The sequence below is a fragment of the Marivirga atlantica genome (assembly GCF_016734805.1).
Lineage (GTDB): Bacteria > Bacteroidota > Bacteroidia > Cytophagales > Cyclobacteriaceae > Marivirga > Marivirga atlantica.
Genome location: NZ_JAERQG010000001.1, coordinates 922745 through 1153430, shown reverse-complemented (window position 1 = coordinate 1153430; position 230686 = coordinate 922745). Strand labels below are relative to the sequence as shown.

At 36.7% G+C, this 230686-nt stretch carries 212 protein-coding genes, 5 tRNA genes and 1 riboswitch (2 of these 218 cut by a window edge); of the genes, 81 read left to right on the top strand and 136 right to left on the bottom strand.

Annotated elements, in window-relative coordinates; translation table 11 throughout:
- Together JKP34_RS05210 and JKP34_RS05205 are read left to right on the top strand one after the other, a co-directional pair.
- Positions 1 to 510, top strand: partial view of a THUMP domain-containing class I SAM-dependent RNA methyltransferase gene (locus JKP34_RS05210; protein WP_201918399.1) — the 3' end only. Its footprint begins 642 nt before the window's first position; the window shows 510 of its 1152 coding nt (coding positions 643–1152); its start codon lies off the left edge, out of view; it ends in the stop codon at positions 508 to 510.
- A gap of 14 nt (positions 511 to 524) precedes the next feature.
- Positions 525 to 1547: a hypothetical protein gene (locus JKP34_RS05205; RefSeq protein WP_201918397.1), complete on the top strand. Its 1023-nt coding sequence runs from the start codon at positions 525 to 527 to the stop codon at positions 1545 to 1547.
- Here JKP34_RS05205 and JKP34_RS05200 read toward each other — a convergent pair.
- The 10 genes from JKP34_RS05200 to JKP34_RS05155 all read right to left on the bottom strand — a co-directional run bounded on the left by JKP34_RS05200 (position 1544) and on the right by JKP34_RS05155 (position 14494).
- Positions 1544 to 4981, bottom strand: a complete 3438-nt coding sequence (locus JKP34_RS05200) for a sensor histidine kinase (RefSeq protein WP_201918395.1) — start codon at positions 4979 to 4981, stop codon at positions 1544 to 1546. The two genes, JKP34_RS05205 and JKP34_RS05200, sit on opposite strands and share 4 nt — an antisense overlap.
- A gap of 100 nt (positions 4982 to 5081) precedes the next feature.
- The gene (locus JKP34_RS05195) at positions 5082 to 5954 is read right to left on the bottom strand and encodes a nucleoside phosphorylase (protein WP_201918393.1); all 873 of its coding nucleotides are present in this window, start codon (positions 5952 to 5954) and stop codon (positions 5082 to 5084) included.
- Between the two features lie 4 nt (positions 5955 to 5958).
- Positions 5959 to 6954 (bottom strand): oxygen-dependent tRNA uridine(34) hydroxylase TrhO, encoded by a 996-nt coding sequence (gene trhO / locus JKP34_RS05190; protein WP_201918391.1) that lies wholly within the window; start codon positions 6952 to 6954, stop codon positions 5959 to 5961.
- Between the two features lie 91 nt (positions 6955 to 7045).
- Entirely contained in the window at positions 7046 to 7687 is a 642-nt protein-coding gene (locus JKP34_RS05185; RefSeq protein ID WP_201918389.1) for an acetyltransferase, read from the bottom strand.
- Positions 7688 to 7747: 60 nt separating this feature from the next.
- A complete protein-coding gene (locus JKP34_RS05180; protein WP_201918387.1) occupies positions 7748 to 8980 on the bottom strand; it encodes a hypothetical protein in 1233 nt (410 codons plus the stop codon).
- A complete protein-coding gene (locus tag JKP34_RS05175; RefSeq protein WP_201918385.1) occupies positions 8977 to 10233 on the bottom strand; it encodes a DUF2851 family protein in 1257 nt (418 codons plus the stop codon). Before JKP34_RS05175 ends, JKP34_RS05180 begins: the two co-directional genes overlap by 4 nt.
- A gap of 43 nt (positions 10234 to 10276) precedes the next feature.
- Entirely contained in the window at positions 10277 to 11359 is a 1083-nt protein-coding gene (locus JKP34_RS05170) for an aminotransferase class V-fold PLP-dependent enzyme (RefSeq protein ID WP_201918383.1), read from the bottom strand.
- Entirely contained in the window at positions 11352 to 12536 is a 1185-nt protein-coding gene (locus JKP34_RS05165) for an MFS transporter (protein ID WP_201918381.1), read from the bottom strand. Before JKP34_RS05165 ends, JKP34_RS05170 begins: the two co-directional genes overlap by 8 nt.
- A 56-nt stretch (positions 12537 to 12592) precedes the next feature.
- Positions 12593 to 12844: a (2Fe-2S) ferredoxin domain-containing protein gene (locus tag JKP34_RS05160; protein ID WP_201918379.1), complete on the bottom strand. Its 252-nt coding sequence runs from the start codon at positions 12842 to 12844 to the stop codon at positions 12593 to 12595.
- Positions 12845 to 12904: 60 nt separating this feature from the next.
- The gene (locus tag JKP34_RS05155; RefSeq protein WP_201918377.1) at positions 12905 to 14494 is read right to left on the bottom strand and encodes an acyl-CoA carboxylase subunit beta; all 1590 of its coding nucleotides are present in this window, start codon (positions 14492 to 14494) and stop codon (positions 12905 to 12907) included.
- Positions 14495 to 14638: 144 nt separating this feature from the next.
- Between JKP34_RS05155 and JKP34_RS05150 the strand changes: the two genes are divergently transcribed.
- Together JKP34_RS05150 and JKP34_RS05145 are read left to right on the top strand one after the other, a co-directional pair.
- Positions 14639 to 15559, top strand: a complete 921-nt coding sequence (locus JKP34_RS05150; protein WP_201918375.1) for a Ppx/GppA phosphatase family protein — start codon at positions 14639 to 14641, stop codon at positions 15557 to 15559.
- A 9-nt stretch (positions 15560 to 15568) separates the two neighbouring features.
- On the top strand, positions 15569 to 16660 hold the full coding sequence (locus tag JKP34_RS05145) for an Ldh family oxidoreductase (protein WP_201918373.1): 1092 nt from the start codon (positions 15569 to 15571) through the stop codon (positions 16658 to 16660).
- Here JKP34_RS05145 and JKP34_RS05140 read toward each other — a convergent pair.
- From JKP34_RS05140 to JKP34_RS04895, 50 genes are all read right to left on the bottom strand, one after another.
- Complete coding sequence (locus JKP34_RS05140) at positions 16650 to 17207, bottom strand: hypothetical protein (RefSeq protein WP_201918371.1); 558 nt, start codon at positions 17205 to 17207, stop codon at positions 16650 to 16652. The genes JKP34_RS05145 and JKP34_RS05140 overlap by 11 nt on opposite strands.
- 2 nt (positions 17208 to 17209) lie before the next feature.
- Positions 17210 to 17503 (bottom strand): FtsB family cell division protein, encoded by a 294-nt coding sequence (locus JKP34_RS05135; RefSeq protein WP_201918369.1) that lies wholly within the window; start codon positions 17501 to 17503, stop codon positions 17210 to 17212.
- A gap of 108 nt (positions 17504 to 17611) precedes the next feature.
- Positions 17612 to 18886, bottom strand: coding sequence for a phosphopyruvate hydratase (eno, locus tag JKP34_RS05130; protein ID WP_201918367.1), 1275 nt, complete (start codon positions 18884 to 18886; stop codon positions 17612 to 17614).
- A 7-nt stretch (positions 18887 to 18893) separates the two neighbouring features.
- Positions 18894 to 19988: a glutamine-hydrolyzing carbamoyl-phosphate synthase small subunit gene (gene carA / locus JKP34_RS05125; RefSeq protein WP_201918365.1), complete on the bottom strand. Its 1095-nt coding sequence runs from the start codon at positions 19986 to 19988 to the stop codon at positions 18894 to 18896.
- Positions 19989 to 20124: 136 nt separating this feature from the next.
- Positions 20125 to 20748, bottom strand: coding sequence for a 50S ribosomal protein L17 (rplQ, locus tag JKP34_RS05120; RefSeq protein WP_201918362.1), 624 nt, complete (start codon positions 20746 to 20748; stop codon positions 20125 to 20127).
- Between the two features lie 5 nt (positions 20749 to 20753).
- Positions 20754 to 21743 carry a DNA-directed RNA polymerase subunit alpha gene (locus JKP34_RS05115; protein WP_201918360.1) on the bottom strand — a complete coding sequence of 330 codons (990 nt, stop codon included), beginning with the start codon at positions 21741 to 21743 and terminating at the stop codon, positions 20754 to 20756.
- A 28-nt stretch (positions 21744 to 21771) separates the two neighbouring features.
- Positions 21772 to 22377: a 30S ribosomal protein S4 gene (gene rpsD, locus JKP34_RS05110; protein ID WP_201918358.1), complete on the bottom strand. Its 606-nt coding sequence runs from the start codon at positions 22375 to 22377 to the stop codon at positions 21772 to 21774.
- Positions 22378 to 22403: 26 nt separating this feature from the next.
- Entirely contained in the window at positions 22404 to 22796 is a 393-nt protein-coding gene (gene rpsK / locus JKP34_RS05105; protein WP_201918355.1) for a 30S ribosomal protein S11, read from the bottom strand.
- Positions 22797 to 22806: 10 nt separating this feature from the next.
- Positions 22807 to 23184 carry a 30S ribosomal protein S13 gene (rpsM, locus tag JKP34_RS05100; protein ID WP_201918353.1) on the bottom strand — a complete coding sequence of 126 codons (378 nt, stop codon included), beginning with the start codon at positions 23182 to 23184 and terminating at the stop codon, positions 22807 to 22809.
- A 2-nt stretch (positions 23185 to 23186) separates the two neighbouring features.
- Positions 23187 to 23303 (bottom strand): type B 50S ribosomal protein L36, encoded by a 117-nt coding sequence (ykgO, locus tag JKP34_RS05095; protein WP_201918351.1) that lies wholly within the window; start codon positions 23301 to 23303, stop codon positions 23187 to 23189.
- Between the two features lie 8 nt (positions 23304 to 23311).
- Positions 23312 to 23530 (bottom strand): translation initiation factor IF-1, encoded by a 219-nt coding sequence (gene infA, locus JKP34_RS05090; RefSeq protein ID WP_201918349.1) that lies wholly within the window; start codon positions 23528 to 23530, stop codon positions 23312 to 23314.
- A gap of 9 nt (positions 23531 to 23539) precedes the next feature.
- The gene (secY, locus tag JKP34_RS05085) at positions 23540 to 24859 is read right to left on the bottom strand and encodes a preprotein translocase subunit SecY (protein WP_201918347.1); all 1320 of its coding nucleotides are present in this window, start codon (positions 24857 to 24859) and stop codon (positions 23540 to 23542) included.
- A 1-nt stretch (position 24860) separates the two neighbouring features.
- Positions 24861 to 25307 carry a 50S ribosomal protein L15 gene (rplO, locus tag JKP34_RS05080; RefSeq protein WP_201918345.1) on the bottom strand — a complete coding sequence of 149 codons (447 nt, stop codon included), beginning with the start codon at positions 25305 to 25307 and terminating at the stop codon, positions 24861 to 24863.
- Position 25308: 1 nt separating this feature from the next.
- Positions 25309 to 25491, bottom strand: coding sequence for a 50S ribosomal protein L30 (rpmD, locus tag JKP34_RS05075; RefSeq protein ID WP_201918343.1), 183 nt, complete (start codon positions 25489 to 25491; stop codon positions 25309 to 25311).
- A gap of 5 nt (positions 25492 to 25496) precedes the next feature.
- Positions 25497 to 26015 (bottom strand): 30S ribosomal protein S5, encoded by a 519-nt coding sequence (gene rpsE / locus JKP34_RS05070; RefSeq protein ID WP_201918341.1) that lies wholly within the window; start codon positions 26013 to 26015, stop codon positions 25497 to 25499.
- 4 nt (positions 26016 to 26019) lie between these two features.
- Positions 26020 to 26370, bottom strand: coding sequence for a 50S ribosomal protein L18 (gene rplR, locus JKP34_RS05065; protein WP_236664893.1), 351 nt, complete (start codon positions 26368 to 26370; stop codon positions 26020 to 26022).
- Between the two features lie 8 nt (positions 26371 to 26378).
- Positions 26379 to 26933 (bottom strand): 50S ribosomal protein L6, encoded by a 555-nt coding sequence (rplF, locus tag JKP34_RS05060; protein ID WP_201918340.1) that lies wholly within the window; start codon positions 26931 to 26933, stop codon positions 26379 to 26381.
- Between the two features lie 9 nt (positions 26934 to 26942).
- Positions 26943 to 27341, bottom strand: a complete 399-nt coding sequence (gene rpsH / locus JKP34_RS05055; protein ID WP_201918338.1) for a 30S ribosomal protein S8 — start codon at positions 27339 to 27341, stop codon at positions 26943 to 26945.
- A gap of 93 nt (positions 27342 to 27434) precedes the next feature.
- Positions 27435 to 27704: a 30S ribosomal protein S14 gene (gene rpsN / locus JKP34_RS05050; RefSeq protein ID WP_201918336.1), complete on the bottom strand. Its 270-nt coding sequence runs from the start codon at positions 27702 to 27704 to the stop codon at positions 27435 to 27437.
- Between the two features lies 1 nt (position 27705).
- A complete protein-coding gene (gene rplE / locus JKP34_RS05045; RefSeq protein WP_201918334.1) occupies positions 27706 to 28263 on the bottom strand; it encodes a 50S ribosomal protein L5 in 558 nt (185 codons plus the stop codon).
- Positions 28256 to 28603 carry a 50S ribosomal protein L24 gene (gene rplX, locus JKP34_RS05040; protein ID WP_201918332.1) on the bottom strand — a complete coding sequence of 116 codons (348 nt, stop codon included), beginning with the start codon at positions 28601 to 28603 and terminating at the stop codon, positions 28256 to 28258. The genes rplE and rplX overlap by 8 nt, the downstream gene beginning before the upstream one ends.
- Positions 28604 to 28605: 2 nt before the next feature.
- A complete protein-coding gene (rplN, locus tag JKP34_RS05035; protein WP_201918330.1) occupies positions 28606 to 28974 on the bottom strand; it encodes a 50S ribosomal protein L14 in 369 nt (122 codons plus the stop codon).
- 2 nt (positions 28975 to 28976) lie between these two features.
- Complete coding sequence (gene rpsQ / locus JKP34_RS05030; RefSeq protein ID WP_201918328.1) at positions 28977 to 29231, bottom strand: 30S ribosomal protein S17; 255 nt, start codon at positions 29229 to 29231, stop codon at positions 28977 to 28979.
- An 8-nt stretch (positions 29232 to 29239) separates the two neighbouring features.
- Positions 29240 to 29434, bottom strand: a complete 195-nt coding sequence (gene rpmC, locus JKP34_RS05025) for a 50S ribosomal protein L29 (RefSeq protein ID WP_201918326.1) — start codon at positions 29432 to 29434, stop codon at positions 29240 to 29242.
- 5 nt (positions 29435 to 29439) lie between these two features.
- Entirely contained in the window at positions 29440 to 29862 is a 423-nt protein-coding gene (rplP, locus tag JKP34_RS05020; protein WP_201918324.1) for a 50S ribosomal protein L16, read from the bottom strand.
- Positions 29863 to 29891: 29 nt separating this feature from the next.
- Entirely contained in the window at positions 29892 to 30626 is a 735-nt protein-coding gene (gene rpsC, locus JKP34_RS05015) for a 30S ribosomal protein S3 (RefSeq protein ID WP_201918322.1), read from the bottom strand.
- Positions 30627 to 30629: 3 nt separating this feature from the next.
- Positions 30630 to 31019, bottom strand: a complete 390-nt coding sequence (gene rplV / locus JKP34_RS05010; protein WP_201918319.1) for a 50S ribosomal protein L22 — start codon at positions 31017 to 31019, stop codon at positions 30630 to 30632.
- Positions 31019 to 31297 (bottom strand): 30S ribosomal protein S19, encoded by a 279-nt coding sequence (gene rpsS, locus JKP34_RS05005; RefSeq protein ID WP_201918317.1) that lies wholly within the window; start codon positions 31295 to 31297, stop codon positions 31019 to 31021. The genes rplV and rpsS overlap by 1 nt, the downstream gene beginning before the upstream one ends.
- Positions 31298 to 31300: 3 nt before the next feature.
- A complete protein-coding gene (rplB, locus tag JKP34_RS05000) occupies positions 31301 to 32122 on the bottom strand; it encodes a 50S ribosomal protein L2 (protein ID WP_201918315.1) in 822 nt (273 codons plus the stop codon).
- A gap of 11 nt (positions 32123 to 32133) precedes the next feature.
- On the bottom strand, positions 32134 to 32421 hold the full coding sequence (rplW, locus tag JKP34_RS04995; RefSeq protein WP_201918312.1) for a 50S ribosomal protein L23: 288 nt from the start codon (positions 32419 to 32421) through the stop codon (positions 32134 to 32136).
- Positions 32422 to 32426: 5 nt separating this feature from the next.
- Positions 32427 to 33053 (bottom strand): 50S ribosomal protein L4, encoded by a 627-nt coding sequence (gene rplD / locus JKP34_RS04990; protein WP_201918310.1) that lies wholly within the window; start codon positions 33051 to 33053, stop codon positions 32427 to 32429.
- Between the two features lie 2 nt (positions 33054 to 33055).
- Entirely contained in the window at positions 33056 to 33694 is a 639-nt protein-coding gene (gene rplC, locus JKP34_RS04985; RefSeq protein ID WP_201918308.1) for a 50S ribosomal protein L3, read from the bottom strand.
- 180 nt (positions 33695 to 33874) lie between these two features.
- Positions 33875 to 34180 carry a 30S ribosomal protein S10 gene (gene rpsJ, locus JKP34_RS04980; protein WP_201432901.1) on the bottom strand — a complete coding sequence of 102 codons (306 nt, stop codon included), beginning with the start codon at positions 34178 to 34180 and terminating at the stop codon, positions 33875 to 33877.
- Between the two features lie 8 nt (positions 34181 to 34188).
- On the bottom strand, positions 34189 to 36306 hold the full coding sequence (fusA, locus tag JKP34_RS04975; RefSeq protein WP_201918306.1) for an elongation factor G: 2118 nt from the start codon (positions 36304 to 36306) through the stop codon (positions 34189 to 34191).
- An 11-nt stretch (positions 36307 to 36317) separates the two neighbouring features.
- Positions 36318 to 36785, bottom strand: a complete 468-nt coding sequence (gene rpsG, locus JKP34_RS04970; protein ID WP_201918304.1) for a 30S ribosomal protein S7 — start codon at positions 36783 to 36785, stop codon at positions 36318 to 36320.
- Positions 36786 to 36791: 6 nt separating this feature from the next.
- On the bottom strand, positions 36792 to 37166 hold the full coding sequence (gene rpsL / locus JKP34_RS04965) for a 30S ribosomal protein S12 (RefSeq protein ID WP_188461081.1): 375 nt from the start codon (positions 37164 to 37166) through the stop codon (positions 36792 to 36794).
- Between the two features lie 139 nt (positions 37167 to 37305).
- On the bottom strand, positions 37306 to 37635 hold the full coding sequence (locus tag JKP34_RS04960; protein WP_201918302.1) for a DUF3467 domain-containing protein: 330 nt from the start codon (positions 37633 to 37635) through the stop codon (positions 37306 to 37308).
- A 27-nt stretch (positions 37636 to 37662) separates the two neighbouring features.
- Positions 37663 to 41964: a DNA-directed RNA polymerase subunit beta' gene (rpoC, locus tag JKP34_RS04955; RefSeq protein ID WP_201918300.1), complete on the bottom strand. Its 4302-nt coding sequence runs from the start codon at positions 41962 to 41964 to the stop codon at positions 37663 to 37665.
- A gap of 60 nt (positions 41965 to 42024) precedes the next feature.
- Positions 42025 to 45897, bottom strand: coding sequence for a DNA-directed RNA polymerase subunit beta (gene rpoB / locus JKP34_RS04950; RefSeq protein ID WP_201918299.1), 3873 nt, complete (start codon positions 45895 to 45897; stop codon positions 42025 to 42027).
- 168 nt (positions 45898 to 46065) lie between these two features.
- Positions 46066 to 46446, bottom strand: a complete 381-nt coding sequence (rplL, locus tag JKP34_RS04945; RefSeq protein WP_201918297.1) for a 50S ribosomal protein L7/L12 — start codon at positions 46444 to 46446, stop codon at positions 46066 to 46068.
- Between the two features lie 40 nt (positions 46447 to 46486).
- The gene (rplJ, locus tag JKP34_RS04940) at positions 46487 to 47017 is read right to left on the bottom strand and encodes a 50S ribosomal protein L10 (protein ID WP_201918295.1); all 531 of its coding nucleotides are present in this window, start codon (positions 47015 to 47017) and stop codon (positions 46487 to 46489) included.
- A gap of 1 nt (position 47018) precedes the next feature.
- Positions 47019 to 47717: a 50S ribosomal protein L1 gene (rplA, locus tag JKP34_RS04935; RefSeq protein ID WP_201918292.1), complete on the bottom strand. Its 699-nt coding sequence runs from the start codon at positions 47715 to 47717 to the stop codon at positions 47019 to 47021.
- A 10-nt stretch (positions 47718 to 47727) separates the two neighbouring features.
- Positions 47728 to 48171, bottom strand: coding sequence for a 50S ribosomal protein L11 (gene rplK, locus JKP34_RS04930; RefSeq protein ID WP_201918290.1), 444 nt, complete (start codon positions 48169 to 48171; stop codon positions 47728 to 47730).
- Positions 48172 to 48175: 4 nt separating this feature from the next.
- Entirely contained in the window at positions 48176 to 48733 is a 558-nt protein-coding gene (gene nusG, locus JKP34_RS04925; protein WP_201918288.1) for a transcription termination/antitermination protein NusG, read from the bottom strand.
- A 25-nt stretch (positions 48734 to 48758) separates the two neighbouring features.
- Positions 48759 to 48950, bottom strand: coding sequence for a preprotein translocase subunit SecE (gene secE / locus JKP34_RS04920; protein ID WP_201918286.1), 192 nt, complete (start codon positions 48948 to 48950; stop codon positions 48759 to 48761).
- A gap of 22 nt (positions 48951 to 48972) precedes the next feature.
- A tRNA-Trp gene (locus JKP34_RS04915) sits at positions 48973 to 49045 on the bottom strand.
- A gap of 115 nt (positions 49046 to 49160) precedes the next feature.
- Complete coding sequence (gene tuf / locus JKP34_RS04910) at positions 49161 to 50348, bottom strand: elongation factor Tu (protein WP_201918284.1); 1188 nt, start codon at positions 50346 to 50348, stop codon at positions 49161 to 49163.
- 61 nt (positions 50349 to 50409) lie between these two features.
- Positions 50410 to 50481, bottom strand: a tRNA-Thr gene (locus tag JKP34_RS04905).
- 119 nt (positions 50482 to 50600) lie between these two features.
- Positions 50601 to 50673: transfer RNA gene (locus JKP34_RS04900), tRNA-Gly, on the bottom strand.
- A 23-nt stretch (positions 50674 to 50696) separates the two neighbouring features.
- Positions 50697 to 50779, bottom strand: a tRNA-Tyr gene (locus JKP34_RS04895).
- 276 nt (positions 50780 to 51055) lie between these two features.
- Between JKP34_RS04895 and JKP34_RS04890 the strand changes: the two genes are divergently transcribed.
- The 4 genes from JKP34_RS04890 to JKP34_RS04875 all read left to right on the top strand — a co-directional run bounded on the left by JKP34_RS04890 (position 51056) and on the right by JKP34_RS04875 (position 55180).
- The gene (locus JKP34_RS04890; RefSeq protein WP_201918282.1) at positions 51056 to 51556 is read left to right on the top strand and encodes an acetyl-CoA carboxylase biotin carboxyl carrier protein subunit; all 501 of its coding nucleotides are present in this window, start codon (positions 51056 to 51058) and stop codon (positions 51554 to 51556) included.
- A gap of 10 nt (positions 51557 to 51566) precedes the next feature.
- A complete protein-coding gene (pyrH, locus tag JKP34_RS04885; RefSeq protein WP_201918280.1) occupies positions 51567 to 52274 on the top strand; it encodes a UMP kinase in 708 nt (235 codons plus the stop codon).
- A gap of 13 nt (positions 52275 to 52287) precedes the next feature.
- Positions 52288 to 52848 carry a ribosome recycling factor gene (gene frr / locus JKP34_RS04880; RefSeq protein WP_201918278.1) on the top strand — a complete coding sequence of 187 codons (561 nt, stop codon included), beginning with the start codon at positions 52288 to 52290 and terminating at the stop codon, positions 52846 to 52848.
- A gap of 202 nt (positions 52849 to 53050) precedes the next feature.
- Positions 53051 to 55180, top strand: coding sequence for an ATP-binding protein (locus JKP34_RS04875; RefSeq protein WP_201918276.1), 2130 nt, complete (start codon positions 53051 to 53053; stop codon positions 55178 to 55180).
- Here the strand turns inward: JKP34_RS04875 and JKP34_RS04870 are convergent.
- From JKP34_RS04870 to JKP34_RS04845, 6 genes are all read right to left on the bottom strand, one after another.
- Positions 55164 to 57818, bottom strand: coding sequence for a DUF5686 and carboxypeptidase regulatory-like domain-containing protein (locus JKP34_RS04870; protein WP_201918274.1), 2655 nt, complete (start codon positions 57816 to 57818; stop codon positions 55164 to 55166). The genes JKP34_RS04875 and JKP34_RS04870 overlap by 17 nt on opposite strands.
- A gap of 84 nt (positions 57819 to 57902) precedes the next feature.
- On the bottom strand, positions 57903 to 58481 hold the full coding sequence (nadD, locus tag JKP34_RS04865; RefSeq protein ID WP_201918272.1) for a nicotinate (nicotinamide) nucleotide adenylyltransferase: 579 nt from the start codon (positions 58479 to 58481) through the stop codon (positions 57903 to 57905).
- Positions 58482 to 58485: 4 nt separating this feature from the next.
- Complete coding sequence (gmk, locus tag JKP34_RS04860; protein ID WP_201918270.1) at positions 58486 to 59055, bottom strand: guanylate kinase; 570 nt, start codon at positions 59053 to 59055, stop codon at positions 58486 to 58488.
- Positions 59056 to 59065: 10 nt separating this feature from the next.
- Positions 59066 to 59305 carry a zf-HC2 domain-containing protein gene (locus JKP34_RS04855; RefSeq protein ID WP_201918268.1) on the bottom strand — a complete coding sequence of 80 codons (240 nt, stop codon included), beginning with the start codon at positions 59303 to 59305 and terminating at the stop codon, positions 59066 to 59068.
- A gap of 118 nt (positions 59306 to 59423) precedes the next feature.
- The gene (locus JKP34_RS04850; RefSeq protein ID WP_236664892.1) at positions 59424 to 60014 is read right to left on the bottom strand and encodes a sigma-70 family RNA polymerase sigma factor; all 591 of its coding nucleotides are present in this window, start codon (positions 60012 to 60014) and stop codon (positions 59424 to 59426) included.
- Between the two features lie 156 nt (positions 60015 to 60170).
- On the bottom strand, positions 60171 to 61142 hold the full coding sequence (locus JKP34_RS04845) for a glycosyl transferase family 90 (protein ID WP_201918265.1): 972 nt from the start codon (positions 61140 to 61142) through the stop codon (positions 60171 to 60173).
- A 136-nt stretch (positions 61143 to 61278) separates the two neighbouring features.
- Here JKP34_RS04845 and JKP34_RS04840 point away from each other — a divergent pair, with 136 nt between their 5' ends.
- The 5 genes from JKP34_RS04840 to JKP34_RS04820 are packed head-to-tail and all read left to right on the top strand — an operon-like array spanning position 61279 to position 65745.
- The gene (locus tag JKP34_RS04840; protein ID WP_201918263.1) at positions 61279 to 62091 is read left to right on the top strand and encodes a hypothetical protein; all 813 of its coding nucleotides are present in this window, start codon (positions 61279 to 61281) and stop codon (positions 62089 to 62091) included.
- Between the two features lies 1 nt (position 62092).
- Positions 62093 to 62860, top strand: coding sequence for a glycosyltransferase family 2 protein (locus JKP34_RS04835; protein ID WP_201918261.1), 768 nt, complete (start codon positions 62093 to 62095; stop codon positions 62858 to 62860).
- Positions 62857 to 63951: a glycosyltransferase family 4 protein gene (locus tag JKP34_RS04830; RefSeq protein WP_201918259.1), complete on the top strand. Its 1095-nt coding sequence runs from the start codon at positions 62857 to 62859 to the stop codon at positions 63949 to 63951. The genes JKP34_RS04835 and JKP34_RS04830 overlap by 4 nt, the downstream gene beginning before the upstream one ends.
- Positions 63944 to 64762, top strand: coding sequence for a glycosyltransferase (locus JKP34_RS04825; protein ID WP_201918257.1), 819 nt, complete (start codon positions 63944 to 63946; stop codon positions 64760 to 64762). The genes JKP34_RS04830 and JKP34_RS04825 overlap by 8 nt, the downstream gene beginning before the upstream one ends.
- Entirely contained in the window at positions 64759 to 65745 is a 987-nt protein-coding gene (locus tag JKP34_RS04820; protein ID WP_201918255.1) for a glycosyltransferase family protein, read from the top strand. Before JKP34_RS04825 ends, JKP34_RS04820 begins: the two co-directional genes overlap by 4 nt.
- Before the next feature lie 51 nt (positions 65746 to 65796).
- Here the strand turns inward: JKP34_RS04820 and ahcY are convergent, their stop codons facing one another.
- Positions 65797 to 67104 carry an adenosylhomocysteinase gene (gene ahcY / locus JKP34_RS04815; protein ID WP_201918253.1) on the bottom strand — a complete coding sequence of 436 codons (1308 nt, stop codon included), beginning with the start codon at positions 67102 to 67104 and terminating at the stop codon, positions 65797 to 65799.
- Positions 67105 to 67192: 88 nt separating this feature from the next.
- On the bottom strand, positions 67193 to 67957 hold the full coding sequence (locus tag JKP34_RS04810) for a biotin--[acetyl-CoA-carboxylase] ligase (RefSeq protein WP_201918250.1): 765 nt from the start codon (positions 67955 to 67957) through the stop codon (positions 67193 to 67195).
- 159 nt (positions 67958 to 68116) lie between these two features.
- On the opposite strand from JKP34_RS04810, the gene rsfS reads away from it, so the two are divergent.
- Positions 68117 to 68464, top strand: a complete 348-nt coding sequence (gene rsfS, locus JKP34_RS04805) for a ribosome silencing factor (protein WP_201918248.1) — start codon at positions 68117 to 68119, stop codon at positions 68462 to 68464.
- A gap of 71 nt (positions 68465 to 68535) precedes the next feature.
- Positions 68536 to 70614, top strand: coding sequence for an ATP-dependent zinc metalloprotease FtsH (gene ftsH, locus JKP34_RS04800; protein ID WP_201918246.1), 2079 nt, complete (start codon positions 68536 to 68538; stop codon positions 70612 to 70614).
- Between the two features lie 105 nt (positions 70615 to 70719).
- On the opposite strand, the gene JKP34_RS04795 is transcribed toward ftsH, so the two are convergent.
- The 7 genes from JKP34_RS04795 to JKP34_RS04765 form a co-directional block, all read right to left on the bottom strand.
- Positions 70720 to 72027, bottom strand: a complete 1308-nt coding sequence (locus JKP34_RS04795) for a hypothetical protein (RefSeq protein WP_201918244.1) — start codon at positions 72025 to 72027, stop codon at positions 70720 to 70722.
- A gap of 117 nt (positions 72028 to 72144) precedes the next feature.
- Complete coding sequence (locus JKP34_RS04790; RefSeq protein WP_201918242.1) at positions 72145 to 72426, bottom strand: UBP-type zinc finger domain-containing protein; 282 nt, start codon at positions 72424 to 72426, stop codon at positions 72145 to 72147.
- 4 nt (positions 72427 to 72430) lie between these two features.
- Positions 72431 to 74095, bottom strand: a complete 1665-nt coding sequence (locus JKP34_RS04785; RefSeq protein ID WP_201918240.1) for an FAD-dependent oxidoreductase — start codon at positions 74093 to 74095, stop codon at positions 72431 to 72433.
- Positions 74096 to 74112: 17 nt separating this feature from the next.
- Positions 74113 to 75501 carry an ATP-binding protein gene (locus tag JKP34_RS04780; protein WP_201918238.1) on the bottom strand — a complete coding sequence of 463 codons (1389 nt, stop codon included), beginning with the start codon at positions 75499 to 75501 and terminating at the stop codon, positions 74113 to 74115.
- A 210-nt stretch (positions 75502 to 75711) separates the two neighbouring features.
- Complete coding sequence (locus tag JKP34_RS04775; RefSeq protein ID WP_201918236.1) at positions 75712 to 76308, bottom strand: hypothetical protein; 597 nt, start codon at positions 76306 to 76308, stop codon at positions 75712 to 75714.
- Positions 76309 to 76423: 115 nt separating this feature from the next.
- Complete coding sequence (locus tag JKP34_RS04770; RefSeq protein WP_201918234.1) at positions 76424 to 76864, bottom strand: SRPBCC family protein; 441 nt, start codon at positions 76862 to 76864, stop codon at positions 76424 to 76426.
- A 10-nt stretch (positions 76865 to 76874) separates the two neighbouring features.
- Positions 76875 to 77435 carry a SixA phosphatase family protein gene (locus JKP34_RS04765; protein ID WP_201918232.1) on the bottom strand — a complete coding sequence of 187 codons (561 nt, stop codon included), beginning with the start codon at positions 77433 to 77435 and terminating at the stop codon, positions 76875 to 76877.
- A gap of 153 nt (positions 77436 to 77588) precedes the next feature.
- Here JKP34_RS04765 and JKP34_RS04760 point away from each other — a divergent pair, with 153 nt between their 5' ends.
- Genes JKP34_RS04760 through JKP34_RS04745 form a run of 4 tightly spaced genes read left to right on the top strand, consistent with a single transcriptional unit; the run spans position 77589 to position 83109 of the window.
- Positions 77589 to 79334, top strand: coding sequence for a DUF1800 domain-containing protein (locus tag JKP34_RS04760; RefSeq protein WP_201918230.1), 1746 nt, complete (start codon positions 77589 to 77591; stop codon positions 79332 to 79334).
- Between the two features lie 17 nt (positions 79335 to 79351).
- Complete coding sequence (locus JKP34_RS04755; RefSeq protein ID WP_201918228.1) at positions 79352 to 81052, top strand: DUF1501 domain-containing protein; 1701 nt, start codon at positions 79352 to 79354, stop codon at positions 81050 to 81052.
- A gap of 21 nt (positions 81053 to 81073) precedes the next feature.
- On the top strand, positions 81074 to 81925 hold the full coding sequence (locus JKP34_RS04750) for an outer membrane beta-barrel protein (RefSeq protein ID WP_201918226.1): 852 nt from the start codon (positions 81074 to 81076) through the stop codon (positions 81923 to 81925).
- A gap of 5 nt (positions 81926 to 81930) precedes the next feature.
- On the top strand, positions 81931 to 83109 hold the full coding sequence (locus JKP34_RS04745; protein ID WP_201918224.1) for a hypothetical protein: 1179 nt from the start codon (positions 81931 to 81933) through the stop codon (positions 83107 to 83109).
- Here JKP34_RS04745 and JKP34_RS04740 read toward each other — a convergent pair.
- Both JKP34_RS04740 and JKP34_RS04735 read right to left on the bottom strand, forming a co-directional pair.
- Positions 83102 to 84895 carry an ATP-binding protein gene (locus JKP34_RS04740; RefSeq protein WP_201918222.1) on the bottom strand — a complete coding sequence of 598 codons (1794 nt, stop codon included), beginning with the start codon at positions 84893 to 84895 and terminating at the stop codon, positions 83102 to 83104. The genes JKP34_RS04745 and JKP34_RS04740 overlap by 8 nt on opposite strands.
- Positions 84896 to 85082: 187 nt before the next feature.
- A complete protein-coding gene (locus JKP34_RS04735; protein WP_201918220.1) occupies positions 85083 to 85730 on the bottom strand; it encodes a carboxypeptidase-like regulatory domain-containing protein in 648 nt (215 codons plus the stop codon).
- Between the two features lie 146 nt (positions 85731 to 85876).
- Here JKP34_RS04735 and JKP34_RS04730 point away from each other — a divergent pair, with 146 nt between their 5' ends.
- From JKP34_RS04730 to JKP34_RS04720, 3 genes are all read left to right on the top strand, one after another.
- Positions 85877 to 86260, top strand: a complete 384-nt coding sequence (locus JKP34_RS04730; RefSeq protein WP_201918218.1) for an ArsR/SmtB family transcription factor — start codon at positions 85877 to 85879, stop codon at positions 86258 to 86260.
- A complete protein-coding gene (locus JKP34_RS04725) occupies positions 86248 to 86952 on the top strand; it encodes a YjjG family noncanonical pyrimidine nucleotidase (protein ID WP_201918216.1) in 705 nt (234 codons plus the stop codon). Before JKP34_RS04730 ends, JKP34_RS04725 begins: the two co-directional genes overlap by 13 nt.
- A gap of 79 nt (positions 86953 to 87031) precedes the next feature.
- Positions 87032 to 88963 (top strand): DUF3857 domain-containing protein, encoded by a 1932-nt coding sequence (locus tag JKP34_RS04720; RefSeq protein WP_201918214.1) that lies wholly within the window; start codon positions 87032 to 87034, stop codon positions 88961 to 88963.
- 8 nt (positions 88964 to 88971) lie between these two features.
- On the opposite strand, the gene JKP34_RS04715 is transcribed toward JKP34_RS04720, so the two are convergent.
- The 7 genes from JKP34_RS04715 to JKP34_RS04685 form a co-directional block, all read right to left on the bottom strand.
- On the bottom strand, positions 88972 to 89997 hold the full coding sequence (locus JKP34_RS04715; protein WP_201918212.1) for a hypothetical protein: 1026 nt from the start codon (positions 89995 to 89997) through the stop codon (positions 88972 to 88974).
- Positions 89998 to 90032: 35 nt separating this feature from the next.
- Positions 90033 to 90875, bottom strand: a complete 843-nt coding sequence (locus tag JKP34_RS04710) for a UDP-2,3-diacylglucosamine diphosphatase (protein ID WP_201918210.1) — start codon at positions 90873 to 90875, stop codon at positions 90033 to 90035.
- Positions 90876 to 91015: 140 nt separating this feature from the next.
- Positions 91016 to 91876, bottom strand: a complete 861-nt coding sequence (locus JKP34_RS04705) for a DUF4249 family protein (protein ID WP_201918208.1) — start codon at positions 91874 to 91876, stop codon at positions 91016 to 91018.
- Between the two features lies 1 nt (position 91877).
- Positions 91878 to 94271, bottom strand: a complete 2394-nt coding sequence (locus JKP34_RS04700; RefSeq protein WP_236664891.1) for a TonB-dependent receptor — start codon at positions 94269 to 94271, stop codon at positions 91878 to 91880.
- A gap of 145 nt (positions 94272 to 94416) precedes the next feature.
- A complete protein-coding gene (locus JKP34_RS04695) occupies positions 94417 to 94674 on the bottom strand; it encodes an acyl carrier protein (RefSeq protein WP_394368658.1) in 258 nt (85 codons plus the stop codon).
- 26 nt (positions 94675 to 94700) lie between these two features.
- On the bottom strand, positions 94701 to 96056 hold the full coding sequence (locus tag JKP34_RS04690; protein WP_201918206.1) for a sensor histidine kinase: 1356 nt from the start codon (positions 96054 to 96056) through the stop codon (positions 94701 to 94703).
- A complete protein-coding gene (locus tag JKP34_RS04685) occupies positions 96043 to 97428 on the bottom strand; it encodes a sigma-54-dependent transcriptional regulator (RefSeq protein ID WP_201918204.1) in 1386 nt (461 codons plus the stop codon). Before JKP34_RS04685 ends, JKP34_RS04690 begins: the two co-directional genes overlap by 14 nt.
- Positions 97429 to 97647: 219 nt before the next feature.
- On the opposite strand from JKP34_RS04685, the gene JKP34_RS04680 reads away from it, so the two are divergent.
- Complete coding sequence (locus JKP34_RS04680) at positions 97648 to 98076, top strand: FKBP-type peptidyl-prolyl cis-trans isomerase (protein WP_201918202.1); 429 nt, start codon at positions 97648 to 97650, stop codon at positions 98074 to 98076.
- Positions 98077 to 98170: 94 nt separating this feature from the next.
- On the opposite strand, the gene JKP34_RS04675 is transcribed toward JKP34_RS04680, so the two are convergent.
- Genes JKP34_RS04675 through JKP34_RS04660 form a run of 4 tightly spaced genes read right to left on the bottom strand, consistent with a single transcriptional unit; the run spans position 98171 to position 103140 of the window.
- On the bottom strand, positions 98171 to 98566 hold the full coding sequence (locus tag JKP34_RS04675; protein WP_201918200.1) for a T9SS type A sorting domain-containing protein: 396 nt from the start codon (positions 98564 to 98566) through the stop codon (positions 98171 to 98173).
- Between the two features lie 6 nt (positions 98567 to 98572).
- On the bottom strand, positions 98573 to 99361 hold the full coding sequence (locus JKP34_RS04670; protein WP_201918198.1) for a UDP-2,3-diacylglucosamine diphosphatase: 789 nt from the start codon (positions 99359 to 99361) through the stop codon (positions 98573 to 98575).
- Positions 99362 to 99421: 60 nt separating this feature from the next.
- Entirely contained in the window at positions 99422 to 99829 is a 408-nt protein-coding gene (locus JKP34_RS04665) for a response regulator (RefSeq protein WP_201918196.1), read from the bottom strand.
- Between the two features lie 20 nt (positions 99830 to 99849).
- Positions 99850 to 103140, bottom strand: coding sequence for a PAS domain-containing protein (locus tag JKP34_RS04660; protein WP_201918193.1), 3291 nt, complete (start codon positions 103138 to 103140; stop codon positions 99850 to 99852).
- A 386-nt stretch (positions 103141 to 103526) separates the two neighbouring features.
- Here JKP34_RS04660 and JKP34_RS04655 point away from each other — a divergent pair, with 386 nt between their 5' ends.
- Genes JKP34_RS04655 through JKP34_RS04635 form a run of 5 tightly spaced genes read left to right on the top strand, consistent with a single transcriptional unit; the run spans position 103527 to position 107310 of the window.
- Positions 103527 to 103982: an ATP-dependent zinc protease family protein gene (locus tag JKP34_RS04655; protein WP_201918191.1), complete on the top strand. Its 456-nt coding sequence runs from the start codon at positions 103527 to 103529 to the stop codon at positions 103980 to 103982.
- 20 nt (positions 103983 to 104002) lie between these two features.
- On the top strand, positions 104003 to 104923 hold the full coding sequence (gene hemC, locus JKP34_RS04650; RefSeq protein WP_201918189.1) for a hydroxymethylbilane synthase: 921 nt from the start codon (positions 104003 to 104005) through the stop codon (positions 104921 to 104923).
- A 22-nt stretch (positions 104924 to 104945) separates the two neighbouring features.
- A complete protein-coding gene (locus tag JKP34_RS04645; RefSeq protein ID WP_201918187.1) occupies positions 104946 to 105818 on the top strand; it encodes a peptidylprolyl isomerase in 873 nt (290 codons plus the stop codon).
- Positions 105819 to 105877: 59 nt separating this feature from the next.
- The gene (locus tag JKP34_RS04640) at positions 105878 to 106780 is read left to right on the top strand and encodes an SDR family oxidoreductase (RefSeq protein ID WP_201918185.1); all 903 of its coding nucleotides are present in this window, start codon (positions 105878 to 105880) and stop codon (positions 106778 to 106780) included.
- Positions 106777 to 107310: a DUF1543 domain-containing protein gene (locus JKP34_RS04635; RefSeq protein WP_201918183.1), complete on the top strand. Its 534-nt coding sequence runs from the start codon at positions 106777 to 106779 to the stop codon at positions 107308 to 107310. The genes JKP34_RS04640 and JKP34_RS04635 overlap by 4 nt, the downstream gene beginning before the upstream one ends.
- Here the strand turns inward: JKP34_RS04635 and JKP34_RS04630 are convergent, their stop codons facing one another.
- Complete coding sequence (locus JKP34_RS04630; protein ID WP_201918181.1) at positions 107311 to 107808, bottom strand: thioredoxin family protein; 498 nt, start codon at positions 107806 to 107808, stop codon at positions 107311 to 107313.
- A 9-nt stretch (positions 107809 to 107817) separates the two neighbouring features.
- Positions 107818 to 110130: a TonB-dependent receptor gene (locus tag JKP34_RS18280; protein ID WP_201918179.1), complete on the bottom strand. Its 2313-nt coding sequence runs from the start codon at positions 110128 to 110130 to the stop codon at positions 107818 to 107820.
- A 250-nt stretch (positions 110131 to 110380) separates the two neighbouring features.
- Between JKP34_RS18280 and JKP34_RS04620 the strand changes: the two genes are divergently transcribed.
- Together JKP34_RS04620 and JKP34_RS04615 are read left to right on the top strand one after the other, a co-directional pair.
- The gene (locus JKP34_RS04620) at positions 110381 to 110917 is read left to right on the top strand and encodes a hypothetical protein (protein ID WP_201918177.1); all 537 of its coding nucleotides are present in this window, start codon (positions 110381 to 110383) and stop codon (positions 110915 to 110917) included.
- A gap of 87 nt (positions 110918 to 111004) precedes the next feature.
- Positions 111005 to 113410 carry a TonB-dependent receptor gene (locus JKP34_RS04615; protein WP_201918175.1) on the top strand — a complete coding sequence of 802 codons (2406 nt, stop codon included), beginning with the start codon at positions 111005 to 111007 and terminating at the stop codon, positions 113408 to 113410.
- A gap of 75 nt (positions 113411 to 113485) precedes the next feature.
- On the opposite strand, the gene JKP34_RS04610 is transcribed toward JKP34_RS04615, so the two are convergent.
- The 8 genes from JKP34_RS04610 to fabG form a co-directional block, all read right to left on the bottom strand.
- Positions 113486 to 113605 (bottom strand): MetS family NSS transporter small subunit, encoded by a 120-nt coding sequence (locus tag JKP34_RS04610; protein ID WP_201918173.1) that lies wholly within the window; start codon positions 113603 to 113605, stop codon positions 113486 to 113488.
- The gene (locus tag JKP34_RS04605; RefSeq protein WP_201918171.1) at positions 113602 to 115110 is read right to left on the bottom strand and encodes a sodium-dependent transporter; all 1509 of its coding nucleotides are present in this window, start codon (positions 115108 to 115110) and stop codon (positions 113602 to 113604) included. Before JKP34_RS04605 ends, JKP34_RS04610 begins: the two co-directional genes overlap by 4 nt.
- 213 nt (positions 115111 to 115323) lie before the next feature.
- Complete coding sequence (locus JKP34_RS04600) at positions 115324 to 117339, bottom strand: OmpA family protein (protein ID WP_201918168.1); 2016 nt, start codon at positions 117337 to 117339, stop codon at positions 115324 to 115326.
- A gap of 10 nt (positions 117340 to 117349) precedes the next feature.
- Positions 117350 to 118033 (bottom strand): OmpA family protein, encoded by a 684-nt coding sequence (locus JKP34_RS04595; protein ID WP_201918166.1) that lies wholly within the window; start codon positions 118031 to 118033, stop codon positions 117350 to 117352.
- 106 nt (positions 118034 to 118139) lie between these two features.
- The gene (locus JKP34_RS04590; RefSeq protein ID WP_201918164.1) at positions 118140 to 120434 is read right to left on the bottom strand and encodes a patatin-like phospholipase family protein; all 2295 of its coding nucleotides are present in this window, start codon (positions 120432 to 120434) and stop codon (positions 118140 to 118142) included.
- A 55-nt stretch (positions 120435 to 120489) separates the two neighbouring features.
- Complete coding sequence (locus tag JKP34_RS04585) at positions 120490 to 121785, bottom strand: peptidoglycan DD-metalloendopeptidase family protein (protein ID WP_201918162.1); 1296 nt, start codon at positions 121783 to 121785, stop codon at positions 120490 to 120492.
- A 105-nt stretch (positions 121786 to 121890) separates the two neighbouring features.
- On the bottom strand, positions 121891 to 123963 hold the full coding sequence (locus tag JKP34_RS04580) for a hypothetical protein (RefSeq protein WP_201918160.1): 2073 nt from the start codon (positions 123961 to 123963) through the stop codon (positions 121891 to 121893).
- A gap of 57 nt (positions 123964 to 124020) precedes the next feature.
- Entirely contained in the window at positions 124021 to 124770 is a 750-nt protein-coding gene (gene fabG, locus JKP34_RS04575) for a 3-oxoacyl-[acyl-carrier-protein] reductase (RefSeq protein WP_201918158.1), read from the bottom strand.
- A 40-nt stretch (positions 124771 to 124810) separates the two neighbouring features.
- Here fabG and JKP34_RS04570 point away from each other — a divergent pair, with 40 nt between their 5' ends.
- From JKP34_RS04570 to JKP34_RS04550, 5 genes are all read left to right on the top strand, one after another.
- Positions 124811 to 125995, top strand: a complete 1185-nt coding sequence (locus JKP34_RS04570) for a glycosyltransferase family 39 protein (protein WP_201918156.1) — start codon at positions 124811 to 124813, stop codon at positions 125993 to 125995.
- A gap of 57 nt (positions 125996 to 126052) precedes the next feature.
- Positions 126053 to 127447: a dihydrolipoyl dehydrogenase gene (lpdA, locus tag JKP34_RS04565; RefSeq protein ID WP_201918154.1), complete on the top strand. Its 1395-nt coding sequence runs from the start codon at positions 126053 to 126055 to the stop codon at positions 127445 to 127447.
- Between the two features lie 177 nt (positions 127448 to 127624).
- Positions 127625 to 128101, top strand: coding sequence for an RNA polymerase sigma factor (locus JKP34_RS04560; protein ID WP_236664890.1), 477 nt, complete (start codon positions 127625 to 127627; stop codon positions 128099 to 128101).
- Positions 128098 to 128913, top strand: a complete 816-nt coding sequence (locus JKP34_RS04555) for an anti-sigma factor (RefSeq protein WP_201918152.1) — start codon at positions 128098 to 128100, stop codon at positions 128911 to 128913. The genes JKP34_RS04560 and JKP34_RS04555 overlap by 4 nt, the downstream gene beginning before the upstream one ends.
- Before the next feature lie 163 nt (positions 128914 to 129076).
- Positions 129077 to 130156 (top strand): T9SS type A sorting domain-containing protein, encoded by a 1080-nt coding sequence (locus JKP34_RS04550; protein ID WP_201918150.1) that lies wholly within the window; start codon positions 129077 to 129079, stop codon positions 130154 to 130156.
- Positions 130157 to 130207: 51 nt separating this feature from the next.
- Here the strand turns inward: JKP34_RS04550 and JKP34_RS04545 are convergent, their stop codons facing one another.
- From JKP34_RS04545 to JKP34_RS04530, 4 genes are read right to left on the bottom strand one after another with little or no spacing between them, the layout of a single operon-like run.
- On the bottom strand, positions 130208 to 131122 hold the full coding sequence (locus JKP34_RS04545; protein ID WP_201918148.1) for a rhomboid family protein: 915 nt from the start codon (positions 131120 to 131122) through the stop codon (positions 130208 to 130210).
- Between the two features lie 3 nt (positions 131123 to 131125).
- Positions 131126 to 131917, bottom strand: coding sequence for a rhomboid family intramembrane serine protease (locus JKP34_RS04540; protein ID WP_201918146.1), 792 nt, complete (start codon positions 131915 to 131917; stop codon positions 131126 to 131128).
- 3 nt (positions 131918 to 131920) lie between these two features.
- Positions 131921 to 133777: a DNA mismatch repair endonuclease MutL gene (gene mutL / locus JKP34_RS04535; protein WP_201918144.1), complete on the bottom strand. Its 1857-nt coding sequence runs from the start codon at positions 133775 to 133777 to the stop codon at positions 131921 to 131923.
- Between the two features lie 9 nt (positions 133778 to 133786).
- The gene (locus tag JKP34_RS04530; RefSeq protein ID WP_201918142.1) at positions 133787 to 134119 is read right to left on the bottom strand and encodes a hypothetical protein; all 333 of its coding nucleotides are present in this window, start codon (positions 134117 to 134119) and stop codon (positions 133787 to 133789) included.
- Positions 134120 to 134298: 179 nt separating this feature from the next.
- Between JKP34_RS04530 and JKP34_RS04525 the strand changes: the two genes are divergently transcribed.
- The 11 genes from JKP34_RS04525 (at position 134299) to JKP34_RS04475 (ending at position 147411) form a co-directional block, all read left to right on the top strand.
- The gene (locus JKP34_RS04525) at positions 134299 to 137262 is read left to right on the top strand and encodes a glycoside hydrolase family 3 N-terminal domain-containing protein (protein ID WP_201918140.1); all 2964 of its coding nucleotides are present in this window, start codon (positions 134299 to 134301) and stop codon (positions 137260 to 137262) included.
- Positions 137263 to 137375: 113 nt separating this feature from the next.
- A complete protein-coding gene (gene bshA / locus JKP34_RS04520) occupies positions 137376 to 138527 on the top strand; it encodes an N-acetyl-alpha-D-glucosaminyl L-malate synthase BshA (protein ID WP_201918138.1) in 1152 nt (383 codons plus the stop codon).
- Between the two features lie 93 nt (positions 138528 to 138620).
- On the top strand, positions 138621 to 139250 hold the full coding sequence (locus tag JKP34_RS04515) for a sterol desaturase family protein (RefSeq protein WP_201918137.1): 630 nt from the start codon (positions 138621 to 138623) through the stop codon (positions 139248 to 139250).
- 3 nt (positions 139251 to 139253) lie between these two features.
- Positions 139254 to 140060, top strand: a complete 807-nt coding sequence (locus JKP34_RS04510; RefSeq protein WP_201918134.1) for an NAD(P)-binding domain-containing protein — start codon at positions 139254 to 139256, stop codon at positions 140058 to 140060.
- 59 nt (positions 140061 to 140119) lie between these two features.
- Positions 140120 to 140869: an NRDE family protein gene (locus JKP34_RS04505; protein WP_201918132.1), complete on the top strand. Its 750-nt coding sequence runs from the start codon at positions 140120 to 140122 to the stop codon at positions 140867 to 140869.
- 85 nt (positions 140870 to 140954) lie between these two features.
- Positions 140955 to 142052, top strand: a complete 1098-nt coding sequence (locus tag JKP34_RS04500; RefSeq protein ID WP_201918130.1) for a vWA domain-containing protein — start codon at positions 140955 to 140957, stop codon at positions 142050 to 142052.
- A 5-nt stretch (positions 142053 to 142057) separates the two neighbouring features.
- Complete coding sequence (locus JKP34_RS04495; protein ID WP_201918128.1) at positions 142058 to 143581, top strand: magnesium chelatase; 1524 nt, start codon at positions 142058 to 142060, stop codon at positions 143579 to 143581.
- 37 nt (positions 143582 to 143618) lie between these two features.
- A complete protein-coding gene (locus JKP34_RS04490) occupies positions 143619 to 145370 on the top strand; it encodes a tetratricopeptide repeat-containing sensor histidine kinase (RefSeq protein ID WP_201918126.1) in 1752 nt (583 codons plus the stop codon).
- Between the two features lie 24 nt (positions 145371 to 145394).
- Positions 145395 to 146168, top strand: a complete 774-nt coding sequence (locus JKP34_RS04485; RefSeq protein ID WP_201918124.1) for a TerC family protein — start codon at positions 145395 to 145397, stop codon at positions 146166 to 146168.
- 141 nt (positions 146169 to 146309) lie between these two features.
- Positions 146310 to 146912 carry a nicotinamide riboside transporter PnuC gene (gene pnuC / locus JKP34_RS04480; RefSeq protein WP_201918122.1) on the top strand — a complete coding sequence of 201 codons (603 nt, stop codon included), beginning with the start codon at positions 146310 to 146312 and terminating at the stop codon, positions 146910 to 146912.
- Entirely contained in the window at positions 146905 to 147411 is a 507-nt protein-coding gene (locus tag JKP34_RS04475; RefSeq protein WP_201918120.1) for an AAA family ATPase, read from the top strand. The genes pnuC and JKP34_RS04475 overlap by 8 nt, the downstream gene beginning before the upstream one ends.
- A 40-nt stretch (positions 147412 to 147451) precedes the next feature.
- On the opposite strand, the gene JKP34_RS04470 is transcribed toward JKP34_RS04475, so the two are convergent.
- From JKP34_RS04470 to JKP34_RS04450, 5 genes are all read right to left on the bottom strand, one after another.
- Positions 147452 to 155293 (bottom strand): T9SS type A sorting domain-containing protein, encoded by a 7842-nt coding sequence (locus JKP34_RS04470; RefSeq protein WP_201918118.1) that lies wholly within the window; start codon positions 155291 to 155293, stop codon positions 147452 to 147454.
- 128 nt (positions 155294 to 155421) lie between these two features.
- The gene (locus JKP34_RS04465; RefSeq protein ID WP_201918116.1) at positions 155422 to 156564 is read right to left on the bottom strand and encodes a beta galactosidase jelly roll domain-containing protein; all 1143 of its coding nucleotides are present in this window, start codon (positions 156562 to 156564) and stop codon (positions 155422 to 155424) included.
- Positions 156564 to 157079, bottom strand: coding sequence for a pepsin/retropepsin-like aspartic protease family protein (locus tag JKP34_RS04460; protein ID WP_201918114.1), 516 nt, complete (start codon positions 157077 to 157079; stop codon positions 156564 to 156566). Before JKP34_RS04460 ends, JKP34_RS04465 begins: the two co-directional genes overlap by 1 nt.
- 95 nt (positions 157080 to 157174) lie before the next feature.
- Positions 157175 to 157858 carry a response regulator transcription factor gene (locus tag JKP34_RS04455; protein WP_201918112.1) on the bottom strand — a complete coding sequence of 228 codons (684 nt, stop codon included), beginning with the start codon at positions 157856 to 157858 and terminating at the stop codon, positions 157175 to 157177.
- Complete coding sequence (locus JKP34_RS04450; RefSeq protein ID WP_201918110.1) at positions 157836 to 159413, bottom strand: sensor histidine kinase; 1578 nt, start codon at positions 159411 to 159413, stop codon at positions 157836 to 157838. Before JKP34_RS04450 ends, JKP34_RS04455 begins: the two co-directional genes overlap by 23 nt.
- A 112-nt stretch (positions 159414 to 159525) precedes the next feature.
- Positions 159526 to 159622, top strand: a riboswitch (TPP riboswitch).
- Positions 159623 to 159672: 50 nt separating this feature from the next.
- On the opposite strand from JKP34_RS04450, the gene JKP34_RS04445 reads away from it, so the two are divergent.
- The 6 genes from JKP34_RS04445 to thrC all read left to right on the top strand — a co-directional run bounded on the left by JKP34_RS04445 (position 159673) and on the right by thrC (position 170253).
- Positions 159673 to 162141, top strand: coding sequence for a TonB-dependent receptor (locus tag JKP34_RS04445; RefSeq protein WP_201918108.1), 2469 nt, complete (start codon positions 159673 to 159675; stop codon positions 162139 to 162141).
- Between the two features lie 3 nt (positions 162142 to 162144).
- On the top strand, positions 162145 to 163200 hold the full coding sequence (locus tag JKP34_RS04440) for a DUF6687 family protein (RefSeq protein ID WP_201918106.1): 1056 nt from the start codon (positions 162145 to 162147) through the stop codon (positions 163198 to 163200).
- 81 nt (positions 163201 to 163281) lie between these two features.
- Positions 163282 to 165267 (top strand): type I pullulanase, encoded by a 1986-nt coding sequence (gene pulA / locus JKP34_RS04435; protein WP_201918104.1) that lies wholly within the window; start codon positions 163282 to 163284, stop codon positions 165265 to 165267.
- 266 nt (positions 165268 to 165533) lie between these two features.
- Positions 165534 to 167987, top strand: coding sequence for a bifunctional aspartate kinase/homoserine dehydrogenase I (gene thrA, locus JKP34_RS04430; RefSeq protein ID WP_201918102.1), 2454 nt, complete (start codon positions 165534 to 165536; stop codon positions 167985 to 167987).
- 43 nt (positions 167988 to 168030) lie between these two features.
- A complete protein-coding gene (locus JKP34_RS04425; protein WP_201918100.1) occupies positions 168031 to 168966 on the top strand; it encodes a homoserine kinase in 936 nt (311 codons plus the stop codon).
- 3 nt (positions 168967 to 168969) lie between these two features.
- Positions 168970 to 170253: a threonine synthase gene (thrC, locus tag JKP34_RS04420; RefSeq protein WP_201918097.1), complete on the top strand. Its 1284-nt coding sequence runs from the start codon at positions 168970 to 168972 to the stop codon at positions 170251 to 170253.
- Positions 170254 to 170364: 111 nt separating this feature from the next.
- Here thrC and JKP34_RS04415 read toward each other — a convergent pair whose 3' ends face one another.
- From JKP34_RS04415 to JKP34_RS04405, 3 genes are all read right to left on the bottom strand, one after another.
- Positions 170365 to 171522 (bottom strand): hypothetical protein, encoded by a 1158-nt coding sequence (locus tag JKP34_RS04415; protein WP_201918095.1) that lies wholly within the window; start codon positions 171520 to 171522, stop codon positions 170365 to 170367.
- A gap of 77 nt (positions 171523 to 171599) precedes the next feature.
- A complete protein-coding gene (locus JKP34_RS04410; protein WP_201918093.1) occupies positions 171600 to 172139 on the bottom strand; it encodes a transposase in 540 nt (179 codons plus the stop codon).
- Between the two features lie 84 nt (positions 172140 to 172223).
- Positions 172224 to 173774: a hypothetical protein gene (locus JKP34_RS04405; protein WP_201918091.1), complete on the bottom strand. Its 1551-nt coding sequence runs from the start codon at positions 173772 to 173774 to the stop codon at positions 172224 to 172226.
- Positions 173775 to 173947: 173 nt separating this feature from the next.
- Between JKP34_RS04405 and JKP34_RS04400 the strand changes: the two genes are divergently transcribed.
- The 10 genes from JKP34_RS04400 to ilvA all read left to right on the top strand — a co-directional run bounded on the left by JKP34_RS04400 (position 173948) and on the right by ilvA (position 185670).
- Positions 173948 to 175111, top strand: coding sequence for a 2-isopropylmalate synthase (locus tag JKP34_RS04400; RefSeq protein ID WP_201918089.1), 1164 nt, complete (start codon positions 173948 to 173950; stop codon positions 175109 to 175111).
- 12 nt (positions 175112 to 175123) lie between these two features.
- A complete protein-coding gene (leuC, locus tag JKP34_RS04395) occupies positions 175124 to 176515 on the top strand; it encodes a 3-isopropylmalate dehydratase large subunit (RefSeq protein WP_201918087.1) in 1392 nt (463 codons plus the stop codon).
- Between the two features lie 4 nt (positions 176516 to 176519).
- Positions 176520 to 177128 carry a 3-isopropylmalate dehydratase small subunit gene (leuD, locus tag JKP34_RS04390; RefSeq protein WP_201918085.1) on the top strand — a complete coding sequence of 203 codons (609 nt, stop codon included), beginning with the start codon at positions 176520 to 176522 and terminating at the stop codon, positions 177126 to 177128.
- A complete protein-coding gene (leuB, locus tag JKP34_RS04385; RefSeq protein WP_201918083.1) occupies positions 177129 to 178217 on the top strand; it encodes a 3-isopropylmalate dehydrogenase in 1089 nt (362 codons plus the stop codon).
- Between the two features lie 154 nt (positions 178218 to 178371).
- Positions 178372 to 179262, top strand: a complete 891-nt coding sequence (locus JKP34_RS04380) for a branched-chain amino acid transaminase (RefSeq protein ID WP_201918081.1) — start codon at positions 178372 to 178374, stop codon at positions 179260 to 179262.
- Between the two features lie 3 nt (positions 179263 to 179265).
- On the top strand, positions 179266 to 180945 hold the full coding sequence (gene ilvD / locus JKP34_RS04375) for a dihydroxy-acid dehydratase (protein ID WP_201918080.1): 1680 nt from the start codon (positions 179266 to 179268) through the stop codon (positions 180943 to 180945).
- Between the two features lie 2 nt (positions 180946 to 180947).
- Positions 180948 to 182678, top strand: coding sequence for a biosynthetic-type acetolactate synthase large subunit (gene ilvB / locus JKP34_RS04370; protein WP_236664889.1), 1731 nt, complete (start codon positions 180948 to 180950; stop codon positions 182676 to 182678).
- A gap of 18 nt (positions 182679 to 182696) precedes the next feature.
- Positions 182697 to 183230, top strand: coding sequence for an acetolactate synthase small subunit (gene ilvN, locus JKP34_RS04365; protein WP_201918078.1), 534 nt, complete (start codon positions 182697 to 182699; stop codon positions 183228 to 183230).
- Between the two features lie 120 nt (positions 183231 to 183350).
- The gene (ilvC, locus tag JKP34_RS04360; RefSeq protein ID WP_201918076.1) at positions 183351 to 184397 is read left to right on the top strand and encodes a ketol-acid reductoisomerase; all 1047 of its coding nucleotides are present in this window, start codon (positions 183351 to 183353) and stop codon (positions 184395 to 184397) included.
- Positions 184398 to 184401: 4 nt separating this feature from the next.
- The gene (ilvA, locus tag JKP34_RS04355) at positions 184402 to 185670 is read left to right on the top strand and encodes a threonine ammonia-lyase IlvA (RefSeq protein WP_201918074.1); all 1269 of its coding nucleotides are present in this window, start codon (positions 184402 to 184404) and stop codon (positions 185668 to 185670) included.
- Positions 185671 to 185720: 50 nt separating this feature from the next.
- Here the strand turns inward: ilvA and JKP34_RS04350 are convergent, their stop codons facing one another.
- From JKP34_RS04350 to era, 3 genes are all read right to left on the bottom strand, one after another.
- On the bottom strand, positions 185721 to 185996 hold the full coding sequence (locus tag JKP34_RS04350) for a hypothetical protein (protein WP_201918072.1): 276 nt from the start codon (positions 185994 to 185996) through the stop codon (positions 185721 to 185723).
- A 69-nt stretch (positions 185997 to 186065) separates the two neighbouring features.
- Complete coding sequence (gene der, locus JKP34_RS04345) at positions 186066 to 187370, bottom strand: ribosome biogenesis GTPase Der (RefSeq protein WP_201918070.1); 1305 nt, start codon at positions 187368 to 187370, stop codon at positions 186066 to 186068.
- Positions 187371 to 187417: 47 nt separating this feature from the next.
- Positions 187418 to 188302: a GTPase Era gene (era, locus tag JKP34_RS04340; RefSeq protein ID WP_201918067.1), complete on the bottom strand. Its 885-nt coding sequence runs from the start codon at positions 188300 to 188302 to the stop codon at positions 187418 to 187420.
- A 121-nt stretch (positions 188303 to 188423) separates the two neighbouring features.
- On the opposite strand from era, the gene JKP34_RS04335 reads away from it, so the two are divergent.
- Positions 188424 to 188496 (top strand) — tRNA-Met (locus JKP34_RS04335).
- 55 nt (positions 188497 to 188551) lie between these two features.
- Here JKP34_RS04335 and JKP34_RS04330 read toward each other — a convergent pair.
- Entirely contained in the window at positions 188552 to 190231 is a 1680-nt protein-coding gene (locus tag JKP34_RS04330; protein WP_236664888.1) for a SulP family inorganic anion transporter, read from the bottom strand.
- Between the two features lie 135 nt (positions 190232 to 190366).
- On the opposite strand from JKP34_RS04330, the gene JKP34_RS04325 reads away from it, so the two are divergent.
- Positions 190367 to 191389 (top strand): glycosyltransferase family protein, encoded by a 1023-nt coding sequence (locus tag JKP34_RS04325; RefSeq protein WP_201918065.1) that lies wholly within the window; start codon positions 190367 to 190369, stop codon positions 191387 to 191389.
- Here the strand turns inward: JKP34_RS04325 and JKP34_RS04320 are convergent.
- The gene (locus JKP34_RS04320) at positions 191356 to 192822 is read right to left on the bottom strand and encodes an SDR family oxidoreductase (RefSeq protein WP_201918063.1); all 1467 of its coding nucleotides are present in this window, start codon (positions 192820 to 192822) and stop codon (positions 191356 to 191358) included. The two genes, JKP34_RS04325 and JKP34_RS04320, sit on opposite strands and share 34 nt — an antisense overlap.
- A gap of 153 nt (positions 192823 to 192975) precedes the next feature.
- Here JKP34_RS04320 and JKP34_RS04315 point away from each other — a divergent pair, with 153 nt between their 5' ends.
- Positions 192976 to 193431, top strand: a complete 456-nt coding sequence (locus JKP34_RS04315) for a hypothetical protein (RefSeq protein ID WP_201918061.1) — start codon at positions 192976 to 192978, stop codon at positions 193429 to 193431.
- Here JKP34_RS04315 and JKP34_RS04310 read toward each other — a convergent pair.
- Positions 193424 to 194683, bottom strand: a complete 1260-nt coding sequence (locus JKP34_RS04310) for an aspartyl protease family protein (protein ID WP_201918058.1) — start codon at positions 194681 to 194683, stop codon at positions 193424 to 193426. The genes JKP34_RS04315 and JKP34_RS04310 overlap by 8 nt on opposite strands.
- A 16-nt stretch (positions 194684 to 194699) precedes the next feature.
- Here JKP34_RS04310 and deoC point away from each other — a divergent pair, with 16 nt between their 5' ends.
- Positions 194700 to 195347, top strand: a complete 648-nt coding sequence (gene deoC, locus JKP34_RS04305; protein WP_201918056.1) for a deoxyribose-phosphate aldolase — start codon at positions 194700 to 194702, stop codon at positions 195345 to 195347.
- On the opposite strand, the gene JKP34_RS04300 is transcribed toward deoC, so the two are convergent.
- Together JKP34_RS04300 and JKP34_RS04295 are read right to left on the bottom strand one after the other, a co-directional pair.
- Positions 195344 to 195847 carry a hypothetical protein gene (locus tag JKP34_RS04300; RefSeq protein WP_201918054.1) on the bottom strand — a complete coding sequence of 168 codons (504 nt, stop codon included), beginning with the start codon at positions 195845 to 195847 and terminating at the stop codon, positions 195344 to 195346. The two genes, deoC and JKP34_RS04300, sit on opposite strands and share 4 nt — an antisense overlap.
- A 45-nt stretch (positions 195848 to 195892) precedes the next feature.
- Complete coding sequence (locus tag JKP34_RS04295; RefSeq protein ID WP_236664887.1) at positions 195893 to 196210, bottom strand: hypothetical protein; 318 nt, start codon at positions 196208 to 196210, stop codon at positions 195893 to 195895.
- A 182-nt stretch (positions 196211 to 196392) separates the two neighbouring features.
- Here JKP34_RS04295 and cdd point away from each other — a divergent pair, with 182 nt between their 5' ends.
- Entirely contained in the window at positions 196393 to 196866 is a 474-nt protein-coding gene (gene cdd, locus JKP34_RS04290) for a cytidine deaminase (protein WP_201918050.1), read from the top strand.
- A 1-nt stretch (position 196867) separates the two neighbouring features.
- Here the strand turns inward: cdd and JKP34_RS04285 are convergent, their stop codons facing one another.
- The gene (locus JKP34_RS04285; RefSeq protein ID WP_201918048.1) at positions 196868 to 201994 is read right to left on the bottom strand and encodes a leucine-rich repeat domain-containing protein; all 5127 of its coding nucleotides are present in this window, start codon (positions 201992 to 201994) and stop codon (positions 196868 to 196870) included.
- 217 nt (positions 201995 to 202211) lie between these two features.
- On the opposite strand from JKP34_RS04285, the gene JKP34_RS04280 reads away from it, so the two are divergent.
- From JKP34_RS04280 to JKP34_RS04265, 4 genes are all read left to right on the top strand, one after another.
- Positions 202212 to 205250 carry a CHAT domain-containing protein gene (locus JKP34_RS04280; RefSeq protein ID WP_201918046.1) on the top strand — a complete coding sequence of 1013 codons (3039 nt, stop codon included), beginning with the start codon at positions 202212 to 202214 and terminating at the stop codon, positions 205248 to 205250.
- A gap of 65 nt (positions 205251 to 205315) precedes the next feature.
- Positions 205316 to 207025: a single-stranded-DNA-specific exonuclease RecJ gene (recJ, locus tag JKP34_RS04275; protein WP_201918044.1), complete on the top strand. Its 1710-nt coding sequence runs from the start codon at positions 205316 to 205318 to the stop codon at positions 207023 to 207025.
- A 68-nt stretch (positions 207026 to 207093) separates the two neighbouring features.
- On the top strand, positions 207094 to 207825 hold the full coding sequence (gene lptB / locus JKP34_RS04270) for an LPS export ABC transporter ATP-binding protein (RefSeq protein WP_201918042.1): 732 nt from the start codon (positions 207094 to 207096) through the stop codon (positions 207823 to 207825).
- 33 nt (positions 207826 to 207858) lie between these two features.
- Positions 207859 to 209343 (top strand): GH3 auxin-responsive promoter family protein, encoded by a 1485-nt coding sequence (locus JKP34_RS04265; RefSeq protein ID WP_236664886.1) that lies wholly within the window; start codon positions 207859 to 207861, stop codon positions 209341 to 209343.
- Here the strand turns inward: JKP34_RS04265 and JKP34_RS04260 are convergent.
- The 5 genes from JKP34_RS04260 to JKP34_RS04240 all read right to left on the bottom strand — a co-directional run bounded on the left by JKP34_RS04260 (position 209340) and on the right by JKP34_RS04240 (position 213000).
- Positions 209340 to 209768, bottom strand: coding sequence for a hypothetical protein (locus JKP34_RS04260; RefSeq protein ID WP_201918038.1), 429 nt, complete (start codon positions 209766 to 209768; stop codon positions 209340 to 209342). The genes JKP34_RS04265 and JKP34_RS04260 overlap by 4 nt on opposite strands.
- Positions 209769 to 209842: 74 nt before the next feature.
- A complete protein-coding gene (locus tag JKP34_RS04255) occupies positions 209843 to 210439 on the bottom strand; it encodes a thioredoxin family protein (RefSeq protein ID WP_201918036.1) in 597 nt (198 codons plus the stop codon).
- A 1-nt stretch (position 210440) separates the two neighbouring features.
- Positions 210441 to 210929 (bottom strand): TlpA family protein disulfide reductase, encoded by a 489-nt coding sequence (locus JKP34_RS04250; RefSeq protein WP_201918034.1) that lies wholly within the window; start codon positions 210927 to 210929, stop codon positions 210441 to 210443.
- Between the two features lie 35 nt (positions 210930 to 210964).
- Complete coding sequence (locus tag JKP34_RS04245; RefSeq protein ID WP_201918032.1) at positions 210965 to 212125, bottom strand: hypothetical protein; 1161 nt, start codon at positions 212123 to 212125, stop codon at positions 210965 to 210967.
- Positions 212122 to 213000 (bottom strand): hypothetical protein, encoded by an 879-nt coding sequence (locus tag JKP34_RS04240; RefSeq protein ID WP_201918030.1) that lies wholly within the window; start codon positions 212998 to 213000, stop codon positions 212122 to 212124. The genes JKP34_RS04245 and JKP34_RS04240 overlap by 4 nt, the downstream gene beginning before the upstream one ends.
- A gap of 106 nt (positions 213001 to 213106) precedes the next feature.
- Here JKP34_RS04240 and JKP34_RS04235 point away from each other — a divergent pair, with 106 nt between their 5' ends.
- A complete protein-coding gene (locus tag JKP34_RS04235) occupies positions 213107 to 214144 on the top strand; it encodes an RluA family pseudouridine synthase (protein ID WP_201918027.1) in 1038 nt (345 codons plus the stop codon).
- Positions 214145 to 214164: 20 nt separating this feature from the next.
- The gene (locus JKP34_RS04230) at positions 214165 to 214716 is read left to right on the top strand and encodes a hypothetical protein (protein WP_201918025.1); all 552 of its coding nucleotides are present in this window, start codon (positions 214165 to 214167) and stop codon (positions 214714 to 214716) included.
- An 8-nt stretch (positions 214717 to 214724) separates the two neighbouring features.
- Here JKP34_RS04230 and JKP34_RS04225 read toward each other — a convergent pair whose 3' ends face one another.
- Positions 214725 to 215873, bottom strand: a complete 1149-nt coding sequence (locus tag JKP34_RS04225) for a 1-acyl-sn-glycerol-3-phosphate acyltransferase (RefSeq protein ID WP_201918023.1) — start codon at positions 215871 to 215873, stop codon at positions 214725 to 214727.
- 171 nt (positions 215874 to 216044) lie between these two features.
- Here JKP34_RS04225 and JKP34_RS04220 point away from each other — a divergent pair, with 171 nt between their 5' ends.
- The 4 genes from JKP34_RS04220 to map are packed head-to-tail and all read left to right on the top strand — an operon-like array spanning position 216045 to position 217796.
- On the top strand, positions 216045 to 216272 hold the full coding sequence (locus JKP34_RS04220) for a hypothetical protein (RefSeq protein WP_201918021.1): 228 nt from the start codon (positions 216045 to 216047) through the stop codon (positions 216270 to 216272).
- A gap of 30 nt (positions 216273 to 216302) precedes the next feature.
- Positions 216303 to 216614: a hypothetical protein gene (locus tag JKP34_RS04215; RefSeq protein ID WP_201918018.1), complete on the top strand. Its 312-nt coding sequence runs from the start codon at positions 216303 to 216305 to the stop codon at positions 216612 to 216614.
- A complete protein-coding gene (locus tag JKP34_RS04210) occupies positions 216607 to 217008 on the top strand; it encodes a BT0820 family HAD-type phosphatase (protein WP_201918016.1) in 402 nt (133 codons plus the stop codon). The genes JKP34_RS04215 and JKP34_RS04210 overlap by 8 nt, the downstream gene beginning before the upstream one ends.
- The gene (gene map, locus JKP34_RS04205) at positions 217005 to 217796 is read left to right on the top strand and encodes a type I methionyl aminopeptidase (RefSeq protein WP_201918014.1); all 792 of its coding nucleotides are present in this window, start codon (positions 217005 to 217007) and stop codon (positions 217794 to 217796) included. The genes JKP34_RS04210 and map overlap by 4 nt, the downstream gene beginning before the upstream one ends.
- A 55-nt stretch (positions 217797 to 217851) precedes the next feature.
- Here the strand turns inward: map and JKP34_RS04200 are convergent, their stop codons facing one another.
- A complete protein-coding gene (locus JKP34_RS04200) occupies positions 217852 to 218730 on the bottom strand; it encodes a TraB/GumN family protein (RefSeq protein WP_201918012.1) in 879 nt (292 codons plus the stop codon).
- Between the two features lie 120 nt (positions 218731 to 218850).
- Between JKP34_RS04200 and JKP34_RS04195 the strand changes: the two genes are divergently transcribed.
- Together JKP34_RS04195 and JKP34_RS04190 are read left to right on the top strand one after the other, a co-directional pair.
- The gene (locus tag JKP34_RS04195; protein WP_201918010.1) at positions 218851 to 219333 is read left to right on the top strand and encodes an RNA polymerase sigma factor; all 483 of its coding nucleotides are present in this window, start codon (positions 218851 to 218853) and stop codon (positions 219331 to 219333) included.
- Positions 219323 to 219907, top strand: coding sequence for a hypothetical protein (locus tag JKP34_RS04190; protein WP_201918008.1), 585 nt, complete (start codon positions 219323 to 219325; stop codon positions 219905 to 219907). Before JKP34_RS04195 ends, JKP34_RS04190 begins: the two co-directional genes overlap by 11 nt.
- On the opposite strand, the gene JKP34_RS04185 is transcribed toward JKP34_RS04190, so the two are convergent.
- From JKP34_RS04185 to JKP34_RS04175, 3 genes are read right to left on the bottom strand one after another with little or no spacing between them, the layout of a single operon-like run.
- A complete protein-coding gene (locus JKP34_RS04185) occupies positions 219908 to 220303 on the bottom strand; it encodes a VOC family protein (RefSeq protein ID WP_201918006.1) in 396 nt (131 codons plus the stop codon).
- 32 nt (positions 220304 to 220335) lie between these two features.
- Positions 220336 to 221394 (bottom strand): lysylphosphatidylglycerol synthase transmembrane domain-containing protein, encoded by a 1059-nt coding sequence (locus JKP34_RS04180; protein WP_201918004.1) that lies wholly within the window; start codon positions 221392 to 221394, stop codon positions 220336 to 220338.
- A complete protein-coding gene (locus tag JKP34_RS04175) occupies positions 221391 to 222137 on the bottom strand; it encodes a segregation and condensation protein A (RefSeq protein ID WP_201918002.1) in 747 nt (248 codons plus the stop codon). Before JKP34_RS04175 ends, JKP34_RS04180 begins: the two co-directional genes overlap by 4 nt.
- A gap of 175 nt (positions 222138 to 222312) precedes the next feature.
- Between JKP34_RS04175 and dxs the strand changes: the two genes are divergently transcribed.
- Together dxs and JKP34_RS04165 are read left to right on the top strand one after the other, a co-directional pair.
- On the top strand, positions 222313 to 224238 hold the full coding sequence (gene dxs / locus JKP34_RS04170) for a 1-deoxy-D-xylulose-5-phosphate synthase (RefSeq protein WP_201918000.1): 1926 nt from the start codon (positions 222313 to 222315) through the stop codon (positions 224236 to 224238).
- Positions 224235 to 225008: an alpha/beta fold hydrolase gene (locus JKP34_RS04165; protein ID WP_201917998.1), complete on the top strand. Its 774-nt coding sequence runs from the start codon at positions 224235 to 224237 to the stop codon at positions 225006 to 225008. The genes dxs and JKP34_RS04165 overlap by 4 nt, the downstream gene beginning before the upstream one ends.
- On the opposite strand, the gene galE is transcribed toward JKP34_RS04165, so the two are convergent.
- The 7 genes from galE to JKP34_RS04130 form a co-directional block, all read right to left on the bottom strand.
- On the bottom strand, positions 225009 to 226040 hold the full coding sequence (galE, locus tag JKP34_RS04160) for a UDP-glucose 4-epimerase GalE (protein ID WP_201917996.1): 1032 nt from the start codon (positions 226038 to 226040) through the stop codon (positions 225009 to 225011).
- On the bottom strand, positions 226040 to 227032 hold the full coding sequence (locus JKP34_RS04155) for a UDP-glucuronic acid decarboxylase family protein (protein WP_201917993.1): 993 nt from the start codon (positions 227030 to 227032) through the stop codon (positions 226040 to 226042). Before JKP34_RS04155 ends, galE begins: the two co-directional genes overlap by 1 nt.
- Before the next feature lie 6 nt (positions 227033 to 227038).
- A complete protein-coding gene (locus JKP34_RS04150; RefSeq protein WP_201917991.1) occupies positions 227039 to 228337 on the bottom strand; it encodes a UDP-glucose dehydrogenase family protein in 1299 nt (432 codons plus the stop codon).
- A gap of 253 nt (positions 228338 to 228590) precedes the next feature.
- The gene (locus JKP34_RS04145; RefSeq protein WP_201917988.1) at positions 228591 to 229037 is read right to left on the bottom strand and encodes a hypothetical protein; all 447 of its coding nucleotides are present in this window, start codon (positions 229035 to 229037) and stop codon (positions 228591 to 228593) included.
- Between the two features lie 47 nt (positions 229038 to 229084).
- A complete protein-coding gene (locus JKP34_RS04140) occupies positions 229085 to 229570 on the bottom strand; it encodes a sterol desaturase family protein (RefSeq protein WP_201917985.1) in 486 nt (161 codons plus the stop codon).
- 10 nt (positions 229571 to 229580) lie between these two features.
- Entirely contained in the window at positions 229581 to 230423 is an 843-nt protein-coding gene (locus tag JKP34_RS04135; RefSeq protein ID WP_201917976.1) for a 4-hydroxy-3-methylbut-2-enyl diphosphate reductase, read from the bottom strand.
- A gap of 9 nt (positions 230424 to 230432) precedes the next feature.
- A protein-coding gene (locus JKP34_RS04130; RefSeq protein WP_201917974.1) for a phytoene/squalene synthase family protein crosses the window boundary here: on the bottom strand, positions 230433 to 230686 show its end. 589 nt of this gene lie beyond the right edge of the window; the window shows 254 of its 843 coding nt (coding positions 590–843); its start codon lies beyond the right edge, outside the window; the stop codon is at positions 230433 to 230435.

Below are 230686 nucleotides of genomic sequence, written 5' to 3'. Positions count from 1 at the left end.
AACATTGCTCCCGGGCAGTTTAGAGAAAAGTTTGGCTTTCACTATTTGAAAGGTTTTGATCTGGAGGCTTTTGATCAAATGAAGAAAGCAGCTAAAGAAAAAGAAACTAAACCTAAAAAGGAAATCATTGCCACCGATCATAGCCGTTTGGCGATACAAGCCGCTGAGAAAAATGCAGACTTTGCAGGAGTAAAGGATTTTATCACCTTTAAAAAGTGTGACTTTAGAGATACTGAAATTCCTGAAGGAGAAGGAATAGTCTTTCTTAACCCCGAATATGGCGAGCGTTTAGGGGAAGAAACTGAGCTGGCAAATTTATATGCTCAAATTGGCGACTTCTTTAAGCAAGAGTGTAAAGGTAAAACAGGCTATATTTTTACAGGAAATCTAAAGCTAGCGAAAAGAGTAGGGTTACGAACAAAAAGAAGAATCCCCTTCCTAAATGCAAAAATAGAGTGCAGACTCTTAGAATATGAGCTTTACGCAGGCACGAAAAAAGACAAGAATTAATAACTTAGCTTATTATGAAGGTTGGGAAAAAGGATAAAGAAACTATTGTTAAGGCTCTTTCGCATTGGAAGGAAAAAGGTTTAATTGACGAATCTCTTTCTAAAAAGCTGAACAATACTTTGCAGGAGAAGTCCTTCAATTGGAAAAGTCTTGCTTTCTATGCTTTCATCTTTGCATTGGTTAGTCTTGTAATTGCCGTACTAAGTATTTTTGCAGATAAAGAATTATTGCAATTGATTGATGCAATTATTGAGACTTCTTATACGGTAAAATCAATCGCTTTTGCACTTATAACGGCTGCATTCTATCTGCTTGATATTCGTTATACAAGAGGTAAAATTGCCACAAATAAGTATAGCAAAGAACTGTTTGCCTTATTAGCAGCTATTAGTTTTTCCATCACGATTGGCTTTTTGGCTTTCATGATAGGCGCAGAGAGCAATCCGGGATTTTTAATTTTAATAGCCTCAGCAATCTATTTAGGAATTGCCTTTTATAGAAAGAAGGAGATGTACTGGCTATTTGGCCTAATAGCATTGATTATAGCCTATGGCGCAATCACTGTTCAATATGCAAATGCATCAGATATGTTTCTAGGCATGAATATTATCATGCGCTTTACTTTATTTAGTGCAGTGTTACTAGGTATATGCAGACTACTCAAATCCAAACTCGATCCTTTCTACCATTACACCTACAGCTTTCTGCTGGTATTCAGCTTTGTATCTTTGTGGCTACTTTCAATTTCTGGAAACTATTCTGACTATAATGACTGGATGGAAATAAGACAATATCAATTATGGTTCTACAGCCTCATATTGTTGATAGCTAGTATTGCTGCAATAGTGGTTGGTATTAAACAAGAAGATAATTGGCTTAAAAATACTGGGATCGTATTTGTATTCCTTAACCTTTACACGCGCTACTTTGAGTACTTCTGGGATAGCATGCACAAAGCCCTATTTTTTGCTCTCATTGCCATTTCCTTCTGGGTAGTTGGTAAACAGGCCGAAAAAATCTGGAGTAAGGAAGATTAAACGGTTTCCTCAACTTCTTCTACTACTGCAGGAAAAGGAATTTGCACAAGAAATGCAGAGCTTGATTCAAATGAAGGATCCACAATTATGCTGCCTCCTAGCTTTTTAACAGCCATTTTAGTACTGTAAAGTCCTAAACCTGTACCGGGATTTCTATCATTGGCAATAAAGAACATATCGAAAACTTTATCGCGAAACTCCTCAGGAATTCCTACCCCAAAATCCTCAAAAACAATCCTATAGGTTTTGGATTGTTCGTTACTTCTAAACTGGATATTCACCTTAGTTTTCTCTCCTGGTTTGCTAAACTTCAAGGCATTGCTGAATAAGTTGGAGAAAATTATTTTAAGCAAGATGAAATCACACTTTATCAGTGTATCATCCTCAACCCCGTAGTAATCACAGTTTATGAATTGCTCAATTTGCTCATTATCAGGAATATTATCCTTTAATGCTTGATGAATTACATCCATTAGCCTAAACTCAGATATTTCAGCATTTGTATGCTTAATCTTATTAATTTTTTGCAGGTTAAAAAGAATTTCAGACATACGCTTAGCGGTATCATCCATCTTTCTTAAGTACTCATGCATTTGTTTATCCGGACCATCTTTTAAAGCTAAATATGTAAGTCCAAGAATGGTAGAAACCGGGCCTTTTAAATCATGTGCTGCTCTGTAGAAAAAAGTATCAAGCTCGTGATTAGAAGCGAATAGCTCACGGTTAGTTTCCCTTAACTCCTTAGTTCTTGACTTTACCGTTTGCTCAAGTTGGATGTTAGCAAGCTTTAATTCATCATTCTGCTTTTGAATGATTTTATTTTGCTTCATAATTTCCTCATGCTGTAAACTTATCTGGTCTTTTTGCTCATTTACAAGTGATTGGTTTTTAAGAAGCCTTTGATTAACCTGTTCAATTTCTTTAGTTCTTTCACCTACTAAGGTTTTGAGTTTCTGTTTTGACTTGCGCAGATTGTAAATTCTCCACCTTATGTAGCCGAATATAACAAGCCCACCAAGCAGCACCACAAAAACCTGGAACCAAAGGGTTTGCCAAAACGGAGGAATCACACTTAAGGAGACACTCATGGTGTTTGGTGACCAAACTCCATCACTATTAGTAGCCCTAACCTGTAATTTGTAGTCCCCTGCAGGTAAATTGGTATATGAAAAATGTCTTCTATTCTTATTATCCACCCATTCATTGTCAAAACCTACCAGCCTGTAGGCATAACGATTGTCGTTAACGGAAGTATAGTCAGTTGCTGCCACTTCAAAGGAAATTAGATAATCATTGTGCTTGAGTAGAATTGTATCCTCATGGAAATCTAGCCGTTTTTTGGTTTTCTTGTTATTGAAAATGTCTACCCCAACAAGACGTACATCTGGTTCATAAGTAGCATCTTGGATATTAGATGGATGAAAAACATTTAGCCCGTTATATCCTCCCATGAAGATTCTTCCGTCACTGCTTTTAAATGCAGATCTCCTTATAAATTCCTGACCTTGCAACCCATCATTTGTGGAATAGCTCCTGAATTCTTCTGTTATAGGGTTGAAGCTTGCCATACCTTGAAAAGTGGTGATCCATAATTTGTGATCATCATCCTCCACAATAGCAGCAATATTATTATTAGGCAATCCATCCGATGTTGTAAAATGCTGGAAACGAATATCCCCATCGTCAGTTTCTACCATTTTCGAAATACCTCCTCCTCCAGTTCCTATCCACATAGTTCCGTTAGAGTCCATATATAAAACCCTTACAATGTCATAATTCAGGCTTAGACTGTCATCAGCATTATATTGGAAGTGTTTAAAACCATCCGTTGATGGATCATAAAGATTCAATCCGAAATCAGTACCAACCCAGAGTCTTCCTTTGCTGTCATAGGTTATTGCATGCACTCTATTGTTTGAAAGGCTGGAGGGGTTATCCTTATCATTCACGTAATGTTTAAAAGTTCCCGATTGCTTATCATAGTAATCTAAACCTCCACCTATTAATCCAATCCAAAGATTGCCAATTTCATCTTCCTCAATTGATTCAATATAGTTTGAACCTATTGAGCTTTTATCATCAGGATCGTGCGTATAAGATGTCAGCTTCCCTGTTTTTCTATCATATTTTGACAATCCATAATTCCAGAGACCAACCCATAATGTATTTTCACTATCTTCATAAAGGAGCCATCCTCTGTCATCAAGTTTTTCAGAAGCACTTCCAATTATATTCTTAAACTTTAAATTCCCTGATTTGTCGCTGTCGTTAGTTATGATGTCTATACCAGCATCAGTCGCCACATATATCTGGCCACCCTTATCTTCATAAATATAGTTTACGGCTGAATGCGAAAGTGTATTAGGTTCATCTTTTCTAGCTGTGTAATGCTTGAATTTATTAGCTTCAAGATTAAAATAATTCAAGCCTCCTCCATGAGTACCAACCCAGTAATTTGAGGCTTCATCTTTATACATGGCAACAACTCTATCTTCTGAAAGCGTAGAAATTTTATTGCTTTGTTTAAAAGTAAATTCTACCTCTTTATCACTATTTACGTAGAAAAGACCTTCACCAAATGTGCCTATCCATACGGAGCTATTATCACCAGGATAAATTTTACGGGCATAAACAGGATCTTCATCATCAGTGCTAAGCTTAATATGATGAAAAGTATTGTCCATTCTTTCTTTGAAAAAAACACCATCACCCTTAGTAGCAATCCATAAAGTACCATTGTCGTCCAAGTAAAGATCGCGCACATCAATGGATGCACCATCTTGTTTAACCTTTGGAAAATGCGTGGTGGTTTTTGTTTTAATATCAAAAAGGTCAAGTCCGTTGCGAGTACCTACCCATAGTTTATTGGCTTCCTCAGCTTTAATCAAAGCATAAACTACATTATTCACTAAATCACCCTTGTCCTTTTCAGCTGTATAATGGCTGAATGATTCTTCTCTAATATTCATTTGATTGAGACCACTTTTGGTACCCATCCAAAGCGTATTTTCATCTGTTTGAACAATGTTGTATACAACATTATCATTGATTCCGTTAGCTTTCTGTGATTCCGCAGTATACCTAACAAAAGTCTCTTTTCTATCAAACTTATTCAGTCCGCCACCATATGTACCAACCCAAATATTACCTTTTGGATCCTCATACAATACCTTTACATAATTATTGCTTAAGCTTGTGGAATCGTCAATTTTAAAGTAGTATGTTCTGAAATTGCCTCCATCGAAGCGGTTGAGACCATCCTGGGTACCAAACCACATAAAACCCTCGCTATCTTGTAAAATAGCTTCGACTATATTTTGTGAAAGGCCGTCATCAACGGAATAGCTATTGAAGCGCATCTGCTCGTAAGGCTCTTGCGCAAACATTCTGAAGCTAATAGATAGGAAGCAAATTATGCGAAAAACGTTAGTCATATAATCCGTGTATCCCAATTAATTTAAAGTATAATTAATTCAGAAACAATGGATTTCGATAAACAGTTGTGCTATAATAACACCGCTTGATTATGTTAAACTAATCTAGTTCAACCGCCTTATCTAATACATATTTGATAAGATTATCGATGGTTTTATCTGCATGTTTAGAGAATTCCTTTGTAGCCCTATTTGCAATAATTGCATTACAACTTATGACCTCATGTCCGTATAAGCGCCCTAATGCATAATAACCAGCTGTTTCCATCTCAAAATTGGTGAGCCATAAATCACCGTAATGAAATTCAGCAAGTTTATCTACAATATTAGGATAGCGAATAGGTATCCTCATTTCACGGCCTTGAGGCGCATAAAACCCAGGACAAGTTACAGTATTTCCCACTCCTGTATCGGTTGAGAAATGCTTAAATAATTTAGACGAACCTTCAACGCAATAAGGTCTGAAGGGTAATTCAGCCTCTAATTGTAAAGCTGCCTCTACATTTTCTTCGGCTTCAGTTCGGTTCAGATTGTAGAAATACATTAAGGTATCAAGACCTATCGCATATTGCGAAACAAGCAAAGAATCTAAAGGAACATCTTCTTGTAGAGCTCCGGAAGTACCTATGCGAATTATCTTCAATGACTTTTTACGAGATTTGTTCTCTCGCTTTTTCAAGTTGATATTAGTAATGATATCAAGCTCAGTCATCATGATTTCGACATTATCGGTACCCATACCTGTAGACATTACAGTTATTTTCCGTCCTTTGTATAAGCCGGTATGCGTGATAAACTCACGCTTATTCATTTCAAAAGTAACCTCATCAAAATACTGACTTACCTTATGCACACGACTGGGATCACCCACGGTGAGGATAATATCAGAAATATCCTGAGGCCTTAAACTCAAGTGATAAACAGATCCATCTTTATTCAGGATTAATTCGGACTCAGGATATTTTGGTTGCATAGGATTAAGTTGTTGCCTGGTTTTTCTTTTCTTTTAAAAGATTTCTTCTTTGAAATCCTTTATACGGGTTATAGCCATTTGACTCTTTCTGATAGTAGCCTGTGCCGTCATAAGGTCTTTTTTCAGGATGCTCTTTACATTCAACAGAGCAAGCACCTTCCATTTCTTCCCCACAAGCCTCACATATTGGCACATGAATATTACAAGTAGGGTTAGCGCAATTTACCATTCTATCAGAAGGTTCATCACATACATAACATTTTGAAACTACCTTAGGATTCACTTTGTTCACGTCAACTGCTAGTCTACTGTCAAACACATAGCATTTACCCTCAAAATCTTCTCCTTCGGCTTCCAGTCCGTATTTTATTATACCACCATGTAGCTGATGAACATTATCAAAACCTTGCTCCAAAAGGTATGCACTAGCTTTCTCACATTTAATGCCTCCGGTGCAATAGGTCACTATTTTCTTTCCTTTATACTGCTCCAGCTCATTGATTTTATCAGGGAAATCCCTGAAATTATCGATATCCAAAGTTACAGCATTCTTAAACTTACCGAGCTTATGTTCGTAATTCGAACGTACATCCAGGATTACAAAATCATCCTGATTCTTAATCATTTCCCTGAGCTGATCAGGCTCTACGTAAGCCCCTGTTTTTTTGGTGGGATCAATTTCTTTCAAGCTTGAATGGACAATTTCATCCTTCACGCGAACATGTAGTTTCTTGAAGGTATGATCTGGAACCAATTCTTCCTTAAACTCAATATCAGCAAATCTCGGATCAGATTTTACCGTTTTCATGTACTCATCTACTTCCTTCGCTGAACCTGATACTGTACCGTTTAAACCTTCTGAAGCTATAATGATTCTGCCTCTTAAGTTAAGGTCTAAACATAGCAGATGATGCTGATCTCTGAACTCATCTGGTTTTTCAATTTCTGAATAGCAGTAATATAAAATTACCTTGTACTGATTGTTTGTTGTATTTTCCATAACTCCTGCCTTAGTGTAAATAAGGTGAAATATTTATTTTGTTTTATGATTTACTATCTTCTACCTCCCAACCTCACTCTCCTAACTCTAACTATAATTCTACTTTTTTTGCGGGATTTCCAAATACGGTTTCCCCATCTTTAACATCTTGAACTACTACAGAACCAGCACCAATATTAGCTTTCTTACCAATCTTCACGCCTGCCACTATTGTAACACCCGAACCAATAAAAGTTTCAGCACCCACAGTTACATTGCTATTTATTCTGGCTCCTGCACCCACCTGAACATAGTCACCTAATTCAGCATTATATTCAATGATTGCACCACTATGAATTAAGCAATGGTTAGGGATTTTAGCATTGGCACTAACTAAAGCATTTGCATTAATAAAATTACCATAGCCAATATGTGCTAAGTCCGAAATATGTGCTTTGTCATGAATGGCATTGGCCGGCATTACCTTTCTTCTATCGTTTAGGAGTTTTACCAGCTTCTTTCTTGCCGTAATATTCTCTTCTGAAATAAAAGCATCGCATTTTTTACCAATGTATTTGAGGTAACCATCATCAGTAGTTTCACCCAACACAGAAATTAAGTCAATTTCCTTTCCGTGCATTTCTTTATCATCATCTAAAAAGCAATACACTTCCATTCCGTTGCTTTTAAAAACTTCAGCAGCAGATGGCCCTATTCCTTTCGCCCCTAATATTATAACTGGTTTTTTATCCATAGTAATTTTTTGAAGGAACAAAGTTACAGCTTATACAAGATTCATCAAATAAAAAAGAGGCTACTTCCTAACGCTTAAGTATTTATTAATAAGGTAAAGATTTAGTAACCAAGCTATTGGCATATAAGCAACTCTATAGCGTACCAAAGAACCGAAATTTGGAGTTGATAAACTGATAATGGTAGCCATAGCAGCAATATAAATGAAGCCTGAAATGATCCAGAATCGTTCATTTTCAGGCAAATCAATTTTAAAAATGCTGAAAATTGCGAATGCAGTAGTCACTGTAAACATAAACTGTTCTGCACCTACTAGCCCAGAAATAACAGTGTTTACTTCCCATAAGAATGGCCTAAAGAGCCCGGTAAAAAATGCATAAGGCGCATTAAATATTACGAACTGCATATTGTCAGAGTAATCAATAAATGTGAAATTACTACCTGCCTTGCTGCTCAAAATTGACTCATAGCTTTTGCGGACCAAGTCAAAAAACAAACCACTATTAAAAACAGGATGTAGCAAGGAAACTGCAGCAATAGACACTAGCATAAGTCCTAAAAACAACATCACTTTCTTCTCAAAACTAAGCCGTTGTAATAGTTTATAATTAGCCGTAAATAACTCAGCAAGACCCAAAAGAGGTAACAATAGTATAGGAACATAATACTTTAGCTTCCAAAGCAGAATGGTTGATACCAATAAAATAATAATAGGGAGAATACCTTTGGAAGTTTTCCAATTAAGATAGGAGCAGCCTATAGATGCCATCAAACCTAACATTAATGTTTCTTTCAATATGCCCGATGTCCAAAACAGGATTGAAGGCACAAATAATATAGAAGCATAAATAAGCCACGATTTAATACCAGTTCGTTTAAGTTCTTTAACTAAAAGCCAGGTAGGAATTACCGAAATAGCAGTAATTATAAAACTCAATAACATAAAATCACCCTGCGCCAAGGGCATAAGTAAACTCAAAAAGATTGTGAAAAACCTGCTTCTTTCTTCGAGAGGAAGAATGTGAGCTGCTGCTTCACTAGCTTCAAAACCAATCCATTGTAAAAAACCTATGGAGCCATTTTGAAATTGTTTATACCAAGCGCTGGCATTATCAAAAAAGACAAACATATCACCAGTACCTTGATAGTAACTTTTATATAGCCAGCTTACAGCTAGAACTGCTATGATCTTTAAGCCTAAATAGCTGTAGAAAACCTTAAACTCGCGTTTGGCATTGTACTTTTGAAATAGCACAAGAAGTGCAACTAATATCAGATAAGCGAGGAATATCATTTGCCTCTATTCATTATAGAAACTCCTATTTTACAGTTAAGGCATTTCCTTTCTGTGCAGTAGGCATTATGAAGCTGAACATATCCCTGCGATTCAAATGCACTTCTTATTTGCTCACCTAATGCAACATACTTTCTGGTTATCGCATTATTTTCTCCTTTTAATTGCTCCAAAGTGTCAAGTGCCAAATCCATGTATTTAGTTTCATCTATACTTCTGGAATATAGCGCTAATAACGGAGGAGCTACATTTAGCATGATATTTTCGATTGATGTTGTTCCAAGCTTCATTTCTTCTCCCTCATTCCAATAATCTTTAGCAGTAATGCTCAGTGATTTCTTTAAGCTTTTAATCTCCAAATCTTTAATGAAACTTGTAAAAAGACTATCAACAGAACAAATTATTTGCACTAGTTGAGCCAACCTAACAGTTGGAAAATTAGCAGGCCGCAACCTTAAAAACTTCCATTCATGCTTACTTAATTTATCCTTAAGCTGGTGTTTATGCTGATAAAATAACCACTCCTTTTTTAATTGGACTCTAGCTTCATCTTCAAACTCGTCATCTAAAAATCCTGCCATGCCAAATAATAGGCACTGTACAATTGTGCTGTTATTTTTATATTTTCTGAGCAGCGCATAAGGAAGTAAAGTAGCCAATCGTTCGAAGGCATGGCTGTTAATTTTAAAACCTAAAGCAGAGAGCAGCATAAAATAAGTAGTCTCTTCCCAATCACCCTGGGTTCTCTTTTGAAACTTAGTAGCTTTGGTTGATTTCTCATAAAGCCTTTCTATTACTGCTGCCTCAAGCATTTGATATTTTGTGAGTGAATTAACTTCAGGCCAGAAATGAGCACAAGGGATTACAGACTGGGAACTGATAATTCCCTCATACTGACTGATCAAGCCCGGGTCAACTTTGTTCTTCATTGAAAGTGTAGGGATTGCATTTCCATCAACCATATACTCGATGGGCTCATCAGCTTCCCATACCACATGCAAAATTACATTCTCATAATTAGGATCATGCTGATGCTTGTGCTTTAACCAATCAGAGGCCTTCAGGTGTATTTCAACAGCTCCCACCCATTCTATATCCCCAATTTTTATTCGAGCTTCCTTAAAATCAGGGCCAGCATTAGTATTGTGTTGTCCATTACTAAATATGGTTATAGGATCTCCTCCTTCGGTTAATAGATTTTCCGAATTGAACTTTTGGTACTGCCAGATAAAATGTAAAAAGGCTTCTTGCATGAAGCCTTCAAAATACAAAATTATCAGAATTAGCTATATAAAATCAAGGCTTGAATTTAGCTATGGTATCAACTAACATTTCTACTTGTTCCTTTGAATGAGTAGGAAAGTTAGCCATACGAACCTGACTATCTTTATATTGACCATAGCCTGTACCTATATTCATTTTCTTTTCTGCCAGGTACTGGATTAGCTTTTTACTGCTAAAATCAGTCTCAGCTACCTTAACCGTTTTTGAGCGCCACTTATCTTCTTTCACAAAATGTCTAAGATTAGGATGCTCGTCAATTGCCATATTCATTATAGCAGACTTATAATCTATCTCTCTTCTGATAGCTGTAATGCCTTTGGTAAGCATATCTTCAGCAACCTTGCTCAGCAAATAGATGCCCAAAATGTTGGGAGTTTCTGTCGTTTGAAACTGAGCTGCCTTTTCAACCATTTCAGGTAATTTATGGTAAGAACCAATCACTTTTCCTTTGGCAGCCAGTTGTTCTGCTTTTTCAACACATCTGTTATTTACAATCCAGATTCCCAAACCTGCAGGTAAACCGAAAGCCTTTTGGACAGAAAAGTAGAGTGTATCAATTTTAGAAAAATCAATAGGGTACACAGGAACCGCTGACACACCATCTACAGCGATTAACTTATCAGGAAACTTTTCACGCAATTCATAAATGGTTTCTAAAGGTATATGAGCACCCGTTCCAGACTCATTGAGACAAATTGTAATCAATTCATCAGAGGTTGATGGCTTTATCTGACCTAACTCAGGAACTGTGCCATCCTCAACAATAAGGCTACTGGCATTTCGCTGCAAGTCATCAGCAATCTTGAAGAAACGAGAAGAAAAAGCCCCCATAGACAAGTGATAACTGTCATGTTCCACGCAGTTCAGAATAATACGCTCCCAAGCTTCATTAGCCGATGAAGTTATCAACACATGATAATCATCTGGTATTTCCATCAGCAACTTTAAATTGTTAGCGCACTCCTTGTAAATATCCTTAAATACTTGGCCTCTATGTGAGGTACTGGTAATGCCCTGCTTAAGGGCATTTTTTATGTGCTCTTCAACGGTAAAATATAAAGCTGTTGGTCCGGGGGTAAAATGTAAATCAGGCATTGGCTACTGCTGGGGTTACTTGTGTTTTAGTTTGATAATCTTTCAAAGTGATAGTAAAAAATAAAATTACAGGAATAATCATTCCTATTGCGCAGTATAAATACATTTCTGATAAAGAGAAAATTTCTGCCACATTACCTAACACAAATGAGCCAATTCCTATACCTAAATCTATAGCCGAGAAAAATGTACTGGTAGCCACACCACGTTTTGCAGGCTTCACCATATTGATCACCATAGTTTGTAGCGTTGGCATTACTATGCCATTACCTAAGCCTAATACAAATGCTGCCACTAAAAATGGTGTTAAGCTTTGACTTTGCGATAACAAAATAAGTCCTGCAATTGTACCCGCAAAACTCAGAACCATTACGAAACCAGGTCCTTTTGTATCAACCCATTTGCCAGTCATTGGTCGGATGATGCTAACGCCAATTGCGTAAATAAGGAAGAACAGACCAGTATTTTCTATGGAAATTTCTTTTGCAAACAAGGTTATAAATGACATAATACCGGCAAATGGAAAGGCTAGCAGTAGCATCACCATAGATACTTTCACCACTTTTGGTTCAAATACATTTGCCCACTCCAGCTTATTCTTCCTGTTGCTAATTTTGGGATGGTTCACAAAATATGACAAACCAACCGCTATTACACAAAGCACCCCTGATGAGAGAAAAAGAAAAGTATAACTGCCTGTAATATCTAATATTTGCAGACCAACTAATGGGCCAACTGCCATGCTCAATGTCATCGACAAACCAAATATACCAATACCTTCTCCCCTTCTGCTTTCAGGCACAATATCAGAGGTTATAGTTCCACCACCTGTAGTAACCATTCCCCAAAAGCCACCATTTACCAATCTTAAAAACAGCAAGAAGATAAATGAGGCAGCCAGACCATAAGCAGCCATTACAATGGCATAGGCACACATAGATACCAGAAATAGTTTTCTGCGTCCGTACTTATCAAATAAATAACCACTAAATGGCCTTATAATAAGTGCTGAAAGGGCATAAATCCCTATAATATAACCAACCTTACCTTTGTCTTCATTTAAAACATCTGTTACAAAGGTTGGTAAGGTTGGAAGCAAAAAATAGAATGACACCGCCATGATGAGGTAGCTAAAGCAGTGTAAAAGAAAGTCTTTGGTGTATAATTTTTCAGTCATTGAATTTTAGTTAAGAGTTTAAGTATTGGAAATGATATAGAAGTATTACCTCATACCTACTGACAAGCTCTAATAATGCTGTCAATATCTTTTCCGCCCACTTCCTGATAAAGCTTATTTCCGTAGACTAAATTGGGTCCACATTTACAAGCATCCATACATTTGGTGTTTACTACTCTTACTCTTTTATGCATTTTATTCTCCTTCAACTGCTGTTTTAACTCCTTGCGCACATGACTACTACCACGTTTTAAACAACTTTTTGATTGACAAATGAAAAGATATTTTTGTTCCTCAGTTTCCTGCATAATAAAAAAGGCTATGAAGTATACTCCATAGCCTTTATAATGTTTCTTTACTTCTGGTTTTTATAAAGGAATATTACCATGCTTCTTCTTAGGTAATGTATCTACTTTATTTTCAAGCATCTTAAAAGCTCTAATAAGTTTCAACCTCGTATTTTCAGGCATAATCACCTCATCAACATAACCTCTGTGTGCAGCTCTGTATGGGTTAGCAAACTTTTCGGTGTATTCTTCAACCTTCTCATCTAGTTTGGCTTGTTTATCATCAGCTGCCGCAATTTCCTTTCTAAAAATTATTTCAGCAGCTCCTTTTGCACCCATTACAGCAATCTCTGCAGTAGGCCACGCATAATTCATATCTGCACCAATATGCTTTGAGTTCATCACATCATAGGCACCACCATAAGCTTTTCTGGTAATAACGGTAACTCTTGGTACTGTAGCTTCGCTGAAGGCATAAAGTAACTTGGCTCCATTTGATATGATACCATTCCATTCCTGATCAGTCCCTGGTAAGAAACCAGGCACATCTTCAAATACCAATAAAGGAATATTAAAGCTATCGCAGAAGCGAACGAAACGAGCGCCTTTTTTACTAGCCTCATTATCTAATACTCCAGCAAGGGATGCTGGTTGGTTACCTACCACACCGATACTTCTGCCAGCCAAGTGCGCAAAACCTACTACGATGTTTTCAGCATAGTTCTTATGTACTTCAAAGAAGCTTCCCTCATCTACTGTACCTTCTATTACCTCACGCATATCATAAGGCTGGTTAGGATTATCAGGTACTAATTCATTAAGCGCTTTTCGTGACTCATCCTCCTTAAGTTCATAAGGCAATGAAGGTGGATTATCCTCACAGTTTTGAGGGATATATTTTAATAAAGTTTTAATATTATTAATGGCTTCCAACTCATTGGCACAAGAGAAATGTGTAACACCACTCTTGGTACTATGTGTACTAGCACCACCTAATTCTTCTGAAGTTACGTCCTCCTGAGTAACAGTTTTAACCACATTAGGACCTGTTACAAACATGTAACTGGTATTTTCAACCATCATGATAAAGTCTGTGATGGCAGGAGAATAAACTGCTCCACCAGCACATGGCCCCATAATCGCAGAAATCTGAGGTACAACTCCTGATGCCCTTACATTACGATAGAAGATATCTGCATAACCTCCTAGAGATACTACACCTTCCTGAATTCGTGCTCCTCCAGAATCGTTTAGGCCAATTACAGGTGCACCATTTTTCATGGCTAAATCCATAATCTTAACAATCTTCTCAGCATGCGTTTCTGAAAGAGAACCACCAAATACGGTGAAATCCTGAGAGAAAACATAAACCACTCTCCCATTAATAGTTCCGTAACCTGTTACAACTCCATCACCAGGGTAATGCTGCTTATCTAGCCCAAAATCCTTTGCTCTATGCATCACAAACTTACCAATCTCCTCAAAAGAGCCTTCATCCATCAACAAATCAATACGCTCACGAGCAGTAAGCTTGCCTTTGTCATGCTGCTGTTTAATACGTGCTTCACCACCACCTAAGAGGGCTTCCTCATTTTTTTGTTTGAGTAGTTCAAATTTCTCTTTAGTAGTTGGTTTTGTATATACAGGTTTACTTTTATCGCTTTTGGACATAGTGAATGATTTATTATTTTTTCAAATATAGTTGAGGCAATACGAAAAACGAACTTTTATAGGGTCAATAATTGTATTTTACTCAGCATTGCGCATAACCTTTTATATGGTATATTGCGCAAAATTTCTGTTAAGGTAGATTTTATGAGCAAGATAGCCATCATAGATATTGGCACTAACACATTCCATTTAATGATTGTGGATTTGGCAAACCATAATAAGGTAATGCATAAGGAAAAAGTGGCCGTGCGTCTGGGTAAGGATGGCATTAGCAATAATAAGATTACCGAAGATGCACAGAAAAGAGCCATCAATACGCTTAGCCTGTTTAAAACTACCGCAGAAGCACACCACGTGGAATCAATTCATGCTACTGCAACATCGGCAGTTAGAAATGCAGATAATGGACAAGAGCTTGTGGAGCTGGTGAAAGAGGCCACAGGTATTGAAATAGCCATTATTTCAGGTGCTCAGGAAGCCACTTATATTTATAATGGAGTAAAGCAAGCGCTAACAATAGGTAAAGAACCTGCACTGGTGATGGACATTGGAGGAGGCAGCGTAGAGTTTATCCTTTGTGATCAAGACAATATTTTTTGGTTAGAGAGTTTTGAAATAGGAGCTCAGAGGCTGCTCGACAAATTTCATGAGCATGACCCTATACAACCAAAAGATATTGTAAGACTTAAAGATTTTTTAGATACTTCATTAAAGAGCTTACAAGAGCAATTAGAGAAACATCAACCAAAACACCTGATTGGATCTTCAGGCACTTTCGATACGTTGGTGGATATCGCCTTTGCTGAACAAAATAAATTAAAGCCGGACGATCCTTCTTTCAGTCTTTCTATTGAAGAATTTAATGGTATCTATCATGAACTAATTGAAAAAAACCGAGCAGAACGTCTTGAAATTCCTGGCATGCTGGAAATGCGTGTTGACATGATTGTTGTAGCCAGCTGTCTGATAGATTATATCCTAAAAATTAATGATTTTGATACCATTCATGTTTCCACGTATTCTCTGAAGGAGGGCTTATTAAGCGAAATAATGGAGCAGGTTTAATCAGTTATTATGCATAATATTTCTTACTCAAACCTTCAATCTTTTACGAAACAAGTTTTTTTAAATATGGGCTGCTCTAATGAGCATGCTCAAACAGCCAGCGAAGTATTGCTCAGCGCGGATTTAAGGGGAGTGGACTCTCATGGTGTAGCCAGGCTTAAGGGCTATATCAGGTTATGGCAAAGTGAAAGGGTTAATCCAAAGCCAAATATTAAGATTGTACATGAAACTCCCAGTACAGCCGTAATTGACGGTGATGCCGGTCTGGGTTTAGTAGTAGCCCCTTTTGCTATGCAAGTAGCTATGGAAAAAGCTGAGAAAGTTGGTACAGGATGGGTTTCAGTAAAAAATTCAAATCATTATGGTATTGCCGGCTACCATAGCATGTTAGCCTTAGAAAAAGATATGATAGGCTGGTCCATGACCAATGCGAGTCCTTTGGTTTCTCCTACCTTCTCAAAGGATAGGTTATTAGGCACCAACCCTATCTCAATTGCTATTCCTACAAAAGAACAACCGCCCTTCGTAGCTGATTTCGCAACAACAACGGCTGCCAACGGGAAGCTTGAAGTATTAAAAAGAAAAGGGCAAAATGCTCCTTTCGGTTGGGTGCAAGATGCGGATGGCAAACCAACCCAAAATGTGGATGCCCTTAAAGAAGGTGGAAGTATGTTGCCTTTGGGTGGCGATAGAGAGCATGCAAGTCACAAAGGTTATATTTTAGGTTCTATTGTAGATATTTTCTCTGCAGTGCTTTCTGGAGCTAATTATGGTCCATGGGCGCCTCCTTTCGTTAGTTTCCTTCCTCTTAGGGAAGATCCTGTTGGAGAAGGTTTAGGCCATTTCCTTGGTGCTATGCGTGTTGATGCTTTCCGCCCTGCTGATGATTTCAAAAATCATATGGATAATTGGATTGAAACTTTCAGGAATTCAAAAACTACCCATGAAAGTGATAAAGTATTAATTCCTGGTGATCCTGAAAGGGAAATGACTTCAGAAAGGATGACTAATGGCATCCCGCTACTTGATGCAGTAATTGAAGACTTAACGGCAGTTGGTGAGGAACTAAATATAGCGTTCAAAGAGTACCTTAAAAAGTAAAACCTACCCTTAATACAAATGGACTGTTATATGGTGAGGTATAAGGATCATATAATATGTTGTATAATCCTATAGCTGTCATTCCGGCTCTATTCCCTAAAGGAATAAAATAACCGCCTCCAATAAAAAAAGATGGTACAACATCTCTTACTATTGATTCTGTAGAAACCTGAAAAACTTCCAGACTTAGCGCTTCAAATTCGGAATAGGCAAAAAGTTGTTGCGTGAAATTATACCTGCCAAATAGTTTGCCTCCATAAATGTTAGTCTCTAATGAATAAGGAGTTCCATTTGCCGCTCTACGATCAACTTTAAAATATTGGTAGATAACTCCAACACCTGCTGAAAGCTCATTGGTGATCATATAACCAACAATGGGCGATACTTCTATATTTGTGAAATTACTGCTGAATGCTGCTCCAAAATTGCCGCCAAAATAGAGCCTCTCAACAAAAGTACTATTTTCATCAACGTATCTTTGGGCATGGGAAGTAAAGCTTCCAAACATTAATGCTGTTAAACAAATGAGTAATATCCTTACTTTCATCCTTATTCCTCTTCCTCAACAATTATGAATAGGTCTTCCTCTTTTTTCTTCATCAGGTAGCGCTCTCTGGCAAACTTCTCTAGCAATTCCTCATCCGACAATAAACCTGCCCTGTCCACTTCAACCTCTTTTATTTTTTCCTGATAATATTCTTTTTGATCTTGAAGATCATTGTATTTAGAAGATAGCTTGAGCTGAGAAATGATATCGTTATTATCCAGGAATAGCATCCATATCAGAAATACCGATCCAGCTACGAAATAAAAATTCTTAAATATTTTCGGGATTTTGCTCATTGCTTACTTCAACTAAAATAACAATAAAATTTCACTAATAGTATTGTAGAAACTAAAAAGCTGCAAACCTACTAATAGGAATGCAGCTTCTTTAATATAAATTATCACTTAAAAATTGATGCCAGGGAAATAAGCCATTTCACCAAGTTCTTCTTCTATTCTTAATAGCTGATTGTATTTAGCCATTCTGTCTGAACGAGATGCCGAACCTGTTTTAATTTGACCAGTATTCAAAGCAACTGCTAAATCAGCTATTGTGGTATCTTCTGTTTCACCTGAACGGTGAGACATTACGCTCTTATATGAAGCTTTATCAGCCATCTTAATTGCATTGATCGTCTCAGTAAGCGTTCCTATTTGGTTTACTTTAATGAGAATTGAATTGGCGATCTTTTCATCAATTCCTTTTTGTAAACGCTTTGTGTTAGTAACGAATAAGTCATCACCTACTAGCTGAACATCTCTACCTAGTTCTCTTGTCAGTTTTTCCCAACCAGTCCAGTCGTCTTCGTGCATACCATCTTCAATAGAAAGTATTGGATATTTAGAACACCAGTCCTTCCAATAAGCTACCATTTCGTCAGATGACAATTCCTCACCAGTGCTACCGAAAACATACTTCTTTTTGTTTTCATCATAGAACTCAGATGCTGCTGCATCCATAGCAATGTAAATATCTTCTCCTGGTTTAAATCCAGCCTTCTCAATAGCAGTTAATACCACTTCTATAGCCTGATCATTTGATTCGATATTAGGCGCAAAACCACCTTCATCGCCAACATTCGTTGAAAGACCTTTTTTGCTTAACACTGCTTTCAAATGATGGAAAACGGAAGTACCCATTTGTAATGCTTCAGAGAATGAACCAGCATTAACAGGCATTACCATAAATTCCTGAAAGTCAATTTTATTATCAGCATGACTACCACCATTTAAGATGTTCATCATTGGAACAGGTAATGTATTAGCATTTACCCCGCCCACGTAACGATATAGTGGTTGATTACTCAATTGAGCAGCAGCCTTTGCCACAGCTAATGATACACCCAAAATAGCATTGGCTCCTAGCTTAGATTTGTTATCTGTACCATCAAGCTCAATCATGAGTTTATCAATCAAATTCTGCTCAAAAACAGAAAAACCAACTAACTCTTCTGCAATAGTGGTATTTACATTGTGTACAGCTTTAAGTACACCCTTTCCCATGTAAATCGATTTATCTTTATCACGCAATTCAACGGCTTCATGTACTCCTGTACTAGCACCTGAAGGGACTGCTGCCCTTCCGAATCCGCCATCTACTGTAAATACTTCTACCTCAACGGTAGGATTTCCTCTTGAATCTAAGATTTGTCTTGCGTGAATTCTTTCTATAACGCTCATAATTCTATTAGTTGATTAATGAAATAAATTGGTCAAATAAATAACGGGAATCATGCGGACCCGGTGAAGATTCTGGGTGATACTGTACGCAGAAGGCTTTTTTATTTTTGATTTTCAAACCTTCAATTGTATCATCATTCAGGTTGATATGCGTAACTTCTACTAAATCAGAGTTTCTTACTTCTTCGCTTATTACACTAAAACCATGATTTTGAGAGGTAATTTCACTCTTCCCTGATAAAATATTTTTAACGGGCTGGTTTAAACCTCTGTGCCCATTATACATTTTGAAAGTACCAATGCCACAAGCCTGAGCTATTAACTGATGTCCGAGGCAAATTCCAAAAAGTGGCTTGTCAGCATCAATAATATTTTTAGCATGGTCTATCGCATATTTCATAACAGCAGGATCACCAGGACCGTTTGATAAAAAATATGCTGTAGGTTTCCATTCTTCCGTAATATCGAAAGTAGTTTTGGCTGGAAACACCTTACAATAAAAGCCTCTTTGAACTAACTGCTGAAGTATGCTGGACTTTATACCGTAATCCATTACTGCCAACTTGATACCATCTGCTGGTCCAACTTCATACGCTTCCTTTACCGATACTTGCGAAGACAACTCCAGTCCTTCCATAGAAGGGACCTTGTCCAGCTCTTTCTTCAACTCATCAGCATCCAAAATCTCGGAAGAGATAATGGCATTCATAGCCCCCTTACTTCTTATATGCCTTACAATAGCTCTGGTATCAACATCGGTAATTCCAGGTACCTCATGTTTATTCAAATAATCATGGAGGCTTTCCTCTCCCGTATGTCTACTAAAGCTTTCACTAAAGTTATTGGTAACTAGTCCAAATATTTTAGGTGAGTCAGACTCGACTTCTGTAGAAACTGTACCATAATTACCAATATGTGCATTGGTGTTAACCATAATTTGCGCATAGTAAGAGGGATCAGTATAAATTTCCTGATAACCCGTCATACCCGTATTAAAACATATCTCGCCACCCTTTGTGCCTTTAAAGCCAATTGATTTGCCTTTAAAGAAAGTGCCATCTTCTAAAAGCAATACTGCGTCTGGTCTGTCGGTATACTTCATCTAATATTTATCTTAAGAACTGCATAACAGAAGTCTCTGCCATGCAAAAATCTAGTATTTATATTTTAAATAAAAATAAAAAAGGGATTGAATGTAAATTCAATCCCTTTTTAATAATTATGCGATAACAATACCTTTAAGCATCAGTATCTTTATCCTTAGCTGAATCATCCTTTTTAGGTTCAGCTTTCTTCTCTTCATTCTTAGGAGCCTCTTTAGCTTCTGCCTTAGCTTCGTCTTTCTTAGGTGCTGCCTTCTTCTTAGTTTCTTTCTTTTCTGTTGACTCTTCTTTAGCTTCCGCTTTAGTCTCAGTTGACTCAGCTTTAGCTTTAGAACCACCACCTCTTCTACTTCTTCTAGTAGTCTTTTTCTTAGACTCACCTGAATCACCAAGAAGTAACTCGTTGTAATCAACTAACTCGATTAATGCCATTTCTGCATCATCACCAAGTCTTGAACCTAATTTGATAATTCTTGTATATCCACCAGGTCTGTTAGCTACTTTTGCACCAACTTCATCAAACAACTCTTTAACAGCTTCCTTACTTTGTAAATAAGAAAAAACAGTTCTTCTATTATGAGTTGTATCTTCTTTTGACTTAGTAATCAAAGGCTCTATATAGCTTCTTAAAGCTTTCGCTTTTGCTACAGTAGTAGTAATTCTCTTAGAATCGATAAGAGAACTTGCCATGTTTGCAAGCATTGCTTTACGATGCGGAGCAGTTCTTCCTAAGTGGTTAAATTTCTTTCCGTGTCTCATTTTACTTATTCTTCATCAAGTTTGTACTTGGACAAGTCCATTCCAAAGGTCAAACCTTTATCAGCTACTAATTGCTCTAATTCAGCTAAAGACTTCTTACCGAAGTTTCTAAACTTCATCATATCCGAAATTTCTAAGCTCACTAAGTCTCCTAATGATTTAACATCAGCAGCTTTTAAGCAGTTGTAAGCTCTTACAGAAAGATCAAGATCATTCAATGAAGTTTTTAACATTTTACGCATATGAAGCATTTCTTCATCAACCGCTTCTGGCTCATCAGTACCACCGGCATCAAGTACCATGTTCTGATCAGAGAATAACATAAAATGTTTGATAAGAATATTGGCTGCTCCTTTAAGCGCTGCCTCAGGATGAATACTTCCATCAGTCTCAATATCAAGAACTAACTGCTCATAGTCAGTTTTTTGCTCAACACGTGTATTTTCAACACTGTACTTCACATTCTTGATAGGCGTAAAGATTGAATCAATAGCAATATAGCCAGCAGCTTGTTCGCCATTATTGTTCTCTTCAGATGAAACGTATCCTCTACCTTTTTCAATCGTTAATTCGATTTCGAAATTCACTGATTCATCCATATGACATATCAATAAATCAGGATTCAAAATCTCATAAGCAGTAGTGAATTTGTTAATATCACCTGCTTTGAATTCTTTTTGATTCTTTAAAGATATTGTCAATTTGTTGTCAGCACTATCAGAGATTTTTTTAAACCTTACCATTTTCAGGTTAAGAATAATCTCTGATACATCTTCCACCACACCTTCGATAGAAGAGAATTCATGCAAAACGCTAGGTATTTTAATACCTGTAATTGCATAGCCTTCTAGTGAAGAAAGCAAAATTCTCCTTAATGCGTTACCTACAGTAACTGCATAACCTTTTTCTAATGGTTTGAATGTGAAAAGACCATGAAAATCATCTGCCTTCTCCATTGCAACCTTTTCAGGCATTTGGAATGCTAAAATAGACATATTATAAAGTTTCTATAAAATTGACTAATTATTTTGAATACAACTCGACAATAAGCTGCTCATTAATGTTTTCAGGAATATCTTCTCTTTGAGGAACATTAATGTATTTACCTGTCATGTCGGATTTGTCAAATTCCAACCAACCATACTTACTAACTGTGTTGGATGATAAGCTATTAGAAACAGCTTCAAGTGATTTTGACTTCTCTCTAACACCAATCATATCACCTTCTTTTAATTGATAAGATGGTATATTTACGATCTCACCATTAACAAGAATATGCTTATGTGATACTAATTGACGAGCCGCTCTTCTTGTTGGAGCGATACCTAATCTGAATACTACGTTATCCAATCTAGACTCCAACAATTGAAGTAGTACCTCACCAGTAATACCTTTTTTACGTGAAGCTTTATCGAATAAATTAGCAAATTGCTTTTCTAAAACACCATAAGTGTATTTCGCCTTTTGCTTCTCCATCAACTGAATGGCATATTCAGATTGCTTTCTTCTTCTGCCTCTTCCGTGTTGACCAGGAGGATAAGCTTTTTTAGACAATGCTTTGCTAGCACCAAAAATAGGCTCATTAAACCTTCTGGCTATTTTAGACTTTGGACCTTTATATCTTGCCATTATTAAATATTCTTAGCTATATAAAATTATACTCTTCGTCTTTTTGGAGGACGACAACCATTGTGAGGTAATGGAGTAACATCCTTGATCATCGTTACTTCTATACCAGTATTTTGAATGCTTCTGATAGCAGAATCTCTTCCCGCTCCAGGACCTTTAACAAATACTTCAACTTTTCTAAGACCTAAGTCATAAGCAGCTTGAGCAGCGTTTTGAGCTGCCACCTGTCCAGCATATGGAGTGTTCTTTTTAGAACCCTTGAATCCCATTTTACCAGCAGATGCCCATGAAACTACCTGTCCGGTAGAATTAGTCATAGAGATGATAATGTTGTTGAAAGAAGCTTTGATATGCGCCTGACCAATAGCCTCTACATTAACTACTCTCTTTTTTGCTTTATCTTTTCTTTTCTGAGCCATGATCTATAAATTACTTAGTAGCTTTCTTCTTATTAGCCATAGTCTTTCTCTTACCCTTTCTGGTACGAGCGTTATTTTTGGTTTTCTGTCCACGTACAGGAAGACCCTTTCTGTGACGAAGGCCTCTATAACAACCAATGTCCAACAATCTTTTGATACTCATTTGTACCTCAGATTTAAGAACACCTTCAGTTTTATAATTTTCACTAATGACGTTACGTACGGCATTTGCCTCATCTTCAGACCACTCTGCTACTTTTTTGTCAGCATCAATACCTGCTTGCTCTAAAATCTTAAGAGCTGAACTTCTTCCAATACCAAAAATATATGTTAATGATATTGCTCCTCTTTTATTATCAGGAATATCTACACCAGAAACTCTTGCCATAATTACCCTTGTCTTTGTTTGAAACGTGGATTTTTCTTGTTGATCACGTAAAGCTTACCCTTTCTACGGATAATCTTGCAATCTTCACTTCTCTTTTTTATTGAAGCTTTAACTTTCATAATTCGATTTATTTATATCGATAAACAATTCTTCCTTTTGTTAAATCATAAGGAGACATTTCTAACTTAACCTTATCGCCTGGTAAAATTTTGATATAATTCATTCGCATTTTACCAGAGATATGTGCAATCACCTCATGACCATTACCTAACTCTACTCTAAACATTGCATTAGACAATGCTTCAGTAATTGTTCCGTCTTGCTCTATTGAACTTTGTTTTGCCATAATTTTAAATTAAGCAACCGCAGTTGTCTGTGATGAACTACCCTTCACTTTTCCAGACTTCATCATACCTTCATAATGTCTCATAAGAAGGTAACTTTCAATTTGCTGCAAGGTATCCAAGATAACACCAACCATAATGATTAGTGATGTTCCTCCAAAAAATTGAGAGAACTGAGTACCTACACCAGCTCTAGCTACAAAAGCAGGTAATATTGCTATAATAGCCAAGAAAATAGCGCCTGGTAAAGTTATTTTAGTTAACACATTATCAATAAACTCGGATGTTTGCTTCCCAGGTTTAACACCAGGTATGAAGCCACCGTTCCTTTTCATATCATCAGCTATTTGACTAGGATTAATAGTTATTGCTGTATATAAAAAGGTAAAGATTATTATTAAAATCGCAAATGTTAAACTGTATTGCCAGCTCTGAAAGTCAGAAAATACACTACCTATATAAGCTGCAGTATCACTATCATCTGCCCATAAATTAGCCAATAATGATGGTAAGAACATTAATGACTGAGCAAAGATTATTGGCATTACACCAGAAGCATTAACTTTCAATGGAATATACTGACGTTGTCCTCCGTATACTCTTCCTCCAACTACTTGCTTAGCATACTGAACTGGTATTCTTCGAGTTGCCTGTACCAACATAACAGTTACCATTACAACGAAGAAAAGAGCAACAATTTCAAGAATGAAAAATAACAATCCACTCATTCCTAGAGATAAAGCTTCTGCAACTATAGATCCTGGAAATCTTGAAATTATACCTATCATAATAAGTAACGAAATACCATTACCTATACCTTTATCAGTAATTTTCTCACCTAACCACATACAGAAAATAGTACCTGATGTTAAGATGATTACTGAAGTTATAGTGAAGAAGAAATTACCCATCATGATAGCCTCAGCAGGGATTGTACCCTTAACGTAAGCTGAACCTTGAACGATAGTAATTGCTATAGTTAAAACCCTTGTAATTTGGGTAATCTTTTTTCTACCAGACTCACCCTCCTTCTGCATTTTCTGAAAATAAGGCACCGCAACAGTTAATAACTGTATAACAATGCTCGCAGAAATATAAGGCATGATGCCTAATGCAAATATAGAAGCATTAGAAAAAGCACCACCTAAGATGGTATCTAATAAACCAAAAATACCCTGCGCATCTCCAGACAACTTACTTGGATCAACACCAGGTAATACTACAAAGGACCCTAGTCTAAAAATTATTAAAAACCCAATGGTATTAAAAATTCTATCTCTAAGTTCCTCTATAGAGAAAATATTCCTTATGGTAGAAAAAAAACGATTCATATTATAAAGTTGATGTAGAACCTCCAGCCTTCTCTATAGCTGCTGATGCCGACTTAGAGAATGCATTTGCAGTTACATTTAGCTTAGCTTTAAGCTCACCATTACCTAAAATTTTTACAAGGTCTTTCTTTCCTACAAGACCGTTAGTTTTCAATAGTTCAACGTCAATAGTATCAACATTCAACTTCTCGTGTAACATCTGCAAATCACTCAAATTGATTGCCTTATATGCTACGCGGTTGATGTTATTGAAACCAAACTTAGGCACTCTTCTTTGTAGTGGCATTTGACCACCCTCGAAACCTATTTTCTGAGAATAACCACTTCTCGATTTAGCACCTTTATGTCCACGAGTTGCAGTACCAGCAGCGCCAGAACCCTGACCTCTACCAATTCTCTTACGAGTTTTCGTTGATCCTTCAGCCGGTTTTAATGTATGTAATTTCATCTTATCCTTCAGTTACTGTAACTAAGTGATTCACTTTATTTATCATACCCTCAATTTGAGGAGTAAGTGTCTTCTCAACCGTTTTATTAATTTTACCCAAGCCTAATGCCTGAATAGTTCTTTTTTGAACTTCCGGTCTACCAATTACACTTCTTATTTGTGTTACTTTTATTGTCTTCGCCATGGTTATTATCCGTTAAAAACACTAGCTAATGAAACACCTCTATTCTTTGCTACTGTAAAAGGATCTCTCATTTTTGTTAAAGCATCGAAAGTTGCCTTAACCACGTTATGTGGATTTGATGATCCTTTAGATTTTGCCAGTACATTATGTACACCAGCACTTTCCAGTACAGCACGCATAGCACCACCAGCTATTACACCAGTACCTGGAGCAGCAGGTTTAACTAAAACAAAACCACCGCTATATTTACCTAATGACTCATGAGGTACAGTTCCTTTTAAAATAGGAACCTTAACCAAATTCTTCTTAGCATCGTCAATTCCCTTAGTTATTGCATCAGTTACCTCATTGGCTTTCCCTAAACCATAACCAACAACGCCATTTCCATCACCAACTACTACGATAGCAGAAAAACTAAATCTTCTACCACCTTTAACAACCTTGGCAACTCTTTTAATAGCAACAACCTTCTCTTTTAGATCGATTTCGCTTGCTCTTACAGATTTTATATTACTCTGAGTCATATAATTAGAATTTTAAGCCACCTTTTCTTGCACCATCAGCCAAAGCCTTTACTTTTCCGTGGTATCTGTATCCGCCTCTATCAAAAACGATTTGTTCAATACCTGCTTCTTTAGCTTTATTAGCCAATGTTTCACCCACTTTAGCAGCAGTCTCAAGATCAGCATTACTTTTCGCGCCTAACTCCATAGAGTTAGTTGCAGCCAAAGTATGTCCTTTTAAGTCATCTACTATTTGAGCATAGATAGCTCTATTACTTTTGAAAACACTCAATCTAGGTATAGAAGCCGTACCAGATACTTTTCTTCTAATTCCCTTTTTGATTCTTAATCTTCTAGCTGTTTTATTAATAGCCATTGTTAATATTATTTAGCTGCAGTTTTACCCGCTTTACGTCTAATTTGCTCTCCAACGAAACGTACACCTTTACCTTTGTAAGGTTCTACTTTTCTAAGTGATTTTATCTTAGCAGCAACCTGTCCAATAAGTTGCTTATCAATGCTTTCCAAAGTAATCACTGGGTTTTGACCCTTAACTGTCTCAGCCGATGCTTTAACCTCATCAGGTAACCCCATAAAAATACTATGTGAATAACCTATATTGAGTTCTAAAACATTTCCTTGTGCAACCGCTTTATAACCAACACCAACCAATTCTAATTTCTTAGTGAAACCTTGGTTTACACCTTCAACAGCATTAGCCAAAAGTGCACGATATAAACCATGCATTGACTTATGTCTTTTTGATTCAGTTGGTCTCTCTAATATAATTTGACCATCCTCTACCTTCACTTTTATTGATGGATCAACAGATTCAGTTAGTGTTCCTTTAGAACCTTTAACTGTAATCACATTATCCTTGGCGATGTCAATAGACACACCATCTGGTAGATTAATTGGACTTTTACCTATTCGTGACATTTCTATTTTTTAATAAACGTAGCACAATATTTCACCACCCACATTCAAATTTCTAGCTTCTTTATCAGTGATTACACCTTTAGAAGTAGAAAGTACAGCAATACCTAAACCGTTTAGTACTCTAGGTAATTCTTCTGCACCACAATATTTTCTTAAACCAGGCTTTGAAATCCTTTCTAATTTAGTGATAGCAGGTGTTTTGCTCACAGGATCATACTTCAAAGCTATTTTTATAGTACCCTGAGCAGTAGCATCTTCAAACTTATAATTAAGGATATAACCTTTTTCATGAAGCACCTTTGTTAAGTTCTTCTTTAAGTTAGATGCTGGCACCTCAACGATTCTATGATTCGCCTTAATAGCGTTACGAACCCTTGTCAAATAATCAGCTATTGGATCAGTTACCATTTCTTAATATTATTATAATCTTCAAACCTCTGCCGAAACAGGCCTGCAAAGATATGAAAATAAGTTATTAATTAAAATATTTATTAAATAAAATCACCAACTAGCTTTGGTTACTCCAGGTATCTTACCTGCTGACGCCATCTCTCTAAATGTTACCCTAGAGATACCGAACTTTCTCATGTAACCTTTAGGTCTTCCAGTTAATTTACATCTGTTGTGCAGACGAACTGGAGAAGCATTCTTTGGTAATTTGTCTAGTGCTTCGTAGTCACCATTAGCCTTTAATTCAGCTCTTTTGGCAGCGTACTTTGCTACTAACTTTTCTCTTTTTTTCTCTCTGGCAATTACTGCTTTTCTAGCCATATTAGTTATTGTTTTTACTTGCAAATGGCATTCCGAATGCTTTCATTAATTCGAAGCTTTCTTCATCCGAGTTTGCAGTAGTTACAAATGTTATGTCCATTCCTGTAATATTTGCCACCTTATCGATGCTTATTTCAGGAAAAATAATTTGCTCTTTTATACCTAAGGTATAGTTACCTCTTCCGTCAAAGCCTTTATCTTTAACACCTCTAAAATCTCTTACTCGAGGAAGTGATACAGATAATAACCTATCTAAAAATTCGTACATTTTATTACCTCTTAAAGTAACTTTAGCACCGATAGGCATTCCCTCACGTAACTTAAAGTTCGAGATAGAATTCTTAGCATAAGTTGCAACAGCTTTCTGACCTGAGATAGTAGTAAGTTCTTCAACTCCTACATCAACTAACTTTTTGTCAGCTGTAGCAGCTCCAATACCTTTGTTAATTACAATTTTCTGTAATTTAGGTACTTCCATGATAGACTTATACTGAAACTTCTCCTTCAAAGAAGGAACAATCTCTGCCAGATATAATTCCTTTATTCTTGGTTTAGCCATTTTTAATTACCTCCCCTGTTTTCTTAGAATATCTTTGTAACTTACCTTTATCGTCTGCTTTTCTTCCAGTTCTAGTAGTTTCACCAGTTGCAGGATCTACCAACATCAAATTACTGATGTGTACAGGAGCCTCAACTTTATCTACTCCACCTTCAGGGTTAGCAGCCGATGGTTTTCTGTGTTTTGTAATAACGTTAACACCTTCAACTACGGCTCTTTGCTTTTCAGCAATAACTTCCAAAACTTTACCACTCTTACCTTTAGAGTTACCTGCAATTACTTTTACAGTGTCACCTCTACGGATATGAAGCTTTTGTTGTTTGTTCTTTTTCCTTTCCATAATTATAATACTTCAGGTGCTAAGGAAACTATTTTCATGAACTGCTTCTCTCTTAACTCTCTAGCAACTGGTCCAAAAATACGAGTTCCTCTTGGCTCATCATTAGGGTTAAGCAATACCGCAGCATTATCTTCGAAACGAATGTAAGAACCATCTTTACGTCTTACTTCTTTCTTAGTTCTAACGATAACCGCTCTGGAAACAGTACCTTTTTTAAGGTTACTTGATGAAAGAGCCGACTTAACAGTTACAATGATTTTATCACCAATTGAGGCATACCTTTTCTTAGTACCTCCTAATACACGAATACAAAGCACCTCTTTGGCACCACTATTATCCGCTACACTTAATCTTGATTCTTGTTGTATCATGGTTATTTAGCTCTTTCAAGAATTTCTACTAATCTCCATCTCTTGTTCTTACTCAACGGACGAGTTTCTGCAATTTTTACAGTATCACCGATATTGCAATCATTGGCTTCATCGTGAGCAGTGAACTTAGTCGATTTCTTAACAAACTTTCCATAAATAGGGTGCTTCACTTTTCTTTCGATAGAAACAGTGATAGACTTTTCCATTTTGTTACTTACAACAAGCCCTATTCTTTCTTTTCTAAGGTTTCTTTCCATCTTAGCAATTATTTAGCTAGTTCCTTTTGCCTTAACTCTGTCTCCAAACGAGCAATATTCTTACGAGTATCCCTAATTTGCATTGGGTTTTCTATTGGAGAGATTGCGTGAGCAAACTGGAGCTTCTGAAGCTTCTGCGCTTCACCTTTTATATTTTCTTTGAGCTCGTCAATAGATAGTTTCTTTATATCTGTATTCTTCATGACGATTAATTTTCTGAGTAATCTCTTCTTACAGTAAACTTAGTTTTAACAGGTAATTTTTGCGCTGCTAATCTAAGTGCTTCTTGTGCCAATTCTAATGGAACGCCACCAGCTTCGAACATAATAGTACCAGGCTTAACAGTTGCTACCCAATATTCTGGAGCACCCTTACCTTTACCCATACGTACCTCTGCAGGCTTTTTAGTAACAGGCTTATCAGGAAAAATTCTGATCCATACCTGACCTTGACGCTTCATTGCACGAGTCATTGCAATCCTTGAAGCCTCAATTTGTCTACTTGTAATCCATCCTGGCTCGAGCGATTTTAAAGCGAAACTACCAAAGGCAATTCTATGACCTCTCTGTGCAAGGCCTTTGATTCTACCTTTCTGCTTTTTTCTGAATTTCGTTCTTTTTGGCTGTAACATCTTATTCTATCTTTTTGCCTTTTGAAAGATTATTTCCTCTTTCTTTTCGGACGATCACTTCTTCTGTTATTTCCTTGACCAGGACCACCTTTTCCTTGTGCACCTGCTCCTACATTAAGAGATAAGTCTCTTTTACCGAAAACCTCTCCTTTAAATACCCATACTTTGATACCAATGATACCATAGATAGTATTTGCCTCTGACACCTCATAATCAATATCAGCTCTTAATGTATGTAGAGGAATTCTACCTTCTTTATACATTTCAGTTCGAGCCATTTCAGCCCCACCTAATCTACCTGATACTTTTATTTTAATACCTTGAGCTCCTACTCTCATAGCTGAAGCGATTGCTTGCTTCATAGCTCTTCTGTAAGATATTCTAGCTTTAAGTTGTTGAGCGATTGACTCACCCACTAACTTAGCATCAAGCTCAGGTCTTTTTATTTCAAAAATGTTGATCTGAACGTCTTTTCCAGTAAGCTTTCTAAGCTCTTCTTTAAGCTTATCAACCTCACTACCACCTTTACCAATAACAACTCCAGGACGTGCAGTATGCACTGTTAAAGTGATTCTTTTAAGCGTTCTCTCGATAACTATTTTAGAGATACCACCTTTTGGAATACGTGCAAAAATGTATTCTCTTATTTTCTGATCTTCAATTAGCTTTTCTGAAAAAGAATTACCTTTTCCACCGTACCAGTTGGATTCCCAACCTCTAACGATACCTAAACGAAGACCGGTAGGATTAACTTTCTGTCCCATTTCTTACTTATTTTCGGTGTTATCAGATTCAACAACAGTTTCTAACTCGGCATTAGCGCTATCCACTACTAAAGTAACATGGTTAGAACGCTTTCTTATACGGTGTGCTCTACCCTGAGGAGCTGGTCTCAATCTCTTAAGAATTCTTCCACCATCAACCTTCACACTTTTCACGTAAAGATCTGCCTCTTCTAAATCAACTTCAGGATTTGCTTGTTGCCAGTTAGCGATAGCAGACAATAATAGCTTTTCAACTCTTGCTGCCCCATGCTTAGACTCAAATTTTAAGATACCTAAAGCACGGCTGACCTTTTCACCTCTGATTAAATCAACAACCATCCTCATTTTACGAGGAGAAGTTGGTACATTATTTAATTTAGCAACAGCTTCCATTATCTTTTACCTTTATCTTTCTTATTAATATGACCACGGAAGTTTCTGGTTGGAGAGAACTCACCTAGTTTGTGTCCTACCATATTCTCCGTTACATACACAGGAATAAATTTATTTCCATTGTGTACTGCAAAAGTATGGCCTACAAAGTCAGGAGAAATCATTGATCTTCTTGACCAGGTTTTGATCACAGACTTCTTTCCAGATTCATTCATATTGTCCACCTTTTTTTCAAGGCGGAAATCAATATATGGTCCTTTTTTTAATGATCTAGCCATCTATTATTTCTTTTTACCAATTATTAACCTGTTCGAATACTTCTTAGGAGCTCTGGTCTTTAAACCTTTAGCTAATAAGCCAGTTCTAGATCTAGGGTGTCCACCTGAAGATCTACCTTCACCACCACCCATTGGGTGATCTACCGGGTTCATAGCAACACCTCTTGTACGAGGTCTTCTACCCAACCATCTCTTTCTACCAGCTTTACCTAATCTCACGATCATGTGATCAGAGTTAGAAACAACTCCTACAGTCGCCAAACATGCACTCAATACCAATCTCATTTCACCAGAAGGCAATTTGATTGTAGAGTATTTACCATCTCTAGCTAAAAGTTGAGCATATGATCCTGCACTTCTTACCATTGCAGCACCTGCACCTGGTCTGATTTCAATGTTGTGAACTATAGTACCTAAAGGTATTTTAGAAAGTGGTAAAGCATTACCAACCTCTGGAGCAACATCATCACCTGACATTATTTTATCTCCAACTTTCAACCCATTAGGTGCTAAAATGTATCTTTTCTCACCATCAGCATAATGAAGCAAAGCTACGTGAGCTGTTCTAGATGGATCATACTCTAACGTTGCTACTGTAGCAGGAACATTAAACTTATCTCTTTTAAAATCGATAATTCTAACATTCTTTTTATGACCACCACCTATGTAGCGCATCGTCATCTTACCTGAGTTGTTTCTACCACCCTTCTTACGAAGTGGCATTAGTAAAGACTTCTCAGGCTCTACTTTACTTAGCTCAGTATATACTGGTGCTAATCTATATCTTTGTCCAGCTGAAACCGGTCTTAATTTTTTAACTGCCATTGTTCAGATGATTAAATTTCGCTGTAGAAATCGATGATCTCGCCCTCGGCTACCGTTACAATAGCTTTCTTAAAACTAGGCTTACGACCTGTTAAAATTCTCGATTTAGTATAGCGTGATTTTTGCTTACCTAAATATTTCATTGTGTTAACATCTTCTACATTAACACCATATCTTTTCTCTACCTCGGCTTTGATTGCTACCTTATTGGCATTTACATCAACAACAAATCCGTATTTGCCTTTTTCGTTAAGGTCAGAGATTTTTTCAGTCACTAGTGGTTTTACTAATACGCTCATATCTCTTATTTCAATAGGTTATCTAACTTTTCAACCGAGCCTTCTACGAATAATATTCTGTCAGCATGCAAAACATCATATGTATTTAGGTTATCTACCGTTAACACTTGAGTGTTTTGAATATTTCTACTAGCTAAAAAGATATTCTTATCATTCTCAGGTAAGACCAATAATGTCTTTATTGAATCAAAAGAAAGCTTTGATAGCATCTCTTTATATGACTTGGTTTTAGGTGCATCAAAACTGAAGCCTTCTAAAACACTAATCATTTGGTCTTTAGCTTTGTAAGTTAAAGCTGACATTCTAGCCAATCTTTTAACTTTCTTATTAAGCTTGAAACTATAATCTCTAGGTGTAGGACCGAATACACGACCACCACCTTTAAATATAGGTGACTTAATACTACCAGCTCTAGCTGTACCAGTACCCTTTTGTTTCTTGATCTTTCTTGTTGAACCAGAAATTTCTGCTCTCTCTTTTGACTTATGTGTCCCTTGACGTGCATTAGCTAAACGCTGCTTTACATCAAGATAGATCGCATGATCATTCGGCTCAATATCAAAGATGGCATCAGAAAGAGTTACCTTCTTTCCAGTGTCTTCGCCTGTATGTTTAAGTATTGAAAGCTCCATCTTTATTTCTCTATTATTACGATTGAATTCTTAGCTCCAGGAATAGAACCACTTACTAATAGTAAATTCTTCTCCGGGATTAATTTTAAAACACGTAGGTTGGTGTTTTTTACTCTCTCGCCACCTGTTCTTCCTGCCATTCTCATACCAGGGAAAACTCTAGCTGGGTAAGACGCACCACCAATAGATCCTGGGGCTCTCTGTCTGTTATGCTGACCGTGTGTAGCTTGACCAACACCTCCAAAACCATGACGCTTTACAACACCCTGAAAACCTTTACCTTTTGAAGTACCAGCAACATCAACGAAGTCACCTTCTACAAAGATATCAGCTATCTTAACTTCCTGACCCAAGGACATATCATCAACAAACAAAGCCTCTCCAGGATACTCTCTGAATTCAGCAACATGCTGCTTAGGAGTTGTTTGTGCTTTTTTGAAGTGCCCTTGTAATGCCTTCGGTGTATTCTTCTCCTTGCGCTCGCCATAGCCCAACTGAACAGCAGAATAACCATCGGTATCCTCTTTTTTTACTTGTGTAACCACACAAGGACCAGCTTCTATCACCGTGCATGCGACATTTCGTCCATCGGCACCGTAGACACTAGTCATTCCGATTTTTTTTCCTATTATTCCAGACATTATTCTTTATTTTTCCACCCAATCGAAAGCCACATCTGATCTGCTTTTCTCGAAAGGACTGCAAAGTTAGTAAATTAATGTTAGATACAAAACTAACACCTTAAAAATTACCGCTTTATAGTGAAAAAAAAGAACCAATGAAACAATCCATTGGTTCTTCTGTATTCCTTACAGATTTACTTAAACCTTAATCTCAACATCAACTCCACTAGGAAGCTCAAGTTTCATTAAAGCATCAACTGTTTTTGCGCTATTCGAATAGATATCAACCAATCTCTTGAAAGTACATAGTTGAAACTGCTCTCTAGATTTTTTATTCACGTGAGGTGAACGTAAAACAGTAAATATTTCTTTCTCAGTCGGTAAAGGAATTGGGCCACTTACCACAGCTCCTGTTGTTTTTACCGCTCTAACGATCTTCTCAGAAGATTTATCAACTAAATTGTGATCGTAAGATTTTAATTTTATTCTAATTTTCTGATTCATAATTCTACTTATTTAACAGCTTCACCTTTCACTTTTTCTATCACCTCATCAGCTATGTTTTTTGGAACTGGATCATAGTGAGAGAATGTTAATGACGCTGTTGCTCTACCAGAAGTAATAGTTCTTAAATCTGTAACGTATCCGAAAAGCTCTGACAATGGTACGTCAGCCTTTATTAACTGAGCAGCACCTTTTGTATCCATACCTTTCATTAGGCCACGTCTTTTATTCAAGTCACCTGTTACTGGCCCAGTGTACTCATCAGGAGTAGTAACTTCAACTTTCATTACTGGCTCAAGTAATTGAGGACCTGCTTGCTTAGCTGCAGCTTTAAATCCTAATCTTGCTGCCAATTCGAAAGAAAGCGCATCTGAATCCACATCGTGGAAACTACCATGATAAAGCTGAACTTTCATAGCCTCAATTGGATAACCTGCAAGAGGACCATTGCTCATAGCTTCTGTAAATCCTTTTTGAATTGCAGGGATAAATTCCTTAGGAATTACACCACCTGTAATTTGGTTATCAAACTGTAAACCTGGCTTGATTTCACCCTTTTCATCAGGATCAGCTGGAGAAAGTTTAAATACTATATCAGCAAATTTACCTTTACCACCTGACTGCTTTTTATAAACCTCTTTGTGGTCAACAAGAGTAGTAATAGCTTCTTTATAAGCAACCTGAGGAGCACCTTGACTTACCTCAACTTTAAACTCTCTTTTTAATCTATCCATGATGATATCAAGGTGAAGCTCACCCATACCTCTTAGAATAGTTTGACCTGTTTCTTCGTCAGTATTAACTTGAAGAGTAGGATCCTCTTCAACTAACTTAGCAATAGCCATACCCATTTTATCAACATCAGCCTGTGTTTTTGGCTCAATTGCATAACCAATTACCGGCTCTGGGAATACCATAGATTCTAAAACAATCTTATGGTTTTCGTTACAAAGGGTATCACCTGTTTTAATATCTTTAAAACCTACCACGGCAGCAATATCACCAGCATGAAGTGTATCAATTTGGTTCTGCTTATTTGCATGCATTTGGAAGATTCTTGAAATTCTTTCTTTCTTATTAGTTCTTGTGTTAAACACATAGGAACCAGAATCTAATGTACCTGAGTAAGATCTTACAAAGCATAAACGACCTACAAATGGATCCGTAGCAATTTTAAATGCTAACGCAGCAAACGGATCTTCTGAAGTTGGCTTTCTACTTGTTTTCTCTTCAGTTGTTGGATCAGTTCCTACAATGCTATCTCTATCAAGCGGAGAAGGAAGCAACTCCATTACGTAATTCAATAATGTTTGAACTCCTTTATTTTTAAAGGCAGAACCACACATCATTGGAACGAAGGCTAAATCAATTGTCGCAGCTCTTAAAGCAGCAATCACCTCGTCAATAGAGATTGATTCAGGATCTTCGAAATATTTTTCCATTAGAGTTTCGTCATACTCAGCAACTGACTCTAATAATTTTTCTCTGTATTCATTTACTTCGTCAACCATATCAGCAGGAATGTCAATCTCTTCGAAAGTCATACCATGATCTTCCTCATTCCACTGAATAGCTTTCATTTCAACAAGGTCAACTACACCTTTGAAATTACCTTCGGCACCGATAGGTAATTGTAATGGAACTGCTTTAGTACCTAACATTTCCTTCACCTGCTTACACACGTTTAAGAAGTCAGCACCATCACGGTCCATTTTATTTACGAAACCAATTCTAGCAACTTTATAGTTATCAGCTAATCTCCAGTTAGTTTCAGATTGAGGTTCAACACCATCTACTGCACTAAAAAGGAAAACTAAACCATCTAATACTCTTAACGATCTGTTTACCTCAACTGTAAAATCTACGTGACCTGGGGTGTCAATTATGTTGATGTGGTATTTTTCATCTTTGTACGGCCAGAAAACAGTAGTAGCAGCAGAAGTAATTGTTATACCTCTTTCCTGCTCTTGCTCCATCCAGTCCATTGTTGCAGCACCATCGTGAACTTCACCAATCTTATGGCTTACACCTGTATAATACAGAATACGCTCAGTAGTGGTGGTTTTTCCAGCATCGATGTGTGCAGCGATACCAATATTTCTCGTTAGTCTAAGATCTCTTGCCATTATGCTAGATTTTAAAATCTAAAGTGTGAAAATGCTTTATTTGCTTCAGCCATTCTGTGCGTATCATCCTTTTTCTTGATAGCAGCACCCTCGCCTTTTGAAGCGGCTATTATCTCTCCCGCAAGTCTCTCCATCATTGTCTTCTCACCTCTTTTTCTTGCAAAAGTGATCATCCATTTGATACCTAAAGAAACTTTTCTTTCAGGACGTACTTCTAATGGTACCTGAAAAGTTGCTCCACCTACTCTTCTACTTTTTACCTCAACAGATGGAGATATGTTAGCTAATGCTTTCTTCCAAGTCTCAAGACCATTTTCCTTTGTCTTTTCCTCTACTAAAGCAACAGCATCATAAAAGATTGCGTAGGCAGTACTTTTTTTACCGTCCTGCATCAAATAGTTTACAAATTTTGTAACCATTGTATCACCAAACTTAGGGTCTGGCAGAACGTATCTCTTTTTAGGTTTCGCTTTCCTCATCTTATTTTATTTCTTAGGTCTTTTAGCTCCGTATTTCGATCTTCTTTGGGTACGACCATTAACACCAGCAGTATCTAGCGCACCTCTGATGATGTGATATCTTACACCCGGTAAATCTTTCACTCTTCCACCTCTAATCAAAACTATAGAGTGTTCTTGCAAGTTGTGACCTTCACCTGGAATGTAGGCATTCACTTCTTTTTGATTTGTCAATCTTACCCTTGCTACTTTTCTCATCGCTGAGTTAGGTTTTTTAGGCGTTGTAGTATACACACGCGTACAAACCCCTCTTCTTTGCGGGCAAGAATCTAAAGCAGGAGATTTTGACTTTGAAGTCAACTTCTTTCTACCTTTTCTAACTAATTGCTGTATAGTAGGCATTTATATTTACTTTATCTTCTATTACTAGTTCTCTATCTACTGGAGATTTTTAGGACTGCAAAGGTAAAAAATCAGATGCATTATCCAAACACATCTGATTAATTTATTTTCACAAACTCCTAATTTATAAGGAATAAGCTTACGCCTCTCCCATCGTTGATCCGAAATTCATCGGAAATTTTGGCATTTCTTCTGACTGTTTTATCGGACCAAAATTCTTCTCATACTTCTCAATATTATCTTTTAATGCCCCCAGTAACCTTTTTGCATGTTGAGGAGTCACAACAATACGTGACTTAACCTTTGCTTTGGGTACTCCTGGCATCAAACGGATAAAATCGATAACAAATTCACCGTTGGAGTGAGCTATCATTGCCAGATTAGCGTAAACACCTTCTGACACTTCCTCTGATAACTCGATATTTATTTGGTTCGGATTTTTTCCCTTTCCTTGGTTATTATCTTCCATTATTGATGAATTTGATATCTCTTTATCTTATTTATCTGCTTCTTCAGTTTGAGCTACTTTGTTTTCTTTAATCGCTTCAAGTTCCTCTTTAGAACCTACGATTAAATCGTTGTACTCTCTAAGCCCTGTACCAGCTGGTATCAAGTGACCAACAATAACATTCTCTTTCAAGCCTATTAGTTTATCCTCTTTACCTCTGATAGATGCCTCACTTAATACCTTAGTGGTTTCCTGGAAAGAAGCCGCAGATATAAAGCTTTCAGTACCTAATGAAGCTTGTGTGATACCTTGAAGTGTAGGCTTAGAAACAGCCGCTTCAGCATCTCTCACCTTCACAGTTTTCATATCCTTTCTCTTAAGTGTAGAATTTTCATCTCTTAACTTACGAGCTGATATGATTTGTCCTGGTTTAAGATTAGTAGAATCACCAGCATCGGTAACAACTTTCATATCCAGAATTCTATCATTTTCTTCTCTGAATACAAATCTATCAACCACCTGATTAGGCAAGAATACAGTATCACCAGATTCAAGAACCTGAACCTTCTGCATCATTTGTCTTACAATTACTTCAATGTGCTTATCATTGATCTTCACACCTTGTAATCGGTAAACTTCCTGAATTTCGTTTACAATGTATTCCTGAACTGCAGTAGGTCCTTTAATTGAAAGAATGTCATTAGGAGTTGTTGCACCATCAGAAAGAGAATAACCTGCTTTCACAAAGTCATTATCCTGAACTAGAATGTGCTTAGATAATGATACTAAGTATCTCTTCTTAACACCATCCTTAGATTCAATAAAGATTTCTCTATTACCTCTTTTAATACCACCATAAGTTACCACACCATCAATTTCTGACACAACAGCCGGATTCGATGGGTTTCTTGCCTCAAATAACTCAGTTACTCTTGGAAGACCACCAGTAATATCTTTTGACTTAGAAGTCGATCTAGGAATTTTAGCAAGAATTTGACCTGGTTTAATTTTCTGGTTGTCATCAACTGCTAAGTGAGCATCAACCGGAATGTTATAAACCTTATCATCTTTACCTTCAGTTTTAACTATAACCGCTGGGTTCTTAGTTTTATCCTTAGTGTCGATAATTACTTTCTCTCTGTGACCAGTTTGCTCATCAGACTCTTCTTTATAAGTAACACCTTCTTCGATTGATTCGAATTCAGCAACACCCTCAAATTCAGATAAGATCACCGCATTATAAGGATCCCAGAAACAAAGTTCTTCATCCTTCTCTACTTTCTGACCTTCTTTTACTTTAAGTACAGCACTGTAAGGCACGTTGTTGCTCATTAAGACTTTCTTAGTCTTAGGATCAACAATCTTTATCTCTCCAGATCTACCCATTACAACAGTGATCTTTTCACCATCAGAATTGGTTGATTGGATAGCTCTCAAATCTTCAAACTCCACAACACCAGCAAATTTGGCCTTTACAGTTGCTTCAACTGCAATGTTAGAAGCTGTACCACCTACGTGGAATGTTCTTAGTGTAAGCTGAGTACCTGGTTCACCAATTGACTGTGCAGCAATTACACCTACAGAGTCACCTTTATGTGCCATCTTAGAAGTAGCAAGGTTTCTACCATAACACTTACCACAAACTCCCTGACGAGTTTCGCAAGTTAGTACCGATCTGATTTCTACCTCTTCAATTGCGGAATTCTCAATAATTTCAGCAATTTCTTCACTTATTTGCTCTCCACTTTCTACAATTAACTCTTCAGAAACAGGATCATAAACATCATGAACAGAAACTCTACCTAATACCCTCTCATATAATGATTCAACAACTTCTTCATTATCCTTCAGAGCTGATACTGTAAGACCTCTTAATGTACCACAGTCAGTCTCGTTCACTACAACATCTTGTGCAACGTCAACTAAACGTCTGGTTAAGTAACCAGCATCGGCCGTTTTCAAGGCTGTATCTGCAAGACCCTTTCTAGCACCGTGAGTTGAAATAAAGTACTCGATTACATCAAGTCCTTCACGGAAGTTAGATAGAATTGGGTTTTCAATAATACCACCAACTGATCCTGCAAGGTTTTTCTGAGGCTTGGCCATTAGACCCCTCATACCACCTAGCTGACGAATCTGCTCTCTTGAACCTCTGGCTCCAGAGTGCATCATCATATAGATTGAGTTGAATCCCTGATCGTCTTCCTCAAGCTGCTGCATTAATGAGTTAGTCAACTGAGAGTTAATTCTAGTCCAGATATCAATTACCTGGTTGTAACGCTCGTTGTCTGTAATAAGACCCATTAAGTAGTTGTTCCAAACTGCATCTACCTCATCCTTAGCTTGCTCAACAAGTGTTTCCTTAATTTCAGGAACCATGATATCTCCAAGTCCCATTGATAAACCGCCCTTATAGGCCATTTGGAAACCTAGTTCTTTAATATCATCTAAGAATTGTGCAGTTCTGGCTGAACCACTTATCTTATATACATTAGAAATAATTACCTGTAATTTCTTTTTGGTAAGTAGCTCATTTACAAAGCCTACCTCTTTAGGTACACTTTGATTAAAGATTACCCTACCAGCTACAGTTTCAATTATTTTTGTCTCAAGCTCTCCACTAGGCGTTCTCACCTCAGTTCTCACCTTGATGTAAGCATGCTTAGAAAGCTGTCCTTCGTTAGTAGCAATAATTACTTCCTGAGGACTGTAGAAGGTTTTACCTTCACCTAAAACTTTTTCGTTTTCAGTACTTCTTCTACCCTTGGTTACATAATAAAGACCAAGTACCATGTCCTGAGAAGGTACTGTTATAGGAGCACCGTTAGCAGGATTCAGTATATTATGAGAAGAAAGCATTAATGTTGAAGCTTCCAAAATAGCCTCATGTCCTAATGGAACGTGAACAGCCATTTGGTCACCGTCAAAATCGGCATTAAATGCAGTACACGCTAATGGGTGCAACTGAATAGCCTTACCTTCTATTAGTTTAGGCTGGAATGCCTGAATACCCAATCTGTGAAGTGTTGGAGCACGGTTAAGAAGAACCGGATGTCCTTTCATTACATTCTCCAGAATATCCCAAACAACTGGATCTTTTCTGTCAACAATTTTCTTCGCAGACTTAACTGTCTTCACGATTCCTCTTTCGATTAGCTTTCTAATTACAAAAGGCTTAAAGAGCTCAGCTGCCATATTCTTAGGAATACCGCATTCGTGCATTTTCAACTCTGGTCCAACAACAATTACTGAACGACCTGAATAATCCACACGCTTACCTAATAAGTTCTGACGGAAACGACCTTGTTTACCTTTCAGCATATCTGAAAGTGATTTAAGGGCTCTGTTACCATCTGATCTTACCGCATTTACTTTTCTTGAGTTATCGAAAAGTGAATCTACAGCTTCCTGAAGCATACGTTTCTCATTTCTAAGAATAACTTCCGGAGCCTTAATATCAATCAATCTTTTCAGACGGTTATTTCTAATAATAACTCTTCTGTAAAGATCATTTAAATCTGATGTTGCAAATCGACCACCATCTAATGGCACTAATGGACGTAATTCAGGTGGAATTACAGGAACCATTTTAATGACCATCCACTCAGGTCTATTTTCTATTCTTGTTCTAGCATCACGGAAAGCCTCAACAACTCTTAATCGCTTAAGTGCTTCAGCTTTTCTTTGCTGAGAAGTATCAGTAGCTGCCTGATGACGCAATTCATAAGATAATTCATCTAACTTCAATCTGCCTAAAAGCATATCTAATGCTTCAGCACCCATTTTAGCGATGAATTTATTTGGATCATCATCATCTAGCTGTTGGTTTTCTCTTGGAAGCTTATCAAGAATATCAAGGTATTCATCTTCCGTTAAGAAATCCATATAGGCAGTTCCATCCTCTTCTTTAATACCAGGCTGGATTACTACATATCTTTCATAATAGATAATCTGATCTAATTTCTTAGTTGGTAAACCAAGAAGGTAACCTATTTTATTTGGCAATGATTTGAAGTACCATATATGAGCAACAGGAACCACAAGTTCAATGTGTCCCATTCTTTCTCTACGTACTTTCTTTTCAGTAACCTCAACACCGCAACGGTCACAGATAATACCTTTATAACGTATTCTCTTATATTTTCCGCAATGACACTCCCAATCCTTTACAGGGCCAAAAATTCTCTCACAGAATAAACCACCCATTTCAGGCTTATATGTTCTGTAATTAATTGTTTCTGGCTGGGTTACTTCACCATGAGAACTTTCAAGAATAGATTCTGGAGAAGCCAAACTGATAGTAATCTTGGAGAAATCAGTGTTGATCTTTTTATTTTTTTTGAATGCCATAATTGTTGGTATCTAAATATCTAAACAAGGGGGACTCGCGTCCCCTTATTAACAAATGAATTAATCTAGAGTGATTTCTAATGCTAAACCTCTCAACTCATGAACCAATACATTGAATGATTCAGGAATATTTGGTTTACCCATATTTTCACCCTTAACGATGGCTTCATAGGCTTTTGCTCTACCTATAACGTCATCTGATTTAATGGTTAGTATCTCTTGTAACACGTGAGATGCTCCGAAAGCCTCAAGTGCCCAAACCTCCATTTCTCCGAAACGCTGACCACCAAACTGTGCTTTACCACCCAGCGGCTGCTGCGTAATAAGTGAGTATGGTCCGATAGAACGTGCGTGCATCTTATCATCAACTAAGTGACCTAGTTTCAGCATATAGATGACACCTACTGTTACTTTCTGGTCAAACCTTTCACCAGTTAAACCATCAAACAAATGTGTTCTACCAAATTCTGGTAAGCCAGCATCTGACAATTCTTTAGAAACCTCATCAGCAGTTGCACCATCAAAAATTGGAGTAGCATATTTTCTACCTAATTTAAGACCTGCCCAACCAAGTACGGTTTCATAAATCTGACCGATGTTCATCCTTGAAGGTACACCTAATGGATTTAATACAATATCCACCGTAGAACCATCTTCAAGGAATGGCATATCCTCATCACGTACAATTTTGGCAACTACACCCTTGTTACCGTGACGACCTGCCATTTTATCACCAACTTTTAGTTTTCTCTTTTTAGCAACATAAACTTTAGCTAACTGAACAATACCAGCTGGTAATTCATCCCCTACCTCAAGTGTAAATCTCTCTCTTTTAAATTTACCCGCAATCTCGTTTCTCTTCTTATTATAATTTCTAACAAGATCAACGATTAACGCATTGGTATTTTCATCGTCTGTCCAATTATCAAGAATTAAATCAGATATCAAGTTTACCTCTTCAGGTACATTATAATTACTTTCATCTCTGTAGATATTCTTCTCAGGGAAAAGGTTCTTTTCAATATTATTTCTATTGAACTTAACACCTTTGCTCATGATCTCATCACCAAACTTGTGCTTGATGCCTTGAGAAGTTTTACCTTCAAGCAATTGAGTAAGTTTCTCAATTTTCTGCTCTCTGATAGTCAACAATTGACGACTGTATTCTTTAGAAAGTACTTCTACTTCTTTTTTAGCAGCAGCTCTTCCATCTTTATCTTTCTTATGGCGAGCAAATAATTTAGTATCAATTACAACACCTTTTAATGAAGGAGAGGCTTTCATTGAAGCATCTTTTACATCACCTGCTTTATCTCCGAAGATAGCTCTTAAAAGTTTTTCTTCCGGAGTAGGATCAGTTTCACCTTTAGGCGTGATTTTACCAATTAATATGTCACCTTCTGAAATTTCAGCACCAACTCGGATGATACCATTTTCATCTAAGTTTTTAACAGCTTCCTCACTTACGTTTGGAATTTCAGAAGTTAATTCTTCTTCACCACGCTTAGTATCTCTAACTTCAAGTTCAAATTCTTCAACGTGAATTGATGTAAAGATATCCTCTCTAACAACTCTCTCAGATATTACAATCGCATCCTCAAAGTTATAACCTTGCCAAGGCATGAAGGCAACCTTCATATTTCTACCTATAGCTAGTTCACCTTTTTCAGTAGCATAACCTTCACAAAGAATTTGACCTTTTTCAACTCTATCACCTTTGTATACTAATGACCTAAGGTTAATAGTAGTGTTTTGGTTAGTTCTTCTGAATTTGATTAAATCGTAAGTGATTTCATCATCATCAAACGACACCAACTCCTCTTCTTCGGTCATATCATACTTGATAACTATTTTTGTAGCATCAACATATGTTACTTCACCATCTTTCTCAGCTATAATTAAAGAGCGAGAATCTCTGGCAATTCTTCCTTCTAAACCTGTACCTACAATTGGCGCTTCAGGTCTTAACAAAGGAACAGCTTGACGCTGCATGTTTGATCCCATCAAAGCACGGTTCGCATCATCATGCTCCAAGAAAGGAATCATAGAAGCCGCAACCGATACAATCTGGTTAGGTGCAATATCCATGTAAGAAAGCTCTTTTGGCTCTAATACTGGGAAGTCACCTTCAAATCTTGCCTTTACTCTGTCATTTTCAAATTGGCCTTTATCACTGATAGGCGCATTAGCCTGCGCAATGTTGTGTTCATCTTCTTCTTCAGCAGTAAGGTATAATACATTACCACTCATATCCACTTTACCGTTTTCAACTTTACGATAAGGTGTTTCGATGAAGCCCATGCTGTTCACTTTAGCATGCACACATAGTGAAGAAATTAGTCCAATATTTGGACCCTCTGGCGTCTCAATAGTACAAAGACGACCATAGTGAGTATAGTGAACGTCACGAACCTCGAAACCAGCTCTTTCTCTTGAAAGACCACCAGGACCTAAGGCTGACATTCTTCTTTTATGTGTAATCTCAGATAATGGATTCGTTTGATCCATGAACTGAGATAATTGGTTAGTTCCAAAGAATGAGTTGATAACAGAAGAAAGTGTTCTGGCATTAATAAGATCAACAGGTTTAAAATCCTCATTATCTCTCACATTCATTCTTTCACGAATGGTACGAGCCATACGAGAAAGACCAACACCAAACTGAGCATATAATTGCTCACCTACTGTTCTAACTCTTCTATTACTTAAGTGGTCAATATCATCAACAATAGCTTTAGAGTTGATTAACCCAATTAAGTATTTTACAATGTGGATGATATCAACTTTTGTTAAAACCTTAGTTTCAGCATCGATATCTAATCCTAATTTTTTATTAATTCTGTAACGACCAACTTCACCTAAATCATAACGCTTTTCAGAGAAGAATAGGTTGTTTATGATCTCACGGGCAGTAGCTTCATCTGGAGCTTCAGTATTTCTCAACTGACGATAGATCTGTTCTACAGCTTCTTTTTCAGAGTTAGAGTTATCCTTTTGAAGGGTGTTATATACAATACTATAATCAGTAATGTTAACATCTTTTCTGTGAAGGATAATTGACTTAACACCAGCATCGATGATCAAATCGATATCTTCTTCCTCAATTACAGAATCTCTTTCTAATAAAACCTCGTTTCTATCAATAGATACCACTTCACCAGTATCCTCATCCACGAAATCTTCCGTCCAGGTTCTTAAAACCCTTGCCGCTAATTTTCTACCTACAGCTTTCTTTAAAGCCGCTTTAGTTCCATTAACTTCTTCAGATAAATTAAAAAGATCTAAAATGTCTTTATCAGAGCCATAACCTATAGCTCTTAATAATGTAGTAACAGGAAATTTCTTCTTCCTGTCAATGTAAGCGTACATAACGTTATTAACGTCAGTCGCAAATTCTATCCAAGAACCTTTGAAAGGAATAATCCTAGCTGAATATAATTTTGTACCATTGGTGTGCTTGCTCTGAGCAAAGAATACACCTGGGGATCTATGTAGCTGAGATACAATAACTCTTTCTGCTCCATTGATAATGAAAGATCCCTTCTCGGTCATATAAGGAATATTACCTAAGAAAACTTCTTGCTCAATAGTTTCGAAATCCTCATTATCTTCATCGTTACACAATAAGCGTAACTTAGCCTTTAATGGCACTGAATAAGTTAAACCTCTATCTATGCAACCATCAATGTCATACTTTGGAGGATCTACCAGATAGTCAACAAATTCAAGAACAAAATTCTCACGTGAATCAGAGATTGGGAAATTCTCTTGAAACACTTTAAAAATACCTTCTTCAGCTCTCTTTTCTGCTGGAGTTTCTAATTGAAAAAAGTCCTTGAATGATTGTAACTGTACATCTAGGAAATCAGGGTAATCAATTACCCTCTTAATAGAGGAGAAATTGATTCTTTCAGATTGATTTATATTAGCCAAGGCTCTGAATATTTAAAGTTGTGTATTAAAAGGTAAGTGTCATAAGACACAAATTGTTTGCACTAAAATATGTACAAACAGGAAAAGACCTGAGCCTGACATAAACGTCAGGCACCAGGCCTAATTTCTTGGGCAGAAATCAGCTAATCCATTCAGGATTAAATCTGATTACTTTAATTCTACTTCTGCACCAGCTTCTTCAAGCTGCTTTTTAAGTGCTTCTGCTTCGTCTTTAGCTACTCCTTCTTTAACAGCTTTAGGAGCGCCATCAACTAATTCTTTAGCTTCTTTCAAGCCCAAACCAGTTAATTCTTTAACTGCTTTAACAACTTGTAGCTTAGCAGAGCCTGCTGAAGTTAATACTACGTCAAAAGAAGATTTCTCTTCTGCAGCACCTTCTCCACCACCAGCGCCACCTGCCATCATAACAGGAGCAGCTGCTGCTGCAGGTTCGATACCGTGTGTTTCTTTAAGGTAATCAGCAAGTTCATTAACTTCCTTTACTGTTAATTCTACTAATTGATCTCCAATTGCTTTGATATCAGCCATGATTGTGTTATTTAAATTTAATGTTTTTGTTCTTTTTTTCTTATTGTGCTCTTTCTTCAAGCGCTTTTACTAATCCAGAAATCTTGTTCCCACCACTTTGAAGTGCTGAAACAACATTCTTCGCTGGAGACTGTAGTAATGCAATAACATCACCGATAAGCTCATTTTTAGATTTAAGCTCACTTAAATAAGTTAAGTGCTCTTCACCAACGAAAACATCTGTATCTATAGCAGCCGCTTTAAGCAAGGGCTTATTTAAATCATGTTTCTTACGAAACTCTTTTAAAACTTTTGCAGGAGCGTTTCCTACTTCTGGAGAAAACAGTATTCCTGAAAACCCTTTAAGGCTATCAAACATACCAGAAAAATCTGCTTCCTGTTTCTCTAGCGCTTTTTGGATAAAAGAGTTTTTTACAACTTTGTATTCAACTCCTTTTTCGTAACAAAACGCTCTAAAAGCATTAGTTTCTGCCACAGATAATCCAGAAGCATCCGCTACATAGAAATATCCAGTGTTAGAAAGTTTTTCAGTAAGCTCCTCTATAAGTTGTCCTTTTTCTTGCCTAGTCATATTAAATTCCAGCTATAGAGTTTTTGTCAATTGAGATACCAGTACTCATAGTAGAGGACATGGTCATGCTCATAAAATAAGTACCTTTAGCAGAAGCTGGTTTTAGCTTAGCTAAAGTTTGGATCAATTCACTTGCATTGTCAGCAATTTTCTCTGGTGAGAAGGAAGCTTTACCAACACTTGCATGTATAATACCGAATTTATCCACCTTAAAGTCAATTTTACCTGACTTCACCTCTTGAACCGCCTTTCCAACATCAAGCGTAACAGTTCCTGATTTTGGATTTGGCATTAGACCTCTTGGTCCAAGAACCTTACCTAGTCTACCAACTTTAGCCATAACAGTTGGCATGGTAACTATAATATCTATATCAGTCCAACCGCCTTCGATTTTCGTGATATATTCGTCTAATCCTACATAATCAGCACCAGCATCTTTAGCTTCCTGTTCTTTGTCAGGAGTAACCAATGCCAATACTTTTACATCTTTACCAGTACCGTGCGGAAGTGCTACCACTCCTCTTACCATCTGGTCAGCTTTTCTAGGATCTACTCCTAATCTGATATCTAAATCAATAGAAGCATCAAATTTGGTAGTAGTAATTTCTTTAACAAGAGAAGATGCCTCTGCCAAAGAATACTTTTTATCAGCGTCAATTTTTTCCGCTGCTAATTTTTGGTTTTTTGTTAGCTTAGCCATTTTCTTGTTTTTATGATTCCCAAGGAGCAGTTCCTGTAACTCTTAACCCCATACTTCTTGCAGTACCAGCCACCTGACGCATAGCTGACTCTACTTTGAAAGCATTTAAATCAGGCATTTTAGTTTCTGCAATTTCTTTTATCTGATCCCAAGTAACCGATCCAACTTTGTTACGGTTAGGTTCCGCAGAACCTTTCTTTTTCTTGGCAGCGTCTAAAAGCAATACCGGAGCAGGAGGAGTTTTAACTACAAAGTCAAAAGACTTATCTGAATAAATTGTAATTAAAACCGGAAGTACTTGACCAGCTTTCTCTTGAGTTCTCGCATTAAACTGCTTACAAAACTCCATTATATTAAGTCCTTTACTACCTAAAGCAGGACCCACTGGAGGTGAAGGGTTAGCAGCGCCTCCTTTAATCTGTAATTTCAGATATCCACTTATTTCCTTAGCCATCTTGCTATTCTGTTTTTTCTACTTGCATGTAATTCAATTCCACAGGGGTATTTCTACCAAAGATTTTTACCATCACGTTGAGTTTCTTTCTTTCTTCAAAAACTTCCTCAACAGATCCTGTAAAACCACTAAAAGGTCCATCCATCACTTTAACTGATTCACCCACTATATATGGAGTGCTCAGCTTTTCATCCATCTCTTCAGTCTCGTCAACCTTACCTAGTATTCTATTAACCTCTGATTGCCTCAAAGGCACCGGTGTTTTAGCATCACCCGAACCGTTTCCTCCTAAGAAACCGATTACTCCAGGTATACTCGTAATGGCATGATTTGCTTCTCCATTAGAAATATCAGCCGAAACGAATACGTAACCAGGAAAAAAGTTTCTTTCCCTTACTCGTTTCTTCCCATTTCTCATCTCATACACCTTTTCTGTAGGTATAAGTATTTGAGGAATGAACTCTTCTAACTTCTGACGAGCAATTTCAGTCTCAAGATAAGTTTTCACTTTCTTCTCCTGACCACTAACTACTCTTAATACATACCATTTAAACTCTGACATTATCTAATTCTTAAATTCTCAAATGCTAAAAAGCATTATAAAACCATTCCATAGCATTATCAAACGCCAAATCAATAACACCGATTAAGAGCGCAAAAATTAAGGAAGCAACCAATACTAATATGGAGCTATTCTGCAATTTGCTATAACTCGGCCATGTAACCTTATAACGCATTTCAGACCAAGACTCCTTTAGAAATAATGTTAATTTTTGCATCTTCTATAATGTTTCAATATTGCACGGGAGGTAGGACTCGAACCCACAACCAACGGTTTTGGAGACCGCTACTCTACCAATTGAGCTACACCCGTAAATACCTATGCTACCCAAAATGGTGTGCAAAGGTAGATAAAACTTTTATATGAAACAAATGCGCTCCCAAAAAATTGAGAACGCATCTGATTTCTATCTAATCTATTTTAAAAGTTAGTCTAAAATCTCAGTTACCTGTCCGGCACCTACTGTTCTACCACCCTCACGGATAGCGAATCTTAGACCTTTTTCACAAGCTACTTTGTTGATCAACTTAACTTCGATAGTTACGTTATCACCAGGCATTACCATTTCAACATCTTTTGGTAAGAAAATCTCACCAGTAACGTCAGTTGTTCTTAAGTAGAACTGTGGACGATATTTGTTGAAGAATGGAGTGTGACGACCACCTTCTTCTTTTGAAAGAACGTAAACCTCAGCTTTGAAGTGAGCATGTGGATTAACAGATCCAGGCTTACAAATAATCATACCTCTTTTGATCTGAGCTTTTTCAATACCTCTTAACAAAAGACCTACGTTATCACCAGCTTCACCTCTGTCTAATATCTTTCTAAACATCTCAACACCAGTTACTGTAGACTTAAGTCCTTCAGCACCCATACCGATTAAATCAACTGGATCACCAGAGTTGATTACACCTCTTTCGATTCTACCAGTTGCAACAGTACCTCTACCAGTAATAGAGAATACATCCTCTACAGGCATTAAGAAATCTTTATCAGTTAATCTTTCTGGTAATGGAATATACTCATCAACAGCTGCCATTAATTCGTCTACTTTAGCAACCCACTCAGCTTCACCGTTAAGTGCACCTAGAGCAGACCCTTGGATAACTGGAAGGTCATCACCTGGGAAATCGTAGAAAGAAAGTAATTCTCTAACTTCCATTTCAACTAACTCTAAAAGCTCAGCATCATCTACTAAATCAACTTTGTTTAAGAAAGCAACAACAGCTGGTACACCTACCTGGCGAGCAAGAAGGATGTGCTCACGAGTTTGTGGCATTGGACCATCAGTAGCAGCAACTACTAAGATAGCACCATCCATTTGAGCAGCACCAGTTACCATGTTCTTAACGTAATCCGCGTGACCTGGACAGTCAACGTGAGCATAGTGTCTGTTTTCTGTAGCGTACTCTACATGAGAAGAGTTAATTGTAATACCTCTTTCTTTCTCTTCAGGAGCGTTATCAATAGAAGAGAAATCTCTTGCATCAGCAAATCCTTTATCAGATAATACTTTACAGATTGCTGCAGTTAATGTAGTTTTACCATGATCCACGTGACCGATAGTTCCGATATTCACGTGTGGTTTCGAACGGTCAAAGGTTTCTTTAGCCATATTTGAAAAATCCTCAGTTTAGTTAAAATTTATTATTTAAGTATTCAATAAACACTGATTGAGCCAACGAGGGGATTTGAACCCCCGACCTCTTCCTTACCAAGGAAGCACTCTACCCCTGAGCTACATCGGCTTATCAATTATTTAAATTGATTGCTCTTTTTTATTGCCAAAATAGGCATATCCTATTAAAGGCAGTCACGTAACCGTTCTGCCTCAAAACCGAATGCTCAGTAAAACTTTTATCATTAGAGCGGGAGACGAGGCTCGAACCCGCGACCTGCAGCTTGGAAGGCTGCCGCTCTACCAACTGAGCTACTCCCGCATTTCCACCTTTAAAGGTAGTTGTGGGGGAAACAGGATTCGAACCTGTGAAGTCGAAAGACAACGGATTTACAGTCCGTCCCAGTTGGCCGCTTTGGTATTCCCCCAATAGTTTCAATAAGCATTCTCTAAAACCCTTTCGTTTTAGGAAGTGCAAAATTATATGCTTTATTTATTTTATCAAACTTTAGATCAAAAAAAGCTGTCTTTTTTTTATTAATTAAACATCAATCATTAAAAATGCTTGAATCTCAATCAGTTGCAAGTTTTTAAAAATTATACTTCAACTTAAAATAAATATGGGTTCAGATTTTTTTGTACTTTGAATAACGAATAGGTGTGATTTATAAAGCTAATTTTTAACTTCGTGCTAAATTTTAATTATGTATAAGATCAAACTTGACAAGCAGGAGACTGAGTTTGAAACTTCTTACCAGAAAGATCAGCTTGTTGTTAATGATAAAATACTCGATTGGGACATCTCGCCAATTGATGAAAATTCCTTTCATATTATAAATAATGCCAAGACCTATACTGCTCATGTTGTATCGGTAGATTATGAAAGTAAAACCTTCACTCTCAAAATAAACGGCAAAACTACCACACTCTCTTTGAAAGATAAGATGGACTTATTGCTTGAAAAACTAGGCATGAGTGATCTAGCAAATAGCCAGCTTAACGACTTAAAGGCTCCAATGCCGGGTCTTATTGCTGATATTTTGGTGAAAGAAGGAGATGAAGTTCAGAAAGGTGATTCTCTTTTAATTCTTGAGGCAATGAAAATGGAAAATGTTATTAAAGCCGCAGGTGAGGGAACTATTAAACAAATCAAAATCAAAAAAGGCGAAAGCGTAGAAAAGAATCAATTGCTTATAGAATTTTAAATCCTGCTCAATGAAATACAAACGCATATTATTAAAACTTAGTGGTGAAGCCCTTATGGGTGATGAAGGTTATGGCATAGACCCAAAAAGACTTGAGCAGTATGCTCAGGAAATAAAAAAGGTGAAGGACTTGGGACTGGAGATAGCCATTGTAATTGGGGGAGGCAATATTTTTAGAGGTATTCAAGCTGAGGGTGCGGGTATTGATCGTGTTCAAGGAGATTATATGGGCATGTTGGCCACCGTAATAAATGGGATGGCAGTTCAAGGTGTATTGGAAAATCATGGCATGTACACCCGTTTGATGTCAGGATTTAAGATAGAGCAGGTTTGCGAACCTTTTATAAGAAGAAGGGCCATCAGGCATTTGGAAAAAGGAAGAGTGGTCATATTTGGTGCTGGCATCGGGAATCCATATTTCACTACTGACTCTACTGCTAGTTTAAGAGCCATCGAAATTGAGGCTGATGTAGTATTGAAAGGTACTCGAGTAGATGGAGTTTATACGGCAGACCCTGAAAAAGATGCTGATGCAAAGCGTTACTCAAAAATTTCTTTCCAAGAGGTGTATGAGAAAGGATTGAATGTGATGGACATGACAGCCTTTACCTTGTGCCAGGAAAATGATTTACCAATTATTGTATTTGATATGAACAAACCAGGTAACCTACTTGATTTAGTTAATGGTGAAAAAGTAGGAACCCTGATCCAATCTTAATTTATACTTAAACATGGAAGAAATAGATCTGATTTTAGAAGAAGCCAAAGAGCAAATGGAACGTGCTATTAAGCACACCAAAAGTGAATTACAGAAAATTAGAGCAGGAAAGGCATCTCCAAATATGCTTGACGGATTGATGGTGATGTACTATGGTAACCCTACTCCTATAAATCAAGTGGCTTCTGTTTCCACTCCAGATGCCAGATCAATTATTATAAAACCTTTCGAAAAAGGCTCAATCCCGGAAATTGAAAAGGCTATAATTAATTCAGATTTGGGCTTTAATCCTCAAAATGACGGAGATATTGTAAGAATTAGCATACCACCACTTACTGAAGAGAGAAGGATTGCCTTGAGTAAACAAGCAAAAAACGAGGCTGAAGACGGTAAAATTTCAATAAGAAATAGTAGAAAGGAAGCTAATGATGAGCTTAAAAAATTACTTAAAGAAAGCGTTTCTGAAGATGACGTTAAAGATGGAGAAGACTCTGTTCAAAAACTTACTGATACTTATGTGAAAAGGATAGATGAAATACTTGAGCACAAAGAAAAGGAAATTATGACGGTTTAATCTTAGTAATTTACTATTTAAACGAAGAAAGGAAAGCCTATAATAGAGGTTTTCCTTTTTTTGTATATTATTGTATATCAGCCATTAAACTTTGCTCAAAAAAAATCTCCCCTTTGCAAAGAGCTTATTATGATTTATTAGTTATAAAATCAACATAAATGAAACCTTGAAGGTAAACCCGTTTCACATAGCGCTCCTTTTCATGGTTATTAGTTTTGCTAAAGCACAAAATAAAACTGATAGCCTTAGACGAGAACTGCGCAAAAAATCAGGTTCTGAAAGAGTTGATATACTAAATAAATTAACAATTGATAGCTGGCTCAACTACCCGGATATAGCTGAACAATACGCTAAAGAGGCGCTTTTTCTTGCAAGGGCTAGTGGTGATTCAACTAAAATATCAAAATCATTAAGGCTACTGGGCGGAGTTTTTCTTTATCAGGGTTTCGCTCTTGAAGCACTTGACTATAACAAACAATCACTAGCTATTGCACTGAGTATAAAAGATTCAGCTTTAATTAACTCTTCTTTAAATAATATTGGTTTTACTTACTTTAACCTCAATAATTATCAAAGTGCACTTGAATATTTACTAAGATCTTTAAAAGTAAAAGAGCTTACAGGTGATGAATATGGAATGGAGCATACCCTAAATAACATAGGTTTGATCTATCAGCGTGCTAAAAACCACCAAAAAGCTCTTAGTTACTTTGAAAGGGGCTATCAACAAGCTATTAAAAATGATAATAATGACTTACAGATTTATTCTTTAAATAATTCAGCTCGTTCATATATCGCCCAGAAAAGGATCAATAAAGCAAAAGAAACACTCAAAAAATCGTTGAAAATTGGTAAAACAACAGACAACAACATCTGGAAAGCTGTCACACTTATGGAGATAGGTGAAATCCAATTTATTGAGAATAACTACGATTCGGCTCTTGACTTACTTAATAAGGCTATTACTAAACAAACGGCTATTAATGACAGAAAAGGACTAGCCAAGTCTCATACGCTTGAAGCCAAAATATATCTGGCTCAAAAAAATTATGACCCAGTCGTGAAACATCTTAATAAAAGTGATTCTTTGGCAAAAATTAGTAATGCATCAGAAATTACCTTATCAAATTATATTGTTTACAAAGAGCTTTTTTTAGCACTAAATAATTTCAGTCGAGCTAATGAGTACGTGGAGATGTACTTGAATAAAAGAGACTCTCTTTATACACAAGTATTAGATAGAAATTTATCTTTAATACCAGGTAAACTGCAAGAAGAAGAAAACAGAATAAAATTTCAGGATGCTGAGATGCAGCTCAAAAGTGAGCGCTTTCAAAACCTTATTTACATTTCATTCATCATCTTGATTTTACCCTTTTCAATTCTTCTTTTTATGCTTTACAGAAGAAATAAAAAGATAAATCATTCTTTAGAAAAGCAAAATGACACCATTGAAGCCCAAAAGGAAGAAATTGAAACCCAAAAAGAATACATGGAAGAAAATTTCCGAGAATTGGAAATTGCGAAAAACCTCATTAGTAACCAGAGGGATGAGTTAGAGGTGCTGAATAAGCAGCTTGAGGGTAAGGTAGATGCCAGCACCACAGAATTAAAAAAGGTAAATGAATCGTTAAAAGCCACCAGTCTTGAGCTGGACAATTTTATTTACAAATCATCCCATGATATTAAAGGACCACTCGTTAGGCTAATGGGCATTTGCTCACTGGCATTAAAAGATATTACTGATGAAAAGTCATTAGATTATTTTATCATGTTAGATAAAGCTACTAAGCGATTAAACTTTATCATTGATGAACTTAAATTGATTAGTGAGCTCAATGCTAAAGTTATAGAAGTAAGTAGAATCCCATTTGACGAAATAATTGAAGAATGTAAAAGTGAAATTGCTTACATAGAAAATATTTCTTCGATTAACATAAAAGTTGATAAACAGGAATCAATTCAACTTCTCTCTGATATAGAGTTAGTAAGACTTATCATTTTTAACCTATTACAGAACTCCTTTCAAATTCTTAAAAGTGAACAGATAGCAGATAAAGAAGTGATGCTGTCGTTATTTGAAGAAGAGGATCGCGTCATCATTAAACTTGACCTTTTACACCTAAAGCTGAGGGTTGAAGAAATATCTCAGTTGATCGATAGCCTGTCAAAAGCGAATAAAGAATTTAATAACCTGAGCATTGGATTGTACACCATTATTCTTTGCCTAAATAAATTAAATGGCGCATTCGAATTAAAATCCGGAGAATCTGGCAATACGATATTTGAAGTTCATATCCCTAAAACGGAAGCCATCAATCTTCAACGTTAACTTGCACGCTGCTACCCAATGTAGTAGAAATTCCTACTCTTATTCCCCACCCTTGATATTTGAGGTCTTCAAAACTTGTCGCAAACTCTACCCTAAAGAAGTTGAGAATTCCTTCAAGGGAATAGCCAAATTCCATATAATTCTTGCTATCTGGCGTATATAGGTAGTTAGCAAAAGCACCTTCTCTTAATCCAAAAAGGCGAGTAGCAGGAATCTGTGTTATAAAAAATTTTCTGAACCTATGAAAAAGAAACCCCTGAGCATATTGCGCATCAGTGCTGTATAAATAATAATCTAAGAGTCGAAAACTTTTTACAGGATCAGCCTGGGTAACAAATGATCTATTTCCAGGAAAATGAGCAAAATCCATAAAACCAAGAGCGCTATTATTAAGAAATCCGCCCACTTTTAAATCATAAAAAAGCGTACCCTTCAGGCCAAAGTCAATATCATTTCTATACTCAAGCTCCACTCTGTCGAAATTTACATCGCTACCAAAAAGTTCACTAATACCTTTATAGTATCCGAAACTAATCTGTTGAGCATCCTTAAAAATTGGTCGTCTTACTCCATTTCGAATTACGTATTTCACATTCGGTCGATAGGTTAACTTTACCTCTGCGGTTAAGGCACGCTGATTTTGAAACTCCTCAATAAGCCTTACATGATTCGGAATATTTGGTGTAAACTCTCGTTTCCAGTTAATAAAAGAGTAATCTGTGTTATTTAATAGCTTATATCTCTGTTCGAAGTTTAGGTTTCCTGAAATATTCCATTTTGACGAAAAACGTTTATCAAATGCCAATTGAAGAAAATCCTTCTCATAAAGCTTCATGAAATTCTGTTCCCAAACCAGTGTAAAACTTGTATTAATTAATGGTGATAAGGCCGGTAAATCATTGAACTGACTAACATATCTACCTCCTGTTAGGGCTAAATTGCCTGTAGAGAATCGATATTTTGCCATAAGCTTCCCTGTAAATGTATTTCTGGCAGCTGCATATCTTAAGGTTGGCTTTAACAATAAGTAAGGTGAGTTATAATATGTATAGTCTTTTGCAGACAAATCTACATTTTGAATTGTAGAAGGTAGTTTCCTTTTAAAGCCTAGACTATAATCTACATTTAAACCTTCAACCGTATTAAACTGAGTGCTTAACAAAGCATTGTAAATAATAAATTGATTCTTGCCTGCACTATCCAGATTATACCTGCCTCCGAAAAGTATATCAGTAATTTGAAATGTTCCCCTTTTAGCATTCTTAGCAGAATCTGCCTGATCACGCTCCGCTCTTAATATACTTAGACTATCTATTTTGGCATAGCCTCGTTTTTCATTTATTGATAATGGTATAGGCCTTACTTTGCTCCAAAAGAGTGAATCCTGATTGAAAGCCATCGAGTCAATTTTAAAATCATAAATACCTACAACATCAATCTTCTCAAGTGAATCAGTTTCATTCTTCTCAAACTGCTCAACAATCTCAGAAAGATCTTCGACCACTACTTCCTTTTTACTTCCCGATTGCTTTTTAAGTGTTTGTATTGATAGATTTTCTTCTTTAGCTGAATTACTTTTTTTATCAGCATCAACAATTACAATTTGTTTAGGAAAGGCAGGATTAAGTTGTACGCTGTAGTTAGATACGCTTGCCAAATAATCAAATTCAAAATCTACTCCCATTACCTCACCATCGGCCATTAAATGATGCGTAATAGGCATCCATGAAGCTTGATCGATAAATTCATACACTTGCTTGATTCTAAACTTAATACCAAAATCAATTTGTGTAGTTAAATCCACACTGTATAGGGCCCAATCCTCCTCAACTAATTGAATTTCGCCCTCAAATACATTAGGAGCATCTACCTTTGGAGTGACTCTAATTCTGTTAATCAAATGATTACCATCCATAAAAGCACCGAGATGCTTGAACTTATAGTACTTAAAAGCCTTGGTTGATAAAGGTGAGATAGCCTCTCCTATTTCTTCCTGATAGAAACTCCCCGCGATGTAAGGCATTGGATTTGCGTTAAAGTCGGTTTCCTTCGAGGCATAAATTGAGATAACCTTTTCTTTGAATTGATTGGGTCGTTTATAGCTAATCTCGCTCACGGATTCTGTAATAATCAGGGTAGATGTATCAATCCCCTCTTTTTTTAACACACCTCTCAAGTAAAAAGGAATATCTGTAATGCGTCCCTTTCCTTTTACATAAACTCTGGCCTTATATCCATCAATAAACTGGCGGTGATAGCTACTTTTGGCAATAGCTCTTCTCATCATCCAGTTGGCTGGATCCGTAGCGGTAGCAGAGGTGACAACTTCATTTAGAAGTAAGGTTTGAGGCGCCAGATAAACATCCTGACGCGTAAAGCCTTCTGTTATCTCAATTTCCTTAATTTGGGTATCATAGCCAATAAATTTGTACTCTATCTGGTATTTACCTTGTGGCAAATTAAGTTCATAATAGGCATCAGCATTTGTTGAAGTTCCACTACCTGAACCAGGCACATAGATTGTAGCAAAGGGCAGTAGTGAACCATTTTCATCATATATCGTACCCCTAACTCCCTGAGCAAAAGCATTATAAATGGTGATAGTTGTAAGCAGTAAGAAAACTAAATACTTAGCCATTATTGATATTAAAGGGTTTGATCACGAAGTAGACGCACCAGGCAGAATTAAATTACAAAATAATCCCTAAAACTATTAGAAAAACTATCGATAGAGGTTTTTGGCATTAACTATTTCTATAACACCATCGGTCAATAAATACTTAACAGATCTTTCGTTTTTGATATTATCTCTGATAAATGTTGCCGAAATATCCATCATAGGAGCCTTAACAAACTTCACATTCTCGTGCTTTGTTAACTCAGATGGTTTTGCATTAGGTCTGGGATAAACAATTAATCCGAACTGATTTAAAATAAATTCATGATTCTTCCATTTAGGAAAATGGGAAAGGTTATCCTCTCCAATAATCAGTTTAAAATCAATTTCAGGGTGTTTATCAATTAGGTAAGCAAGTGTATCGGCCGTATAACTTGGTTTAGGCATTTGAAATTCCACATCACTAGCCTTCATTTTAAAATGATCAGCAATAGCAGCCTCCACCATGTCTATCCGGTCAAATTCGTGTGCTAGAGCACTTTGCTTTTTAAAAGGGTTTTGTGGTGAAACTACGAACCATACTTCATCAATAGCCTCAAATTCTATGATGGTATTAGCCACAATCAAATGGCCCACATGGATAGGATTAAATGAACCAAAAAAAAGCCCAACCCTTCTTGACATAATCTTAATTTAGAAAATTGCTAACAAGCTCTTCTGCCTTAACTAATGATTTTTGAAGATCTTCATTTACCAAAGTTTCATCAAACCTATCTTCGAAAGTCATTTCAAATTTAGCCTTATAAAGCCTTTGAGAAAGGCTGGATGAAGATTCCGAATTTCTTTTTGTAAGTCTTTGTTCGAGAATTTCAATGGAGGGTACTTTAACAAAAATTGCCAGTGCCTTATCCCCAAAGTATTCCTTCAGTTTAATACCACCTTTAACATCAACGTCAAAAATAACATGCTTACCCTGTGACCAGATACGCTCAATCTCTTCTTTTAAGGTCCCATAGAAGTTTCCTTCATAAACCTCTTCCCACTCTACAAATTCATTGTTATCAATCTTATTCTTAAAATCCTCTACTGTTAAGAAATAGTAATCGACACCATCTACTTCTGTTCTACCACGTTTATCTCTTGTGCAAGCGGAAATGGAGAAACCTAACTGGGGAAATTTTTCAATTAAGTGCTGAACTATAGTAGTTTTACCTGCTCCGGATGGGGCAGAGAAAATAATTGCTTTTCCTTGATGCATTAAAAAAATATTAAGAAGCCAGCTCTATTATTTTGGATTGGATGTTTGAGGAAAGTTCTTTTGGTGTATTAATCCTCTTAAGTCTTTCTTTCAGGCTTTCCTTTATTGAAGTATTAAGTTCAAATTCATTCTTACATTTCGGGCAATTATGAACATGTTGCATAAGTTCTAATTCCTGTTCTTTTGAAGCTTGCCCATCTATTACCAAATTTAGTAATTCGGTGCATTTAAGGTTTTCTTCTGCTATCATGATTGTTGGTTATAGGAAAAAATGAATTTGTAATTGTAATAAAGTTTAATCCTTTCGTTTGATGGTTGATTATACAAATATGACCAATGTTTTTGGCACTTTAAAATATCCAATTCTTTTATTTGCGCTTATCCTTGTAACCCATGCTATTAGCATAGGAAGCAAGCTTTTCCTTTAACAAGTTTCTTGCGCGGTGTAACCTACTCCTTACAGTACCTATCGGGATGTCTAGAATCTTTGCCATCTCTTCATAAGTAAAACCTTCCAAGTCACACAAAATGATCACAGTTCTGAAATCAACGGCTAATGAATTTAACGCATTGGTAATTTCATCACCAATCATATGCTGAACAGTTTCAACACGTAAATCGGTAGTATAATTAGCATCAACCTTTTCTGAATTGTAGTAAGTTTCAACCTCTTGATAATCAACTTTATTAGGTTGCTTACTTACCTTTCTATAATTGTTGATAAAACTGTTCTTGAGAATTCTGAACAGCCAGGCCTTTGCATTGGTTCCTTCTTCAAAGGATTTAATAAACCTAAAAGCCTTCATATAGGTCTCCTGTACCAAATCTTTGGCGTCATCTTCGTCCAGTGTGAGTCTAAACGCAAAATTATACATAGCATCAATATGGGGCATAAACTCCTTATCGAATATCCTTTGCTTATCTCGCTGATCGTACGCCATAGTTTCACCTGAATTCATAAATAATACTCAGTTTGGATATTATTAACCCAAAAAACCTAATAAAGTTATAGGTATAATTTTCCTATATCATCATGATATACGCTATTGACGACTTGTTAGATTAAATTGTTTAATAGAAAGACAAAAAGAAGATTGTATACTTTGACTTGAATGCTATTGCTTCTGCATTGTTTTTGTGAAATATTTGTTAAGAACTAGTAATGACACCAGATTCTCCTTCCTTTTATCCATAAACTGATCTATAAAAGCATGTGCATTCTCAATAATTCCAAGTGCTTTTTCTGGGTGATTTAGATAGTAATTAAGCTTTGTTTCCAAGTTTGAATAATCATCTTCTATATGTATGTAATGATAATCTGGAATCAGCCTGCCCTCCATAAACCAAGTCTCATATTTGGGAGTGGGCATTACAGCAATTGAATTAGAACTCATTACCCATTTAAGGTTGCTCGCTACGTCATTGCCTTCTAAACAAAGTATGAATTTAAACCTTAATTGCTCAGAAATAGTCATCCTACTAACCTTCCATTCCTTTTTGAGATTATTTCTATTAACCATTCCTATGTTACACATTGGGTGGTCAAAATACTTTTCTAAGAATTTAATTCTATGTGGTTGTGAAGGATGTACCTTACCCCTGCTCACAAGCATATTCTGCTTATCTTGAAATTGAAGTTTGTCATTCTTTATAAAAATGAAATGGCGTACTTTATTCAGATTTAATAAAACTGAGTTTTGATTATCCTCTGAAATCGGGCGACTTTTAACAATACATGGCTCATCCGGAATACTAGTTACATCCCCGAAAAGATAGGTGACTTTATAATGGGAGGGGAAGTATTTTAAATATTTAATCAGGTCAAAAAAATATGTTTTGATGTTGTTCTTCAATTTCAAATCAGACAACAAAATCGCTTCTTTTGATAACTCAAATGGCTCTTTAAGCTTATTATAATAATCAACACGTTTTTTAATGGATTCTAATGTAGAGCTGTCAAGTTTACTGCAAGCTATTTCCAAATTTGTGTTATAAAAATAGGCAGGTATAATCAACCTAAAATAATTCTTTGTATAGTATAATAGCTTACTAGGTTTGTGAGAAAATGATAATCTCTTTAATTCCATCTTACCTGTTTTTTACTCTTACCAACGTAATACATCTGTGTTTTAAGGTATTATTGTTAACTTCTGACTAAAAGGATTAGCGCTATAAAAAGCTAACATTATAACTATATTTGCCATTTGAACGATGTTCTAAAATATGTCAGAAACACAATTATTTTTTCATGTGGGTTTAGGTAAAAATGCCTCTACCTTTCTCCAACAACGATTCTTCCCAAAACTAAAGGAAATTCACTATACACAGTCCAACATTTATCGCTTTTTTCCAAAGATTGTAGCTCAAGCAAAACATAGTAAATATTTATTCTCACGAGAGTTTGATCGACAATTCTACATTGAGACCAATAAAATTGCTGACTTATCTAAGGATGCAAATATAATTATCATTTTAAGGAGAAATGATAGCTGGATTGCCTCTCAATACAGAAGATACGTGAAGAATGGAGGTAAACAGACATTCTCAGAGTTTATTGATTTGGAAAATGACAATGGAGAGTGGAAACAAAAGGACTTGTACTTCTACCCTATGCTTGAGCATTTACAAAAGAATTTTAACACCAAGCCTTTAATTCTCTTCTATGATGACTTGAAGAAGGATGCGGAAGCATTTCTTGACAGGATCGCGGGCTATTTAAATGCTAGCTATAACATTGCTGATATAGACCTTAGCGTAAAGCATAGCTCTTATTCTGAAAAGCAATTGAAGTTTATTTTTAAGCATGGTCCTTTTGACAAATCAAAATCATATAAAACCAATAACCGGATCGCGGGCTATTTAAATTACCGATCGAAATGGTTGGTAAACCACATCTATCTTGCTCTTGCTAAACGACTACCTGAAATTGATAAAAACAAAAAGCTGATAACACAGAATGAGCTAGAAAAGGTAGAGGAATTTTACAGAGAAGACTGGCAGAAGTGTATTGAATTTGCCCAAAAACACTCAGCATAGAATGAAGATAAGTGCTACCATAATAACATTTAACGAAGAAAAACATATAAAAGAATGTATTTCATCTTTACTTCCAGTTGCTGATGAGGTAATAGTGGTTGACAGTTTTTCTAATGATAAGACAGCCGAAATCTGTAAATCTTTTAAAGAAGTATCATTTTTCCAACAGCCATTTAAAGGTTATGGACAGCAAAAGAATGATGCCCTAGAAAAATGTAAAGGAGACTATATTCTGTCTTTGGATGCAGATGAGAGACTAAGCGAGAAATTGTCAAATGAAATATCAAAATTAAAAGAAACTGGCCCTTTGTATGAGGTTTATAAGGTATCGAGAATAAACAATTATTATGGACACTGGATGAAACATAGTGGTGAATATCCAGACTATAAAATAAGATTTTGGAAGAAAGGAAGTGTTTTATGGTCAACATCTAGTGTTCATGAAAAGGCTGTAGTTGAGTCTTCAAGCATAATTGGTAAACTTGATGGAGATATTCTGCACTATACAACATCATCATTATATACTCATGTAGCTCAGGTAAACAAATTCTCAGATTTAGCGGCAGATGGACTAATTCAATCAGGTAGCATCAATAATGCAATCCTTAAAATGCTTTTAGATCCTCCCTTTATATTTGTAAAGAAATATATAGTGAAACTGGGTTTTTTAGATGGTTTTGCTGGCTTTACTAACGCAATTATTTCAGCCCACTCTAAGTTTTTGAAGTATGCTAAATACATACAGAAAAAGAGATCAAACAATCAATGAAACTGCTTCATTTTAGCACTGAAAAACATTGGCGAGGTGGTGAGCAACAAATAGCTTACCTCGTTGAGGAGCTGAATCATACCGGTATTGAGAATTTTCTCATCTGTAGAAAAGACTCTGAGATGCAGAAGTATGCCAAGCAAAAAAACATACCTCACAGCGCTATTGCTATCAGAAATTCGATAGACATCTCTGCTATAGCAAAAGTTGCTAAATTATTTAATGAGCAAAAAGCTGACTTCGTTCATCTACATACCTCAAAGGCTCATTCCATTGGTCTTTTTGCGAATCTCATAAGTAATAAGCAAAAGTTTATTCTCCACCGAAGAGTCTCATACACCATCAAACAAAGCTCTATTAATAAGTGGAAATACAACCACAGTAGTATTAAGAAAATTGTTTGTATTTCGCAGGATGTTAAGAAGCAGATAAAGCTGATAGTAAAAGATGAGAGCAAACTTTCAGTGATATACAGTGGTATAGATCTAAGCAAATTCAAGAAGTTCGACAAAACTCAATCTTTAAAGAAAGAATTAAACATACCAGAAAAGCACTTTTTAATAACTGGAGTTGGTGCGTTATCTCCAGAAAAGGATTTTGAAACTTTTATTAGGACTGCCGCTGAAACCATACAAAAAAATGAGCAGGCTCATTTCCTAATTGTAGGAAAAGGAGCGGAAGAACAAAAACTTAAACTGTTAGTAAAAGATTTGAAGATTGAAGATAAGCTTACCTTTGCCGGTTTTAGAACAGATGTTCCTCAAATCTTACAAGCTTCTCATGTATTTATGCTCTGCTCAAGCTCGGAAGGACTAGGAACAAGCTTTATTGATGCTGCGGCAGCTGGCTGTGCTTTAATAGGAACTGATGCTGGTGGTATTCCAGAAATTATTGAGCAAGGAGTAAATGGTTACTTTGAACATATAGGGGACTATAAGGCGATGTCAAAAAGACTTATTGAGTTATTAGAGAATGAGTATTTGCTACAACAAATGAGTTTGAAAGCTAAAGAGAAAGCACAGAAATTTAGCATTAAGCAAATGACTTATCAATATTTATCGCTTTATAAACAATTGAATAAAGATGACTAAAGCTTCTATTATTATCGGTTTTTATAAAAGATTTGATCAACTCGAATTAATCTTTGAGGCACTAAAAAAGCAAGCAGAAACGGCTTTTGAAGTAATTATTGCCGATGATGGTTCTCCTCAAGAAGTAGTGGATAAAATTCAATTATACTCGAAAAAGAGCGATTTAATTATAAAGCACATTTGGCATGAAGACAAGGGTTTTAGAAAAACTACAGTTCTTAATAAAGCCGTATTAGCAGCAGAAAGCCCCTATTTAATTTTCATTGATGGGGATTGCATCCCTGATAAATATTTCATCGCTGATCACCTGAAATATAAAAAGACTCACAGGATGGTAAACGGAAGAAGAGTTGAATTATCAGAATTCTTATCTCAAAAAGTTAATGTTGAATTCATCAAAAAAGGGAATCTTCAACCACTGAAATATGTAGCGCTATGGGATAGTTTTTTTGGTAAAACCAGAAAGGCAGAAGTGGGCTTCCGGGTAAATAGTAAGAGTTTAAACGAAAAATACGGTTCTTTTAAGAAGGGCATTCTTGGTTGTAATTTTTCGATTCATAAAGCTGATGTGATTGAGCTAAATGGTTTTGATGAGAGGTATGAACATCCTGGAGTTGGTGAAGACACTGAACTTGAGAAGCGTGCACGACATGCAGGTTTTGAAATTTTCAAACCAAAATTAGCTTTAGTTCAATATCATTTATGGCATAAGAAGCAAAGCAGGGCTTTTGAAAAAGAAAATTTGGTGCTTCTGAAAGAAACTATTGATAACAAATACATCAAAACACCATACGGGATTAATAGCTTATGAATATACTTTTTATCGGTAGTGCCAAATTTGATTATTTACAAGACATCCTTTTTTCAGGGCTATTCAAAAAGCTAGGGAGCAAGAATTTAACAACCATTAATTTTCACAAGAATTATTTTCTTCCTCTCAAGAGTTACCCAAAAAACATGGGGTATGAAGGAAGGTCCTTATTAACATTCTCGCCTTTCTTATCTAACTTCAAGAAATTTGATGCCGTGATAGTAGGCTCTGCAAAGCCTGATGCATTTGAATCATATCATCAAATAAAGCATAAAATTCCTGAGCATTGTATAACTGTTTTTGTAGATGGAGGTGATAGGTCTGGTATTGGGGAAGATTTAAAAAGACTAGGTAGAGAGGAGCTTTATCCTAAAGCAACTGACAGACCCTTTGATTTGATATTCAAAAGAGAATATTTGAAGGAAACAACCTATCCTGATAATGTATTTCCTTTACCTTTTGGAGTAAATTTCAATACTACAAATCATATTAAAAGATTACCTCCTAAATATGATGTTACCTTCTGGGCCGTTGAATCACACCCTATTCGTACCAAGGCTTTACAGATAATACAAAATCAATATGATTGCCAATCTAATGGAACAAAGCTTAATCAAAATTTTAAGGACTATAATAGAAAAGGAGATTTCTACTTAGAAGAGTTATATAGAAGTAGAGTTGTACTTAACTTCAGAGGTGGTGGTTGGGACACTATGCGCTATTGGGAAGCCCCTGCTCTAGGTTGCTTTATGATAAGCCAAAAACCAGGAATTGTTATCCCTGATGAGTTTAAAGATGGTGAGCATTTGGTTTACGTAAAAGAAGACTTATCGAACCTTGAAGAATTATGCGATTATTATCTAAACCATGATCAAGCACGCTTAGAGATTGCGGATCGCGCCAAAGAGCATACTGCTAAATATCATTCAGACATTGCCAGAGCTCACAAAGTATTAAGTGAAATTGAAAGATTGAAGCAATAAAAAAGCCATCCGTATTTAAACGAATGGCCTTCACTTAATAAAACAATATAATTAATATCTGTAATATTCAGGTTTGAATGGACCTTCAGGCGTAACACCAATATAGTCTGCCTGATCTTTAGACAATGTATCAAGCTCAACACCAATTTTAGCTAGGTGTAAAGCAGCTACTTTCTCATCTAAGTGTTTAGGAAGCGTATAAACTGCATTCTCATATTTATCAGTATTATTCCACAACTCCATTTGCGCCAATGTCTGGTTAGTAAATGAGTTTGACATCACAAATGACGGGTGACCTGTAGCACAACCTAGGTTCACTAATCTACCTTCGGCTAAAAGAATGATTTGCTTTCCATTTTTTAGTGTAACCAAATCAACCTGTGGCTTAATATTGTCCCACTCTGCATTTTTATGCAACCATGCTACATCAATTTCATTATCGAAATGCCCAATGTTACAAAGAATAGCTTTGTCATTCATCAACTCAAACATTTCACTAGTAATGATATCCTTATTACCAGTCGCTGTTACTACAATGTCAGCTTCCGGAATAGCATTTTTCATTTTCTTAACTTCGAAACCATCCATAGCTGCCTGTAATGCACAAATAGGATCAATCTCTGTAACTATTACTCTTACTCCAGCACCTCTTAATGAAGCAGCAGAACCTTTACCTACATCACCGTAACCACCAACAACAGCTACTTTTCCAGCCATCATAACATCAGTAGCTCTTCTAATTGCATCAACCAATGATTCTTTACAGCCATATTTGTTATCAAATTTTGACTTAGTAACAGAATCATTCACGTTGATAGCTGGCATAGGAAGTGTTCCTTTCTTCATTCTTTCATAAAGTCTGTGAACACCAGTAGTAGTTTCTTCTGATAAGCCTTTAATACCTTCAGCTAATTCAGGATATTGATCTAATACCATATTGGTTAAATCACCACCATCATCAAGAATCATATTAAGAGGTTTCTTATCATCTCCTTCTCCAAAAAACAAGGTTTGCTCGATACACCAGTTAAATTCTTCCTCATTCATTCCCTTCCAGGCATAAACGGGAATGCCAGCAGCAGCGATAGCGGCAGCAGCCTGATCTTGTGTAGAGAAAATATTACATGAACTCCATGTTACTTCTGCACCTAAAGCTACAAGTGTTTCAATAAGCACAGCCGTTTGGATAGTCATGTGAAGACATCCAGCAATGCGAGCACCTTTTAAAGGTTGTTCCTTGCCATACTCTTCTCTTAAAGCCATTAAGCCTGGCATTTCTGCTTCCGCAAGCGTAATCTCTTTTCTTCCCCAGTCAGCAAGGGATATGTCTTTTACTTTATAATTCTGTGTTTCAGTCATCTGATTTTTATTACATTTTCGAATTAGAACCCAAAATTACCACATAAGTTTAATAATAGAAAGGCAAATGAAAGGAATAGCGCATTGATTACCTTTTGAAAGTCACCTCTTTAAATTGATAGCTACACTCTTTCCCTGTGGACTTAGCTATTAGTAACAATCCATCTTTTGACACTCCCTTTATGGTTCCTCTGAATGCTCCATCAGCATCCTCATAGTTTGCCATTTGTTGAAATTGGAACAAATGATTTATATAAGATTGATCTACTATTGATCTTTCACCCGATTTCAACATGAGATAATACTTTTCAATTTGATGAATTATCTCTTCAAGTATTTCTTCTATTTCAAAAACTAATCCTGAAGCCTTTAATACTGAGGTTGCTCCATCAGGAAGCTGATCAAACTGATTTACGTTTAATCCGATACCAACAATACTCTGCGTAATTGCCTGACTGCTTAAGGTGTTTTCAATGAGTATCCCAGCAATTTTCTGCTTATTTACATAAATATCATTAGGCCATTTTACCTCAATAGTTTCATGCGGTAGATATTTTTGTAGCGCTTCTAAAATTCCCAATGAAATGATTCTGTTCAAATCAAACTGTTGATGCGGTTTCAAGAATTTTGGTTTTAATAGAATGGAGAAAGTCAGGTTTTTGGATGGCTCGCTTAACCATGTATTTCCACGCTGTCCTTTACCCCTTGTTTGAGCATCTGCCTTAAGTACTGTGCCTTCGAACACCAGCTTTTCGTCTGCCATTTGCATCAGCATGTCATTAGTTGAATGACAGCTTGGCAGAGAAACATACTGTTTCCCTATAAATAAAGTATTGGCAAAGATTTTATGCACTATTATTTTGTAGCTTTAAGTTTGCAATCATCGCAAAGCTTGAAATAAATAATTTAATTTGTAAGCAAAGCTGATGTGTTTTTATTACCAGTAAACTGGTGTAACAAATTTCACGCAAACTATTTATTACAGCAAAAAATTAAATACTAAATACAATACATGGATTCAGAAGCTTTAAGTAAGCTAGTTGTGCAGGGAATGCAGGAGAAGAAAGCAAATGATATCGTTATTTTAGACCTTTCCGATGTGAAGAATGCAGTAGCCGATTTTTTTATTTTATGTTCAGCTAATTCAGACACACAGGTTGATGCGATAGCTGATTCTGTTGAGGAATTTGCTTTTAAGCAGGGAAAAGAAAAACCTTGGCAAAAAGAGGGTAAAAATAATAGAGAATGGATATTGATTGATTTTGTTACCGTGGTAGCTCACATCTTCAAAACTGATAAGCGAAATCATTACAATTTAGAAGACCTTTGGGGAGACGCTAAGGTTATTGAAGTAGCTTAAAATCAGTATCAAAACATAAATTGCTTGGCTACCGTTAAGCAGTTGACATTAAGGATAATTAACAAAGTATAATGGCAGAAAAACCAAAAAGTAATAAAAAGAAAATCATACCTAAGCCGCCACAAAAGCCTAATTATCAGGTTTGGGTTATCATCATATTAGTTTCAGTCGTTTTTGGAATCTCATTACTAAGTGGAAGCAATAACACTATTCAAATTTCTGAAAAGAGATTTGAGAGAATGTACATGAGCAATGATGTGAAGAAGGTGGTTCTATTAAAGAATCAGAGCTTAGTTGAAGTTTATCTCAAAGATGAAGCGCTAAACAACTCTAAATACATCAACGAGCTTGAAAGTCAAGGTAATCCCTGGAATTACAAATCAGGACCTCATTACAGTTTCAAAGTTCCAAACCTTGAAATTTTTAACAAAAATTTTCAAGAACTAGAAGCTCAGGTTTCAGACGATAAGCGAATTGGTTATGAGGTTGAAGAAAGAACCCAATGGTCAGACATGTTGCTGAACTATGGTTTCTTAATATTCCTCTTATTTGGTGTTTGGTTCTTGATGCGAAGAATGACTGGACAGGGTGGTCCTGGAGGTCAAATCTTTAATATTGGTAAATCAAAGGCTGCGCTATTTGATGCTGAAAACAAGGTTAAAATCACTTTTAAGGATGTTGCCGGACTTGATGAAGCAAAAGAAGAAGTAGCAGAAATTGTTGAATTCTTAAAGAATCCTTCAAAGTTCACTACCCTTGGGGGTAAAATTCCTAAAGGTGCGTTATTAGTAGGCCCTCCGGGTACTGGTAAAACTTTATTAGCCAAAGCCGTTGCTGGTGAAGCAGGTGTTCCATTTTTCTCACTTTCAGGTTCTGATTTCGTGGAAATGTTTGTGGGTGTTGGTGCTGCCAGAGTAAGAGATTTGTTTAAGCAAGCAAAAGAGAAAGCTCCTTGTATCGTATTTATTGATGAAATTGATGCAATTGGTAGATCACGAGGTGGGGGTAAAATGCCAGGCTCAAATGATGAAAGAGAGAATACCTTAAACTCTCTTTTAGTGGAAATGGATGGCTTCTCAACTGATTCAGGAGTAATCATTTTAGCGGCAACCAACAGACCTGACGTACTAGACTCAGCCTTAATGAGACCAGGTCGTTTTGATAGACAAATCAGCATTGATAAACCCGACATTATCGGTAGAGAGGCTATTTTTAAAGTGCACTTGAAACCATTAAAGGTTGATACACAAAGTGTAGATTCTAAAAAGCTTGCCGCACAAACACCAGGTTTTGCTGGTGCAGAGATTGCTAATGTTTGTAATGAAGCAGCACTTATAGCTGCCAGAAGAAATAAAAAGGCAATTGAAATGCAGGATTTCCATGATGCCATTGATAGGGTAATTGGTGGACTTGAGAAGAAAAATAAGATTATCTCTCCTGATGAGAAAAAAATTGTTGCTTACCATGAGGCTGGTCACGCAGTAGCAGGCTGGTTCTTGGAGCATGCTGATCCTTTGGTGAAAGTAAGTATTGTACCAAGAGGAGTAGCTGCATTAGGGTATGCACAGTATTTACCAAAAGAGCAGTTTCTTTATCAGACAGAGCAGCTGATGGATGAAATGTGCATGGCATTAGGTGGTAGAGCTGCAGAGGAATTAACTTTTGGCAAAATTTCAACAGGTGCCTTGAGTGATTTAGAACGAATTACCAAAATGGCTTACAGTATTGTAAGTGTTTACGGTATGAATGATAAAATTGGTAATGTTTCATTCTACGATTCTAAAGACGGTGGTGATTATAAATTCACTAAACCATATTCTGAGGCGACAGCTAACACCATTGATCAGGAAGTAAGAAAGCTGATTGATGCAGCTTATGAAAGAACCAAGCAGTTACTTAGCGATAAGCAGAATGAGCTTGAGACTCTTGCGCAAGAGCTTCTTGAGAAAGAAATACTCTTCCAGTCTGATCTTGAGCGATTAATTGGTAAAAGACCTTTTGATACGCAGACTACTTATGAAGCTTTCACCAATGCCAAAAGCCATGCTGATGCTTCCAAGAAAAAAGAAGAGGAGAAAAAAGAAAGTGAAAACAAAGACTTAGAAGGTGAAGCAGTTTCAGAATCAAAAGATGATTCGGAAAAGGCTTGATCGTCTAAATAATTATAAAAGGAAAAGGGACCAGATGGTCCCTTTTTTTATGGAATGCAATAAAAGTTTATTAAGTAACGGCTTAGAGATATGAAGTAGATTCGATCAATTAGTCAGTCCAGTCTTTTTATTCTTTTTAATAAGTTTCATTTGAGCCTGAATACGTTCATTAAAATCTAAAGGGGTTTCAACAGCTAGAACAACTTCTTCATTGGCATCTGTTATGACATAGAAAGGCAGTGTAGAAATCCTTTTGTCCTTCCACTCACTCTTCCAAAAAGCATCCGCACTTTTAGGAAAAAGATGATTACCACTCAAACCCTCCCTTCTTATAATTGCCTTTGCCTTTTGCTCTTGTTCAAAAGCATTCACACATACGTATATGAAATCGAAATAATCACCAAATGTGGATTGCAATTGTTTTAAGTGATGATATTCATAATCCATGGCACCCCCAAAAGTGGTCCAGAAAACGATGATTGCAGGTTTCTTATAGTCACGTTTTGAAAAGAAAGCATTTAAAGATTCATCTACATCGAAACCAACTACCCAATTAATTTCAGTTGATTCAGAAGGTAACATATTGGCCTTTTTAAGTTCTATGGATTTCTGAGCAGCAAACTTCACACGATTATCTAAAACTTTAAAATCATCAACAGTATTTGCAGACTCCATAACCACTAAGGGTGCGGATGGTCTAAAAAAATGATATAATTGAACAGCCTGAACCATACCTTCAGGCATTGTATTTTTGATAAGTTCATATTGCTCTTCAATGCTGAGGGTTCTACTTATATCTTTCTCAGAATATTGAAAGGCCAATGAATAAAGCAGTTCTGAAAATTTTATGAATGAAGGACTATTATATTTCAGTTTGAAGTCCTGCCCGTTACTGTAATGCTTGTCAATATAGTTGAGTAGCTTTTTTGCTGAACGTTTATCCCAGTATTTAACACCATTTTCCTGATAGCCATAAGCATTATCAACTTGAATTAGACTATCAATAGTAGTTAATTGATTTTTATAATACTTTTCTATTTCAAACAGATGAAGTAGCCACTTCCCATTTACATTGGTTTCAAAAAAGTCCTTCTTACGATTAAAAAGAAAAAAGGCATCACTCTTTATTTTAGAATTTTTAAGATCAATGGTGATATAACTACCCTTAACATAAAGCAAATATGGTTCACCATCCACCACAACCTCTAGGAGAGTAAAACTGCCATCATCCAGTCCGAAAGTGGTTTTTTCAGGAAAGTCGAAAATTGGTTGATAGGTTAAGTAATCACCCAAGGCGGCATCCTTTAGGGAAATCTTAACATTTTCTTGGTGTTCAACTTCAACAAGTACTGTAGCTGCAGAAAAAAGTTCATTACTAACTGCCAGGCAAAGCAGTAAAAATAAATGGCGCATAAAAGGTTGATTTTAAGGGGGCAAAATTAACCAATATAATTTTTATCAACCTCCATTCATTCAAAAAATAGTCCTGTATTTTATTTGATTACTCGAAAACATCAAACTTCTACTATACTAAAACTTTAAGAAGTTAAGATGTTCATAGCACCATGCCCAGTTTTCTCCAGGTTCAGCAGAAGTGATTACAGGGTGCTGATGTGCCTTAGCATGCTTACTGGCATGTTGATTTGGTGATGAATCACAACAAAGTGTAATGCCACATTGCTGACAAGTACGTAGATGCACCCACATGTCTCCTGATTTCACACATTCTGCACATTCATAACTTTCAGCGTTTTTCTTATTGCCTGGGTCAAACTCCTTCAGATGATCACAAACTTTTTCTTTTAAAGCCATACTACTACACTTCGTTTAAATATTGATGCACAAATTTAATAGCCATTGATCCTTCCCCCACTGCAGAAGCTACTCTATTCATAGCGCCCGAGCGCACATCACCAGATGCAAAAATACCAGGGCTTGAGGTTTCCAAAAGATAAGGATCTCTTTTTATTTTCCATTTAGCTTTAAAGTGCTCATCGTTTTGTAAATCTTTTCCAGTCTTCAAAAAGCCTTTTTCATCTTGTAGCACCTCATCCATTATCCATTCAGTATAAGGTTTTGAGCCAATGAAAATGAACAAGGCATTAGCAGGTGATTTCCGTTTATCATCTGACACAACATCCGTTAATTCAACACAGCTTAGACGCTCATTTTCTCCTTCAACCTTAGTGATTTCTGTATTAGCCACCACTTGAATATTGCTTACTGTATTAATCTGATCAATAAGATAAGAAGACATACTGCTTGTGAGGTCAGGCTTTCTGATGACGATGTAAACATTTTTGGCAAATTTGGAAAGATAAATAGCCGACTGACCTGCCGAGTTGCCTCCACCCACAATATAGACTTCTTTATTCCTGCAAGCCTGTGCTTCGGTCATGGATGAACCGTAATAAACTCCTGCTCCGGTGAAATCTTCTACGCCAGGGGCAGGAAGTTTTTTATAATTCACACCTGTTGAGATGATGATACTTTTGGACTTAATTTCAGCCCCATCATTCATTTTAAGGATTTTATAATTGTCTTTAGTATGTAATGAAACTACCTCTCTCGGTGAAAGAAACTCTATACCAAATCTTTTAGCCTGAGTGATAGCTCTGTGTGTTAAATCCTGACCGCTTAATCCATTGGGAAAGCCCAAATAATTTTCGATTCTTGAGCTTTTTCCTGCCTGGCCTCCGGGAGAATGTTTCTCGATCAATAAAGTTTTCAGGCCTTCTGAACCTCCGTAAACTGCAGCTGCCAATCCTGAAGGACCTGCTCCAATGATAGTGACATCATATAAGTCATCCTTGGTTTCGGCATTAAGTCCTAATCTTTTAGCCAATTCTATAGTGGTTGGCCGACTCATGCATTCCCCATCTCCAAAAGACACCACAGGCAGATCTTTAGCCTCTAATTTGTGTAGTTCCACCAATTGCTGTGCCTTTTCACTAGTCTCCACATCGAGCCATTGAAAGGGAAATAAGTTACTGGCCAGGAAATCTTTAATTTCGTGCGAATAAGGAGCATATTGATAACCGATCACACTAAGTCCTTCAAATTCTGGAATATATTGCGCTTGCCACGCACCCAGTAAATCTTCCAGTACAGGGAAAAGTCTCTCTTCAGGGGGGCTCCAGGGTTTATTTAAATAATAATCGAGCTGCACTTCATTAATGGCTTTTATAGCGGCCTCGGTATCAGAATAAGCCGTTAGCAAAACCTTCTTGGCTTCAGGGAAGAAAGTATTTACCTTTTTAAGGAAATCAACTCCTAACATTTCGGGCATGCGCTGATCAACCAAATAAAGTGCTATTACTTCGTTCTTCTTGAGCAATCCCTCCACAGCCTCAATAGCATCATGGGGACTTGTTGTGCTGAGTATCCGATAGGATTCCTGAAATTTAGATTTTAAATCGCGCGTGACAGCTTTTAGGACTTGCGCATCGTCATCTAAAACAAATATGATTGGTTTTTTCATGTTTTTTCGTTGCAGTTTTAGGCCAGTGGCAAGCCTATCGTAAATGTGGTTTCTCCTTTCTTAGATTCAACCGATATTTTACCATTATGTTGATTAACGATTCTTTGTACCAACTCCAGCCCCATACCTACACCTTTGCCAATTGCTTTTGTGGTAAAAAAAGGATCAAAAATCTTATTCAGATTTTCTTCTGAAATACCTTCGCCATCATCAGTTATTTTAACATAGATACAACCTGACTCTTCGAAAATTCTAATTTTAAGCTGTCCATTTTGCTCCATCGCATCAATGGCATTATCAATGATATTTGTCCAAACCTGATTGATTTCTCCAATCACCACTTTGGCTTTCGGTAAATCTGTTTCGAAATCTCTATCAACACTGATCGATTTAGTTTTCAGCTTATGGTTAAGAATGGTGAGCGTATCATTAATACCTTTGATCAAATCGGTTGGCTGAGCTTCCGGACTTTGATCCATATGAGTAAAGCTTTTGATTGATTTCACCAGATTATCAACTCTTTCAGAAGCTTCCTGAATTTCAACGACTATTTTTTCTGTGCTTAAGCTATTCTCTATCCATGTAAGTACTGTTTGGAAATTGTCCTTGCCGGCAATGTTGCAAACCTCTTCCAGGTTGCTAAGGTCGAAACCATATTCAAGCAGTGTTTCTGTTAGCTCATAAGCTCTGTCAATGTTTTTTTTGCTAAGCCAATCCTCCAGTTCCTCTTCAGCCTCACTCCTTTCCAGAAGGCTCATCTGGTCAGTAGGTTTATGATTGATTTTTTCTGAAAGAATGCTGTTGATTTTATCCGTTTGATCTGAGTTAAGCTTAAGCTCCATGATGCGTTTAAACTTTTCTGGTGTGTGATGCATTTGCTTTTGCAACTCTAACGCACTGCGTGAAATCGCTGAGACCGGATTATTCAACTCATGAGCCAAGCCCGCTGAAAGTTTACCAAGCGCCATCATTTTCTCTGATTGTACATTCTGTTTGGCAAACTCTCGTGTTCGGTTGGTCATCACGTGCACCAATGCCTCAGTTAATTCATAGTGTTTGGTGGCCAATTCAAGGATCTGCTCTTTTGGTGTAATTAACACTTTGCTTCGTTCTACCACCTCGGCAATTCCAATAGCTGAACTTGCTCTGGAGTAAGGCAACAAACCTGTAATATTTTTGGCTTCAATAGTAGCTAGGTGTTTGTAATTGCCATTCTGATTGATTTTGATATAAGCTTTACCTTCTAACACAATGAACATTTTATCAATAGGATCACCTCTTGAGAAAATAGTATCTCCTACTTCTAAAAACTTTAGTTCAGAATGATCGATAAGCCATTGGAGTTGGTCATCGGGTACTTCTGAGAATTCACCTATACATTTGAGTTGAGCAGTTGATAGTTCCATGGAATGAATTTAGTTGCAAATCGAGCTATTCGCAAACTAATGAACGGAATGTGGCGGGAAAGGATTAGTGATTTGATTGGGTAAAAAAACAAACCTCAATGTAAGAACATTGAGGTTTGTTGTAGCACGAGTTTTAAACTCGCGTTAGTAGTAAAATAAAAAAGCACGTGAATTGTACACGTGCTTTAATAATCAGAATTTGCTTTTATTCTACTTCTGTTCTATAAGTTCAAACGTTGCGTCCGGGTCTAAACCTAAATTGAATATTTTAACTCCAGATTTATCGAAACCATATCGGAAGACTGTAAACTCTGGTCGTGGTATATTAAGTAATGTTGAATCGGAAATAACGATTAATGATTTTGTTGAGCCATTATTAAAATTATAATTCAAATTGATAGCATTATCAAAATAATATTCTTCCCCTTTAGGCGTAAAAATAACTTCACTAAATGTTACAGCAAATTGATCACCTACATTTTGAATATAATAGTGCAACTCGAATGGAAACTTTTCAGTTCTTCCTTTACCTAGAATATTATGGAATGTCATTACTTTTGTGTTTACGCAAAGTTCATCGAATGATTCCACACTTGGCCTAAAATCGCGTGAAATAAAAGACACCTCATCCGCCACAAGAGTCAGCGTATCTCCTTCACTATTTCCAAAAATTAATGTATCCCCCTCTGAATATGGGAACCATTCATTATCCTCAGAGGTGAATTCATAGCATTCGGGATCAGAACAGCTAAACAGTATTATCGAGAATAAGATTGCAAATATTCCTAAGTTGAATCGCTTTGTCATTCTTTAATGGAATTTTTAATCCACAAGGTACAAAACAAGCAAGAAATGGGCGCTAATAAAAGCTAGGTGTATATTATTTTTATATTAACTGATATCTTTTTGTGAAAGGCTCTATTTATCGGTTGAACAACCTCCTATAAATAGGTTTCCTGTAAGCAAACTGTAGCCAAAGTACAGGATATAAAAGATAATCCATCAGCTTGAAAGGAGATTTAAAGGTGATGTCATCAACAATTTCTGACGTATTATTATCAAGCTTCAGTACTTTATGGTGATGTTTCCAGTACTTTAAAAAGAAGGGAAGCTTTTTACCTTCATCAATAAATTCAAAGATTTCTATATTGGTTCTATCGTAGGTAATTTCACTTATCCAGTCCTGCTTGAAAAAGATAAAGTTCAACCTTAAGTGAACAATGTCACCCTCCTCACTGCCACCAAACTCTTTAAGTTCAACTGGTGGGAATGGTGGGTTAAGACTGGTAAATAAATCCTCGTTAAAGCCTTCCTTAACTTTGAGGTAGTTTTGATCAACCTTGGTTTTGAGTAGTAAATGCACCTATCAATAATTAATTGACAGGAGAAATGTTCGATTTATCTGATTTAGTATTAATCAGCTTATTGCTTTTTTTAACTTTTCCATTAGAACCATAAGTATGGGTTATTACTGATTTGTCTACCAAATGAAATTCAAACAACTTATTATATTCAAACTCAGTAATTTCAGCTTGTGGCTTTTCAGCTCCTAAAGCTTCCATTTGTGGCAAAAGCGTATTGCTATGCCCTACTACTACTATGGTATCGGCTTTTAGACTTTTTAAGTTCTCAGCAAAGCTTTCAAAATCCATAGGATCATAAATACCGATGCCTACTCCTTGCTTTTCTGATAAGGGCTGAGCCGTTTCTTTGGTGCGTTTGTAGTCTGAACTAAAAATGGTATCAACTTTTATATGCTTAAAGTAAGCGGCTAAATCAACAGAACGCATAACTCCCTCAATAGTAAGTGCAGGGTCCTTAGGGTATAAAGTATCTTTTTCAGCATGCCTTACAAAGTAGATGGTCTTAGGATCTTCCTTTTGGCATGATGATAAAATTAAAATAAAGGCGAGTAGTGCTATAAATTGTCTCATATCTTCAAAATTAGAAGAAAGAAAGCACAAATCAAGAAGAACTAAACACTTCTATAAACAATTGCAATCTTTCGATAAACATTACATAATCATAGATAAGTATTTACTTCTGTATAAAAACTTGCTACTTTTAACAATGCTAATCAGTAAATTATGGCTTTAACTCCACTTACAGAACCTCTAGGATTTAACAGAGCTTCACACCTTTTGAGACGTACTGTTTTTGGTGCTACAGTTGCACTCGTTAATGAGTTTGCCGCATTAACACCTCAGCAAGCCATCCAGAGATTATTTATGGATGAATTGCCAGATCCTGAATTACCGATTGATCCTGCTACAGCAACTGAATGGATTGAAAGTGGAACCACAGATGCTAACTCAGAAGGTTTTGAATTAGAAAGTTATTTTTTGAGGTGGCAGTTAGGTTTATACCTTGCTCCTAAGGTACCAGAAGAACAAAAGTTAGCGTTCATTTTTAGAGAAAGATTAGTTTTCTTTCTTCATACGCATTTCACGACAAAGAAATCAGTAGTAGGTAATAGCAGAGCGTTATACTTTCAGAATGCCCTATTCAGAAAATTTGCTTTTGACAGCTACCTGGAAGAGGAATTAAATTTTAAATCACTCTGTAAGAAAATTACGGTAGATAACGCCATGCTGCGTTTTCTGGATGGTAGACTCAATGTAAAGGGCAATCCCAATGAAAACTATGCGCGCGAGTTCCTGGAATTATATACAATTGGGCGAGGGCTGGAAGGAGCTGATAAGGACAGTCAGGGCGAAGGAGATTACGGAACCTTTACAGAGCAAGATGTTCAAGAAGGTGCACGCGTAATGTCTGGTTTTGATATTGATAACACTTTCAGCAATATTGATCCGGATACTGAATTACCAACAGGAAGCGTAAAGGGTAATGGGCAAACGGCTAATCAGCACGACAATGATCCTAAAACTTTAAGCTATAGATTTGGAGATGCTACCATTACTCCTGATCCTGACTTACTATTAAATGGTAATGCCACCCCTGAAAGTGCCTTAGATGAAATTCAGCAATTGGTAGATATTATATTCGACCAAACTGAAACGGGCTTACATATTGCAAGAAAATTATATCGCTTTTTCGGCTATCATGAAATAAATGAGAGCGTTCAGGCTGGCATTATAACTGATTTGGCAACAGTTTTTAGAGATAATGATTTCAGAATTCAACCAGTGCTTGAAGCTTTCTTTACAAGTAGAGAGTTTTATGAAGGTGCAGCGGGCGTTACCGATGACAGCTATGGAAGTATTATCAAGTCACCCATTGATTTGGTAATAGGTCAAGCCAGAAGTTTTGAGTTAGAATTACCTGATTATATAGATGAGTATGAGGCTTTTTATGAAGCTTCAGGAACATTATTGAGCAGAATTGATGATATGGGACTAGCCTTTTACGAACCTTATGAGGTTGCTGGCTATTCGGCTTACCATCAATTCCCTATATACCATAGAAGCTGGATTACCACTACTTATTTAACGCAGCGCTATGCTTTCGTTCAGTATTTAAATTTTAATATGATGAACGATCTACAGCTCAACATGCTTTCGCCCATTGAATATGTAGAAAAGTTTATAGATGACTCAATTGCTTCAAATGCCAGGTTATTAGTTGAAGAAGTTTGCAGACATTTCTTACCCCTATCAAATAGCATTGCCTTTGAAGATAATTCCAGCGAACTCACGAACGAAAGATTGCTATATTTCCTGGATGCCTTCCTAAACACTTTCGCTATAGACGAGAACCCTGAAGAAGCCTGGAATTTTAGATGGACCAATAATGTGGATAGGGAAACAGTAAGTAGACAATTGCTTGATTTATTCAACGGAGTACTTCAATCACCGGAATATCAATTGATGTAAGCAAAAACTCAGTGAAGATGAAAAGAAGAAATTTTCTAAAAAATTTAGGGCTAGCGGCAGGAGTACCCATTGCATTTCAGGGCATCCCGCTGCAATTGCTTTCGTCACATAAGCCATTGAAAAACCTGGTACACAATAGCACCAATGATAATGTGTTGGTTATTCTTCAAATGCATGGCGGTAATGACAGCATCAACAGCTTCATCCCTATTGAGGCTTACGACCATTATTATAGCAGACGTGCCAATATTGCCATCCCTTACAAAAGCGGTAACAGAACGTTAATTCCGCTTGATAGCACTTTGGCTTCTGCCGATCAGGTGGGTTTACACCCTGATATGTTCGATTTTAAAGAAATGTATGACAATGGTCAGGCAGCTGTTTATCAAGGTGTATCTTATCCAAAGAATAACGGCTCTCACTTTAGGGGTAGAGACATTTGGTTTATGGGTGGTGATTTCGAGGATTATTACTCCTCTGGCTGGATAGGTAGATATCTGGCACAAACTTATGCGCCTCAAAGCTATCCTGATGATTTCCCTAATAACGATATGCCCGATCCGCTAGCGCTTGAAATGGGTAATGATTCATCCTTACTTTTTCACCAGGAAGGAAACATCCCTACATCCATTTCACTTGGTAATAGCCCGGCAGGATTACTTAACCAAATTGAAAACCTTGAAGGCTTCGGGGATGAGGGCATAGACCCCAGAGGTTTGCCGCCTGAATTTTTAAATGGTTCCGCTTACAAAAAAGAAATGGATTGGATTTTAGGTTTGGAGGATAAGTCAGAAACCTATGTTCGAAGACTTCAGCAAATATATGAGGCTTCATCAGATAGCTCAGTAGAGTATCCTGAAGTTTATCCCTTCAATGCACCAAGCGGCAATTTAAGGAACCCTTTGAGTGGGCAACTTAAACTTGTAAGCAGGCTTTTAGGTGGTGGGATCAAGACTAAAGTTTTCTTAGTGAAAATTGGTGGTTTTGATACGCATGCTCAACAGGTAGAGTCGTATGATTCAACTATGGGTACACATTCTACAAAAATGTATCATATCTCTGCAGCTTTAAAAGCTTTCCAAAAAGATTTGAAGGCCAGAGGAATTTCAGACAAAGTATTGACAATCACCATGTCTGAATTTGGAAGAAGAATTCCTTCAAACGGCAGCTATGGCACTGACCACGGAAAGGGTGGAGCCGTAATGGCTTTTGGTGACAAAGTAAATGCCGGAGTCTTCGGTACAAATCCTGATATGAGCAAAAGTAACATTGATTTACAGTTTGATTACCGTCAGCTTTATGCAAGTATTCTTCATGATTGGTTTGCTGTTGAGAAATCAGTAATCAATCAAGATATTTTCTTCAAGGATTTCTTCAATGCTACTGATGACAATGGTAATACACTACCAGAAGTCAATATGGTATCTGATAAAGTAACTGGAAACACTGCCTTTATTGACTCCAGGTATACTGTTGGTCAGCCTTATCCTAACCCAGCTTCCGACAAAGCGAGCATTACCATTACAACAATTAGTAGCGGTAAGCTTCAGTACGAGCTAATAGATTTAACAGGGAAAGTAATGCATAGAGGCACTCAAAATATCACTCAGGGAGAAAACGAATTAATAGTTGATACTACCGATCTTAAAACTGGAATGTATCACATCTCAATAAAGGCTAACCACATCAATGTCAGTAGAAAAATCATAGTGAAATAACTATGAAATAAGCTTATACACATGAAACGAACCTTATTATTATTCATCGGCTGTTTGTTGCTAAGCCAGTTGAGCTTTGCACAAAAAAGAAAACAGCCAAAAAAACCCGGCTCATCAGATTTCCTGAAAACACAGTGGTGGTTGGGCATTAGAAGTGGTTTAAATTTTACAAATGCTACGCCTATTGAGCGTTTCCCAGGATTTTATCCCATCAATTATGATGAAGAATCGCTCGAGAAGGAATATATGGATTTCGAAAGACCAGCCTTTCATGTAGGTTTAGATATTACCTTTTACCATGCCGGTTTCTCATTGAGCACTTTCCCTACTTTCTTCAAACACAATATTACTTATGAAAGTGGAACCTCATGGATAGGTGATGCAGAAAACGAGCGGTTCGAAACTGAATACACAACTAATCAATCCGTAACATTTATTGATGTACCCGTAGCCTTAAAGTATGATATACTGGACGGTAAAGTAAGACCTTTTGCCATGGCCGGTGCCTTCTACAGTTTTGTTTTTGATGCGAACAAAGAAGTAGCCATACGAGAGACCGATTATGCATCAGGTACGGCTATTACCTACAACAGAACGAGTATTAATTCCAACAACAAAGATGAATTCCTCAATAATTGGGGAGTTCTTGGTGGAATAGGAGCCAGCTTCGACTTTTGGAATATTAGAACAGTAGTGGATCTTCAATATCGTCACAGCTTTAATAATGTGGTTGATCCATCAGCACGAAATAAAGAAAGTTTATTTCTGGCAATAGGTGAAAAGCAAGATGATTACCGCCTGAGTAATTACAGCGCCTCCATCAGTTTCGTATTCCCTTTACGCTATATCGATAGCCAATTCAAAGCCTTATAATAGCCATGAAAAGATTTACTTATTTAATCATTGGTTTGTTAATTCTTGCTGCCTGCAAAGAAGAAGAGTTTACACCTGAAGATGCATTTCTTCAAATTTATGATGATCAAAATTATAATGTGAGCTATCAGCCAACAGCTCTTGGTGCATCCGATAGTAATATTTTTATACTTTCAGAAAGAAGGCTGGACGTTAGCAATTTTTATGGTATTAACCTCATCACTACCGAATTGAGTGGAGAGTTTAAGAATGAACAACAACTGGAAGATCAATTTGTAGCCCCTACTAAAGATCTTATCAAGCTGGGTTCTACACACTACTTTTTCTGCATGGATAGAAATACGTTAAGGCCTCATCTGGCTTCAATAAGTGCATCTGGTGATTTAAATTTCACCGCTTTAAATATGAGTACTTCATATCCACTTGCTGCCGGCCTTAATAGAAATAATGAACTCATACTATTAAGCTACAATCAGGATAGTAGAGAATCTGTTATGAGCCTGGTAAGTATTGATGGCCAAATACAAAATCAGGCCAGCTACTCTATTGGAGCCGGAAATAATGTGCTTGAAGCCATAACAGATCACTTTACCAGAAGAAAAGATAGATTACCATTTTTCTGTGGACAAGCGCCTAATAGTAGTTACTACTTCAACGGTTTTTACAATTTTACCATGTCATTGGTTTTTACAGACCTAGGTGATGACCCTACTGGTGTAATTCAAGGTCAGAATACTGATGCCGCAATGAAATACCTGCTGCCAATCGGTGGAAATAACTATGCCTTTATTGCCTATCAATTTTCAGATCACTTTCTCTCAGGAAGCACTGAATTATCAGCTAATAGTGTGACCTCAAGCGTTAATTATTTCAACAGAAAAGTTCCTGAAATTGCGCCTAACGCTATCAGTAAAATTGTTGATTATAGTTTCGGGACAGATGAATACGCTATCATAGCCTCTGAAACAGAAGGTAGGCAAGTAATATTATATTTCTTTGATAAGAATACAGGAGACCTCATCAACACATTATTTCTCGGCACACTTAACCCTTTTACATTTGCTGATTTGGAAGTTTTTGAAGATGGTGGAATAGCTGTTTTGGGTACAACATTCCTTGCTGATAGATTTGAAAGAGTGTACCTACAAAAGATAAGTAGAACCCAGCTAACTGAAATTATTTAGCTTGCTTAAAAGAAACATAGAATTCAGCGCCCTTGCCTTCATCGCTTTCAACCCAAACGCTGCCTTCCATTTCCTCAACGTATTTTTTTACGATTGAAAGACCTAAACCAGTTGAAGATTCATCTCCCGTTGGCTTTGCTGAGAGTGTTTGGTATTTGGTAAAAAGTTTTGACTTGTCTTTTTTAGAAATCCCAGGGCCTTGATCTTTTACTATGATATGATAAAACTCATCAACTTCCTCAGCTATCAATTCTACAAGCTTACCATGAGGTGAAAACTTGATAGCATTACTCAAAAGGTTTTCAAATACTTGCTTTAAGAAAAAGGCATCCGCCATTACGTAGTAAGCCTCATCTAATTTTACACCCTTTATTTTAATATCCTTACGCTTGGCTATTCCTTCAAAATCATCCATCACTTCCTTTACCAAAGTGATCATATCTACTTTAGTAATGTGGTAGTTTAAAGAATCTTCTCTGATAGCCTCTAAGTCAAGTATTCGTTCAACAAGCTCCTTCAAATGCCCGTTTGATTGCTCTAGCTTTTCATAAAGTTGTTTCTCTTCATCATCCCAACTATCACTTTTAAAACCTAATAAGTTAATCAAACCAGTCATCTGGTTAATTGGGCTTTTTAAATCATGGGCTACCAAACCAATTAAATCATCCTTTTGCTTATTAATATTGACCAATTGCTTGTTCTTCTGCTGAAGCAGTTTCCTTTGATAACCTATTTCATCCTTTTGCTGATTAAGCTGTTTTAATAGGAGCTCTAGTTCATCCTGCTTTTCCATTAGCATCTGGTTGATTTTACCCTTTCTCCTATTGTTGTTAACTAGCAAAAAAGCAATTATTACAACAAACAGCAGTCCTATACTTGTAGCTATGATAACAAGCCGCTGCATTTCTTTTTCCTGCTGAGATTGAAATAGACTTTTACTTTGTAATTCTTTTTCTCTGTTAAGAAACTCTATTTCAGTATCGTTATTCTGCGCTTGCTTACTACCTGCTATGCCCCAAATAAGCTCTGAATAGTCATTACCCAAATATCGTCTGATGATGTGATCCGCTTCTGCCTTATATAGGTAGCTTTCAAAATATTTCTGTACAGCCTCTTTCCAGCCAGAGTTTTTATTGTAAATGAATCTGTAGCCATCACGTTTAACCTGAAACGTTCCTTGCCTCTTAACAGGATTACCTCTTCCAATTTCAATTACATAAAAAGGCAGACCTACATAGCCAACCATACTGCTGTTAATGCTTACTAATTCAATGATGTTTTCTTCACTAGCTACATTTATGAGTTTTAACCCTAGATCAAATTTTTCTGATAAATCCAGTAAATCATCCTGATAGGTGGTATTGCTTATAGTTGCTGCCTCAAATCCGTCAAGTATGCTAATTTCTGAAGTATCGTTTATGAAGGGAACGGAAATATTACTAATTAGCACACTAACATCGGGCATGTAGGCACTAGAGAAAGCCACAACTTCTTCTCTTCTTCTGGTTTTTGATATCAAGGATATACCGAAAGCATTTTCGTGTGTTGCCACATCCTGAAAGAGAGAATCAAACTCTGGTACTTCAACCCAGTTTCTAAAGATTTTTACTTCATATTTTTTCTCTACAAAACGGAAAAAAGATTCCAGAATCTCTTTTTCTATACCTTCCAGTTCACCTATCTCATTTTTGTAAATAAAAGGTTCAGTCGGGTAATAAAAAATATCTACTCTGCCTGAGCCTTTTTCAAGTAGGGTTTCCCAGTCTGTGGCATGAGTGTAATCCACAGTGGTAATTAGAACCAGACATATTACAAAAAGGCGTTTCACACCAATGATTCGGTAGATTAACAGTAGTTTATTTCAATTAGCAAAAAGGTGAAATTAAACGAATTTCACTTAACTAAAAAATTCTTGTTAGAAGATAACAAAAAAGGAAGGATTAATCAGGCTATTAGATAATTATTAAATTGTTCTAATCATCATTATTCTCAAAGTCGCCTCTCTTTATTGACCTGAATAATTCCACCCAAGCCATAGGATTCAATAGCGGGTTAACTGGGGCTGAATATCTTCTTTGTTGGTAAGCGGCTTGCTGTTGAGTAAACCACCTATGGTTAGAGGAGCCATCAGGAGGAAGCCTTTTCATCAATTCCTGCATAGTAGCAGGTGATAAATTATTAGTTATATTTCCGTACTCTGATGGTAATTGCATGGCTAACACAGCCTGTTTAAATGCTTCCGCAGTCGGAGGCATATTATATACTCGTACTTCGTCTAATTCTGTTGTGTCAGCTTCCAGTGTAATGATCACTTTTAAAGTTTGTCCATTAATTTCAGGAACTATGTACCTGCTCTTCTTAAAACCGACAGCACTAATTATGAGACTATCACCTTCAAGTGCCGGCATTGAGAAAAACCCATATACATTAGTAGAAGTACCTCTGCCATAAACTGGTGTATAAATATGCACACCAGGAATAGATGAGCTATCGGCATCTAACACTACACCTGTAAATTGAATTACTTTAGAGTCCTGATCGGCATTTGAAGCTGCATCTTGTGCAAAAGCAGTGCTGCCTATCAATAAAAAAACTACTATGGTGTAAAAAATGCATTTCATATAAGCGCAAATATAATATTAAAATATAAGTATCTAAACGATTAGAAAGTTCAGTACTTGTACGTTCTAAGTAAAAATCCGTTTTTTAAATTTGTATCTTTCAGTTCTTTAATAACAATTCTATCAAATAAGAGTCATTATTTCACATGCGTTTAAAAAATTTTACGCTCAATTTTATCACTCAGGTTTTTAAGTGTTTATCGGACGATTCCAGATTACGCATATTATTCTTGATACACGAAAATAAAGAAATGTGTATTTCTGACTTAGAGCTCATTCTGGATTTTACACAGGCAAAAACCTCCAGACATTTACTTTACTTAAAAAATAATGGCGTGCTCAACTCAAGAAAGGTAGATCAATGGGTGTTTTATTATATCAAAGAAGAGGTAAAGGACTTGCTCTCACAAGGTTTTAGATTTGTAGAGAAAGATCAATTATTACAAAATGATCAGGAAACATTTAGGGTAATGTACTCTAATAGAGAGTTAGCACTCAATAAATTACACAATAAGAAATGGAGCAATTAAAAAAATACAAACATATATTTTTCGATTTAGATCATACCCTTTGGGATTATGAAAAGAATTCAGCTGAAGCCTTAAATGAACTTATCCTGAAATACAAATTACTTGAATTAGGCGTGCCTGATAACAATCATTTTCTAGAAACTTTTGATTGGGTTAATAGAGGTTTGTGGGATGATTTTAACAAAAATAGAATTAGCAGAGATGCTATCAGATCGCAGCGTTTTCTAAAAATTCTTGATCACTATGCTATCAAAGACAGCATACTTAGTGAAAACTTATCGGATGAGTACCTGATGTTATGCCCCACAAAACCGTATGTTTTGCCCTATACTTTTGAGGTATTAGAGTATCTAAAACCGAAATACCAACTCCATATTTTAACTAACGGGTTTAACGATGTGCAATACATCAAACTAGAAAATGCCAAGCTAAACACCTTTTTTGATACAGTAGTTACTTCAGATAGCGCAGGGTATAAAAAGCCTATGGCATCTATTTTTAAGTATGCTATTGACAAAGCTGATGCCCGCATGAACGAAAGTGTTATGATTGGTGATAACTTACAAACAGACATTTTAGGCGCCCGTAATTTCGGAATGGATCAGATTTATTTTAATCCTGATAAGAAAGTACATGAGGCTTCTGTTACGCATGAAATAGGTTGCCTGAGTGATCTGAAGCTGATTTTATAAACTTTATTGATAACTGGAACAATAATTGCTGAACAATTTCTTAAATCAATCGTCAATAAGATTTCAACTGTTACACTCTATGAACCGAGCTAAAGCCTACTTATCTACACTTTTTGTTTTACTTGCTTTCATTAATTCATACAATCTTTCCGCACAAGAGGTTGATGCCCCCCTTAACTTCAGCGTAAAAGGCGACTTTATTGGTGATGACGAAGCGGTTATTCAGCTTGACAGCGGATATATTTATTACAGTAATGAGCTTGAACTATATTTTAATCACACCATCCGCATTCAAATACTTAAAGAGAGTGGTAAAAAATGGGGGAACTTCAGTTTGCCTTACGCCAAGGAGGATTCTCTCATAAAAATTGAAGGCAAAGTATACCGTTTAGCGGGCGATAAGGTTCAGGAAGCAACTGTCAAGCAATCCGCTTTTAAAGTAAAAGAAATTGAAGACAATCAGCTGGAAGCCTCATACAACACCAATGAGGTTAAAGTAGGCGATATTGTAGAGTTTACCTACCAACTCAAGTTTGGTGATTGGAAAAACATTCATAACTGGTATTTCCAAAATGACATCCCTGTTTTAAGGTCAACTTTTACCACTAAAATACCATCATTCATATTCTTCTATAAATTTTTAGAAGGTGTAAGAAATCTAACTGATATAGAGCGTTCTATTACGACAGATAGTATTAAAGGCGAACCTTATAATATGCAGCTAGAAACATTTGAAATGGATTCAATTGCAGCATATAAGTATGAGCAAGACATCCCCGGTGACGAATTCTTTATATCAAAGTTAAGTTATCATTTAGCAGAATATACCCTCCCAGATTTTACTACTGTTTATTTACTGCCACAAGCTTATGAAGAACTAGCTTTTAACTGGGCAAGCGACCCTTATTTCAATCAAATTCAACTCAAGGCCGAATATTTGAATGAAAAAGTAGACCAGATTTATCACAGAAGTTTCACTGATGAAAAGAACATACAATCGTTCTATTTCTTTGTGCGTAACAATTTTGAAGTTGATAACAATCTATACGATAAAAATCTTCAACAAACTTATAACAGAAGAAGAGGAAATGAGCAACAAATAAATATGATACTAGCTAAAATGCTCAATCAGGCCGGTTATGACGCTTATCTGGTAGCTTTAAGTACAATTGACAACCGACCTGTCTATCCTGACTTTCCTTATTTTGAGCTATTCAATAAGTATGTGGTGTTTGTGAGAACAATGGATCAGAATTACTTTTTAGATGCTTCAGACAAGAATTTATTGTTCAATATGCTAGCTCCCAATTGTATTAATAATGGTGGGCTAATAATTTCTAAAAGTAGCAATGGCCTATATCCTTTAAATTTCCTTTTTGATGACAGAGAAGAAATAGAAGGTAATTTCAGTATAACTGATAGTGCCACCGTTGCCGGAAAGTACAGAGTTAAAAGAGATGGTTATAGTGTGTATACTTTTGACACCCAATACCTAACAGACTTCCGCTCTTATAATGATTATTTGATAGAAACTATATTCGAAAATCCAAAATGGAATATTATAAGTCATGATGTGAAAGATGAATTTAATGACAATAAAGTGATTCAAGAAGAGCTTGTATTTGCCAGGCCTTTTGATAAAACAGATGGAACAACCATTCGGATCAATCCTCTTATTAAAAATGAATTTACAAGTAATCCTTTTCCGGATGTAGACAGGCAAAACCCTATTACACTTTATGCGCCATTATATAGAAAGGGATCATTCACCTATAAAATTCCTGAAGGATACTCCATTCAATCATTGCCACAATCCAATGCTGTATCGATGGAGAGCTTTAATTGCGATTTTAGATATCAAGTTTCAAGAAGCGGTAATACCATCACTCTATCTTATGTAATAGACGTAAACAAAGTGATTTTCATGGCGAATGAATACAAAGCACTGAGTAGTTTCTTTGACCAGGTAACTAAATCATTAAACCAAATGATTGTACTTACTAAAAATTAGCTAAAGCCCTAATGATGGTCTACCAGGTATTGCAGACTGGTAGCTACGATGTCACCCATACTTTTACAATTCTTGAAATCATCATGCTTGTAATGTTCAGCAAGTTCCTGTTTTAGGTTAGCAACATTTTCAGGTAAAGAAATTGTATCCTTACGCATGCTTTTCATAAGCTCTTTTAAACTATGAGAGGAAGCTTTTATTCGGTTTACAATTAATGAGCGCTCCTCTTTTTGATACTGCTTTACTGTTGCAGGAGTCATCATTTGAACGCCTATATCGATAATAGGATTATTCTGTTTAAAGTATTGAGGCATATATACTGCCTTACGGCCTTCGTATGACTGTTGATCAAAATCTATTGATTTAATCCGATAATGGATTTCTTCAAAATCAGGAGTGATATCAATTACAAAGTTGCTGGAGTGCATATCTCCTAACAACCTCACAAAGCAGCGCTCAGTAAACTTAACAAATTCTTTAGCTAGCCTGGTTTTATTAAGCTTAGCATCATTCATATAGTTTTTGATGAATTGATCTCCTGGTATACCTGGTATATGTTCTTCAATTAAAGTGTTTCCATCAACCAGATAGCTCATCCTATTAGGTGAAAGTAAGTGTTCGAGCTCTAATCCATAAATTCTTGAAGCATCAGCCTTCTTAATGTAGAAATAATCGAAGTTATCGTTTATTCTATTCACTATGCGTACCCGAAAAGGATAGGTGTTTCCGTAGGTGCAGGCATCCACCCTATCAACATATAAATGCTCCATCACTGAAAGGTCACCATCCGCTTTTAAAATAGCGTAGATGGTTTTCAAGCCATGATAGATGTGCTTCATATCATCTTGAGGAAAAAAGATAGTTTCCCAGAGGGTATCTTTATTATCTGAATCGTAAAGAGGTATTGCGTTGTCGAAACGGGTAAGATCAGAATATGCGATAGGAATAGACATCGAGCGACCGTTGTGCGCTAAGTATTTTAGAAGTCTATCACTAACAGAGAATATTTTCTTTTTCTTGCTGATTAGGGCCATGGCCTAATATAAAGCCTTTCAGCTAATATTAGGAATTAGGCCGTCTTTTTTCTTAAAGCCTCAATATCTTCATCTGACTCTTCAGTGTCATTGTAAGCAGAAAAAGTTCTGTTAGCTACTGGCACATCAAAAGACTTATCCTTAGTTTCAGCAAAATAGACTAAACTCCATTCGCCATTCTTATCCTCTGCCAAAGCACTCATTGATTCTACCCAATCACCAGAGTTCATATAATGAATACCATTGATCTCCTTAATAGCTGGTTGGTGAATATGTCCACAGATAATACCATCACAATTCTTAAGTTTGGCTATTTCAGCAAGTTGGGTTTCAAAATCATCGATATAAGAAACTGCAGATTTAACTTTAGACTTAACTACCTGGCTTAACGAGTAATAGGGAAGCCCTTTTCTTCTTCTGTAATTATTATATTGACCGTTTACCCACAAAAGAAATGTATAGCCAACATCTCCTAATTTCGCCACCCACTTAAGGTTAGTTGTGATTGAATCAAATATATCACCATGAACAATATAATACTTCTTGGCTCCGCTTTCCAGCACATAATCTCGTTGGATAGAAAGATTACCTACTTTAAAGGGAAGTATCTGATCAAGAAAATCATCATGGTTGCCACGCAGGTAAATTACCTCAGTCTGGAACTCTTCTATCATTTTTAAAATACGATTAAAAAAGCGGGTGTGTTTCCTTTTCCATTTACCGTATTTCTTTAATTGCCAGCCATCGATAATGTCTCCATTTAGGATCAGCTTATCACAGCTTACCTGCTTCATAAACTTAACAAGCTCCTTCGCTTTAGAGCCTTTAGTGCCTAAGTGAACATCAGAAATAACAAGCGTTTTGTAGTGAGTTTTCATACATCTTCGTGTTTATCAAAGATGTATAAAGCCTATGATTCAGTCTTTACGACAGAGTTAATTTTTTAATATGATTATGCGGACTTTTAATTGCACTAATAACAATTCATTAACTTCATTGAACAAACATTGAAAAAGATTTATTCCTCCTCATCAATATATAAATCGTTCTCTATTACAGAACTGAATTGTATAAAGCCAAGTGCATAATTATCAGCATTTGTAGTATTACTGATGTTGCTTTTAGGATTTACTGGAGGTGGGCTAAACACGCCACCATCATTAAAGAGCAAGTTGACAAACTCTATGTAATATTGATAGACATCTTCTGTTAGTGTAAATAATTCAAGGCGCACGCTATCCTGGGCTTTCACCAAACCCGGAACAGGTAGAAATTGAAATTCACTACCAAAAAATTCAGAGGACAAAATCGAGTTTGATAAATCACCCCTATCATTTCTTAAGGTATCATTAACAGTTGTTTCCAATAAGAAGTATTGTATTTCCGTTGAGGGTAAAGAACCGTCTACGAATATAAAAAAACCATCTCCAAAAGAGTTTTGCCCAAGTGCTTCAAGCTGCTCATCGCTTAAATAGTAAACACTGTCAAGTCGGGCATTTGCAATTATTTTACCCGAAGCCTCATAAAATTGATCATCAACCTCTACTTGTACTTTGTAGCTTTTACCAACCTCAGCAGTCCAATCAGATAAACTCTTATATGTACTATCTTCAGCATTGTAGACAAACTGCTCTATTAGGTTATCTGCTGAATCAAGAATATTCACACTTGCATCTGTAATTGGAGGCAGCTGACCTGTTTCATAATAATTTAGGGTTCTGGCCACGCTCACAGACTGTCTGCCTTCCTTGTTGGAAATAAGTCCTTCAATTACCACTCTGGTTTGTTCTTCTTCTAATGGCAGCTCAACTAATTCCTGGCATGCAAAACCGCTCAGTATAAAGGATGTAACGAGTATGTATTTAAATAAAGTTCTCACTTTAATTTATTTTAAAGTTATACGTGATTGATGGAATAATACCGAAAAGGGCAGTTTTTACTGACTCTGGTCTGGTACTGGTGATAGGCCCATCTATATCTTCATTAAAATTGGGATCACCATTATTCACCTCTCTAAATTCAATAGAAAAGGCATTCTTTCTATTGTAAACATTATATAATGAGAAATTCAGCTCTTGGTCAAACCAATCTCTCTTACTTTTAAGCTTCCAATTAAGCGATAAATCCATTCTATGATAATCGGGCATACGACTAGTATTACGCACATTATCATTATAGTAGGGAACTGATTTACCATCGATTACATAACGCCCTTCAGGGAATGATACAGCAGCACCCGTATTGTACACCCAGTTACCTGAAAGCTGTAAACGATCAGTGAGTGCATGAGACACTACTAATGAAATATCATGTGTTTTATCATATCTGGCTAAGTACGGATTACCATTTGCTACACCATCAATTTGACGTTGAGTTCTAGATAGGGTATAACCAAGCCAGCCGGTTGTTTTACCTACATTTTTTCTGATGAGAAATTCGGCTCCATAAGCCCATGCTTTGCCTGAGGCTACTGCATTCTCTATTTTATCATTCAATAAAATATCTTCACCGGGTAAAAAGTCTACTACATTTTGTAGCCATTTGTAATAGGTCTCAACTGATAGTTCCCAGGCATTTTCATTCAAATTTTTGAAATATCCTGCTGCTACCTGATCTCCAATAATTGGTTTAATATAACTGTCCGCAGGGATCCACCTATCAGTAGGAAAACCAGCTGTAGCATTTGTAGCAACTTGTAAATACTGCCTCATTCGATTGTATGAAACCTTAATAGAGTTTCTTGAATTGATTAAATACCTGATGCCAATTCTAGGCTCCAATCCATGATAATGTTTAATCAACTCTCCTGACCCATATGCCTCTGTCCCAATCTCATTTTCTGGCCTGTAGGGCTGCCCCTCCTCGTAAAGCGTAATTGTATCTCTGCCTATGCGAGCAAATGAAGAATACCTTAATCCATATTCAATGCTCAACTTCTCACCAAAATCCTGCTGATTACTGAAGTAAATTGCATTCTCAAAAGCATAGTCTTTGGCAACATCTAAAGAATCTAATGCTGTGTTATCCGATACAATGTCAACAGGTGAAAAAATATGGTAGATAGAGTTTACTCCAAACTTGATTGTGTTCTGATTATTTAGAAAATAATCGAAATCGAGTTTAAGGTTGTACTCCTTTAAACCTGAAGTCCAGGTGTACTCAAAGCCGGGAACGGCTACATCAAAACCATAGTTGAAGTCACTAAATAAAGCAGTAGTATTTAAAAATAGCTTTTCGTTAAAAAGGTGATTCCATCGGGCGGAGAACGTAGCATTTCCCCAATCGAACCCAAATAAATCCTGAAAGCCAAGTTTATCTCTCCCAAAATAGCCGGAAGCATAAATCTTATCCTTCTCGCTAAGTTTGTAATTCATTTTGGCATTTAGATCATAAAAATAAAGCGTGTTATCTCTAATATCTTCATTATTAGACAGGCCAAGAAAAACATCTGCATAGGTTCTTCTACCTGATACTAGAAATGATGATTCATCTTTAACTATTGGCCCTTCTACAGTGAATCTACTTGAGATAGAGCCTATTCCACCCGAAGCCTGATATTGTTTATTATTCCCTTCGCGCATTTGGATATCTAATATGGAAGATATTCTTCCTCCATAACGTGCTGGAATCCCTCCTTTATAAATTTCAACATTTTTGATGGCATCAGGATTGAAAACAGAAAAGAAGCCTAATAAGTGACTAGCATTATAAACTGTAGCTTCATCAAGCAAGATTAAATTCTGATCCGAAGAACCTCCTCTTACGAACATACCTGTTGTGCCTTCCCCGGCTGAACTAACACCTGGAAGCAACTGAATACTTTTGATGACATCTACCTCACCAAATAAGGCAGGAATTGATTTTATCTTCTCAATTTTCAAATTCTCAGTGCTCATTTTTACGGAAGAAACATTTTCATCTTTCCTGCGAGCGCTAACAACTACCTCTTCCAGATTGGTAGACTCTTCTTTTAAATCAAAGTTGATGCTTTGATTACTGTTTAGATTTATCTCTACTGTTTTTGTTTGATAGCCAACATAACTGGCTCTAAGGGTATAAACACCCTTTGGTAATTCAAATGAATAATACCCATAAACATTGGCTGCCTGTCCGATAGAAGGATTTTCTGTATTAACTACAGTTGCTCCGATAAGTGCCTCTCCTGATGAGGCTTCTCTCACATATCCGCTAATCACATAGTTTTGGGCATGTAGCTCACTCACACAAAATAAAAGGAAGATGAGTGATAGGTTCTTAATCGCTAAACGAATCATTTTTATGCTTTACTTCAGCTTGAAACAAACGGTTTTGAAATACTTAGGTTGTTAGGGAAAGGTTATTAAAAAGAAAAGTCACCTTAACATGATAAGATGACTTCTATTCTTCAATAAAGTTACAGTTGATGTAGAAAAATGTTCATTACATTTTCTCTCCAATATATTTCACAGCTGAATTAACCGTTGAAAGTTTTTCAGCGTCAGTATCAGGTATGCGTATGTTGAAATTCTGTTCAAATTCCATCACCAATTCGGCATAATCTAACGAATCAATTCCTAAGTCTTTTATAAAACTCGCATCAGCGGTAACCTCAGAACGTGTAATGCCTAATTTATCAACTAATATGTTTGTTATCGTTTTTTGAATCTCTTCCTGGGACATTTTGATTACATTTTCCACAAATATAAATTTTTAAAGTGTAACTGCTAAAATTTTAAGCTGAACTCTGTTCCTACTCCTAAATCGGATTGAACGGATATAGTACCCTGATGTTTACGAATTATCTCTTTCGACAAGCTTAAACCAATGCCTGAGCCAGTTTTTTTGGTTGTAAAGAAAGGAATAAAAATTTTAGTCAATGCTTCAGGTTCTATACCACTTCCGTCATCTTTTACGGTAATAGTGACTCGCTTTTTTGCATCAACGTTGGAATGCAGCCATATATTTTTTTCAAGAGCTTCTTCATCGAAAGATTCAGCAGCATTTTTTATGAGGTTAATAATTACCTGCTCAATTAATTCTCTGTCAATATTGGCAGTTGGTATCTGTTCATTAAGCTGTAAATGAAGTTTTACCTTCTTCTGGCTCAACTCTTCCTGCATCAATTGAGCTATGCCTCTTAGCACCAAATTAAAATCTTCCGGCTTCATCTTCGGAGTTGGCGTATGCGTTAAACTTCTAAACTCATTTAGAAACCTAATTAATCCTTCACTTCTGCTTTCGATAGTTTTTATGGAGTGTTTTAAATCATCTATATCTTCAGCATCTACCAGTATTTGCTCATCTCCATTACGTTTAATGTCATCGAGCAAACCATAAGTAGTGTTTGACAAAGAAGAAATTGGCGTTACTGAATTCATAATTTCATGGGTAAGCACCCTAATGAGGTTTCTCCAGGCCTCCATTTCTTTCTCATCAAGCTCCGATTGGATGTTCTGAAGTGAAATTAATTTGAATTGCTTGTTATGTAATTGAAGTTCAATGGCATAAACTGATAGCTGACGAACTTCTTCTCCAACTTTTACTTCAACGAGTTTTCGTCCGCCTGTTTTCAGTGTCTTAAAAGTATCTAATAATTCAAGACTTATCTTCGAGAAGGCCTCTATATTTTTAACCGTATAACTTGTGTTTAACAGCTTTTTTGCAGCAAAATTATACAGTTGAATATCACCCGCTTTATCAAAAGTGAGTATACCAATACCTACGTGCTGTACTATATTTCGGAAATATTGATATTCGGCTTCCTGGGCAACTTGTCTATTCTTTATAGCATCTTCTATTTCATAAAAAGTTTTCTTCAGAGATGAGTTTTCTAAAGTTTCAATCCACTCGTCCTGATCTTTCTGGCTTTTCACCCCTGCCAAGAATTGCCTGATAGCACTTTCATTACTCACATTAGATTTAATAAAGGCATGAAATTGAAACCCAATTAATACAAGAAATATAAGTGTTACTATAAACCAACTATCTGAAGAAACCGCTGCTCCCCAGCAAAAGGTTGTAATCAGTAGTAAAGCTAGCTTTAATGCATTCTTTTTTACTTCTGGTTTACGATATATCATACTTACTTAGTCTTCTATAGAGTGAAGCTCTTGTGAGCCCAAGTTCATCAGCAGCTTTCGAAATATTCCCTCCATGAATTTTTATTGCTTTTTGAATGGTTTGTCTTTCTACATCTTCAAGATTGAAACTATCCTCCATTTCATGTTTCTCCATTACATTTCCTTTGCTGGTCAGGAAAAAGAAGTCATCCGGCTGAAGTGCTTCATTGTCTGTCATGATAATAGCCCTTTCTATAGCATGTTGCAACTCACGGATATTACCCGGCCAATCATATTTTTGCAGTAATCTGATGGTGCTTTGATCTAGAGATTTTACCGACTTTTTATATTTACTGCCATAAATACTAATAAAATGCTCTGCCAGAAGGGGAATATCTTCAACCCTATCTCTTAGTGCAGGCAAATGAATTTCTACAGTATTAATTCTATACAACAAATCCTGCCTGAAATCACCTTTACCCACCAGGTTGTGAATATCTTCATTTGTAGCGCAGATTAAGCGAGCGTCAAAAGGTTTAGCTTCATTACTTCCTAAACGAGTAACCGTTCTGCTTTGCAAAACATTAAGAAGTTTGGCTTGTAAAGAAGGGCCCAGGTTACCAATTTCATCCAAAAATATTGTTCCTTTGTCCGCTATTTCAAATCGACCCGCTCTATCTGTTTTTGCATCAGTAAAAGCTCCTTTTTTATGTCCAAATAACTCACTTTCGAAGAGTGTATCAGTCAGCGCTCCCATATCAACACTTACAAAAGAATTATCCTTTCGAGAGGATTTCTTATGCAATGCCCTGGCTATTAGCTCTTTTCCTGTTCCATTCTCGCCAAGAATTAATACGTTGGCATCAGTATGTGCTACTTTATCAATAATAGTAAAAACATTCTTCAGCGCTTTACTTTCGCCTATAATGGATTTAAAGGGTGCATCTATCGACTCTTCAAGTTGCTGCTTCTCTTGCTGCAATTTGCTTACCTGATTATATGAGCTTTTTAGCTTGGCAGCCGAATGGATGGTGGCTAATAGCTTTTCATTTTGCCAAGGCTTTAATACAAAATCAGTGGCACCATTTTTTAACGCTTCAACCGCTGTTTCAACATCACCAAAGGCTGTAATCAAAATTACTACTGCCTGAGGATCTCGTTCCTTAATTTGCTCAAGCCAGTGCATACCTTCTTTACCACTTGTAGTATCCTGGCTGAAGTTCATGTCAAGCAGAATTACATCATATGTACCCTGGTTTAACAAAAAGGGAATTTTGCGCGGATCCTTCTCTATTAAAACTTCTTTTACATGTTTTTTTAGCAACATCTTAGCTGCAAACAAAACATCCTCATCGTCATCAATTATAAGTACTTTGTTAATTTCTTTTTCCATAGTTATTGGTATTAATGCGTGTAGAGAAAAAATGATGCCAAGGGGCAAAAAGCTAATTCAGCTATGAATTTAAGCCATTTTATGTTCAATAATGAACGATTGAAGAATTAAATGTTGCAATAGCGAACACTAATCTGATAAAGAGGGAATTAGTTTCATTTTGGTGAATCTTAATGATACCTTTGTGGTTTACAAATGACAATAACAAAAACAAGATTTATGTCAACAGCAAAAAAAGGCGACAAAGTAAAAGTTCATTACACAGGCAAATTGACTGATGGAACTGTATTTGATAGCTCATTAGAAAGAGAGCCAATTGAATTCGAATTAGGTTCTGGACAGATGATTGCAGGTTTTGACAAGGCAGTAGACGGAATGGCTATTGGTGACAAGAAAACTGCTGAAATACCAAGTGCGGAAGCTTATGGTGACAAAAGAGATGACATGATGGTACCTGTACCTAATGATAAAGTACCTGAAGACATCAAACCTGAAGTTGGTATGCAATTATCAATGCAACAACCTGATGGGCAAGCAGTGCCAGTTGTTATTGCAGAAGTAAATGACGACAACATTGTATTGGATGCTAATCATCCTTTAGCAGGAAAAGATTTAAGTTTCGAGATTGAATTAGTTGAAATCAGCTAATCAATACGTAAAATTTTAAGTAGAGGCCTCAGCAGAAATGTTGAGGCTTTTTTATTGACCAATATTCGTAGATTATAATACTAAAAAGTTACCACTATTCAGCCATAATGGATTTAGTACGATTGTACTTAGAATTACCTACTTCCACTACAAAGAAGCTGGGTTTATAATATGCAAGATTGTATTCTTTGCTAAAACTACCCTTTTGAACAACAGTTTCCTGCTTTACTAAATTACCTGTAATATCATAAATTTTTACAACTACCGGCTTACTCTCATTATTATAAAAACTTACTATAAAAGATCCAGATTGAGTTTTACTCAATTTAAAATCAAGCTTTTCATTTACCAACAGTTTTTTAGGATAAGCTACTTCACCATCGCCTTTTACCTTTTCCACAGCAACTGAATCGTTAGCGGCTTTTTGTGCAAAACCGACAGACAACATGAAAAGTAACATGAAAGGAATTAGAAGTAGCTTTTTGGTCATTTTATATTAATTATTCTCTTCAAACTTTTCCAGTACAAATTCTTTGCCATCAAAAGTAGCGTAAGTGAAGTAATTAATCCACTCGCCAAGGTTTATGTATCTAGAGTTTTCGCCCACTGCTACATCAATAGGTAGATGTCTATGTCCGAAAATATAGCAATCATAATGCTCTTTTTGCTCAACCTCATTTGCATAAGACCAAAGCCATTCGCCCTCACCCAAAAACTTCGATGTTTCATCATTTGAGCTATTTAGCCGACTTTTTGATGACCACATATTAGCTATCCTAATACCAACATCCGGATGTATCTGTCTGAACGCCCATTGACAAAGTTTATTCTCAAAAACCTTTTTCAAGAATTTATACATACGATCACCAGGGCCCAGACCATCACCGTGCCCTACCAAAATCTTTTTGTTTCCCACTAATACCTTTTGCGGAGTTCTAAACAAAGGGATACCCAACTCATCAGTGTAATAGCCAAACATCCACATATCATGGTTGCCGGTAAAAATATACAAGGGAATTCCTGCATCAGCTAGTTCAGCCAACTTGCCTTGAAATCTTATAAAGCCTTTAGGGATAACAGTTTTATACTCATGCCAGAAATCGAAAAGATCACCTACCAGGAAAATGGCTGCTGCATCTTTTTTTACAACATCAAGCCAGCGAATGATCTTAAGTTCTCTTTCTCTACTAGCCTCTTTTGTGGGTGTGCCTAAATGAAAGTCAGAAGCGAAATATAATTTCTGGTTTGCTTCTAATTGAATTGATATTTCGCCTTTCTTTTGCATGCAACTGCAAAAGTAAAAAATCCTTTTAAAAAGAGTGTTAAATCATATTATTATTAGCCATTAGGATGCTAGTCGGCTCACAATTTGTGTTACGAGACTGGAATCTAACGGTTTTGAAACGTAATCCTCAATACCGTCCATTTCTTTTGAACGTTGAATGTCCGCAGGATCTATAGAAGAAGAAACCATGAACACTTTACTCTTTTTACTAAGACGGTGCTTAATCTTGTTGTAGCCTTCCATAAACTCAAAGCCATTGAGGCGGGGCATATTTATATCGAGAAAGATAATATCTGGAATTGGATCATCATTTCCATTTAAGGATTCAAAATATTCCAGAGCTTCCTCACCATCATAAAAGGACATAACCGAAGATGTCTCAACTGCCGACTCAATTATTCTTGAAACAGCAAACTGATAAATATCATCATCATCAATAACACAAATATTTAATTTCTCACTGCTCATAACTCAATCACTTTATTAATTCACAATCGGATTATAAACTTCGTTCCCTTATCTACTTCACTTTCTACGGAAATAATCCCTCCCATACTTTCAACTTGTTGCTTGGTCATATACAAGCCTATACCTTTTGAACCTTCTTTTCTATGAAAAGTTCTATTCAATCCAAATATTTTATCACCGTATTTATTCAAATCTATTCCTAAACCGTTATCTGAAATTTCTAAATAGGTGTGGCTCTTTATTTTATAGCTTTTTATATCTATTTCTAGTTTTCGCTTTTGTGATCTATACTTAATAGCATTGGATATTAAATTCTGAAAAATACTTTCAAGATATACGGCATTGTAATTTACAAAAGGAGCTTTCTCAAAATCTGTAATTAAAGTTATTTCAAAATCATCAATCATATTTTGAAAAGCTGGTAAAGCTTTATCCAATACCTCTTGAAAGAAAAGTTTTTTACGCTGAATAACACTAGTCTCTTGAATAGCTAAGCTCTCCACTAAGGTATTGAGTGTTTCATTTAAATAATCTGTTACAGTGTTCACTTTATCAACTATCACATCCTTTTCATCTTTAGTAGCTGAATTATCATAAAGATTAAGTAAACTGTTCAGGTTACTAACTGGTCCCCTCAAATTATGTGATGTTATTTGGGCAAAATCAGCCAATCTTTTGTTTTTCTTGATTAAACTATCATTTACATCTTGCAGTCGGTTCTTTTTAATTACTATTTCTTCATTATTGTAACGATAGGCGTCATCAACATCCATGAAAATACCAAGCAATTTAACACACTTATTATTTTCAAAAATTGGCTTACCTACGGCTCTTACCCACAATTCCTTCTTTTTTGCGGTGATAATTTTAAGTTCAACATCATAAGATTCGCCTTTTTTGATAGCATCATCTAAAGCTTTTAACATGGTGGCCCTATGCTTACCTTCCTCGTAAAATTCTACCGCCTCTTTTAGCGATGGCTTGTAGTCATACTCAACTTCATGTATTTCTTTGGTTACATCGCTCCAGTATAACTCATCACTATCAATTTCATATTCCCATGCTCCAACTCTTACCACATTGTTGGTAAGTTCAAGTACGTTTTGAATTCTATCTTTTTGTGCCTCTAGTTCTCTTGCTTTGGTTACATCTTCTGAATGGATCATAATACCAGCTATTTGCCCCATGCTTTTCCATGGCTTCATTTCCCAGTTCAGCCAAACCAATTCTCCTTGCGAATTAATAAATGGAGTTTCAGTACCTTTTTTTATCTCACCATTAAGACAAGCCTGGTGCAATTCTTTCCAATTATCAGATGTATTGGGAAACAAATCATAGATCGATTGGCCATAAACATCTTCTCCAGTAAAACCATACTCATCAAGCCATTTATCTGAGGCTGCCAGGCAGCACAAGTTTTTATCGAACATGGCTACTGCCGATGGTGCTTGCTTTACAAAATTCTCGAATTGTACATGCCTTTTCTTTTGCCTGGTTATGTCTATATAGGTTCCGAACATTATTAATGGTTTACCATCTTCTGTCCAGCTAAAAACCTTGCCTCGATCAACCACCCAAATCCATGAACCGTCTTTATGCTTCATTCGGCATTCAACTTCATAATAGGGTGTTTGTCCTGTAAAATGTTCTTGAAGTGCCTCATCAGACTTTTTCAAATCTTCCGGATGACAGTACTTGGTCCATGTATCTATACTAACCGGTGCCAATTCTTCCAAAGTATAACCTATAATTTCAGCCCAGCGCTCATTAAATCTAGTTTCACCTGTTTGTACATTCCATTCCCAGGCACCCGCATTTGTCCCTATCAACAGGTTTTCCATTTTTAAGGATTCTTCCTTAATTTTAATCTCCTGCAGTTTACGTTCGTTAATATCCTGAAAAGTACCATAAACCCTTACACATTTTCCATCTTTCATTTCAGTAAGTCCTATAGTTCTTACCCATTTGGTTACATTATTGGCTGTTACTATTTGTAACTCCAAATCAAATCCTTCACCAGTTTCAAGAGTTTTTTGAAAAGTCTTAGTTACGGTTTCTCTGCTTTTACCTTCTTTGTAGAATAGCAAACCAATTGAAACGTTGGGCTCAAAATCCGCTGGCACTCCATGAATTTGTTTGGTAACTTTACTCCATGTCACTTTATTATTAACAATGTCTGTCTCCCATGTACCTATTACGGCTGCTTCATTACTTAGCTCCATATCCATTTTATAGCGCTCATTTTGGGTTTGAAGTGCTCGTTTTTCGGTAACATCATTAAAGCTGAATAAGATACCACCAATTTCATCTTCATTTATATACCATGGCCTAACTTCCCAATCAAGCCAAAAATCCTTTCCCGTCTCAGTCGTAAATTGCTCGGAAGCACCGCTTACAACTTCACCTTTAAGGGCTTTATCAAAGCTTTCTCTCCAATAGTACTCAGCTCTGTTATAAAACAAATAGAAATTTTTCCCTATTATTTCATCTCGCTTGAAACCATAATCTTTAACCCATGCTGCTGAAGCGGCTAAAAGTTTAATTTCTCTACTAAACATAGCAATAGGAACTGGTGACTGCTTTACGAATATTTTATTGAGTCTTTCCTTTTGCTCTAATTTGGTTTGTAATTCTGTAAGAGCCTCCAAACTTGATCGCAGCTCTTCCTCAGCAGCCTGCAGTTTACTGTTTGAATCAGAAAAATTGTCATTTGATTTTTTTAGTTTTTGGATAATTGGATTAACCAATAATGCAAAGAGCACAAAAAACACAATTAAAAAGAGGATGGATAGAAATAAATTGATGTTTCTAAGTCTGGAAATATCATTTTCTGCTTTCTGTTGTAATATCGCTACTGATTTTTCCATACGTTCCAAAAATGTAGCTTCTGCCAATTGTATCTTACTGAAGTCCTTATATGTTAAATCAAGACTTCCAGTTTCAACTTTCTCATCATAGAAGGCTATAATTCCATTAATCAGCTTAAGGTTATCACTAAGCAAACTATCTAAGGTAGCGCTCTCTATTTGAGCTGAGATTAGTTCTTCTTGTGCAGCTTTCCAGTCGAGTAAGGTCGATGATAATTCGCCATAGTAAGGCTGCTTAATTACGTTAGAATCCTGAATATTATAATAATAACTAAATAGCTTAGCCACTTTCTGACTGTACATTCTTTGACGGCCTGCAATATTAATTAACCTGGCGTAATCTGCACTATCATTAAACCCATTTTGTACTACAGATTGCTTAATCGTAAATAGAGAGGCTGTTACTAAAAAAAATACAATATATTTTCTACTCTCTTTTACCATAAATTATTAAGTACAACATGAATAACAACCAACCAGCGTGTCAATAATTCCAGTATCTAAACACTTAAAGTTAGTAGTAATACTCTCACCGTTACTCATATAAATTTATAATGGAAATTAAAAAAAACACACTTTTGTTAAGCTTATTTTATTATTTCTTTAAACAATGCAATAACTATTAGAATTATAACACTTTTAGCAAAAGAGTAACTTAATTTAATACAACCATAAACTGGCAGAATAAGTGATTTCAATTTCACTAAACGTTTATATAATTACAGGGTATATGTTTATACATTAATTGAATTCCAACAAAATCATAGCCATTCCAAATCAGAAAAAATTATTACATTTAGTATTTAGTTTTTTGTCAGAATTAAATTTTAATGAAGCAAAAGTTAATAATTGGCAGGACGGACAAAGTTGATCTTCCAGAGCTTAATCTTGAAAATGTACAAGCCAAAATTGATACAGGTGCCTACACTTCAGCTATACATTGCTCGGGCATACATATAGAAAAAGATGATGACGGAAGAGATATACTCTGCTATAAAATAAGCGGAAGTAGGTTGGGAAAGGGAAAGAAGGCAAGAAGCTTTAAGACCACTGAATTTCACCTCAAAAAAATTAGAAGCTCAAACGGCCAAATGCAGGAACGTTACATCATTAAATCAAAGATCATCTTATTTGGCAAAGCATACAAAGCTGAATTTTCATTATCAGACAGAAGCCATATGAAAAATCCAATTCTGTTGGGTAGAAAACTATTGAATGGTAAATTTGTAGTTGATGTTTCAGAAGAAGATTTATCTTATCAACTGAAACTTAATAAAACAGCATAATTCAGTCAGAAAAAACATCCATGCATATTAGAATTGGCACCAGAGGTAGCAAGTTAGCATTATGGCAGGCATACTATGTTCAGGAAAAACTAGAAAAAGCCGGACATACCTCAGAGATTGTAATTATAGAAACTAAAGGTGATAAAATACTTGATGTAGCTATTTCTAAAATTGGTAGTAAGGGCGTTTTCACAGAAGAGATAGAAGCACAGCTAGCCGATGGCAGTATTGATATTGCCGTACATAGTGCCAAAGATATGCAGTCACATCTGCCTGAAGGCTTTGAACTGATTGCCTTCTCAGAAAGAGAGCAGGTGAATGATGTAGTGGTGAGCCACAAAAAAGATTTCCAATTTGCTAACCAGCCTATGGTTATTGGCACTTCATCAACCCGAAGAATTGCCACCTTAAAACACTTTTATCCGGAAATTGAAACGGTTGACATCAGAGGTAATCTACAAACCAGAATTAAAAAAATGGAAGAGGGCCTCTGTGATGCTATTCTGCTGGCCTATGCAGGCGTACACAGAATGGGTTACCACGATAAAATTGCTCATACCCTATCTACAGAAGAATTTATTCCTGCAGTTGGTCAGGGCTCAGTAGCTATTGAAGTGCATGAATCTCTAAATCAAGAAAAGAAAGATGTTATCAGATTTGCCATCAATCATAAAGCCACAGAAAACTGTTTAAAGGCTGAAAGGGCTTATCTCCGCTATCTTGAAGGGGGTTGCAGTATTCCAGTTTATGGATTAGCCCGTATAAGTGGTACAAATATAGAGATGGAGGCCGGCATCATCAGTTTAGATGGTTTGGAACGCATTGCCTTAAAACTAACCGATTCCATCGCCAATGCAGAACAACTGGGAACACTCATGGCCAAGCAAGTTTTAGCATCTGGTGGAGACAAAATTTTAAAAGAAATAAAAGAACAACTTTAATTAACACATATTAAGTAACAACATGAAAAAGAGCATCATATACATTTTTGTTATAACACTTATTCTTTCAAGCTGTGCCGGCTCAAAAGACAATTTAGTGGTTTTCCATACACCCTATGGTGATATGAAAGCTATTCTGTATGAAGAAACTCCTATCCACAAAAAGAATTTCATTAAACTGGTTGAATCGGGCCAATATGATAGTACCACATTTCACAGGGTAATTAAGGATTTCATGGTACAAGGAGGGGATGTTAATGCCAAAAAGAATATTGAGGAAGAAGACAAAATTAATTATCAGCTTCAGGCAGAAATAATCGATGATAAATTCTGGCACATAAAGGGTGCGTTAGCAGCTGCGCGAATGGGAGACAATGTTAACCCTAATAGAAAGTCAAGCGGTTCACAATTCTACATTGTTGATGGCCAAACTTATACTGAAAACGAGCTAACGCAAATGGCTGAAGGACGAAAGGCACAGCAGAAGCAGATGAAGGTTAAGCAGGTTCTGGGTATGAAAAAGTATGCTTCTCTGAGAAATAAAGTAGTGGAAATGCAGAAAAATGAGGACCTGGAAGGTCTAATGAATTTCATGGAGCATACTGCTGATTCTTTGGTTGCTTTGGAATATGGTGAGATCGAATTATACCAGTTTAAACCTGAGCAGGTCGCTGACTATGCTGAAAAAGGAGGAGCCCCTCATTTAGATGGAGAATATACTGTATTTGGTCAAGTAGTTGAAGGACTTGCCGTAATTGATTCTATTGCTTCTGTAAGAACAGCTATGGCAGATAAACCCGTTGAGGACATTTTTATGACGGTAGAATTAGAAAAGATGTCTAAAAAGAAAATCACTGAAAACTACGGCTACAATTATCCAAAAGAAGAGAAATAACCCTATAACTGCTTATTGTTACAAGGCATCTACATTTGAACCCCATTAAAGAGAAACAAATGAAAATACTATTGACCGGATCTAACGGATTGTTAGGTCAAAAACTAGTAAAGCTTATTACAGAGGAAACCAATCATGATCTGGTAGCTACATCCAGGGGTGATAACCGTTTACAAGGTAGCAGTTTTAAATACATGAGCCTGGATATTACCAACAAACAGGAAGTGGATGCCATAATTGATCAAGTAAAACCTGATGTTATTATCAATACAGCCGCCATGACTAATGTTGATCAGTGTGAAGCAGATAAGGAAAATTGCGATTTGTTAAATGTTGAATCTGTCAGGTATCTTGTTGAAGCATCAGAGCGCAACAATTGCTTTCTGGTTCATCTTTCAACTGATTTTATTTTTGATGGTGAAGATGGCCCTTACAATGAAGACGCAGAGGCCAATCCTGTAAGCTATTATGGGGAAAGCAAGTTAAAGGCTGAAGAAATAATTAAAGATTCCAATATAGATTGGGCTATTGTGAGAACTGTTTTGGTGTACGGAATAGCCGAAGACATGAGTCGCTCTAACATTATTCTTTGGGTGAAAAAGTCATTGGAGAAAAATGTGCAAATCAATGTAGTTGATGACCAATGGAGAACACCAACCTTAGCGGAGGACCTTGCAAAAGGTTGCTTGCTGATAGCTGAAAAAAATGCCAAAGGCGTGTTCAATATTTCCGGAAAGGATATGCTAACCCCTTATGATATGGCTATCAAAACTGCTGATTTTTTCAAACTAGATAAAAGCTATATCCAACAAACGGATGGCTCTAAATTCACACAAGTGGCCAAAAGACCTCCCAAAACAGGATTTGTTTTAGATAAAGCGATAAATGAACTGGGCTATAATCCAGTTTCTTTTGAAGAAGGAATTGCTATTTTAGCCGATCAAATCAAAGAAAAAGAATGAAGCTATTTGCCGTAGTACTAGGAGGAAGAGCCCCGAAATGCAATATTGAGTTACATGATGTAGTTTTTGCAGTTGGTTATACCATTGAAGATACTTACCAACAGTTGCTAAGCCAGTGGTTTGGGAATCCTAAAAAGATGCATATCGATTCTTATATGGAGCTTAATGTGGTTGATGGTTATGAGGTAAAACTTAATAAAGATGTGAGCTATCAAGAAGAGAAGCTTTACTTCATTAACATGGGTGCCTACAAAAAAGGAGATTTTATGGAGCACCATGCGAACACATTTTTGGTGGATACTTCTGATGCGCAAGTAAAAACACGTGCCAAACAAAGCCTTTTAAAGGGATACGATGAAGTGCACAAGGATGACCTTTATGATATTGATGACCTACTTAACATTACTAAAGTGAATGGCTATCATGTGATTTTAACACCCACTGAAAAGAAGGAAAACTTAATACCACAAAATGGCTATCATGTATTACCAAAAAAGGTAGTTGAAGATTATGTAGCTACAATTAAATAATTATTCTTTAAGTATTTCGATGAGTTGTTCTGCGCTCAGAAACTGAAAATATCTTGCGGTAGCTTCAAAAGATTCATTAAAAATAATCATGGCAGGAAGTGAAAAAGGCTTGTTTTCTCTACTTGCCATAAGTAAAGGTATTTGGTGAACAGGATTTCTTTTATTGATCCGTTTATTAACAAATTGCTGGCCTCCAAAGCGGATGGTATCTTTTGATTCCACATTCATTTTCACAGGATAGAAATCCTCGCTGAGTATTTTAATGAGGAGTGAATCTGTGAATGTCACTTTATCCATTTCATGGCAATAGGTACACCAATCGGCAACAAAGTTTACGAATACCTTTTTAGGCTTATTTTTTAAGGAGTCATCGAGCTGTTCAAATGTTAACCAATTTGGAGTACTTCTTTGTTGAGCATATGCATCTCTAAAGTGAGCTGCAAGCAATAATAGCAAGCCGATATAAAGAATATTTTTTTTAAGCAATTGTAAGCTCATAACATTCGCCTATAAAGATTTTAATTCAAGACCAATAAAAAATGTTCTTGGTAAAGCCGGGCCGTAAATGAAGTTACTGTCTCTATTCTTACTAACATCAAAATCATTTTGATAGGCATCAAATAGATTCTTAACCCCACCAAATAATTCTAATCCTAAATTAGATTGTGGTACTTTAAAGGTATGCCCCACTCTTAGTCCAACTTCTGTAAAAGTTGGTGAAGTGAAATAAGTATCTTCAGCTTGCCCGGTACCTTCCCCACCAAAATGCGCTATTTCCATTGAACCTGTATAAACCAGATTTGTACTGGCACTCCAATACTTTGTAGGTGTGTAAATGAATGTTGCATAGCCGTAGTTACCAGGCGTTCGCATAAACGTTCTTCGGGCAGGTAAGCCTTCAATATTTTCAACCGGCTTTTCATATAAGCTGGATTGCACTGTAAAACCTGCATCTACTTCAAAAACATAATCAAAATTAGCTCTTGCCTCAATGGTAATACCCTGAACAGTTGCTCCAGGTCCATTTCTTTTTTCAAATCTTTCTCCAAATTCATCTTCTCCCAACGGAAATAAATAAAAAGCACTATCCAGTTTGGTGTAAAAACCTTCCAGTGTAAATCCCATAATTGAATTGGCCGTGGCCCGATCATAATTGACGGATGCCGTAAAACTGTTTGATCGCTCTTCTACTAATTCATCGGCAAGAGAAACCCTTGAAATACCACCTCCGGCAAAGGCGATGTGCAAATCTGTATCAAATGCCTGAGGAGCTCTAAAACCTGTGCCCCAACCTAATCTGAATTGTGTATTCTCTTTCAATTTGTACAAAGCGGACAATCGCGGACTGATGATTACATCATCAACTAAATTATGCTTATCCAGTCTGGCGCCTGATAAAAGGTTTAGATCATTTGTTATATTCCAATCATGCTGAAGCAGCAAACCAAGATCGGTAGTGGTTTGATCAATTAGATAATTATAGGAGTCAATCTTGTCCAAAACATCATCATACACATATTCTACACCCAATGTGGTGATGGCATCCCCTGAGAAAAACTCTTCAGATTTATGATTAAACTGTATACCTCCCTGATGTGTGACCACATCTGAAATGCCATAAGGAGGATCAGCTAAATAATCCGCTATTGCAGTAGAATCATCCGGGAATACACCTGTAAAGTGAGACCTATCGGTTTGTTGACCGCCATAATAAAAAACAAAGGAATTCTTATTCTCATTGAAGTTGATCTGGTAGTCTAAACTACCCATTAAAACATCATGCGTTCTTTCTTCAGATTGCTGGGCTAAATGGGCTGATTCTTCCACCATTTCACCACCATACCTATATTCATGAATACTGCTTAAACTCAATGAAAGCTTCTGGTTGTTCGTAGGTTGATAGAATAAATTAGTACCGAATGAATTATCCTTTAACTCAGGTAACTCCGAAAAATTATCACCATTGGCATCATACATACCCCGGTTTCTGTTATTTACGAAGAAGCTAGCACCAACCTTACCCTCTTTATCCACAACTGTGGCATTAGCCGTAATGATATTGTCAGCAGTTTCTGATTTAATAAGTTGAAATGTATTTGAAACACTGAATGCATTCTCTTTTGGAGTTCTGGTGATCACATTAACTGTTCCTCCGATTGCCCCGGATCCATATAAGGCAGAAACACCTCCTCTCACAACTTCAATGCGTTCTATCATATTTACAGGAATTTGTTCAAGTCCGTAAAGCCCTGTAAGCGGGCTAAAGATGGGACGACTATTGATCAAAATCTGCGAGTAACCTCCCTGAAGTCCATTAATTCTCAGCTGGGTATAATTACAAGTTTGGCAATCAGTTTCCACTCTTAAACCACTCTGGTATTTTAGACCTTCAGATAAATTTACAGCGACCACCTGATCGAGTCCCTTCTTGTTAATCAGATTGACGATGACAGGAGAATCTGTCATTCTTTTTGCTGTTCGCGTTCCAGTAACAACCACCTCATTCAGGTTCATTTGTTCGGCTTCAATAACAAACAAGATATCATTGTTCTGAACGCTATCATCCAAATTGATCTCTTTGGTTTTATAGCCAACAGAGCTAACAATGAAAGTTTGTTTGTCAGCAGGAATGTTTTTTATAATAAATTTGCCTTGTTCATCAGTAGCTGTTCCTAAGGCGGTGCCTTTAACCTGAATAGTAGCGAAGGGTACTGCCTCACCTCCTTTATTTGACTTAACAATTCCATCAATCGTATAAGTCTGTGCCTTCGCAAAAGAAATAAATGATACACTTAAAATAATTAGTAATAGATTCTTCATTATAGCACTCCCTATTTATTAGTAATGTAAAATTAAATATTTAGATGAGACTAAAAAAATAATAATATAATGCTTTTATAATTATTCCACTCATTTACCTCAATATTCAGGCGAGATTAAATAATGTAACATCATGATTCAAAAGCTTTAGAGGAACAAATGATTAAATGAGCTACTGCAAATGAATGTGCATTTATTAAAAGTGTTTCTTAGGCTGTATATTTTTAGTTAATTGCATCTTCTAAAGATCATGCGTAATCAATTTTTTTCCATATCGCTCATTTTTTGTCTATTTGGCCCTTTGCTGATAGGCAACCTTATGGTTCATATAGAGAAGAAACAGCTCAAACGCAGTATTAAAAGAAATATCATCAGTGGCATTGATCAATCCGAGTTGAGCCAGTTGACCATAGCAAAAAAGGACCTAAACACGCTTTTGGATTGGGAACATGACCATGAGTTTGAGTATATGGGTGAAATGTACGATGTTGTGAAACGACAGAACATTGGCGATTCAGTTGTATTTTATTGTTGGTGGGATTCAGAAGAAACAGCACTAAATAAACAATTGGCTTTAACACTGTTAATGGAATTTGATAGTAACCCTATCAAGCAAAAACAGAAACAAAACATTTATAAGATTTTAAAAGCAGATTACCTTCCACATTATAATGATATCCTGTTTACCTCTATTCATAAGAGGTATGAACATCAGCATTTTTATAAAAAGAATTTCACTTCTTATAACTCCTCACCAGATTCTCCTCCTCCACAGTATCTGAGCTAAATATTGCAGTCGTTTACCGACAAATTTAATCATGCCCTTTCTTCTCTTATAAGTAGAACAGGGTCTATTATCATTAATAAATATAAAATGAAATATATATTAACCACATTTTTGATGTTGGCATCATTGTGTACTGCCCACTCTCAAACTGTGACCATAGTAGATGAGGATACTGGCAACCCAATCGAACTAGCCACTTTAATAAGTCAAAAACCTAATGCTATAGCCACAACAAATTCAGAAGGGAAAGCTGATATTACTAACTTAAAAGGAGCTGATATTATCCAGATTCATATGTATGGCTACAAAACCAGAACTATGAGCTATGCCGATATTGAAGCATTCAATTTTAAGATAATCCTCACGAAGGATAATTTTAATCTTGATGAAGTAGTTGTCTCTGCTACCCGATGGAGACAATACGCTAAGGATATACCATCAAAGATTGCTTCTATTAGTCCGCAACAAGTTACTTTCCAGAACCCTCAAACAGCTGCTGACATGCTGGGTATTTCAGGAAAAGTTTATGTACAAAAAAGTCAGCAAGGTGGCGGAAGTCCTATGATTAGAGGTTTTGCCACCAACAGACTCCTTTATACAGTTGATGGCATCAGAATGAATACCGCCATTTTTAGAGGTGGTAATATCCAGAATATAATCAACCTTGACCCATTTGCAGTTGAAGATACTGAAGTATTATTTGGCCCTGGATCAGTTATTTATGGAAGTGATGCCATAGGAGGTGTAATGAGTTTTCAGACTCTAAGACCTCAGTTAAGTTTGGCAGATTCAGTTTTCATCACGGGTAATGCTACTACACGTTATGCTTCTGCTAACAATGAGAAAACTGCACATTTTGATGTGAATGTAGGTTGGAAAAAATGGGCTTTGGTAACAAGCATCAGCTCTTGGGATTATGACCATTTAAGGCAGGGCAGCAATGGCCCTGACGACTATCTTAAACCCTACTATGTACAAACAATTGATAGTGTTGACCGAGTGATTAGACAAGAGGATCCTTTGCTACAAATTCCGTCAGGCTACTCACAGATTAACATGATGCAAAAAATCAGGTTTAAGCCATCTGATAACTTAGACATCAATTATGGTTTTCATTATTCTGAAACCACTTCTTACGGAAGATATGACAGACATAACCGAAGAAGAAACGATGCACCACGTTACGCCCTTTGGAACTACGGCCCTCAAAAATGGATGATGAACAATCTCAATATCAATCACCATAAGGAAGGTATTTTATATGATGACTTATCGTTAAGACTTGCACAACAAGGGTTCGAAGAAAGTAGAATTGATCGTTCGTTTAACAGCACAACCAAAAGTGAGCAGGTTGAAATGGTAGATGCCTACTCTCTAAACCTTGATTTAAGCAAAAAAACAAGTGATAGAAATTCAGTCTTCTATGGGGTAGAGTATGTTCTAAATAATGTTACTTCAACAGGAGAAGCCACTAATATTGATACAGGTGTTAGTTCAGAAATAGCCTCAAGGTATCCTCAAGCTAACTGGCAATCTTTAGGGGTTTACATAAATAATGAGTTTAAGCCAGGGGAGAAATTGACTTTACAAACAGGCATCAGATACAATCAGTTTATCCTGGACGCTGAGTTTGACACCACTTTTTATCCATTCCCTTTTACAGAGGCCAACTTAAATAATGGTGCTTTAACAGGTAGCATAGGAGCTGTTTTTAAACCAACAGAAAGCTGGATCATTAGAGCTAATCTGGGAACAGCCTTCAGATCACCTAATGTGGATGATATTGGAAAAGTATTCGATTCCGAACCTGGTGCAGTCACCATTCCTAACCCTGCATTGAAAGCCGAATACGCCTACAATGCAGACCTGGGCTTTACCAAAATATTTGATAATGTCCTAAAAGTAGATTTCACTGCTTACTATACCATACTAGATAATGCTTTGGTTCGCAGAGATTTTCAGCTCAATGGTGATGACAGCATTTTTTATGACGGGCAACTGAGCCAAGTGCAAGCCTTGCAAAATGCCGCTGTAGCCAACGTTTGGGGCATACAAGCAGGAGCCGAATTGAAAATTGCAGGTGGTTTTTCTTTATCTACTGATTTAAACTATCAACAGGGTGAAGAAGAGCTTGATGAAGGCACTACTAGTGCTTCCAGACATGCCGCTCCTTTCTTTGGTATTAATAGACTGAACTACAAGAAGAAAGCATTGCAATTACAGTTCTATCATAGCTTTCAAGGTGAAAGAAGTGCTGCTGACATGCCTATTGGCGAAAGTGGTAAAGATGAGATTTATGCCAAAGATGCTAATGGCAATAACTATGCTCCAGCATGGTACACCTTAAATTTCAAGGCGCTATATCAATTCACTGACATATTCAGTCTAACTGCTGGAGTAGAAAATATCACTGACCAAAGGTACAGACCTTACAGCTCTGGACTTTCAGGTGCAGGTAGAAACTATATTATTTCGTTGAAGGCTAGTTTTTAATTAAGTTCAAAACCTAAAACAAAAAGCCCTTGCTGATTATCAGCAAGGGCTTTTTACTATTTTTAGAATTATCTATTAATCTTCTGATTTATCCTCTTTCTTATCCATTGATAAGGCCTTCAAAACAAAGCCTATAAAACCGCCTACAGTAATTGTAAGACATATCACCATTCCTATTATTGCTTCTGTACTCATTTCTTAACAAATTTTCTGTAAAACCATCCATTAAATACTACTGCAATTAATAAGGCAATACCCCATTGGGTAACAATGGTTGCATTACTAAACTTATCAATCACATTCCAATTACCATCAGCATCAAACCAAGGATAGTCACTATAGCCTTGACTCATCCACCAGTATACTAAGAATAGACCTGCGAAGAAATTGAAATAAATCATGCCTTTAAAATACCAGGCAGACACTTTAAAGTCTGAGTTTTGATCAATGAAGTCCTTCTTGAACTTACCAGGACCATACTTCATAATCAGGAATGAAATAAAGATACCACTCACGAGTAGGCCTACCCCCCAAACCCAGTCCTGATTCTCAAATATCGCCAAACTCCATGCAGACGGAAAGCCTACAATGAAACAAGCTGCACCTGCGATTATGGCTGCCTTTTTCTTTGATAAATCATAGTCTGTTAAGTTCTTAATAATGAGCTGCATCATTGGTAAGATAGAACTAAAGGCTGCCATTGCAAATGCCCCAAAGAAAATCCATGAAAGGAAAGGACCACCGGGCATTTGAGCAAATAGCTGTGGTAAAATAGTAAAGACCAATGCTGTATTACCGCCATGAAGAAAATCAACTGCCTCATTAGGTGTGGCTGCCATTGCAAACACAGCTGGTAAAATAGCCATTGCAGCTAATAGAGCAGCTGTATTGTTACCAAAAGCACCCAGGAAGGTATTTAAGGTAACATCTTCTTTAGACCTGGAGAATGAACCAATTGTAATCATTAAACCCCAGCCGGCACCCGTACTCCAGGCGGAATCTGTAATTGCCTCAATCCAAATAATTGGGTCTTTGAACTTCTCGAAGTCTATGGTGAACAGGTATTCCAACCCTTGTGTACCACCAGGCATCTGTATAGCAAAAGCTGATACCACCATCAATAAAATGAACAATGTTGGTATTAGTATTTTGTTAGTTTTTTCAAGTCCTTGCTTTATACCTTTACTCAATACCCAGATGGCAATGCTAATTGTAAACATATAGCATAAAACAGCTTCCCAGCTGGAGTTTGAAAGACTGGCCCAGAAAGTATCCATGAAGTTTACATTAGGGTCTGCAAACTTTGCGTTCATGGCTCCTGAGCCAAACAAATAATTAACCAAGTTTTGCGTATTCAGAATAAAATACCTGAGTGACCAACCTGTTACAACTGAATAATAAAAGGCTATACCTACAGTTACGATGGTAACGAAAGTACCCATCCAATTAAATTTCTTACCGGCCAGGCTTCCTAATGAACCTAGCGTACCTTTTTTATAATACTTACCAATGGCAAGTTCTGCCATTAGTAGTGGAATTGACCAGATCACAAGAAATAGCATCCACAGTATAATAAAAGCACCACCATGCTCACCAGCTATTCTTGGAAATCGCCATAAGTTTCCAGCACCAATTGCCATACCAAGGGCTGCTAAAATGATCCCCCACCTATTACTAAACTCTTCTTGTTTTTGCGCCATATAAGTTTATTAAATTGCTCTAAACTGATAAGTTACCAAAACTGCAATAGACTGCCAATTTTGTCCTATTATGAATTGAAAAAACCTTATTCGTTAAAACAGCATATTGATATAATACAATACATCATGCAAAACTTCTATTTCAGTTATTGGGGAACAAAAAAGGCAACTGCCATGCAGTTGCCTCTATTTATCATTTGCTTTTAAGATGAATTAATCCACCTTAAAGTTAACTCTTCTGTTCTGCGCTCTGTTTTCCTTTGAAGTATTAGGAACCTCCGGATATAGTTCTCCTTTACCTTCAAAACTCAATCTTTCAACATTTATCCCATTTGCTACTAAATAATCTACTACCGATTTAGCACGCTTCTTAGATAGGCCCAGATTATATTCTTCTGTACCGATGTTATCTGTATGACCTATAATTGATACATCAATTGATGGGTTATCTTTCATAACATCAACCATTCTATCAAGTTCTGATTTACTTTTTGGTAGTAAAGCATAGCTATCAAAGTTAAAGAACACATTATTCAATACAATCTCAGCCTTTTCTTGAACTGGCATTAAGATCATGTCATTATTAAAGCTCTTAGATTCACGCTGATTAGTTAAATCAATATTTTCACTAATAGGCAGGTAGCCATCTATCTTCACGATGTACTGGTATTCTTTACCTGCCGGTAAAGCTATTTTGTATTCTCCAGTTACCGGATCAGTTTCAACTCTACCTACTTCTTTACCATCCTCTAAGGTTTCATATGATACCACAGCTGCGAGAGGTTGCTGTGTTTCAGCATCAAGCACTCTACCTGTAATGGTTATAATTGGATCGATTTCATAGAACAATGGCATCTCAAGTCTGAAAATGTTCATATCTCCCACTGAATCCTCCTTCGTATAGTAGGCAAAATTACCTTCAGCCGGCATCGTAAAGAATAAATCTTCACCTTCCGAGTTTACCTGAGGCCCCATATTAAGCGGCTCACTCCAATTTTGCCAGGTATCATCAAGACGCTGCGTCATATAAATATCGGACTTACCAAAACCAACATATCCTGCTGAAGAGAAGAATAATGTCTTGTCATCTGGTGCCAGAAATGGAGATGTTTCTTCTGATGCGGAGTTTACAGTAGCACCTAAGTTCATTGGAGCCGTCCATGTACCATCTCTTTTAAGGAAACTTACATATAAATCTCTTGCCCCATATGTATCATCTCTTTCAATAGACATAAGTAGGGTTTTTCTATTATTGGCCAGGTAAAAGTTCGCTTTTTCGGAAACGTTGTAGTAATCATCTATCTCCTGTGCTTTTGGTTCGGACCAACCATCGCCTTCTCTGGAACTCATTGAAACACCTGAGATCAATCTTTTTTTCTTCTCGTCATATTTATTACCTAAAAGCATTACCAGAGTGTTACCATCCGGTGTAATAGAGCTTACCCAGTTTGGCCCTTCTGTATTTAAAGGTTCCCCCATATTTCTCGCCTGTTTCCATTCATTGGTAACAGTGTCCAAATCGCTCACCCAGATATCTTCATAATCTTCAACTCCACCTATATTCTCCGGATGAAACTTTCTACCAAAGAACAATTGCTTTCCCGTAGGGCTAAGAACTGGTTTAAGTTCTTCATAAGGACTGTTTACTCTGTCATCTAATTTCTCAGCTGTTAAGTCTTCCTTTACATTAGGCACGGTTTCAAGTTGTAAATCGATAGGTTCATCGGAATCTGTAATACCAATGGCATCGATACTGTAATAACCCGGTACAGCATCACCGTCAAATTCTAATTTAACGGCCGCTACATTATAAGGCGTTAACTCAGTAAATAATCTTAAAAAACGACCAGGCTGGTTAATGATAACCGGTTCACGCGTAATCATTAAATATTCGTTCCCAGCCTCATCATAAAAGTAAATCTTCGATAAAGTACTAGGATTGTATGATTCCGCTATAGCTATTTGACGGATGGGTTTAGGATTATCAAAGCCTACTTTTATAAATTCCTTCTTGTTCGGGCGGCTAGGTGTCCAAGCGTTCGGACTTCCCTCTCCCCAAGGATAAACATTTGGCTTACCCAATAATTGTTTTGTTGAGAATTGAGTCTCGTCAAGCTCCGAGGAGAACTCAATCACTTTGCTCGCCCACTGAACATCCTGTGCCTTTAGCTGAATATTTGAATTGATAAAAAGAAATAGTACTAAGGCAGATAGTAATAGTTTTTTCATTTCTTGTTAATTACTCGGTTTTTAGAATTCGGGCTTCTACCCTTCTGTTTAATAATTTGGCTTCTTCTGTATTTTCTCTTGTAATAGGTACAGTACCTCCAAAAGCTCTTGTTTTAATTCTGTTAGAGGCTATTCCTTGATTAGTCAGATAGTTTTTAACTTCCACTACTCGCTCCTCACTTAATCGCATATTAGCAGATGCACTTCCCCTGAAATCAGTATGACCTTCCAGTTGAATCTCCATACCCGGATAAGCGGTCATCAGGTCAATTAGTTTGTCAAGCTCTGCATATGAATCTTCAATGATTTCTGACTTACTCTGAACAAAGTTGATGTTTAAGCGAAGTAAAGTGTTTTCACCAGAAGGCACCATCTCATAATTTAATGATTCCATCTTTGGTACAATCTCAATAGTATCTTGAACGGGCAAATAACCTTCAGCCTGTAAATGTACGCTATAACTATTCCCTTCTTTTACTTTAAAAGAGAACTTACCATTTTCAGGATTAGAATGAAAAACTCGGTTATCACCTCCATAAGGTAGGCTTTCTAAGGTTATAGATGCATCGATAGGTGTGGCCACACTAACACTTAAAACCTTACCTTTAAGGGTAACCCATTTAGACCCTGGTTGTGCTTTTAGGGTAAATATTAAGGCGAATGAGACAATAAAAACTAAAAATAGCTTCTTCATGGGTTCCATTTTAATCGGTAAATTTAATTTTTTCCTATTAAAATTTGTGCAATACTAGTATTAAATTCGTGAGTATCAGCAAATAATCGAGGAAAAGCCTTCCTTTTTAGTTTAACGGGCGCTCCTTAAACATAAGGTAACCAATATTTAACATTATATAAAAAGGATTGCGATCATCATAATAATGAGCAGAAACACTAATTGGCCCTAAAGGTGTTTTATAAATTAAAGCGCCCAATGCCGACATATAATAATCAGGCTGCACATCGCTCCACTTAATTGCATCATTTGTTTCCTGCCAATTAAAAATAGGTTTAAAAATATGAGTTTCCGCTCGAAAGGAAGTATTCTTAAATAATGGAAAATGATACTTTAAACCGGCTGCGACATAAACTGGAGCTCTAAAATTACTCAAATATCTCGTAGGTGATTCAAAGGTTGGGTTATAAACAGGTGAGTTGATCTGCGTAGCAGTTAAATTACGAAATGGACCAATAGCCATAATGGCACCACTTAAATTAAAACCCAAACTTCCAGAAGACAACGGTATGTAATTCTCATAATCAGCGTTAAAAATGATACCATGCTGCCTTTGCTCGCTGTCTTCACTATTCCCTACAGTGCCAGCAGTAAATTCTTCGGTAGCATAAATATATTTTAGTTTGATACTTAATCGTTTTCCATCGGTAGGAAAAACTCTATTATTGAAGCTGTTATAACCTATCTCCAATTGCGTCTTGAGACCATACAACCTGTCAGAATCTAGCGTGTCATTCGATTGAAATATTTCACGGCTACTAAAACTGTTTAGCACATTCATGCCCGATGCAGCTAGTGTAAGTTTGTACTTGTTATAAATCGGTAACCCGAGTTCAACTCCATAATCTAAATCTTCCTGCTTCAATATCTGTGAAGTACGTTTTGTAAGGAAACTATTGGTTGCCAGATAGTCCCAACTATTATAAACGAAATAAGGCGCTACATAAAAGGGGAGTTTAAGAGGGAGGTTAATTCTAAGTTTATATTCAAAAGCTTTATAAAAACTACCCAGCTGGCCCCCTAAATAATGGTTATTCAGAAAATTATTCAGATTATCATAACGAAGGCCTAAATATATTCCACTTAGGTTGTTTGTTGCAATATTCCCTCCTATCTGCACTTTCAGTTTGCTTTCATCCGATGTTGTCAGCCTCAGTTTGTACTTACCGCTTTTGCTATTAAATATCATTTGAGGAAAAATACCTGAAAAATAAGGTTCCTCTATCAGCTTATAATAGTTACTCTTGATCTCCTCTATTGAAACATCTCCACTTTCGGAATTGAACATTACTTTTCTGATGTAATTTTCCTGATTCTTAGTAAAGCCCGATAGTTCAACTTCCGAAAAAATCAACTTATTCTTCTTTGCATTAAATTGATTGCGTGCAGAGTCAAGTACATCCTGATTAACTCTTGTTTTAATTTTTTGCTGAATCTCAGGCATGGAGCGTACAGTAGCTGCATAACCACTATCAATTATTGATCTGGCCTCTTCAAATGCGAAGCCAGAAAATTTACTCATATCAGGCTCAATATAAACACCATCCTCTTCTAGCTTAGTAGGGTCTGCCTTGTCCATCATCATAAAAAGTAGTGATGAAGAAAGTATTCTTTCTGCTTCCTTCTCAGGGTATTCTTTATACACTTTTGAAGCTACATTAACTCCAATCATGTATTCAGGATTAAAATACGCTTTCATGGGTTCAACAGGAAAATTATTGTAAACCCCTCCATCAAATATATATTCCCCGTCTATCTTAATTGGGCGATACACAAATGGTACCGACATAGTTGCTCGCAAAGAAGTCGCTAAATTACCTTTATCTAACAAAACAGCTTTTTGGGTAAGCACTTCTGCCCCCATCGCTTTAAATGGAACGAATAGGTCATCAAAATCATCACTTTCTGATTGATAAACAGGCGCCATCTGCTCAGCCAGTTCAAAGTTGAGGGATAAATCGTTTGCTAACTTTGGATTAAAGCTAGCATCAAAGGTTGAGTCAATACCTAAATTAAATTCAAGCCATTGGGGAGTTGGCTCTGGCTCTATATAGTAAGATTTATATTTCGCTGGAACTTCCCCGTTTATCCATTGTAAAAAGGCTTTGGAGGTGGCAATTGAATCTATTTGTTCAGGACTAAAGCCCGCTGCATAGAAGCCGCCTACCACTCCACCCATTGAAGTGCCGGTAATATAATCAATTGGGATATTGAACTCTTCAAGAGCCTTCAGCGCCCCGATATGTGCCAGACCTTTTGCCCCTCCTCCACTAAATACTAGTCCTACCTTCCCATTTTGGGCAATAGAGAATTGAACAAGGAAAATACAAATACATGTAAGTCCCAGATTTTTGATATGCATACAGCATCAATTTAAATGGTTGACACTATAAACTTAAGAAGAAGCTATTAAAATGTTAATGTGCAGAGGCTAATAAAACTTCCTTGTCATCAGTTTTATAAGGTATCTGATCAAGTTGAAATTTCACATAATCCTTGTAGCGCATAAAAGCGGCTAACTTATCCTCATGAATTGGCTCTGATGGAGGAAGATCAACTTTTAAGGCATCTACCTGACGACCATTTTTCCAAAAGCGATAACAAAGGTGTGGACCTGAAGCTAATCCTGTACTACCTACATAACCAATTAACTGACCTTGTTTCACTTTTTGCCCAGGTTTAATACCACTTGCAATACGAGACATATGAAGGTACTGCGTGCTAAAAGTTGCGTTATGTCTAATTTTAACATTTCTACCATTGAACTTCTCATAAAGGGCTTTTGTAATTACACCATCGCCAGCGGCATATATTGGCGTACCAGTTGGGGCTGCATAATCCGTTCCCAAATGAGCTTTGTATCTCTTTTGTACGGGGTGGTATCTCTTAGGCGAATACCTGGAGCTAATTCTTGTAAACTTAACAGGATACCTCAAAAAAGCCTTTCTCAAACTTTTCCCTTCTTCATCAAAATAATCGATTCCTTGTCCCTGATCAAAAGCCACTGATAGAAATGAGTTTTTGTAATGAACCAATTCAGCACCAATAATTTCTTCTATACCAACAGATTTACCATCAATGGTTCTTTCAGTATAAATTACCTTGAATTGATCCCCTGGATAAATTTTGGTGAAGTCAATTTGCCAACCGTACATATCAGCCACTAAATCCACTAACTCCGGAGTACCACCTTCATCCAACATATCTTCATAAAGACTGGTATTAATGGTACCACTAATGGTTCTTTTTTCCACATTAACAGGACGCTTTTCAATATATACATTAATTGAATCAAGTAAATTAAAAACTACATACTCTTCAGGATTTGGCTCGTATACTAGCGCTTTAGCAGATTGAAGCGAATCATCCTGATAAATAACTGTATACTTCTTATTGGCCGCTATTTTTCGTACATCAAAAACAGACTTAGACTTGTTGGCAAGTTGAAAAATTTGCTGATGGCTTACATTGTAGGCTAATAAAATATCAGAAATGCTTTGATTCCTTTTTACAGAGTTCTCTGCCACCTGAAAAGAATCTACCACCATACCATATAAAATCTTTGGCTCCTTAATTACTTCAGGAACAGAATCTGCAAGCACAACCTCCTTGCTAACTTCTGATAATGAATCACTTGCGTCTTGAGAAATGAAATAAACCAAGCCGATTGAAACGGCCAAAGTGATCGTAAGAGAAACTATTTTTTTATTCATATAAGCTGTTCGACTAAATCTTCTTGTGCTAATATGCACATATTTTTCTAAATACCAATAAGTTACACTTATTTAGCACAAGTAATTGTTTAATTATTAAATGAATTAGTAGGATCCAAAATATCTACGCAGAAACCACTCCATAAAAATCAGGATCAAAATTATAACATATAGCCAATAATTATTAGTAAGAGGAACAGTTTTATTCTTACTTTTTAAAATCTGTGGGTAATCATTTTGAACTAAATAATCGAGTAATTCAGAAGTGTTTTGATAATGGAAAAACCTTCCTTCATTTTTATCAGCCAGTCTTTCAAGCATACCGAAGTTTGCCAACAGGTTGAGCTCCTCGAAATTATTTCCTGATACCACAAATTGACCTTTGTCAACAAAAGATTTCCCATTGATAGTTGCGGAAGCCTCAAATACATATTTACCCTCTGGTAAAGTGCCTATTTCAAAATTTGGTGTTAATCTATCTGTCGTAAAGCTGAATTGATAGGTACTATCCGAACCAGAAATATTAAGATTGATTTTTTTTCCAAAAATCTCTTGATAAACTTCATTATACGTTTCTACAGCAAGTGAAACCTGCTCGAATGAGGCATAACTTTCTTTAATAGAGTATACCTCTAACTGACTCTTATTATTTTTAGTGGTTAGCCATCGAACAGTTTTACCTACCCAGTCATCAAAAAGCTTGTACTCTTCAGTCTGTAAATACTCAACCAAACGCCAATTCCAGAACCCTTCTAAAAGCAAAGTTGATTCTTTGTAATCACCATCTTCATAAAAGACACTTATTGGCTGTTGGGTTTTCACTCTTCCTACTCTTTTATAAAAGAGTGTTTCGGCTTTAGGATTAATCCTGTGCTCTATAAAAGGCATACTGGCAGGTGGGAGCTCATCTAGATTAGGTATAGATTCTCTATCAAGATCGAAGGCATTAAAATCATTATTATAATAAATATTTGCTTCATCTACCTCTTGCCAAGGGTTTAATTGAACTCCTTCATTAAGCATGTTGAATTCGGCAATATCAATTCCCCCATTACCCACAACAAACCAAATAGAGGTATTTGCATTATATAATTGTTTTATTTCATTTTGAAATACATTTTTTCTGTTGGGCAGATGAAAAAGAATTGCCAAATCATAATCATCAGCTTTGTAAGCTGATACCTGATCAATTGCTAATATCAACTCATAATTCTCATTTCTTTCAATTGACTTTTTAATAGCTTTTATATCAGGGTGAGGAGCTGCGGCCAAAAGCACAATCTTTTTTTTCCCTTCTACTATATTTACAAAAGCAGTTCGGCTATTATTTGCTTTATTAAATTCTTCTGAGGTACTATTTAACTGTATTTCATATTGTTGATAACCCTCTGAATTAGCTTCAACAAGAAAACTAACCTGATTGGTTATATCTTGACTGTTTATTTTAATTGTTTTCTGATTCAGTATTTCTCCATTGTTTTTGAGAACTACCTGAATACTTTCATTCTCGAATCCTTGATGAGCGATTTCTACAAGCATGGGAAATTTATTCCCCTGATAAACCACTTTGTTATATTTTAAGGAAGCTATGCTGACATCCTTTTTTTCAGTAGAATCGCCTAATCCAATTGTGCTTACTTTAAAAGGATAGGCATAATAATCAGGAGAAGCACCTCTATTATAAATGCCATCTGAAATCAATACTACCTCTGCTATACTATTAGATTGATCACCGGAAGCGATAGCATCTAATGATTGCCTCAATGGAGTCAAGGCAGCTTCTGTGGGTACAGAATCTGGATTTTCAATTGGCTTATTCGCAAGGTTTTTCCATTGAAGCTCAACCTTTTTCTGCTCGGCCACTTCATCTGCCAGTTCATGAAGTTCCTTCCATTCCTTCTCTACAACTTCATTACCTAAAGCTAGCTTTGCTGATTCAGAATCATCCCATAGAAACACTAGTTTTCGTGATTCTACTTCTGTAGATGTTTGATTAACAAAAGGTTCAAGGAAAAGAAAGGTAATAGCTGCTACAGCAATGCCCCGGATAGAAAAAAGCAACCATTTCCATTTTGAAGACCATGGTTGCTTTTGTGCCGTATATAATAAATAAGCATATCCTAAACCCAATATTATGCATAGCAAAAGCCAATAAGAGGACAAGGAAGTGTTTAGCATATTTGCTGAACTGATTTTGCTTTAAATTATTATTGAAATTTTATTTTTTTTAATTGATCAGGTTAGCATTCCACCATCTACCTGAATTACCTGCCCTGTTATATAAGCCGACATATCGGAACCTAAGAACACGCAAGCCTCAGCTACATCTTCAGGAGAGCCTCCTCTTTTTAAAGGAATGGCATCTCTCCAACCCTGAACAGTTTTTTCATCTAATGCATCAGTCATTTCTGTTTCAATAAAGCCCGGAGCAATGGCATTACATCTGATATTTCTTGAGCCTAGTTCTAAAGCAACAGATTTAGTAAAACCAATAATACCTGCTTTTGATGCTGCATAGTTTGCTTGACCGGCATTACCTTTTACGCCAACAACTGATGTCATATTGATGATTGAACCGCTTTTCTGTTTCATAAAGGTTCTGGTTGCAGCCTTTACAGTATTGAAACAAGATTTTAGGTTCACATTAATAACTGAATCCCACATTTCTTCATTCATTCTCATAAGCAGGTTATCTTTAGTGATACCCGCATTGTTGATAAGAATGTCAAGGCTACCAAAATCAGCTACTACATTATTGATTAACTCTTCAGCCGCTGCGAAGTCTGAAGCATCTGATCTATATCCTTTTACTTTTACTCCGGAAGCAGAAAGCTCCTTTTCCAAGGCTTCTCCTTTTTCAACACTTGAAAGATAAGTGAAAGCAATATTGGCGCCTTGTTTAGCATAAGTTTCAGCAATTGCTTTTCCAATTCCTTTTGAAGCCCCTGTGATCAGAGCAGTTTTACCTTCTAATAGTTTACTCATTTTGGTTTATGTGTATTTATGGCTTAAAATTACATTTGAGATGCAAATTAAGAAACTTCTATCCAAAAACGAATTAAAGCAACAAGGCCAAAGGGTAGAATTTGTTCTTTTATCGGCTTTTATAATTACCTCCACTCTACTAATCATATTCTCTACTAGTGGTGGTCTTATATGGACTTCCGATTCTTTTCAATATTGGGCAGCTTCAAGAAGTTTTTCAAATGATGGCACTTTCATAGCTTACGATGGAGGCACTTATATTTTCTGGCCACCTTTATTTCCTATTATTTTAAGTCTGTTTAATAATTATGAAACTTACTATTTACTACAGTTATTTGCATTTGCCGGGTCTGCAGTTTTAATATATTATTTTTTCAGGGAGCTTAGTCAGCAAAAAGTTGTTAGTCTGACAGCACTGGCCATTTATCTGGCGAGTGTGTTTCCTTATTTAATGTCAACTTTCTTGTGGACAGAAAATATTTTCACGCTATTATGTTACGCCAGCCTCTTATGTTATTTATTAAGTAAGAGGATGAAAAGAAAATGGCTTTTCTTTATTGCTTCCTTGTTTTTAGCCTCTTTAATGTGTTTGCAGCGGAATGCCGGCATATTCATGTTAATGGGTATTTCCATTCATGAGTTTTTATTGTTTTTTAAAGAAAGGTCTTACTTTAAAGAGCTAGTACATAAAGGGCTGCTGATTATTGTTGCCGTTTTACCCAACATATTCTGGAACTATCAAAGTATTCAATTACAAAGCGCAGAACAAGAAATGGTCTCAAGAAGCTACGCAGTCGATTTTTTTACAAATTTCGTAGAATTATCCGAAAGATTATGGGGCGTTTTTCTACCAACACATCCAATTGTAAGTCCTTATTTATATGCCGCTGTTTTTGCATTCTTGATAGTAATACTCTGCTTCAATAAAAGAATTCGTTTGGCGCATACATTAGTGCTTACTTACATATTATTGCTCTGCCTTATGCCTTTGGTAAACCCGGAAAGTATGGACAGATTGATTGCTCCTGTAACCCCAATTATTTTTTTTATTTGCTGCAGTATAATTTTCAATAACATTGATAGAAAAAAAGCTGTTATCAGGTACGTGATTACTGGTGCAGTGCTTTTATCATTCGGCTATAATATAATCCGAACCAGTCAAAACATTATGCGTTGGCATGAACGTAGCGAACATCATGCAACAGACACTAAAATTTTTTTCTAGTAGCAAAAACTCTAAATTTGCTGCTGCTTATCAAAACGAAAAATTAAACATATAAATATGGCTTCAAAATACGATATTATTGTTGTTGGTTCTGGTCCTGGCGGTTATGTAGCTGCTATCAGAGCGTCACAATTAGGAAAAAAAGTTGCAATAGTTGAGAAAGAAAGCTTAGGAGGCATTTGCTTAAACTGGGGATGTATCCCAACAAAAGCTTTATTGAAAAGTGCTAATGTGTTTGAATATATCAATCACGCTAAAGATTATGGCATTGATGTAAAAGATGCTTCAGTTGATTTCCCTGCCATGATAAAAAGAAGCCGCGGTGTTGCTGAAGGCATGAGCAAAGGTGTTCAGTTCTTAATGAAGAAAAATAAGATTGACGTAATAATGGGTTACGGCAAACTTAAGAAAGGTAAAAAAGTAGAAGTAGAAGATAAAGACGGCAAAAAAACTGAATACAGTGCAGAAAGCATCATTCTTGCAACTGGAGGAAGAGCCAGGGAGCTTCCTAACCTTCCTATCGATGGTAAAAAAATCATTGAGTACAGAAAAGGGATGTCTTTAGAAAAACAACCTAAATCTATGGTAGTGGTAGGTTCTGGTGCCATCGGAGTTGAATTTGCTTATCTGTATAACTCAATAGGAACGGAAGTTACTATCGTTGAATACATGGATAGAATTGTGCCTGTAGAAGATGAAGAAGTATCTAAAGCCTTAGAGAAAACTTACAAAAAAGCCGGTATTAATATAATGACCAGCGCTGAGGTAACTCAGGTAGATACTAAAGGTAAAAACTGTAAAGTAACTGTTAAGACTAAAAAAGGCGAAGAAAAACTAGAAGCTGAAATAGTATTATCAGCAGTTGGTGTTGCCACAAATTTAGAAGGCATTGGCCTTGAAGATGCAGGAGTAGCTACTGAAAAAGGTAAAGTACTTGTTGATGATTATTACAAAACTAATGTGGATGGGGTTTATGCCATAGGAGATATTGTTCATGGCCCAGCCTTAGCTCACGTTGCTTCTGCAGAAGGTATCATCTGTGTGGAGAAAATAGCTGGTGAGAAGCCTGAACCGCTTGATTACAAAAACATTCCAGGCTGTACATATTGCAGTCCTGAAATTGCTTCTGTAGGCTTTACCGAAAAGCAAGCGAAAGAAGCTGGATATGATTTAAAAGTGGGTAAATTCCCTTTCTCTGCATCAGGTAAAGCTAGTGCTGCTGGTGCTAAAGATGGTTTTGTAAAACTTATTTTTGATGCTAAATATGGTGAACTTTTGGGAGCTCACATGATTGGCGCTAACGTAACCGAGATGATCGCAGAGATAGTTGCTATCAGAAAACTGGAAACTACAGGCCATGAGCTAATCAAAACTGTTCACCCGCACCCAACCATGAGTGAGGCGGTTATGGAAGCTGCCGCTGCGGCATACGATGAAGTAATTCATCTATAATTTTTTAGAACAATCAATTAATATAGCTGTTGTAAGCGATAGTGCTTGCAGCAGCTTTTTTATTTAGCTGCTATTTGCTTTATTTACATCAACTAAATAACCAAAAACATCGGTACCAGTATTAAAATATCTGAAGACGTACTAATTACAGAACTAAAGGCTCAAAAGTCTTCGGCTTTGGAATATTTATATGACAACTATAGTGGTGCATTATATGGTGTTATACTCCGCATTGTAAAAACTGAAGAAGTTGCGCAAGAAGTCCTTCACGATGTTTTTATAAAAGCGTGGAATCAAATAAGTTCATATAACTCAGAAAAAGGCAGGTTATACACCTGGCTGGTTAATATCAGTAGAAATGCATCTATTGATAAAATCCGATCTAAGGAAATAAAGAAAACCTATAAAACCGACTCAGTTGCTGACAACGTATATGTGATTGATCATGCAAATTTTGACACGCAGAGTATTGACGGTATAGGATTAGAAAAAGTACTAGCTCAACTACCTGAAGATTTAAGGTTTGTAATTGAACAAATGTATTTCAAAGGTTATACGCAGTCCGAAATAGCAGACGAGTTTAATATTCCTTTAGGAACTGTAAAAACACGAGCTCGCTCTGCCATGAAGACGCTAAGAGGATTATTATTGTGAATATTGAAGAGTACATATCATCAGGCATTTTAGAAGCCTACATCTTTGATGAGCTTTCCGAAACGGATAGAGCTGAAGTGAGAAGTATGGCTGAAAAATACCCTGAAGTGAAGTTGGCATTAGAGGAAACAGAAGAAACATTCTTAGCTTTTACTGCAAAAGGTGCCATTGAGGCTCCATCCGATGTAAAGAGTAAATTATTTACTGATTTAGGTCTGGAAGATAGTTCAAACCCAAAACAAGATGCTAATGTAAAAGCGCTACCTGTAGAAAAGAAGGCTAATGGTTTTTATCCTTATATATCTGCAGCGGCTAGTTTAGTAGCTATCATTGGAATTGTTTTGGCACTTTATTACAGAAGTCAATGGCTTGACTCAGAATCAAGAATAAGTGAACTCATCACGCAAAACCAAACCATAGCTCAACAATATAATGTAGTTAAAAATCAGGCCGATCAATATGCCAGTAACCTGGAAGTTTTAAGAAAACCCGGCCTAGAAACGGTAGAACTTAAAGGTCTTGATATTGCACCTGATGCCAATGCCATAGTGCATTGGAACAAAAAAAGTAGTGAGGTATTCTTAAATGCTAAAAAGATGCCATCAAACCCCGATGATCTTCAATACCAACTCTGGGCTATTGTAGAGGGTAAGCCTGTTGACATGGGTGTTTTTGATGTTGCAGGTGATATGACTTCACTTATTAAGATGAAGAGCATCAAAAACGCATCAGCATTTGCCGTTACACTAGAACCTCGGGGTGGAAGCATTAACCCAACAATGGAGCAGATGTACGTTATTGGGCAGATTTAGTGAGCATTCTTACTATTCATCCTATTTTTTGACACATTCGTTATAAGTGTAGTTACATCCATCAAATTTACTTTGAGCATCACCTCCGTAAGGTTATGAAGTACTGTAAGTAGAGTTTCCCTTCTATAGCGCTTAACTTTGTTTATCAATCAAAGTCAGAGTTATGGTGAAGAAAATTACAGTGCTTGTTCTATATATGGTGTTTGCCAATTTTAATGCGTACAGCCAAAATACGTCTGTTGCAGAACAGTTTACGAATTGGTTAGATAATACCGGATGGTCTACTGGCACTAACCCGAGTGCTAACCCTGTAAATGATGAATTAATAATCAACGGTAGTGTAACACGATGGGGAAATTTATCTATTAGTAGAACACTTTTTGGTAGCATGAGCTTAACTGTTAATACCGGAGATTCACTTGTTATTGATGGAGATTTTACGATTGGTACTGAATCAGAATTAATTGTTCAAGAAGGTGGTTATCTTTATGTAAACGGTAATTTAAATAATAATGGCTTTTTCTTTTTCGGAGGAGATGTATCAAACGATGGTATAATAGGTGTTACGGGAGATTACAACGAAACAGGTAGTGCCACTTTTGATAGAGGACCAAATAGTAATTTTTATGTTAATGGAAATAGCGATGAGCCAACCGATGGAAGCGTTCCTCCTGAAATAGAAATGGTTTACACTACCTTGCCCATTGAATTAAAATCTTTTTCTGTTTCTAAAAGAGGACAAACTATTGAGCTTGGTTGGATAACGGCTAAGGAAGAAAACTTTTCTCATTTTGAAATTCAGCGAGCCAGCTCAGATATGGAGTTTGAGCTAATCGGAATAATGGAAGGTAACGGTAATAGTCTTTCTGATATATTATATAACTATCGTGACTTCGATGCTCCTTTCGGGGACCTTCATTACAGATTAAATGCCGTTGATATTGATGGCTCTAGTGAATATTCAGAAATAGTTTCTATTAAAAAAGCATTTGATGGGGCTGCGAAAATATATCCCAACCCTGCAAATCATCAGGAATCTGTTAAGTTACAACTACCAGCTAATTTCAATCAGCAAATTGAATCGTTAAGTATATATGACCCTACTGGCCAATTGTTAAAAACCTACAAGGATTTTGATCCTGTTTCTGACGAATTAAATTTCCAATCCCTACAGGATGGTATATTTGTTATAAAATTGAACTATAACGGATTAGTAGAAAATATTAGAATAGTGGTCAGGTAATATTAAACTGATCTTGAATAAAGAGCATTTCATATGATTATGAAATGCTCTTTATTTTTTACTAGCATTAAAAAGCTTTTGCTTCTCATCTTTACTTAAGCTCTCATACCCCTTTTCTGAAATTTTATCAAGTATTCTATCAATCTCATCTTGCTCAACAGAAGTTGATGAGCTTGAATTAGATGAGTATGAAGATGAAGACCTTGTACCAGTGGTTTCGGCCTTCTTTTTATAGGTAACTTTTATTTTTGGCTTGCTGCTAAAGAGGTTCTTGATGCCTTCTAAGAATTTTTGAATCCACAGGCCAAAATCAGTTCCTGCTTGCAGACCTCTTACATATAAGAACCCGATTCCCGCTCCGCCAAGGTGCGCAAGATTACCTCCGGCATTAGCACCGGCTGATCCTAAAATCGAAAGTAATATGTAAACAGCCACTAAGTATTTAATCTTTACCGGGCCAATAAAAAGCATATGAAACCTATAGTCAGGTAATAATGTAGCAGCGGCCGTTGCTACTGAGAAAACTGCTGCAGATGCTCCAACCATTCCTCCTGTGCTTCTTTCAGCCAGAAAAGGAATAAGATTATATGCCAGCAAGAATACTGTTCCACCAGCCAACGCTCCTAAAACATATAAGTTAACCAGCTTAGCACTACCCAAATACTCCGAAATGAGCATTCCGAACCAATAGAGCACCAGCATATTCATTAAAATATGAAAGAAACCAGCATGCGAAAAAGCATAGGTAATTAAAGTCCAAGGACGGTAGATAAAGCTTTCTATATCCGCAGGTATGGTAAACTGCTTATCTACAAGCATAAAAAGATTACCTGACCCTGAAAACGATGATATAACACCTAATAAACCTAAACCAACAAACACAATTGCGTTGATTATGATCAATTGATTTAAGGCGTTATTCGGCCTTTTAAAATTCTGCTTTAGCTCATCAAAAATACTCGCCATATTTTAATAAAAATTATTTCGCTTATCCTGCCATATCTTTAACAGAATAAAGGCAATTAACATTCCTCCAAGGTGAGCCCAATGCGCTACATTGTCGCCAGGAGCCCGTTGGATGCCAGCATATAACTCATATAAACCATAGAAGGTTACAAGGTACTTAGCCTTTATAGGAATTGGAGGTATAAGTAGCATGAGCTGAGTATTAGGAAATAAAAAACCAAAAGCAAATAAAATTCCAAAAACAGCACCTGAAGCACCTACTAAAGGCATATTTCCTTGAAACCTCACTACCTCTTGAACACGCTGAATACTGCTACTAATGTACTGCTGGCTGTCAGGGTTTTCACCGAAAGCATCTATGAAATCGTACCATTGTTCAAAGGCGTAACTCGCATGATTATTTATAAATGAATTGAAAGCTTCATAATTAGGATTAGCTATGTAGGCCTGTGCTGCACTTTCGAGTTGCTGCATTTCAACAAAGTCAACGATCCCGTAAAGCAGGCCTGCGCCAACGCCTGTAACCATATAAAAGAGGAAAAACCTTTGTGCCCCCCAGAAACGCTCCAGCATAGGCCCAAAAATGAAGAGCGCAAACATATTACCTAATAGATGCCCAAAATTAGCATGCAAAAACATATAGGTAATAAATTGATAAGGTGCGAAGCTCTCAGCAAATACATACCTTAACCCAAAAAGCTCTCCTAAATCAATATTTAGAATGGATGGAATAAGAAGCAACGCAATATTGACTAGTAATAAGTTTTTAACAACAGGTGTTAATCTTGCAAACATAAATTAATGATTAAAAAAACCAGCGATTTTATCGAGGTCAAATATAACAAAAGTGGCACTTCCTGAAGGTGTATAGTTCGGTTGCTTGCAAGCAAACAACTTATCAATAATTGAATTCATTTCCTCCTCACTTAATACAGCTCCGGTTTTTATAGCCGATCTCCTTGCCAACGAGCGAGCGATGTTTTCGGTTTTAGATATGCTTAAATTATTCTTGTTTTGCTTAAATTGTTCGATGAGTCCCTCGAAAACCGGTTTAACTGTAGCATCTGTAAGTTCCATAGGCGCTCCATTAATCACAATTGTGTCTTTACCAAATGAAGCTATTGAAAAGCCCAAGGCATTAAGCTCCTCCTCCATTTCAAATACTAAAGCAAAATCCTGAGGGCTCAGCTGTATTTGCTCAGGAAATAGAAACTGCTGACTACTCCCGCTATGGTTCGTCAGATTGCTCATGAATTTCTCAAATAATATTCTTTCATGGGCGGCTTGCTGATCAATCAATATCAAGCCTGACTTTACCTGAGAAGCAATATATTTTTTATGAATCTGGAATAAACTACGATCTGAATCTGCTTCCTGATCTAACGCCTCCTTTTTAAGCTTAGGTTCTTCGTTAATAGCGCTCCCGAATGTTAAAGACTGTTGATTTTGAGAACGATCCGCAACAGACTCCTCTTCTGAAATCTTCTTGCTCAAGCTCTGAAAATCATCCAATATTTTATTCCATTCAGAATTTTCATTCTGGTGACTGCTCCCCTTAAACTTCTGGTAGTTCTGTTGTTTTACAGAAAAGTCATCTCGCACAGGTCTTCTTGATCTATCGAAGCTGAAGTTTACATCACTTTCGAAATCCAAAGAGGGCGACACATTGTGCGCACCAATTGCCTGCCTGATAGCTGCATTCATAATACCATAAATGGTACGCTCATCATCAAATTTGATTTCCGTCTTGGTAGGATGCACGTTTACATCTATCCTTGCAGGATCAATGGAAATGAAGAGTACATAAAAAGGATAGGTATCTGTAGGTAGTAAACCTTCAAAGGCATTCACCACTGCATGATGCAAATAACCACTTTTTATAAAACGATCATTCACAAAGAAAAACTGTTCCCCTCTGGTTTTTTTTGCATACTCAGGCTTCCCTATATAACCTTTAATACCTAACTGGTCTGTTTTCTCTTCAACCGGCACCAACTGTTCCTTGTAGCTATTACCAAATAAGCCTACAATGCGCTGGCTCAATTTACCTGCAATTAACTGGTAAACATCTATATCATTTTGATGAAAATTAAAAGCAACTTCCGGATGCGCCAGAGCCACACGCTGAAATTCATCAATAATATGCCTAAGCTCTACAGGATTTGATTTCAGGAAATTTCTGCGAGCCGGAACATTATAAAATAGATTTTTAACATTAATGGTGGTACCCTTGGTTTGAGCCACATGCGTTTGCTTTTTAACTTCCGAAGCCTCAATCTGTAAACAAGTACCCAGTTCAGCCTCTTCTGTCTTTGTTTTAAGCTCTACCTGAGCTACGGCAGCAATTGAAGCCATTGCTTCCCCACGAAACCCCATCGTTTTTAAAGCAAAAAGATCTTCCGACTTTCTTATTTTAGAAGTAGCATGGCGTTCGAAACACATGCGTGCATCAGTTTCAGACATTCCAACACCATCATCGATAACGGTGATCTGCTGCTTACCCGCCTCTTTTACAATCAGACTTATTTTTGAAGCACCAGCGTCTATAGCATTTTCTAAAAGTTCTTTAACAACTGAAGCAGGCCTTTGTACAACTTCTCCTGCTGCAATCTGATTGGCTATTGCATCAGGCAATAATTGGATAATATCCGACATTAAAATTAATTAGCTTCTTTTCCTTCGTAATATAATGTAAAGAGGTATCAATAATAAAAGGGCAAAATACACATTGGCTCCATAGAAAATATATCCACCCAGCGCTACTGAAATAATGATTATCATGAGCACTTGGAATAGGTTAGCCGATTTATCAGAAGACTTACGTGCACTAAACGCGTCCCTTATACTTTCTACCTTTTTACCCTCTCGCTCCAATTTCATTTCCTGTCTGATTTTACTCGTACGCTTTTCTAAATCTTCCTTTACAGGATCGTAATAGCGCGGTTGAATTTCAAATCTTTGATACTTGGGTAACCTGAATATTGATGGAACCTTCATATTGAATTATTTTCGTTAGAAGAAATAAAGCTTTAGATCAAATATTATTTCAATTTAAGCTTTATAAACACAGATAAAAGTCTAAGCAAATTAGCTTTCTGTTGAACTTTATTTTTTTGATTTCTGTAAGAACAAACTTAATGCTAATTTCGCTTTTATCATAAACGTAAAACCCCGACATGTTCAAAAAAGTTTGGCTCATACTCCTATTCTGCATTGTAACCTTTAACGAAAGCTTATCTCAAAAAATTGGGACAATAAGCTCAGAGAAATCTGCATGGGTAGATAGTGTTTACAGCCAAATGAGTTTAGAAGAACGAATTGGCCAGCTTTTTATGGTTGCTGCCTATTCAAATAAAGATCAACAGCATGTCAATAACCTCAGCTTGCTCATAGAAGATTATCATATTGGCGGGCTAATTTTCTTTCAGGGAGGGCCAGGAAGACAAATCGACATCTTAAATAAGTTACAAGAAAAAGCTAAAATACCCTTATGGATTGGCATGGATGCTGAATGGGGTCTTGCAATGCGACTCGATAGCACCATGAAATTCCCAAAACAGATGACATTAGGCGCTATCCAGAATGACGGCCTTATTTATGCTATGGGCGCTGAAATTGCCAGACACGCTAAAGCTGTAGGTGTTGATGTTAATTTTGCTCCCGTTGTAGATGTAAATAACAATAGCAAAAATCCTGTAATAGGCTATCGTTCTTTTGGAGAAAATAAAGAAAATGTAGCTAGAAAAGGGGTTGCTTATATGAGGGGCATGCAAGACAATGGCGTATTGGCGAATGCCAAACATTTCCCAGGCCATGGTGATACGGAATCTGATTCACACCACACTCTTCCTCAAATAAACCATTCAAAGGAACGCCTGGAAAATATCGAGCTATATCCTTTCAAAAAATTGATTGAAAATGAGGTAAGTTCTATGATGGTAGCTCATTTGAACATTCCGGCTTATGATTCCACCAAGAACCTGGCATCAACCTTATCAAAACCAATAGTTACAGATTTATTGAAAAAGCAACTCGGATTTAATGGGCTCATTTTCACAGATGCCTTGAACATGCAAGGCGTAGCAAGCTACTATGAGCCTGGAGAAACCGATTTATTAGCACTCCAGGCAGGTAATGATGTTTTATTGTTTCCTATGAATGTTCCCAAAGCCCTTGGTAAAATTAAGAAGGCCATCCAGAAGAAAGAATTGAGTGAGGAACGCTTGGCCGAAAGTGTGAAAAAGATTTTAGCAGCGAAATATGATGTGGGTTATTCTAATGGTTTTGAAGCCTTGTCAAAATCGAAAGCTAAGAAAGTACTCTATAATGAAGAAGCCGATATTTTACTAAATAAGCTTTATGAGCATGCAGCCACACTGGTTAAGACCAAAAATAATTTCGTCCCAATTCGCATATTGGATACCACAAATTTTGCTTCATTAAGCCTGAGAGGTAAAAAGAATAGTGATTTTCAAAAATACCTGAGCAAATACGCCAGATTTCAACACTATCAATTGGCTGAAGATGAGGACAATCCTGCTATCTATACCCAATTAATGAACCAACTAAGAAGTTATGAAACAGTAGTGGTTGGCCTGCATGATCTTAATAATTCACCAGGTTCCAAATTCGGAATCAATCAGGAAGACATACTTTTTCTTCAAAATCTGGCAGAACAAACTAATGTGGTGCTAACTGTTTTTGGCAATGCCTACAGTCTAAAGTATCTCACCAATTTCGATCATATTTTATTGATGTATGAGGACAATGAATACACGCATAAAATTGCTCCTCAAATCATATTTGGTGCAAAAGCCGCAAAAGGTAAACTTCCGGTAAGTGTTTCTAAAAGTTTTAAAGAAGGAACAGGTATCCAGAGCAAGCTGCTTAATAGATTGGGTTATGCCCAACCACTTGAGGTAGGCATGGATAAATATGTATTGGCACAAATTAATGAGATTGCTAATGAAGCGATCAACACTGAAGCCACCCCAGGCTGCCAAATAATAGTTGCTAAAGATGGCCAAATTGTACTCGAAGAGAGCTATGGCTTTTATTCTTATCAAAAAAAAAGCCCGGTAACAGATGAAACCATTTATGACCTAGCCTCCATTACAAAGGTAGCGGCCACCCTACAGGGCATCATGTTTTTGTATGATCGTGGTATAGTTGATCTGGACAAAAAGATTGTCCATTACTTACCAGAGCTTAAACGCACCAATAAAAAAAATATGACCTTAAGGAATATACTGACTCATCAAGCTGGTCTTTTACCTTATATCCCTTTTTGGAAGCAAACAAACGACTTCTTTGGCAACTACTCGGATTTCTATTCAAGTCAGGAAAGTAAAAAATATCCTAATCAGCTCTCTAGTGCCCTTTATGGCCATGAAGTTTTGGATGATTCAGTTTACCAATGGGTAATTGAATCAGATTTACTTGATAAACCTCGCTGGCAAAAAAATTACGATTACCGATACTCAGATATGGGCTACTATCTGATGCAAAAAATTTGTGAGCGTATGTTAAATCTATCATATCAGGAGTTTTTATCTGAAAATATTTATCATCCATTAGGCATGAATACTATGTGCTATTTGCCATTATGTAATTTTCCTCAGAATAGAATAGCTCCTACTGAAGATGATCCATATTTCCGCTCTGACCTCATACACGGATGGGTGCACGATCAAGGTGCTGCCATGATTGGTGGTGTAGCTGGTCATGCAGGCCTCTTTAGCAATGCAATGGACTTGGCAATTCTTATGCAAATGAACTTATGGGATGGCGCTTATGGAGGTACTCGCTATTTCTCGAAAGGAACAGTGCCCTATTTTACAAAAAAACAATATGACGATAACCGAAGAGGTTTAGGATGGGACAAACCTGTTGAGGAAGAAGGCCCTTCTCCTACTTCTCATTATTCTTCACCGCTAACTTTTGGGCATACTGGCTTTACAGGAACAGCCGCCTGGGCAGACCCTGAGTTCGGATTAGTTTTCATTTTTCTTTCCAACAGAATTCATCCTGATGCATCCAACAGAAAACTAATTAGCAGTAATATTAGAACGCGTATTATGGATGTGATCTACCAATCTATTTTTGAGTTTGAAGAAGAGTCAGAGAAATATGTGAACTAATGCACCAGAAAAATAAATCAAACTTCATGCATATGATCTGCGTTCATAGGGCAGATTGTTAAAAGGTTCAAGAAAACCCTTCTAATGAGCTTCAAAAAAGTAATTATATAAAGATGAATATAGGAATTGTATGCTACCCAACTTTTGGAGGTAGTGGTGTTGTAGCTACAGAATTAGGAAAAGCCCTTTCTCAAAACGGTCATAAAGTGCATTTTATCACCTATTCTCAGCCAACTAGGTTAGACTTCTTCAATGAAAATTTATTTTATCATGAAGTTGATCTAAGAACCTATCCGCTATTTCAGTATCCTCCTTATGAACTGGCATTAGCTAGTAAAATGGTAGATGTAGTCAAGCACGAAAACCTTGACTTGTTACATGTTCATTATGCAATTCCTCATGCCTCAGCTGCCTTTATGGCCAAGCAGATATTAAAAGAAAGAAATATCAGCATACCTGTAATCACTACACTTCACGGTACAGATATCACTCTGGTAGGAAAAGATCCATCTTATGAACCGGTGGTTACTTTTAGCATTAATAAATCAGATGGTGTTACAGCCGTATCTGAGGATTTAAAGAAGGATACACTAGAACACTTTGACATCTATCAACATATTGAGGTTATTCCTAACTTCATTGATTTAGATAGGTTTAAAAAGCAAAAGAAGGATCATTTCAAAAAAGCTATTTGTCCTAATGATGAATATTTGATTACACATACTTCTAACTTCCGAAAGGTAAAAAGAGTGGAAGACGTTATTAAGGTGTTTTTCAACATCAGAAAAGCTATTCCGGCTAAACTTTTATTAGTAGGAGATGGTCCGGAAAGAAACAAAATGGAAAAACTTTGTCGTGAACTAGGCACTTGTGAAGATATTCGGTTTTTAGGCAAACTAGATGCCGTAGAAGAAGTATTGTCAGTATCCGATTTATTTTTAATGCCATCTGAAAAAGAGAGTTTCGGTTTAGCAGCTTTAGAGGCTATGGCTTGTGAAGTACCCGTAATCAGCTCAAATGCTGGCGGTATACCTGAGTTGAATATAGATGGCGTTACCGGCTATACCTGCAATGTAGGAGATGTTGATGACATGACTACCAAATCCCTACATATTCTCAAACCTGAAAACTTATCTACCTTCAAAAAGGCGGCACTAGCCAGAGCTAAAGAATTCGATGTCACCAATATTCTTCCGTTATATGAGAAATTTTATGAAAAAGTAAGATCCTCGGCAATAAAATATAACAAAAGCGAAACTTACTAATTAAGTAATTAATTATAATTTTGCATTGATATAAACTAAAGTATCTGTGAGACGTTAGTCTTTTAGAAACCAGAACACACATTTTTTAGAGTCATGGAGTTAACACAACAAAAGGAAGTTAAAACAAGCGGTACGAAACAACTTTTTGATAATCCAATTCTTGAAAAATTGACTCGTAGTCATTTTTCAGTACCCTTAACTATTTTAATTGGTATTTCCACTTTCCTATCATATTGGGGATTGGCAAAAATAAACCTGGAAGTAAGCACCTTTGCAGTCTTATTTACTGTAGGCTTTTTCAGCTGGACTTTGGGCGAATACTTTATTCACAGATATGTCTTCCATATGTCTGAAGATAAAAAATGGAAAAAATTTATTGCCTACACCTTTCACGGTATCCATCATGAATATCCAAAGGATAAAGATAGAATTGTAATGCCACCGGCTGGTGCCATTTTGATAGGTTCAATCATTTTCGGCTTGGTATGGCTTATTATGCAGGATTTTGCATTTGCATTTGCTCCAGGCTTTTTATTAGGTTATGTAACTTATGCATTTGTGCATTATGCAATACATGCCTATCAACCACCTAAAAACTTCTTGAAATGGTTATGGATTTATCACAGCATTCACCATTACAAACATCCTGATAAATATTTTGGTGTTTCATCACCGTTTTGGGACTTAGTTTTCGGGAGTATGCGAGGTAAGAGTAAAAAATAAATTTTGAAAAACATCAGTATATTAGGATGTGGCTGGCTGGGTTTACCCTTGGCCAGCCATTTTTGTAATAAGGGCTTTGAAGTTAAAGGAAGCACAACTTCCGCTGATAAGTTTTCTCAGATACAAGAAGTAGGTGCCCAAGCCTATTTAGTTGATTTACCTCATTCTTTTGAAGTTGGCTTCTTAAAAGATGCTGATATAATTATTATCAACATCCCTCCACAAACAAGAAAGAAAGGAAAAGACTTTCATAAAGCATGTATTGAACAGATAATTCCGCACATTGCTTCAAATACAAAAATTATATACGTTAGCGCCACTTCTGTATACCCTGACCTTAATCAACCAATTGACGAAAGCATACCAGTTGACAAAGATTCTGAACGAGCACAGGCATTATGGCAAGCCGAAAACTTACTCAAAGAGAATTGCCCTGATCAAACTTGTATACTAAGATTTGGTGGGCTTTTGGGATACGACAGAATACCAGGGAAATATTTTGCCGGCAAAGAAGTAGACACACCAGATGAAAGAGTTAATTATATTCATCGTGATGACGCTATTGGTATAATAAGCAGATTGGTAGAAGACAAATTCGATGTTGATATTTATAATGGAGTAGCACCTCTACACCCTACTAAAAAAGAGGTCTATTTGAACAATGCCGAGCAATTTAAATTCGATGACCCGATCTTCGAACCAAAAGCTAATCAACTGAAAAACAGATACATTGATAGCCAAAAAGTTGTATCTAAACTAGGTTATTCATTCATATATCCTGATCCACTCAGGTTTCATTATACTAAATAAAGAATTCCATTTTTTTTAATATTCCTTTTTTGTAATATTCAAGATTGAAACATTAGGCTATGTGCACTTTAACATATCTTCCTTTAGGTAATCAAGAATTTCTGCTAACTACTAACAGAGATGAAAGCCCTACTCGTGCGCATGCTTCTTTTCCGGAATATCTTTATTTTGAGAATAAAAACATCATTTTCCCCAAAGACCCTAAAGCTGGCGGTACGTGGGTAGCAACATCTGACAATGGCATTACTGTATGTTTATTGAATGGTGCCGACAAACCTCATGAGCACAAGCCGCCTTACAGAATTAGCCGGGGAATAGTTTTATTGGAGGCCATTGAATGTATAAAACCTGATGAGTTTTTTAGAAATTACGATTTCAAAGGAATTGAGCCCTTTACAATGGTGGTGCTTTTTCATGATCCTGAACTTAAAGTAGTTCAATTTCGATGGAACGGTCAAGAAACATCTATTGAAAATCTGCCACACGATAAACCTCATATTTGGGCATCGCATCAACTTTATACCCCTGATGCGATAGAAAATCGTAAAAAGTGGTTCTCAAACTGGCTCAATGATAATAAGCAATTCACCACTCAGAACATTATAGATTTCCACAAAAATGCCGGATCAGGCGATTTAAGTAATGATATGGTGATGGACAGAGGTGAGGTGAAAACCGTAAGTATTACTTCTATTGCATCACAAATAGGTAGTTTAAGCATCTCTTATGAAAACTTGATTGATAATACACATCAGGAAGTTTGCTTAAGCCAACACGTGAACCAAGAGTTCTCGAATAACGTTTTGTAAGCTGCACTTATCGAATAATTTCTTTATTCGAAATATAAATCTTCTAACGAAGTAACATATACCTAAGAAAACAGTTTCACTACACATGATTGGCTATAGGTTCACCAAATATCTTGCGCATAAAGATTTATCAGATACCACTTTTGATCAACTCTTTAACGTTTTCAACGAACTCCTGATTATTACCGGGGGTGATGTATCGGAAGCACTTAATTGGCTTACCAATATCGATAAGCAATACAACATCACTACAAGTGATTATGGTATAGGCGATTTTATTGACGATCTTAAAAATAAGGGTTTCATAACTGATAAAACGCCAGATGGCTCCTTTGAGATTACAGCCAAAACGGAGCAATCGATTAGAAAAAGTGCATTAGAAGAAATTTTCGGTAAACTTAAGAAATCATCAAAAGGCGATCATAAAACACACTTCAGCGGTCTAAGTGATGAACCTGGTACTGAGCGAAGAAACTATGAATTTGGAGACTTATTACATCAGATATCTGTAACTGACTCTCTAAGAAATGCTCAAATCAATCATGGTTTGGGCGATTTTATGCTCACTCAGGATGATCTTGAGGTTGTGGAAAGTGAATATAAAACACAAACTTCAACCGTATTAATGATTGATATCTCTCACTCAATGATTCTTTACGGTGAAGATAGAATTACGCCAGCCAAAAAAGTAGCTATGGCTTTAGCGGAGCTTATCACTAAAAAGTATAAAAAAGACACGCTGGACATCATCGTTTTTGGTAATGATGCTTGGCAGATTCAGATCAAGGATTTACCCTATTTACAAGTTGGTCCTTATCATACCAATACAATCGCAGGTCTTGAATTGGCTATGGATTTACTCCGCAGGAGAAAAAACAAGAACAAACAGATATTCATGATTACAGATGGCAAGCCCACCTGTATGAAACAAGGCATTAAGTACTATAAAAACAGCTTTGGTCTTGATCCAAAAATTTTAAATAAAACGCTTAACCTGGGAGCTCAATGTAGAAGATTAGGTATTCCAATTACTACTTTCATGATAGCATCAGACCCTTATTTACAAGAATTCGTGAAAGAGTTTACTACTGTAAACAATGGCAAAGCTTATTACAGTAGCTTAAAAGGTTTAGGCGATTTAGTTTTTGAAGATTTCAAAAGAAACAGAAAGAAAAGATTTTAACATCTATGAGTTATCATAACATCAGCAGCAAAGACAGATTAAAGATAGATACCCTCAAAAAACTTAAAGATTCCGGTTACACATCGGAACCTGTAAAAGAAGAACTGAGAAGAAATCTTATTCAGAAATTACAAAAGAAGGAAAACGTATTTGAAGGTATATGGGGCTATGAAGATACTGTAATTCCAGACATTCAAAGAGCTATTCTTTCTCGCCACAACATTAACTTGTTGGGCTTAAGAGGGCAAGCAAAAACCAGAATTGCCAGAATGATGACTTTGCTTTTGGATGAATACATTCCAGTGCTTAAAGGAACTGATTTAAATGATGATCCATTAAGACCCATCTCAAGACAAGGTAAAGACCTGATAGATGAAAAAGGTGATGATGCACCCATTGGCTGGATGCACCGAGATGAACGTTACACTGAGAAGTTGGCAACTCCAGATGTTTCAGTAGCCGACCTAATTGGTGATGTTGATCCTATAAAAGCGGCTACATTAAAATTGCCATATTCTGATGAACGCGTTATTCACTATGGGCTTATTCCAAGATCACACAGAGGTATATTTGTAATCAACGAGCTACCGGATTTGCAAGCACGTATACAGGTGGCTCTATTTAATATCTTACAGGAAGGTGATACTCAAATTAGAGGTTTCAAATTAAGACTTCCGCTAGATATCCAATTTGTTTTTACTGCCAACCCCGAAGATTATACCAACAGAGGAAGCATCATAACTCCTCTAAAAGATAGGATTGATGCACAAATAATTACGCATTATCCGCACAGTTTAGAAATTGGTAAGAAGATTACTGAACAAGAGGCAGCTATAACAAACGATCAAAAAAGCAAAGTTGAGTTAAACGAGCTGGCTAAAGATTTAATTGAGCAAATAGCTATTGAAGCCAGAAGTAGTGAATACATTGATGAAAAAAGTGGTGTTTCAGCCAGACTTACCATTTCCGCTTTTGAAAGCTTAATAAGTGCTGCTGAACGAAGAGCACTGATCAATAACGATAAAAGCACTATTCTTAGAATGAGCGATTTTGTTGGGGTAGTACCAGCGATTACGGGTAAAGTAGAATTAGTATACGAGGGAGAGCAAGAAGGCCCAGGAATAGTAGCTCAATCCTTAATTGGTAAGGCAGTACGTCAGCAATTTGTTAAGTACTTTCAAAATCCTGACGAACTTAGAAAAAATAGAGAACAGAAAAACCCATACAAACCTATAAGCAAATGGTTTAATGATGGTAACCATATTGATTTACTTAATGACGATACGGAAAAAGTATACCAACAAAAATTAAAAAGTGTTCCAGGTTTAGAAGATCTTGTCAAGTCTCAGATTAAGAAGCCTGACAACAAAGAACTTTATTTCATGATGGAGTTTGCGTTGCACGGCATGGCCGAATATAGCTTACTGAGTAAGCATAAATTAGTAACAGGTACAAGCTTTAAGGATTTACTGAGCAGCATGCTTAATTTGCAGGATTCCGAGGATAATGATGAAGATTTTAATATTTGATGTTATATTTACGCCTTAACTATTAGGCTTAATTAGATTGCAGAAAAGTGCGGACCAAATAAAGGATGAGATAGAAATGCTATTGGCTGATGCCAAAATAGCTGCTGATGATAATTTGAGTCAAGCAATTGACTTAACAGAAAAAGCACTTTTTAAGAGTCAGAAAATCAAGGATAAAGATAGCATTCACGCCAGGGCACTAAATCAGCTTGCTTCTATACAAAGAAGAAATCAAGAATTTAGTACCGCTAAAGGATTGGCAAATAGAGCTATTGAACTTTCAGGTAAAATTAAGTTTAAAGAAGGAGTTGCGCACGGCAAGTATAACCTGGCAAAAATTCTTCTCAATGAAAATAAGCCAAGTGAAGCTTTACCCTATCTTTTAAATGCTACTGACACATTTAAGGCTTTGGCGCTTCATCATCTTCATGCCAAATGCCTTTGTTTATTGGGTAGAATCTATGAACAATTCACTGACTTTAAAGGAGCGGTAGAAAGTTATCAGAAGGCTCTGGATGTAATTAAGCAGGTAGACAATAGAAGAGTTAAATCAAATGTTTATCTCTATTTAGCGAACGTACATCTCTCCATTAACAAACTTACAAAGGCCAATCATTATATTGATAAGGCTTTAAGTATCAAAAAAGATAATGACCTTAAAGACGGTCTGGCACATGCGTATTATTTAAAAGGCAAAATACACCTGAAACTAAAAGAAGCAGAGAATGCACTTTCTAGTTTAGACATGGCCAGAGAGTTATTTCATTTTAACAATGATAAGGAAGGTGTTGCTGAAACTAAGCTAGAAATTGCTGAGGTATATATGGCCATTCATGAGTTTGAAGAAGCAGAAAGATACCTTCATATTGCATTAAAGATTTGTGAACAACATAAATTCTCGAAGCCTTTATATAAATGTCATCATCTACTCTCGAAAGTTTATAAAATTTCTGACCAGGCAAAGGCACTTGAGCATCTTGAAAAGTACGTAGCAGAGAAAGAAAAATACGATGACCTCTACATAAAAAACATGGTGGATAGTTTTGAGATGATTTCTCAAATTGAAGACCATGAAAAAGATGTGGAAATAGAGCAGGCCAAAGCTTCTATCATTGAAAGAAAGAATAGCGAAATGGACTCTTTCTTTTACAGGGTATCGCACGACTTGAAAGGTCCTATTGCTTCTCTATTAGGTTTGAGTGAACTAGCCAAAAAAGACATTAAAGATGCTGATGCCTTACATTACTTAGGCATGTATGAGAACCAAATTAAGCGGCTCAACATGATTGTAATGGAGCTTATTAACATTACGGAATTAAACTACAGAGATGTTCAGCTTTCAAAGATTAACTTCTACGAAATAATTGATAACTGTATTACCGCCTATACCTACCTGCCACATTTTGATAAGATAAAATTTAGAATTGATGTAGGCAGCGATCTGAAATTTAATTCTGAATGGTACATAGTTAATACCATTCTACAGAACTTGATTGAAAACAGTATCAAATACATTGACATTGAAAAAAACCAACAAATTGTTGATATAAGTGTAAAACGAGACAGAAACAATATCATCATAAAACTTGCTGACAACGGCCTGGGAATTCCTGCAGAGCATCAGGAACGCATATTTGAAATGTTCTTCAGAGCGAGTAATAATGCAGAAGGCACTGGTCTAGGACTATTTATACTCAAACGTGCAGTAGAAAGACTAAAAGGAGATGTGAGTCTTACCAGTGAACTTGGTAAAGGTACTACCTTTATAATCTCTTTGCCCCTTCAATAAATCTTAAAACTCTAATTTTCATTAATGGAATCACTTTTTACTATTGATGGTTTAATCAGTTTGCTCTCATTAACCTTAATGGAGATTGTTTTAGGCATTGACAACATTATATTCATTTCAATTTTATGTAATCGCCTTCCTATAGTCCAGCAAGATAAAGCCAGAAACTTAGGCTTAGTTTTAGCTCTGTTTATGCGCATTGGTTTATTATTCGCTATTTCATGGTTGGTGGGACTTAAAACTCCATTATTCGAATTATTCAATTACGAATTTACTGGTAGAGCTTTAATACTGATTTCTGGAGGTATTTTCCTTATTTATAAGAGTACTACTGAAATACATCAGAAATTAGAGGGGCCGGAGGCTGATGAGGTTGACAAAAAGAAAAGAACAATCACCTTTCAATCTGTTATTTTACAGATTGTACTGCTGGACATAGTATTTAGCTTTGACTCAATTTTAACAGCTGTTGGCTTGGTTCAAAATATTTGGATTATGGTAACGGCAGTTGTTATATCCTTAGGTATTATGCTATTGGCTGCAAAAACCATTAGCAACTTTATTAATGAGCATCCTACTGTAAAAATGCTTGCTTTATCATTTTTACTCATGATAGGCATGTTGTTATTTGTTGAAGGTTTTGGCGTACACGTACCTAAAGGTTATGTTTATTTTGCCATCTTCTTTTCGTTATTGGTAGAAGTTCTTAACCTTAGAATGAAGAAAGCAAGCAAAGAGCAGTCGTCAGTACAGCTTAAAAGCAAGTACAAAGAAGGTGAAACCGAATCAGAAGACTAGCTGCCAAATTTTTTAAATCGGAAGAACTCTTTTACTTTCGTGTCAATATTAGGGGTGTCCAATTACATTATTGGTCTGAGAGCATACCCTGTTGTAAAACGTACCTGATGCCGATAATGCGGCCGTAGGAAAATATAATTTATGGACTATTCTAATCAAATTACTGAAGCTTTAGAAGCACTTAGCTGGCTGGAAGCTTCTGGTGTATTCTTCGGATTACTTTATATCTATTTAGCTGCTAAGGAAAATATTTGGTGTTGGCCAGCAGGTCTAGTAAGTGTAATCATTTACATATTCATTTGTATTGATGCAAAGCTTTATGCTGAAACTGCATTACAGTTTTACTATTTAGGAACCAGTCTGTATGGATGGTATCATTGGCAAAATCAAAAAACCAAAGAAGAGCTTCCTATCAGCATCATGTCAACACAAGAACATATACTTTTTATTGGTTTAGGTGCACTTATAACGCTAGGCGTAGGTTACGGATTAACTACCTACACCGATGCTTCAATCCCTTATATTGATTCTTTCACAACAGTTTTCAGTCTTTTTACCACTTGGCTGGTAACCAGAAAAGTACTTGAAAACTGGCTTTACTGGATAATAGTAGATAGCGTGGGTGCCTATCAATATTTCTATAAAGAGCTTTATTTAACAAGTTTACTCTTTGCTTTATATGTTGTAATTGTTGTATTTGGATATATTAAATGGCGAAAAATTTACCTTCAGAAATATGCCTAAAAAGATCGCCATAATAGGCCCCGAAAGTACCGGTAAAAGCACCCTCACGCAAGAGCTAGCTCAGTATTTTGATGAGCCTTTCTTACCGGAATATGGTAGGATTTACCTGCAAATACATGGCCCCGAATATGAATATGATGACCTGAGACAAATAGCTGACGAGATGATCCAGTTGGAATCGCAACAAATTAAAAATGCCAACAAATTCCTCTTCTGTGATACTGATCTAATTATGATGAAGGTTTGGTATCTGATACGCTACAAGGAAGTAAACGAAAAGTTAATCAAACAGCTCGAAGAGAATAATTATGACTATTACTTCATTTGCTATCCTGATTTACCTTGGGAACCTGATCCACTCAGAGAGAACCCTGAAATAAGGTTAGAATTGCTAGAAATGTATATCTCTGAGGTGGAAAGTCGAAATATACCCTATACCATCATTAAAGGTGATAAGCGTTTACAGCAGGCAGTTGAGGCAATAAAAAAAGCTAGATGATTAACCTCATCTAGCTTTTCATAAGAATTAAGTTAGATTATTATTTCTTAATGAATCTATCAACTGCTTTGATATTTTCGGATTCAATAATTATAAAATACATACCATTCGCATATTCGTGAACATCTAAGTGCACTCCACTCTCAATGTTGAAATTGATATTGAACTCTTGAATCTCAACTCCTTTTGCATCAAGTATACGAACATGAGAATGCCCTAATTCATCTCCATCATTTACCAAGCTCAATTGCTGTTGCACTGGATTGGGATAAAGTTTTAATCCAACCGAAGCAAAAGGAGATTCATTTGATAATACATTACCAACTTCTGCTGTTAGTAGGCAACTGCCCGCAGTAACCTCAAGGCTATAGCTTCCAGTTCTATCAGTAGTAACTGTTTGCTCGGTAGCTCCAGGAATTGGTTCGCCATTAAAGAACCACTGATTTCCTTCTTCATAGTTTGAGCTTAACTGGTTTTCTGAAACTGTGATGACAGCAGGTTCAGGATTTTCTATGTATAGAATAGCAGTATCTGATTCTATGCTATCGCCTTCTACCTTGAGTATGATTGAATAGTATTCAGTTGGTAAATTCTCTGGTAATGAGAAACTGAAGAAATTATCATTCAAATCTATGGATTCCACTTCTAAGCTTTGCTCATTTCCTGAATTATCTATGAGCAGAGTATAATAGTTAAATGAATCACTTAAGTTACCTAAAGCATTATCGAATTCAATTTCAACTAGTTCATCAATACATTTTCGAACAGAATCCTCTACTAAGGCTACTTTAGCCCTAATATAGATTTCATTTGAGAAATATTCGCAATTAGCTGCAGTTTTTGAAGCATAATATACTCCTTCCTTGCTGAGTTCTAAAATGGAATCATTCTCTTGTGAAATCAACTCATTATTTCTAAACCAGTTTAGATTTCCTGAGTTATTAATTACTAATTCATCATTATTTCTAACTATTTCAATTTCTTGAGTTGGTTGAATATTTAATGAGTCTTTATAGATTTTATAATCAGATCCAAGTTCAGGAATCATGGAGAAATAGTGCATGCCAGAATCTAATTCTTCAGGTAGACTCACTAACATAATTCCCTCCTCTTCACTTATTACATCCAAAAGGGTACTATCACTCATGTCTAAAGAATTTGAAATAAATGGAAGCGCTGAATTATCCCCTTCATTGATTCCAGTGTAGTTGTAATAAATTCTTATATCAGCCCCCATGCAAATCTCATCGCCTTGCAAGGTTCTAGTTGGTAAACTGATACCATCTATTTTATAGCTTCCGTCTTGTGTTTTGAAGCTACCTGTTAGGGCATTTTCATTTACAGCTCTACCTTCGGAATTCTCCCGATAGTTATAAATAGCATAGTGATAATCAGTTGATTCTGTTAACCCTTTCAAATAATAATTCATATCAGAATAATTATTAATCAAGTATATTCTGCTTCCATCGTTAAGACTATCTAATTGAGCAAAGTCTACATTATAGCTCGAAGTAGTAGAAAATTTAATACTATCCGGCACCAAGTTTAAATCAACTGCTTCATCTTCTTTGATCAAAATCAAGGCACCACTACCCTCAGAATCTTCAAATGTAAAATTTGTGGAAATGGGTTCTCGTTCAAAAGTTGAGAAACTATGTGGTACTTGTGTAGGAGGATTTGGTAGTGTATAAAAATGGGGAGAGACCACGTCAGAACTCATATAATTTGGATCTTCATCCTCATATACATTATAGGTTAGAGCCATAACGCCATACCTAGTATCTGCTTTTAAAGAATCAATGGTTATGGAATTACCCTCACCTGTATATACTATATATTGTTCAAATTGATCTACAACCTTATCACCTAGACCAAAAGTATTATTAGCATTCCACTCTATCCCATCTTTAAAGAACGAACTTCCGTACCATGTTGATCCTTCAAAAATAGAAACTAAAGTTCTATTTCCATCACCCTTAGTCCATGTAATAGTAGCGGTGTTTTGATTCTTATCAGAAATTTCAACATTACTAGCCTGAACTGTTGGTTCATTAGCCACAACTCCATTAGACTCATAAACCAGAAACTTAGGACCTTTACTATACCCACTCGCACTATTAAAGCCTTCTAATACCACAGTTAAAGCTCCTTCTGCATTAGAGGCTTGTGGGTAATTATCTTGAAAGATACTTTCTAAATCCTCGCCACGAGCACTTAATCTTGATTCCAAAATCTTATTTGCTGAAGTATCAATACCATCAAAAATGGAAACATCCATGTCAGTTTCAATATCGCGAATTCGTAAAGCTGTCAATGCAATCTTTTTAGAATTGCTATTGGGGTACAATGTGATCTCACTTCTTTCAAACGGGAATTCACCTGTTTCAAATCCGTTTACACCATAAAGATTATTTCGTCCATCAACAGTAACATCTCCGCCTTCTCTAAACATTAAAATATCGTCTTTCTTGAGTGTTTTAAACTTCTTCTCTCTGCGATCTTCAGAAAAAATAACTTGATCTCCTGATTTGTAACATGAGTAGAATGACAGAATATATTCAGTATTAGGACTTAAGTTTGATATATTCAAAATAGGTTTATTAAAATCAAAACCGATACTAGTATTTAGATACAATAATTGTTCTTCACCTGAAGCTTCTGAATAGACTGAATTAGCATTGAGGTTTTCTAATTCCTTTGGTCCTTTATGAGGTTTATTTGCCTCACGTAAACTTATATATACACCTCCAAAGGATAAATAATTATAAAGTTTTAAACTTATATTAGTTTTGAGTCCACTAATAAATGCTGCATCTGATTTAGCTTCTATATCTGGAAACGAATCATTATCATTTATCCAACCCTTGGTGTTTTCTAATAAAGCTGAATTTTTAGCATAAAAAACGGCATTACCTAAAGCAAAATTATTTTTGATATAAAAATTATCTACAATAAGCGAATCTGAGTTAGTTTTTATATTACCAATGCCATCTTGTGAAGAAAGTAAAACAGTTTTTTGAGTTTTATTAGTTATCGCTTCTACCTGCATAGTAGATTGATTCCTTAAAAACACCTTATCTATATTTAAGAAGAGAGAATCGATTTCCAAATCTGAATAACTAAAAAAAGCATCTCTATTTGCAGTTTCAATATAAGGTAATTTGATATCACTGCTAATCGAATTAACTCCTTCCCACCTTGGCATATTATGTATGATTGAATTATTAAATCTAATATCTTTTACATTAATAGAACTTTGAGGCTCAAATGAAACATTAGCATTGGTAATGTTTAATTCCCTCAAACTAAAAACATCCTTAATATCTAAGTGATTCTTACTTGGCTCGATTTGAATAGAAACAACATTAGAAGCAATATTAGACCTAATCACATTTTCTTCAAGCGCCTGTCCTAATGTTAAAGTGCCAGCAAAGAAATTGAGACTATCATTTAATTCAAAAGATGAAGCAATATTAACCTGGTCTACGCTACCTGAAACATCCGTATAATCAAAACTCAATTTATTTGGCAAATTATTAGCATCAAAACTGAATAAAGCCATTTCTTCAGTAGTAATAACAACAGAGTCCTTTGTCGCTAAAGAAACCGAATTTTCATCAAAAATGACTTGGCTATTCTTATTTGGCAATTCTGAATACTTATTGGTTCCACCTGAACTAGTAGCCCAATGAGATAAATCATCCCAATTCCCTGAACCTTCAACCCAATAATATTTATCAGTGTGGACGGTTTTTACCGTTTGGTTAAATATAATCTCATCTGTAAAATTAGAGGCTACTTGATGAAAAATACTTTTATAAATTGTGACTTCATACTCTGTATTAGGTTTTAGATTTCTTATCAAAAAGGGACGACTCCCCATTAAATAAACCCTCTTATTTTCATAAAATCCTACATATGAGAAAGAATTAATATCCTTTGTAAAGATCGAATCAGGTAAAATTCCAGTAGCAAATGGTATAGAATCATTCGCTACTCCCTTCTCAGCAACTACCAATATTCTATCAATCCCTCTATTGTATGTGGAAGAAATATTGAATGATTCTGCTTCAATCTCAGAAATTGAATATGTACCTGCATCATCTTTCCATTCTATAATTTTTGGAACAAAACCAAATACCTTTGGGACTGATTGCTTATAGTTCTTTGCATTTCCTAAACCATTGTATTCTAACACATAAAATTTGAGGGCATCTGAATTCAATAATTGACCTTCAACATAGCGGCTTAAGGCAACTTCAACAGAATTTCCATCACCAACATAAGCTACATAATAACTGTTTGTACCGTAGAATCTATCAATCTCTACCCGATCAAAATCATCTAAATAACCTCCACTAGCATTTTGCGGATCAATTCCATCAAATTTTTCATCAAGTAGTGATGAAATTCCTACACTGGAAATCAAAACAATCCGACCTTCACCATTGCCACTTTCCCAACTCAAATTTGCAGTAGAATCATTTATCAATTGGAAGTCTAAATTTTTAGCAGCAATTGTAGGTCGATTTTCAGGAAGAGAGAAAGTGTACTTCTGAGCTTTTCTATAAGTTATATTCTTTCCCTCACCGTTTGCCTCCGCAAAGTAAATATCATAAGATTTTCCAGGCACTAAATTGTTTATTGAAAAACTATTAGCCGTACCACTGTACACCACTTGACTTCCAGTAGTAAAAAACTTTTTAAGAGTTTGGTTGAATTGATAATCCAACCCATTTGTAAAGCTTGGGGGGTCGACATCCTTGCTTACTATGCTGACAACAACCTTTTCTCCATTTCCTCGAACAAAATCAATATCGGCTGTCCCTTCTTTCGTGGTATTGGCACTAAAGTTTGAAGTGCCCTGCGAAGGTTCTTGTTTACCAGTCTCAACTGGAAACAATCTGCCATAAAACCCCTTATGCCTATATCCATACCCTAGTTTTTTATAAACAAAAGTCAAAGCTCCTTGACTATTTGTAGCTTGAATAACTGAATCAGAATTATTTCCATCCTGTGTTATTTCTTCATAGTCAATCAATAATGGCGCAAGTGAATCAGTGCCATCAAAAACTCTTAAATCAAAAATTTGACGATTGAGCTCCTTATCAAAGGCTAGATTTTGATAACTAAGTTTATCAGCTCCATCTTTTGGATAAAAAGTTTGTATTAAGTCTTCATAGTTGAATATATCTACTGCAAAGCCTGTAGGATCAAACAGGTATTTTACAGAGTCAATTTGATCTACAGCATCTCCTAAAAAGATAGAGTTTTCTGGATTTGTTTTAAACTCATTAGTTTGTAGGGTATTCCAACCATAAGTTAAACCAACTCTATTTTCTCTGAAGAGCATGGTACTCACATAATAGTTTGTAGAAGGTTCAAGGCCAGATACATGCATTTCATAGGCTGAGTTATATTTATTTTTTGCTAAGACATAAACACCTTCCGCAATTTCAGTGCCTTCTCCATACTTTAAATTAGCTTCAAACCTGGTTGTATCAGATAAATTTGCTCTTAACAGAGTCTCATTAATAGGGGTCTTACTAATAATATAGCAATAGAAGATTTCCCTTTCATTCTGAAAATCTGAAGAAGGACTTATGTTGGGTCTTTCAAGTCCTATAGTTTCAATCTTTACATAGGGCTGATAGTATTCAGTAAAATCTAAATCATACTTTGAAAAATCATGTGAAGGTGCTGTAATTATATTGTCAATGATTGTTTCATAGCTATCTTTTGCGTAAGTAATTTCCCCATTACTCTCGTTATATTCAATAATCTTTACGCTATATTGAGTACCTGAATCGAGTTGATCGATCGTCATACCCCATCCAACACCAAAGGAGGTGTTCACTGTATTTCTAACATTGCGCACATTTCCAATTTGAAAGTCATCTGCATAAGATTGATTATCCATAGGTGTAAAAGTTATAGGATCCGTTCCTTTTTGAATCAAGATTAACCTATCATTTCCATCACCAAAATAAAATCTTGCTCTAATTGTTGAATCAGATTCGTTTTCAATTGTTAACCTAGAGGCTATTTTAGAGGGGGCAGGTAAAACAAGACTAACATCAGCCACCCATCCATCTAAATCAAAAGCGTAGGGCTCGAAATCGGAACTTGTAAACTTAAGTGTCATGTTTTCCCCAGTAGAAGTTACTGTTCTTGGTAAGCTCAAGCTAGTGCCTGATAATGAGGTGATCAAATTGGCCGTGGTGTCTGTTCCATCAAAAATCCTTAATTCTTCGTAAGATCTGGTTTCAAACTCATTGAATGTTAACTTAATAGCTTTGCCTGCTTCAGCAGAATTCAGCGTTAAAACATTTTCTCTATTAGGGAAGTAAAATCCTTTACCTCCATCATCAAAAAACTGTTCTCCACCATTTACGGTAGCAGTGCCATTGTATGATAAGTAGATATTTCCTGAATCAGCTGTTGTAGCACTTTTCGAAAATCCAGTAGAGGGAACATAGTATTTGATACTGGAATTATCAGGTGTTCTATTAACTTCTCTCACCGCAATTGAGTATTCTGTACCAGGTAAAAGCCCTTCTATTTTAACCAAATCATCACTCCCTTGATATACTACATAAGTATCTGTACCGACTAGTTCACCATTTCCAAAAGTTTGATCAGCCGTGTAAGCCACATCATCAACTGTGGTAATATCCGGAAAACCACCTTGTCTCATAAATACTATACGCTCAGCACCATCACCCGGATCTAAATCAATGTATAAGCTATCAGCAAAAATCTTTGAGTAGAAAAATGACCCGTTTTCAGTTGGTGTAGGCACACTATTAATTTCCCAACCATTGACATCTCCAATTAGCAGACTATTCTCTAGAGCGAATGTAGCAGTACCTAAAAAATCTGATTCACTAATGTTTACATACTCACCAGATATATTGATCCCGGTTCCATCAAAATTAAATTTTTCACCCTTTGTTGAAGATTCAAAAGTGATCACTTCTGACGATGTTCCATTGAAGGTTAGGTTTCCTAAAATAGTTTGTGTGGTATTTGCATCAACTAATAAATTAACCCCCTGAACTACAGTGAAATTTTGAAAGGTATTGTTTCCACTTATCTCAATATCGTTAGCAAAGCCCGTGGGTGTCGTAACATTTACAGTTCCATAGGTTTTGCCAAAGCCTTGAAATTCATCACTGAAGTTGATTGTTGAGTTGTTTGGAATAATAGATACAAAGTCTTGATTATTCATCGTCCACTTCTCAATATTTAAAGTGGCATCAGTAAGATTTAAAAGCTTATCAAAAGAGTACCATAAGTAGACATTCTTAAAATTGAAGGTATTCGCTCCAAATACTATTTCTCCTTGTGTAACATTTAAAGAGTGAGCACTAAAACCATTATCTATGGTCCATGAGCCTTCTCCAGAAAACCTTACAGAAGCATCTTCTGAAGAATTCAAGAAACCTGATGCAATATTTACAGATTGACCGGAAACATCAGCGTTAAAATCTAGCAAGACACCCGGTAATTCAAAACTTATATTAGATGGAGCATCAAAACTTCCATAAATCTCAATATTAGGAACAGGAGCAACACCTGTAAAGCTGACATTGTAAGCTACATTAGCAGCAATAAAATCTTTAACCCTAATGATAGTACCGTCTATATTTACTTCCTGACCATCAGCGGAAAAAGAATTAACATCAAAATAAACATCATCCGTTTCACCTGGTAGGCTTGTGTGAAGCGTGCTGCCGCCTGAAGTTGTAGCCCAATGAGTTAAATCGGACCAATTACCTGTACCTCCTACCCAAAAATAATCGGTAGCTAAAAGCTGACTACTATTTAAAAACAGTAAAGTGAACAAGAAAAACAATGAGCGAAAAACTAAATTCTTCATATACATAATTAGTTACATACAATTTTACAGGCTGCAAAAGTATCAACTTATAATGTAAATAAAAACTTGAGAAATAATTTTCGATGAGAAGAATCTAAACTTCGTTCAGTATATAAGTGGTCTGAATTTTAGCGGTTAACAGCCTTCACAACTGCAGTTAATCCTGAAGCTTCCACTATGCCGATTAGGCCTTCGTAAATACCCCCTTCACGGCCAATATCAATTACTTTAATAGCTAGACTATTCATCCCTCCTTCTTTCAACAAACCTTTGGGGATTTTATACAGACGTATTCTCTTATATGATTCACTGGCTCCGAAAGGTCTCTGATCATTAGTCTCTCCTATCTTTTCTCCATTCAACCAGGTTTCATCAAAATCATCAATTTTACCCAGCACCATATAATAAGTCTCATTTGGATTAATCTGAAAATCAAGCTCAAAACTTTTGCGGTACCAGCCAACGCCATCTAATGCTCTATAACCATGGTTGTCCCAATAATCAGGAACTAAAATTTTATCCCATCCACTTTCATCAACTGTTTCTTTAGAAAAGCTTCGGCTGTTATAATCATTAAAATACCACAGGCCGGCAAGGTTTTGTAATAAATTAACATTATCGAAATCTACCGCTGCATAGAAGCCCATATCACCACCACAGATACCACCGTTTTTATAATCATCATATACTCTAACTGCAATTACATTGTCTCCGTTGAAATTAATCAGTTCATTAGGAATCATGTATTTTCTGGTTGCATTATAAGCTGTTCTGAAACGAGGGGGGAAAGCTCCACTCTTCCCGACTAATTGACCATTGACATAGGTTTCATCCACATCATCAATAAAACCAAGAATTAAATAGTTAACATCGCGCTTTCTTAATTTGCTGCCATCAAAATGTAGTCTATACCAAGCGAAGCCATCATAACCATTAAAGCCTTGATTCTCCCAGTCTTCCGGCACTTTTATGGTTTGCCAATTTTTGTCTGGGTAATCAGGATTTTTCCAGTTTAGATTATCTCCAATATTAAATTTCCATAGGCCTGCTATCGGCATTTGCAACCTAAGATTATCATAGGCTGTAGAATGGTTTGACTGGTAAAAGGGCTCTTCTTCAATCACATCATCGCCATACCACCAGTTCCAAACCCAATCAATAAAGGTCTCATTATCCTTCTCCTTCTCTTGAGCAAGTGATTGATGCGGCAGAAGAATCACCGAAGTGATTATTAACATGCCGTAAAAGTATTTTCTTGAAATGAGGCTCATTAATTAATGCTTAATCTACCTTCTGTATCGGTATTAACATGCAACTGCTGTGGTACACTTACAGTGCCCTCGCCTAAATCTATTACAAAATTATGATGTTTCATCATATTAAGTCCTATGATCATTGATATATGCTTACCCGTTTTATCTTTTATTGAATTAACCACATTATTCATATTGCAACTTAAAATAGCTCCATACAATCTGCTATTGCCTAACATCAAATCTAGTTTGCCTGCAACCTCGAACTGTAATGACTGATCTCCTATTACAGCTACTTTATACTTGTCATTTTTATATGGATAAGTTTCAAAGCTTAGTCTCTTTTTACTACCCGAGTTGATAATAGTAAAATCCGTTCCGGTATCTAGTAAGGCCCAGGCTTTTTTACCATTTATGCTAACTTCTACTATTGGTTTGTTATTAAATTCTGCGATTTGCTTGGTTGACTGTCCGTATACTGCTGTAGCCAATACCATTAAAATAATTGCGAGAGTTGTTTTTAGCGTTTTCATAATTTTGTGCTTTAGTTTTATGATTCAAACTAAGGCAAACTGCTGTCAGCAGGTGTCACGCCCAGGTAAACAAATGTCACAAATTGTCACAGCCACTAAATTAATTTATAGCCCATGCCGTGAACTGTAAGAATGATATGTGGATCATTCGGGTTTTTCTCCACTTTTTGTCTCAAACGCAATATAAAGTTGTCAATGGTTCTGGTAGTAGGGAATTCATCATACTTCCAAATATTCTTTAGCAGATCATCTCTACTTACAATTTTCTGTTTCTTTTGGTAGAGGTAGTGCAATACTTCAAATTCACGATGCGAAAGTTTTTCCTCATTATTATTTCTTTTGGCAACATAGTTATCGAAATCAACTTCTAAATCACCGATAGCAATAAACTTCTGGCTATTCGAATGAGAAGAATCACTTGTTCTGCGTAAAATAGCTTTAATCCTTGCCGCTAACTCACGAACACTGAAAGGCTTTGTCATGTAATCATCCGCGCCTAATTCCAGCCCTAGCACTCTGTCAATTTCTTCACCTTTAGCAGTTAGAAAAATTACAGGTGTGTTGATGTTTTCCTGCCTCATTCTTTTGCAGACATCAAAACCTGATAGTTTAGGCATCATTACATCGAGTACAACGAGATCAAATTTTTGCTGGTGTAAAGCTTCTAGGGCTTTTTCTCCATTTTCTGCTTCCATGATATCGAAACCTTCGAAGGTCAAGTTATCAGCTATTCCCATCCTCATTGATGGTTCGTCATCAACTATTAGTATCCTGCTCATTATTCTCTACTATTGGAAAAGAGAGTATAAAGGTACTCCCTACATTAATTTTAGAATGCACTTCAACCTTGCCATCATGGGCGTCCATAATATGTTTAACCAAACTTAAACCCATTCCTGTACCTTTGGTACTTTGTGTTAAAGCATTTTCAACTCTGTAAAATTTATCAAATACTTTGTCTATTTCCGATTTAGGAATTCCCATTCCACTATCTTTTACCAAACATGATATCAGACCATTTTCAATTTTTGTGCTTATGGTAATTTCAATTATTTCTGTGCTATACTTAATAGCATTTTCAATGAGGTTCGATATAGCCTCTTCAATTGCATGGGGATCGGCATTAATTTTTGCTGAATCTGGAGAGAGGTTTAAGATACAGTTAACCTGCTTTTCATTGAAAGTATGCTCGTAACCCTGATGTATTTTCTCAACGAGCTTGTTGAAATCAATTAGCTCGAAATTATATACTTTTCTATTGGCCTCGATTCTGCTAAAATCAAGAATGTTATTTACCAGATGAGTCAGTCTGCCTGATTCCTGATAAATCACTTTGTAATACTGCGCCTTGCGTTCTTCATTTGAAAGGCGATTGAGCATTAATGTTTCTGCATACATCTTAATGAGTGAGAGCGGTGTTCTTATCTCGTGGGAAACATTGGAAACAAAATCGGACTTGAGTTGAGCTACTCTTAAGGCATTCTGAATACTTCTGATAATAATGATAATACCTACTACTAAGACAATTAGTGTAAAAATCAGGAATAATAGGTTGTTTCTACTTCGCTGTTTAACCAACTCCTGGTAGCTTTCTCCAGTGGACTGAATAGCCAATTGCAGGTCAGGCAGAATCCAAAGCTTAGCTGAAGTGTAGTGTCTTAACTGATCAAAATTATTAACTGAATGAATTATTTCTTTAGAATTCTTATTAAAAACTGCTGCATTAAGTTCATCAGAAGCAAGCACCTGCATTTGTATACCTAAAATTTGTTCTATCCACAAACGGCTTTCTAGCACAATAAAAACATAATACTGTGCACTATCTAGATCGGAAATTACAAAGGTAATAGCAGCTTCTGGAGAGCCCTCTTTACTATACTGATGCCAGCTTTGAACACCTTGTACTTTTTGAAAACCCGCCTTAAAGTACTCGCTGAGTTTATTTAGTGTAGAATCATTTTGATAAAACCATTCTTCTATTTGTTGTTCTACATCTTTATTCGGTTCAATATATTCACCGTAAAAAACTGTGTCTGATTTATTTGTAGCACGCTGTACATATAGCATTTTAATTGATTCATTTCTCAGTATTAGATCATTGGCACTTTCTTTAAAGGACCTATCAGAATTATTCATCTTTCTTGCCCACTGAGAAATCATATCATCGGCCAACTGATTTAAAGAAAAGAGGACAGTCTCCATCTGCTTCTCATAAATTTCGCCTGCTATCTGCTCATCTTCACTTAATGATTTCAATTGTAGGAAACCATAGATGAGTAAAGGCACGATGGTGAGTACCAGAATTACAGCTATTATTTTTATTTGTTTGTTCATAGCCTCTTAAAGCATGTAAAGTAATCAATTATTAAGGACTTTTATTGAGTAATAGCTTCTGAAAATTAAATCAATCAATATTTGATGGAACGAAATATGCCTCTACCTTTGTAGTATAATAAAGGGGTGCCTTACAATTACGGGCTGAGATTATACCCAACGAACCTGATACCGGTAATGCGGGCGCAGGGAGAGTTAAGGAAAATTAAGAGAAGTACGATACCCCACTTCTCAGATTTTTAATTACAAAATTTTCAACATGTTTAACGCTAGTTTACGCTACATTTTAGTAGCTGCGCTGTTTGCATTAACCCAGTTTAATGCTAACGCACAATCATTTAAGCTTTCAGGAAAAGTCAGAAATGATCAAAATGAGGCACTGGTTGGTGCCAATGTTCTTCTATTACCTACAAAAAAAGGTACTGTGACTGATACAGAAGGAGATTTCAAAATCAATAATATTAGCTCTGGAGACTACACTCTTAAGGTGAGTTATGTGGGGTACGTTTCTGAAGAAAGATCAATAACACTTGAAGCAGACCAGGAAATTAACTTTTCTTTAACAAAAGATGATTTACTGCCCGAGGAGGTAATAGTGAGTGCTACAAGGGCATCAAGAAAAACTCCCACCACATTCACAAATGTTAAAAAGAAAGAAATTGAAAAGCAGAATTTAGGACAAGATTTACCTATTTTATTAAACTATACACCTTCTGTAGTTACCACATCAGATGCCGGTGCAGGCGTAGGTTATACTGGTATTAGAATAAGAGGTAGTGATGCAACTAGAATAAATGTAACCATCAATGGAGTCCCTATTAACGATGCGGAATCACATGGCACTTTTTGGGTGAATATGCCAGACTTAGCCTCTTCAACTAATAATATCCAAATTCAAAGAGGTGTAGGCACTTCCACTAATGGAGCCGCTGCCTTTGGTGCCTCAATCAATATGCTTACAGGTGCCCCTTCTCAGGAAGCCTTCGGTGAGGTAAATAATTCTTTTGGCTCATTCAATACCAGAAGGCATAATGTGATATTCAACACAGGTAAACTGGGCACAAATTGGAACTTTGAAGGAAGATTATCCTCTATTCATTCTGATGGCTACATTGATAGAGCCAGCTCTGATCTTCAATCTTACTTTTTATCAGGTGGTTATTATGGTGAAAAAACTATTATAAAAGCCATTGTATTTGGTGGCAAAGAGAAAACTTATCAGTCTTGGTGGGGCACACCTCAAGCAAGGCTAGAAAATGATATTGAAGGCATGCAAGAAGTTATCTCTTTTAATGGATATACTGATGAACAAGCCGAAAACCTGTTGAATTCAGGACGAACATTTAATTATTACTTATATGAAAATGAAACAGACAACTATCAACAAGATCATTATCAACTCCATTTTTCACATGAATTTGATAGTAAATGGTTAGCCAATGCAGCCTTACATTACACTAACGGCCGAGGTTATTATGAACAATACCGTGAAAATGATGACTTTGCTGATTATAGTTTACCAAATCTAACTATAGGTGATAGCACGATCACCTCTACCGATTTGGTAAGAAGAAGATGGCTTGATAATGATTTCTATGGTTTCACATACAGCTTAAGTTATGCCGGCAACAAGATTGACGCGACTTTTGGAGGCGCATATAATGAGTATTATGGAGGTCATTTTGGCGAAATAATATGGGCCAGATTTGCAGGAAATACCGAAATAAGAGACAGATATTATGACAACTTTGGAAACAAGTTTGACTTTAACACCTATCTAAAGGTGAATGCTCAACTAACAAATAACCTTTCCTTATATGGAGACTTGCAGCTCAGAAATATCAACTATAAAACCAAAGGTATAGATGCTGATCAGCAGTTCATTAACACAGGGGGAAAGTTTTCATTCTTTAACCCTAAATTTGGAGCCACCTATCAGTTAGAAGACAATAGCCTAGTATACTTATCAGTAGCTCGATCTAATAGAGAGCCAGTAAGAAACGACTTTGTAGACGCCCCAAATGGACAAACTCCCAAACATGAACAGTTAACTGATTATGAGCTGGGATATAGAGCCGATGGCAGGAATTATAACTTAGACTTTGTAGCATACTACATGGATTATACTGATCAGTTGGTGCTAACAGGGGCTGTAAATGATGTTGGATCTAACATACGAACCAATGTTGAAAACAGCTACAGAACAGGTATTGAGCTTATTGGTAATTACCGGCCATTTTCATTCTTACAATTAGGAGCTAACCTGACGCTTAGCCAAAACAAGATTGAGAACTTTACTGAGGTTATTTATGACTATGGTACCAATTTTGACGAGTACAATGAGATCAGAAAGGATTTTGCCAATACTGATATTTCCTTTTCACCTAATGTGATAGGTGGCGGTCAATTGATCTTAACACCAATCAAACCTTTACAACTAACAATTCTGGGGAAATATGTAGGTAAGCAGTATCTGGACAATACTTCTAATGATGAACGAGCAATTTCACCATATTTCGTTTCTGATTTTGTGGCCAGCTATTCTTTTGGATTCTCTTTTATTAAAAGAGCTGAAGTTAAGTTAATGGTAAACAATATATTTAATAAAATGTATACTTCTAATGGTTATACTTTTGGGTATAACGCAGGAGCAACCAAAATAAGAGAGAATTATTATTACCCACAGGCAGGAACCAATTTCCTTTTGGGTTTAAATCTTAGGTTTTAAATAATGACTCAAAAAACCTTCATTCCGTTCTATGAAGTTAAAAATCATGTTGGTGATGTGCTCGTTGTTGATGCGCATCACCCGCAGGGTTTTGATTTATCCCATTGGCGAGGTGCACCCATACCGGAAGGCTGTGAGGCTGACACCAGCACGGAGATTGTACTTAATGCCATTGATCATAAACTACCTGAATTAGAAAAAACCTTCGTCACCAATAATCACTATGATATCGATGGTTTTTTAGGCGTATGGTCTGTTTTTAACCAACACTTAGCACAGGAATATAGAAGCTTACTTGTGGAGATAGCTCAAATAGCTGATTTCAGAGAAATTAACTTTGAGTACCGTGAATGGGAAAAAGCCCTGAAATTGGTTTGCTGGCTCAATGAAGTGGAAGCAGAAAAATTTTATCCTCCTTTTGGTGCTCCTGAAATAGCTGAAAAAGAAATGGAAGCATGTGTTCCTAAATATCATTATTTTCTTGATGTTTTTGAAAGCTATTTAACCGGAAAGAAGGAAATTCCTACAACCAAAGAATATGAACTGGTTATCAATCAGCTTAATTCGACACCTTTCCGAACAGAATATAATGACATCAGGCTGCAGGTAGTGGAAGCAGAGAATCCATTGCATTATTATTGTTTGTATGCTGAAAGCCAGAATAGCGATGTAGTAATTAGCATCTATAACAATAATAGATATGAGCTCGAATACAAATACACCACCTGGGTACAAACTACCAGAGAGCATTTCCCACGAGTTGATCTTAAGCCACTGGTTGAGCAACTCAATAGTGAAGAAGCATCTGATTACAAATGGGATGCAGAGCACTTTACCGATACGGCCCCTATTTTGCGATTGAAAGGAAAAAAACTCTCCAAAAAAGAGCGTTATTCCAGCCCTGTTGACAGGCCTATTTATGCGTCAAGTATTCCTCCTTTAAGATTTCAGGAAATTTGCATCAGCTTTTTTAGAAGTTGCTATGAACAAATCAGCTCAACCAAAGAAACTAAAAGCTGGCAGGAGTTGAGAGAGATGAATAAAGAATTATTTAGCTAAAATAAATAAATGGCATAGATAGCTTTGCTTATTACTTTCAAAGCAGGATATTCAATCTAGAAATTTCTTAATTCTGCCGCTATGAAAGCTATTACATTCATTTTACTGTTGTCGGTTGTTTTTGCCTGCACCAAACAAAGAGAAGTGCCTAATTATTCAGCTTACGATGATTATCCTACTTCTGATGAAGACTTATGGCTAGATTATAGCCCGAAGTCTACAACTTTTAAGCTTTGGTCTCCAATAGCAGAAGAGGTAAAGGTAAAATTCTATAAAAATGGTGAAGGAGGAAAATCATTCGAAGAGCATCAGCTTGAGGTAAATGATAACGGGCTTTGGGAGAAGACTATTTCAGGTGACCTCAAAGGCACCTACTATACCTTTCAGGTAAAAACAGAGGGCAAATGGCTTGATGAAACACCAGGCATTTATGCAAACGCAGTTGGTGTTAACGGACAAAGAGCCATGGTACTTGATATGGAAACAACTAATCCTGAAGGATGGAAAAAAGATCAAGGACCCAAAATTAACAAACCAAATGAAGCCATCATTTACGAATTGCACATTCGTGACATGACGATCCATCCTGCGTCCGGCTCAAATCATCCAGGTAAGTATCTCGGTTTGGTAGAAGAGGGAACAAAAGGGCCAGAGGATATTTCTACTGGTTTCGATCACATGAAAGAAATGGGCATCACGCATGTGCATTTGTTACCAACCTTTGATCATTACTCGATTAATGAAGCCAAACTGGATAGTCCTCAATTCAACTGGGGATACGATCCGCGAAATTACAATGTACCTGAGGGTTCATTCTCTACAGATCCTTACAAAGCTGAGGTACGCATTAAAGAATTTAAGCAAATGGTACAGTCATTTCATGATGCTGGCATAGGTGTCATTTTAGACGTTGTTTATAACCATACAGGAAGAACAGAAAATTCCAATTTTAACCTGGAAGTGCCGGGTTACTATTACAGACATTGGGAAGATGGTAAGCTCTCAAATGCCTCGGCCTGTGGCAATGAAACCGCTTCTGAAAGAGCCATGATGCGCAAATTTATAGTTGAGTCAGTAGCTTATTGGGCGAAAGAATATCATTTGGATGGCTTTAGGTTTGACCTGATGGGCATCCATGACATCACCACCATGAATGAAGTAGCCAGTTCTTTAAAAGCAATCAACCCTAACATTTTTGTTTATGGAGAAGGCTGGACAGCAGGAGATTCACCTCTTCCGGTTGAGAAAAGAGCTTTGAAGGCACATACAGCACAGATGCCTTTGGTAAGTGCCTTTAGTGATGATATTCGCGATGCTTTAAAAGGATCTGTTTTTGATGAGCATGACAGAGGATTTGTAAGCGGCCAAGAAGGAACTGAAGAAAGCATAAAATTCGGAGTAGTTGGTGCCACTACTCATCCTCAGATTGACTATAAATCTGTTAATTATTCAGATACTGCCTGGGCTTCAGAGCCATGGGAAGCTATTTCCTATGTTTCCTGTCATGATAATCACACCATTTTCGATAAGTTAAAAATCTCAATGCCTGATGCTTCCAAAGAGGAAATTATTGCAATGGATAAACTGGCAAATGGCATTGTGCTAACAAGCCAGGGAGTACCATTTCTACATGCCGGAGCTGAAATGTTGCGCACCAAATTTGGTGAACATAATTCTTACAACAAGCCAGATTCTATTAACCAAATAGACTGGAACCGAAAAGCAAAATATGCTGATGTGGTAGATTATTACAAAAATCTAATCAAGTTAAGGAAGGCTCACCCAGCTTTTTGGATGCCAACTTCAGAAAGCTTAAGAAATCATTTGACGTTTAAAACAGTAAAGGATGGTTTGGTTAGCTACCAAATTAGCGAGAACGCAAATGGTGACACCTGGAAAAATATTTATGTGATTTATAATGCCCAAAATGAGGCTGTTAATTATCAACTGAAGGGTGAGTGGAAAGTGGCTTTACTAGGTGATCAGTTTAATTTTTCGAGTACTAAGCATATCAATGGAAAGGTAAAAATACCTGCAATTTCAATGGCTATTTTCTATCAGGAATAAAGTTTTGGATTGTAAAAAATCAACATAATTTTTGCATTCTTCTCAAATTATGTCTTGCTTTCAGTCATTAAACAGATGATAGCCAATAATTTTTCATATCGTTTTACGCAAATTCAAGGCACAGGCCTTAATAGGATTGCTGCGTTTACGGCTATTATTACCACAACCATTACAACCCCTTAACGGGGTTCATTTCATCATATCGCCACAAGAAGCGAGGAAGCTTCAACTCATTAAAATTATTCTCACTTTTAATTTAAAGCGCTATGCAGGTTTTAAAATTTGGAGGTACATCCGTAGGTACCCCAGAAAATATTCAAATTGTTAAAGAAATAGTATTTGAGAAAGCTCAAAAAGATCAGGTAATTGTTGTGGTCTCAGCTTTTAGAGGTATCACCTCCAAGTTGATTGATTGTGGTAAACTTGCTGCCAGCGGCAATTCGGACTACGAGCAGCTATTAACTGAAATTAAAAACCAACACTTACAAACTGCCAAAAAATTATTATCAGGTGATGCGCAACCGGCTCTAAATACCAGTCTAAAATCATTACTGAATGAGTTGGAAGACATTTTAAGAGGCGTATTCCTCATTAAAGAAGTTTCTGTTCAAACAATGGATAGAATAAGCTGCTTTGGCGAAGTGCTTTCCGCAGAAATAATAAGTACCTATTTCAGGCAATCTGAAAAATCTACTTTTTTGTTGAACCCCAAAGATTTTATTAAAACTGACAGCTTGTTCGGGCGCGCCAATGTTAATTTCAATCTGACCAACCAGCTGATTGCAGAAAACATTAGCAATTCATTCAAAATCAGTGTTTGTCCGGGCTTTCTGGCAGCCAATGCATCAGGAAGGACAACCACACTTGGTCGGGGTGGATCAGATTATACCGCAGCCATATTAGCAGCTGCTCTTGATGCACCCGAATTAGAAATATGGACTGATGTTAGTGGTATGATGACTGCCAATCCTTCCTATGTGAAAAATGCTTATACCATTGAAGAAATAGGTTATGACGAAGCTATGGAGCTAACGCACTTTGGCGCAAAGGTGCTATACCCGCCATCAATTCAACCTGTGCTTAAAAAAGGAATTCCCATCTTAATCAAAAACACGCTGAAAAAAGAGGACAAGGGAACGCGAATTGCCGAAAAATCAGTTTCAAATGAGCAGATGATCAGCGGATTATCATGTATTGAAGATATTGCGCTACTCAACCTTAACGGAAGCGGAATGGTAGGTATTCCATATTTTTCGCATCGTCTTTTCGAAACACTCTCTGATGCCAAAGTGAGTGTTATATTAATCACGCAAGCCTCATCTGAGCATTCTATTTGCGTGGCTATCAGTCAGGAGGATGTAGAAGTAGCCAAAGCAGCTGTAGAAGAACATTTTCAACACGAATTAAGTCAACAGCTCATCAATCCGCTGGAGGTGGAAAAAGATTTATCCATAGTAGCACTTGTGGGTGCTAATATGAAAAATCAGATTGGTACCAGTGGAAAAATGTTGAGTATTTTAGGCAGCAATGGCGTAAATATTAAAGCTATTGCTCAGGGCTCTTCGGAAAAGAACATTTCTGTAGTTATTGAGAAAAAGCAAATTAAGAAATCGTTGAATGCCCTTCACGAAAGTTTCTTCCTGTCAGATAATAAGCGGGTAAACCTCTTTATTGCGGGTACCGGGAATGTTGGAAAAGCTTTGTTACAACAGCTTAAAAAACAGCAAACTTTTCTTAATGAAAAACATCATATCGATTTAAGAATTACTGGGATTGCCAACTCTAAAAGGATGTACTTTGATGAAGAAGGCCTTGACATCAATAAGCCGATGGACAAGTTGCTATCATCAGAAAAAACCATGCATATAGATAGTTTCATTGATGAAATGGTTTCCATGAACCTCCGTAACAGCATTTTTATTGATAACACTGCGCATAAGGTGATTGCCAACACTTATCAAAAAATTCTGGCTAATACCATATCAGTCGTTACACCTAATAAAATCGCGTGCACAGGCCCATTTACTCAATACAAAAAGCTTAAAAACACTGCCTTGCGCTTCAAAAGTAATTTCCTTTTTGAAACCAATGTAGGCGCTGGCTTGCCCATCATTAATACACTGAACGATTTAATAAAAAGTGGTGATGAGATATTGGAAATTGAAGCTGTACTCTCCGGTAGCCTCAATTTTATTTTTAATAATTATGATGGACAATCGAAGTCATTCGCAGAAATTATTGCTCAGGCAAAAGAAGAAGGCTACACAGAACCAGATCCTCGCTTAGACTTGAGTGGCAGCGATGTAATGAGAAAAATTTTGATTTTATTGCGTGAAAGTGGTTTAGAAACTGAAATGGATGATATTGAATCTGTGCCTTTTATACCAAAAGAATGCATGGATGCTCCTTCTGTTGATGACTTTTTTAAATTGGTAAGTAAGCATGAGGCTCATTTTAAACAAATGATTAATGAGGCCAAAGCAGCTGGAAAGAAACTTAAATATGTTGCCAGATTTAAGGACGGAAAAGCACAAACCGGTCTTCAACAAATTGCACCCGGTACTCCACTTTATAACCTGGAAGGGAAAGACAATATAGTGCTTTTTACGACCAAAAGATATCCTGATCAGCCATTAGTGGTAAAGGGAGCCGGAGCTGGTGCAGAAGTTACAGCTTCAGGAATATTCGGAGATATCATGCGAATTGCTAATACTTTTTAAATCAGGTCAGCACACTGAAAGGGTGAGACCACACTATTGAGTCATGAATAAAAACAGTATAAAAATTTTTGCTCCTGCGACAATCTCAAACATTGGTCCGGGCTACGATATTTTTGGATTAGCCTTACATGGAATAGGTGATACTATTGAATTGAATTGGGTAGAAAATAACCGCATTGAGATTGCTCCAATAGCTGGTTTTCCAGATATTCCACTTGACCCTGAAAAAAATATTGCGAGCATTGTAGCACAAAAAATGCTCAATCAGGTAAATGAAAGTCGTGGCCTACGCATTACTATAAGTAAGAATGTGATGCCAGGCAGCGGACTGGGTTCTAGCGGATCTAGTGCGGCTGGAGTTGCATTTGGTCTTAATCAATTGCTTAATAATAAATTCAGTCAACTAGAATTAATCGATTTTGCCATGCAAGGAGAAGCCGCTCTAGCTGGTAAAGCCCATGCCGACAATGTAGCTCCTGCCCTTATGGGTGGATTTACCATCGTAAAAGGCTATCAGCCATTGGAAGTTTTTAAGATTCCTTTTCCGGAAGAAATGCATATTGCCGTGGTACACCCACAGGTGGAAGTCAAAACCTCAGAAGCGCGAAAGCTTTTACCTGATCGGGTTACGTTGGAAGATCATACCAAACAAGGCGGAAATATTGCAGGCATGATTGCCGGCATGACTACCAAAAACTATGAATTGATTAAAGCCAGTATGCAAGATTTGATAGCAGAACCAAAACGCGCGCAGCTGATCCCTGCTTATGAGGAAGCGAAAGCAACAGCTTTGAAAAATAATGCCATTGCTTGCAGTATTTCAGGTTCAGGGCCATCAATTTTTGCTTTTACCAAAACCGAAAGCGAGGCTAATTTGATCTGTGAAGTATGGGAAGCTCTTTATGATAAGCATCAGATCCCGACAAAAACATACACTTCCCTAATCAATGGTGAAGGTTGTAAAGTATTGAAAGATTAAGACATGAACTACTATAGCACCAACAATAAAAACACCTCCGTTTCCTTCAAAGAAGCAGTAATTCAAGGATTACCAGCCGACAATGGCTTGTTTATGCCTCAGCAAATCCCTCAATTGATTGATGAATTTTTTAAGGAATTACCCAATCTCAATATTTCAGAAATAGCTCATTTGGTCTTAGCCAATTTTGTGGGCGACAGTATTCCTGAAGAAGAATTATGGAAGATTATTAACAAAACATTCATTTTTGAATTTCCGCTGGTTCAGATAGATGATAAGAAGTTTGCACTTGAATTGTATCATGGCCCAAGTTATGCCTTTAAAGATGTAGGGGCTCGTTTTCTGGCATTTTGCCTCGACTACTTTTACAAAGATCAGGATGAAAAGTGTACCATTTTGGTTGCTACTTCAGGAGATACAGGCGGAGCGGTAGCTTCTGCTTTCGCTGAAACAGATAATATTGAAGTAGTTATTCTGTACCCGTCAGGAAAAGTGAGCGAACTGCAGGAAAAGCAGCTCACAACCTTTGAAAAGAATGTAACAGCACTTGAAATTGATGGTGATTTTGATGACTGCCAGCGATTAGTAAAATCAGCCTTTCTGGATGAAGAGCTCCGTAAACAGAAAATGATAAGCTCTGCTAATTCTATCAATGTAGCACGATTTTTACCACAATCTATTTATTACTTTCTGCCCTATCAGTACTTCAGCCATAAAGATAAAATTGCTTTCTCCGTGCCTAGCGGTAATTATGGAAACCTTACAGCAGGGCTTTTTGCCAAGCAAATGGGTTTGCCCATTCATCAGTTTGTTGCAGCAGCGAATAAAAATGATACCGTGCCACGTTATTTGCTTAATGGTATTTTTGAGCCTCACCCCACAGTTGCGACCTATTCTAATGCCATGGATGTAAGCATCCCAAGCAATTTCTTGCGCATGAAAGACATGTTTAGTCTGGAAGAAATGCAACAGCTTATTAAAGGTTATTCATTCTCTGATGAAGAAACTTTGGATACTATGCAATCAGTTTTCAAGAATGAAGAATACCTGCTCGATCCGCATGGAGCAGTGGGCTATGCAGCTCTAAAAGCTCATGAACAAAAAAATGAATATGATTTCGGGCTCCTTTTGGAAACCGCACATCCTTGCAAATTTATAGATGTGGTTAATAAGGTAACCAAAGAAGACATATACCCTGAAGAAGCGAAAGCACTTATGCAAAAGCAGAAAAGCAGTATCAAAATGAAAGCTGACTATGAGCAGTTTAAGCAGTTTTTGTTGAGATGAGTGTTGTTTTGGAATGTTTGAGAGTAAAATGTTGGTGATAACACCAACATTGGGAAGCATTTTACAACCAGTTATACCATAAATCCACTTGTTGTTATCACCAACAAGCTTTTAACTATTTAAGTAGAGCAAGAGCTTTTTAGAGAAATTTTCCTTATTCAAATTCACCTTTTCAAGTGCTATCCATAAATCCTGATTACCTGAAGTATCGAGCAAACTTATTAGTTGTTCCTTCCCGTATTCATTCACTACATATTCACAAACAAGTGCACCAACGACATAGACTGCATCTAATTGATCTTCTAAAAGATGCTTTCTGTCGTAAGGTTTGATCATAGTTGCCAATTCCATATTTGGATGATTTTTTAAGTACTGCCTAAGCTTCACTTTCAGCTTGGTAAAGGAATAATCTCCACTACCTCCTAAATAAGTGGCTATCCCTTCATGAAATAGGGGAATCATATCATGCTGAAATAATGCTCTGGTAAAGAAATGGACCAATTCATGGTCATATCGTTCAGAATCATTTCCTGAAAAAATAATTCCTGAGAATACCTCAGCAAGTCCACCACTTTTGCTCATGTACATATTTGCTACATAATCATATCCTTTAATTTCAAATAGTTCTACTGGCGAAATGCAGGAATAGTAAGTAATAGGTGGGATGTCAAGCCCGAAAAACTGCATCAGTGAATCCTTGAAAACTTGTTGCTTCTTTGCTTCCTCAATATTAAAATTCCTCTCGGGAGAAACTACATAAGTAAAATCTTCATGCTGGTATGTTGTCCAATTCCTCGTGTTATATTGAAGTGATCGACTGAAAAAATATTGACCCTCTGATTTAACCGCTAATACATTATAAATATTCATTAAAGAGGTTACATCGTTCATTTCTTTAAAGCAAGCAAACTTGACCAGCTTTACCGAATCAAGTTCGATATCTATGATTTCTAATAATTCAACTTTGTAATTAGCTGAGCTATCTTTTTCAATTTTATATAAATCGACATATGGAAAAAGGTATTCGTCAAAATCTGAAGGTAACCAATATTGGTTATCAGTAGGGCTTTGATTTTTTGTAATTAGGAAATTTTCCAGACGCCCAGCTATGTTTTGGTTGACGGAATCTTTCATAATATGATGAGCTACTGAAAAATCCAATTTTTCTTTTCCTACTTCATTTTTTTGCTGGCAATTAACTAGAAGTACCAGAAAAGAAATTATAGTGGTTATTTTAATACTAATTCTCAAAACTATTTTTAGTCTCATTAGTGCATTTTTCCTTTTCACCTCCACTACTTGTTTATTCTCCCTCCTCTTGTTGGTGTTATCACCAACAAGCCATATTATTCAAAATACTCCATATAATGGGTCAAAAATTGAAAATCAGATTCACCTTCTTCATAAAATCTGTATGAAGAAAAATGGTATTCAACCGGACTATCTGCCAATAGCCATTTCTTTTGAACAGGGTTATTATGAATGTAGTCTAACTTTTCTTCAATAATTTTTCTATCATCCAATAATTTAGCAAGTGAGCTTCTTTGCCAAAACTGATACTGCCTATCTCTTAAGTCAACTCTAAAATACTCCAATACCTTCGGATGATGTTTTATTAAATCAAACTTGATCTGCTGCCCTGTAAACTTCATGAAATCCCTTTGTACATCAGCTAACTTCCAAGGTGGAATTACTTTTAGAAGTAGATGAATGTGATTAGGCATTATGACAAAAGCATAAATTTTAACTCGATTATTACTAACTAAAAAATCAAAGCTTTCAACAATAAGCTTTTTATATTTATCTGGTTTTAATAAAGGCTTCCACTCAAATATGGTCGCTGTCAGAAAGCATATCTTTATATGTTCATCTAATCTATTTTCCACTTAATAATCTAATATTTTTTGTGTAAATGTTGGTGATAACACCAACATTCGGGAGCAGAACTATATTTAAAATTTTTCTCACAACTATTTATTTATCTTTCTTAAAGCCTTTTCCCTGATCACCTCGCCTACTTGCTTATTCTCAAGCTTGCTTTCCAGCCATGAAATAATATCGAAGTAGATAAAAGCCCTTTGCTCATATCTTATCTCTTGAAGTGGCTTAAGCTTTTCTAACAACAACTTAAATTCCGGAAGTAAATCCTCTTGTTTGAAACCTGAAGCTAGCTTTCTCAAAAAGGCTAAAATATACTTCTGGTATTGATTAAGGTCACCCTTCTTCAATAAGAAGCGATAAGTGGAACGTATGTAATACTCCATCACCTCAGTGTTGCCTAATTCGTAATGGGCTATCAAGCTCAATATTCTGGCAAATGATAACACATCTTCTCGTAAATCTTCCTGCGTTTCATCCTGCACTCTATTCAACCATTCCAATGCCTCACTATATTGACTATTACCAACATACAAACAAGCTATTTTGTAATAGAGAATCACACGTGAGTGCTCATCAGAGCGTTCTATGAAAGCTTCCAGGTCATCGCCTATTTTGCTCAGAAGTCGTACCCCAATGTCAAAATCACCCAACATGAAAATCCTGTTAAATTCATGCACATAAATGTATTTCTCTATCCTGTTCCTAATGTTTAAGTTTTTATGTTTTCTGTGCTGTCTGCCAATGTCTCGCAGTCGTCTGCTATTTTGCATAAACGCATCATAAGCATACATTTTATATTGTACAATCATTAATTGGTTGATGGCTTGCAAGTAATCATCCATCTGACTCAATACCAGATCAGGATTTTTATCATAGAGCTTAAGCCACTTACCGGCATATAAATTAGCATCCCTTTTTTCTTCCAGAAAGCTATAATAGTTGGCTAGTGTGCGGTAAAGATTCAGTTTTTCATAAAGTGAAAGTTCCGCTTCATTATATTTTGGAAGTTGCCTATTAAACAGTTTTACAACGCTTTTGAGCTGCTTGTCATTTCTGATATAACCCCACTTTAGATAAATGGCGTTAAGTTCTACAGCCAAATTTGTTACACTATTAATGAGGTTAATTTTTTCATTGGTATCAGCAACTTCCTTAAGTATGCGCTGCACCTTCTGCTGATAAGATTGTCCTAGCGTTCTTCGCAGTACCAATTTTTCCCATTTGAGTAATTCTAGCTTCAGCTCCAGATGACCACTTTTTTCAATCTTTTTATGAGCTTTCGTAATCATGTTTTCACATTGCCTATACAAACCCCTGTTGTATAAAACCTGCACATAATCTATTTGCTCACGCAATTGAATCTCCTCAGTTTTTTCCTGCTCAAACTGCCTCAAAGCCTGAAGTAGGCGCTTATAAAGATGTGCTTTTAAGTTTGATAGCTGGCTGGCCTTTATACTTTCTGACTTTCTCAAAATAGCTTCATCATCAAAGCTATCTTGTTTTGCTATCCGTTCAAAAAGCTCAAAATACTTAGTATTCGATTCCCCGTTTTTCTGTACCCACAAATTAAAGTAGCGCTTCTCAGTTTGCTTAAGCGATTTTATCAGCACAAATAATTGGTCAGAGTGACGGTTAGACATCGTAATGAAAAATAATTAAAACAACCTATTTCATGGTAAATCTAATGATTTTATCCAATTAGAAATCGTAACAACTTAAATATCTGGTATTCAACAGCCTGTGCATTCCCTCTAATTTAGAGTTATCAGATGCTTAAGCATCAATCATCAAACAAACCATTAAAGCAATTGACATGCAGCAACGCATTCAAATTTTTGATACTACTTTAAGAGATGGAGAGCAAGTCCCGGGCTGTGGACTCACCAAATCAAAGAAGCTTGAATTAGCCAAACACCTGGAAGCCCTTGGTGTAGATGTTATCGAAGCCGGCTTTCCCATTTCAAGTCCTGGTGATTTCCAGTCAGTGAGGTTACTCGCTAAAGAAATTAAAGATGCTTCCATCTGTGGCTTGTCAAGAGCGGTTAAAAAAGATATCGAATGTGCAGCTGAAGCACTCAAAGGAGCAGCAAGACCAAGAATTCATACAGGCTTAGGAACATCTGACCAACACGTGTTCACAAAGCTTAAAATGACGCATGAGGAAGTAATTGCCAAAGCAAAAGAGTGCGTAACATATGCCAAAAACTTTGTGGATGATGTAGAATTCTATGCAGAAGATGCAGGCAGAACTGATAATGAATTCTTAGCGCAAGTGGTAGAAGCAGCCATTGCTGCCGGTGCCACAGTGGTAAACATTCCTGATACTACTGGTTTTTGCATGCCTGAAGTTTACGGTGCAAAAATCAAGTATTTAAAAGATAATGTAAAAGACATCGATAAGGCCATCATTTCGGCACATTGTCATAACGATTTAGGTTTGGCTACAGCTAACAGTATCGCTGCTATAAAAAATGGAGCAGGCCAGATTGAATGTACCATTAACGGTATAGGTGAGCGCGCAGGAAACACTTCTCTTGAAGAAGTAGTAATGATCATGAAAAAACACGAATGGATGGGTTTTGAAACAGGAATCGATTCAAAACTTTTATATCCTATAAGCCGCATGGTTTCAGAAACTATGCACATGCCTGTTCAGCCTAATAAAGCTATAGTTGGTGCCAATGCTTTTTCACATTCATCAGGCATCCATCAGGATGGAGTAATCAAGAATAAAGACAACTACGAAATCATTGATCCTTACGAAGTGGGTGTAAACAAATCAAGCATTATCCTTACTGCACGAAGTGGTAGAGCTGCTCTGAATTTCCGCCTTGCTGAAATAGGTGTAAATCTTTCCAAAGATGAATTGGAAGAAACTTACCAGCAATTTTTAACAATGGCCGATGAAATCAATGTGGTGGAAGATGACGACCTCAAGCACCTTGTAAAAAATTATAATCACGTATTCTCAAAATAGTTGAAGTAGCAGATGGGAAAGACTTTATTCGATAAAATTTGGGATAGTCATGTGGTGCATGCCGTTAAGGATGGTCCACAGGTGGTGTATATTGACAGGCATTTCATTCATGAGGTGACCAGTCCACAAGCATTCGCAGGCTTAAAAAATAGAGGCATAGGTTTGTTCAGACCAGAGCAAACTATTGCCACTGCTGATCATAATGTACCTACTGAAAATCAGCATCTCCCTATAAAAGATGCACTTTCAAAGCATCAGGTGGATACGCTGATCAAAAATTGTAAAGAATTTGGAGTTGAATTATATGGTTTGGGACATCCCTATCAGGGCATAGTGCACGTCATTGGCCCTGAACTAGGGATTACACAGCCAGGAATGACCATTGTTTGTGGTGATAGTCATACCTCCACTCATGGTGCTTTCGGCAACATTGCTTTCGGAATTGGCACCAGTGAAGTAGAGCAGGTAATGGCCACCCAATGTGTATTGCAGCGCAAGCCTAAAACCATGAAAATTCAGGTTGATGGTAAACTCAATAAAGGAGTTGTTTCTAAAGATATTGTACTATACATCATCTCCAAGCTTTCTGCCAGCGGTGGCACAGGTCATTTCATTGAATTCTGCGGATCTGCCATAGAAGAATTAAGCATGGAAGCACGCATGACCATATGCAATATGAGTATTGAAATGGGTGCTCGCGGTGGTTTGATAGCGCCAGATCAGACTACTTTTGACTATATCAAAGGACGCACATTTGCTCCTATAGGAGATGATTGGGCGGCTAAATTAAAGGAATGGCAGGAATTGAAAACTGATGAAGATGCTGTTTTTGATACTGAATATTACTTCAAAGCCGAAGAAATTAGCCCAATGATTACCTATGGCACCAATCCTGGTATGGGCATTGGCATTGCAGAGCTTATCCCTGAAACCAATGATGCAAGTAGCGGATTGGCAAAATCTTTACAATACATGGATTTACAAGGTGGTAGCCAGCTTATCGGGCATCAGGTGGATTACGTATTCATTGGCAGCTGCACCAACTCACGCATTGAAGATTTGCGCATGGTAGCTGAAATGGTAAAAGGTAAGAAAAAAGCTGATCACGTTCAGGCCATGATAGTTCCAGGCTCAAAGCAGGTAGAAGAACAAGCTAAAGCCGAAGGATTGGACGTCATCTTAAAAGAAGCCGGTTTCGAATTACGCCAGCCGGGTTGTTCCGCTTGCTTAGGCATGAATGAAGATAAAGTACCTAAAGGAAAATATTGTGTTTCTACTTCTAACAGAAATTTCGAAGGTCGTCAAGGTCCTGGTGCAAGAACAATGCTCGCCAGTCCATTGACTGCAGCTGCAGCCGCACTAACAGGGAAAATTACTGATGTACGTGAATTTTTAAAGAACTAAGCAGATGGAGAAATTCAATACACTTTATAGCAAAGGCATTCCACTTCCCGTAGAAGATATCGATACAGACCAAATTATTCCTGCACGCTTCCTCAAAGCGGTTAGCAGAGAAGGCTTTGGTGATAACCTATTCAGGGATTGGAGATATGTAGAAGGCGACCAGCCTAATCCAGATTTTGTACTCAATCAGCCAGATATTGAAGACCAAATATTGGTAGCCGGTAGAAATTTTGGTTGTGGTTCTAGCAGAGAGCATGCTGCATGGGCACTATATGACTATGGCATCAAGGTAGTGGTTTCAAGTTTCTTTGCTGACATCTTTAAGAATAACGCCTTGAATAATGGCTTGCTTCCTGTACAAGTATCTGAAGAAAATCTGAAGAAAATATTTGCTGCTATTAAGGAAGATAGCAATGTTGAAATAGAGGTAAACCTTCAGGAACAATACATTAAAATAGAAAGCATTGGTTTAAAAGAAACCTTTGAGATCAATAGCTATAAAAAATATTGCCTTCTTAACGGATTTGACGACATCGATTTCTTGCTGAACAAAAAGGAGGAAATAGAACAATTCGAGAAAAGAAAAAATAATACAAAAACAGTAAGCGCATAAATGAGCAAAAAGAAAATAGCCATATTAGCAGGTGACGGCATAGGCCCAGAAGTAACCAAAGAAGCAGTAAAATGCTTAAATGCGGTTGCTGATAGTTTCGGACATCAGTTCAATTATCAGGAAGCATTAATTGGTGCTGCGGCCATTGATGAAACGGGTGATCCTTTTCCGGCAGCAACTGAAAAAATTTGTAAAGAAGCCGATGCAATACTTTTTGGTGCTATCGGTGATCCTAAATACGATAATGATCCTTCAGCCAAAGTAAGACCTGAGCAAGGCTTACTGCGTATGCGTAAAAATTTAGGACTTTTCGCTAATGTGCGTCCTGTTAAAAGTTATGATAAGCTTTTACACATCTCACCTCTGAAAGAAGCTAACATCAAAGGAACTGACTTTGTAGTATTCAGAGAACTTACAGGAGGTATTTACTTTGGTGAACCTAGGGGAAGAAGCGAAAATGGAGAAACTGCTTTTGACAGCTGTGTTTATTCCAAGAAAGAAATTAATCAAATATCACGAAAAGCATTTGAGGCAGCTCAGCTTAGAAATAAAAAACTCACTTTGGTTGACAAGGCCAATGTACTGGCTACTTCCAGGTTGTGGAGAGAAACAGTAAAAGACATAGCACAGGATTATCCTGATGTGGCACTTGATTTCATGTTTGTGGATAATGCAGCCATGAAAATCATACAAAATCCAAAGCATTTTGATGTGGTGCTTACCGAGAATATGTTTGGTGATATCATTACTGATGAAGCTTCTGTTATTGCAGGCTCATTGGGTATGTTGCCATCTGCCTCTTTGGGTACAAGCAGTAGCTTATTTGAGCCTATTCATGGTTCTTATCCTGAAGCGGCAGGTCAAAATATAGCGAATCCAATCGGGGCAATTTTATCAGCCGCCATGCTACTCAATTATGCTTTTGACATGAATGAGGAGGCTGAGGCAATCGAAAATGCAGTTTTTAATGCACTAGAAGAAGAATTAGGAACTCCGGACATAGTAGCTGAAAGCAAAGCTAAAACCACAACAGAAGTTGGAGACAGAATAGCAGAATTGATTAAAGAAAAAGCAAGCGTAGGTGCTTAAGCAAAATGAATCTATCGGTCTTAAATATTGAAATTATTAAAGTCATTATCCTTTTACACAAAGGATGACGGATTATCATATTCATAAATTGATAAAACGCCATCCCTAAAAAAGATGGCGTTTTTTATTGAGGGATCATCAAAACCTGAACAATATGTACTACAAAGACAACACACTCGTATTCCTTAACGGAGAGTGGCTTCCGGCATCAGAAGCCAACGCAAGTTTATACAGCCAAACCATGCATTATGGAAATGGAGTTTTTGAAGGCATTAGAGCCTACAAAAATGAATTAGGCTTCAATGTATTTAAAGCGCATGAGCATTATCAGCGTCTATTGTATTCTGCCCAACTCATGCACATCGACCTACCTTATTCGGTAGAAGAACTCGTAAGCATCACCTATGAATTATTGGACAGAAACAACCTGACTGATGCCTATATCAGGCCATTAGTTTATTTAGGTGCAAATATGTCACTCGAGCCTGTAGATGAAGTAAACGTGTTCATCTGCGCATGGAAATGGGAGAAATATCTGGGTACGCAACCTGTAAAAGCAAAGATATCTTCCTATCAAAGGATTCATCCTGCTGCTCAACATGTGGAAGCCAAGGTAGTAGGTCATTATACGAATTCCATCCTTGCCACCACAGAAGCAAAGAAAACAGGTTATGATGAAGCCATTCTTCTAGATCATGATGGCTATGTGTCCGAAGGCTCAGGAGCGAATATATTTATTGAAAAGAATGGTGAGCTTTTTACGCCATCAAGAGGAAATATTTTGCCAGGCATTACCCGATCAACAGTGATAGAGTTATCCAGAGATTTGGGCATCAGAGTTACAGAAAAGCCTATTTCGAAATCACAATTGCTTGATGCAGACACTGCTTTTTTCACGGGTACCGCAGCTGAAATTGCTCCAATTGGCAGCGTTGACAAAACTATTTACCCCTTGCAATGGGAAGATTCATTAGGCTACAATCTTTATCAGATGTATCGCCAGAAGGTATTATTTAACGATTTACAAAACCAAACCATCATATAAAAGATGTCCGAGCTACTCAATAAATATAGTCAGGTTGTAACACAGGATCCTACGCAGCCGGCAGCTCAGGCCATGCTTCATGCCATCGGTTTATCTGATGATGATCTAAAAAAGCCGCTTGTAGGAATTGCCAGTACAGGTTTTGAAGGCAACCCATGCAATATGCACTTAAACGATTTGGCTCAGCAAGTCAAAAAAGGTGTAGGGCAGCATCATTGGAATGGATTGGTATTTAACACCATTGGTGTGAGTGATGGTATTTCAATGGGAACACCCGGTATGCGATACAGCCTACCTTCTCGTGACATCATTGCTGATTCAATGGAGACAGTTGTAAACGCACAGGCTTATGATGGCTTAATTGCGGTTACAGGTTGTGACAAAAATATGCCTGGAGCACTAATTGCATTGGGCAGACTCGACCGACCCGGTATTATTGTTTACGGTGGAACAATAGCTCCCGGCTGTTACAAAGGTGAAAAACTAGATGTAGTTTCTGCTTTTGAAGCCCTCGGTAAAAAGCACGCTAATGATATTTCTGAGGAAGATTTTAAAGGAGTAGTAGCAAATGCTTGTCCCGGTCCTGGCGCATGTGGTGGCATGTATACAGCCAATACGATGGCGTCAGCAATTGAAGCTTTAGGGTTGTGTTTACCATTTGGTGCATCAAACCCTGCAAATAGCAAGGAAAAAATCAATGAATGTGTGGAAGCAGGCAAAGCTATAAAACAACTAATTGAGAATGACCTGACTCCTAAGAAAATTGTTACGAAAGCTTCTTTTGAAAATGCCATTGCACTTATCACCGTGCTAGGTGGATCAACCAATGCTGTACTACACTTATTAGCAGTGGCTCATGCTTTCGATATTGATTTGTCTCTGGAGGATTTCGCCAGAATCAGTGCAAAAACACCTTACCTGGCAGATTTAAAACCAAGTGGAAAATTCCTGATGGAAGATTTACACCTACAAGGCGGCATACCGGGAGTAATGAAGCTCATGTTGGAGCATGACTTATTAGACGGCAGTTGTATGACTGTTACAGGAAAAACACTAGCCGAAAACCTGGATAATATTTCTCCACTAGATGACAATCAGGAAATTATTCATCCGGTAGATAAGCCACTGAAAAACTCAGGCCATTTGCGAATCCTTAAAGGAAATCTGGCTCCGGAAGGTGCTGTAGCAAAAATTACGGGGAAAGAAGGTGAATTCTTTGAAGGTACTGCACGCGTGTATGATGGTGAGTTTATTGCCAATGACGCTATTGCTAAAAATGAAATCCAGGAAGGTGATGTGGTGGTCATTCGCTATGAGGGCCCAAAAGGTGGACCAGGCATGCCTGAGATGTTAAAACCTACTTCAGCCATAATGGGTGCAGGTTTAGGTAAAAAAGTAGCGCTCATTACGGACGGCCGATTCTCCGGAGGCACACATGGTTTCGTTGTAGGCCACATTTCACCCGAGGCACAAGATGGTGGACCATTAGCGCTGGTTCAGGATGGTGACACTATTACTATCGATGCCATCAACAACAGCATCACGCTAAAAATCAGTGAAGAAGAGTTTGAAAAGCGAAAAGCCAATTTTCAACCAAAGACAGGCAAAATACTAAAAGGCACACTTAAAAAGTATGCAAAACTTGTTTCATCAGCTTCATTAGGCTGCATAACCGACCAATAATTATGGAATCAACTAAGGCACAACAAAAGAAGATGACTAAAAAGCTAACACTAACAGGAGCCCAGGCCGTGGTCCAATGTTTATTAGCAGAAGGTGTGGATACCATTTTTGGCTATCCCGGAGGTGCCATCATGCCGGTTTATGATGCCTTATATGATTTTCAAAAAGAAATAAAACATATCATGACCAGGCATGAGCAAGGTGCAACACATGCCGCACAGGGTTATGCCCGTATCTCCGGTAAGGTGGGAGTTTGCCTGGCAACTTCAGGCCCTGGGGCAACCAACCTCATAACCGGCATGGCCGATGCGCAATTAGATTCAACCCCAATGGTTTGCATCACAGGTCAGGTGGCCAGCCAGATGATCGGCACTGATGCTTTTCAAGAAACCGATGTAGTAGGTATTTCCATGCCTGTCACCAAATGGAATATTCAAATTACCAAAGCTGAAGAAATACCGGCAGCGCTGGCTAAGGCCTTTTTTGTAGCTAAAAGTGGAAAGCCCGGCCCGGTACTAATCGATATCACAAAAGATGCACAATTCCAGACTTTTGAGTACAATTATGAGCCATGTGTAAATGTGAGAAGTTATGTACCTCATCCTAAAGTGAATTTAGAAGCGGTAAAAGAGGCTGCAGCATTAATCAACCAGGCTAAAAAACCACTAATACTATTTGGTCATGGTATTTTGCTGGCAGAAGCCAAAGAAGAATTTAAAGCATTTGTGGAAAAAACAGGCATTCCAGCAGCATGGACAATCATGGGACTTTCAGCTTTAGCCACAGATCATCCTTTAAATGTGGGCATGTTGGGAATGCATGGCAACTACGCTCCAAACCTATTAACTAACGAGTGTGACGTTTTGATAGCCATTGGTATGCGCTTCGATGATAGAGTAACAGGCGATACCCGCCGTTATGCCAGGCAGGCTAAGGTTATCCATCTGGAAATTGATCCTGCAGAGGTAAATAAAAATATTCCTGCTGATGTAGCGCTCATTGGTAATTGCAAGCATTCACTGAAGCTGTTACTTGATGAGGTAAAAAGAAATGCGCACACTTCCTGGTTGGAGGAATTTCAAAAACTCACCAAGCAAGAAGTTGATAAGGTGATTAAAGATGAACTTTCCCCTGCCCCAGATAAGCAAATCAGCATGGGTGAAGTGATCAAACATATTTCAGAAGTCACCAAAGGAAATGCCATTATTGTAACCGATGTTGGGCAGCATCAGATGGTAGCACAGCGCTACTTCAACTATCAATTATGGAGAAGTAATGTAACCTCCGGTGGATTAGGAACTATGGGTTTTGCCCTTCCTGCTGCAATAGGAGCTAAGTTCGCAGCCCCTGATAAAACGGTAATTGCTGTAATTGGTGATGGCGGTTTTCAGATGACCATTCAGGAACTGGGCACCATCTTCCAAACAAAAATTGATGTGAAAATCCTGATCCTAAATAATGAGTACTTAGGCATGGTGAGGCAATGGCAGGATATGTTTTTCGAGAAACGATATTCATCGGTGGACATGATCAACCCTGATTTCCAGACTATCGCCAAGGGTTATGGCATTTCTTCCATGAAAGTTCAGAAAAGAGATGAACTAAAAAACGGAATTGAAGAATTCCTAGCACATAAAGGCAGCTTCCTATTAGAAGTGATGGTAGGGAAGGAAAACAATATTTTCCCGATGATTCCTACAGGTGCATCAGTATCTGAAATCAGATTAGCATAATCTTAATGATTTAAGGCAATGAAGAAACAATTCACCATATCGATTTATACAGAAAACCTGATCGGTTTGCTCCATCGGGTAACCATCATTTTCACACGTAGGCATATCAATATTGAAAGCATAACAGCTTCTGAAAGTGAGGTTCATGGCATTCACCGATATACAATTGTGGTAACGGAAGAGGAATGGCAGGTGAAGAATGTTATTAAGCAAATTGAAAAGCAAATAGACGTTTTCAAAGCCTTTTATCACCCAAACGAGAACATTGTTTTTCAAGAAATGGCACTTTACAAAATGCCCACTACTGTTCTTTCAGAAAGTAAAGAAGTAGAAAAAATTGTTAGGCAACATCACGCAAGGCTTTTAGCTGTCGAGCCAGAGTTCACCATTATTGAGAAAACTGGCTTCAAAGAAGAAACACAGGCACTTTTTGAAGAACTCAAACCGCATGGTATTTTGGAATTTGTCCGCTCAGGAAGGATTTCCATTTCGAAACCAATGAAGGAGTTTCAGGAATATTTTCATGAAGTGGAGAAAGCTTCGAAGCATTAAAATAAGATGAAAGAGTCTAGAACATAGAAACTAGACTATCCCATAAATAAAATTACAGAAAATAAATAATTAATCATCAAATCTAGAACCTAGATTCTAGGCTCTAAAAATCTAAACAACATGGCAAAACTAAAATTTGGATCAGTAGAAGAAAATGTAGTCACGCGAGAGGAATTTCCTCTTAAAAAGGCTCAGGAGGTTTTAAAAGATGAAGTTGTAGCCGTTTTAGGCTATGGAGTACAAGGCCCAGGCCAGGCACTCAACCTAAAAGATAATGGCATACCTGTAATTGTAGGTCAGCGTAAAGGCTCAAGCAGCTGGGATAAAGCGGTTGCGGATGGCTGGGTTCCTGGCGAAACACTTTTTGAGTTGGAAGAAGCCGCAGAAAAGGGAACCATCTTACAATATTTATTATCAGATGCTGGTCAAATCGCCCAATGGGAAATGGTTAAAAAGCACCTTACACCAGGCAAAGCACTTTACTTTTCTCACGGTTTCGGCATCACCTATTCCGACCAAACTGGCATTAAACCACCTAAAGATGTTGATGTAATTTTAGTAGCTCCTAAAGGATCAGGCACTAGTTTAAGAAGGCTTTTTGTAGCTGGCAGGGGACTTAACTCCAGTTATGCCATCCATCAGGATGCCACTGGTAAAGCCTACGACAGATGTGTAGCGCTTGGCATTGGTGTTGGCTCCGGCTATTTGTTTGAAACCAATTTCAAGAAAGAGGTTTACAGTGATTTAACAGGTGAAAGAGGAAGCCTAATGGGTGCCATTCAAGGATTATTTGCCGCACAGTACGATTTACTAAGATCAAAAGGACATTCTCCTTCTGAAGCTTTTAACGAAACGGTAGAGGAAGCTACTCAATCGCTATATCCATTAGTGGCTGAAAATGGTATGGACTGGATGTATGCCAACTGCTCAACTACTGCCCAACGTGGAGCATTAGATTGGTGGAAAAAATTCAGAGATGCTGTAAAACCCGTATTCGAAGAGCTTTACGAAAGTGTTGAAACCGGCAATGAAGCCAGACTCACCATTACAGCTAACGAAAAAGCTGATTATAGAAAAGAGTTGGAAAAGGAACTTGATGAGCTAAGAAATTCAGAATTATGGCAGGCTGGTGCTGCAGTTCGTAAGTTGAGACCGGAAAACGCATAGCAAAATGCCAACTGATTCAGCAACCTATTTTAAACCTACGCTGGATAATGTAAAAGCCGCAGCAAAGAAACTAGAGGGAGTGAGTACGCTCACCCCACTTACTAAAAACTTGCGCTTAAGTAAACATTATCAGGCAAACATTTCCTTCAAAAGAGAAGATCTACAGTTGGTGAGATCTTACAAAATCCGTGGTGCTTATAATAAAATAAGCAGCTTAACTGAAGATGATTTTACAAAGGGAATTGTTTGTGCAAGTGCAGGAAATCATGCCCAAGGTGTGGCCTATTCTTGTCAATTGTTAAAGGTTAAAGGAACTATTTTTATGCCTGCGCCAACCCCAAAGCAGAAGGTGGAGCAGGTAGCCATGTTTGGCGATGAGTTTGTAGATATTATTTTAGTAGGTGACACCTTCGATGACTCTTATAATGAAGCCCTTCATTTCTGTGAAGAAAAGGGAGGTATATTCATTCACCCTTTTGATGATGAAAAAGTTATTGAAGGGCAGGCTACAGTAGGGTTGGAAATCCTGAATCAAACTATTAAGCCTATTGATTATTTATTTTTACCAGTGGGAGGCGGTGGACTTTCAGCTGGAGTTAGTTCTGTTTTTAAACTGCTCTCTCCGCAAACTAAAATTATTGGAGTGGAGCCGGAAGGCGCTCCTGCTATGAAAAACTCTATCGAAAAAGGTAAGAATACGCAGCTTTCCCATATTGAGAAGTTTGTAGATGGAGCGGCTGTAAAAAAAGTAGGTGATCTCAACTTTGAAATTTGTCGTAACAATTTAGAAGAAGTAGTTACAGTGGCTGAAGGTAAAGTCTGTGAGATCATCCTTGAGATGTACAACAAAGATGCTATCGTGGTGGAACCTGCCGGGGCTTTATCAATTGCCGTATTAGAACAATATACTGAAGCTATATCTGGTAAAAATATAGTATGTATTATTAGCGGCAGTAATAATGACATTACCAGAACTGAGGAAATAAAAGAGCGGGCTTTACTTCATAAAGGCTTAAAGCATTACTTCATAGTGAATTTCCCTCAACGTGCAGGGGCGCTAAAGCAATTTGTTGTAGAGGTACTTGGTGCAACGGATGATATCACCCATTTTGAGTATACCAAGAAGAATTCTCGAGAGAAAGGCTCCGCTGTGGTAGGTATCGAGTTAAAGCATAAAGATGATTATAAGCCCTTATTGCAAAGGATGAAATTTCTGGGCTTTTATGGTGACTATATCAATAATAATCATGAACTGCTCGATATTTTGACATAAAAAAAGCTGAACCGTCTGGTCCAGCTTTTTTATTTTCTAGAAAGTAAAGATTACATATCTTCTTTAACTTCTTCAGCACCTTCTTCTACTTCCTCAGCACCTTCTTCGATTTCTTCGCCCATTTCTTCAGCGCCTTCTTCGATTTCTTCACCAGTTTCTTCAACTGCATCTTCTACGTCTTCAGCTGCATCTTCCATGCCGTCTTGAACGTCATCAGCAGCTTCTTCCATTTTGTCTTCAGCTTTTTCTTTGTTGCTCTTGTTGTCACATGCTACGAAGGTTGTAAAGAAACCCGCTAGCAATAATAGTGTGAATAATTTTTTCATAGTTTAATAGATTTTGGTTTTACAAGCATTAAATGTATTTAAAAAAATACGCATAGTAAAGCGCATGTACTATTTTTTTCTAAAAACCAGTTTAATAGGAACCCCTGAAAAGTCAAAATGTTCCCTTAATTTATTTTCGAGGTATCTCTCGTAAGGAGGCTTGATGTATTGAGGCAAATTGCAAAAGAATGCAAAACATGGCGTATAGGTTGGTAACTGCGTTACATACTTTATCTTAATATACTTACCCTTCAATGCAGGCGGTGGATAGCGCTCTATCTCTTTTAACATCACATCATTCAATTCTGAAGTACTTAACTTCTCAGAACGCTGCTCATAAATTTTCATAGCAGTTTCAATGGCCTGAAAAATTCTTTGTTTCTGCAGCACAGAAGTGAAAATTATAGGTACATAACTAAGTGGGCCAAGTTTTTCTACTATTTCCTTTTTGAATTTATCATGAGTTTTACCATCCTTCTCAATCAAATCCCACTTGTTCACCATAATCATGATGCCCTTTTTGTATTTATGAGCCAGTGATATAATCTGCATATCTTGTGACTCAAAACCTCTAGTGGCATCAATCATTATTATACAAACATCCGAATCTTGTAAAGCCTGAATGGCCCTAATGGTAGAGTAAAACTCAATATCGTCCTTTTGCTTGGTTTTCTTTCTTAAACCTGCTGTATCTGTAAGAATAAAGTCCTTACCGTATAGTTTATAACGAGTATGAATTGAATCTCTGGTTGTACCTGCTAAGTCAGTTACTATTGTTCTTTCCTTTCCAAGCAAAGCGTTCAAAAAGGAAGATTTACCAGCATTTGGCCTTCCTAGAATTGATATCTTCGGAATACCAGTAAACTGATCTTCGTGATCATCTTCTAAATGATTAACTATTTCATCAAGTATCTCCCCTGTACCTGAGCCGCTTGCTGATGAAATGGTAAAAACCTCATCAAAACCTAAAGCATAGAATTCACCAGCCATAAAGCTCTTCTCAGGATTATCAGCTTTGTTGGCTACCACATAAACCGGCTTCTTTACCTCGCGTACAATATTGGCAAAATCTTTATCAAGATCAGTTAAACCTGTATGGCAGTCTACCATAAATAGGATTACAGAAGCCTCACCGAGGGCTTCCTTAACTTGTTTACGTATTTCTGATTCAAAAATATCTTCTGAACCAGTCACGTAACCTCCTGTATCAATTACAGTAAATTTCTTTCCATTCCATTGCGCCTCTCCGTACTGCCTATCCCTTGTTACTCCGGATTCATTATCCATAATCGCTTGCTTTTTCTCTACAAGTCGATTAAAGAAAGTAGATTTCCCAACATTAGGACGACCAACTATTGCTACTATATTTGACATATCTCTTAATTATTAATTAACAATCACTAATTAGTAATTGTCTGGAATTAGTATCCGAAGCGTTTAAGTTTGAGCTCTTTTTTACGCCAGTCAGGTTCAACCTTTACAAAGGTCTCCAAGTGAATTTGTTTTACAAAAAATGCTTCCAAATCCTTACGTGATTCAATACCAATTTTTTTTATGGCTTCTCCTTTTTGACCAATAATAATGCCTTTCTGCGATTTACGCTCAACATAAATTTCAGCTCTTATTCTAATGATCGTTTCATCCTCTTTAAACTCCGTAACCACCACCTGGCAACTGTAAGGAACTTCCTTTTTATAATTTTGGAAGATTTTTTCCCTAACAACTTCTTCTACAAAAAACTTCTCCGGCTTATCAGTTAACTGATCTTTAGGAAAATACGCAGGATGCTCCGGTGTTAAATCAAGCATAAGCTTAAACAGCTTTTCAATATTTAACTCCTCTAAAGCAGAAATCATTATTTGATGATCGGGCTCAATAATATCAGCCCAATACTTCAATTTATCTTCTGCCTGTGTTCCTTTGGCCTGATCAATTTTATTCAAAACCAGTATAGTGGGAACATCATACTTTTTGATCTGATCAATTAACCGATCTTCCTCCTCGTACTTCTCATATAAATCAGTAACGAACAATAAAACATCAGCATCTTCTAAAGAACTTTTCACAAAGCCCATCATAGACTCATGGAGCTCATATTGCGGTTTAAGAATTCCTGGAGTATCAGAATAAATTAATTGAAAATCTTCACCACTCAGCACTCCCATAATACGATGGCGAGTGGTTTGTGCTTTTGAAGTAATGATAGACAGTCGTTCACCAACAAGCGCATTCATCAAGGTAGATTTACCCACATTAGGTTTACCTACTATGCTTACAAAACCTGCTTTATGTTGTTTCCCTGCCATTAATACTGATTCTTAAAAAATTTCTTTGCAAAGGTACTTGATTTTTATGAATGTTTAGTTACCTTTGTAATCCTTTTGAGGGAAACATCAGCAAAAGATGTTTAAATCAAGAGTTTATGATCGCGGGATGGAGCAGTTGGTAGCTCGTTGGGCTCATAACCCAAAGGTCGCAAGTTCGAGTCTTGCTCCCGCTACTAAGTAAAAAGCCAGTCAATTGACTGGCTTTTTTTATATCTCTGCTGCAACTTTTCAAGAATTAAAAACCGTTTTAAAATAGGAGTCTTCTTTGAAGTCTGAACTTCTAACTTTTTTCTTAAAGAGTTTGATTTTATCCTTACCTGATTTATCAATTAAATCAGGCATTCTAACTTCCAGCTCTATATTTCTGGTTTTAGCGTTTATGCTATAATCTTCTATTATTTCAATTACATCAGGATGGATATATTCAGAAGCTGTACCATCTATTAGTACTTTACTATTGGCAGGAACAGCATTTAATGCCTGTAAAATTCCTGCTTTATTTAGGAAGGTTACATTTTCAGAGAGCTTAATCTCTATAAGGCCTGCCTCCTTCTCCTTTCTAAAATTAAAAGGTGTAATAAAGTTTTTCCTTAAGATTAAGAATAATGCAACGGCAAGCCCTATACCTATACCTACCAATAAGTCTGTGAACACAATACCTACTATAGTGATAATAAATGGTAAAAACTGCTCCCATCCGAGTGCTGACATTTGCCTGAATAAGGATGGCTTAGCCAATTTATAGCCTACTAAAAACAATATAGCCGCCAAACTAGAAAGAGGTATCATGTTCATTACCTGAGGAGCGAACATAACACTCACAAATATTAGTACACCATGAAATACTGCCGAAACTTTCGTTTTACCACCAGACTGGATATTAGCAGAACTTCGCACAATTACCTGAGTAATTGGCAAACCTCCTATTAAGCCAGAAAATACGTTCCCTACGCCCTGCGCAATTAACTCTCTATTTGTTGGTGTTATACTCTTTTCAGGATCAATCTTATCAGTAGCCTCCACACAAAGTAAAGTTTCTAAGCTTGCTACAATAGCAATGGTAATACCTGTAATTATTATTTTAGAGCTAAAAACCCTACTCCAATCAGGTGTTGTGAAAAGTTTAGTAAAGCCACCTTCCTCAGAAGCAATTGGCAGGTTTACCATTTCATCTTTAGCTAGTGTAAAGGCTTCTGTTGTATTGAAAAAGTTGCTCATGATTATTCCAATTACAACCACAATCAAAGGCCCCTGAATAATTTGAAACAACCTTATCTTTTTAATAAACCTTTGCTCCCATAGAATGAGTATGCTAATTGAAATAACACTTATTATTACTGCGGCTGGGTTAATATCTCCCATGGCAACCCAAATTTCTGAAAAGGTATTCTCCCCATCTTTCTGAAAAAAAGATTCAAAACCGTCAGGAATGATATCATGACCAAGCGCATGAGGTATTTGCTTCAGAAAAATTATTATGCCTATTGCAGCCAGCATTCCTTTTATAACTGAATTGGGAAAATAATAACCAATAATGCCAGCTCGAAGAAAGGCTAACAAAATTTGAACTATTCCGCCTATCACAACAGCAGAGAGAAACAATGGAAAACCTATTTCCATGCTAAAATCTCCTTCAGCATTAGTGCCCAATTGCCTTATCGCATCAGCCACAATCACTGCCAATCCTGCTGCTGGACCACTCACCCCAAGCTTAGAGCCACTAATTGCTCCAACAACTATACCGCCAACCATACCTGCTATGATGCCTGAAAATAAGGGTGCACCCGAGGCTAAAGCAATCCCCAGACATAGCGGAACCGCTACTAAGAAAACTATAATACCCGCTGGTATGTCATTTTTTAAATATGAAAAATTAAATCCCATAAGGGATTTTGAAGTTTTAGACATGCAGCAATTGTTTGTTTTTACTATCCTAAATTAGAAAAGAAATAAGCAATTCAGTCATAATCATATCATTTTTAACATTAAGATGAATTTCTACTCATCAGCAAGAAACATTTGAAAACTAAATTGCCTCTTGCTATGAAAATTCTATACGCGGTTCAAGGAACAGGAAATGGTCATTTAAGTAGGGCCCGAGACATTATACCTCAGCTAAAGCGATATGGGCAGGTAGATATTTTGGTAAGCGGTACCCAGGCGGATGTTCGGTTAGAGGAAGAAATAAAATATCAATTTTCGGGAATCAGCTTTATATTCGGTAAAAAGGGCGGAGTAGATGTACTGAGGACGATTTATCAATTAAAGTTTCTTAGGTTTTTAAAAAATATATTTCAACTTCCTGTTCATCAGTATGACTTGATTATTAATGATTTCGAACCTGTTACAGCATGGTCTTGCTTTGTTAAAAGTAAATTCTCTGTAGGGCTTAGTCATCAAGCAGCAGTTATTCACCCTAATGCACCTAAACCTGAAAGGAAAGATTGGCTTGGCACTTTCATACTTCACTTTTATGCGCCAACTTCCGTAAAATATGGGTTTCATTTTCAGTCATTTGCCGATAATATTTTCACTCCAGTAATCAGAAATGAGGTAAGAAGATTAAGACCAACTAACAAAGGGCATTATACAGTATATCTGCCTGCCTTAGGAGATAACAAAATTATTAAGATTCTTAAACAGATGCATGTTGAATGGCAGGTTTTTAGCAAACATTCTAAAACACCTTACGAAGTAGATAATGTTAAAATTCAACCTGTAAACAATATTGCTTTTGCTGAAAGTTTAAGCAGTTGCGCAGGTATCATATGCGGGGCCGGATTTGAAGGCCCTGCCGAAGCGCTCTTTTTGGGTAAAAAAGTATTAGCAATCCCCATGAGGGGACAGTATGAGCAACATTGTAATGCCGCAGGATTAAAAGAAATGGGAATTCCTGTTATCAATAAACTCAACAAAAAAGCTATCCCTATTATTGATAAGTTTGTTCACGATGCTCAAAAGGTAAGTGTATGTTATAAAGATCAGACGGCTGATATTATAGATCATCTTGTTATGAGCCATGCAATAAAAAGTCAGACAGATGCTTTGGCAGTTTCAACATCATAATTAATGATTCTTTTAAGCATACCATCAAAAATGAACTCATGGAAAATAAAGATGCTGTACCAGTATAGCCTGCCAGCCAATCCATGAGGCCTAAATGTAGCAGTTTGCGTTAAGGTTTGAACGCCATCATCATTTTCTTTATACTTAAATTCAAGCCAGGCTTCACCCGGCAACTTCATCTCCGCAAACAACAGCAACCTACCTTCTTGTTTATCAGCTACCAATACACGCCAAAAGTCAAGTGCATCACCAGACACAAGTTGATCAGGACTTCTTCTGCCTCGCCTCAAGCCTACACCACCAACAGCTTTATCCATCCAACCTCTTACCTTCCAAAGAAAGTCCCAGTAATACCAGCCTCGCTCTCCACCAAGCCTCCATACATTATCTAAAACTTCATCTTTAGATCGTTCAAAATTATGACTACGCTTATCAACGAAACAACCATGAACTGGTACTTTCACAAAGTCCATCAACGCTGTATTGATTTTTGAACTCGCCAGCGCATCTTTCCAACTGGAAACAACCTCATTCTGGGCAATTCTATCGAAAGCCAATTCTACAGCTTCTTTATAGCTAAAAAGCTCTTGAGGTATAACTTTCTGAATATCATTATTCTTAACGATTACTTCATTTTTCATGCTATCAACTAGACTACTCGCAATTTTATATGAAGTTGATGTTACGAAATGCAACCAATATGAACTTAACCTTGGAGTAAGTACAGGAACAGTAATAATTTTTCTTTTCAACCCTCTACTTTCGGCAAAAATCATCAGCATTTCTTTATAAGTGAGAATATCTGGTCCACCAATGTCAAAAGTCTTGTTAAATAATTCCTCTTTCAACAATGCATGTGACATATAATAAATTACATTTCTGATGGCTATTGGCTGACATTTAGTATTGAGCCATTTGGGAGCCACCATTACAGGAAGTTTCTCTACTAAATCTCGAATAATTTCAAATGATGCACCACCAGAGCCTATTATTATAGCTGCACGTAAAACTGTTAGAGAAGCTTCGGCCTCTGAAAGAATTTGTTCAACATTACGCCTTGATTTTAAATGTTTGGAAAGCTCTTCATCATTTGATATACCGCTTAAATAGATAATCTGCTGGCAGCAGGTTTTATTCAAAGCTTCTACAAAATTTGTGGATGTTTCCTTTTCAAGTTCATGAAATTTCTTAGATGAACTGCCCATGGAATGAACCAGATAGTAGGCAGCATCAACATCTTTTGGAATATTTTCAAGAGCTTGCCTATCAAGCAAGTCTGCCTCGACAAAAGATACTTTGTTTTGAATATCTTCTTCTAAGTCTATCCTTCTTTTGTCCCGTACTAAACAGGTAACATCATGGCCTTCCATTACCAATATTGGCAACAACCTTCTACCTATATACCCATTAGCTCCTGTCAAAAGTATCTTCATTAGAATAGAACCAGACGAAGCTTAAAATGTTAAAAACAAACGTTAATCGAAAAGTCATAAAAAATTGACACTATTAAATAGTAAATCGTAAAATATAGCGTTAATTTTAACTATTCAATGATTGAATATGATATAATCATTACAGCAAAAGTTATGAAAGCTATTATTCCACTTCAGAAATCACCCTCCAAATCAGTTTCAACACAAGGTTTGAAAGTGTTACTTGTTGGTAATAACCCAATAGAAATGAGTAAAATTTATGACCAGCTGAAGTCTTTAAAGGAAAGAATTGCTAAAATTGACATATCATTTGATGACCGTGAAACTTTAGCTTATGTAAACTCTCATAAGCCTAATTGTATTTTGATTGACGATAATTACGGCAGCAGTCCTATCAAGAAGTTAATGACCAGCTTAAAAAATGTTAAAAATAACTCTGCCTCATTAACACTGCTAAAAACTAAAAACACCACCGAACTACTCGTTGGCTTTCAAGAATACTTGATGAAAGAAAGCATTACTGCCGACAGATTATATAGCAGCTTGAAAAATGGCTTGAAGTTTAGAAAAACCAGAGCCTATTTGAAAGACAAGTTTTCAGCTAAATAAACTTCTCGAGGCGAAACTCGAATAGAAGAATTTCTTCGTTACGCCTAACCTTAAGCCTAATTTTACGCCCTTCTTTACTTGTTAGAATGTCATTTATACGAGATAAATCTAAATCCTCTCCCATATAACCATTTAATGAAATTATCACGTCCTTTTCCTTAACACCTGCATTTGATGCCGGAGTATTTTCACGCACCTCTTCTACCTCATAATATGGCCTTAAGAAAAGCTCACCTTTTGCAATGATGCTTAAACCACTCATATCATAATCGAAAGCCTCTTTGAAATATTTATTTTTCTTTAAATAGAGCACTTCATCTCTATAATTAAGATAAATATTAAATCGCCTTAATACTCCACCTCCTAAAGTACCATGCCTGCCTGTATTTTCAATCACTTCACTATAACTGCCCTTATCAGGAAAACGAGCAATTACTTCTTCCAATTGATAATCTAGTATATTCATATGATCAATTCTTCCTACATGTCCTTCGATTGATCCGGCTATACCTGCCCCCAAAATATCTCTGATATTTTTTAATGGGATATTTATAGAAGAATCTCTGTTTTGGTGAAGCATTAATGAGTGGGAAGCTCCGGTATCAATCATTAGTTTGGCCTTAATAGTTGTTGAATCCTTTAATTTCACCTGTTGAAAAATGTAAGGCTTGGTGTTCTCAACTTTGAGTGGTATTGATCTGTACCACCATAATTTCTTATTAAAGCTTTTATGATTAAAAAAAGTGATAGTTCTATTTGGGTAGTCTATTTTAACGATAAAGTTCTTAAATAAATCATAACCCAAAATGCCATGAACTTTAATGCCCATTGATTCCTCCAGTTTGAGATAATCATCTGCCAAAACAAGTAAAGGAATATGTGTTCCTGTTATCCCCTTTAAGTTGATGTTAACACTATTTACTATGAAAGCTTCAACTTCCTTTCCTCCTGCCGCACCAACAAGTGTCATTTTTCTATCCGGTTCAATATCCAGCACATCGGCATAAATTTTTTCGATGAGCACTGTATTGGTAACACCAGTGTCAATGATAAATTTTAAAGGAACTACACCTTGAAATAAAACATCTACCACCATTAAATTATTAATAAGCTTGAATGGTATAGATACTGAGCGTTTTTGGTCATTTATCTCAAAGCCAAACTTCATTTGTTGATTTTGAGATAAAGCACTTTGTTCAAAACAAATTATTAATAGAAATACCAGTAAATAAGATTTGATAACTTTAGGCATATAACTAAACCTCAATATGAGAAATATACAAAATTATATAGAACATACTGTTCTTAACCCAACACTTAAAGATGTGGATGTAGAAAAAGTAATTCTTGAAGCAAAGAAACATAATTTATTAGGAGTGTGCGTTCCCCCATTTTGGGTGAAAAAAGCTAAAAGAGAATTATCTGGATCGGATATTAAGCTGGTTACAGTCATAGGTTTCCCATTAGGTTACCAAATGAGCCAAACCAAAGAAGCCGAAATGAATCAAGCCATAAAAGATGGTGCTGATGAACTGGATTTAGTACTGAATATCTCTGCTTATAAAGCCCAAATGATGTGGCCTAAAATTGAAATTGCCAAGTTTAGTAAGATGGCTCACGAACATGAGAAACTGCTAAAAGTAATTATTGAAACGGCCTATCTTGACCATGATGAAATTACCGATTTATGCAAAATCTGTGCAGATGCGGGTGCCGATTTTGTAAAAACATCTACTGGCTTTGCCTCTTCAGGTGCTAAGGCGGAAGATATAAAGTTGATGCGTAAGACTTTACCAAACCATGTAGGCATTAAAGCTAGCGGGGGAATAAAAACTTACGAACAAGCGCTAGGAATGATTGAGGCAGGTGCCGATAGAATTGGGACTTCCAACGGACCAGCACTGCTAAATCCTTAAGCTATTTTCATAGGGATAATGCCCTTATACTTGTAAACTTTTAAGCCAAATTGTTCAGAAATGAAGTTCCTTAATCGGCTGTAGGCTAGTTGCGCTTGCTTATCTTCAGGATAAAAGATAGTAGCTTCTAAGACTGCTTTTAAGAAATTCTTTGATTTACCGAATTCAAAAAGCCACTCTTTGAAAGCCATGGTCCAGTCTTCTTTATATTTTTCTAAATGATCTTTGCCATCAAACAGCAACTCTAATTGATTTGAGCTGAATTTGTAGCGGTATATTCCTGCCATTTCCTCATAGAGCTCACCAACTTCCACAAGGCTATATTCAGTGGTGTTAACAATTTTTTCTATCGACTTATCTATCAAACCCAAAGGATTATAACGCAATAAATAGGTTTGCTTAACCTGCTCAACCAAGTACAAACTAAGTTCATGCTTCATTTCAAGCTGAGCTTGCTCTAGTAGATAATTCTTGTCAAAAGGAAAAAACTTTCTTTGCATGCAGTATTAGAATTTTAACAAAGATAAGGTATTCCGAAAAAAATATCAGTGCTTAATACCACATTCTTCGCAGAATTTCATTTTACCAGGAGGTCTTTTCTTTGGCTTCTTCTTATGACCAAAATATCTGAAGTTAGAATACTGAGGCTTCTCCATCTCCTTCGCCTTCTTTTTGGCTTCCTTTGCATTTTGTTCCATTCTTTCATGGTACTCAGCAACTAGCTGATCTCCCCAGTTAACCTCTTTCTTCTTAAATATATCCCAGAAGCTTCTTTTCTTATTTGGGTTAGCTCCATAGTTACGCGCAGTAGGTTGTCCAGGGTTTAATGATGAAGGACCTTGATTCTGGTTATTAGACTGCATCGGTGTCTTATTAGAACAAGAGAAAACCAGAAAGGACAGCAAACAATATAAAACAAACTTTTTCATACAGTATCGTAACGTCTTGAGCTACAAATATTGCATTTGGAATTAATCATTGAAAAAATATGTGGATATATGTAAGGTAATTGTATATTTAGAGGCCAATTTTAAAAATCGGACTATTGAAAAGTGAATCGCTAAGTATCAACTACAAAAGCTTCAGTAATTTTAATGAGCTACCTGAAGTTTATCAGAGGCTATGGAATGAAGCACTTAATGCCAGGAAATCATCCTATTCACCCTATTCGAAATTTACAGTAGGTTGCGCTATTGAACTAGAAGATGGTTCTGTAATAACTGGTACCAATCAGGAAAATGCGGCTTTCCCTGCCGGTTTGTGTGCAGAACGTACTGCTATGTATAGAGCAGGCATACATGCACCAAGAACTAAATTTAGGCGATTAGCAATTTGCGCTACAAAAGCCGGTGAAGATATTCTGCAAAGCGCCCCTCCATGTGGTGGCTGCCGCCAGGTAATGTTAGAGTTTGAAAAAAGGCATCAGCAAAAATTTGAAATTCTTTTTACTGATGCCTCTGGTAATTTTATTGTTATGGAAAGTGCTACTAATCTTTTTCCATTCTCGTTCGTCTTCTAATTTAATCCTTTATTAAGCGAGAGATAAAGTAATTACCGGCTTCATCCTGAAGTTGAATCAAATAAATACCTGCATTCAACTCTTTTATATCTAAAGTGCTTATCCCTTCAGGTATCACAGTTTCCTTCACAACAGTGCCATTTACAGTTAGTATACGAACTTTATGTTTGCTGTAGCTATTCTCAAGCTGTAAATATATTGACGAGTTGGCGGGGTTTGGATAAAATTTGAAAGTGGTTGCCTCTTTAGGTTTGTTGGCAGTCACTCTTCCTGTTTCAGTAACGGTTATTTTGCCATCTTCAACCACTGCCTCAACGGTGACCTCTTCATTTATATCACCGCTCACACTAAAGAAAATATCAGTTGTTTCATCTACCTCCACACCAGGATAATCACACTGAATTCTGTATTCACCAGCAGGCAGATTAGGAATTATAAACTCACCATTTTCATCAGTTTTGGTAAAGGCTACCAGATCACCATCATCTAATAACCTCAGGCTTGAACCATCTCTTACTGATCCGGAACGAGTTCTAATTGTCACACTTGATCCACTAACCCTTCTTCTAGGTAGCACCCTCAATGAACTATCAGCATCATCGTAATCTTCGAACATAATCCCAGAAATCGTTGAACCCGGTTCAGTGAATTCTTCTGGTTCGCTAGCTACCTCAATTACTACTCCTGAAGTATTGGTTTCCAGAAGCAATGTTTCTGCAAGCTCCCAATCGATGGTATTACCCAAATAGGTAGGTAATAAATCAGGATGATTTTCAGGATCCGGATCTGCTAGTATAATGTAGTCTCCGAGAATGAGGTTCTCAAAAAGGAAATTATTATTATTCTCCAATACCAGAACAGCCGCTGTATCATACTTATCTGCATAAGGGTTTATTTCGAAAAGTCTTACTGTAGAACTATTAACTGCAGAAGCATTTACGTCTATTACACTTCCGGATAAGTTGGCCGCGATAGCATCATAAGGCACGTAGGTTCTATGACTTCTCTTACCTTCATTATCAATTGCGACTAAAACCAACTCATAGTTTTGATTTGCTTCTAATTCAGTTCTGTTAGGTAGAAATTGAATGCTAATATCCTGCCCTGCATCAAAACCACTAGCATTATAAGCGTTAGAGTTAACATTATTTCTTCGGAAAAGATACCTTATTGAACTTATATTATTTCCATTTTGATTAGCCGCACTTACAGTTGCCGATAACCTTGGTCCTATTACAACATCGTAAACGTGGGGTAATGGAGGTAACCCACTAAGAATATAGGGGGAATCACCACCAAAAGCACCTTTATTAAGGGTATTATTCTGAGGGATAAAATCATTATCGAAAGTAAGACTTCCAGACGCATTGGTAAAGTTGGCCTCACCAAAAGTGATATTTCCACTTCCACTTGAATTACCGCTTAGGTTAACATCAATAATGTTATTGTTAAAAGCTACATCATTGATGCTATCAGAAACATATTTGATGGTATTGAAATCAAAATTGAAATTATTTAAACCATTTTCTGCAGCACTAATTTCAGCAAAAAGGGTAGTTACCGTATCAATTATATTATTTGAAACAAATATGTCATCATATGTTCGGTTAACACCCAACAGAGTTGTGGAATTAATCTGAAGTAGATTAATGAAATTCCTAGTTATGGCAATATTCTGATTCTTATCTCCCATAGAGATAACGTCAATCTTATTACCTTCCAGATGTACATTTTTTAGCGTATCAGGCAATCTTGATGATTGATTATTAAGGTAAATTGCCTCAACCTCCATACCATATACATATGTTCCACTTGCATCTTTCGTTATGTTAAGAAAAGGCGTTTTTGCACTCTCCTTATTAAATTGAGTATTTGCATTTTCCTCAATGAAATAGCCTGGCCCTATAATAATGCGAGGACTAAAAACTGCAGCTTCGTTATAAGATATTTCTGAGCCTGCTACATAAATGGTATCACCCTCTTTAGTGGCAGAAACTGCCTGATAAATATCTCTGAAATCTGCAGTATGTGTAGCATCATTATCTACATAAAATCGAGAAGCGTTAATATTGGCTTTCACATTAATAAAGGCCGATAATAATACCAATTCAGGTAAATCAGGATGTGATGCCTGCAGTACGTAAGCACCAGCCTTTAGCGAATTGAAATTTATTATATCATAACTGGCATTACTCGCGCCACTAAGCGTATCATTATTAAACAACCATTGGTAACTAGCTCCATTAACATCTTCAATAGCTGTTGAAAGTGCTACATCACTTCCAACAGTTGGTGTAACATCTTGATTACTACCTATCCTTCTTTGAGGAGCATATACGAAGTTTGCTATGTCTCCTTGTACATTAGGAAGTAGATCTGCCAGATCAAGTTGATTAGAATTAACCACTAAACTCTGCATTGTAGCACTTGAACTAAAATCAGGAAGACTGGTAAAATAGTTATTAGAAACATCAAGCGCATTTAAATTTGCTAAATCAACAAAAGCTTGAGGTAAATCTCCTGTCAATAAATTCCCATTTATATATAGTGAATTAAGGTTTGTTAATTGAGACACATTAGCTTCCGTTAAGCTGCCAGTAAAACCCATTCCGCTAAGCCCATAAGACTCCATAAAAGTTGCATCAAATATTACCTGAGGTAGCTCTCCACCTATAGTTGCTGTATAATCAATATGATAGGACCTTAGTTGAGTCAACTGATCTAGGTCTGTAGGGATTTCCGTTACCAATAATGGGTTATCGTAAACATATATCCTTTCAATATTTGGTAAGTGGATGATATCAGGAAAATTACCAGAAAAGTTATTCTGTGATATATCAATGTAAGTCAAGTTGCTCAAATTCTCCAATGAGGCAGGTAGTTCACCATTAAGGTTATTATCGCGTGCAACCAAAGTTTGGAGAGCAGTTAGGTTACCTAATTCAGTAGGTATTAGTCCTTCAAATTGATTTGTCTGAAGATCAAGCTCACGAAGCTTAGTCAAACTACCGATTTGCGCTGGGATTACACCGTTATATTGAGAAAAACCTAAATAAAGAATTTCCAAGTTTGTTAAGTTACCTATTTGCGTTGGAATACTTCCAGATAGCTCCGTGGCTGACAACCTTAGATCGATGAGATTAGTTAAATTGCCAATTTCAGCAGGAATACTTCCCGTAAGTGGATTGGTATGCAAAATCAACTCTTGGAGATTTACAAGATTACCCACCTCAATAGGAATATTTCCACTCAATTTGTTTCCATAAAGATGTAAGCGTGTAAGTCCGGTCAAATCTCCGATTGAGGCAGGAATACTACCATGTAAGTTATTATTATTTAAATCTAAACTTTCAACTCTGGTACCATCAGCACTCAATGTAACCCCAAACCAGCTATCAAGTGTACCTGTAAGCCAGTTGCTAGTATTTGTCCATGAAGTATCATTTACATTAGTTATCTCATAGAAATCAAGAAGTGCTAAGGAGTCAAGTTGCCTGTCGGAAAGCTCAGTAATTTTAATAGACTTAGTTTTAAAATTACAACCAATGGTATTGATAATGTCAACACTATAGAAACCTGTATCTACAGGAATATAAGTTGGATCAGTTGCTCCCGCTATTGCATTACCGTCTTTGTACCACTGATATACCACTGTACCAGCATTAGAACTGGTTGAAGCTTCTAAAACGGCATCCAAAGTAGTATTAGAACTACCTGAGTTATTAATATAACCATAAAAAAACGGGTAAGAGGCTGGATTAAGTTGACCAAGTGTAACATTATCTCCTGCAGTTGTGTAATTAGATTGTGCATAAACGCTTCCACTACCTAATACTGCAACATCTCCGATAAAAGAATAAAGTGTCGGACTAACTACCTCTGATGTACCCGTTGAAGTATTAAATTTCTGAACAATAACAAGACTACTGATGCTATCCTCCAACAGAGTTCCATCCATGTACAATTCAGACTGGAATTGAGCTCCGCTTTTCGCCCATACAGGATAGTATATTGATTGTTGTTGAGGATCCAACCAGGAAGTATAAGTTAAATAATACCAGCCAGGAACAGCCATCTCGTGCTGCCATATGGTTGCTCCATCGAACACATTTAATGCTCCCACTTTAGAATCTACAATAGTACCATCCGCTGAATCATCAGGATAATCAACAGCAGCATAATGCAATCTTGAACTACCAAGAGGATCATATTCATATTTCAAAGCAGGAATTTCCACTCCTATATCTGATTCTAAAATGTTAATCCAGTCTAACGTACCTGTGAAAGTCTCATATTCGAAAGTCATCTTAAAAATAAAGCCTGAATTGCCACCAGTATAATTAGTCACGTTTCCATCTATATCAATTGAAGTTGCTCCGTAAGAATTACCACTTACATAGACACCATCGTTTTCATCCGTTTCCAAACCGAACAACTCCATATCGCCATTACTTGTGATAGGTACAAATACATCAATAAAGCCATCAAATGCATAAAGACTCATAATAAAGGCTGTTGAACTTCCATCGGTGCCAACCTCCTCAACACCCTGATCTCCGTCAAAAGAAAGTTTATCATGAAAAACTCCGGTCAGAATTAAATTTCCAAGACCATCCATCGCAATAGCATCAAATCCGAAATTGCCATATTCATTTGGTCCTCCTTGAAAAGTTTTTGACCACTGCTGACCACCAGCCAAATCGTATGATTCAACTACATAAACAAAATTTCCATCAGCATCCTGATAAGTCGTTGGAACAAAGATTTCCGAGCTATTGACAAAAGCGCCAGGCTCAAAATACCCTCTTTGATTTGCCCCACCGCCTACAATATTGAAGCCCGGCATAATCTGCCAGCTATCAATTAAATTACCTAAGGTGTCTAGAATTGCGACATACTTTCCTATTTCACCTGCATTTGGTGTGGTATAATTAATACCACCTAAAGTGATTTCCGTTTCAAAATAACCAATAGCAAAAATGTTGGCAGATTCACCCTCGTAATATGTATGGCTAAATTCAGCTTCACCGCTGGCACCGTAAGACCAGGAGTTTTCAACGGGACATTGTGCCCAAGACAGCTTACTAAACATTAATAAGGTTAGTGGAAGAAGTATAAATTTTTTCATCTAACTGAAATTCTAAAAATGATATTTCTACTTAATAAAAAACAATGTAAGATCAAAGGTAGCTAATCAACTTTTATAAAGAGTTAACCTGATGGGTTGAAGCACTTTATTCATCGAAAATTTTAATTAAATTAACATTATTCATAAGTTAATTTAAAAAGGTTAGCTTAATTAAAGAGAATTACCTCTTAATTTAGAAAAAGGAAAATCGAAAGAGATGAAAGGTTTTTACTACATATTGACTATTTACCTTGTTTCACTAAGTCCTTCAATTGCTGTTGGTCAGTCCTCAGAACTACCTTCTGCCATTGAAACCCTCTTCAATGCGCAACAATTTGAAGAAATTATCAACAGTGCTACTGAAATAAAAACATACAGTGAAAAGAATCAAGATAGCACCTCTGCAGAATTACTTTATTTTTTAGGAGATGCTTACCTAGCGATGGATCAAATCGAAGCGGGTTTAACTATAATGGAAGAAGAGCTTGAGTTAAGAAAGGATTTACCCAACTCTGATCCTCTTATTATGGCAGACCTCAGTTATAACCTTTCTTACTATTTAAGTTTGCTAGGTGAAGCTAATAAGGCTATTGAAAAGATAAACTTTGCCATTAGTCTTTATGAAAAAAATCTGGAACCTGAAGATGAAATTATTACCTCTTCAAAAATTGAACTCAGCAAAATACTTTCAAATGCCGGTAAAGAAAAACAGGCAATCGCAACACTAAATAGTCTAAATAGCCCAAATCAAAATGTAAGCTTCGAAATCAATAAAGAACTGGGAAATGCCTATTTACAATTAGGTAATTATTCCAAAGCGGACCTCTACTTTAACAAGGCTTATAGTATTGGAAAGAACTTAGGAATAACCAGCATTCAATACTTACAGGCTTCAATTTACCTCGGTGATTTATATTTTCTTAAATCAAAATATGGTCAGGCCGAAGAATCATATATCTCTGCTACCGCATTAGCAAAAAAGATTGGCGGTCTAGAAAGCCAAATAGACATCATGAAAAACAACCTCGCAATGCTTTATTGGCGCATGGGAATTTATGATGAAGCATTAGCCCTTATCTCTGAGATCAACTTTGAAGCTTCTTCGGCCATAAACGAAGCCAACAGACTACAAAATAAAGCTTTGATACTCTTCAATATTGGAGAAATAGACTCGGCCAAAACGTATTCCAATAAAGCGTTAGCCCTGCTAGAAGAAATTCCAATAAAAAAGGCCGAGTTTCTCAAGAATAGGGCTAGCACTATCTATGCAGCGACAGGTGACTTTAAGCAAGCGATTAGTGACTTGACAGAAGCCAAGAAAATTTTCCAACTGGAAAAATCTAAAAGCTCTCCAGAATATTCAAAATATGAATTTAACCTCGGCAAAATTTACTTTAAAACCAATGATGCTAAACTGGCCCGAAAATACTTAAACGAAGCTTACAAAATAAGGAAAAAGTACTTGGTCAATACGCATCCGCTGTATGCTGAAGCAACTAAAGAACTTGCAGAACTCAATTGGTTTGAGAACAACACCAAAGAAGCACAGGCATTTTATGAAGAGACGTTCGACAATTACTTTGCACAAATTGAGGCTTATTTCCCTGCCTTAAGCGAGCAAGAAAAGGCTAATTTCTATACTAACACCTTAAGACCAACTTTTGAAGAATATAACAGCTTTGTAATCAACAACTACAAAGACAAACCTGAATTGCTTTCTGACATGTATAATTATCAGCTGGCGACTAAAGGTCTGATTATGTATGCTACTGAAAAAGCAAGAGACCAAATTTTCAATAGTGGCGATTCAACACTTATTGGCGTTTATGAAAGCTGGATCGGTACTAAAGAACAAATTGCAAGGCTCTATTCATTAACAGCTGAAGAAATAGAAACAGACCCCTTAAATCTAGACTCTTTACAGCAAAAAGCTAATACTTTAGAGAAGCAGCTAAGCAGAGAGTCAGCCGAGTTTTCGGAAGCATACAATAATAAAAAGCTAGTTTGGCAGGATATCCAAAAAGAATTGAAAGAGGGTGAAGCCGCCATTGAAATGATTCGATTTAGAAAATTTATCCCAGATAGCAGCGGGCAATTTGTAGACAAGGTTTTCTATGCAGCTTTACTTATAGACAAAGAGGTTAAAAACCCCAAATTAGTGCTGTTTGAAAATGGAGTTGATCTAGAAAATAAATATATCAAGAATTATAAAAATGCTATTAAATATAAAGTTCAGGACAAATACAGCTACAGCCAGTACTGGAAACCTATAGCGGCCAAAACCAGTAAATACAATTTGATCTATTTATCACCAGATGGTATCTACAATCAGATAAGTATCAACTCGCTTTATAATAATGAAACACAAAAATATGTGTTGGAAGAGCAGAATATCCAGTTGCTCACCAACACAAAAGATTTGATAGCCCTAAGAAATCCTGACAATTCGAAATATGCAGATGCAGGGAAATCGGCCTTATTCGGTTTTCCTAACTATAACAAAGGATTGGATAATAAGGATGAAACACAGCAGGTTGATGCCTCAGAAATCGCTAATAACGTAAGTCTTGATAGAGGTTTAAGAGGAAGTTTATCGCGCTACATTAGAGGAAATTCATTAGTAACTGCTCTACCAGGCACAAAAGAAGAGGTTGAAAAAATTAACATCCTTTATCAAGAACTCACCAATGATGCACCTAAAGTGAACCTTGCTAACGAGGCTGATGAATTAGCCGTAAAACGGGTTAACAATCCTAAAGTGCTTCACATTGCTACACATGGTTTCTTTTTGGAAGATGCTGAATCTGAAGTTGAATCGGCTGATGATAAATATGCACAAAACCCTCTATTAAAGTCCGGGATGATTTTAGCTGGAGCCAATTCATTTATAACATCCGGAGTAGATGAAGAGACTGGTCAAGATGGGATTTTAACAGCTTATGAAGCCATGAATTTAAATTTAAATGCCACAGAGCTAGTCATCTTATCAGCCTGTGAAACAGGCTTGGGCGATTTAAAAAATGGTGAAGGGGTTTACGGACTAAGAAGAGCTTTCTTTGTAGCAGGTGCAGATGCAATCATTATGAGTTTATGGTCTGTAGATGATGCCGCCACTCAAGAACTAATGACAGAATTTTACAAGCATTGGTTAGGCGGTAAGACCAAACAAGAGGCATTCTTAATGGCTCAAAACTTCACTAAAGATAAGTACAAAGACCCTTTCTATTGGGGTGCTTTTGTTATGGTCGGTGAATAACTTCACCAACTAAGAAGTACATCAAACCAACTACTAAACTCGGTTGATCATATTATCTTTGCAAAATGCAGGTAGAAAAGAAATGGGTTTTAGCTGAAGAGGTTGATGAAAATCAGGTAACTGATCTATCAAAATCAATTAATGTTAATCCTACTTTAGCTAAAATTTTAGTACAAAGAGGAATAATCTCTTTTGATGAAGCCAAAGCATTCTTTAGACCACAATTGGAAGAACTGCATGATCCTTTCAAAATGAAGGATATGGATAAGGCGGTAGAAAGAATTCTGACTGCTTTTGACCAAAATGAATCCATAATGGTCTATGGAGATTATGATGTTGATGGCACCACCGCAGTTGCCAGCATGTATAGTTTCTTAAATTCTCAGTACACTCATTTAACCTATTACATTCCTGACAGATACTTAGAAGGTTACGGTCTATCAAAACAAGGCATTGATTACGCTAAAGAAAATAACATAAGTTTAATAATTACGCTCGACTGCGGTATTAAAGCGGTGGAGTTGATACGCTATGCCAAAGAATTAGGTATTGATGTCATCATTTGCGACCACCATTTACCAGGAAAGGAACTACCTCCCGCTTTAGCAGTATTAGACCCTAAGCAAACAGACTGTAAATATCCTTTTAAAGAATTATCAGGTTGTGGAGTTGGTTTTAAGCTCATTCAAGCTCTATGTACTAAGTTAAATTTAGCTGAATATGTAGCTTATGAATATTTAGATTTAGTGGCAGTGAGCATTGCTGCTGATATCGTCTCCGTTACTGGTGAAAACAGAACATTGGCTTTCTACGGCTTAGAAAAAATAAATTTCAACCCAAAACCAGGCATTAAAGCATTGCTTCATTTAGGAGGTGTAAAGTCTAAAGTCGAAATATCTCATCTGGTATTTCAGGTAAGTCCCAGAATTAATGCTGCAGGTAGAATTGATCATGCACATTTAGCCGTTAAACTACTCATTGCGAAAAATGAGGAAGAGGCTATGTTAATAGCTCAGCAAGTTGGTGATAAGAATAACCGAAGAAAGGATTTTGACCAAGGCATCACAAAAGAAGCAATTCAAATTATTGAAAGTACTGAAAAGAATTTAAAAGCTAAGACTACCGTACTGTATCAAAAAAATTGGCATAAGGGGGTGATTGGCATAGTCGCCTCACGTTGTATTGAAAAGTATTACCGACCTACTATTATTCTAACCGAATCTAATGGGCAGGCCACAGGCTCTGCACGTTCTGTACATGGTTTTGATATTCACCAGGCCATTAGTAATTGTGCAGATTTATTAAGTCAATATGGTGGACATAAATATGCAGCAGGTTTAACAATGCCCATTGAAAACATTAACGCTTTTGTAGAAAAATTTGAGCAGGAAGTTTCGCGAACCATCAATGATGAAGACCTTATCCCGAAAGTAAAAGTTGACAGCTACATAGCCCTGGATCAGATTACTGATAAGTTTTTCGGTATTCTTAGTCAAATGGATCCTTACGGACCTAACAATATGCAGCCTGTATTTGCAGCAAAAGATTTGGAATTGGTCAGCGAGGTGAAAATTTTAAAAGAACAACATCTTAAGTTTAATGTTAAAGATAAACATGGCAAGGTGGAATTCACTGCTTTAGCTTTTGGCATGCGGGACGCTTTACCCATTTTAAACAATCAAAATGACTTTGAAATAGCCTTCACTATCCAAATGAATGAGTTTAATGGAACAAAATCTTTACAGCTTGTTGTAAAAGATATCCGCAGAATATAATTATTTTTATTCCTTTGATAATTCAGGTATGTTTGTTGCTGCAAAGCTGGCAAACAGAAGCATAACAGATGATTTTAAGAGCTGAGAACTTAGTTAAGAAGTATAAAAAAAGAACAGTAGTTGATCATATTTCAGTAAGCGTTGAGCAAGGTGAAATTGTAGGTTTATTAGGTCCTAACGGAGCCGGTAAAACAACTTCATTTTACATGATTGTAGGCCTTGTAAAGCCCAACGATGGTGAAATTTTCCTTGATGACGAAAACATCACCAAATTACCCATGTTCAAACGTGCTAAAAGAGGTGTTGGCTACTTAGCGCAAGAAGCTTCAGTTTTCAGAACATTAACAGTTGAAGAAAACCTGATGGCTGTTCTTGAAATGCGTAAAATTAGCAATGCGGAGCGTAAGGAAAAGATGGAATCTCTACTGGAAGAATTCAGCTTGACACATGTGCGTAAAAATAAGGGTCAGGTACTTTCCGGTGGTGAAAGAAGAAGAACTGAAATCGCACGTGCTTTGGCAATGGATCCAAAATTTGTCTTGCTTGATGAGCCTTTTGCAGGTGTTGACCCTATTGCAGTGGAAGAAATTCAAACCATTGTGGCTCGACTAAAAGAAAAAAATATTGGAATACTCATTACCGACCATAATGTAAATGAAACCCTTAGCATTACTGACAGAGCTTATCTTATGTTTGAAGGTAAATTGCTAAAAGCTGGTACAGCAGAAGACCTTGCTAATGATGAGCAAGTAAGGCGCGTGTACTTAGGTAAACACTTCGAACTTAAAAGAAAGATATAAATGGAATTTCTGAGCTCAATAATGACATGGGTGATGAAAAAGAGAATCCACGAAGTGGAGCTTTTCATCAAATACCCTAATGAAGTTCAGAACGAATTGCTTCCATGGCTCACCTACAGAGCAAGAAACACCAAATTTGGTAAAGAGTATGGTTTTGAAGAAATCAAGTCATACAACGAATTCAAGAATAGAGTACCTCTTCATTCTTATGAAGAAATCTATCCTTATATAGATCAGCTCCTCAAAGGAGAACAGAACATTCTATGGCCTACAGAAATCAGGTGGTTTGCCAAGTCGTCAGGCACCACGAATGACAGAAGTAAATTTATACCTGTATCCGATGAAGCCCTTGAAGATTGTCATTTCAAAGGAGGTAAAGATTTACTATCTATTTATCTCCACAACAATCCTGAATCACGTCTATTCACTGGTAAAAATTTGAGTATAGGTGGTAGCCAGCAGGTTAATCAATTTGATAATAACTCTAATTCATACTACGGTGATGTATCTGCCGTAATCATGAAAAACCTTCCTTTCTGGGTACAAATCATCCGAACTCCAAGTTTAGAAATTGCTTTAATGGATGAATGGGAAAGAAAGATTGAAGCTATGGCTCAGGCCACCATTAAAGAAGATGTTACAAGTCTTTCTGGTGTTCCTACCTGGACTATTGTGCTTTTACAAAGAATATTGGAGATAACAGGAGAGAAAGACATTTCCCAGGTTTGGCCTAATCTTGAATTGTTTATTCATGGAGCAGTGTCATTTACTCCGTACAGACATTTATTTGAGGATATAATAAAGTCACCACGAATGAATTATGTGGAGACCTACAATGCATCTGAAGGTTTCTTTGGCATTCAAGATCAATCTGATTCTGATGAAATGTTGCTGATGCTTGACTACGGTATTTTTTATGAATTCATCCCTATTGAGGAAAGTGATAATGAACAGCCAAAAACACTATTATTAGATCAGGTTGAATTGGATCAGGTTTATGAAGTAGTAATTAGCACTAATGCAGGTTTATGGCGTTACAGAATTGGAGACACTATCCGATTTACTTCGCTTAATCCTTTCCGCATAAAAATTAGTGGTCGAACCAAGCACTTTATCAATGCTTTCGGTGAAGAACTGATGATTGAAAATGCAGAGAAGGCCATTGCTATTGTAAATGAGCAAACCAACGTGACTATTGATAATTTCACGGCAGCTCCAAAATACCTCTCGCATGGTAAGAGTGGCGCCCATGAGTGGGTAATTGAGTTTGCTCAAGAGCCAGATGATCTGGAAGCTTTCGCTGACCTGCTTGACCAAGAGTTAAGAAGATTGAACTCTGATTATGATGCAAAAAGACAAAAAGATATTGCTTTAGGCAGATTGATTATCCACAAAGCACCAAAAGGCACTTTCTATAATTGGATGCGAAGTAGAGGTAAATTAGGTGGTCAAAATAAGGTCCCTCGCTTATCAAACAGCCGGGAATATGTGGAAGATTTACTGAAGCATATGTACTAGACTTCTTCAAGCTCAAACTGATCGAGCTGTTCTTTACACTCCTCCTGAACAGCCTCGTATAAATATCTTTCTTTTTTACGAACTAGTTGCTCTATGGCATAGCCAATTTCATTGAGCGATTCTTCATTATGTTGCTCTGGACCAACAATTTCCTGAATAAGATCATGCTCTTGCATTGTAACTTCATCCATCAGTTTGCTACCAGAGAAACCCCATTCAATAAATGCAGGATACAGGCTATTCTTATGGATTTTAAAGTTAGGAAGAATGAGGTCCTTTAGTTTCTGATTCAAGAAACCTGCTTTTGCCTCCACTGTGTTAGGCATGTTTTTGTAATCAGGCACATCGGCTTTTAACACCTGTGCCAGTACGAGCATCTGATGATGCTGCCTACTTAATACAATTAGGTTTTTATGTCTTCTCAATGTATTAAATTATAAATAAAAAGCCTTCTCAAAAGTCATTAAGAGCATTCAAGAAGGCTTTATTAATTTATTTCTTATGAGGCCCACTTTATGGTGCACCCTATAGCTTTAGTTTTTTTGGTAGGTACTTCTTTACTTTTAATCAAAGCATCAACAGCATCTTCAACATATTTTTTATCGGCAGCTGATGCATCTCTTGTGTTGTTATCAATTGCACCAATATATTTAACAGTTCTGTCTTTATCCAATACATAAACATGAGGTGTATTGGTAGCTCCGTAAGATTTGGTTATACTCTGAGTTTCGTCATAAACATAAGCAAAAGGGAAATTCTTTTCTTTTGCTCTAACTTTCATCAGGTCATAAGAGTCTTTGGGAGATTTCTCTTCATCATTAGGATTGATAGCAATTACTGGATAGCCTTTATCCGCATACTGCTCATGCAAAGCAATTATTCTATCTTCATAAGCAACAGAGTAGGGGCATGAGTTACAAGTAAAAACCACTATATAACCTTTAGCATCTTCATAAGAAGCTAAAGAAACCATTTTTCCATCCACATTCTTTAATGAGAAATCAGAAGCCTTATCGCCAACTTCATATCCGCCTTTATCTAGCGTGAATGCCAGCGCGAACAGACTTATCAAAGTCAAAAAAACGTACTTTTTCATATTAATTATTGTTTAGTGTTTCTTCTATTATCTTGGTCAATTCGCCTTCATGAAACTCTTGTTCATAAAATTTCTTCTGATCCCCATTTATTATCATGGTTGCCGGAATAGCACCAGACCATTCAGGTGATATTTTATCAATCCATGAGTTATAATCCAGATCATCAATTAAGTATAACTCACCTACAGTTAATTCCTTTTTTTGTGCAAAGCTATTTACCCGTTTGGTTTGATCAGCAAAATCTAAGCTGATGAAAATGAATTCTACATTTGGATAATGCTTGGCGGCCTGGACGAAATAGGGTAGTTCTTTAATACAAGGTTTACACCAGGTAGCCCAATAGTTTATCACCTTCACTTGATCATCTTTAGCCTTGGTGAGCTTCACCATTTCAGGCACTTTAATAACTTTCACTTTATTTGACTGGGCCAGTGATCCCGTAGAAATAATTAGTATAAAAAGTAATATGGAAAGAAATTTTCTTGACATGTGGCTTATAACGAAATTCGATAATTGATGTTTGGCTAGTTGATTCCTAATAATTCTTCTCTCGGAATTTTTTGAACTGCTATACGCTCACGAGAGCCAGCTATGGTAATTTTAGCAAGTATGGCAATGCCACCGTCTCTTGTGCCAATAGCCTTTTTTACTTTAAGAGGATCATTACCTCCTACATAATCAATTTGTTGAATACTTCCACTTCCAACAGCATAGTTCGTCCATTTTATTCTGCCATCAACAGTACCATAAAGGTTGATAATATTCGCTGTAGCAACTACCTCTGTATTTATAATTTGAGCATTATCATTTTCAGTTTTATCAATCAAGCTTTCACCTCCTACTTGATTCAAAGAGATAGAATCATTGTTTTGCAAAGGCATTGCCAGTTGAAAAAAAGAATTCCCATTCACAACATAGTTAATAGCCCCAGCCTGATTGCCCAAATAGGCATAAGAGATTACTTTATCTTCACTCGTACCACTCACTTTACCCGTCTCTATACCCTGCTCATCAGTAAAAGTCAATGCATAACCATTTGTCCTTAAACTATGGAAATAGGTATTTTCACCATTATCAAAACCACCTACAAAGAAATTTGCTGATGTATTATTTCTGATTTCATCAATTGCATCTATTTCAATGGCAGTACTATCATATCTTCTGGCCCATTCCTGACCAAAACCTGACTGAATTTTACTTAATACAGGGCCGGTTGTATCATTATAGTTCAGCAGCAGAAAATTCTCAGGATTCATTCTACCAAAAGCCAGAGGGTTTCTATACCCTACATAAGTTCTTTGAGTTGGAGTAACAGATTGGTTAAAGTCATCAACTTCTATCAAAGTTGCCGTTTGATCAGCTTGAGTTGAAGCTATAAAGTAATATTTACCTTCATTAAATATTAAGTCAGCTACAGGGTTTTCAAAAGTTGCAGGCATTGTTGTACTCCATGCTAACTGTCCCAGACTAGTAATTTTCATTATAAAAACAGCATCCAAGGCCGATTCTGCCAATATGAGATAGCCGTTATCTTCGGTTTGTATAATATCTAATGGCTCGTAATTAACTCCTTCTGAAGGATTCTCGAAAATGCTGTTAAACTTCTCATTAGGCAGAAATGATTCAGGCTTGTCTGAGCAGGCTACAAGTAAAAATACGAGTACTATAATCAGCAAACTTCTCATATTTCAACAGGAATAAATTCTCTTTTGCTTAAATACTTGAGCGGGATTAAAATACTTACGACTGCTTCCAAAGAAGTAAAGCTCTTATCATCAAAAACATCATAAGCATTTTGTGTCAGGTTGTCGTTGGTGTAGCGTGTTTCATCATTTGTCACGTTCGAAAAACCTCTTCTTATATTAAGCTGCGGTGTTAAATAAACATTACCCAGCTTAAAACGAGCCCCAAAGCCAATAAAAGCGCCAACAGTTGTTGATTGTAAGAGGCCTCCGACATCCTCAGAAAAACTTAGGTCTTGCACCTCAAAATCATTCTCTATAACCGATCTGCTAACTTCTTTATTGGCGTTTATTAGAAAACTGAAGTTTAAGCCACCTTGTACAAATGGAATGATTGGAGGTACTCCAGGTTTTTTCCAGCTTCTATTCCACATGCGTGAATTAACCTGCCTAATCATAAATCTAAAGTATATGGGTAAATCCAGATATCTTAAATGATGATCATGCTGAAAAACTACAGTTCGCGTATTTCCTGGCAGCTCTTGGTTATAATTGAAACGCAACTCATTGATTAGCAAGCCTGAACCTAGCACAAACCTTTGTTCAAACTGGTACATCAGTTTCAAACCATACGTAGCTGATATGTTATTAGTTAAAGTATAATCTTTTCTATACAGTTCATCATCCAGCCTGTTAGTTGCATGTATAATACTATATTCATTAATTACATTAACTGTATTGTAGTTAACTCCAGCTGCCAAGCCAATATACCACTGTGAATTTTTGTAAGGATTTTTCTTTAATTTATCAGATGGAGGCTGTGAAAAACCATTCAGCATAAATGCCGTCCACAAAATTAAAGTTGTATAAATCTTCATAAATTATTCAAAACACCTATATAAATATCCTATAAATAAACTACCCATCAAAATAAAGGCATTAATATGAATGACGCTCACCAAGTACTTTTATTATCTTTGCTGAATGAATTTAGATAGTACCCATCAGGAATTAGAAAATGAAGAGGATGAACTTTTTGAACACTATCAAATAAAAGTGGACAAAAAGCAGGAACTGTTAAGAATTGATAAATTCTTGATGGATAGGTTGCCTAATGTAACCCGGAATAAGGTACAAAAAGCTATAAAAGATGGTTTTGTAAAGGTGAATCAGGAAACAATTAAGCCAAATTATAAAGTTCATCCTGAAGACGATATAGTGATAGCCCTACCTGAGCCTCCAAGAGATACAGAGGTTAAACCTGAAGATATACCACTTAACATCATTCATGAGGATAAAGACCTGCTTATTGTTAATAAAGAAGCAGGTATGGTGGTTCATCCTGCTCATCAGAATTGGACTGGTACGCTCGTAAATGCGCTGGCTTATCACTTTCAGAATCTTCCTGAAATGGAAGGTAACGAAGGCCGACCAGGCTTGGTACACAGAATTGATAAAGACACTTCCGGCTTATTAGTGATTGCCAAGAACGAACAATCGATGACGGCACTTGCTAAGCAATTCTTTGATCACTCTATTGAAAGAACTTACTATGCGCTGGTTTGGGGTGAAGTTGAAAAAGACAATGGTACTATTGATGCAAACTTGGGCAGAAGCTTAAAGGATAGAAGAGTTACTGATACTTTTCCGGGAGGTGAATTTGGCAAACGTGCCGTTACCCATTATGAAGTAATAAAAAGGCTACGCTACGTAACTTTGATAAAATGTAACCTTGAAACTGGAAGAACACATCAAATCAGAGCACACATGAAGTACCTGGGACATCCTCTATTTAATGATGCTACTTACGGAGGTGATAGAATTCTAAAAGGGACTCAATTCACCAAGTATAAAGCCTTTGTTGATAATTGTTTCAAAGTATTACCACGACAAGCACTCCATGCGAAATCTCTAGGTTTTATTCACCCAACTACTAATAAAACTGTTCAATTTGAATCAGAACTTCCTTCTGACTTTCAACAGGTTATAGAACGATGGGAAAATTACATACAACATCATTAGCACTTCGCTGTTAGTATGGTATGAAATATTTAATTAAAACCACGACAGCAGCTTTATTTTTAGGGGTTATGATGATCTTCAGTTCATGCGATATTGAAGACAAGATCAACGATACGATCACTTTTGAATACACAGAAGAAAGTAATTTTTCTATTCCCGGCTCTGCTCCGATAGGCGTGTTAGATAATTTACCAACTCCAAGCATTCAGAGTTCTTCACAAGAAGAATTTGAAAATAATAATACAAGTGCTGAAAGAGTTGATGAAGTTATTTTGAATGAGCTGAATTTATCTATTACAAATCCTTCGGATAGAACATTCTCATTTTTAAGCAGTGTTAAAATTTACATAAGCACAAATACTGAAAGTGAGATTCTGTTGGCTGAACGAACTAATATCCCTCAAAATGTAGGCTCAACATTAATGTTAGAAACTACTGGGGAAAATATTAAAAGTTATGTGGTAGAAGATCAATTCAGTTTACGGTATGAAATAGAGGTTAGAGAAACCACTGCTTCCGAAACTGATATAAATGCAGAAATGGTATTTGGTGTAAGTGCTGAGCTATTTTAAGTAACTCATTAAAGCTCCGCTTCCTCGATTTTCATTTTATTAACTACCGGATTAGCATACATAGTGAGTAGCGGTTCTTTTAACTGTTCAAAATTGCCCTTTACACTATCTACTTGTCGGTGCAGGTAATCTAAGAAGTCGTTTTTCTCACCTTGTGAATATTTATCGGTGAACTTTTCACCATGCAGCATATCGTAGGCTACAAAGTTGGTAGGCCAAAGTTTATAATTTTTGTGGATACGTTCATCAATCAAATCGGCCAGCGCCTGCATCTGGTCGTTTTTATTCTTTATCTGCTTAATGTCCTGAAGTTTCTCATCCAAGATTTTGCCCAAAGCTAAATGTACGCGGCCCTTCACACCTGTAATACCGGCAATCATACTTTGTAAATCATCTTCAGGTGTTTTATCTACTTTCTGACCACTCAGCTTTTGATGCAACTCCCTTGCTTTCAAAACATCACAAGGATCATATTCATAAGATATAGCCATAGGCGTAATGCGCATAGGAGCATAGTTGTCATAAAAATCCTTTTCTCCACTCAAGCCAATCATCTTTAGCAAGCCCTGCTGGGTTTGGTCATTACCGTCTTTGGTTCTACCTTCTCTTTGGGCTATCCATACTGATGTATTCTTTTGTGTGATTGTATACCTTATGTAAGCAGATAATGTCTGCGAATAAGAGTACATCTCTCTAGGTGGTATATTTCTATTAACAATAAAGTTCTTATTCAGCTTTACTAAATCTTCAATCCAGTTGTTTACTAATAGATTATTACCAATAGCAACTTCTGTAGTATCCATCTCATGTTCATATAAAAGTACATTCAGGATTGCTGAATCAAGCACAATATCTCTATGATTGGATATAAATAAGTAGGATTTGTCAGCAGTCAATCTATCGAAACCTGAGAAACTCACTTCCTCAGCACTATTATTTAATACCCTTTTTGCAGTAGGGTACATCATAACAGACTGAAATTCCTTTATGGAGCTGATTGAAGAGAGTTCATCCACCAGACCCTCATAACTCAAGTCAGGGAATATTCTGTTAGTAACCATCTTAAAATAAGGATGCTTAACAAGCCTGTTAACCGCCTCATTTACCTCATGATCATGATATGGCCTTATGTCATTGAATGCTTCCTGATACTCCATAGTAATCATTAAGCTACGAAATAAGCAAAATTAAGCGGAAATGCCCTCATTTATCAGTTAAAAATGAGTGATGCTATAACTAACTGAGGAACGAAACAATAATAAATGATTAACAGCGTCTTAACACAACTTCATACTTAACTACCTAATTTTGAGGAAAATATTGAAGAAATGTTCAAAGTAAGCCCTAACTACAGTACCAATCTTAGTTTCATTCAAGTTTCAAGTCTTCCCATTGAACAGCAGGAGGCTTTTATGCACTGGATTCCTGAAACAAGTCTTCAGCAATTAACAATCAATAATATTACCATGACTGATTGCGTGGATTACCAGGAATATAACTATTGGTTCGATTTCCAATTCCACAAAAGTGGTAATATGCTTGAAACAAGTTTTTAGAATTTCAGCATAAATTAGTTCATTTGTAGCATGGAAGTTAACCATGCACTTCAAGTCCTTTCACAAAAAACAATACCTGAGCTTAACTTCCTGCCTGAAAAAGTAAGTAAAAAAGAAGCATTTATTGAGCATGTTAGCCCTTTCATTGCTCAACTCTTAGACAATGATTTCAGCCGTTTGTTACAGATATTGTACAGAATAGATGTGCCAGAAAAAGAATTTGCCTTAACTTTGCAGATTGATAATGCCGGAAAACCCGCTGAAAAGATTGCGAGTTTAATCTATGACAGGTTAATGCTCAAGGCTAAAATTAGAGCTCATTACAAAAACAAAGATGCTTAAAATTGCTGTAGATTTTGATGGTACTATTGTAGAAGATAGGTATCCTGAAATTGGGAAACCACAACTGTTTGCCATCGAAACCTTGCAGGCTTTACAAAAAAACAGACACCAGCTTATTTTATGGACTGTTAGAGAGGGAGAAAGATTAAATGAAGCAGTTACTTTTTGTAAAGAACAGGGAATTGAGTTTTATGCTGTTAATAAAAACTTCCCCGAAGAAAGGCTGGAAGAAGGCCAGAGCCCTAAATTAAATGCTGACATCTTTATTGATGACAGAAATATTGGCGGTTTTATAGGCTGGAGTAAAGTCTGGGAACTTTTAGGAGATAATCCGGTTGAATATACACTTCCGAAAAAATCGTTTTGGGAGAAGCTAAAAGATTTATTTAAATGATTCATATTAAAACCAGGGAAGAAATAGAGTTGATGCGTAAAAGCGCACAGCTGGTATCAAAAACTTTAGGCCTAATGGCAGAAATGCTTGAACCAGGAATTACCACTTTAGATATGGATAAAAAAGCTGAAGAATTTATCCGTGATCATGGAGGAGTTCCAGGCTTTTTAGGAATGTATGATTTCCCTAATACACTTTGCATGAGCCCTAATGAGCAAGTAGTTCATGGCTACCCTTCAAAAGATCCTCTTAAAGAAGGTGATGTGATTTCAATTGATTGTGGGGTACTAATGAATGGATTTTACGGTGACCATGCTTACACTTTTGCCGTTGGTGAGGTAAATGATGAAGTAAAGCAACTTTTAAAAGTAACTAAGGAGTCACTTTATTTAGGTATTGAACAATGTAGTGCAGGAAAAAGAATTGGTGATATAGGTTATGCCATACAACAACATGCCGAAAAGCATGGCTATGGAGTAGTAAGAGAATTAGTGGGGCACGGCTTAGGTAGAGAAATGCATGAATCACCTGAAGTGCCAAATTTCGGAAAGCAAGGACGAGGCCCTAAACTAAAAGAGGGCATGGTACTAGCTATTGAACCTATGGTAAACATGGGAACTCGCGCTATCCGACAATTACCTGATGGTTGGTCTATAGTAACTGGTGATGGTAGATACTCCGCACATTTCGAACATGATGTTGCCATAGTGGATGGCAAGCCCGATATACTGTCCACTTTTGATTATGTGGAAGAAGCACTTGCTAAAAAGGGAATTGAAGTTTATTAAAATAAAGAAGGCTGATCCTAAAAGAATCAGCCTTTCTTTTTCACTTATTTATCACCTAATTTACTGCTTCTACCTTATAGCCTTTTGCTCGTAACAGTGCGATAACTCCTTTTTCACCTGCCAAATGACCAGCACCCACTGCAATAAAAGCGCTACCCTTTTTTGCATATTCTTCAATTTTAGGTATCCAATTGGCATTTCTATCGGCTAGCATAATCTGATTGAAGTTTTCAAACTCTTCATAGTCCTCCATTATCTTATAGAGCGCAGATAAGTCCTGTTTTTTGTATGTATCAACCATTTTATCAAGCAGCAAAGTAACAGCTTCAGGATTCTTCACCTGTCTTACAAAAGAAGCTATTTGTTCATCACGGCTGAAGTTGTCCAGTGCACCAAATTGAAATTCTACAGTTTCCAATCCTTTTAAATCTAAACCAGCTTCATGTGCTAAATTCATTATTTCAGCCTCATACTGTTTGGTATTTTCACATTCATAAGCCTTTACTAAAACCATTGATGTTAAGGGAAAGGGCTTTAGTATACCTATTTGTGCTAAAGTCTGCCCAAAATTATCGTTCAAGAATTTATCAACAATAACAACTTCCTCTTCCGTTAAATCATCCTTAATGTTTCTCATTTTAGGATCAACAGAAAGCTGTTGCATTTTCACCATCATTTGCGGGTCGTCCATGTCTAGCTCTAGTACTACTTCATCAGCTTGCTGAATGGCTGCTTTTGCCTCATCTGACATAAAATAATCATCTTCACATATTAAATGCATAGTACCGAACACATAAGAATCCTTTTCTAAACCATTACCTGATACTCTCCATAAAACACCTTTTGCCTCAGGCACCTGTGCGTTTACTACTGAGGTTCCTACCAATAGCAAGAACATTACAAATCCGATTTTCTTTGAGATTAATTTTTTCATTGTTTTTAAAGTTGTTTTACCCAATAAGTGCTAGCTCTAAAGATTTTATTACAAATATTTTTAACTTTTTTGTAATAAAAACCTCTCTTTTGTAACTAACCATGCACATGGTTAAGCCTGATGAAAAAAGTTGATTTTAAAACACTTTTAGAGGAAAATAAGAATATAATTGGCAAAATTTGTCGAGCATATGCCAATGATGAAGAAGAGTTTCAGGACTACTTCCAGGAGGTGTCACTCCAAATTTGGAAAGCATATGATTCCTTTAAAGGCCACTCCAAAATTTCAACATGGATTTACCGTATTGCTCTTAATGTTTGTCTTTCTGAACTAAGAAAGGAGAAAAAAAGAGTAGATACTCATGAATATCAGCCCAACTATGACATAGCAGATGATGTAGATGATCATCAGCAGGAACGCGTTAATGCTTTATATGCAGCCATAAAAACACTCAAAAAAACAGATAGAGCGATTATTCTGCTGTATCTGGAAGATAAAAGCTATAAAGAGATGGCAAACATATTAGGTATTACAACAACAAATATTGGAGTTAAGATTAACCGATTGAAGCAAGAACTTAAAAGTAAAATGTATGCAGGATGAGCTAAAAAACATATGGGAATCTGCCAGTCAGCCTGTGGAAATATCTGATGAAAAAGTTGAGAAAATCATCAACAAGAAATCATTAAATCTGGTTGAGAAACTAACGAAAGCAGTCCGGTTTGAACATATCTTTAATATGATTGTAAGTCCACTGCTGGTTGCCATTTGCGTTTGGATGGAAGTTTATAAGCTTGCCCTTATTCTTTCAGCAATGCTTATCCCTATTTTATTGTATTATCATTTTCTAATTGAGAAACTATACAATCACAGAATTGAACTCAATGTATATGAATATCTTAAGGAGAGTTATGCCACACTTAAAAGGTTTATTCTACATTACTATTTAGCAGCCATCTTCATTTTGCTTATTAGCCTTTATGCTGGTTACGAGTTAGGAGAGACTATGCTTGGTAACCATGTTGGCGTAATAGATCAAAAAAGCTTTAATGAGGATATTTACTATTGGTCAGTAGTAGCCATTATTTCTATTGCATTGGCATACTTTTTTATCTATCTGTTATATGGTAGAAAATTGAGAAGACTTAAAAAGATAATAAAAGAGCTGGAGAGTTAACTACAATTTATCCCACAATCCTGAAGGTACAATTTCAAGTACATTCCCTTCCGGATCTTCAAAGTAAGCTGACTTTTTTCCGCTAGGCCAGGTATGTTCATAAGTTATCTCTATCTGTTTAGTAGCTAACTCTTCCTTTGCATGCTCATAATGAGTTGCTTTTACCTCAAAGGCAAAGTGTGGTTTACCCTTAGCATAATGTGGTGGCGGCACCTCCTGATTTTCTGAATACTCAGGGTTAAAGCAAAGTAAAACAGAACTACCCGCTCTAAAGAAAATGAGTTTGTCAGGTACTTCAGTTATAATGGGAAGTTCTAATTTATTATGGTAAAATTCTTTGATTAACTCCAACTGAGTGGAATAAAAGCATGTCTCCTTAATCTGAGTGATCTCCATGCATTAATATACAAAAAGCATCTTGGATATGTTTAAGCCTTTTTTCTCTTATGAAAGAAAACCCTTTTTATCCATCTCGGAAGAATAATTGCCCCTAAAAACAGGTAAGGATAGTAAGTCATTAATCTCCAGAAAATATTGCTGATAAAAGTAACCGATCCTAAGTCTTCCTTAAAGAACTGTGTAAAAATGAACTCTGCTGTTCCGCTACTTCCTGGAGTTGGAGATATAAGCATGGTAATCCATATCACTACCTGTCTGGCAAAAATAGTAATGTGCTCAAGGAAATTTTGATCAGTAAAAGCTTCAATCACACAATTGAGCATGGCATATCTGGCCGACCAAATAAAGAATGTTGAAAGCGAGATTTTAAGCCAATATCTCACATTTTTACCCCTCAGTTCTCTTGAGGCTATCATTATTTCTTCACCTTGTTCATAGGCATCTGGCCTCCACTTCCTTAACCACTTAATACTGGTAATTTTGAGTAGTAACCATTTAAACCACCTTGGATTGATTAAAACGGCAAAAGCCATTATCAATGTATAAGCGGCAATTAAAGAGTAGCTGATATAAAAAAGTGTGGGTAAGCTTCTGCCTAATTGGGTTTCTACTCCTGCATTCTCTGGAAAAATCGTACCCTGAGCAAGTAGAAAGACTATTGGTGCCATCACCACAAAATAAAGGTTGTCAAAAATGGCGGTAATCATGGTGTAGGCCAAGGCTTTACCCAATTTGAGTCCCTCCTTCATTAAAATAAAAACTGCCACAGCTGTACCACCAACCACAGAAGGGGTTACTGCTGAGGCAAATTCCCAAAGTATGATTACATAAATGCTACTTTTCCAGCTTAGCCGTTCTCCTGTAATGGTTCTGATGCGATAAACATAACCTACATCCCTTGCAAAAAGCACTATAAAAGCCAGGGTTACAGGAACAACCTGAGCTGTAAAGATTAAAGAAAGGTTTTCAAGCGTTACGGAATCATCCTGATAAAACAAATAAGCTACTATTGCTACGCCTATCAGCACAGGAATCCAAACACGGTTAGGGTTCAGTGTTTTTAATACATTCTTTTTATCTACTTTCATTCAGCCTCTTGTTCAACTTTTTCTAACCAGAAATTATTGAAACCTTCTCCTACAGTTATAGAGATAAGTGAGCTTTGAAGCAACTCCAGGATAGCCAGGAAGTTAAAGATTACAGCCACCTTATTGGGTCTGTCAGCAATCAAATCGGTAAAAGGAAGCCTGGAATTAAATGCCACCTTATCAAGGATGTAATCCTTTTGTCCCTCAATAGTATAAGGATATTGTACTACCCTATGTTTAGGTTTATTTTGCTCCAATTCATATTTAGCCATTACATTTCTAAATACGTTGAGGAGTTTGTATAAATCAACATTTTGAAGTTCTGCTTCAACATTAACGGTTTCTGCAAGGCTCTTAACTTCCTTGTTAACGTTTCCTCGCTTCTCCTTTTGCATCATGTCACCTTCCATAGCAGAAAGTTCATTCAGCACGGATTTATACTTTTTATATTCCAAGAGGTGCTTAACAAGTTCTTCTCTCGGATCAATCTCATTACCCTCTTCATCAATTTGAGGCCTGGGCAACAACATTTTTGCCTTAATGCGCATTAGGGTTGATGCTACCAAAATAAATTCACTCGCCACTTCAATATTCAGACTTTCCAGATGTTTTAAATAATCAAGAAAGTCATTTGTGATTTTTGAAATAGGAATATCATAAATATCCAGCTCATCCCTTTCAATAAAGAAAAGAAGTAAGTCAAAAGGACCTTCAAAAAGTGGGAGTTTGATTTCGAAACTCAAATGCTAGTAATTAATTGATTTCAAATATTTTCCAAAGATATATTTTTTGAGAAAGAATGCGGATTGAGAGATTGATTTTATCAAATAATTACACTTTTCCGCTAAAAAATTCAGTAATTTGTAGCTTGGAAAACATTTACAATGTGTTTTTGTTTTTTCGTAAAATTAATAGCGTATGTTGATTCAGCCAGGGGAGTTATTAGCCAACATTAATAGCCCGGAAGACTTAAAGAAATTAGATCAATCTCAGTTAGTTCAGTTTAGCCAGGAGTTAAGACAGTTCATCATAGATAACGTTTCCATTTATGGCGGCCATTTTGGAGCCAGCCTTGGTGTAGTTGAATTAACAACTGCTCTTCACTATGTATTCAATACACCCGAAGATCAGCTTATTTGGGATGTAGGTCATCAGGCTTATGGACACAAAATAATTACTGGCAGAAAAGAAGATTTCCATACCAACAGAGTTTATGGTGGCATTTCTGGCTTTCCTAAAAGAAAGGAAAGTGAATATGATGCTTTTGGAGTTGGACACTCTTCAACTTCCATCTCTGCTGCACTAGGTATGGCCTTAGCTTCCAACATTAAAGGAGAAACTCAAAAACAACATATTGCAGTAATTGGTGATGGTGCTATGACAGGCGGAATTGCCTTTGAAGGCATGAACCATGCCGGAGCCTCTGATGCCAACATGATTATCATTTTAAATGATAATTGCATGTCAATTGATCCTAATGTAGGTGCGCTGAAAGAGTATCTTACCGATATAACAACTTCTCATACTTACAACAGAATGAGAGATGACATCTGGAAGCTACTAGGCAAAGTAAGTGCTTTCGGTAAGAGTGCTCAGGATGTAGTTGGCAAGTTAGAAAACAGCATTAAATCATTCCTTCTTAAACAGAGTAACCTTTTTGAATCACTTAATCTGCGTTACTTCGGCCCTGTTGATGGACATGATGTAAATCATTTAGTCGCTGTACTAAATGACTTAAAAGATATTCCCGGGCCTAAAGTGCTTCATTGTATTACCACAAAAGGTAAAGGTTTTGCCCCTGCTGAGAAAGATCAGACCAAATGGCATGCGCCTGGTAAGTTTGATAAAATCACTGGCGAAATTCAGAAAAAGCCGGTTACCAAACCTCAAGCACCAAAATACCAACAGGTGTTTGGAGAAACTTTGGTAGAGTTAGCAAAAGACAATGACAAAATTGTGGGCGTTACACCAGCAATGCCTTCTGGTTCATCAATGAATATCATGATGAAAGAAATGCCTGACAGAGCTTTTGACGTAGGCATTGCCGAACAACATGCTGTTACCTTTTCAGCTGGTTTAGCCACTCAGGGAATGACTGTATTTTGTAATATTTACAGCACCTTTATGCAACGCGGTTACGATCAGGTAATACATGATGTATGTATTCAAGATTTACCAGTAAACTTCTGTTTAGACAGAGCAGGTTTCGCTGGAGCTGATGGTCCTACCCACCATGGCAACTATGATATTGCTTATATGCGTTGTATTCCAAATATGATTGTCGCGGCTCCAATGAATGAGCAAGAGCTTAGGAACATGATGTTTACTGCTCAACAGCCACGTGAAGGAAAAGCATTTACCATCAGATATCCTAGAGGCGCTGGTGTTATGCCTGAGTGGAAAACACCAATGGAGGCTATTGAAATTGGAAAAGGACGGCAAGTAGTTGAAGGTGATGAGATAGCTATCTTAACTGTAGGACACATTGGAAACTATGCGGTTGAAGCTTGCGAAAAGCTTGGTGAAGAAGGCGTTTCTGCAGCTCATTATGATATGAGATTTGTGAAGCCATTGGATGAAGAAATGCTTCATGAAATTTTCCAGAAATTTGATAAGGTTATTACAGTAGAAGACGGTTGTTTGATGGGTGGTTTTGGAAGTGCTGTACTTGAATTTATGGCAGAAAATGATTATTCTGCTAAAGTAAAACGTTTGGGTATTCCTGACCGCATTGTAGAGCATGGTGAGCAATATGAATTACATAAAGAGTGTAATTTTGATGTCGAAGGAATTTTCTCTTGCGCTTTACAATTGACAGAGAAGGCACTATCAGCTAAAGTATGAACATAAATCATAAAGAATTTGGAAAAGGATATCCGGTAATCCTTATTCACGGATTTGGTGAGTCACACACCATTTGGGAACCAATTGCAGAAAAATTAGGAAGTAAATACAGGGTATTAATTCCTGACTTGCCTGGTTTTGGAGAAAGTTCTCCACTTCCGTTTGATCATTCCATTGATATGGTCGCCAATTCTATTTATGATTGGATGAAGAAAAATAACATTGCAGAATGCATCATTATCGGGCATTCACTCGGAGGTTATGTGACACTGGAAATAGCTAAAAAATTCCCTAACATAGTTTCAGCAATAGGATTGATCCATTCTACCGCATTGGCAGATACACCAGAGAAAAGAATAGGTAGAGAAAAGAGTATCGAGTTTATTCAAAAACATGGTGTGGCAAAATTCATTGATAGCTTCGTACCGATGCTCTTTTATGAAAAATATCGTGAAAAGCATAAAGCAGCTATTGATCGAGTGATGGAAGAAGGTCGTAACATTCCAGAGAAGACCTTAACCGACTACATGCTCTCAATGAGAGACAGAGATGACTCCACAGATTTCTTAAAAGAATTTGAAAAGCCAATTTTGTTTGTTTTTGGAGAAGAGGATACAAGTATTCCTCCTGCCAGAAGTAAGGAACAAATAAAATTTATGCGTAATCCTTATCTTAAGAATTTACCTGAAACAGGGCATATGGGTATGATCGAAAGAGAAGAAGAAATTTTTAATACAATATCTAAGTTTGTTGAAGTAGCGCACAAATAGCTACTTGCCTTCCTTGGCCAAAGCGTTTTCCCACTCCCATGCTGATAAAAGCATGTCATCTAAAGTCTTTTCTGGTTTCCAGCCTAGCTCTTTTGTGGCCTTTGTAATATCGGCATATACAGCCTCTACATCTCCTGCTCTGCGCGGAGCAAATTCATAAGGCACATCAACTCCAGTTGTTTTCTTAAAGCTATTCACCATTTCTAAAACAGAATAGCCCTGACCTGATCCAATATTATATACTTTAAAATCATCATGATCATTAGACTCAACGATGGACTTTAAAGCAAAAATATGTGCATTGGCTAAGTCAACAACATGTATGTAATCTCTTACACACGTACCGTCAGTAGTATTCCAATCATTACCAAATATCCCCAACTTTTTACGTTTGCCTCTGGCTGTTTCAGTAATGTAAGGCACTAAATGATGTGGTGGGCCTTGCTGAAACTCACCAATAAGCGCACTTTCGTGGGCTCCAATAGGGTTAAAATATCGTAATGATATCACATTGATATCATGGGCATGACTTGCATCCTTTAAAATATCTTCACAGATTTTTTTCGTGTTTCCATAAGGTGATACAGCTGGTTTCACTGAGGTATTCTCCGTTACAGGCAGTTCATCAGGATTTCCATATACAGTACATGAAGATGAGAATACAATAGGTTTCACCTCAAACTCCTTCATGCATTCAAGCAAATTAATGGTAGAGGCGAGATTATTATAGTAATAATGAAGAGGTTGCTCAACTGATTCACCAACAAGCAATACGGCTGCGAAATGAATAACTCCGGCTATTTTTTGGTTATTGCTCCAAAAAACTTCCTGCAGTTGCTCCTTATCTCGCATTTCTACCTGCTGAAACTCCGGACGTTTTCCAGTAATCTTTTCAATTCTCTCCAGAACTTCTATGGTAGAATTTGAAAGGTTATCAATAATTAGCGGTTCATACCCTTTATTAATAAGCTCAACAACAGTATGTGAACCTATATAACCTAAGCCTCCTGTTACTAGAATTTTGCCTTCCATTACTTAACTACGTATTTTTCGAAATCCTTATGTTCCTTTTGAAAAAGCTTTTCCTTATCTAATGATTTAAAATAATCGTAAGTAATTTTCAAGCCTTCTGCTCGTGACACTTTGGGTTCCCAACCTAAAAGTTCCTTAGCCTTTTTGATATTTGGCTGTCTTTGTTTAGGATCATCCTTCGGCAAATCTTTATACACAACTTTTTGATCTGTACCGGTAAGTTTGATTATTTCATCAGCAAACTCACTAATAGTTATTTCTCCTGGATTACCAATATTAACTGGCTGAGCATAATCAGAAAGAAGTAATTTGTAAATACCATCTACCAAATCAGAAACATAACAGAACGATCTTGTTTGAGAACCATCACCAAAAACCGTAAGGTCTTCACCTCTTAAAGCTTGTCCAATAAATGCAGGAAGTACACGACCATCATTCAAGCGCATTCTTGGCCCATAGGTATTAAAAATACGTACTATTCTGGTTTCCAAATCATGGTAAGTATGATAAGCCATAGTAATGGATTCCATAAACCTTTTGGCTTCATCATATACACCTCGTGGACCCACAGGATTTACGTTGCCATAATATTCTTCCGTTTGTGGATGAACCATCGGGTCTCCATAAACTTCTGAGGTAGAGGCTACAAGAATCCTGGCCTTCTTTTCTTTTGCAAGACCTAATAAATTATGAGTACCATGAGCACCCACTTTTAACGTTTGAATAGGTATTTTAAGATAGTCAATAGGGCTTGCAGGTGAGGCAAAGTGAAGAATATATTTTAATTTTCCTGGAACATGGACATATTTGGTAACATCATGATTATAAAACTCAAAATCTTCTAGCTTCATTAAATGCGCTATGTTATCCATGGAACCTGTAATCAGGTTGTCCATACCGATTACATAGTAACCTTCAGCTATAAATTTATCACACAAATGTGATCCCAAAAAACCAGCTGCTCCTGTAATAAGTACTCTTTCCTTTGCCATAAAAATTTATCTTCCGATACTGAAATATGTAAAACCTAATTCTTTCATTTGATCTACTTCATATAAGTTTCGACCATCAAGAATTAGCGGATTTTTCAACTTCTCTTTAATCAATTTAAACTCAGGTGTTCTAAACACTGGCCATTCGGTCATGATCATTAGGGCATCAGCACCTTCTAATGCCTCGTACTCATCCTCACAATATGTAATTTTATCTCCAACGACATCCTGAACATTTTCCATTGCTTCAGGATCATAAGCCCGAACCTTTGCACCCGCTTCCAGTAGGGCATCAATATTATATAAAGCAGGTGCTTCACGAATATCATCAGTATAAGGCTTAAAAGCTAATCCCCATAATGCAATAGTTTTTCCTTTGAGATCATTTTTGAAGTAGCCTTTAATATGATCCATAAGTCTGGTTTTCTGAGTAGTATTTACATCCATCACCGAATTAAGGATCTTGAAATTATAACCAACATCTTTTGATGATTTAGCCAGGGCCTGCACATCCTTGGGGAAACAGCTACCGCCATAGCCAATACCTGCAAATAAAAACCTTTTTCCTATTCTTGTATCAGTACCAATACCTTTTCTTACCATGTCAACATCCGCACCTAATAGCTCACATAGGTTTGCTATTTCATTCATAAAGGTGATTTTAGTTGCCAAAAAAGAGTTTGCGGCATACTTAGTAAGTTCAGCTGATTTTTCGTCCATAAAAATTACTGGATTGCCTTGACGCACTAGTGGTGCATAAAGGTTTTCCATGATTTTTTTAGCTTTATCAGAACGAGTACCGATAACTACTCTATCAGGTTTCATAAAATCATCAACGGCTACACCCTCTCTAAGAAACTCCGGATTAGAAACTACATCAAATTCAACCTTTGCATTTGCAGCAATTGCAGCATGTACTTTTTCGGCAGTACCAACCGGAACTGTTGACTTATCAACAACTACCGCATAATTTTCCAAAATAGGTCCAAGATCGTTGGCCACCTTAAGAATATACTGTAAATCTGCTGAGCCGTCCTCACCTGGAGGTGTCGGTAAAGCAAGGAAAATTACCTCAGCATCCTTAATACCTTCCTTGAGATTTGTGGTAAAGTCTAGTCTTTTTTGCCTGATATTTCTTTCAAATAGAACTTCTAAACCTGGTTCATATATAGTTACCACTCCACTCTGTAGTTTTTGAACTTTTTTCTCATCAATATCTACACAGGTTACATGGTTTCCAGTTTCGGCAAAGCAGGTTCCTGTTACTAATCCTACATAGCCAGTACCTATTACTGCAATTTTCATAATAAATGGTTCTTATATTAAGTAAGAGATGTTATTTTCTAATTAGACAATATACTGAAACACAAAATTAAGCCTAAAGAATTATTAAGCTAATAATTAATCGAATTATGCTAAATATTCTACAATTATTTATTGTTTAAAATCAATTACATAAAATGTAAATGATATTTGAAGCTAGCTAACAAAGCGATAAATACAAAATAAAAGCCATCTGTAAATAACAGATGGCTCATAAATTAATGTAGTTTCGGGACTATAATTGCTCTTTTATTTTATTGAAAATCTTTACAGCATCTTTTCCATTTTCAACTGTCCATACCGGAAAGTTTGTGAATTTATAAGAGTTGGTTGAGCTTTCATCGGAAAGCTTTGTATAGATAATACAAGGATCACCTTTAGTTTCGCAGCTGAACTTCATATAGTATTTAGGCTCACCTTCAAGATAGTTTTCATCTTTACGCTCTTCTAAACTGATATTTACATTACTTAATCTAAAAACAGCTCTGTAGTCATTTTCATTATCACCAAATTTTTTAGTGTAGGTTACCACCCCTTCATCACTGATTGCGATTTTGGCGTTTTCTTCAACCCCATCAAGATAATCCTGCAATTGAGCAACTGTTTGCTTAAGATTCATTTCGTTTTGGGCATGCACACCAATGAAGGCGAACATGAAAAGGATTGTTAATAATTTTTTCATAGTCTTTGTGTTTTGAGGATGTATTATCGAAAATACTAAATATTATGTTATCTCATGGAGTTTTGTAGAGCTTCTTTAGACTCGTATTTTTTTGGTGCATATAAAAAACCGAAAGCTTCAGCTCCTTCTTTAGTGTGCACTTCATGATGAATGTAATGAGCACGTATCATTCTCTTCAAATATTTATTTCTAGCACTAAACTTAATCTTAACTCTTCTGTGAACTAGAATATCATGAAATAATACGTAAAAAACCCCATAGCAAGCTACACCTATACCAATAAAAAGTAACCATCTAACATTCTCAAACTCTATACCCGCCATAATTAATAGAGCCGATGGTATACTAAAAACCAGTGCAAATAGATCATTCCTCTCTAAAGTATGGTTATGCACCTTGTGATGTGATTTATGCCAGCTCCATAAGAATCCGTGCATTATATATTTATGAGTAAACCATGCCACACCTTCCATAAAGAGAAATGTGCCTATAATTAAAACCCCATAAAAGGTATAAAGTAGATATTCAGACATGTAAAAATAATTAATAAGCTAGCAAAGTATCCTTCACTTCTTCCATAAGCCACATTGGTGTAGAAGTAGCTCCACAAATCCCTACCCTATCATCTTGACTAAACCAACCTTTATCAAGTTCATTTGTATTAGAGATGAAGTATGAATTAGGATTCTGCTCTTTGCATACATTATACAGCACTTTACCATTAGACGACTTGGTGCCAGATACAAAAATAATCTTATCATATTGCTGGGCAAAGCTCCTCAGCTCTTTATCTCTATTTGAAACCTGACGGCAAATAGTATCATTTGCATTAACACTTATACCGTTATCAGTTAGTATCTTCTTTATTTCGTAAAATTTATCTGTGCTTTTGGTAGTTTGACTGTATAAAGTAAGTTGTTTAGGCAAAGTTGCTAAATCAAGCTCTTCAATATTTTGAAAAACTACTGCTTCTTGATTGGTTTGACCCAAAAGGCCTTCTACTTCAGCATGACCATGCTTGCCATAAATGTAGATTTTTTCTTCTTTGTCAAAAGAATTTTTAATTCTGTTTTGAAGTTTAAGCACTACCGGGCATGAAGCATCAACCAAAGTTAAATTATTCTCTATAGCTAATTTATAAGTTGAAGGCGGTTCACCGTGAGCGCGAATTAAAACTTTTTCATTATTGAGATCTTTAAGTTGCTCTCTATCAATAATTCTTAACCCTTTGGCTTCAAGTCTTCTTACTTCCTCATCGTTATGAACTATATCACCTAAGCAATAAAGGTAACCTTGCTCTTCAAGCATATCTTCTGCCATTTCTATAGCATACACTACTCCGAAACAAAAACCTGAATTATTATCGATATTTACACTTAAGTTCATAATTCTTTATCACAGTGTGTTTAATCTATGCTTGAAATAACTGCTCACCATCAGAAAAAGTTTTCTGGAATTATTAACACGAATTCGCTCTTCTAAAATCCTTGTGGAGGCACAATTTTTAATTTTTTTGAACAATTTAGTATAATAAGTATAGGCTAAATACACACCTAATCGGGCACCTTTCGGTAATTGCTTTATACCCTCATAAGCATGCCTGAAGTCCGCAGCAATGTCCTGTTCTATTTTTGTCTTATCAGCATCGG

Excerpts from the sequence above, each read along its gene's own strand:
- JKP34_RS05205 (WP_201918397.1), top strand. The coding sequence starts at position 525 with ATGAAGGTTGGGAAAAAGGATAAAGAAACTATTGTTAAGGCTCTTTCG.
- JKP34_RS05200 (WP_201918395.1), bottom strand. The coding sequence starts at position 4,981 with ATGACTAACGTTTTTCGCATAATTTGCTTCCTATCTATTAGCTTCAGA.
- JKP34_RS05195 (WP_201918393.1), bottom strand. The coding sequence starts at position 5,954 with ATGCAACCAAAATATCCTGAGTCCGAATTAATCCTGAATAAAGATGGA.
- trhO (WP_201918391.1), bottom strand. The coding sequence starts at position 6,954 with ATGGAAAATACAACAAACAATCAGTACAAGGTAATTTTATATTACTGC.
- JKP34_RS05185 (WP_201918389.1), bottom strand. The coding sequence starts at position 7,687 with ATGGATAAAAAACCAGTTATAATATTAGGGGCGAAAGGAATAGGGCCA.
- JKP34_RS05180 (WP_201918387.1), bottom strand. The coding sequence starts at position 8,980 with ATGATATTCCTCGCTTATCTGATATTAGTTGCACTTCTTGTGCTATTT.
- JKP34_RS05175 (WP_201918385.1), bottom strand. The coding sequence starts at position 10,233 with ATGCAAGAAGCCTTTTTACATTTTATCTGGCAGTACCAAAAGTTCAAT.
- JKP34_RS05170 (WP_201918383.1), bottom strand. The coding sequence starts at position 11,359 with ATGCCTGATTTACATTTTACCCCCGGACCAACAGCTTTATATTTTACC.
- JKP34_RS05165 (WP_201918381.1), bottom strand. The coding sequence starts at position 12,536 with ATGACTGAAAAATTATACACCAAAGACTTTCTTTTACACTGCTTTAGC.
- JKP34_RS05160 (WP_201918379.1), bottom strand. The coding sequence starts at position 12,844 with ATGCAGGAAACTGAGGAACAAAAATATCTTTTCATTTGTCAATCAAAA.
- JKP34_RS05155 (WP_201918377.1), bottom strand. The coding sequence starts at position 14,494 with ATGTCCAAAAGCGATAAAAGTAAACCTGTATATACAAAACCAACTACT.
- JKP34_RS05150 (WP_201918375.1), top strand. The coding sequence starts at position 14,639 with ATGAGCAAGATAGCCATCATAGATATTGGCACTAACACATTCCATTTA.
- JKP34_RS05145 (WP_201918373.1), top strand. The coding sequence starts at position 15,569 with ATGCATAATATTTCTTACTCAAACCTTCAATCTTTTACGAAACAAGTT.
- JKP34_RS05140 (WP_201918371.1), bottom strand. The coding sequence starts at position 17,207 with ATGAAAGTAAGGATATTACTCATTTGTTTAACAGCATTAATGTTTGGA.
- JKP34_RS05135 (WP_201918369.1), bottom strand. The coding sequence starts at position 17,503 with ATGAGCAAAATCCCGAAAATATTTAAGAATTTTTATTTCGTAGCTGGA.
- eno (WP_201918367.1), bottom strand. The coding sequence starts at position 18,886 with ATGAGCGTTATAGAAAGAATTCACGCAAGACAAATCTTAGATTCAAGA.
- carA (WP_201918365.1), bottom strand. The coding sequence starts at position 19,988 with ATGAAGTATACCGACAGACCAGACGCAGTATTGCTTTTAGAAGATGGC.
- rplQ (WP_201918362.1), bottom strand. The coding sequence starts at position 20,748 with ATGAGACACGGAAAGAAATTTAACCACTTAGGAAGAACTGCTCCGCAT.
- JKP34_RS05115 (WP_201918360.1), bottom strand. The coding sequence starts at position 21,743 with ATGTCTATTTTAGCATTCCAAATGCCTGAAAAGGTTGCAATGGAGAAG.
- rpsD (WP_201918358.1), bottom strand. The coding sequence starts at position 22,377 with ATGGCAAGATATAAAGGTCCAAAGTCTAAAATAGCCAGAAGGTTTAAT.
- rpsK (WP_201918355.1), bottom strand. The coding sequence starts at position 22,796 with ATGGCTCAGAAAAGAAAAGATAAAGCAAAAAAGAGAGTAGTTAATGTA.
- rpsM (WP_201918353.1), bottom strand. The coding sequence starts at position 23,184 with ATGGCAAGAGTTTCTGGTGTAGATATTCCTGATAATAAAAGAGGAGCA.
- ykgO (WP_201918351.1), bottom strand. The coding sequence starts at position 23,303 with ATGAAAGTTAAAGCTTCAATAAAAAAGAGAAGTGAAGATTGCAAGATT.
- infA (WP_201918349.1), bottom strand. The coding sequence starts at position 23,530 with ATGGCAAAACAAAGTTCAATAGAGCAAGACGGAACAATTACTGAAGCA.
- secY (WP_201918347.1), bottom strand. The coding sequence starts at position 24,859 with ATGAATCGTTTTTTTTCTACCATAAGGAATATTTTCTCTATAGAGGAA.
- rplO (WP_201918345.1), bottom strand. The coding sequence starts at position 25,307 with ATGAAATTACATACATTAAAACCGGCTGAAGGATCAACGAAAACTCGT.
- rpmD (WP_201918343.1), bottom strand. The coding sequence starts at position 25,491 with ATGGCGAAGACAATAAAAGTAACACAAATAAGAAGTGTAATTGGTAGA.
- rpsE (WP_201918341.1), bottom strand. The coding sequence starts at position 26,015 with ATGACTCAGAGTAATATAAAATCTGTAAGAGCAAGCGAAATCGATCTA.
- rplR (WP_236664893.1), bottom strand. The coding sequence starts at position 26,370 with ATGGCTATTAATAAAACAGCTAGAAGATTAAGAATCAAAAAGGGAATT.
- rplF (WP_201918340.1), bottom strand. The coding sequence starts at position 26,933 with ATGTCACGAATAGGTAAAAGTCCAATTAATCTACCAGATGGTGTGTCT.
- rpsH (WP_201918338.1), bottom strand. The coding sequence starts at position 27,341 with ATGGTAACTGATCCAATAGCTGATTATTTGACAAGGGTTCGTAACGCT.
- rpsN (WP_201918336.1), bottom strand. The coding sequence starts at position 27,704 with ATGGCTAGAAAAGCAGTAATTGCCAGAGAGAAAAAAAGAGAAAAGTTA.
- rplE (WP_201918334.1), bottom strand. The coding sequence starts at position 28,263 with ATGGCTAAACCAAGAATAAAGGAATTATATCTGGCAGAGATTGTTCCT.
- rplX (WP_201918332.1), bottom strand. The coding sequence starts at position 28,603 with ATGGAAAGGAAAAAGAACAAACAACAAAAGCTTCATATCCGTAGAGGT.
- rplN (WP_201918330.1), bottom strand. The coding sequence starts at position 28,974 with ATGATACAACAAGAATCAAGATTAAGTGTAGCGGATAATAGTGGTGCC.
- rpsQ (WP_201918328.1), bottom strand. The coding sequence starts at position 29,231 with ATGGAAAGAAACCTTAGAAAAGAAAGAATAGGGCTTGTTGTAAGTAAC.
- rpmC (WP_201918326.1), bottom strand. The coding sequence starts at position 29,434 with ATGAAGAATACAGATATAAAGAAACTATCTATTGACGAGCTCAAAGAA.
- rplP (WP_201918324.1), bottom strand. The coding sequence starts at position 29,862 with ATGTTACAGCCAAAAAGAACGAAATTCAGAAAAAAGCAGAAAGGTAGA.
- rpsC (WP_201918322.1), bottom strand. The coding sequence starts at position 30,626 with ATGGGACAGAAAGTTAATCCTACCGGTCTTCGTTTAGGTATCGTTAGA.
- rplV (WP_201918319.1), bottom strand. The coding sequence starts at position 31,019 with ATGGAAGCTGTTGCTAAATTAAATAATGTACCAACTTCTCCTCGTAAA.
- rpsS (WP_201918317.1), bottom strand. The coding sequence starts at position 31,297 with ATGGCTAGATCATTAAAAAAAGGACCATATATTGATTTCCGCCTTGAA.
- rplB (WP_201918315.1), bottom strand. The coding sequence starts at position 32,122 with ATGGCAGTTAAAAAATTAAGACCGGTTTCAGCTGGACAAAGATATAGA.
- rplW (WP_201918312.1), bottom strand. The coding sequence starts at position 32,421 with ATGAGCGTATTAGTAAAACCACTAGTGACTGAAAAAATCTCTGACCTT.
- rplD (WP_201918310.1), bottom strand. The coding sequence starts at position 33,053 with ATGGAGCTTTCAATACTTAAACATACAGGCGAAGACACTGGAAAGAAG.
- rplC (WP_201918308.1), bottom strand. The coding sequence starts at position 33,694 with ATGTCTGGAATAATAGGAAAAAAAATCGGAATGACTAGTGTCTACGGT.
- rpsJ (WP_201432901.1), bottom strand. The coding sequence starts at position 34,180 with ATGAATCAGAAAATTAGAATAAAATTAAAATCTTACGATCACAATTTA.
- fusA (WP_201918306.1), bottom strand. The coding sequence starts at position 36,306 with ATGGCAAGAGATCTTAGACTAACGAGAAATATTGGTATCGCTGCACAC.
- rpsG (WP_201918304.1), bottom strand. The coding sequence starts at position 36,785 with ATGAGGAAAGCGAAACCTAAAAAGAGATACGTTCTGCCAGACCCTAAG.
- rpsL (WP_188461081.1), bottom strand. The coding sequence starts at position 37,166 with ATGCCTACTATACAGCAATTAGTTAGAAAAGGTAGAAAGAAGTTGACT.
- JKP34_RS04960 (WP_201918302.1), bottom strand. The coding sequence starts at position 37,635 with ATGGAAGATAATAACCAAGGAAAGGGAAAAAATCCGAACCAAATAAAT.
- rpoC (WP_201918300.1), bottom strand. The coding sequence starts at position 41,964 with ATGGCATTCAAAAAAAATAAAAAGATCAACACTGATTTCTCCAAGATT.
- rplL (WP_201918297.1), bottom strand. The coding sequence starts at position 46,446 with ATGGCTGATATCAAAGCAATTGGAGATCAATTAGTAGAATTAACAGTA.
- rplJ (WP_201918295.1), bottom strand. The coding sequence starts at position 47,017 with ATGACTAGGCAAGAAAAAGGACAACTTATAGAGGAGCTTACTGAAAAA.
- rplA (WP_201918292.1), bottom strand. The coding sequence starts at position 47,717 with ATGGCTAAGCTAACAAAAAACCAAAAATTAGCAGCGGAAAAAATTGAC.
- rplK (WP_201918290.1), bottom strand. The coding sequence starts at position 48,171 with ATGGCTAAGGAAATAAGTGGATATCTGAAATTACAGATTAAAGGAGGC.
- nusG (WP_201918288.1), bottom strand. The coding sequence starts at position 48,733 with ATGTCAGAGTTTAAATGGTATGTATTAAGAGTAGTTAGTGGTCAGGAG.
- secE (WP_201918286.1), bottom strand. The coding sequence starts at position 48,950 with ATGCAAAAATTAACATTATTTCTAAAGGAGTCTTGGTCTGAAATGCGT.
- tuf (WP_201918284.1), bottom strand. The coding sequence starts at position 50,348 with ATGGCTAAAGAAACCTTTGACCGTTCGAAACCACACGTGAATATCGGA.
- JKP34_RS04890 (WP_201918282.1), top strand. The coding sequence starts at position 51,056 with ATGTATAAGATCAAACTTGACAAGCAGGAGACTGAGTTTGAAACTTCT.
- pyrH (WP_201918280.1), top strand. The coding sequence starts at position 51,567 with ATGAAATACAAACGCATATTATTAAAACTTAGTGGTGAAGCCCTTATG.
- frr (WP_201918278.1), top strand. The coding sequence starts at position 52,288 with ATGGAAGAAATAGATCTGATTTTAGAAGAAGCCAAAGAGCAAATGGAA.
- JKP34_RS04875 (WP_201918276.1), top strand. The coding sequence starts at position 53,051 with ATGGTTATTAGTTTTGCTAAAGCACAAAATAAAACTGATAGCCTTAGA.
- JKP34_RS04870 (WP_201918274.1), bottom strand. The coding sequence starts at position 57,818 with ATGGCTAAGTATTTAGTTTTCTTACTGCTTACAACTATCACCATTTAT.
- nadD (WP_201918272.1), bottom strand. The coding sequence starts at position 58,481 with ATGTCAAGAAGGGTTGGGCTTTTTTTTGGTTCATTTAATCCTATCCAT.
- gmk (WP_201918270.1), bottom strand. The coding sequence starts at position 59,055 with ATGCATCAAGGAAAAGCAATTATTTTCTCTGCCCCATCCGGAGCAGGT.
- JKP34_RS04855 (WP_201918268.1), bottom strand. The coding sequence starts at position 59,305 with ATGATAGCAGAAGAAAACCTTAAATGCACCGAATTACTAAATTTGGTA.
- JKP34_RS04850 (WP_236664892.1), bottom strand. The coding sequence starts at position 60,014 with ATGAATTCAGGTGAAACTATGGCGTACGATCAGCGAGATAAGCAAAGG.
- JKP34_RS04845 (WP_201918265.1), bottom strand. The coding sequence starts at position 61,142 with ATGGAATTAAAGAGATTATCATTTTCTCACAAACCTAGTAAGCTATTA.
- JKP34_RS04840 (WP_201918263.1), top strand. The coding sequence starts at position 61,279 with ATGTCAGAAACACAATTATTTTTTCATGTGGGTTTAGGTAAAAATGCC.
- JKP34_RS04835 (WP_201918261.1), top strand. The coding sequence starts at position 62,093 with ATGAAGATAAGTGCTACCATAATAACATTTAACGAAGAAAAACATATA.
- JKP34_RS04830 (WP_201918259.1), top strand. The coding sequence starts at position 62,857 with ATGAAACTGCTTCATTTTAGCACTGAAAAACATTGGCGAGGTGGTGAG.
- JKP34_RS04825 (WP_201918257.1), top strand. The coding sequence starts at position 63,944 with ATGACTAAAGCTTCTATTATTATCGGTTTTTATAAAAGATTTGATCAA.
- JKP34_RS04820 (WP_201918255.1), top strand. The coding sequence starts at position 64,759 with ATGAATATACTTTTTATCGGTAGTGCCAAATTTGATTATTTACAAGAC.
- ahcY (WP_201918253.1), bottom strand. The coding sequence starts at position 67,104 with ATGACTGAAACACAGAATTATAAAGTAAAAGACATATCCCTTGCTGAC.
- rsfS (WP_201918248.1), top strand. The coding sequence starts at position 68,117 with ATGGATTCAGAAGCTTTAAGTAAGCTAGTTGTGCAGGGAATGCAGGAG.
- ftsH (WP_201918246.1), top strand. The coding sequence starts at position 68,536 with ATGGCAGAAAAACCAAAAAGTAATAAAAAGAAAATCATACCTAAGCCG.
- JKP34_RS04795 (WP_201918244.1), bottom strand. The coding sequence starts at position 72,027 with ATGCGCCATTTATTTTTACTGCTTTGCCTGGCAGTTAGTAATGAACTT.
- JKP34_RS04790 (WP_201918242.1), bottom strand. The coding sequence starts at position 72,426 with ATGGCTTTAAAAGAAAAAGTTTGTGATCATCTGAAGGAGTTTGACCCA.
- JKP34_RS04785 (WP_201918240.1), bottom strand. The coding sequence starts at position 74,095 with ATGAAAAAACCAATCATATTTGTTTTAGATGACGATGCGCAAGTCCTA.
- JKP34_RS04780 (WP_201918238.1), bottom strand. The coding sequence starts at position 75,501 with ATGGAACTATCAACTGCTCAACTCAAATGTATAGGTGAATTCTCAGAA.
- JKP34_RS04775 (WP_201918236.1), bottom strand. The coding sequence starts at position 76,308 with ATGACAAAGCGATTCAACTTAGGAATATTTGCAATCTTATTCTCGATA.
- JKP34_RS04765 (WP_201918232.1), bottom strand. The coding sequence starts at position 77,435 with ATGAGACAATTTATAGCACTACTCGCCTTTATTTTAATTTTATCATCA.
- JKP34_RS04760 (WP_201918230.1), top strand. The coding sequence starts at position 77,589 with ATGGCTTTAACTCCACTTACAGAACCTCTAGGATTTAACAGAGCTTCA.
- JKP34_RS04755 (WP_201918228.1), top strand. The coding sequence starts at position 79,352 with ATGAAAAGAAGAAATTTTCTAAAAAATTTAGGGCTAGCGGCAGGAGTA.
- JKP34_RS04750 (WP_201918226.1), top strand. The coding sequence starts at position 81,074 with ATGAAACGAACCTTATTATTATTCATCGGCTGTTTGTTGCTAAGCCAG.
- JKP34_RS04745 (WP_201918224.1), top strand. The coding sequence starts at position 81,931 with ATGAAAAGATTTACTTATTTAATCATTGGTTTGTTAATTCTTGCTGCC.
- JKP34_RS04735 (WP_201918220.1), bottom strand. The coding sequence starts at position 85,730 with ATGAAATGCATTTTTTACACCATAGTAGTTTTTTTATTGATAGGCAGC.
- JKP34_RS04730 (WP_201918218.1), top strand. The coding sequence starts at position 85,877 with ATGCGTTTAAAAAATTTTACGCTCAATTTTATCACTCAGGTTTTTAAG.
- JKP34_RS04725 (WP_201918216.1), top strand. The coding sequence starts at position 86,248 with ATGGAGCAATTAAAAAAATACAAACATATATTTTTCGATTTAGATCAT.
- JKP34_RS04720 (WP_201918214.1), top strand. The coding sequence starts at position 87,032 with ATGAACCGAGCTAAAGCCTACTTATCTACACTTTTTGTTTTACTTGCT.
- JKP34_RS04715 (WP_201918212.1), bottom strand. The coding sequence starts at position 89,997 with ATGGCCCTAATCAGCAAGAAAAAGAAAATATTCTCTGTTAGTGATAGA.
- JKP34_RS04710 (WP_201918210.1), bottom strand. The coding sequence starts at position 90,875 with ATGAAAACTCACTACAAAACGCTTGTTATTTCTGATGTTCACTTAGGC.
- JKP34_RS04700 (WP_236664891.1), bottom strand. The coding sequence starts at position 94,271 with ATGATTCGTTTAGCGATTAAGAACCTATCACTCATCTTCCTTTTATTT.
- JKP34_RS04690 (WP_201918206.1), bottom strand. The coding sequence starts at position 96,056 with ATGATATATCGTAAACCAGAAGTAAAAAAGAATGCATTAAAGCTAGCT.
- JKP34_RS04685 (WP_201918204.1), bottom strand. The coding sequence starts at position 97,428 with ATGGAAAAAGAAATTAACAAAGTACTTATAATTGATGACGATGAGGAT.
- JKP34_RS04680 (WP_201918202.1), top strand. The coding sequence starts at position 97,648 with ATGTCAACAGCAAAAAAAGGCGACAAAGTAAAAGTTCATTACACAGGC.
- JKP34_RS04675 (WP_201918200.1), bottom strand. The coding sequence starts at position 98,566 with ATGACCAAAAAGCTACTTCTAATTCCTTTCATGTTACTTTTCATGTTG.
- JKP34_RS04670 (WP_201918198.1), bottom strand. The coding sequence starts at position 99,361 with ATGCAAAAGAAAGGCGAAATATCAATTCAATTAGAAGCAAACCAGAAA.
- JKP34_RS04665 (WP_201918196.1), bottom strand. The coding sequence starts at position 99,829 with ATGAGCAGTGAGAAATTAAATATTTGTGTTATTGATGATGATGATATT.
- JKP34_RS04660 (WP_201918193.1), bottom strand. The coding sequence starts at position 103,140 with ATGGTAAAAGAGAGTAGAAAATATATTGTATTTTTTTTAGTAACAGCC.
- JKP34_RS04655 (WP_201918191.1), top strand. The coding sequence starts at position 103,527 with ATGAAGCAAAAGTTAATAATTGGCAGGACGGACAAAGTTGATCTTCCA.
- hemC (WP_201918189.1), top strand. The coding sequence starts at position 104,003 with ATGCATATTAGAATTGGCACCAGAGGTAGCAAGTTAGCATTATGGCAG.
- JKP34_RS04645 (WP_201918187.1), top strand. The coding sequence starts at position 104,946 with ATGAAAAAGAGCATCATATACATTTTTGTTATAACACTTATTCTTTCA.
- JKP34_RS04640 (WP_201918185.1), top strand. The coding sequence starts at position 105,878 with ATGAAAATACTATTGACCGGATCTAACGGATTGTTAGGTCAAAAACTA.
- JKP34_RS04635 (WP_201918183.1), top strand. The coding sequence starts at position 106,777 with ATGAAGCTATTTGCCGTAGTACTAGGAGGAAGAGCCCCGAAATGCAAT.
- JKP34_RS04630 (WP_201918181.1), bottom strand. The coding sequence starts at position 107,808 with ATGAGCTTACAATTGCTTAAAAAAAATATTCTTTATATCGGCTTGCTA.
- JKP34_RS18280 (WP_201918179.1), bottom strand. The coding sequence starts at position 110,130 with ATGAAGAATCTATTACTAATTATTTTAAGTGTATCATTTATTTCTTTT.
- JKP34_RS04620 (WP_201918177.1), top strand. The coding sequence starts at position 110,381 with ATGCGTAATCAATTTTTTTCCATATCGCTCATTTTTTGTCTATTTGGC.
- JKP34_RS04615 (WP_201918175.1), top strand. The coding sequence starts at position 111,005 with ATGAAATATATATTAACCACATTTTTGATGTTGGCATCATTGTGTACT.
- JKP34_RS04610 (WP_201918173.1), bottom strand. The coding sequence starts at position 113,605 with ATGAGTACAGAAGCAATAATAGGAATGGTGATATGTCTTACAATTACT.
- JKP34_RS04605 (WP_201918171.1), bottom strand. The coding sequence starts at position 115,110 with ATGGCGCAAAAACAAGAAGAGTTTAGTAATAGGTGGGGGATCATTTTA.
- JKP34_RS04600 (WP_201918168.1), bottom strand. The coding sequence starts at position 117,339 with ATGAAAAAACTATTACTATCTGCCTTAGTACTATTTCTTTTTATCAAT.
- JKP34_RS04595 (WP_201918166.1), bottom strand. The coding sequence starts at position 118,033 with ATGAAGAAGCTATTTTTAGTTTTTATTGTCTCATTCGCCTTAATATTT.
- JKP34_RS04590 (WP_201918164.1), bottom strand. The coding sequence starts at position 120,434 with ATGCATATCAAAAATCTGGGACTTACATGTATTTGTATTTTCCTTGTT.
- JKP34_RS04585 (WP_201918162.1), bottom strand. The coding sequence starts at position 121,785 with ATGAATAAAAAAATAGTTTCTCTTACGATCACTTTGGCCGTTTCAATC.
- JKP34_RS04580 (WP_201918160.1), bottom strand. The coding sequence starts at position 123,963 with ATGCTAAACACTTCCTTGTCCTCTTATTGGCTTTTGCTATGCATAATA.
- fabG (WP_201918158.1), bottom strand. The coding sequence starts at position 124,770 with ATGAGTAAACTATTAGAAGGTAAAACTGCTCTGATCACAGGGGCTTCA.
- JKP34_RS04570 (WP_201918156.1), top strand. The coding sequence starts at position 124,811 with ATGCAAATTAAGAAACTTCTATCCAAAAACGAATTAAAGCAACAAGGC.
- lpdA (WP_201918154.1), top strand. The coding sequence starts at position 126,053 with ATGGCTTCAAAATACGATATTATTGTTGTTGGTTCTGGTCCTGGCGGT.
- JKP34_RS04550 (WP_201918150.1), top strand. The coding sequence starts at position 129,077 with ATGGTGAAGAAAATTACAGTGCTTGTTCTATATATGGTGTTTGCCAAT.
- JKP34_RS04545 (WP_201918148.1), bottom strand. The coding sequence starts at position 131,122 with ATGGCGAGTATTTTTGATGAGCTAAAGCAGAATTTTAAAAGGCCGAAT.
- JKP34_RS04540 (WP_201918146.1), bottom strand. The coding sequence starts at position 131,917 with ATGTTTGCAAGATTAACACCTGTTGTTAAAAACTTATTACTAGTCAAT.
- mutL (WP_201918144.1), bottom strand. The coding sequence starts at position 133,777 with ATGTCGGATATTATCCAATTATTGCCTGATGCAATAGCCAATCAGATT.
- JKP34_RS04530 (WP_201918142.1), bottom strand. The coding sequence starts at position 134,119 with ATGAAGGTTCCATCAATATTCAGGTTACCCAAGTATCAAAGATTTGAA.
- JKP34_RS04525 (WP_201918140.1), top strand. The coding sequence starts at position 134,299 with ATGTTCAAAAAAGTTTGGCTCATACTCCTATTCTGCATTGTAACCTTT.
- bshA (WP_201918138.1), top strand. The coding sequence starts at position 137,376 with ATGAATATAGGAATTGTATGCTACCCAACTTTTGGAGGTAGTGGTGTT.
- JKP34_RS04515 (WP_201918137.1), top strand. The coding sequence starts at position 138,621 with ATGGAGTTAACACAACAAAAGGAAGTTAAAACAAGCGGTACGAAACAA.
- JKP34_RS04505 (WP_201918132.1), top strand. The coding sequence starts at position 140,120 with ATGTGCACTTTAACATATCTTCCTTTAGGTAATCAAGAATTTCTGCTA.
- JKP34_RS04500 (WP_201918130.1), top strand. The coding sequence starts at position 140,955 with ATGATTGGCTATAGGTTCACCAAATATCTTGCGCATAAAGATTTATCA.
- JKP34_RS04495 (WP_201918128.1), top strand. The coding sequence starts at position 142,058 with ATGAGTTATCATAACATCAGCAGCAAAGACAGATTAAAGATAGATACC.
- JKP34_RS04485 (WP_201918124.1), top strand. The coding sequence starts at position 145,395 with ATGGAATCACTTTTTACTATTGATGGTTTAATCAGTTTGCTCTCATTA.
- pnuC (WP_201918122.1), top strand. The coding sequence starts at position 146,310 with ATGGACTATTCTAATCAAATTACTGAAGCTTTAGAAGCACTTAGCTGG.
- JKP34_RS04475 (WP_201918120.1), top strand. The coding sequence starts at position 146,905 with ATGCCTAAAAAGATCGCCATAATAGGCCCCGAAAGTACCGGTAAAAGC.
- JKP34_RS04470 (WP_201918118.1), bottom strand. The coding sequence starts at position 155,293 with ATGAAGAATTTAGTTTTTCGCTCATTGTTTTTCTTGTTCACTTTACTG.
- JKP34_RS04465 (WP_201918116.1), bottom strand. The coding sequence starts at position 156,564 with ATGAGCCTCATTTCAAGAAAATACTTTTACGGCATGTTAATAATCACT.
- JKP34_RS04460 (WP_201918114.1), bottom strand. The coding sequence starts at position 157,079 with ATGAAAACGCTAAAAACAACTCTCGCAATTATTTTAATGGTATTGGCT.
- JKP34_RS04455 (WP_201918112.1), bottom strand. The coding sequence starts at position 157,858 with ATGAGCAGGATACTAATAGTTGATGACGAACCATCAATGAGGATGGGA.
- JKP34_RS04450 (WP_201918110.1), bottom strand. The coding sequence starts at position 159,413 with ATGAACAAACAAATAAAAATAATAGCTGTAATTCTGGTACTCACCATC.
- JKP34_RS04445 (WP_201918108.1), top strand. The coding sequence starts at position 159,673 with ATGTTTAACGCTAGTTTACGCTACATTTTAGTAGCTGCGCTGTTTGCA.
- JKP34_RS04440 (WP_201918106.1), top strand. The coding sequence starts at position 162,145 with ATGACTCAAAAAACCTTCATTCCGTTCTATGAAGTTAAAAATCATGTT.
- pulA (WP_201918104.1), top strand. The coding sequence starts at position 163,282 with ATGAAAGCTATTACATTCATTTTACTGTTGTCGGTTGTTTTTGCCTGC.
- thrA (WP_201918102.1), top strand. The coding sequence starts at position 165,534 with ATGCAGGTTTTAAAATTTGGAGGTACATCCGTAGGTACCCCAGAAAAT.
- JKP34_RS04425 (WP_201918100.1), top strand. The coding sequence starts at position 168,031 with ATGAATAAAAACAGTATAAAAATTTTTGCTCCTGCGACAATCTCAAAC.
- thrC (WP_201918097.1), top strand. The coding sequence starts at position 168,970 with ATGAACTACTATAGCACCAACAATAAAAACACCTCCGTTTCCTTCAAA.
- JKP34_RS04415 (WP_201918095.1), bottom strand. The coding sequence starts at position 171,522 with ATGAGACTAAAAATAGTTTTGAGAATTAGTATTAAAATAACCACTATA.
- JKP34_RS04405 (WP_201918091.1), bottom strand. The coding sequence starts at position 173,774 with ATGTCTAACCGTCACTCTGACCAATTATTTGTGCTGATAAAATCGCTT.
- JKP34_RS04400 (WP_201918089.1), top strand. The coding sequence starts at position 173,948 with ATGCAGCAACGCATTCAAATTTTTGATACTACTTTAAGAGATGGAGAG.
- leuC (WP_201918087.1), top strand. The coding sequence starts at position 175,124 with ATGGGAAAGACTTTATTCGATAAAATTTGGGATAGTCATGTGGTGCAT.
- leuD (WP_201918085.1), top strand. The coding sequence starts at position 176,520 with ATGGAGAAATTCAATACACTTTATAGCAAAGGCATTCCACTTCCCGTA.
- leuB (WP_201918083.1), top strand. The coding sequence starts at position 177,129 with ATGAGCAAAAAGAAAATAGCCATATTAGCAGGTGACGGCATAGGCCCA.
- JKP34_RS04380 (WP_201918081.1), top strand. The coding sequence starts at position 178,372 with ATGTACTACAAAGACAACACACTCGTATTCCTTAACGGAGAGTGGCTT.
- ilvD (WP_201918080.1), top strand. The coding sequence starts at position 179,266 with ATGTCCGAGCTACTCAATAAATATAGTCAGGTTGTAACACAGGATCCT.
- ilvB (WP_236664889.1), top strand. The coding sequence starts at position 180,948 with ATGGAATCAACTAAGGCACAACAAAAGAAGATGACTAAAAAGCTAACA.
- ilvN (WP_201918078.1), top strand. The coding sequence starts at position 182,697 with ATGAAGAAACAATTCACCATATCGATTTATACAGAAAACCTGATCGGT.
- ilvC (WP_201918076.1), top strand. The coding sequence starts at position 183,351 with ATGGCAAAACTAAAATTTGGATCAGTAGAAGAAAATGTAGTCACGCGA.
- ilvA (WP_201918074.1), top strand. The coding sequence starts at position 184,402 with ATGCCAACTGATTCAGCAACCTATTTTAAACCTACGCTGGATAATGTA.
- JKP34_RS04350 (WP_201918072.1), bottom strand. The coding sequence starts at position 185,996 with ATGAAAAAATTATTCACACTATTATTGCTAGCGGGTTTCTTTACAACC.
- der (WP_201918070.1), bottom strand. The coding sequence starts at position 187,370 with ATGTCAAATATAGTAGCAATAGTTGGTCGTCCTAATGTTGGGAAATCT.
- era (WP_201918067.1), bottom strand. The coding sequence starts at position 188,302 with ATGGCAGGGAAACAACATAAAGCAGGTTTTGTAAGCATAGTAGGTAAA.
- JKP34_RS04330 (WP_236664888.1), bottom strand. The coding sequence starts at position 190,231 with ATGTCTAAAACTTCAAAATCCCTTATGGGATTTAATTTTTCATATTTA.
- JKP34_RS04325 (WP_201918065.1), top strand. The coding sequence starts at position 190,367 with ATGAAAATTCTATACGCGGTTCAAGGAACAGGAAATGGTCATTTAAGT.
- JKP34_RS04320 (WP_201918063.1), bottom strand. The coding sequence starts at position 192,822 with ATGAAGATACTTTTGACAGGAGCTAATGGGTATATAGGTAGAAGGTTG.
- JKP34_RS04315 (WP_201918061.1), top strand. The coding sequence starts at position 192,976 with ATGAAAGCTATTATTCCACTTCAGAAATCACCCTCCAAATCAGTTTCA.
- JKP34_RS04310 (WP_201918058.1), bottom strand. The coding sequence starts at position 194,683 with ATGCCTAAAGTTATCAAATCTTATTTACTGGTATTTCTATTAATAATT.
- deoC (WP_201918056.1), top strand. The coding sequence starts at position 194,700 with ATGAGAAATATACAAAATTATATAGAACATACTGTTCTTAACCCAACA.
- JKP34_RS04300 (WP_201918054.1), bottom strand. The coding sequence starts at position 195,847 with ATGCAAAGAAAGTTTTTTCCTTTTGACAAGAATTATCTACTAGAGCAA.
- JKP34_RS04295 (WP_236664887.1), bottom strand. The coding sequence starts at position 196,210 with ATGCAGTCTAATAACCAGAATCAAGGTCCTTCATCATTAAACCCTGGA.
- JKP34_RS04285 (WP_201918048.1), bottom strand. The coding sequence starts at position 201,994 with ATGAAAAAATTTATACTTCTTCCACTAACCTTATTAATGTTTAGTAAG.
- JKP34_RS04280 (WP_201918046.1), top strand. The coding sequence starts at position 202,212 with ATGAAAGGTTTTTACTACATATTGACTATTTACCTTGTTTCACTAAGT.
- recJ (WP_201918044.1), top strand. The coding sequence starts at position 205,316 with ATGCAGGTAGAAAAGAAATGGGTTTTAGCTGAAGAGGTTGATGAAAAT.
- lptB (WP_201918042.1), top strand. The coding sequence starts at position 207,094 with ATGATTTTAAGAGCTGAGAACTTAGTTAAGAAGTATAAAAAAAGAACA.
- JKP34_RS04265 (WP_236664886.1), top strand. The coding sequence starts at position 207,859 with ATGAAAAAGAGAATCCACGAAGTGGAGCTTTTCATCAAATACCCTAAT.
- JKP34_RS04255 (WP_201918036.1), bottom strand. The coding sequence starts at position 210,439 with ATGAAAAAGTACGTTTTTTTGACTTTGATAAGTCTGTTCGCGCTGGCA.
- JKP34_RS04250 (WP_201918034.1), bottom strand. The coding sequence starts at position 210,929 with ATGTCAAGAAAATTTCTTTCCATATTACTTTTTATACTAATTATTTCT.
- JKP34_RS04245 (WP_201918032.1), bottom strand. The coding sequence starts at position 212,125 with ATGAGAAGTTTGCTGATTATAGTACTCGTATTTTTACTTGTAGCCTGC.
- JKP34_RS04240 (WP_201918030.1), bottom strand. The coding sequence starts at position 213,000 with ATGAAGATTTATACAACTTTAATTTTGTGGACGGCATTTATGCTGAAT.
- JKP34_RS04235 (WP_201918027.1), top strand. The coding sequence starts at position 213,107 with ATGAATTTAGATAGTACCCATCAGGAATTAGAAAATGAAGAGGATGAA.
- JKP34_RS04230 (WP_201918025.1), top strand. The coding sequence starts at position 214,165 with ATGAAATATTTAATTAAAACCACGACAGCAGCTTTATTTTTAGGGGTT.
- JKP34_RS04225 (WP_201918023.1), bottom strand. The coding sequence starts at position 215,873 with ATGGAGTATCAGGAAGCATTCAATGACATAAGGCCATATCATGATCAT.
- JKP34_RS04220 (WP_201918021.1), top strand. The coding sequence starts at position 216,045 with ATGTTCAAAGTAAGCCCTAACTACAGTACCAATCTTAGTTTCATTCAA.
- JKP34_RS04215 (WP_201918018.1), top strand. The coding sequence starts at position 216,303 with ATGGAAGTTAACCATGCACTTCAAGTCCTTTCACAAAAAACAATACCT.
- JKP34_RS04210 (WP_201918016.1), top strand. The coding sequence starts at position 216,607 with ATGCTTAAAATTGCTGTAGATTTTGATGGTACTATTGTAGAAGATAGG.
- map (WP_201918014.1), top strand. The coding sequence starts at position 217,005 with ATGATTCATATTAAAACCAGGGAAGAAATAGAGTTGATGCGTAAAAGC.
- JKP34_RS04200 (WP_201918012.1), bottom strand. The coding sequence starts at position 218,730 with ATGAAAAAATTAATCTCAAAGAAAATCGGATTTGTAATGTTCTTGCTA.
- JKP34_RS04195 (WP_201918010.1), top strand. The coding sequence starts at position 218,851 with ATGAAAAAAGTTGATTTTAAAACACTTTTAGAGGAAAATAAGAATATA.
- JKP34_RS04190 (WP_201918008.1), top strand. The coding sequence starts at position 219,323 with ATGCAGGATGAGCTAAAAAACATATGGGAATCTGCCAGTCAGCCTGTG.
- JKP34_RS04185 (WP_201918006.1), bottom strand. The coding sequence starts at position 220,303 with ATGGAGATCACTCAGATTAAGGAGACATGCTTTTATTCCACTCAGTTG.
- JKP34_RS04180 (WP_201918004.1), bottom strand. The coding sequence starts at position 221,394 with ATGAAAGTAGATAAAAAGAATGTATTAAAAACACTGAACCCTAACCGT.
- dxs (WP_201918000.1), top strand. The coding sequence starts at position 222,313 with ATGTTGATTCAGCCAGGGGAGTTATTAGCCAACATTAATAGCCCGGAA.
- JKP34_RS04165 (WP_201917998.1), top strand. The coding sequence starts at position 224,235 with ATGAACATAAATCATAAAGAATTTGGAAAAGGATATCCGGTAATCCTT.
- galE (WP_201917996.1), bottom strand. The coding sequence starts at position 226,040 with ATGGAAGGCAAAATTCTAGTAACAGGAGGCTTAGGTTATATAGGTTCA.
- JKP34_RS04155 (WP_201917993.1), bottom strand. The coding sequence starts at position 227,032 with ATGGCAAAGGAAAGAGTACTTATTACAGGAGCAGCTGGTTTTTTGGGA.
- JKP34_RS04150 (WP_201917991.1), bottom strand. The coding sequence starts at position 228,337 with ATGAAAATTGCAGTAATAGGTACTGGCTATGTAGGATTAGTAACAGGA.
- JKP34_RS04145 (WP_201917988.1), bottom strand. The coding sequence starts at position 229,037 with ATGAAAAAATTATTAACAATCCTTTTCATGTTCGCCTTCATTGGTGTG.
- JKP34_RS04140 (WP_201917985.1), bottom strand. The coding sequence starts at position 229,570 with ATGTCTGAATATCTACTTTATACCTTTTATGGGGTTTTAATTATAGGC.
- JKP34_RS04135 (WP_201917976.1), bottom strand. The coding sequence starts at position 230,423 with ATGAACTTAAGTGTAAATATCGATAATAATTCAGGTTTTTGTTTCGGA.